The 230,686-nt window shown below is 52.5% G+C and carries 176 protein-coding genes, 1 tRNA gene, 6 pseudogenes, 2 riboswitches and 1 other annotated feature (2 of these 186 cut by a window edge); of the genes and pseudogenes, 146 read left to right on the forward strand and 37 right to left on the reverse strand.

All coding sequences use genetic code 11. The annotated features are described in order from the left end of the window. The 8 genes from R50912_RS08300 to R50912_RS08335 all read left to right on the forward strand — a co-directional run. Window positions 1–29 carry the final stretch of a cache domain-containing sensor histidine kinase gene (locus tag R50912_RS08300; protein WP_042233901.1) on the forward strand. It extends 1,780 nt beyond the left edge of the window, so only the last 29 of its 1,809 coding nucleotides appear in the window; the start codon falls outside the window, past its left edge; it ends in the stop codon at window positions 27–29. Between the two features lie 2 nt (window positions 30–31). Then, the gene (locus R50912_RS08305) at window positions 32–1,675 is read left to right on the forward strand and encodes a response regulator (RefSeq protein WP_042233903.1); all 1,644 of its coding nucleotides are present in this window, start codon (window positions 32–34) and stop codon (window positions 1,673–1,675) included. A gap of 195 nt (window positions 1,676–1,870) precedes the next feature. Beyond that, the gene (locus R50912_RS08310) at window positions 1,871–3,253 is read left to right on the forward strand and encodes an ABC transporter substrate-binding protein (RefSeq protein WP_042233905.1); all 1,383 of its coding nucleotides are present in this window, start codon (window positions 1,871–1,873) and stop codon (window positions 3,251–3,253) included. A gap of 107 nt (window positions 3,254–3,360) precedes the next feature. Continuing rightward, entirely contained in the window at window positions 3,361–4,263 is a 903-nt protein-coding gene (locus R50912_RS08315) for a carbohydrate ABC transporter permease (protein WP_042233907.1), read from the forward strand. A 13-nt stretch (window positions 4,264–4,276) separates the two neighbouring features. After that, complete coding sequence (locus tag R50912_RS08320; protein WP_052416103.1) at window positions 4,277–5,113, forward strand: carbohydrate ABC transporter permease; 837 nt, start codon at window positions 4,277–4,279, stop codon at window positions 5,111–5,113. Between the two features lie 50 nt (window positions 5,114–5,163). Next, window positions 5,164–6,165, forward strand: a complete 1,002-nt coding sequence (locus tag R50912_RS08325) for a glycoside hydrolase family 130 protein (protein ID WP_042233911.1) — start codon at window positions 5,164–5,166, stop codon at window positions 6,163–6,165. Between the two features lie 9 nt (window positions 6,166–6,174). Then, the gene (locus R50912_RS08330; protein ID WP_042233913.1) at window positions 6,175–9,261 is read left to right on the forward strand and encodes a glycosyl hydrolase; all 3,087 of its coding nucleotides are present in this window, start codon (window positions 6,175–6,177) and stop codon (window positions 9,259–9,261) included. 665 nt (window positions 9,262–9,926) lie between these two features. Beyond that, window positions 9,927–10,442, forward strand: coding sequence for a GNAT family N-acetyltransferase (locus tag R50912_RS08335; RefSeq protein WP_081956428.1), 516 nt, complete (start codon window positions 9,927–9,929; stop codon window positions 10,440–10,442). Between the two features lie 156 nt (window positions 10,443–10,598). On the opposite strand, the gene R50912_RS08340 is transcribed toward R50912_RS08335, so the two are convergent. Next, window positions 10,599–11,804 (reverse strand): ROK family protein, encoded by a 1,206-nt coding sequence (locus tag R50912_RS08340; RefSeq protein WP_042233915.1) that lies wholly within the window; start codon window positions 11,802–11,804, stop codon window positions 10,599–10,601. Window positions 11,805–12,010: 206 nt separating this feature from the next. After that, window positions 12,011–12,466 carry a CBS domain-containing protein gene (locus tag R50912_RS08345; protein WP_042233917.1) on the reverse strand — a complete coding sequence of 152 codons (456 nt, stop codon included), beginning with the start codon at window positions 12,464–12,466 and terminating at the stop codon, window positions 12,011–12,013. 126 nt (window positions 12,467–12,592) lie between these two features. Here R50912_RS08345 and R50912_RS08350 point away from each other — a divergent pair, with 126 nt between their 5' ends. Together R50912_RS08350 and R50912_RS08355 are read left to right on the forward strand one after the other, a co-directional pair. Beyond that, window positions 12,593–13,027, forward strand: a complete 435-nt coding sequence (locus tag R50912_RS08350; protein WP_042233920.1) for a MarR family winged helix-turn-helix transcriptional regulator — start codon at window positions 12,593–12,595, stop codon at window positions 13,025–13,027. A gap of 82 nt (window positions 13,028–13,109) precedes the next feature. Next, window positions 13,110–13,577, forward strand: a complete 468-nt coding sequence (locus R50912_RS08355; RefSeq protein ID WP_042233921.1) for a MarR family winged helix-turn-helix transcriptional regulator — start codon at window positions 13,110–13,112, stop codon at window positions 13,575–13,577. Window positions 13,578–13,670: 93 nt separating this feature from the next. Here R50912_RS08355 and R50912_RS08360 read toward each other — a convergent pair whose 3' ends face one another. After that, a complete protein-coding gene (locus R50912_RS08360) occupies window positions 13,671–15,305 on the reverse strand; it encodes an MDR family MFS transporter (RefSeq protein WP_042233923.1) in 1,635 nt (544 codons plus the stop codon). A 207-nt stretch (window positions 15,306–15,512) separates the two neighbouring features. Between R50912_RS08360 and R50912_RS08365 the strand changes: the two genes are divergently transcribed. From R50912_RS08365 to R50912_RS08425, 12 genes are all read left to right on the forward strand, one after another. Further along, the gene (locus tag R50912_RS08365) at window positions 15,513–16,013 is read left to right on the forward strand and encodes a MarR family winged helix-turn-helix transcriptional regulator (protein ID WP_042233925.1); all 501 of its coding nucleotides are present in this window, start codon (window positions 15,513–15,515) and stop codon (window positions 16,011–16,013) included. Between the two features lie 604 nt (window positions 16,014–16,617). Then, on the forward strand, window positions 16,618–20,583 hold the full coding sequence (locus R50912_RS33170; RefSeq protein WP_052416105.1) for a X2-like carbohydrate binding domain-containing protein: 3,966 nt from the start codon (window positions 16,618–16,620) through the stop codon (window positions 20,581–20,583). Window positions 20,584–20,838: 255 nt separating this feature from the next. After that, window positions 20,839–23,130 carry a helix-turn-helix domain-containing protein gene (locus tag R50912_RS08375; RefSeq protein ID WP_042233927.1) on the forward strand — a complete coding sequence of 764 codons (2,292 nt, stop codon included), beginning with the start codon at window positions 20,839–20,841 and terminating at the stop codon, window positions 23,128–23,130. Between the two features lie 1,095 nt (window positions 23,131–24,225). Further along, window positions 24,226–25,110 (forward strand): ABC transporter permease, encoded by an 885-nt coding sequence (locus R50912_RS08385; protein ID WP_042233931.1) that lies wholly within the window; start codon window positions 24,226–24,228, stop codon window positions 25,108–25,110. 15 nt (window positions 25,111–25,125) lie between these two features. Beyond that, the gene (locus R50912_RS08390) at window positions 25,126–26,031 is read left to right on the forward strand and encodes a carbohydrate ABC transporter permease (RefSeq protein WP_042233933.1); all 906 of its coding nucleotides are present in this window, start codon (window positions 25,126–25,128) and stop codon (window positions 26,029–26,031) included. Between the two features lie 94 nt (window positions 26,032–26,125). Further along, window positions 26,126–27,805: a type 2 periplasmic-binding domain-containing protein gene (locus tag R50912_RS08395; protein ID WP_042233935.1), complete on the forward strand. Its 1,680-nt coding sequence runs from the start codon at window positions 26,126–26,128 to the stop codon at window positions 27,803–27,805. 119 nt (window positions 27,806–27,924) lie between these two features. Further along, entirely contained in the window at window positions 27,925–29,154 is a 1,230-nt protein-coding gene (locus R50912_RS33175; RefSeq protein ID WP_052416108.1) for an SGNH/GDSL hydrolase family protein, read from the forward strand. 155 nt (window positions 29,155–29,309) lie between these two features. Continuing rightward, complete coding sequence (locus R50912_RS08405) at window positions 29,310–31,064, forward strand: alpha-1,3-galactosidase-related protein (protein WP_052416111.1); 1,755 nt, start codon at window positions 29,310–29,312, stop codon at window positions 31,062–31,064. Window positions 31,065–31,066: 2 nt separating this feature from the next. Beyond that, complete coding sequence (locus R50912_RS08410; protein ID WP_042233937.1) at window positions 31,067–31,600, forward strand: HAD family hydrolase; 534 nt, start codon at window positions 31,067–31,069, stop codon at window positions 31,598–31,600. Window positions 31,601–31,761: 161 nt separating this feature from the next. Next, on the forward strand, window positions 31,762–33,834 hold the full coding sequence (locus R50912_RS08415) for an alpha-galactosidase (protein ID WP_042233939.1): 2,073 nt from the start codon (window positions 31,762–31,764) through the stop codon (window positions 33,832–33,834). 3 nt (window positions 33,835–33,837) lie between these two features. After that, on the forward strand, window positions 33,838–36,171 hold the full coding sequence (locus R50912_RS08420; protein WP_042233941.1) for a glycoside hydrolase family 95 protein: 2,334 nt from the start codon (window positions 33,838–33,840) through the stop codon (window positions 36,169–36,171). Window positions 36,172–36,400: 229 nt separating this feature from the next. Continuing rightward, the gene (locus R50912_RS08425) at window positions 36,401–36,655 is read left to right on the forward strand and encodes an Atu4866 domain-containing protein (RefSeq protein ID WP_042233942.1); all 255 of its coding nucleotides are present in this window, start codon (window positions 36,401–36,403) and stop codon (window positions 36,653–36,655) included. Window positions 36,656–36,721: 66 nt separating this feature from the next. Here R50912_RS08425 and R50912_RS08430 read toward each other — a convergent pair whose 3' ends face one another. After that, a complete protein-coding gene (locus tag R50912_RS08430; protein ID WP_231637804.1) occupies window positions 36,722–37,603 on the reverse strand; it encodes an AraC family transcriptional regulator in 882 nt (293 codons plus the stop codon). 161 nt (window positions 37,604–37,764) lie between these two features. Between R50912_RS08430 and R50912_RS08435 the strand changes: the two genes are divergently transcribed. From R50912_RS08435 to R50912_RS33180, 3 genes are all read left to right on the forward strand, one after another. Further along, window positions 37,765–38,502, forward strand: a complete 738-nt coding sequence (locus tag R50912_RS08435; protein ID WP_042233945.1) for an SDR family oxidoreductase — start codon at window positions 37,765–37,767, stop codon at window positions 38,500–38,502. Window positions 38,503–38,875: 373 nt separating this feature from the next. After that, window positions 38,876–40,414 carry a response regulator gene (locus tag R50912_RS08440; protein ID WP_042233948.1) on the forward strand — a complete coding sequence of 513 codons (1,539 nt, stop codon included), beginning with the start codon at window positions 38,876–38,878 and terminating at the stop codon, window positions 40,412–40,414. Window positions 40,415–40,544: 130 nt separating this feature from the next. Then, window positions 40,545–45,455: an S-layer homology domain-containing protein gene (locus R50912_RS33180; RefSeq protein WP_052416113.1), complete on the forward strand. Its 4,911-nt coding sequence runs from the start codon at window positions 40,545–40,547 to the stop codon at window positions 45,453–45,455. Window positions 45,456–45,842: 387 nt separating this feature from the next. Here R50912_RS33180 and R50912_RS08455 read toward each other — a convergent pair whose 3' ends face one another. Further along, on the reverse strand, window positions 45,843–47,597 hold the full coding sequence (locus tag R50912_RS08455; RefSeq protein ID WP_042233949.1) for a cache domain-containing sensor histidine kinase: 1,755 nt from the start codon (window positions 47,595–47,597) through the stop codon (window positions 45,843–45,845). Window positions 47,598–47,814: 217 nt separating this feature from the next. Between R50912_RS08455 and R50912_RS08460 the strand changes: the two genes are divergently transcribed. The 3 genes from R50912_RS08460 to R50912_RS08470 all read left to right on the forward strand — a co-directional run bounded on the left by R50912_RS08460 (window position 47,815) and on the right by R50912_RS08470 (window position 51,420). After that, window positions 47,815–48,771, forward strand: a complete 957-nt coding sequence (locus R50912_RS08460) for an ABC transporter permease (RefSeq protein ID WP_042233951.1) — start codon at window positions 47,815–47,817, stop codon at window positions 48,769–48,771. A 27-nt stretch (window positions 48,772–48,798) separates the two neighbouring features. Then, window positions 48,799–49,689: a carbohydrate ABC transporter permease gene (locus R50912_RS08465; protein ID WP_042233953.1), complete on the forward strand. Its 891-nt coding sequence runs from the start codon at window positions 48,799–48,801 to the stop codon at window positions 49,687–49,689. 99 nt (window positions 49,690–49,788) lie between these two features. Next, window positions 49,789–51,420 carry an extracellular solute-binding protein gene (locus R50912_RS08470; RefSeq protein ID WP_042233955.1) on the forward strand — a complete coding sequence of 544 codons (1,632 nt, stop codon included), beginning with the start codon at window positions 49,789–49,791 and terminating at the stop codon, window positions 51,418–51,420. 80 nt (window positions 51,421–51,500) lie between these two features. Here R50912_RS08470 and R50912_RS34115 read toward each other — a convergent pair whose 3' ends face one another. Beyond that, window positions 51,501–51,671, reverse strand: a complete 171-nt coding sequence (locus R50912_RS34115; RefSeq protein WP_197073052.1) for a helix-turn-helix domain-containing protein — start codon at window positions 51,669–51,671, stop codon at window positions 51,501–51,503. A gap of 6 nt (window positions 51,672–51,677) precedes the next feature. Continuing rightward, window positions 51,678–52,250: an AraC family ligand binding domain-containing protein gene (locus tag R50912_RS08475; protein WP_197073053.1), complete on the reverse strand. Its 573-nt coding sequence runs from the start codon at window positions 52,248–52,250 to the stop codon at window positions 51,678–51,680. Between the two features lie 65 nt (window positions 52,251–52,315). Here R50912_RS08475 and R50912_RS08480 point away from each other — a divergent pair, with 65 nt between their 5' ends. Then, on the forward strand, window positions 52,316–53,728 hold the full coding sequence (locus tag R50912_RS08480; protein ID WP_052416117.1) for a glycoside hydrolase family 2 protein: 1,413 nt from the start codon (window positions 52,316–52,318) through the stop codon (window positions 53,726–53,728). On the opposite strand, the gene R50912_RS33185 is transcribed toward R50912_RS08480, so the two are convergent. Then, window positions 53,649–55,034 (reverse strand): hypothetical protein, encoded by a 1,386-nt coding sequence (locus tag R50912_RS33185; protein WP_052416119.1) that lies wholly within the window; start codon window positions 55,032–55,034, stop codon window positions 53,649–53,651. The two genes, R50912_RS08480 and R50912_RS33185, sit on opposite strands and share 80 nt — an antisense overlap. Before the next feature lie 295 nt (window positions 55,035–55,329). Between R50912_RS33185 and R50912_RS08490 the strand changes: the two genes are divergently transcribed. The 6 genes from R50912_RS08490 to R50912_RS08510 all read left to right on the forward strand — a co-directional run bounded on the left by R50912_RS08490 (window position 55,330) and on the right by R50912_RS08510 (window position 61,449). Further along, the gene (locus R50912_RS08490) at window positions 55,330–56,058 is read left to right on the forward strand and encodes a DsbA family protein (protein WP_042233957.1); all 729 of its coding nucleotides are present in this window, start codon (window positions 55,330–55,332) and stop codon (window positions 56,056–56,058) included. Between the two features lie 24 nt (window positions 56,059–56,082). Further along, entirely contained in the window at window positions 56,083–56,940 is an 858-nt protein-coding gene (locus R50912_RS08495; protein ID WP_042233960.1) for an AraC family transcriptional regulator, read from the forward strand. Window positions 56,941–57,498: 558 nt separating this feature from the next. Next, the gene (locus R50912_RS08500) at window positions 57,499–57,954 is read left to right on the forward strand and encodes a GNAT family N-acetyltransferase (RefSeq protein ID WP_042233961.1); all 456 of its coding nucleotides are present in this window, start codon (window positions 57,499–57,501) and stop codon (window positions 57,952–57,954) included. After that, window positions 57,954–58,148, forward strand: a complete 195-nt coding sequence (locus R50912_RS08505; protein ID WP_042233963.1) for a hypothetical protein — start codon at window positions 57,954–57,956, stop codon at window positions 58,146–58,148. Before R50912_RS08500 ends, R50912_RS08505 begins: the two co-directional genes overlap by 1 nt. Window positions 58,149–58,248: 100 nt before the next feature. Then, window positions 58,249–58,419, forward strand: coding sequence for a hypothetical protein (locus tag R50912_RS34865; RefSeq protein ID WP_156123021.1), 171 nt, complete (start codon window positions 58,249–58,251; stop codon window positions 58,417–58,419). Window positions 58,420–58,767: 348 nt separating this feature from the next. Beyond that, window positions 58,768–61,449: a KAP family P-loop NTPase fold protein gene (locus R50912_RS08510; RefSeq protein WP_042233965.1), complete on the forward strand. Its 2,682-nt coding sequence runs from the start codon at window positions 58,768–58,770 to the stop codon at window positions 61,447–61,449. Window positions 61,450–61,575: 126 nt separating this feature from the next. Here the strand turns inward: R50912_RS08510 and R50912_RS08515 are convergent, their stop codons facing one another. The 3 genes from R50912_RS08515 to R50912_RS08525 all read right to left on the reverse strand — a co-directional run bounded on the left by R50912_RS08515 (window position 61,576) and on the right by R50912_RS08525 (window position 64,140). Next, window positions 61,576–63,081: an amidase gene (locus tag R50912_RS08515; protein ID WP_042233968.1), complete on the reverse strand. Its 1,506-nt coding sequence runs from the start codon at window positions 63,079–63,081 to the stop codon at window positions 61,576–61,578. A gap of 125 nt (window positions 63,082–63,206) precedes the next feature. After that, window positions 63,207–63,572 (reverse strand): helix-turn-helix transcriptional regulator, encoded by a 366-nt coding sequence (locus R50912_RS08520; protein WP_042233970.1) that lies wholly within the window; start codon window positions 63,570–63,572, stop codon window positions 63,207–63,209. Then, a complete protein-coding gene (locus R50912_RS08525) occupies window positions 63,559–64,140 on the reverse strand; it encodes an LOG family protein (RefSeq protein ID WP_042233971.1) in 582 nt (193 codons plus the stop codon). Before R50912_RS08525 ends, R50912_RS08520 begins: the two co-directional genes overlap by 14 nt. Before the next feature lie 611 nt (window positions 64,141–64,751). Between R50912_RS08525 and R50912_RS08530 the strand changes: the two genes are divergently transcribed. Beyond that, window positions 64,752–65,420 (forward strand): YukJ family protein, encoded by a 669-nt coding sequence (locus R50912_RS08530; RefSeq protein WP_042241912.1) that lies wholly within the window; start codon window positions 64,752–64,754, stop codon window positions 65,418–65,420. Window positions 65,421–65,775: 355 nt separating this feature from the next. Here R50912_RS08530 and R50912_RS08535 read toward each other — a convergent pair whose 3' ends face one another. Continuing rightward, window positions 65,776–66,630: a CPBP family intramembrane glutamic endopeptidase gene (locus R50912_RS08535; protein WP_042233973.1), complete on the reverse strand. Its 855-nt coding sequence runs from the start codon at window positions 66,628–66,630 to the stop codon at window positions 65,776–65,778. 256 nt (window positions 66,631–66,886) lie between these two features. On the opposite strand from R50912_RS08535, the pseudogene R50912_RS08540 reads away from it, so the two are divergent. The 5 genes and pseudogenes from R50912_RS08540 to R50912_RS08555 all read left to right on the forward strand — a co-directional run. Beyond that, window positions 66,887–67,192 (forward strand): annotated as a pseudogene (locus R50912_RS08540) (PTS sugar transporter subunit IIA); the annotation flags it as partial. A gap of 248 nt (window positions 67,193–67,440) precedes the next feature. Continuing rightward, a pseudogene (locus R50912_RS36415) lies at window positions 67,441–67,551 on the forward strand (family 1 glycosylhydrolase); the annotation flags it as partial. 66 nt (window positions 67,552–67,617) lie between these two features. Then, window positions 67,618–68,370, forward strand: a pseudogene (locus tag R50912_RS08545) (family 1 glycosylhydrolase); the annotation flags it as partial. Window positions 68,371–68,799: 429 nt separating this feature from the next. Further along, entirely contained in the window at window positions 68,800–70,059 is a 1,260-nt protein-coding gene (tyrS, locus tag R50912_RS08550; protein WP_042241914.1) for a tyrosine--tRNA ligase, read from the forward strand. A gap of 559 nt (window positions 70,060–70,618) precedes the next feature. Further along, window positions 70,619–72,184, forward strand: a complete 1,566-nt coding sequence (locus R50912_RS08555; RefSeq protein ID WP_052416121.1) for a transposase — start codon at window positions 70,619–70,621, stop codon at window positions 72,182–72,184. Between the two features lie 151 nt (window positions 72,185–72,335). Here R50912_RS08555 and R50912_RS08560 read toward each other — a convergent pair whose 3' ends face one another. From R50912_RS08560 to R50912_RS34870, 3 genes are all read right to left on the reverse strand, one after another. Further along, window positions 72,336–73,457: an IS4 family transposase gene (locus R50912_RS08560; RefSeq protein WP_331281927.1), complete on the reverse strand. Its 1,122-nt coding sequence runs from the start codon at window positions 73,455–73,457 to the stop codon at window positions 72,336–72,338. 473 nt (window positions 73,458–73,930) lie between these two features. Beyond that, window positions 73,931–74,116 carry a hypothetical protein gene (locus R50912_RS08565; RefSeq protein WP_042233978.1) on the reverse strand — a complete coding sequence of 62 codons (186 nt, stop codon included), beginning with the start codon at window positions 74,114–74,116 and terminating at the stop codon, window positions 73,931–73,933. Between the two features lie 4 nt (window positions 74,117–74,120). Then, a complete protein-coding gene (locus R50912_RS34870; RefSeq protein WP_156123023.1) occupies window positions 74,121–74,258 on the reverse strand; it encodes a hypothetical protein in 138 nt (45 codons plus the stop codon). Window positions 74,259–74,432: 174 nt separating this feature from the next. On the opposite strand from R50912_RS34870, the gene R50912_RS08570 reads away from it, so the two are divergent. The 6 genes from R50912_RS08570 (at window position 74,433) to R50912_RS08595 (ending at window position 85,389) form a co-directional block, all read left to right on the forward strand. Beyond that, window positions 74,433–75,464 (forward strand): FIST signal transduction protein, encoded by a 1,032-nt coding sequence (locus tag R50912_RS08570; protein ID WP_042233980.1) that lies wholly within the window; start codon window positions 74,433–74,435, stop codon window positions 75,462–75,464. 17 nt (window positions 75,465–75,481) lie between these two features. Next, window positions 75,482–76,597 (forward strand): methyl-accepting chemotaxis protein, encoded by a 1,116-nt coding sequence (locus R50912_RS08575; protein WP_052416125.1) that lies wholly within the window; start codon window positions 75,482–75,484, stop codon window positions 76,595–76,597. Between the two features lie 258 nt (window positions 76,598–76,855). Next, window positions 76,856–77,044: riboswitch (cyclic di-AMP (ydaO/yuaA leader) on the forward strand. 157 nt (window positions 77,045–77,201) lie between these two features. Then, window positions 77,202–77,747, forward strand: a complete 546-nt coding sequence (locus tag R50912_RS08580; RefSeq protein ID WP_156123025.1) for an NfeD family membrane protein — start codon at window positions 77,202–77,204, stop codon at window positions 77,745–77,747. Between the two features lie 22 nt (window positions 77,748–77,769). Next, window positions 77,770–79,191 carry a flotillin family protein gene (locus tag R50912_RS08585; protein ID WP_042233984.1) on the forward strand — a complete coding sequence of 474 codons (1,422 nt, stop codon included), beginning with the start codon at window positions 77,770–77,772 and terminating at the stop codon, window positions 79,189–79,191. A gap of 179 nt (window positions 79,192–79,370) precedes the next feature. Then, entirely contained in the window at window positions 79,371–80,756 is a 1,386-nt protein-coding gene (locus R50912_RS08590; protein WP_442950506.1) for an MATE family efflux transporter, read from the forward strand. Window positions 80,757–81,387: 631 nt separating this feature from the next. Further along, window positions 81,388–85,389 (forward strand): glycoside hydrolase family 10 protein, encoded by a 4,002-nt coding sequence (locus tag R50912_RS08595; RefSeq protein ID WP_042233988.1) that lies wholly within the window; start codon window positions 81,388–81,390, stop codon window positions 85,387–85,389. A gap of 116 nt (window positions 85,390–85,505) precedes the next feature. Here the strand turns inward: R50912_RS08595 and R50912_RS08600 are convergent, their stop codons facing one another. After that, window positions 85,506–86,483 (reverse strand): Gfo/Idh/MocA family protein, encoded by a 978-nt coding sequence (locus R50912_RS08600; protein ID WP_042233990.1) that lies wholly within the window; start codon window positions 86,481–86,483, stop codon window positions 85,506–85,508. 145 nt (window positions 86,484–86,628) lie between these two features. Beyond that, window positions 86,629–86,934 carry a Rossmann-fold NAD(P)-binding domain-containing protein gene (locus tag R50912_RS08605; RefSeq protein ID WP_231637805.1) on the reverse strand — a complete coding sequence of 102 codons (306 nt, stop codon included), beginning with the start codon at window positions 86,932–86,934 and terminating at the stop codon, window positions 86,629–86,631. A 366-nt stretch (window positions 86,935–87,300) separates the two neighbouring features. On the opposite strand from R50912_RS08605, the gene R50912_RS08610 reads away from it, so the two are divergent. From R50912_RS08610 to pdxR, 13 genes are all read left to right on the forward strand, one after another. Then, complete coding sequence (locus R50912_RS08610) at window positions 87,301–88,008, forward strand: DUF421 domain-containing protein (protein WP_042233991.1); 708 nt, start codon at window positions 87,301–87,303, stop codon at window positions 88,006–88,008. A gap of 270 nt (window positions 88,009–88,278) precedes the next feature. Beyond that, on the forward strand, window positions 88,279–89,100 hold the full coding sequence (locus R50912_RS08615) for a B3/B4 domain-containing protein (RefSeq protein WP_052416126.1): 822 nt from the start codon (window positions 88,279–88,281) through the stop codon (window positions 89,098–89,100). Next, entirely contained in the window at window positions 89,060–89,782 is a 723-nt protein-coding gene (locus R50912_RS08620; protein ID WP_197073054.1) for an AzlC family ABC transporter permease, read from the forward strand. The genes R50912_RS08615 and R50912_RS08620 overlap by 41 nt, the downstream gene beginning before the upstream one ends. Next, a complete protein-coding gene (locus R50912_RS08625) occupies window positions 89,779–90,078 on the forward strand; it encodes an AzlD domain-containing protein (RefSeq protein ID WP_042233995.1) in 300 nt (99 codons plus the stop codon). Before R50912_RS08620 ends, R50912_RS08625 begins: the two co-directional genes overlap by 4 nt. A 29-nt stretch (window positions 90,079–90,107) precedes the next feature. Continuing rightward, complete coding sequence (locus tag R50912_RS08630) at window positions 90,108–90,791, forward strand: flavodoxin family protein (RefSeq protein WP_042233998.1); 684 nt, start codon at window positions 90,108–90,110, stop codon at window positions 90,789–90,791. A 59-nt stretch (window positions 90,792–90,850) separates the two neighbouring features. Continuing rightward, the gene (locus tag R50912_RS08635; RefSeq protein WP_042241927.1) at window positions 90,851–91,192 is read left to right on the forward strand and encodes an AraC family ligand binding domain-containing protein; all 342 of its coding nucleotides are present in this window, start codon (window positions 90,851–90,853) and stop codon (window positions 91,190–91,192) included. A 24-nt stretch (window positions 91,193–91,216) separates the two neighbouring features. Next, window positions 91,217–92,716 (forward strand): anthranilate synthase component I family protein, encoded by a 1,500-nt coding sequence (locus R50912_RS08640; protein ID WP_052416128.1) that lies wholly within the window; start codon window positions 91,217–91,219, stop codon window positions 92,714–92,716. Further along, window positions 92,697–93,296, forward strand: coding sequence for an anthranilate synthase component II (locus R50912_RS08645; RefSeq protein WP_042233999.1), 600 nt, complete (start codon window positions 92,697–92,699; stop codon window positions 93,294–93,296). The genes R50912_RS08640 and R50912_RS08645 overlap by 20 nt, the downstream gene beginning before the upstream one ends. Window positions 93,297–93,404: 108 nt before the next feature. Further along, a complete protein-coding gene (locus R50912_RS08650; RefSeq protein WP_042234001.1) occupies window positions 93,405–94,700 on the forward strand; it encodes an IS110 family RNA-guided transposase in 1,296 nt (431 codons plus the stop codon). 403 nt (window positions 94,701–95,103) lie between these two features. Next, complete coding sequence (locus R50912_RS08655) at window positions 95,104–95,409, forward strand: chorismate mutase (protein ID WP_042234005.1); 306 nt, start codon at window positions 95,104–95,106, stop codon at window positions 95,407–95,409. After that, the gene (locus R50912_RS08660; protein WP_042234007.1) at window positions 95,406–96,824 is read left to right on the forward strand and encodes a UbiD family decarboxylase; all 1,419 of its coding nucleotides are present in this window, start codon (window positions 95,406–95,408) and stop codon (window positions 96,822–96,824) included. The genes R50912_RS08655 and R50912_RS08660 overlap by 4 nt, the downstream gene beginning before the upstream one ends. Before the next feature lie 11 nt (window positions 96,825–96,835). Continuing rightward, entirely contained in the window at window positions 96,836–98,050 is a 1,215-nt protein-coding gene (gene trpB / locus R50912_RS08665; RefSeq protein WP_042234008.1) for a tryptophan synthase subunit beta, read from the forward strand. A 96-nt stretch (window positions 98,051–98,146) separates the two neighbouring features. Next, window positions 98,147–99,628 carry a MocR-like pyridoxine biosynthesis transcription factor PdxR gene (gene pdxR, locus R50912_RS08670; RefSeq protein ID WP_042234009.1) on the forward strand — a complete coding sequence of 494 codons (1,482 nt, stop codon included), beginning with the start codon at window positions 98,147–98,149 and terminating at the stop codon, window positions 99,626–99,628. A 50-nt stretch (window positions 99,629–99,678) separates the two neighbouring features. On the opposite strand, the gene R50912_RS08675 is transcribed toward pdxR, so the two are convergent. Next, window positions 99,679–99,755 (reverse strand) — tRNA-Pro (locus R50912_RS08675). Between the two features lie 513 nt (window positions 99,756–100,268). On the opposite strand from R50912_RS08675, the gene alaS reads away from it, so the two are divergent. The 11 genes from alaS to R50912_RS08730 all read left to right on the forward strand — a co-directional run bounded on the left by alaS (window position 100,269) and on the right by R50912_RS08730 (window position 113,609). Continuing rightward, window positions 100,269–102,902 carry an alanine--tRNA ligase gene (gene alaS, locus R50912_RS08680; RefSeq protein ID WP_042234012.1) on the forward strand — a complete coding sequence of 878 codons (2,634 nt, stop codon included), beginning with the start codon at window positions 100,269–100,271 and terminating at the stop codon, window positions 102,900–102,902. A 319-nt stretch (window positions 102,903–103,221) separates the two neighbouring features. Then, window positions 103,222–103,497 carry an IreB family regulatory phosphoprotein gene (locus tag R50912_RS08685; protein ID WP_036696603.1) on the forward strand — a complete coding sequence of 92 codons (276 nt, stop codon included), beginning with the start codon at window positions 103,222–103,224 and terminating at the stop codon, window positions 103,495–103,497. Beyond that, window positions 103,497–103,913, forward strand: coding sequence for a Holliday junction resolvase RuvX (ruvX, locus tag R50912_RS08690; RefSeq protein WP_042140895.1), 417 nt, complete (start codon window positions 103,497–103,499; stop codon window positions 103,911–103,913). The genes R50912_RS08685 and ruvX overlap by 1 nt, the downstream gene beginning before the upstream one ends. Before the next feature lie 13 nt (window positions 103,914–103,926). After that, complete coding sequence (locus tag R50912_RS08695; RefSeq protein ID WP_036696606.1) at window positions 103,927–104,235, forward strand: DUF1292 domain-containing protein; 309 nt, start codon at window positions 103,927–103,929, stop codon at window positions 104,233–104,235. Then, window positions 104,228–104,536: a DUF1292 domain-containing protein gene (locus tag R50912_RS08700; protein ID WP_039295631.1), complete on the forward strand. Its 309-nt coding sequence runs from the start codon at window positions 104,228–104,230 to the stop codon at window positions 104,534–104,536. The genes R50912_RS08695 and R50912_RS08700 overlap by 8 nt, the downstream gene beginning before the upstream one ends. A gap of 134 nt (window positions 104,537–104,670) precedes the next feature. Beyond that, window positions 104,671–105,717, forward strand: coding sequence for an endolytic transglycosylase MltG (gene mltG, locus R50912_RS08705; RefSeq protein ID WP_197073055.1), 1,047 nt, complete (start codon window positions 104,671–104,673; stop codon window positions 105,715–105,717). Between the two features lie 48 nt (window positions 105,718–105,765). Next, entirely contained in the window at window positions 105,766–106,698 is a 933-nt protein-coding gene (locus tag R50912_RS08710) for a peptidase U32 family protein (protein ID WP_042234014.1), read from the forward strand. A 260-nt stretch (window positions 106,699–106,958) separates the two neighbouring features. Then, window positions 106,959–108,281, forward strand: coding sequence for a peptidase U32 family protein (locus tag R50912_RS08715; protein ID WP_042234016.1), 1,323 nt, complete (start codon window positions 106,959–106,961; stop codon window positions 108,279–108,281). 649 nt (window positions 108,282–108,930) lie between these two features. Next, a complete protein-coding gene (locus tag R50912_RS08720) occupies window positions 108,931–111,129 on the forward strand; it encodes a methyl-accepting chemotaxis protein (RefSeq protein ID WP_231637806.1) in 2,199 nt (732 codons plus the stop codon). A gap of 226 nt (window positions 111,130–111,355) precedes the next feature. Beyond that, window positions 111,356–112,420, forward strand: coding sequence for a LacI family DNA-binding transcriptional regulator (locus R50912_RS08725; RefSeq protein WP_042234020.1), 1,065 nt, complete (start codon window positions 111,356–111,358; stop codon window positions 112,418–112,420). Window positions 112,421–112,646: 226 nt separating this feature from the next. After that, on the forward strand, window positions 112,647–113,609 hold the full coding sequence (locus R50912_RS08730) for an alpha/beta fold hydrolase (RefSeq protein WP_231637807.1): 963 nt from the start codon (window positions 112,647–112,649) through the stop codon (window positions 113,607–113,609). 125 nt (window positions 113,610–113,734) lie between these two features. Here R50912_RS08730 and R50912_RS08735 read toward each other — a convergent pair whose 3' ends face one another. The 3 genes and pseudogenes from R50912_RS08735 to R50912_RS33835 form a co-directional block, all read right to left on the reverse strand. Next, window positions 113,735–114,907 carry a glycoside hydrolase family 130 protein gene (locus R50912_RS08735; RefSeq protein WP_042234024.1) on the reverse strand — a complete coding sequence of 391 codons (1,173 nt, stop codon included), beginning with the start codon at window positions 114,905–114,907 and terminating at the stop codon, window positions 113,735–113,737. Next, window positions 114,907–116,121: an AGE family epimerase/isomerase gene (locus R50912_RS08740; protein ID WP_042234026.1), complete on the reverse strand. Its 1,215-nt coding sequence runs from the start codon at window positions 116,119–116,121 to the stop codon at window positions 114,907–114,909. The genes R50912_RS08735 and R50912_RS08740 overlap by 1 nt, the downstream gene beginning before the upstream one ends. 45 nt (window positions 116,122–116,166) lie before the next feature. Beyond that, a pseudogene (locus R50912_RS33835) lies at window positions 116,167–116,852 on the reverse strand (glycoside hydrolase family 113). A gap of 100 nt (window positions 116,853–116,952) precedes the next feature. Between R50912_RS33835 and R50912_RS08750 the strand changes: the two are divergent. From R50912_RS08750 to R50912_RS08760, 3 genes and pseudogenes are all read left to right on the forward strand, one after another. Further along, window positions 116,953–117,213: pseudogene (locus tag R50912_RS08750) on the forward strand (glycoside hydrolase family 130 protein); the annotation flags it as partial. 140 nt (window positions 117,214–117,353) lie between these two features. Further along, entirely contained in the window at window positions 117,354–119,417 is a 2,064-nt protein-coding gene (locus R50912_RS08755; protein WP_156123030.1) for a methyl-accepting chemotaxis protein, read from the forward strand. A 108-nt stretch (window positions 119,418–119,525) separates the two neighbouring features. Continuing rightward, window positions 119,526–121,331, forward strand: coding sequence for a peptidoglycan D,D-transpeptidase FtsI family protein (locus R50912_RS08760; protein WP_042234032.1), 1,806 nt, complete (start codon window positions 119,526–119,528; stop codon window positions 121,329–121,331). On the opposite strand, the gene R50912_RS08765 is transcribed toward R50912_RS08760, so the two are convergent. Continuing rightward, window positions 121,292–122,518, reverse strand: a complete 1,227-nt coding sequence (locus R50912_RS08765) for an AI-2E family transporter (protein WP_042234034.1) — start codon at window positions 122,516–122,518, stop codon at window positions 121,292–121,294. The two genes, R50912_RS08760 and R50912_RS08765, sit on opposite strands and share 40 nt — an antisense overlap. Before the next feature lie 250 nt (window positions 122,519–122,768). Here R50912_RS08765 and R50912_RS08770 point away from each other — a divergent pair, with 250 nt between their 5' ends. The 12 genes from R50912_RS08770 to R50912_RS08825 all read left to right on the forward strand — a co-directional run bounded on the left by R50912_RS08770 (window position 122,769) and on the right by R50912_RS08825 (window position 138,918). Continuing rightward, window positions 122,769–124,154, forward strand: coding sequence for a polysaccharide deacetylase family protein (locus tag R50912_RS08770; RefSeq protein ID WP_042234036.1), 1,386 nt, complete (start codon window positions 122,769–122,771; stop codon window positions 124,152–124,154). A 347-nt stretch (window positions 124,155–124,501) separates the two neighbouring features. Beyond that, on the forward strand, window positions 124,502–125,632 hold the full coding sequence (locus R50912_RS08775; RefSeq protein WP_042234038.1) for an amidohydrolase/deacetylase family metallohydrolase: 1,131 nt from the start codon (window positions 124,502–124,504) through the stop codon (window positions 125,630–125,632). Further along, complete coding sequence (locus R50912_RS08780) at window positions 125,586–126,698, forward strand: DgaE family pyridoxal phosphate-dependent ammonia lyase (protein ID WP_042234040.1); 1,113 nt, start codon at window positions 125,586–125,588, stop codon at window positions 126,696–126,698. Before R50912_RS08775 ends, R50912_RS08780 begins: the two co-directional genes overlap by 47 nt. Then, on the forward strand, window positions 126,691–127,446 hold the full coding sequence (gene dagF / locus R50912_RS08785) for a 2-dehydro-3-deoxy-phosphogluconate aldolase (RefSeq protein WP_042234044.1): 756 nt from the start codon (window positions 126,691–126,693) through the stop codon (window positions 127,444–127,446). Before R50912_RS08780 ends, dagF begins: the two co-directional genes overlap by 8 nt. Then, window positions 127,439–128,455: a sugar kinase gene (locus tag R50912_RS08790; protein WP_042234046.1), complete on the forward strand. Its 1,017-nt coding sequence runs from the start codon at window positions 127,439–127,441 to the stop codon at window positions 128,453–128,455. Before dagF ends, R50912_RS08790 begins: the two co-directional genes overlap by 8 nt. 138 nt (window positions 128,456–128,593) lie before the next feature. Continuing rightward, on the forward strand, window positions 128,594–129,610 hold the full coding sequence (locus tag R50912_RS08795; protein ID WP_042234048.1) for a glycoside hydrolase family 130 protein: 1,017 nt from the start codon (window positions 128,594–128,596) through the stop codon (window positions 129,608–129,610). A gap of 334 nt (window positions 129,611–129,944) precedes the next feature. Further along, a complete protein-coding gene (locus R50912_RS08800) occupies window positions 129,945–131,249 on the forward strand; it encodes an extracellular solute-binding protein (RefSeq protein ID WP_042241936.1) in 1,305 nt (434 codons plus the stop codon). Window positions 131,250–131,349: 100 nt separating this feature from the next. Next, the gene (locus R50912_RS08805) at window positions 131,350–132,225 is read left to right on the forward strand and encodes a carbohydrate ABC transporter permease (protein ID WP_042234050.1); all 876 of its coding nucleotides are present in this window, start codon (window positions 131,350–131,352) and stop codon (window positions 132,223–132,225) included. 30 nt (window positions 132,226–132,255) lie between these two features. Next, window positions 132,256–133,086 carry a carbohydrate ABC transporter permease gene (locus R50912_RS08810; protein ID WP_042234052.1) on the forward strand — a complete coding sequence of 277 codons (831 nt, stop codon included), beginning with the start codon at window positions 132,256–132,258 and terminating at the stop codon, window positions 133,084–133,086. A gap of 71 nt (window positions 133,087–133,157) precedes the next feature. Beyond that, complete coding sequence (locus R50912_RS08815) at window positions 133,158–134,966, forward strand: cache domain-containing sensor histidine kinase (protein WP_042234054.1); 1,809 nt, start codon at window positions 133,158–133,160, stop codon at window positions 134,964–134,966. Beyond that, a complete protein-coding gene (locus tag R50912_RS08820) occupies window positions 134,956–136,536 on the forward strand; it encodes a response regulator transcription factor (RefSeq protein ID WP_042234055.1) in 1,581 nt (526 codons plus the stop codon). Before R50912_RS08815 ends, R50912_RS08820 begins: the two co-directional genes overlap by 11 nt. Before the next feature lie 54 nt (window positions 136,537–136,590). After that, a complete protein-coding gene (locus tag R50912_RS08825; RefSeq protein ID WP_042234056.1) occupies window positions 136,591–138,918 on the forward strand; it encodes a glycoside hydrolase family 3 N-terminal domain-containing protein in 2,328 nt (775 codons plus the stop codon). Between the two features lie 253 nt (window positions 138,919–139,171). On the opposite strand, the gene ilvD is transcribed toward R50912_RS08825, so the two are convergent. Both ilvD and R50912_RS08835 read right to left on the reverse strand, forming a co-directional pair. Then, window positions 139,172–140,857 (reverse strand): dihydroxy-acid dehydratase, encoded by a 1,686-nt coding sequence (gene ilvD / locus R50912_RS08830; protein WP_042234058.1) that lies wholly within the window; start codon window positions 140,855–140,857, stop codon window positions 139,172–139,174. Between the two features lie 384 nt (window positions 140,858–141,241). Further along, window positions 141,242–142,282 (reverse strand): acyltransferase family protein, encoded by a 1,041-nt coding sequence (locus R50912_RS08835; RefSeq protein WP_042234060.1) that lies wholly within the window; start codon window positions 142,280–142,282, stop codon window positions 141,242–141,244. Window positions 142,283–142,483: 201 nt separating this feature from the next. Here R50912_RS08835 and R50912_RS08840 point away from each other — a divergent pair, with 201 nt between their 5' ends. From R50912_RS08840 to mgrA, 4 genes are all read left to right on the forward strand, one after another. Beyond that, window positions 142,484–143,233 (forward strand): alpha/beta hydrolase, encoded by a 750-nt coding sequence (locus R50912_RS08840; RefSeq protein ID WP_042234063.1) that lies wholly within the window; start codon window positions 142,484–142,486, stop codon window positions 143,231–143,233. 49 nt (window positions 143,234–143,282) lie between these two features. Further along, window positions 143,283–144,053, forward strand: coding sequence for an HAD family hydrolase (locus R50912_RS08845; protein WP_042234066.1), 771 nt, complete (start codon window positions 143,283–143,285; stop codon window positions 144,051–144,053). 35 nt (window positions 144,054–144,088) lie between these two features. After that, the gene (locus R50912_RS08850) at window positions 144,089–144,829 is read left to right on the forward strand and encodes an NAD-dependent protein deacylase (RefSeq protein ID WP_042234068.1); all 741 of its coding nucleotides are present in this window, start codon (window positions 144,089–144,091) and stop codon (window positions 144,827–144,829) included. A 99-nt stretch (window positions 144,830–144,928) separates the two neighbouring features. After that, on the forward strand, window positions 144,929–145,933 hold the full coding sequence (gene mgrA, locus R50912_RS08855; RefSeq protein ID WP_042234069.1) for an L-glyceraldehyde 3-phosphate reductase: 1,005 nt from the start codon (window positions 144,929–144,931) through the stop codon (window positions 145,931–145,933). Window positions 145,934–146,033: 100 nt separating this feature from the next. On the opposite strand, the gene R50912_RS08860 is transcribed toward mgrA, so the two are convergent. Further along, window positions 146,034–146,891 carry an AraC family transcriptional regulator gene (locus tag R50912_RS08860; RefSeq protein WP_231637808.1) on the reverse strand — a complete coding sequence of 286 codons (858 nt, stop codon included), beginning with the start codon at window positions 146,889–146,891 and terminating at the stop codon, window positions 146,034–146,036. A 240-nt stretch (window positions 146,892–147,131) separates the two neighbouring features. Between R50912_RS08860 and R50912_RS08865 the strand changes: the two genes are divergently transcribed. The 15 genes and pseudogenes from R50912_RS08865 to R50912_RS08940 form a co-directional block, all read left to right on the forward strand. Further along, a complete protein-coding gene (locus R50912_RS08865; protein WP_042234073.1) occupies window positions 147,132–148,310 on the forward strand; it encodes a galactokinase in 1,179 nt (392 codons plus the stop codon). 1 nt (window position 148,311) lies between these two features. Further along, complete coding sequence (galE, locus tag R50912_RS08870; protein ID WP_042234075.1) at window positions 148,312–149,298, forward strand: UDP-glucose 4-epimerase GalE; 987 nt, start codon at window positions 148,312–148,314, stop codon at window positions 149,296–149,298. 332 nt (window positions 149,299–149,630) lie between these two features. Beyond that, the gene (locus R50912_RS08875) at window positions 149,631–151,214 is read left to right on the forward strand and encodes a UDP-glucose--hexose-1-phosphate uridylyltransferase (RefSeq protein WP_042234077.1); all 1,584 of its coding nucleotides are present in this window, start codon (window positions 149,631–149,633) and stop codon (window positions 151,212–151,214) included. Window positions 151,215–151,963: 749 nt separating this feature from the next. Then, a complete protein-coding gene (locus R50912_RS08885; protein WP_042234081.1) occupies window positions 151,964–153,127 on the forward strand; it encodes an iron-containing alcohol dehydrogenase in 1,164 nt (387 codons plus the stop codon). A gap of 263 nt (window positions 153,128–153,390) precedes the next feature. Then, window positions 153,391–153,927, forward strand: a complete 537-nt coding sequence (locus R50912_RS08890; protein ID WP_042234082.1) for an NfeD family membrane protein — start codon at window positions 153,391–153,393, stop codon at window positions 153,925–153,927. Continuing rightward, window positions 153,927–155,501 carry a flotillin lipid rafts scaffold protein FloT gene (locus R50912_RS08895; RefSeq protein WP_042234084.1) on the forward strand — a complete coding sequence of 525 codons (1,575 nt, stop codon included), beginning with the start codon at window positions 153,927–153,929 and terminating at the stop codon, window positions 155,499–155,501. Before R50912_RS08890 ends, R50912_RS08895 begins: the two co-directional genes overlap by 1 nt. 89 nt (window positions 155,502–155,590) lie before the next feature. Continuing rightward, window positions 155,591–156,298 carry an ABC transporter ATP-binding protein gene (locus R50912_RS08900; RefSeq protein WP_042234087.1) on the forward strand — a complete coding sequence of 236 codons (708 nt, stop codon included), beginning with the start codon at window positions 155,591–155,593 and terminating at the stop codon, window positions 156,296–156,298. Continuing rightward, window positions 156,291–157,910, forward strand: coding sequence for a hypothetical protein (locus R50912_RS08905; RefSeq protein WP_042234089.1), 1,620 nt, complete (start codon window positions 156,291–156,293; stop codon window positions 157,908–157,910). The genes R50912_RS08900 and R50912_RS08905 overlap by 8 nt, the downstream gene beginning before the upstream one ends. Before the next feature lie 140 nt (window positions 157,911–158,050). Continuing rightward, window positions 158,051–158,929: a glucose PTS transporter transcription antiterminator GlcT gene (gene glcT, locus R50912_RS08910; protein WP_042234091.1), complete on the forward strand. Its 879-nt coding sequence runs from the start codon at window positions 158,051–158,053 to the stop codon at window positions 158,927–158,929. 241 nt (window positions 158,930–159,170) lie between these two features. Then, a complete protein-coding gene (gene ptsG / locus R50912_RS08915) occupies window positions 159,171–161,228 on the forward strand; it encodes a glucose-specific PTS transporter subunit IIBC (protein ID WP_042234092.1) in 2,058 nt (685 codons plus the stop codon). Window positions 161,229–161,326: 98 nt separating this feature from the next. Continuing rightward, entirely contained in the window at window positions 161,327–161,602 is a 276-nt protein-coding gene (locus tag R50912_RS08920) for an HPr family phosphocarrier protein (protein ID WP_039309348.1), read from the forward strand. Then, entirely contained in the window at window positions 161,595–163,307 is a 1,713-nt protein-coding gene (ptsP, locus tag R50912_RS08925; RefSeq protein WP_042234094.1) for a phosphoenolpyruvate--protein phosphotransferase, read from the forward strand. The genes R50912_RS08920 and ptsP overlap by 8 nt, the downstream gene beginning before the upstream one ends. Window positions 163,308–163,488: 181 nt before the next feature. Further along, window positions 163,489–164,730: an MFS transporter gene (locus R50912_RS08930; RefSeq protein ID WP_231637809.1), complete on the forward strand. Its 1,242-nt coding sequence runs from the start codon at window positions 163,489–163,491 to the stop codon at window positions 164,728–164,730. A 328-nt stretch (window positions 164,731–165,058) separates the two neighbouring features. Next, the gene (gene pulA, locus R50912_RS08935) at window positions 165,059–167,461 is read left to right on the forward strand and encodes a type I pullulanase (RefSeq protein WP_042234097.1); all 2,403 of its coding nucleotides are present in this window, start codon (window positions 165,059–165,061) and stop codon (window positions 167,459–167,461) included. A 69-nt stretch (window positions 167,462–167,530) separates the two neighbouring features. Beyond that, window positions 167,531–167,956 (forward strand): annotated as a pseudogene (locus R50912_RS08940) (alpha/beta hydrolase fold domain-containing protein); the annotation flags it as partial. A 71-nt stretch (window positions 167,957–168,027) separates the two neighbouring features. On the opposite strand, the gene R50912_RS33195 reads toward R50912_RS08940, so the two are convergent. The 5 genes from R50912_RS33195 to R50912_RS08965 all read right to left on the reverse strand — a co-directional run bounded on the left by R50912_RS33195 (window position 168,028) and on the right by R50912_RS08965 (window position 176,287). Next, window positions 168,028–169,632 carry a diguanylate cyclase domain-containing protein gene (locus R50912_RS33195; RefSeq protein ID WP_052416136.1) on the reverse strand — a complete coding sequence of 535 codons (1,605 nt, stop codon included), beginning with the start codon at window positions 169,630–169,632 and terminating at the stop codon, window positions 168,028–168,030. 565 nt (window positions 169,633–170,197) lie between these two features. Further along, the gene (locus tag R50912_RS08950) at window positions 170,198–171,370 is read right to left on the reverse strand and encodes an ABC transporter permease (RefSeq protein ID WP_042234098.1); all 1,173 of its coding nucleotides are present in this window, start codon (window positions 171,368–171,370) and stop codon (window positions 170,198–170,200) included. Beyond that, window positions 171,367–172,068 (reverse strand): ABC transporter ATP-binding protein, encoded by a 702-nt coding sequence (locus tag R50912_RS08955; RefSeq protein WP_042234100.1) that lies wholly within the window; start codon window positions 172,066–172,068, stop codon window positions 171,367–171,369. The genes R50912_RS08950 and R50912_RS08955 overlap by 4 nt, the downstream gene beginning before the upstream one ends. Further along, entirely contained in the window at window positions 172,065–173,573 is a 1,509-nt protein-coding gene (locus R50912_RS08960) for an efflux RND transporter periplasmic adaptor subunit (protein ID WP_042234101.1), read from the reverse strand. Before R50912_RS08960 ends, R50912_RS08955 begins: the two co-directional genes overlap by 4 nt. Before the next feature lie 62 nt (window positions 173,574–173,635). Then, window positions 173,636–176,287, reverse strand: a complete 2,652-nt coding sequence (locus R50912_RS08965; RefSeq protein ID WP_052416138.1) for a hypothetical protein — start codon at window positions 176,285–176,287, stop codon at window positions 173,636–173,638. Between the two features lie 272 nt (window positions 176,288–176,559). Continuing rightward, window positions 176,560–176,847 (forward strand) — a binding site (T-box leader). 59 nt (window positions 176,848–176,906) lie between these two features. Here R50912_RS08965 and pheS point away from each other — a divergent pair. The 10 genes from pheS (at window position 176,907) to R50912_RS09015 (ending at window position 191,753) form a co-directional block, all read left to right on the forward strand. After that, the gene (gene pheS, locus R50912_RS08970; protein WP_042234103.1) at window positions 176,907–177,941 is read left to right on the forward strand and encodes a phenylalanine--tRNA ligase subunit alpha; all 1,035 of its coding nucleotides are present in this window, start codon (window positions 176,907–176,909) and stop codon (window positions 177,939–177,941) included. A gap of 345 nt (window positions 177,942–178,286) precedes the next feature. After that, window positions 178,287–180,731: a phenylalanine--tRNA ligase subunit beta gene (gene pheT / locus R50912_RS08975; protein WP_042234105.1), complete on the forward strand. Its 2,445-nt coding sequence runs from the start codon at window positions 178,287–178,289 to the stop codon at window positions 180,729–180,731. Between the two features lie 196 nt (window positions 180,732–180,927). Continuing rightward, a complete protein-coding gene (locus R50912_RS08980) occupies window positions 180,928–183,099 on the forward strand; it encodes a cell division protein ZapA (RefSeq protein WP_042234108.1) in 2,172 nt (723 codons plus the stop codon). Between the two features lie 531 nt (window positions 183,100–183,630). After that, window positions 183,631–184,623, forward strand: coding sequence for a sugar-binding protein (locus tag R50912_RS08985; protein WP_042241946.1), 993 nt, complete (start codon window positions 183,631–183,633; stop codon window positions 184,621–184,623). Next, a complete protein-coding gene (locus R50912_RS08990) occupies window positions 184,620–186,053 on the forward strand; it encodes a sensor histidine kinase (RefSeq protein WP_042234110.1) in 1,434 nt (477 codons plus the stop codon). The genes R50912_RS08985 and R50912_RS08990 overlap by 4 nt, the downstream gene beginning before the upstream one ends. A gap of 29 nt (window positions 186,054–186,082) precedes the next feature. Then, window positions 186,083–187,663 carry a helix-turn-helix domain-containing protein gene (locus R50912_RS08995; RefSeq protein ID WP_052416142.1) on the forward strand — a complete coding sequence of 527 codons (1,581 nt, stop codon included), beginning with the start codon at window positions 186,083–186,085 and terminating at the stop codon, window positions 187,661–187,663. Window positions 187,664–187,704: 41 nt separating this feature from the next. Beyond that, window positions 187,705–187,872, forward strand: a complete 168-nt coding sequence (locus R50912_RS09000) for a hypothetical protein (RefSeq protein WP_156123034.1) — start codon at window positions 187,705–187,707, stop codon at window positions 187,870–187,872. A 29-nt stretch (window positions 187,873–187,901) separates the two neighbouring features. Further along, complete coding sequence (gene xylF, locus R50912_RS09005; RefSeq protein ID WP_042241948.1) at window positions 187,902–188,957, forward strand: D-xylose ABC transporter substrate-binding protein; 1,056 nt, start codon at window positions 187,902–187,904, stop codon at window positions 188,955–188,957. 88 nt (window positions 188,958–189,045) lie between these two features. Next, window positions 189,046–190,557 (forward strand): xylose ABC transporter ATP-binding protein, encoded by a 1,512-nt coding sequence (locus tag R50912_RS09010; protein ID WP_042234116.1) that lies wholly within the window; start codon window positions 189,046–189,048, stop codon window positions 190,555–190,557. A gap of 2 nt (window positions 190,558–190,559) precedes the next feature. Beyond that, window positions 190,560–191,753: a sugar ABC transporter permease gene (locus tag R50912_RS09015; protein WP_042234118.1), complete on the forward strand. Its 1,194-nt coding sequence runs from the start codon at window positions 190,560–190,562 to the stop codon at window positions 191,751–191,753. Between the two features lie 117 nt (window positions 191,754–191,870). On the opposite strand, the gene R50912_RS09020 is transcribed toward R50912_RS09015, so the two are convergent. After that, the gene (locus tag R50912_RS09020; RefSeq protein WP_042234120.1) at window positions 191,871–192,263 is read right to left on the reverse strand and encodes a cupredoxin domain-containing protein; all 393 of its coding nucleotides are present in this window, start codon (window positions 192,261–192,263) and stop codon (window positions 191,871–191,873) included. A gap of 333 nt (window positions 192,264–192,596) precedes the next feature. Here R50912_RS09020 and R50912_RS33200 point away from each other — a divergent pair, with 333 nt between their 5' ends. Further along, window positions 192,597–193,682, forward strand: a complete 1,086-nt coding sequence (locus R50912_RS33200) for a GGDEF domain-containing protein (RefSeq protein ID WP_052416144.1) — start codon at window positions 192,597–192,599, stop codon at window positions 193,680–193,682. Window positions 193,683–193,803: 121 nt separating this feature from the next. On the opposite strand, the gene R50912_RS09030 is transcribed toward R50912_RS33200, so the two are convergent. Continuing rightward, a complete protein-coding gene (locus tag R50912_RS09030) occupies window positions 193,804–194,151 on the reverse strand; it encodes a phage holin family protein (RefSeq protein ID WP_042234122.1) in 348 nt (115 codons plus the stop codon). 153 nt (window positions 194,152–194,304) lie between these two features. Between R50912_RS09030 and R50912_RS09035 the strand changes: the two genes are divergently transcribed. The 6 genes from R50912_RS09035 (at window position 194,305) to R50912_RS09060 (ending at window position 201,577) form a co-directional block, all read left to right on the forward strand. After that, window positions 194,305–196,671, forward strand: coding sequence for an endonuclease MutS2 (locus tag R50912_RS09035; RefSeq protein WP_042234125.1), 2,367 nt, complete (start codon window positions 194,305–194,307; stop codon window positions 196,669–196,671). 24 nt (window positions 196,672–196,695) lie between these two features. Further along, complete coding sequence (locus R50912_RS09040; protein ID WP_042234127.1) at window positions 196,696–197,115, forward strand: DUF350 domain-containing protein; 420 nt, start codon at window positions 196,696–196,698, stop codon at window positions 197,113–197,115. Window positions 197,116–197,251: 136 nt separating this feature from the next. After that, a complete protein-coding gene (locus R50912_RS09045; protein ID WP_042234129.1) occupies window positions 197,252–197,800 on the forward strand; it encodes a hypothetical protein in 549 nt (182 codons plus the stop codon). Window positions 197,801–197,878: 78 nt separating this feature from the next. After that, on the forward strand, window positions 197,879–199,099 hold the full coding sequence (locus tag R50912_RS09050; RefSeq protein WP_042234131.1) for an MFS transporter: 1,221 nt from the start codon (window positions 197,879–197,881) through the stop codon (window positions 199,097–199,099). 91 nt (window positions 199,100–199,190) lie between these two features. After that, the gene (gene dcuS, locus R50912_RS09055) at window positions 199,191–200,858 is read left to right on the forward strand and encodes a DcuS/MalK family sensor histidine kinase (RefSeq protein WP_156123036.1); all 1,668 of its coding nucleotides are present in this window, start codon (window positions 199,191–199,193) and stop codon (window positions 200,856–200,858) included. After that, entirely contained in the window at window positions 200,855–201,577 is a 723-nt protein-coding gene (locus R50912_RS09060; RefSeq protein ID WP_042234133.1) for a response regulator, read from the forward strand. Before dcuS ends, R50912_RS09060 begins: the two co-directional genes overlap by 4 nt. Window positions 201,578–201,629: 52 nt before the next feature. Here R50912_RS09060 and R50912_RS09065 read toward each other — a convergent pair whose 3' ends face one another. Beyond that, window positions 201,630–202,463, reverse strand: coding sequence for a MurR/RpiR family transcriptional regulator (locus R50912_RS09065; protein ID WP_042234135.1), 834 nt, complete (start codon window positions 202,461–202,463; stop codon window positions 201,630–201,632). Between the two features lie 178 nt (window positions 202,464–202,641). On the opposite strand from R50912_RS09065, the gene R50912_RS09070 reads away from it, so the two are divergent. From R50912_RS09070 to R50912_RS09085, 4 genes are read left to right on the forward strand one after another with little or no spacing between them, the layout of a single operon-like run. Beyond that, entirely contained in the window at window positions 202,642–203,520 is an 879-nt protein-coding gene (locus R50912_RS09070) for a DUF8171 family membrane protein (protein WP_042234137.1), read from the forward strand. Continuing rightward, the gene (locus R50912_RS09075; RefSeq protein ID WP_042234138.1) at window positions 203,513–205,261 is read left to right on the forward strand and encodes an ABC transporter ATP-binding protein; all 1,749 of its coding nucleotides are present in this window, start codon (window positions 203,513–203,515) and stop codon (window positions 205,259–205,261) included. Before R50912_RS09070 ends, R50912_RS09075 begins: the two co-directional genes overlap by 8 nt. Beyond that, window positions 205,248–206,081, forward strand: a complete 834-nt coding sequence (locus R50912_RS09080; protein ID WP_042135075.1) for an energy-coupling factor transporter transmembrane component T family protein — start codon at window positions 205,248–205,250, stop codon at window positions 206,079–206,081. The genes R50912_RS09075 and R50912_RS09080 overlap by 14 nt, the downstream gene beginning before the upstream one ends. A gap of 34 nt (window positions 206,082–206,115) precedes the next feature. Beyond that, a complete protein-coding gene (locus R50912_RS09085; RefSeq protein WP_042234140.1) occupies window positions 206,116–206,910 on the forward strand; it encodes a PHP domain-containing protein in 795 nt (264 codons plus the stop codon). Between the two features lie 106 nt (window positions 206,911–207,016). On the opposite strand, the gene R50912_RS09090 is transcribed toward R50912_RS09085, so the two are convergent. Further along, the gene (locus tag R50912_RS09090) at window positions 207,017–207,475 is read right to left on the reverse strand and encodes a hypothetical protein (RefSeq protein WP_042135079.1); all 459 of its coding nucleotides are present in this window, start codon (window positions 207,473–207,475) and stop codon (window positions 207,017–207,019) included. 179 nt (window positions 207,476–207,654) lie between these two features. Here R50912_RS09090 and R50912_RS09095 point away from each other — a divergent pair, with 179 nt between their 5' ends. After that, a complete protein-coding gene (locus R50912_RS09095) occupies window positions 207,655–209,214 on the forward strand; it encodes a flavocytochrome c (protein ID WP_042234142.1) in 1,560 nt (519 codons plus the stop codon). Window positions 209,215–209,353: 139 nt separating this feature from the next. Here the strand turns inward: R50912_RS09095 and R50912_RS09100 are convergent, their stop codons facing one another. Further along, window positions 209,354–210,592, reverse strand: a complete 1,239-nt coding sequence (locus R50912_RS09100; RefSeq protein WP_042234144.1) for an NAD(P)/FAD-dependent oxidoreductase — start codon at window positions 210,590–210,592, stop codon at window positions 209,354–209,356. A gap of 187 nt (window positions 210,593–210,779) precedes the next feature. Between R50912_RS09100 and R50912_RS09105 the strand changes: the two genes are divergently transcribed. The 13 genes from R50912_RS09105 (at window position 210,780) to R50912_RS09170 (ending at window position 221,842) form a co-directional block, all read left to right on the forward strand. Beyond that, a complete protein-coding gene (locus R50912_RS09105; protein WP_039308384.1) occupies window positions 210,780–211,013 on the forward strand; it encodes a hypothetical protein in 234 nt (77 codons plus the stop codon). 129 nt (window positions 211,014–211,142) lie between these two features. Continuing rightward, a complete protein-coding gene (locus tag R50912_RS09110) occupies window positions 211,143–211,541 on the forward strand; it encodes a spore coat protein (RefSeq protein WP_042234146.1) in 399 nt (132 codons plus the stop codon). Between the two features lie 207 nt (window positions 211,542–211,748). Then, the gene (locus tag R50912_RS09115) at window positions 211,749–212,249 is read left to right on the forward strand and encodes an Lrp/AsnC family transcriptional regulator (protein WP_039308379.1); all 501 of its coding nucleotides are present in this window, start codon (window positions 211,749–211,751) and stop codon (window positions 212,247–212,249) included. Between the two features lie 13 nt (window positions 212,250–212,262). Then, window positions 212,263–213,453: an aminotransferase class I/II-fold pyridoxal phosphate-dependent enzyme gene (locus R50912_RS09120; RefSeq protein ID WP_042234148.1), complete on the forward strand. Its 1,191-nt coding sequence runs from the start codon at window positions 212,263–212,265 to the stop codon at window positions 213,451–213,453. A gap of 193 nt (window positions 213,454–213,646) precedes the next feature. Beyond that, window positions 213,647–213,901, forward strand: coding sequence for an aspartyl-phosphate phosphatase Spo0E family protein (locus R50912_RS09125; protein WP_231637810.1), 255 nt, complete (start codon window positions 213,647–213,649; stop codon window positions 213,899–213,901). Window positions 213,902–214,794: 893 nt separating this feature from the next. Then, window positions 214,795–215,454 carry a TetR/AcrR family transcriptional regulator gene (locus R50912_RS09135; RefSeq protein WP_052416145.1) on the forward strand — a complete coding sequence of 220 codons (660 nt, stop codon included), beginning with the start codon at window positions 214,795–214,797 and terminating at the stop codon, window positions 215,452–215,454. 32 nt (window positions 215,455–215,486) lie between these two features. Next, window positions 215,487–216,383, forward strand: a complete 897-nt coding sequence (locus tag R50912_RS09140; protein ID WP_042234154.1) for an alpha/beta fold hydrolase — start codon at window positions 215,487–215,489, stop codon at window positions 216,381–216,383. 134 nt (window positions 216,384–216,517) lie between these two features. Next, window positions 216,518–217,327, forward strand: coding sequence for a phosphotransferase enzyme family protein (locus R50912_RS33205; protein ID WP_331281928.1), 810 nt, complete (start codon window positions 216,518–216,520; stop codon window positions 217,325–217,327). A gap of 141 nt (window positions 217,328–217,468) precedes the next feature. Next, window positions 217,469–218,233, forward strand: coding sequence for a class I SAM-dependent methyltransferase (locus tag R50912_RS09150; protein ID WP_052416149.1), 765 nt, complete (start codon window positions 217,469–217,471; stop codon window positions 218,231–218,233). A gap of 132 nt (window positions 218,234–218,365) precedes the next feature. After that, window positions 218,366–218,932 (forward strand): cob(I)yrinic acid a,c-diamide adenosyltransferase, encoded by a 567-nt coding sequence (locus tag R50912_RS09155; protein WP_042234159.1) that lies wholly within the window; start codon window positions 218,366–218,368, stop codon window positions 218,930–218,932. Beyond that, window positions 218,929–220,050, forward strand: a complete 1,122-nt coding sequence (locus R50912_RS09160) for an RluA family pseudouridine synthase (protein WP_042234162.1) — start codon at window positions 218,929–218,931, stop codon at window positions 220,048–220,050. The genes R50912_RS09155 and R50912_RS09160 overlap by 4 nt, the downstream gene beginning before the upstream one ends. A gap of 457 nt (window positions 220,051–220,507) precedes the next feature. Beyond that, complete coding sequence (locus R50912_RS09165) at window positions 220,508–220,873, forward strand: arsenate reductase family protein (RefSeq protein ID WP_042234164.1); 366 nt, start codon at window positions 220,508–220,510, stop codon at window positions 220,871–220,873. Window positions 220,874–220,900: 27 nt separating this feature from the next. Next, window positions 220,901–221,842 carry a 5'-3' exonuclease gene (locus R50912_RS09170; protein WP_042234167.1) on the forward strand — a complete coding sequence of 314 codons (942 nt, stop codon included), beginning with the start codon at window positions 220,901–220,903 and terminating at the stop codon, window positions 221,840–221,842. Between the two features lie 123 nt (window positions 221,843–221,965). Here R50912_RS09170 and R50912_RS09175 read toward each other — a convergent pair whose 3' ends face one another. After that, window positions 221,966–222,376, reverse strand: a complete 411-nt coding sequence (locus R50912_RS09175) for a peptide deformylase (protein WP_042234169.1) — start codon at window positions 222,374–222,376, stop codon at window positions 221,966–221,968. A gap of 269 nt (window positions 222,377–222,645) precedes the next feature. Between R50912_RS09175 and R50912_RS34120 the strand changes: the two genes are divergently transcribed. From R50912_RS34120 to R50912_RS09205, 5 genes are all read left to right on the forward strand, one after another. Next, complete coding sequence (locus R50912_RS34120; RefSeq protein WP_197073056.1) at window positions 222,646–224,136, forward strand: ice-binding family protein; 1,491 nt, start codon at window positions 222,646–222,648, stop codon at window positions 224,134–224,136. After that, a complete protein-coding gene (locus R50912_RS09190; RefSeq protein WP_042234175.1) occupies window positions 224,129–224,821 on the forward strand; it encodes a class D sortase in 693 nt (230 codons plus the stop codon). Before R50912_RS34120 ends, R50912_RS09190 begins: the two co-directional genes overlap by 8 nt. Window positions 224,822–225,031: 210 nt before the next feature. Next, the gene (gene tnpB, locus R50912_RS09195) at window positions 225,032–226,153 is read left to right on the forward strand and encodes an IS200/IS605 family element RNA-guided endonuclease TnpB (RefSeq protein WP_042234178.1); all 1,122 of its coding nucleotides are present in this window, start codon (window positions 225,032–225,034) and stop codon (window positions 226,151–226,153) included. A gap of 317 nt (window positions 226,154–226,470) precedes the next feature. Then, window positions 226,471–227,967: an alpha-N-arabinofuranosidase gene (locus R50912_RS09200; protein ID WP_042234181.1), complete on the forward strand. Its 1,497-nt coding sequence runs from the start codon at window positions 226,471–226,473 to the stop codon at window positions 227,965–227,967. Between the two features lie 13 nt (window positions 227,968–227,980). Beyond that, on the forward strand, window positions 227,981–228,256 hold the full coding sequence (locus R50912_RS09205; protein WP_042234183.1) for a DUF6171 family protein: 276 nt from the start codon (window positions 227,981–227,983) through the stop codon (window positions 228,254–228,256). A 92-nt stretch (window positions 228,257–228,348) separates the two neighbouring features. Here R50912_RS09205 and R50912_RS09210 read toward each other — a convergent pair whose 3' ends face one another. Then, on the reverse strand, window positions 228,349–229,305 hold the full coding sequence (locus R50912_RS09210; RefSeq protein ID WP_042234184.1) for an ArsR/SmtB family transcription factor: 957 nt from the start codon (window positions 229,303–229,305) through the stop codon (window positions 228,349–228,351). Between the two features lie 162 nt (window positions 229,306–229,467). After that, window positions 229,468–229,662: riboswitch (cobalamin riboswitch) on the forward strand. Window positions 229,663–229,937: 275 nt separating this feature from the next. Here R50912_RS09210 and R50912_RS09215 point away from each other — a divergent pair. Continuing rightward, window positions 229,938–230,686: the 5' portion of an energy-coupling factor ABC transporter permease gene (locus R50912_RS09215; protein ID WP_042234187.1), read on the forward strand. It continues 16 nt past the right edge of the window; the window shows 749 of its 765 coding nt (coding positions 1–749); its start codon is at window positions 229,938–229,940; the stop codon falls past the right edge of the window.

A 230,686-nucleotide genomic window follows, 5' to 3' on the forward strand; every position in this document is an offset into this window, starting at 1 on the left:
TGTGGATTCCGCTAGGGGAGGAGAGATAAAGATGGAACAGGAGCTGGAGCGGGGGCAGGAGCCGGAGAGGTTCAAGCTGTGTATTATCGACGATATCAGAAGTGTAGTGGAGATGATCTCCCGTAAGCCGGGCTGGCAGGAGCATGGTATTGAGGTCTCCGGCACCGCGCTGGACGGAGAGGAGGGGTTGCGGATGATCCGCGAGACCCGGCCTGACATTGTGCTGACCGATATCCGCATGCCGAGAATGGACGGGCTGCAGATGACCCGGGCGATACTGGATTTTCTGCCGGACTGCAAGATTATTATTCTTAGTGCCTATTCCGAGTTCACCTATGCCCAGGAAGCGATCCGGCTGGGTGCACTTGATTTCGTGAAGAAGCCTTTTTCTCTGGATGAGATTGTGAATGTGGTGCTGAAGGCGAAGGAGCTGTGCCGGCAGGAGCGGCAGAAGACAGCCAGACTTGCGGTAATGGAATCCAAAATCAAAGAAAGCATGCCCATACTGCGCCAGGAATATCTGACCTTCCTGCTGCATCATCAGACGACGGAGGCAGATGCCCGGTCCAGATGGGCGTATCTGGACATCCCCCTTGCGCAGCATGATTTCTTCGTGTTTGTCGCCGAGATTGATCATTTTGCGGAGAAGCTTATGGGCCAGCCTGTGCAGGAGATCGAGCTGCTGCGGTTCAGCCTGCATAATATTCTCGAGGAGACGATTTCCGCCTGGACCCGCGGGGTGATTATCCGTGAGGCCACAGACCGCTATGTCTGCATTATCAACGGCTCGGACCCGGACACCGCTGCGCGGATCACGGAGGCCTGCTGCATGAACGTAAGCCAATTCTCACGCAATACGCTTTCGGTCGGCATGGGGCTGGGCGTATCTTCGATTCATGAACTGGCAACAGCGTACGGGCAGGCGCTCAGCGCGCTGGGGTATCATTTCTATACCGGCGGCAACGGTGTATACAACTACGGCGATATCGAGAATAAACCGCTCGCACTTCACAGCTATTCCGCAGCCGCCGAGCAGGAGCTGCTGTTTGCCCTGCGTTCCGGGAATAGCGGCAAAAGCCTGCAGGTGCTGGATCAGCTGTTCACAGAGCTGCTGGACAATGAGCTGCTGCCCGAGCCGCGTTATGTTGAAAGCGTGGGCTATGAGCTGAGCTTCCGGATCTGCCGCGTTATGCTGGAGCAGTTCCCGTATGAGCAGGTAGAGCCGCTGGAACGGAGCATTGAAGTTATGAGGAACCGCATGCATCCGTCCTTGCAGGATATCCGAGGCTTGCTTGATCACCTGTGCCGGGCGGCTTGCTCCCTGGTGGAAGAAGCGCGATCTGTAGAATCCACGCGGATTATTCAACAGGCCAAGGCATATATCCGGGAGCATTTGGATACCAGTCTGTCGCTGGAGCAGGTTGCGAAGCAGATCAGCCTCAGCCAGGGCTATTTTTCCAACCTGTTCAAGAAGGTGCAAGGGGTTTCGTTCCAGCAGTATGTGATGCATGAGAAGATGGAGAAGGCTAAGGCGATGCTGATTGACGGCCTGCAGGTGCAGGAGATTGCCCTCGATCTTGGTTATGAGCACAGGCGTTACTTCAGTGAGGTGTTCAAGAAGTACACGGGCATGACCCCGTCGGAGTTTAAACTGCATTACCTGGGAAAAGAATAAACAGGAACAAGGGAGGGATTTCCGCCATAACGGAGATTCGCTCCCTTTTGTGTACAGGGCAGCTTCAGCCACTTCAGCAATTCCCGCAAAAACCTGCCCTCAATGTGGGCTTACCCGCCTTATGTGTAAGCGTTACCCCATCTATAATCAGGTTGTAAGTTAAATTCAGCAGCGATAAATAAGGGGGCACTACCAATGATGAAGCGTATGCTTATGACATCTTTAAGCCTGGTTATGGCACTTGGCCTGGCAGCCTGCGGCAACGGCAACAATGCAGCAGAAGGCACAGGAGATGCTGGAACAGGCGGTTCAGGTTCAGGGGAAAAGACTAAAATCAGCTACTGGACGGGCGACCGCCATGATGCCGATTTTGTGAAGGAGAAGGTTGCCGAGTTCAACGAAACCAACACTGACGGAATTGAGGTGGAACTGGTCGTTAAGGGCGACGACTTCGACACGGCGCTGGATCTGTCCTTCCAGACCTCGGATGCGCCGGATGTGATCCGGGTGAAGGAGAATACCATCCAGACGTTCTACAAAAAAGGCTTCCTCGCTCCTATTGATGAATTCCTCACCGATGAGCTGAAGGCGAAGTTCCCGGCTATGCCGGATCTGAACGAATTCGACGGTAAACGTTACAGTCTGCCGAACTACGGAACGACGATGCGTCTGGTGTACAACAAGGACCTGTTCGCCAAAGCAGGCATTGAGCATCCTCCAACTACACTTCAGGAGCTGGTGGATACAGCCAAGAAGCTGACGGAAGCGGGCAAGGCGGACGGGGCTTACGGCTTTGCACAGAATTTCAAGAGTCCCGGCAGTGCGTTCGGGCGTTCGGCGCGGGTGATTGCGGAGTTGAGCGGCTTCGGCGGCTTCGGGTATGACTTCAAGACAGCACGGTACGACTTCAGCGGCTTCGAGCCTATTATCAACGCGTTCAAGCAGATTAAGGATGACGGCAGCATGCTTCCGGGCGTAGAATCCCTGGATATCGATCCGCTGCGGGCACAGTTTGCAGAAGGCAAGATCGGGATGTATCTGTCCTACTCCTCTGAGCCGGGCGTCTACAAGAATCAGTTCCCGGCCAAAATTGACTGGGCAGCAGCACCGGCTCCTACGATCGACGGCAATGTGAAGGGCGCTTCCGGCTTCCTCGGCGGCCAATGGCTGGGTCTAAGCTCCAAATCGGAGAATAAGGAAGCGGCATGGAAGTTCATGCAGTTCATGTATGAAGATCAGGTGCTGACGGATTATCAGGAAAAAGGCTTCGGTATCTCCATGGTTCCATCGGTTAGCTCGGTAGCCAAAACGCCAGATGTAAGCGGTATTGAAGGGTTCCTGCCGAACAAGTATGACGGGGTATGGCCGGTCTATCCGGCGGTTGCTCCCGAGGGCATGAAATCGGATGACGCCTTTTTCAAGTACATGCTCAACGGCGGCGACCTGCAAGCAATCATCGCTGACCTCAACAAACGTTACAATGCTGCGCTGGACAGCGCAATTAAGAATGATGGTGTAAAAGCTGAGCCCGATGCCAGCTTCGATCCGGCCAGCCTGGGCGGCAAGTTCGCCAAATAATCAGCGGTTTAGCATACAGATACAGGTCAGGGCAGCGGGGATGGGGGAAGAAGCCTTCTCCATCCCCGCTGCCCTGACCGCAAGGGAAAGGAGCCGGGAGAGACCCTATGAATAAAACAAAAAATGCCTTATTCTCATACAGCTTTATCTTTCCAAGTGCCTTTCTGACACTTGTGCTCGGAATCTACCCGATTGCCTGGGCGTTCCGCTACATGTTCTATGACTATAAAGGTTATGGAACCGCACGGTTTACCGGGCTGGACAACTTCAGCCGCATCCTGAAGGATACCCAGTTCTGGGATTCGGTTGTGAATACGTTCATCTACGCAGGAGGCAAGCTGCTGATCACCATTCCGCTGGCTCTGCTGCTGGCCGCCATCCTGAACCGCGGGCTGCGGGGCAGACAGCTGCTGCGGGGGATTTTTTTCATGCCGACCGTCATCAGTACAGCTGTTATGGCCGTAGTCTTCTTCACCATATTCAACTCCTATAACGGAATTCTGAATCAGTTCCTGATCAAGTTCAATCTGTCGGACACCGGCGTTGACTGGCTGGGGCCGAAGTATGCGATGCTAACCGTCATTCTCGTTGCAGCGTGGGGGGCGGTCGGGAATTATATGCTGCTCTTCCTCGCCGGTCTGCAGAATATTCCTGAGGATGTGTATGAGGCCTCTTCCCTGGACGGGGCAGGCAGAATCCAGCAATTCCGCTATGTAACGCTGCCGATGCTGGGTCCGGTCATGCAGATGGTTATTATGCTGGCAATTATTACAGCCTTGAAGGGCTACGAGAGTATTATGGTCCTGACCGAAGGCGGTCCGGTAGGCAAGACTGAGGTGATGTTCCTGTACTTATACAAATTATTCTTCCCTGTCGGCGGAGGCAGTGCGGCGGTTCAGGTGCAGGAGTTCGGATATGGCAGTGCGGTCGCCTTCGTGTCCGCGCTAATCGTAGGGATGATTTCACTCATTTATTTCTATGCATCCAGACGAATGAATCAGACCGATTGAGGAGAGACGTGAGATGAGAATAAGAACCATACTGGGCAACACTGTGCTCTGGATATTTTTGCTGGCTTTTGCTTTTATAACCCTGATTCCGGTCGTGATTACGCTACTGGGCTCCTTCAAGACGAATGCCGAGCTGACCACCGGAGCGACCTTCCTGCCAAGCAGCTGGCATGTCTCCAACTATTCCGAAGCCTGGGAACAGGCGAACTTCTCCAGGTACACCCTGAACAGCCTGATCATCTCCCTGTCGGCGGTGGCCGGCACACTGCTGGTCTCATCCATGGCTGCTTATGTGGTGGACCGGATGGACTTTTTCGGCAAAAAAATATATATCGGCCTGCAGTCCTTCACCATGTTCGTTGCCGTGGGGGCGGTAGTGCTGCGTCCGCAATTCGATCTGATGGTCAAGCTTCATCTGCACAGCAGCCTCTGGGGGGTCATTCTGATCCTGATCTCCGCGCATGCTTCCATCTTCTTCATTCTGCTCAGCTTCATGAAGGGGATTCCCAGAGAGCTGGATGAAGCCGCGCTGATTGACGGCAGCTCCCTGGGCCGTACCTTTTGGAGAATTATTCTCCCGCTGCTGGGGCCGGGACTCGGCGTAGGCGCCTTATTCACCTTCCGGGGCGCGTGGAATGAATATCTGCTGCCGCTGGTGTTCACCATGACCAAGCCGGAGCTGCAGACGCTGACTGTCGGCCTGGCGAACCTGAAATACGGGATATCTGCGGCTTCCCAGACCCACTACATGATGGCAGGCGCCTGCTTATCCATCCTGCCGATTCTCATTGCCTATCTGTTTGCCAACAAGTCCTTTATGCAGATGACGGCGGGTTCCCTCAAAGGGTAGATCCCTGCTGATGCTGCATGAGCTTAACTATATTCAAGGAGGTATACCCCATGACTTTACAGGTTCCTGCTATTCTGCAATCCGCCCCGTTCATTCAGCGCTATCCGGGTAATCCGGTGCTGGATGCATCCAAGGTCCCTTACCCTACCGCACTGGTATTCAATGCTGGTGTAACGAAATTTAACGGCAAATATGTGATGATCTTCCGCAACGATTACGGCTCGCTGGACAAACAGACGATTGAGCCGCATCACACGACCGATCTTGGCATTGCTTACAGTGATGACGGATTGACCTGGACAGCCGGCCCGAAGCCGGTATTCAAAATGCATGACGAAGAGATTATCCGCGCCTACGACCCGCGCCTTACGGTGATCGGCGGACGCTGCTATATGTGCTTTGCCGTCGATACGAAGCATGGCATCCGCGGCGGGATAGCCGTTACCGATGATCTGGAGCATTTCGAGGTGCTCAGCCTATCCACACCGGATTTGCGCAATATGGTGCTGTTCCCCGAGAAAATCGGCGGCCATTATGTCCGGCTGGAGCGTCCCTTCACCGTATACAGCCGCGGGGGGCAGGACCGCTTCGATGCCTGGATCTCCGAGTCACCGGATCTAAGGTATTGGGGGAATTCCAGCCTGCTGCTCGCTGTCGAGCAGGTGCCGTTCGCCAATGACAAGGTTGGTCCCGCTGCACCTCCGGTCAGAACGGACAAGGGCTGGCTGACCACCTTCCATGCGGTGGATATTGACCCGGCGAGAGGCAAACACGGCTGGGAGCCTACCTGGAAGAAACGTTATACGGCAGGCATCATGCTGCTGGATCTGGAAGATCCGCGTAAAATTATTGGGATGGCCAGGCAGCCGCTGCTGGCGCCGGAGACGGATTATGAGATTGACGGGGGCTTCCGCAATCATGTTATTTTTCCGGGCGGGATGATTCTTGAGGATAACGGTGAGGTCAAAATCTACTACGGCTCTGCGGATACGATTGAATGCCTGGCTACGGCTCATGTGGACGATCTGATCAGCTACTGCCTGAAGGGCTAAGGACGGGCGATGAGCAAGCTATGGGAGAAGCTGCCCAGACCTCCGGCAGAATACCGGTCTGCGCCGCTCTGGTCCTGGAATGATAAGCTGGAGCCGGCTGAGCTGGAGCGGCAGATCGAAGAGATGCATGCAGCCGGGATCGGCGGGTTCTTCATGCACGCCCGCGGGGGACTACAGACCCCGTACATGGGCGAAGCCTGGATGGAGGCGATCCGCCTCTCGATTGTGAAGAGCCGGGAGCTGGGCATGAACGCCTGGTTCTACGACGAGAACGGCTGGCCCAGCGGCTTCGCGGACGGTGAGGTTCCGGCCAAAGGCATTGCCTATCAGCAGAAGATGCTGGCCTGGGAGAAGCCGCCGTTCCGTTATCCGGTGGAAAGGGCAATTGCCTGCTATTCGCTAGAAGCAGCTTCGGGCGAATATCGTCTGCTGCCGCCGGAAGATCGCGGTACTGCGGATCTCGCCATGTATTATGAGGTGAATCCGTATTATACCGATACACTAAGCAAGCTGGCGGTAGGTGAGTTCATTACAGCCGCCTACGAACGGTACTGGGAGGCATTCGGCCAGTTCGAGGCGGAAGGCGCTGCCCTGCCGGGCATATTCACGGATGAGCCGCAATTCGCCAGAGGCAGGCTGCCGTGGTCCTTCGAGCTGGAAGAGGCATTCGCCTCGCAGAGCGGATATGCCGTGCAGGAGATTCTGCCCGCGCTGTTCTTCCCCCAGAGCAGCTCAAACAAAGCCCGTTATGATTACTGGAGCACGGTGACTGCCATGTTCACCGAAGCCTATGCTAAGCAGATCGGCGATTTCTGCGCCGCTAAGGGCTGGGCGGCCACGGGTCATGTGGTCGACGAGCAGGAGCTGATGCATCAGGTTACTTCCGTCGGCGATCCGATGGCCTTCTACGAATATTTGCAGATTCCCGGCTGTGACTGGCTGGGCCGGTTCGTCGGGGAGGAGCCGCTGGTTCCGAAGCAGGTCAGCTCGGCGGCCCGCCAGACCGGGAAGAAGCGGACGATTACCGAGAGCTTCGGCTGCTCCGGCTGGAATGTCAGCTTTCAGGATCTGAAGCGGATCGGGGAGTGGCAGTTCGTCCACGGTATCAATTTTCTCTGCCAGCATCTGCAGGGCTATTCGCTCCGGGGGCTGCGCAAGCGTGATTATCCGCCCTCCCTGTTCTATCAGCAGCCGTGGTGGAAGGATTACCGGGGCTTCAATGATTATTTCGCCCGGCTGGCGATGATTCTGGCGGAAGGAACGGGCCGCGCGGAGGTGCTGCTGCTTCACCCGGTAAGGTCCGCGTGGCTGGCCCAATGCGGAGAGAACACTTCGGCGATTGTGCCTTATCATGAGGCTTTTGCACGGCTGACCCGCTGGCTCTGCCAGGAACTTATCGAACATGATTACGGCAGTGAGAGCATAATTGCCCGCCATGGCCGCGTAAGTGAAGGACGGTTTATCGTCGGGGAGGCGGCGTACCGCACTGTAATTATTCCGCCGAGCCTGACGCTGGACCGGGTAACGGTAGCGCTGCTGGAGGAGTTCGTTGAGCAGGGTGGTCATCTGGTTGCCTGTGGATCTGCTCCGGCACTCGTGAGCGGAGAGGACAGCATGCAACTGGAATGGCTGCTGCAGCATGCGGTCCAGCCGGAATGGAATTCGGAAGCACTGTGCAGCGCGGTAACAGCGGTCTCGGCACCCTTCGTGCAGATTACCGGTGAGGCAGGCAGGAAGCTTGCATCCGATACGCTGAATATACGGTCGGTAAATCTGGAAGATTCGGTGGTCTATTATATAGTCAATTCCGGGACAGAAGGCTGCGGCAATGTGAACATCGAGCTGCGCCAGCGGGGCCGGGTATCCCTGATCGACCCGGAAACCGGGAGCATCACTGAACTGGATAGCGAGGCTTCTGCACAAGGTATGCGGGTTGCCTTGCCGCTCTATGCTGTGCATTCCCTGCTGCTGAAGGTGGAGGAGTACGGTGATGCGGATGAGGCCAGGGAGACAGCGGAGAGTATGGGAGCGGCAGAAAGCCGGGAGGTAGCGGAGAATAGAGAAGCAGCTGTAGTACTGGAGCTTGGCCCGGAATGGATAGTTGCTGCCGCTGACCTGAACAGTCTGACGCTGGATACCGCCCGTATGCGGCTGGATGGCGGTGAGTGGTCCGCTCAGCAGCCGGTTATCTTCATTCAGGAGCAGCTGCTGGCGTATGGCCGGGCAGCTGCCGTTGAGCTGCAGTTCCGCTTCCAGGCGGATTCCAGTCTGCTGGAGGTGCAGGAGCTGTATCTGGCTCTGGAGCAGCCTGAAGATATGGAACTGATGCTGAACGGACAGCCGCTCTCTTCGGCGGATTGCGGCTGGTGGCGGGATATCTCCTTCCGCACCCTGCCCATCGCCGGAAAGGTGGTTGCTGGAGAGAATATTCTGCAATTGAGTACCCGGTTCAGTCCCAGCGGTGAGCTGCTTGCCAAGCTTGAGAAGGCGAAGCAGTTTGAAGCGGAGGGCAATAATCTGACAATTGATCAGGAGTTTGAGAGTATATATATCGTTGGCGCTTTTGGCGTAGAATCTGCTGCGCCGTATACGTATGGAGAGCGGCGTGCCGTGTTCACGGAAGGACCTTTCAAGCTGACACGACTGCCCGAATCCGTAACAACCGGTGATCTGGTCCAGCAGGGCTTCCCGTTCTTTGCCGGCATCCTCACGCTTGAGCAGAACGTTCGTATTAATGAAGGCACAGCACTTCCGGCAAGCTGGTCCTTCTACTCGCCTCCGGACACCATTGTGTCCCGGCTGTTCATCAACGGTACAGAGGTGCGGAGATTCCTGTGGGAGCCGTATACCGCTGGTATTTCGGGGCTGCTGCATGCAGGAGAGAACCGGATACGGCTGGAACTGACCGGCAGCTGCCGCAATCTGCTCGGACCGCATCATCATATCAAAGGTGAGGTCTACAAGGTAGGTCCGGACAGCTTCAAGGATAAGCCCGGCTGGACCGACAAAGACCTGGAGCCTGACACGCATGTCTATCAGGACCGGTATGGCTTTGTCCGCTTCGGATTATCTTCGGCACCTGTGCTCCGGGGCTAAGGGCAGCAGGCAACAAAATCAACAAAGTGAAACACCTCTGGACTCCCTGTTAAGCGGAATCCTGAGGTGTTTTTGTTAAGAAGATAAGATCTAGCTCCAATAGATTAGATTTGCTGTGTGCTACTAAAGTTCCATACCTTAATAGCTGAGCGGACTGAGAGGACGCTATATCTCCAAAAAACCTCTATATGAGGCTGAAGCGGACTGCAGAGAATCGCTTATCTTGCAGATTCGGGCCACGAAACAGGTGAATTCGCTCACTTAACGGAATCTGAGTCCGCTTAGCCGGCAAATCTGCCTGATCTGCCCGAATAACGGAATCTCAGTCCGCGTCACCGGCAGGCAGGCAGGCTGGTTTGTTGAGCCCGCAAGCACTCTGCGAACATCGGCATTCCACAGGGCGCCAGCACTCACTAAGAATAATCGTACCCGATAAGCCCCACCCCGAAATTACCCTGATGCACCGTTAGGAGTGATTGTCGTGTGCAAGAGTAATGAGCGGCGTGCTAGAGTATAATCGGTGTGTTAGAGTGATAATCGATGCGTAAGTGTGATTACCGATGTCAAAAGAAAATAAAGTATTAGACTGACAATGCTTGATTAAGCTCACGGGCAGGAAAGAAATTGTTGAAAGGTTATTGATAGAATAGAAAGGTGGGAGATTTTTGATAGAAACAAAACGTCTTTTAATTAGAGAAATGGTGCAGTCCGATTATGATGCATTGTGCGGAATATTGTGTGATGAGGAAGTAATGTGTGCTGCTTACGAAAGTGCATTCAACTTAGAAGAAGCACAAAATTGGCTTAACAGACATCTTAAAAGATATGAAGAATATGGTTTTGGACTTTGGGCAGTTGTATTAAAAAAAACAAACGAAATGATTGGTCAATGTGGCTTGACAATGCAAGGCTGGAGAGAAAAAGAAATTTTGGAAATAGGATTTTTGTTTCAAAAAGCGTATTGGCACAAAGGTTACGCAACAGAAGCGGCCATTGCTTGCAAGGAATACGCTTTCTCAGTTCTTAATGCAAATAGGGTTTATTCTATTATTAGGGACACAAACATAGCCTCTCAAAAAGTTGCTGTTCGAAATGGTATGAATATTATTGATAAAGATACTAAGAATTTTAGGAATATAGATATGGAATTTCTTCTGTATTCTGTAGAGCGAACCAAATAAGCATTATACACAGTGAAAACAATTGATAATGTAATATGCCTTTAAATGCTACTATGAAAGTTTTACTACTCATGGCAAAGCATCCGTTCAACTAACGGGAAGGTGTTAGTTGAACGACAACAGCGGCAGTCTAAGACTTTATTTTCACCTGTTCCCCTAGTTCGTCAGCTCTTGCAGCACCATGGCGCATGCGCCCGTTGCCACGGAGCGTTCACCGAGTCTGCTGCGGGTAAAGCGGACGTTATACTGCTCGCGGTAATAGGTCCGCTCAAGGGCGATCCGGGTTGCCTCCTGATAGAAATCCTCTGCCGCGAGGAATAGCGGGCCGCCGAGGATGACTTCCTCGGGGTGGAGGATATTAATCAGATTCGCCAGCCCGATGCCGCAGTAGACGGCCATCTCATGAAATAACCGGACAACCACAGGGTCGCGGGCATGAAGTGCTTCTATTAAATGAGCGAACTCCAGCTGCTCCGCACTCTCTGCCCAGCCTCGGAGCAACTCGCTGCTGCCCAGCCGCCACGCTTCGCGCGCCTGTCTCTCCAGGGTGTGGATGGACACATAGCTCTCCCACGCACCGGCGTTGCCGCCGGGAATATGCGGCGGCAACCCGGAGCCTTCAATGATCATCTGCCCGACAGCTCCCTCGGTATCGATCATGCCATAGAGCAGCCGGCCATCATTCATGATGGCGGAGCGCAGGCCGATTCCGGCATGGAGGTAGAGCAGATGATGCTGCATCCGGTTGCTGCTGGCCCAGTATTCGCCGAGCAGGGCCGTGTTGGCTCCATTATCCAGATATACCGGCACACCCAGCCGCTGCTCCAGCTCCTCCTTAATAGGTACCTGCGACCAGCCCGGGGCTGCGAACCGTGCCGGATTCAGAATCACTCCGGCTTTGCGGTCCAGCGGACCGACGGCACCGATGCCAAGTCCGGCGACCCGGCTAAAGTCAAGGGAGGCTGAGGCCAGAAGACGCCGCGCCTCTTCATGAAGGGATTCCATCAGGTGCTCCGGGGTAAGGGCGGTATCCATATTCCAGGTATATTCGCCGAGCAGCTGCAGATGAAAGTCCATCAATACGAGCTTAGCGTGGGTCCGGGAGATCTCCAGCCCCAGCAGATAGGCATAGGCCGGGTTGGTCTCATAGAGGATAGGACGGCGGCCCCCGGTAGATTCGCCGAAGCCGACTTCCATCAGCAGCTTCATAGACAGCAATTCGTCCAGTATTCGTGTTAACGTGCTTATGGTCAGTCCGCTTTCGTCCAGCAGAGTATGTTTGGAGACGGTACCGTGTTTTCTTATGGTGAAATAGATTTCTCTGGCTTTGGGATTGGCGATAACTTCATGAATAAGCAGCAAAGACGGTTCTCTCCTTATGAATGTACTAGACCTGTGAATAGACTACACTTACTTCAACAATGACACAAAAGGTAGGGTGCCCGCAACTAGCCCAAGATGAGAAGAAGGTGAGGATATAAGGGTGGTGTTCCTGCTTGGTGGCGGGGACGGTTCAGCCGCAGTAGCGGGCAGTGGCGGCTAACGCTGTCTTGCAGGCGGGACCGGGGCTAGAGCAGAGCCTTGAAGGAATGGCGGATCACATCGCCGCGGCTGATGATGCCGACCAGCACACGGTTACGCTCAACGGGGACCTTTTTGATCTGCTTTTTGCCAAGTATGGTGGCGATCTGTTCAATGTCCTCTTCGTAGTGCACCGTGACCACTTTCTTCTTGGCGATGGCCATAACGTTCAGACTCAGCAGCTTGCGCGTCCGTTCTTCGAACTCATCATTATCCCCGACGAATACATTGATCTGGAAAAAAGAATCCACAATCAGATCCTCATGCCTGCCGATATAGCGCATAATATCTCCGTCGCTCAAATAAGCGACAATCTCGTTCCGGTCATTGACTACAGGCATGCCACTGATCCGGTGGGTGATGCATTTCTCGATAAAAGTCCGTACAGTGTCTTCCTGCTTGACCTTGTAGACCTGTCGGATCATGAACTCATGGGCTTTCATATAGGTTCCCCCTGAAAAGTATGTATGCAAAAATAAGTTGCATAATGAAAGTATATACTTGTATTATACAAGTGGAAAGAATGATGTCAATGAAGAAGAAGATGATGAAGAAGAGGATGGGACTGCATGGAGAAACGTTCAATAGAGACGATAGAGCTGGAAATGGCGGTTCTTGTCCGCCGGCTGACTTCGCTTACCACGTACAAAAAAATCGGCAATCTCGACCGGGCGGCCTACCTGCTGTTGCATCAGATTGCTTTTAATAACGGAACTGCCGGAGTGAAGGCTCTCTCTGATGAATTCCAGCTGGATATCTCCACCGTCAGCAGGCAGGCAGCTGCACTGGAGAACAAGGGATATATCATCCGTGTACCAGACCCTGTGGATGGACGGGCCTATACCCTGCAGATTACGGAGCTGGGCGGAGAAATTCTGGATGAGAACCGGCAGATGCGGCAGGAAATTATGGGCAAGCTGCTGGTAAACTGGTCGGATGAAGAGGGAGATTCCTTCGGCGAGCTGCTGCGGAAATTCAATGCGGCTTTTCTGGAAGAGGATTAATCAGGGCAGTGCTGTTTCCTTAGTGGAGGGTTTGGGCTAATTTGGGCTATACTTAAGTTAATAAAGCTTATGGGGTGTACCGATGAACGAAGATAAATATGAACATATTGATGATTTAATAGAAGCCTTTCAGCAGTTTGCCCGGATGAATTGGCGCAAGACGACGCTCTGGGGACTGAAGCCGAGTGAAATCCGTGTGCTGGTCTCGATCAAGAAGGGCATGGAGCAGGAAGGCAGCAAGGGGCGGACGGTTTCCGATATCAGCAAGCTCCTCAAAGTGACTTCTCCCACGGTCACGCAGATGGTGAACAGCCTGATTGCCCAAGGATACGCTGTCCGCACGCCAGATAGCCAGGACCGCAGAATCAGCGACATTACTTTAACGGACAAGGGAGCGCATCTTGCCGATATGGCGGTGGCGAAATCCCGGGAGACCTTCCAGGGGATGATTGACCATCTCGGCAAAGAACGAAGCGAGACCTTAAGCGAGCTGCTGAACGGGGTGTACGAATATTTCGAGCAGCTGAACAGCCAGCAGAATGATTTCTGAACAGTAATGTTGAGCATTGTATACACAAAGAGATGTCCCACAGCTGCAGCTGCGGGACATCTCTTTGTTTTTTCAGGATGAACTCCGGAGCTGTTAATGCCCTGCGGTCGCAGTCTCCTTCCGCAGCTTGCTTCCTGCACCGGCTTCCTCTGCGGCAGCCTCTGTCTTAGATTCGCTGGAACGCAGCGGGATCTCCTTCAGGAACAGAACAAGCACGGCTGCAATAACGAGCAGCGCAGTACCGCTCAGGAACACTACCGTCAGGGAGTCGCTCAGCGCCCCGCGCAGCATCTCAATCAATTGATTGAAGAGCGGCCGGATCTGCTCCGGCAGCGTGGTGTGCAGCTCCTTCAGCTTGGGCTGGTCGAGCAGCAGCTGCGGATTCATGAAGGCTGTAAGCTGCTTAGCGGCTTCCGGATCAAGCTTGGACAGGTCAGGGCCTTTGCCTGAGGCTACCACAGATTCCAGCTTATGCGTAAGGGTTGTGTTCATCACGGTACCCATAACGGCAATCCCGATGGTTCCGCCAAGGTTGCGGAATAGGGTGTTGGTAGCCGTAGCTACGCCCAGCATCTGCGGAGCCACGGCGTTCTGTACGGTCAGCGTGAATACCGGCATGGCCAGCCCGAGGCCAATCCCGAACACGATCATGCTGGCCACAGCCATGATGATGCTGTTCATGAAGGCCATCATAATCATGGCGGCGACCATAAACGGCATGCCGATCATGGCGTAGCGCTTGTATTTACCGGACTTGGAGATCCAGCGGCCGGCCAGTGTGCTGAGCACAATCATCATCAGCGACATCGGCATGTTGATGAAGCCGGAATTGGTCGGGGACACGCCCTCGACCCCTTGCACGAAGAACGGCAGATAGATCATTGCACCCATCATGCCCGCATTCATCAGGAAGCCGATAATCATCGAGAGGGTGACAATCGAATTCTTGAACAGGGAGAGGGGGAGCACCGGACTCTTGGCCTTGCGCTCGATCCATATCAGAATGACTGCACTGGCAATGGCAGCCGCGAACAGTCCGAGAATCTCCGGTGAACTCCAAGCATATTTGGTGCCTGCCCAGGAGAAGCCGAGCAGCAGGGCGACGATGCTGAGGGACAGGAAGATGGAACCCGGATAGTCGATCGTTTCGGAAACGGCGCGCGTGCTTTTCGGGAACATTCTCCAGATCATGATGAAGGCTACAATTCCGAGTGGCAGGAAGATCCAGAAGATCCAGCGCCAATCCATATGATCGACCATGAATCCGCCGAGGGTAGGGCCGATTACGCTGGAGAATCCGAAGATGGCCATCATAATTCCCGTCCACTTCGCCCTTTCCCGGGGAGCGAACAGGTCACCTACGGCAGTGACGGTGGCCGACATCAGAATCCCGCCGCCGACGCCCTGTATCCCGCGGTAGGTGATCATCTGATAGATGTTGTCAGACAAGCCTGACAGGAAGGCCCCGATGATGAAAATAACGATCCCGGCGAGCAGGAAGGGCTTGCGGCCGTAGATATCGGATAACTTACCGACCAGCACCGTGGCAATGGTGGAGGTTAGCATATAGATGGTGATTACCCAGGTGTAATGCTCAATTCCGCCCAGGATGGCAATAATCCGGGGCATCGCGGTGCCGACAATCGTCTGATTGATCGCCGCGAAGAACATCGCTGCCATTAAGGCGACCATAATGGTTACTTTCTTTTTTTGCGTGAGATGCTCCATGGCAGGGTACTCTCCTTTGATCCTGAACGTATTATAGTTTGGCATTTTATGATATTCTAATTAGGTAGCCAAACTACCTTTTATGTATAATACACAAATAGTTTAAACACCACAATATTTTTATTTTTTTGCCAGGAGAGAATAGCGGTTTGTATTGATTTTCACATGTTAGGTAGGTAATCTAATGGTATAGATCGGAGGTGTCTCATGAGTGTCCAGGACAGCCGGGAAAGGCAGCTGCTTATCGCACTGGAAAATATAAAACGCCTAACCCCCCGTCAGCAGAGCCTAGACTCTATCCCGCATGGAGAATTTGTAACGATGTTTGTCATTCATGCAGCCATGAAGCAGCAGGAGGCGGATGAACAGGAACGGGGAGGCCCGTGCCGCGGCCTGATGGTCTCCCGGTTAAGTGAGCTGATGCAGGTCAGCCGGCCGACGGCTTCACAAATGGTCAGTGCGCTGGAAGAGAAGGGATACATTGAACGTGTAATGTCCGAAACCGACCGCAGGGTCATTTATATCTGCCTGTCGGCCAAAGGCCAGGCGGTATTCGGCAGCAGAATGGACCGTTATTCGGGTGTGCTGGCCGAGATTATCGATAAGGTGGGTGGGGAGGAGATTGATCAGCTGATCTCAACCTGCGGCCGTCTGATGGAAGCCGTGAACGAGGTGCGGCCACGTGTGATGGGGAATCCGTCCGAATGAGCCGGAATCCGGGTAATTTATAACCCTGTAAGCTGTAACCCTGTAAGCGATGAAGACTTTAAACCATAAATTCCACTTTTGTTAACCGTCTGATTTCAGGCGGTTTTTTCTGTTGCTTGATGTACCGCAGATTGTGCAATGTCCTCTCCACAGCAGGCAATTTCTGCTGGGTCCACACGGTAAAGAAGAGAAGGGCAGCTAAGTGGAAAAACGACATCTATTAACGCAGAAACTTCTGTATACGGTAGATTAGTTGGAGAAATAGCATTTGCTGCCACACGGATCGGAGAAGAACGAGGGAAAAGGAAAAATTAGGCGGAGAAAATCCAACTAATCTCCGAGCACCATTCACCATCACAAGGAGCAATAACTGCAGGAAAACTGGATGCCCGACTGAGTTTTGTCCCCCGCGAACAGGGGCAGCTGTACGCCAAACACCGCAGATGTACCTATTCAAGGAAGGCGGCAACCGCCTATGATCAACTCGTATGGAAAGCGCTATCATTATTCGCCGTTCCACCATGAGTAAGCAGAGAGCATGCAATGAGCAAGTTGCGGCAGAAATGGAAAGCGCTTTATATATTGCCGAGGGGAGCTGGGGTATTTGAAGTCTTTGGGTAAGAAAATCGGCTTGTGTCTGCTGATGCTGAGCATGACAGCCGCACAAACCGGACTTGCGGGAACCGGGCAGAATGTGGCAGAGGCAGCTGACAAGGAACTGGCGCAGAAGCCTTATATGGGCTGGAGCAGCTTCAGTATGCAGGTGTATGAGCCTTCAGGGAACTGGATATCGGCGGACAGCATCAAGAAGCAGTCGGATGCCATGCATGAGAAGCTGCAGTCGCACGGCTATGAATACATTAATATCGACGCAGGCTGGAACGGCAGTATGGATGAATACGGCAGACCGGTTCCTAGTACGGAACGGTATCCGGACGGTTTTCAGGATGTCATCGACTATGTCCATAACAATGGGCAGAAGATCGGAATCTATCTGATTCCCGGGTTGTCCATCGACGCCTATAATCAGAATCTTGAAATCTATGGAACTGCCGGTGAATGCCGGATGCAGGACATTGCCGTGCAGCCGCTCAAGATCGTGGATGCCTGGAATGCTTACAGCTACAAGATCGATTTCAGCAACCCCTGCGCGCAAAAGTATATTGATTCCATCGCCGATATGCTTGGCGAATGGGGGATCGACTTCGTCAAATTTGACAGCGTAACTCCGGGGTCGGGAATCAACAATCTGAGTCTTGATGCACGCGGCGATGTGGAAGCCTGGTCCAAGGCTTTGGCCCGGCATGACATCTGGTTCGAGCTCTCCTGGGCGCTCGATCATAATTATGTGGACTTCTGGAAGAAATACGCCAACGGCTGGCGGATCCAGTGGGATGTTGAAGCCTACGACAGCAATGTGGGATTAACCCAGTGGGCCAATATCGCCCGGCTGTTCCCGGATGCTGCCGTATGGTGGCGGGATGCCGGTCCCGGCGGATGGAATGACTTCGATTCGCTGAATGTCGGGAACGGAGCAATGGACGGTCTGACCAAGGATGAACGGCAGACAGCCATGACCTTCTGGGCGGTGTCTGCGGCGCAGCTCTATATCGGCAACGACATGACCCGGCTTGACGACTATGGCCTGCAGCTGCTGACGAATGACGAGGTCATTGCCGTCAACCAGTCCGGGCGTCCTGCCCATCCGGTGTCGATGGATACGAAGCAGCAGGTCTGGTATGCGAATAACGGCGACGGTACCTACAATGTGGCGCTGTTCAATCTCGGCAGCCGCAGTGCAGCAGTGGAGGTGAAGTGGAGCGATATCGGACTCGAAGGTCCCGCTTCTGTCCGCGATCTCTGGAGCCACACGGAGCTTGGAACCTTCGAGGACGGTTACAATGCAGGTGCGCTTGAACCGCATGCTTCGCGGATGTTCAAAGTGACAGCCAAGGAGGGCACCTCGATTGTTAACGATGATGATACCGGACTGCGCTACACCGGCTCCTGGCAGCGTAACGGCGGGAAGGAGCAGGTCCCCGGCAGCCAGGATATGAATATTAGCATCACGGATTCCTCCCCGGCTCCGGGTGAAGGAGAGCCGGGGGACGGCGGGCAACAGGGAGGCGGAGCTGGAGGGGAAGCTGGAGCAGATCCGAGTGATCCGGGAACAGGCAGCGGAGCTTCGGTTACCCGTTCAGTCTATGTCAACGACAGCAATCCGGCTATTGCCTACAGCGGCTCCTGGTCAGCCTCGACCGGCAGATCTGCCGGAGACCACAGGGCGGATGTGCACTATACGGAGCAGAACGGGGACTATTTTCAGTATACCTTTAGCGGTACGGGAATTGAGCTGCTGACGGAGAAGGACCCGGCACAAGGCGATATGCTGGTGTATCTGGACGATGCCGCAAGTCCCGACCGGGTGAGCACGTATACGTCCGGAGATAAGGAGGCCCAGCAGATAGTATATAGCGCAACTGGGCTGGCGGAGGGTGAACATACTCTGAGGGTGGTCAAGGACTCCGGCCAATATATGCTGCTTGATGCGCTGCGGATTACGGCAGGCCAGCTGATTAATCCGCAGGCAGGCAGCTTCGACAAGGCCCCCGGCAACCAGGCGGATCTGGTGGTTGCACTGGCGGCCGGCAGCGACTCGCTGCTGGCAATCACGAATAATGGCGTTGCCCTGCTGCCGGGCGCCGATTACACCGCTGACGGCAGCACAGTCATCCTGAATAAGGAGTATTTGTTCAACCAGCCATCCGGCCGGACGGAGCTGGCGCTTAGCTTCGACGGAGGAAGCAGCGAGCTGTTCACTGTCCAGATCACAGGCTCCTCTACAGTACGCTACGAACAGATCAACAATGATGATCCGGGAATTACCTATAATGGCTCCTGGTCGCGCAGTACAGGAAGAAACATGGGAGATTACAAGGATGATGTGCAGTACACCGAGATTAATGGTGATTCCTTCGAGTACGCCTTGAGCGGGACAGGGATCAGTCTGTATACCGAAGTAGACAGCTCGCAGGGGGATATGGATATCTATGTCGATGGAGAATTCAAAGAAACCGTAAGCGCGTACCGGAACGGCCGGCTGGCCCAGCAGAATCTGTACAGCATTTCCGGTCTTCCGGAAGGCATTCATACATTGCGGGCAGTGAAGAAGTCAGGCCGGTTCATGCTGCTGGATATGCTGAAAGTGGAAATTCCCGACCTCGTTAATCCTGTGGAAGCTGTCTTCGACAAGGCAGCTGCGGCTCAGGCCGATATAGACGTGACGCTGCTCCGGCAGCCGGGCCTGTTCGGGGGTATCCGCAAAGGGTCTTACACGTTGGTGGAGGGTACGGATTATACACTCTCCGGCAGTACAGTCACGCTCGCGAAGTCCTATCTGGCCGCTCAGCCGGCTGGAACACTTACGCTGACCTTTGAATTCAGCGGTGATTATCAGAACGATGTGCATTACACAGAGCATGATGGTGATTATGTCGAATATGCCTTCACGGGTAGCGGGATTTCACTCGTAGGGCCGACAGGCCCTGAACTGGGAGACATTGAGCTGTACGTGGACGGCGAACTGCGGCAGACAGCCAGCGCCTATAGCGCGAACCGGCAGATCCTGCAGAGTATTGTCGTGATTACGGGACTGGAGGCAGGCTCGCATGTGCTGAAGGCCGAGAAGAAATCAGGCAGTCTTATGCTGGCCGATCAGTTAAGAATCACCTTGCCGGCTGCTAACGAGGGTCCGGGTGAAGAGCCGACGGCAACACCGGCTCCAAGTGTAACGCCGGAACCTGCTGCAACGCCGGAAGCTACAGCCACACCACAGCCCGGAGCCACCGCGCAAACCGGAGGCAATCCGGCTCCGGCAGCAACCGCTTCACCTGCAGTGACCGGGACGCCTACACCGTCTCCAGCAGTGGCTCCGTCTTCTACGCCGGGCATTGCAGAGGAGCAGCATGCTGCATATGCCAAAGGATATCCGGACGGCTTGTTTAAGCCAGACCAGAAAATTAACCGCGCCGAGATGGCGTCACTGCTGTTCGCAGCCATCACTCCGGAAGCAGGCGGAACAGCGGCATCGTTCAGTGATGTAAGCGCAGATTACTGGGCAGCGGCGGCGATATCCGCTGTGGCCGAAGCCGGATTTATGACTGGCTACAGTGACGGCAGCTTCAGGCCCGGGAAGCTGATTACCCGTGCCGAGATGGCGAGTCTGGCAGCCGTACTGATACCGGCAGACACGGCAGACACGGCGGCAGGCCGCGGATTCCCGGATATTGCCGGGCACTGGGCAGAGGCAGCCATCCTGAAGGCGCAGGGTGCCGGAATATTGAGCGGCTACAGCGACGGCAGCTTCAAGCCCGGCAATCCGTTAACGCGGGCAGAGGCGGTTACGGTGATTAACAGACTTACCGGCAGAGGACCATTACGCGGGATGGCAGTTACCCCGTGGCGGGATGTTCCGCTTACCCACTGGGCTTATGCTGACATCATGGAGGCTTCGGTGAATCATGCCTGGAAGCCTTCAGACGGAGGGGGTGAGCAGTTCAGCGGCTCCTGATTCCTAGATTTCTAACATCTGACAAGGTTATCATCCGCTTGCACTGCCGCTCGCGCGAATCTCGCGCCGGGCGGCAGTGGTCTGCAGCGAGATCGGAATTACTAATAAAAAGCAGTGATGCCGGCCTGCATCGCTGCTTTTTATTAAATTCCCGATTGCCGCCGCGCGGGGGCGCACGACAAAAGCTTGACTGGACGGCAAATTGTTTTAAGCTAATATTATGATAGCGCTACCAATAGAGGGGAGAATCTTACCATGCCCAAGTACTCCAAGGTGTTCCGCAGATTTCTGATCTCCTATCTGGTCATCTTAATTATTCCCAGCATTGGGGGCTACATGTCGTACCAAACTTCAATCTCTGTAACCCAGTCCATTTCGATTGAGAATAGCGTGACCCAGCTGGAGAAAAGCCAGGAGATTCTGGAGCGCCGCATGGCTGAGGTTGAAGGGCTTACCCGGCAGCTGGCCATAAATCAGGAACTGAATGTACTGATGAATGAACAAGGCCGTGAAACGAATGTGTTCGGGATCTGGAGAGCAATGCGCAATGTCCTGACCTTCGGACAGACGAATGATTTTTTGCAGGACTATTATATTTATCTGGCTAATTATGATCTGGTGCTGACTGCCGGCTCCTCCTACCGCCCGGATCATTATTACGAGATCTATCACTACAAGGATCTCCCGCTGGAGGATTGGAAAAAGGAGATTCTGGACCGTACGCACCGGAGTGAGATTAAGCCGCTGAGCGCATACGTAAGTAAAGGTACGTCAAAGTCAGTGATTACTTACATGCAGTCGCTGCCGCTGGACAGCTTCAATAATTCTTCGCCGGCTGTCGTGGTGGTTAATATTGACGAGAAGATTATCGCCAGTCTGCTGTCCGGGCTGACCGAGCGTGCTGGAGGCTGGGTACATATCAGCGATGCAGAGGGCAATACGATAGTGCTGCAAGGGCAAAATGATGCTTACGTGGATAAGCTGGCTGCTGATCCTTTTTTTGACGCGGATAAGGTAAGCCAGTTCTACAGGGATGATCTCGTGATCACGACCCGCTCCGGCACGAACGGCTGGGTGTACCAGGCGGGGATTCCCCGCAGTGTGCTGATGAAGAACGCGAATACTATTAAGCATATGACTTGGCTGATTACAGCTGGTGCCCTATTCCTCGGTCTGTTGGCCGGGCTTGTGCTTGCCTATAGAAACAGTATGCCGATTAACCGTCTGCTGGCCGTGATGAAGGAGCAGTTCGGCAAGGAGGATAGCCCCGAGCGCAATGAATTCGACTTCCTGAGCGGGAATATCGCCGACATGATTACGAAGAACAAGCTGCTGGAGACCGAGCTTAACCGTCAGCTGCCGCTGGTCCGGGATGCTTTTCTTAAACGGCTGATCGCCGGGGAATTCGAATCCAGGGAAGAGATTGTCTCGGCAGCCGAGCAGGCGGATATCGGACTGGGTGAAGGAACCGGGTATGCGGGAATTCTGCAGATCAAAGGGTATTCCGGTATGGACAGTGTTGAAATCCTGAATGAGCTGAATGCGGCCAGGCTCCTGCTGAAGCAGACGTTTGCCGAGCTGGCGGGTCCGCTCCCGATGACAGATATGGGTTCGGACAAAATAGTCATCCTGTTCTTCTCCAGCACAGCTGACGGTGGGCCGGCGGGCAAGGAAGATGGGATGGAGCTCCTGATGGATCAGTGGGTTCAGCGGGTGTTTGAGGAATACCGCATTTCAGTGCAGGGCGGCTTCGGGGAGTATTTCTCGTCGGTTACAGAGGTTAGCCAGTCCTTCGAGCAGGCCAGACAGGCACTGGAATATGCCGTATATACGAACCGTAAAGGAGTCATGCGCCATCAGGAGGTGCAGATTGAGAATACGACCTATTATTATCCTCTGGAGACGGAGCAGCGTCTGATCAGTACGATCCGTGCCGGCGAGCTGGCCGAGGCGGAGCGGATTATTGACGCTACTTTTGCGCAGAATCTGGGGCCCCGCGAGCTGTCTATGGAGATGAAGCATCAGCTGATCGGGGAGATGAAGGGCACCTTCCTCAAGCTGCTGGATCAAAAAATATTCATGGAGTCCCCGCTCGGTGAGAGCATCAAACGTCAGATTATCGACATTGACACCTCGTCGCCGATCGAGAGTATTCAGGCAGAATTCCTTGAGCTGACCGGAGAGCTCTGCGGATTCATCACCAACAAAAAGAAGGATGCGCACACCCAGATCATCAAGCAGATGTACCAGTATACCGCAGAGATGTACGCCGATACCGAGCTCACCCTGTACCGCGTCGCTGAGCATGTGGAGCGGCCCGAGAAATATATCTCGCAGCTGTTTAAGGAAGTGACGGGGGTGAATTATTCGGATCACCTGATTAAGGTACGGATGGATGAGGCGGCAATCCTGCTGAGAGAGAGCCGGTACACGGTGGATGAGATCGCGGCCAGAGTCGGCTACAACAGCTCGCATTCTTTCCGGCGGGCGTTCAAGCGGCTGACGGGCATTTCGCCGAGCACCTACCGACAATCGCATGGCGAATAGTATTGATATCACATGCTTAAGCGGCTGCAGCTGTCCATGGTCCGGACGCGCGGTCGTTTTTTTATTTTCTGGTAAAGTACATCGTTAGAAAAGAACACCATTCAGATAACTGTTGATAAAACAAATTTTCTCATTTTAAATTAGTACCAAGTTGAGGTAGCCGGAAATAGCAGCTGCCTTTAAATGCCCGGAAAGTGGGCGGGATGGCAGTATGAGAGGGATAAATCCCTTTAAATGCGCCGGAAGTGGGCGAGATGAGGAAATGAGGGGCAGAAGTGCCCCTGATTCCGCCAAAAGTGGGCGGGAGGAGGAAATGAGGGGCAGAAGTGCCCCTGATTCCGCCAAAAGTGGGCGGGAGGAGGAAATGAGGGGCAGAAGTGCCCCTGATTCCGCCAAAAGTGGGAGGGATGAGGAAATGAGGGGCAGAAGTGCCCCTGATTCCGCCAAAAGTGGGCGGGAGGAGGAAATGAGGGGCAGAAGTGCCCCTGAATCCGCCAAAAGTGAGCGGGAGGAGGAAATGAGGAGCAGAAGTGCCCCTGAATCCGCCAAAAGTGGGCGAGATGAGGAAATGAGGGGCAGAAGTGCCCCTGAATCCGCCAAAAGTGAGCGGGAGGAGGAAATGAGGAGCAGAAGTGCCCCTGATTCCGCCAAAAGTGGGCGGGAGGAGGAAATGAGGAGCAGAAGTGCCCCTGATTTGGACAAGGGATAAGCGGAATCCTGGATGTAAGCGTATGCAATGGCCCCCGGAATCCGGGTGAACTGTACGCAAAATACGGAAATGTACCTGTTCAAGACCGCCACCGGACCTTATGATCGAGTCGTGGAGAAAGCGCTATCACACAATTTAGCCATTCAAACTTAAACACCTGCTTCCCCAGCAAGTTTTACGCAAAATGAACCAACAAAGTAATACGGAAACCAATCACACGCTTCCGAAGCGATTTTTGCACGAGGTACAATCATGAGCACAATCCAACGCAGTACACGCTGGCACAACTTTAGGGGGGGATTAATCTGGAGAAAAATCTGATTTTAAACAACAAGCCGGCTCCCCGGAGCAAAGGCCAGAGCTGGCTCTCGAACGCCGGAAAAAGCATGCTGAAGCACTGGCAGCTCCATCTGCTGGTCATTCCGCCTTTACTGTTTTTTCTGATCTTCAAGTATTATCCGATGGCGAATGCGGTTCTGGCGTTCAAGGATTATAACGTGATCAAAGGCATATGGGGCAGTCCATGGGTAGGCTTCAGGAATTTTGAACTCTTTTTCGAGAATCCGATGTTCTGGACGCTGGTGAAGAATACCATTCTGCTTAGCGGCTTCCTGCTGCTGGCGGGGTTCCCGATTCCCATCCTGCTGGCACTGATGATCAACGAAATCCGCGGCGGACGGTTCAAACGGTTTGTCCAGCTGGTCTCCTTCGCTCCTTACTTTATCTCGACGGTGGTGATGGTATCGATTATTATGCTGTTTCTCGCTCCGCGCCTCGGCTTCGCCAATATTGCCCTGAATTTCTTTGGGCTGCAGTCGGTGAATTTCCTCGGGGAGCCCGGCATGTTCCGCTCAATTTATGTCTGGTCCGATATTTGGCAGACCGCAGGCTATAGCGCCGTAATCTATCTGGCCGCCCTGGCCGGCATCGACCCTACGCTGTACGAGGCCGCCAAGGTGGACGGAGCTTCACGGTTCCAGAAAATCCGCCACATTGACCTTCCGGGCATCGTGCCGACAATTGTGATTATCCTTATTCTGAATGTGGGCAACGTGATGGCGATCGGTTTTGAAAAGGTATATCTGCTGCAGAATCCGCTGAATATCGTCAATTCCGAGATCATCGCTACGTATGTGTACCGGATCGGCCTGCTGAATGCCAATTACAGCTTCGCTACCGCCGTCGGCTTATTCAATTCCTTAATTAATCTGGTCCTGCTGCTCACGGTTAACGGCTTGGCCAAACGAATCACGAACAACAGCATCTGGTAGGAAAGGAGTGCTCGTATGGCCGCTTCACCAGCAATTTCCCAAAAAATCAAAGAATCCACCGGTGACCGGATCTTCCTCACTGTGGTCTATACGGTGCTCATCCTTGTGGTGATAGCCGTACTGTACCCGCTTATCTTCATTATCAGCAGCTCCATCAGCAGCCCGGCGGCTGTAACCTCCGGCCGGGTGTGGCTCTGGCCCGTCGATATTTCCTTCAAGGCGTTCAAGGTGCTGTTCAGTACGCATGAGATTGTTTCCGGCTATGCCAATTCAATTTTTTATACGGCGGCCGGCACACTGATCAGCGTAACCCTGACGGTTATGATTGCTTACCCTTTGTCGCGCAAAGCGTTTTTTGGACGGAATGCGTTAATGATGATCATTACGTTCACGATGATCTTCAGCGGCGGGCTGATCCCCACCTATATGGTGGTCCGGCAGATGCACCTGATCGATACCCGCTGGGCGCTCCTGATTCCGAATGCTATCTGGGTGTGGCAGGTGATCATCGCCCGTTCTTTCTTCCAGGCCTCGATTCCGGAGGAGCTGCTTGAAGCCAGTGAAATTGACGGCTGCAGTGACATGCGGTTCATCCGCAGCGTAGTGCTTCCGTTATCCAAGCCGATCCTTGCGGTGCTGGTGCTGATGTACGCCGTCGGACAATGGAATTCCTATTTCGATGCATTGATCTATCTGAAGTCGGCGGATCTGTTCCCGCTTCAGCTGGTGCTGCGCAGCATTATTATCCAGAACAACAGTGCCGGAGCGATGGATGCGATGGCGATGGTGGAACGGCAGCAGATGGCGGAGCTTCTGAAATATGCGCTGATTGTTGTGGCTACGCTGCCTGTGCTGGTGATTTATCCTTTTGTACAGCGTTATTTCGTTCAAGGGATGCTGGTCGGGTCCGTTAAGGGCTGAGGCCTGGCATATACACCTGCAAAGGGGGTGAGTTCATCCGCCGGCAGCAAGAAATATCCACCCTGTTCAACTCAAAAAAAGGGAGTGATTGATTTTGAAGAAAAGCCTTATTAGTTTGTTAATGCTGGTAACGGTACTTACTGTTGTGATCAGCGGATGCTCGGGCAAAAATACAGACAGCTCTTCGGGCGCCCAGGCCACTAGTGGGAATGCAAGCGAAAATACACCGGCGGCAACGGAGCCTGTTGAAGTCAGCGTCTTTGCCGTTCAGGAATCGGGCATTGATATTCCAACCAATAAATTCACCACCTTCCTTCAGGACAAATTTGGCATCAAGTTCGACTGGCAGATCAACCCGTCTGACGGAGCCAAAGAGAAACGCCAGATCTCGCTGGCCAGCGGCGACTATCCCGATGCGTATCTGCTCACTGCCTACATTGATGAATTCTCGCAGGGCGATGTGCTGAAATACGGCCAGCAGGGCGTTCTTGTGCCGCTGAATGATCTGATTGACAAGTATGCACCCAACATTAAGGCAGCGATGGAAAAAACGCCTGCGCTGAAGACGCTGAACACGGCGCCGGACGGCAATATTTACGGGCTGGGTGCTTACACGGAATGCTTCCACTGCTCTTATCCCAATAAAATGTGGATTAACACCGAATGGCTCAAAAAGCTGAATCTGGAAGAACCGAAAACTACCGAAGACTTCAAGCAGATGCTTGAAGCATTCAAGACACAGGACCCGAACGGCAACGGTAAAGCGGATGAAGTGCCGCTCAGCGGTTCCACCGAAGATTTCGGTGTACGGATTATTCCTTATCTGATGAACAGCTTCGTCTATGACGATGACCGCAATTACCTCAACCTGACACCTGACGGCAAGGTCGAATCGGCAGCCATCAAGCCGGAATGGAAAGAGGGCCTGACCTATATCAAATCCCTGTTCGATGCGGGGCTGATTGATCCGGGGGCCTTCACCCAGAATGCTGAAGCGTTCAAGAAAATCGGCGAGAATGCCGATGCGGAAATTCTTGGCGCTGGTGCGGGCATGCACCCTGCCATCTTCATCAACATTGATCCGGGCAACACGCGTTCAGCGCATTACAACCCGCTCGCTCCGCTTACCGGTCCTTCCGGAGTCTCATTTGCTACACATGATGCAGGCGGTGTATCGCCGGGAGCCAAGTTTGTCATTACCAACAAAGCGAGTGAAGAAGCACAGATTGCTTTGATCAAAATGGTGGATTATATGTTCACGCCGGAAGGCCAGACCAACTCGGCCAGCGGGATGAAAGGCATTGACTGGACCGATCCGGGTGAAGGCGATGTGGCACTTGGCAAAGATGTTACACCGGTGATCAAGCAGATTCCGATGAAAGAAGGCGAAGCGCCGCGCAATGCAGGCTGGAGCGGAATGGGCCACTTCTATATGCCGAAGGAATACCGCGATACCTTTGTCCAGGGAACCGATATCTATGCTTCGAACGGCTACGAACGCAGACTGTATGATGCATCGCTGCTGTATCAGGGCCATGAGCCGAGGGACTTGTTCCCGCTGTGGTCCATCTGGATTGATCCGACCGACATCGATGAAGCTAGTATGCTGCAGACGAACCTGAGAAACTACATTGAGCAGAACGAACTGCAGTTCATTACGGGCAACAAGGACTTGAACAAAGACTGGGATGCTTATGTAAAAGGCTTGAAGGATCTGAAGCTGGACCGCTACCTGGAGATTCTGCAGAAGGCTTATGATGTGTCAGCGAAATAAAGCCGGATAGTGCGGAAACGCGGGCGGCCTGAATGCTGCAAAACGGATGCCGGCCTCCTTGGCCGGCATTGCTGTCTGTAGGTATGATGTATCCATTTATTGCTTCTGGAGGTGAACTCATGGGCTACAAGAACAGCGGCGGCAATCCAGGTATGACACCGCGCCGGGGACTGCCCGGGATGAGAAGTAAGCTTGCGGGGAATGCCCCGCTTACAGCCGCTTTTCTGGGCGGCTCAATTACGGAGGGGGCAGGCGCTTCAGATCCGGATGCCGCCAGCTGGCGCGCGTTGACTGGGGCGTACCTGCAAAATTTATATGCAGGCCATCCCGTACGCTGCATCAATGCCGGGGTCGGCGGGACTACCTCCACCTTCGGTGCACACCGGCTGCAGGAGCATGTGCTGCGGCACGGGGAGATAGATCTGCTGTTTGTAGAATTCAGCGTCAATGACGGGGAGGACCGTGAGGAGTCCATTCGCGGTATGGAGGGAATTGTCCGCCAGTGTCGGCGGCTGTCACCGGAGACGGAGCTGATCTTTGTGTACACGGCAGCCGACAAGAATCTGACCGGTTACAAGCCGTTCAATATCGCCGTACATGAGGAGGTGGCCGATCATTATGGCATCCCGTCGATTGACTGTGCGGCAAAGGTGTACACCATGATCCACACAGGTGAGCTGAATTGGAAGAGATTCGCTCCGGATGGATATCATCCGCTGGATGCTGGGCATGCGCTGTATGCCGGCTTGGTGCAGGAGTACTTGCACCAGGCGATAGTGCCATGCGGCGTTCAGCCGGGATGGCTGGAGGAAGCAGGGCGGGAAGCGGGAGCGGAAGTGGCGGTGCCTGGAGAGGAGGCAGGGATGCAAGAGAATGCGCTGCTGATAAAGGAAGCAGATGAAAAGGCGCTGCTGCCCGCTCCGCTGGACAGCCAAAATTATGAATATGGCGGGCTGCTGGATTACAGTGCCGCTGCCTATTCCGCAGGCTTCCGCATACAAGAGCTCCAGCCTGGGGAGCCGCTGATGAACTGGCGGTTCTCTACGGAGCATGCCCATACAGATGATCCGCAGGAGGAATTCACCTTCACGGTGACGGGACAATGTGCCGGGCTGGTGCTGCTGTACGGGCCGGACTCGGGTATTGTGGAATACTCGCTGAACGGCGGACTTTTCGCTGAAATTAATCTGTTCGATGACTGGTGCCTGAATGCTTACCGTCCTATCCTGGCGTTATTCCCGGTTCAATTGGAACGCGGGGTGCTGCGGATTACCGTCCGCAACACTGAGCACAAGGACAGTCGGAGTACCGGGACCGGCCTGCGGGTACTTAAGCTGCTCTATAATTGACTAGTGCTGCTCAGCCAACTGATGCAGTTCTGTTCTCTGTAACTAGTGCTGCTCGGCAGCTGAATTATCTCTGTTTTCTGTAACTAAAGCTACTCAGAAGCTGCAGCAAGTCTGCAGCTAATGTGCTGTCTGCTTCATAACCATTCATCAGGGAGGTGGAGGATATTCATCACGTAGTTCATCCCGTAGACGATGACCAGCCGGTTCACCGGACGGTGCTGCGCCTCACCGATTTCGGCGCGGTTCCGGATTCAGGCGGGGATACCCAGCCTGCGATGCGGCGGGCCATAGAAGCCGCAGGCAGGCTGGAAGGACCGGTGCTGCTGGATTGCCCGCAGGGCAGCTATCATTTCTACCCGGATCACGCACTCCGGGTTCCTTACTGCATCACCAACACGGCAAGTGAGGAAGAACATCCGGATGTGACCAAGACCGCCGGTCTGCTGCTGAAGAGGCAGCATCAGCTGACGCTGGAAGGGAACGGCTCGCTATTCGTCTTCCACGGCAAGCAGACTATGCTGATTCTGGACGAATGCACGGACCTGGAAATCCGCAACCTGCATCTGGATTACAGCCGGCCTACTGTAGCCGAGATGACCGTGGACTGCTGCGGTACTGACTGCTGCGAAGTCACCGTTCATCCGGATTCACGGTATGAACTGAACGGCGGCAGGCTGGACTGGATCGGCGAAGGCTGGCGGTTCCGTGAAGGTCCGATGCAGATCTGCGATCTCCTGCAGAACATAACCTGGCGGACTGAGAACTGGCTGGCAGAGGCGCGGCATGTCGAGGAGATCAGCCCGCACAGGCTGCGATTCTATTTCGCATTCCAGCCGGATGCTGCCCCGGGGAACGTCCTGCAGGTCAGGGACGGCATCCGTGATCAGGCCGGAATCTTCATCACGGAGAGCTCCGGCGTTACGTTTCTGAACGTAGGGATACATTTCATGCACGGGCTGGGGATCGCAGGCCAGTTCAGCCGGGATCTCAGCTTCCTGCAGCTGGATGTGTCACCGCGTCCTGAAACCGGACGGACCGTAGCCGGATTCGCCGATTTCATTCATCTGTCAGGCTGTAAGGGGCGGATTCTGATTGAAGACAGCCGCTTTATCGGAGCACACGATGATGCCATTAATGTTCACGGTACCTATCTGCGGATTGTGGGGCAGCTGGCGGAGGATGCGCTGAAGGTCCGGTTCATGCATCCGCAAACGTATGGCTTCCTAGCTTTTCACCCGGGGGACGAGATTGAGTTCGTCCGCGCGGATTCCCTGACAGCTTATGCTGTCAGCCGGGTTGCCAGTGTTCTTCAGCTGAATCCGCGTGAACTGATGCTGACGCTGGACGGGCCGGTCCCGCCGGGTATCGGCGGGACCGATGTCATTGAGAATGTCACCTGGACCCCCGAGCTGGAGATCACGGGCAATGCTTTTGCGCGGATTCCGACCCGGGGGATTCTGGCAACTACCCGGCGCAATACGGTAATCAGCGACAATGGATTTGAGCGGATGCAGATGAGCGCCATTCTGGTCGCTGCCGATGCGGAGTCCTGGTATGAGTCCGGGGCAGTCAGGGATATGACGATTACCGGGAACCGGTTCATTGCATGCGGCAGCCGCGAAGCCCCTGTCATCGACATTGCTCCGGAGAATAAGGAAGCTGACAGGGATGCACCGGTGCACCGGAATATATGCATAGAGAATAACATCTTTGAGATTATGGATGCCCCTGTACTCAGTGCCAAAAGCACGCAGGGACTGGTGTTCAGGCACAACGATATTGTTGCTTTGGCGGCAGATGGCAGGGATAAGGGCAGGGATAAGCACTCCAGTCTTGAGGAGGCAATCCGGCTGACAGCCTGCAGCGGGGCAGACATCTCTGGGAATTCATTTGATGTGGAGGAGCAGTGAAGATGCAGAAGAAGCCGGTTATCTTTCTGGACAGCGGAGACACGCTTATCGATGAAGGCACGGAGCTTCGCGACGGGGAGGGCATTGTTATCTGTGCACAGCTCATTCCGGGGGCGGATATGCTGGTCAGGACGCTTTTCGAGCGGGGATACCTGCTCGCGCTGGTTGCTGACGGAGAGGTCCGGTCCTTTGACAATATCTATTCGCAGAATGGACTGGATCAATATTTTTCGGCGAAGATCTATTCAGGGCATATTGGGGTAGAGAAGCCGGATCCGAGAATGTTCAGAGCGGCAGCTGATGCGCTCGGGCTGGGGCCGTCCGATTATTCCCGGATTCTGATGATGGGCAATAACCTCAGTAGGGATATCAGGGGAGCCAATGCACTGGGGATGATCAGCGTGTTTCTCAGCTGGACGCCGCGTTATCCCCTGGTCCCCGCAGATGAAGAGGAGGTACCGGATTATACAATCAGTGAACCGCTGCAATTGCTTGAGCTGGTGGAACGATTAGTCGCGGAGCTGCGGCCAAGCTGACTGAAGGGGCTTGGGGGAAATGCGTCAGATCGCGTTATAGATCGGAAGATCGCTGCATGGCAACCGGATAGTTCTGTTTTTATAATGAGATCAGACTTTGAGTGCAGGTCCGGGAGATCTGCCGCCTGCAAGGTTCAAAACGCATAAAAGGGAGGCAAATCATGCGAACTGACAGCGAAATTGGCGTACACGTAGAACTCAAAGAAGGGGTTCTGGTCCGTATAAATAATGGCCTGCTGGAGCTGGACATCGATCTGGCGACAGGGGAGGCTTCCTGCACCAGCAGGAATTCCTCCGAAGTGAGGGGGATGCGCAGCGCATACCGCTGGAACGGCCGGGAATATCATACCGGAAGCTATGAGAGCCATCAGCTGAAGGAGCAGCACGGGATTGTTCAGGACGGATTCGGCAGAGGCATTCATCTGATTGTCCTGCACGAGTCGGCAGAGCTTCCGCAGCTGGAGCAGCATTTTTATATTTATGAGCAATCCGCATTTGTCCTGCTGCAGAGCGTAATGGCCAGTGATTCGGAGCTCCGGATCAATCGTATGGCAGTCCTTCAATCCGGGGAAGTGTCCCTGGACGGGGAGTCCGGACCGGCGGATGTAAGTGTGCTGCGGGTGCCTTATGACAATGACAAATGGGTCAGATATACGGTGGAGAAGCCGCCGCTCCAGACGGAGAGCTACGAAGTAACAGCATTGTTCCGGCCGGACAGCCGCCGCGGAATAATTCTCGGTTCCCTCACCCATAAGGTATGGAAAACCGGAATTAAGGTGAAAAGCGGGCAAGCCGGAGGAATCTTGGATTTGGAGCTGTACGGCGGTGCCGCAGGCGAGATGACCCGCGACTTTCAGCCGCATGGATATGTTAAGGGGACGCGTGTAGAATCACCGCTGGTATGGCTGGGCTTCTATGAGGATTACAGAGAAGGTCTGGAAGCCTACGGACGGGCCAACACCTGGATCGAAGCTCCGCTGCCATGGGCAGGAGGGGTGCCGGCCGGCTGGAACAGCTGGTCCGCCGCGATGAGCAACCTGGATTATGACCTGTACACTTCAACCAGTGATTTCCTGAAACAGGAAGTACAGCCGCTCGGATTCCACAATGAGGACACGCTGTACATCAACTTCGATGCTTTCTGGGACCAGTTGACACCGGCCGAAATGGCGGATGCGCTGAACGTGGTGCGGAACAACGGCCATAAGCCCGGCACCTATTGGACGCCTTTTGCCTTCTGGGGCAGTCCCGCCCAGTTCGGTAAGCCTGTTGAAGGGACGGACGGCAAATACACGTACGCCGATATCCTTCTGCGGGACAGTGAAGGCGAGGTTCTGCCCGATGTGGACGGCGGTCTGGCTATTGATCCTACGCACCCGGGCAGCGTACTGAGAATCGACTGGTTCACGGACAAATTCATTGCTGAGGGATTTGAGTATATCAAGCTGGATTTCCTCGCGCATGGTGCGCTGGAGGGACAGCACCACAATCCAGAGATCACCACCGGGATTGCGGCTTATCATTACGGGATGTCGTACTTGCAGCAGAAGCTCTCACCGGAAGCGGCAGGCCGACCATTCTTCATCAACCTGTCTATCGCTCCGCTGTTCCCGTATGCATTCGCGCACAGCCGCCGCGTATCCTGTGACGTCTTCGGTACGCTTAAGGACACGGAGTACCTGCTCAACTCACTGACGCATGGCTGGTGGATGAATAACACGCTATACCGCTATAACGATCCCGACCATTCGGTGCTGTATAAGAGCTTCAACCAGGAGCCGACCGGATGGCATGAGGGAAGAAGCCGGATGACGGCTTCGGTCATTGCAGGTACGGTTCTGCTGCTGGGCGATGATTTCCGCAAGGAGGAAGCGGCCATCCGGGCCAAGGCATGGCTCGGTAACAAGGATATCATGGATGTGGCCCGTCTCGGGAAGACCTTCCGGCCGGTTGAAGGCGATCTGGGCGAGCGGGCTTCCGATGTCTTCGTGCTTGAAGCTGCTGAAGAGGCAGCCTTCTATCTGGCTGTCTTCAACTTTGATGATGCACAGGATGCGCATAAATCCGTCCCGCTTGCGCGCGCCGGGCTGGATGCCCAGGCGGCTTACATTCTTCAGGATCTGTGGGAAGGCACGCAAGGAGAAGTATCCGGTGGTGAGCTTTCAATAACACTGGAACCGGCAGAATCGAAAATTTACAAGCTGATTGTAAAGACAGGACAGACAGGAGAATGAGGGATGAACGACTATAGATTGTGGTATTCGGCCCCCGCGGAGGGCTGGGCTCAGGGGCTGCCTCTGGGTAACGGCAGATTAGGGGCCGTAGTGATGGCTGCCCCGCACCGTGAAGTGTGGAGCATGAGCGAGGTTACCTATTGGTCGGGACAGACTGACCCGGTGCCTGCCTCCGGAGGGGGCAAGGCTGCGCTGGAAGAGATGCGCCAGCATTTCTTCAGCGGCGACTACGACGGTGGCGACCGTCTTGCCAAGCAGCATCTGCAGCCTAAGAAGCAGAATTTCGGTACGAACCTCGGATTATGCGAGGTGGTGATTGATTTCGCGGAGCAGAAGCAAGAGCAGGTATCAGCGGAAACCGGGCACTTCCGGCGGGAGCTGAATCTGACGAACGCGGTGGCTGGAGCCGTGTATCAGGGCAAGAGCGCAGCGCTGCACCGTGAGGTTTTCGCCTCGCATGCCGGCAATCTGGTGGCTTCAAGAATCTGGAGCGGTCTGCCGGGCGAAGTGTCCTTTACGCTGAGTCTGGTGAACGGAACGGAGTCGTTCACAGCGGCAGCCGTGGATGATGAAACGCTGGAATTCAAGAGCCAGGCAACAGAACGTATACACAGCAACGGTGCTTGCGGGGTCCATGCCAAAGGGTTGGTCAAGGTGGCGGTATCCGGCGGTACGATTCATAGCGGGGACGGCAAGCTGACAGTCACCGGAGCCGATGAAGCGCGGATTTACTTCGCCGTCAGCACCGATTACCGCCGTACAGATACGGACTGGGAATCAGACAGCCGCTGCACACTGGAGCAGGCAATGGGCAAGGGGTACGAACTGCTGAGGGAAGAGCATATTGCCGATTACCGCCGGGAGTACGACAAGGTAAGTATTCAGCTGGGCCGCTCAGACAAGGCGGATCTCCCTACCGATCAGCGTATTCAATCCCTGGCCCGGGGCGGCGGGGAGGATCCTCAGCTGTTCGCGCTGTTCCTGCAGTACGGACGATATCTGACAATCACCGGTTCACGGGCGGATTCACCGCTGCCGCTGCATTTGCAGGGCATCTGGAATGACGGTGAAGCCTGCCGGATGGGCTGGAGCTGCGACTATCACCTGGACGTTAACACACAGATGAATTATTACCCTACGGAGATTACGAATCTGGGGGACAGTCATCTTCCGCTGATGCGCTATATTGAAGAGCTGGCACAGGCTGGAAGATCGACCGCAAGCCAGCTGTATGGCAGCGGGGGCTGGGTCGCCCATGTCTTCTCCAATGTCTGGGGATTCACACTTCCGGGCTGGGAGACTTCATGGGGACTCAATGTAACAGGCGGACTATGGCTCGCCACCCATCTGATCACGCATTATGAATATACCCTTGACCATAAATTCCTGGAGCAACAGGCTTATCCTGTACTCAAAGAGGCTGCAACCTTCTACCTGGATTACATGTGTGTCCATCCCAAGTACGGATGGCTGGTTACCGGCCCGGCCAATTCGCCGGAGAACAGCTTCTATCCCGGTGATCCCGGTGAAGGAGCGCAGCAGCTGTCCATGGGACCGACCATGGATCAGATTGTGGTGCGGGAGCTGTTTGAATTCTGCCTGATGTCGGCGGAACTGCTGGACAGGGATGAAGCGTTCCAGCGGATGCTGCGGCAAGCTATATCTAAGCTTCCGCCGCTTCAGATCGGCAAGAAGGGCCAGCTGCAGGAATGGCTGGAGGACTATGAGGAAGCCCAGCCGGAGCACCGGCACCTGTCCCATATGTTTGCACTATATCCCGGCAATGGGATCACTCCCGGCCGGACACCGGAGCTCAGCAGGGCAGCCCGAGTGACACTGGAGAACCGGATGCTCCAGAATGAGCTGGAGGATGTGGAGTTCACCGCGGCTTTGTTCGGGCTTGGCTTTGCCAGGCTGCATGACGGGGAGAAGGCCTACAAGCACATCTCCCACCTCATCGGCGGCCTGTGTTTCGATAATCTGTTCACCTATTCCAAATCGGGTATAGCCGGAGCGGAGAGCAATATCTTCGTTATCGACGGAAATTTCGGCGGTACGGCTGTTATTGCCGAGATGCTGCTGCAAAGCCATGCCGATGAGATACACCTGCTGCCTGCTCTTCCGGCCGCCTGGAGCACAGGAGCGGTATCCGGCCTCCGTGCCAAGGGGAATGCCGAAGTGGACGTTGCCTGGCATGACGGCCGGCTGACAGCAGCCGAGGTCCGCACCTTCTCTCCGGGAATGGTTACGGTACGCTGGGGAGATCAAAGAACTTCCTTCCTGGCAGAAACAGGCGGAAGCTACAAATTGGACAGCCGGCTGGAGCTGTTATCATGATACAGGCGGGGGGCGAAGGTTGCCCCCGTCTTTTCAATTAAATTAAAAAGACCTTAGACATCCACTACAGCGAAGATGCATATTTTGGTTGCCCTTTGTTCTTCTCAATTCCAATGCTGGAGAATTAGGCAATAAAATCATAGATTTCGGCTACCCCAGCATTGGACCTGAATGGAATAATAAAACTGCGGAACCAAATATGAAGTCATGGTAGAAAGGAATGTTTGAAATGAAAATCAACAAAACACCTCCCCATCCGTATATCGGGATGTGGGAAACTACTGATGGTTATGTGCGGCATGAATTGCTGCCTAACGGCCGTTATGATGAGGCGCGCGGGAATCGAAATCATGCTTATCAGGGATGCTATACCATTCTGGGCGATCATATCGAATATGTGGATGATACAGGCTTCACTGCTGACGGTGATTTTCGCGATTCGGTGCTCTATCACGGGGGCATGGTTTTTTACCGGAAAGAGTAGAATAAATATTCAATAAAAAGCGAAAAAAGCACTGCACTCTCAAGAAAGAGAATGTGCGTGCTTTTTTTATTGCGGATTCATTCCCAGGAATCTGCGTACATCCCTAATGGGCGGCTGACCGAACAAGCGGGCGTACTCACGGTTGAACTGCGTGGCACTCTCGTAGCCAACCTGATAAGCAACACTTGTAGCATCGCTCATTGTCGCAAGGAGAAGCCTTCGGGCTTCGGTAAGCCGCAGTCGCTTTTGGTACTGGAGGGGGGTCATGGCCGTTACTTCTTTAAAGCAGGAAAAAAAAGACGATGTGCTCATTCCAGCTGCTTTCGCAAGATTATCCACTCGCATGGGTTCTGTATACTCCCGGTTAATCTGTTCAATCACGGGGACAATTCGCTGGGCGCGGCTGCCCAAGAGAGCGAAGTTCCGTATGGTGTTCCCCTGTTCGGTCTGCAGCATGCGGTAAATAATCTCGCGCACTGCATAAGGGGCCAAGGCAGGCAGGTCTTCTGGAGTATCTAGCAAACGAATTAGACGTAAGATGGCTTCATGAAGTGAATTGCTCATCTGGCCGATAACTAGGGCGCGATGAGATTTATGTCCTGTGTTTTCTGTGAAATAAGGTTGTTGAATTATATCCAGTATTTGATCCATCTCGAATTGAAGCTGCAGAGACAAGTATGGTTTCTCCGGAGAGGCATCAATTACTTGACCGGTAATCGGCAGGTGCACAGATGCGACCAAGTAACTGCCAGGATCATAAAAATAGCTTTCCGGGCCTAACAGTACTTGCTTGGCGCCTTGGGCAATCACACACAGGGATGGCTTGTATACTGCAGGAACCGGCTCGGACACATCGGAAGAACGAACAAATGAAAGAGCGTGATAGGCGGTAATGATAGTTCCGTCCTGTATGGCAAGACGTTCAATTCGTTCGGTCAATTCAGTCAACGGTATTCTCCATTCTGTAGGTCCTTTAATATACTTTATTACTTTTTGGAGAATTAGGCAATTCTTTAGCAGCTTTCGGCTAACTCAGGGTAGGAAGTTACCGCCATAATGAAGATGTAACAACGAGCTTATTTCAATAATTCATAAAGGAGAGATGCTGCATGTCTGAATTAAAAGAGAAAGTAGTGCTTATTACCGGTGCCAGCAGTGGTATCGGTGAAGCAACCGCCAGATGGCTCGCTAAGCGCGGCGCGAAGGTAGTGCTCGGAGCACGACGGACGGACAGGCTGCAAAAACTGGCGGAGGAAATCAGAAATGAGGGTGGTATGGTGGAGTACCAGCTACTTGATGTAACCGATTTTGAGCAGATGAAGGCGATTGTCCAATTTACCATAAATCAATTCGGACGTCTTGATGCTCTCGTAAATAATGCTGGCGTGATGCCGCTGTCACCGCTTGATGCATTGAAGATCGAGGAGTGGAACCTCATGCTTGATGTCAATGTTCGTGGTGTACTGCACGGAATCGGAGCTGTAATTCCGATCATGAAGAAACAGAATTTTGGTCATATCATTAATATCGCCTCTGTCGGTGCCTATACCGTCTTTCCAAATTCAGCGGTGTATTGCGCTACCAAGTTCGCGGTCCGAGCAATCACAGAGGGCCTACGCCAGGAGATGGGGGAGACCATTCGTACAACAGTTATTTCTCCTGGAGTTACCGAATCGGAATTAGCTGATACTATCACAGATGAGTCAGCACGTGAGATGATGGAATCGTTCCGGGCTAATCCACTTCCGGCTTCCGGCATTGCCCGCGCCATTGCCTATGTCCTTGAACAGCCTGCGGAAGTGGATGTGAATGAATTGATTGTGCGACCAACGGGGCACCCGGCTTAAATCGTATACTAGCTTTGAAACAAGAAATATAGCAAATTGTCAGGATAAAGGTATTAGACTCGCATAGCGATTGCAGCCGCTTACGACGGCAAATCATCGCTACAGAGTCTAATGCTTTTTGTTATATGACGAGAGCCAGGCTTGCGTGTAATACCCTTCGCATTTCCAGCAAGAGCTGCTTTTTGTTCCAGAGTAACCGGTAACTCTAGGCAGCGCAGATAATGACTTCCATCGACGATTTTAGAGCAGAAGCGGTATACTCCTAATTAACGAACTATACCTGAAAATGACTTTCTTTGTTCCGGGCCATCGTTGAATGGCAGGAAAAGAATATAATTGGAGTGGAAGCAGGCAGCAAAGAGGGGGGACTCCGGTGTACAGCATTTTTCTGGTAGATGATGAAGCACTTGAACTTGAGACGCTGAGAGACTATATACGCTGGGAAGAGATGGGGATCTATGTCGTTGGCACAGCCGGCAATGGCAGGGAAGCCCTGGAGAAGATAGAGGCTACCCGGCCGGACATTGTGCTTACGGATGTGCAGATGCCCATTATGAACGGCATTGATCTTGCCCATACCCTTAATGAACGTTATGACTGGATTCAGGTGATGTTCTTAACCGGGCACGATGAATTCCATTATGTGAAATCCGCCCTCCATGCAGGAGCTGTCGGATATTTGCTGAAGCCGCTTGATCTGAGTGAAATTGAGAGCGTTATCACCAAAGTGAAGCAGCTCTGCGAGGAATCGCGGATGAAGCTTCGTTCGATAGAGGCTGCCAAAGCCAAGATCCTCAAGGAGCTTTCCTGTGAAAAAAATACGGAACTTGCCGCCGGACTGGCGAACAGCTTCAGTCTGCTGGCACGCCTGCCGGAGACGACCCGTTATGCCTTGGCATTATTCAGCGTTGATCCTAAGGAAGCAGAGGGGGAGCAGCAGAGTCTGGAGGAATGGATGAGCAGGCTGGAGGCTTATCTCGGTCATTTTTTCAAGATGAAGAATGTGGATACGGTCTTTGTACCCTATAAGGAAGGGGAAGTAGGAGTCTATATGGAAGCTGCGAAGCAGCCGGGCCACTATGCCTGGGAGGACCTCGCTGAGGCTATGCGCAGGGCGCTGGATTTCACAGTAACCGCTGCTGTAGGCGGGCAGGAGTCCACTCTCCCCTATATCCATGAATTGTATGAACAGACGCGTGTGATCCTGAACGAGCGCTTCTATGAAGGTGCGGGCAAAATCATTCATGGCGATGCGGTCCGTGGCCAGTTCTACAGCGAACATCTGCCGCCATTTGAGCGGAAGGAATGGTTCGATACGATCAATCAGCTGGATTTCGGGCAGGCTGCACAGCAGCTCCACCGGTATTTCGGGGGATTGGCCACGCTGCGGGTCAAACAAAAAAACATTTGCGACTGGGCCATTAATCTGACGGACGAACTGCTGGCGCTGCACGAGCCGGCCCCTGAAGGCTTCAAGCGCGCGGAGCTGTATCATTCCATCTATAATGCGCTGACGCTGCATGAGATTGAAGATCTGATTCTGGGTACGGCGGAAACTGCTGTGAGCATGCTGGGTGAGCGTTTGCTGGACAAAAATGCAAAGCTCGTCCACAAGGTCCGTACCGTGATTGACCAGCAGTATGATCTGCCGATTACGATCAACAGCCTGTCGGAGCAGGTGTATTTGTCGCCGAACTATTTACGGTCTATTTTCAAGGATAAGACCGGTATGACGATTCACGATTATCTGACACGCATCCGGCTTGGCAAGGCGAAGGAGCTGCTGGCAGACGGCTCGCTTAAGGTTCAGGATATTGCACAGCGTGTCGGCTATGAGAGCACATCGTATTTTATATCCTTGTTTGTGAAGAATCTGGGGGTCACTCCGAACGAGTTCCGTAAAAGTATGTGAGCGTAAGCAAGAAAGATGATTTCCCTTATGAATTGTAAGATTGCGATATGGTGCATTCCCCTCCCGGTTTTTACAATTAGCTTGGAAAGCGATTACAAGAGCTATGGAGACAACCAAACGGAGGGATGTTATGCTTGGACAGTTTATGAAAAAAGGGTTTCTGTTTCTTATCATCATCTGCCTGGCGGGGGCCGGCGGGAGCCAGTTCATCAGGCCGGTATACGCAGATGATGCGAACACCTATGAAGCCGAGGCTGACGGTAATATTTTGAACGGGAATGCTTCGATTTCGGACAGTCCTGTGGCTTCCGGCGGCAAGAAGGTCGGGGGCATGTATCAGGGCAGCTCCCTGCAGTTTACGAATGTCAATGTCAGCGCGGCGGGAGATTATACAATCACTGTGTACTATATCTCCGGCGATTCCCGCCCCTTCAATATCAGTGCCAACGGCGGGGCCAGACAGTTCGAGGAACCGCCTGAGACTGCTGACTGGGATACGGTGGGCACTTACGATGTGAGGCTATCCTTGAACGCCGGAGCCAACACCATCCTGATCGATGACAACAATTGGTATTCACCGGACATCGACAAGATCGTAATCGGCGGCTTGGCGCCTACCGGTCCGGGTGAAGGTGAAGGCGACTGGATGAACAATCTGCACGGTGCAGTGATTGAGGCTGAAGCAGCCGGGAATATCGTAACCGGCAATGCCAAGGTGGCAGACAGCAGTATCAGCTCCGGCGGCCAAAAGGTAACGGATCTGTATCAGAACAGCTCCCTGAAGTTTACGGACGTCACTGTTCCGGCAGCCGGAACCTATCTGATCCGGATATCTTATATTTCCGGCGATCCCCGGCCTGTCTATATGCAGGTGAATCAGGGTCCGGACGAGATAGTTGATCTGCCGAAGACGGCCAGCTGGAATACGTTAGGAACTTATGATGTGGAGGCGGGACTGCAGGCGGGACTGAACACGATCACCTTCTCGGACCATAACTGGTATTCCCCGGATATGGACAAGATCGAAGTGATTCCGTTCACGGTCAGCTATGAAGCGGAAGCTCCGGGTAACGGGTTGACCGGCGAGGCCCGGGTTTCGGACAGCCCTAAGGCTTCCGGCGGGCAAAAGGTAGGGTATCTGAATGGCGGAAGCTCCCTGACCTTCAACAAGATAACCGCCCCTATGACAGGTGATTACCAGGTCACGGTAGCCTATATTTCAGGCGATCCGCGCAGCTTCTATGTCCGTGCCAACGGCGGTGCCGAGCAGTATTATGAACTGCCAAAGACTCCGGACTGGGATACAGTAGGCATGTATGAACTTACACTACCGCTGAACGAAGGCGAGAATACCATTACTTTTGCCGACGGCAATTGGTATGCGCCGGATATTGACCGGATTATCGTCGAGCCGGCGGCGAACACCGGGCCGGAGAATCCGGGTGAAGAGGATGACAATCTCGGGACAGCGGGAGAATCGCACAGCTACGGGACGATCACGGTTACCGATTATACTTACGGCCAGCTGGTATCAGGCGGACCCTATGAGGTCTCCTTGAATACCAAGACCGGGTACACCGGTTACAGCTGGGCTGACGGACAGAAGCTGCAGGGAATTTACAGCAGCATCAAGCTCGGAGGCACTCTTATAGAGAGCAAAGGCTATGAGAGTCATGCCAGTGCCGGTGCACCCGTGGAGATTCAGGACGGATTCGGCAAAGGGATTGAGCTGACTTTTGTCCATACTTCGGCTGGTAAGCCAGTACTGAAGCAGGTCTACAAATTTTATGAGGGTAAAGACTATTTCCTTACCCGCCTGGATGCAGCCAGCGATACGGCGATTCAGACCAATTATATGTCGCCGGTTACCGTGAAACGTACGGGTGGTGTGGATATTGGTACCAGTGCGGATAACCGGGTGCTGACGGTGCCTTTTGACAACGATGCCTGGATCCGTTATAAATCCCAGACCATGAACCGGGCGGATACCAGTTATGAGCTGACGGCAGTATTCAATAACTCGACCCGCAGCGGACTGGTGCTCGGCTCTGTAACCCATGATACCTGGAAGACCGGCATTGATTGGAAAGGTTCAGCGGGCCAGCTCAATGAGCTGGCGGTCTATGGCGGTGCAGCCAGCGATGTGACCCGCGATAGCCAGCCTCATGGCAGCCTGACGGGCACAGAAGTATCCTCGCCGCTGATTATGGTAGGCGGTTTCAGCGATTACCGTACCGGTCTGGAGGAATACGGCAAAGCCAATGCCATCATTGCGCCTCCCCTTGAGCTTAGCCAGGCGCTGCCGCAAGGCGTGCCGGTCGGCTGGAACAGCTGGGGTGCTTATGAAAGCTCACTGTCGTATCAGGACGTGGTGGATGTCTCCAACTATTTCAAGGAGCATCTGCAGAAGTTCAACAATAACGGCAATGTATTCATCAACATGGACTCTTACTGGGACAATCTGAATGATCAGCAGCTTGCAGATGCCGTATCCGTAATTAAAGGCAACGGCCAGCATGCCGGGATCTATTGGGCACCGTTTGTATACTGGGGCAATAATATGAGCCAGCCGGTAGAAGGCACCAATAACCAGTATACGTATGGAGATATTGTGCTTAAGAATTCCGCAGGTCAGCCGCTGCCGACGCTGGATGGGGCCTATCCGCTGGATGTGACGCACCCCGGAGCACAAATGCGGATGAATTATTTCCTCGGCAAGTTCAAGAGTCTTGGCTTCACGTATATTAAATTGGATTTCCTGACTCATGGCTCTCTGGAAGGTCAGCATTATGACCCGGAAGTAACGACAGGAATCCAGGCATATAATGAAGGAATGCGTTATGTTAATGAGCAGCTGGACGGAACCATGTTCATCAGCGAATCCATTGCTCCGATCTTCCCGAGCCAATATGCACACAGCCGGCGCATTTCCTGCGACACTTACGGCAAGATCAATGAAACAGAATATATGCTGAATTCATTGACCTACGGCTTTTGGCAAAATGGAACAATCTATCCGTATACCGACCCCGATCATCTCGCACTCAGCCGTGCTTCAAGCTTGACGGAAGCGCGCAGCCGGGTGAACTCGGGCGTCATTGCCGGAACGGTACTGCTGGATTCGGATGATGTGAACGATACTAAGGCACAGGAGTACATGGCTGCCTTGTATAACAACACGGACGTTCTCCAGTTGGCGCTGAAGGGGCAAGCGTTCAAGCCGCTGGAAGGAAACACGAATGCCAATGCTGCCGACACCTTTGTTCTGAAGGAAGGAAGCGATTATTACTTGGCTGTATTCAACTTCAGCGCCAATGCTTCGGCGGATAAGACGGTTGATCTCGGCCGCGCCGGACTGGATGCTGCGGAATCCTACACGATGCAAGACCTGTGGACGGGAGAAACTACGTCCATCACCGGTTCTTTGGCGGTGTCGCTGCAGCCGGCGGAATCGAAATTGGTGAAATTGACGGTCAGTCCGAAGCCGGTAACAGGTGTCACCCTCGACAAGGCGGAGCTTACACTTACCGCAGGTGAAACCGCTAAGCTGACTGCTGTGGTGAACCCGGAAGCGGCAACCCATAAAGCGGTAATCTGGACTTCCAGTGATACCGCCGTAGCCACTGTAGCGGATGGAATGGTAACTGCTGTTCGAGCCGGCAAGGCCACGATTACGGTGAAGACAGTGGACGGAGGATTGACAGCCAAGGCAGACGTTACGGTCACAGCTGCCGCTTCTGAAGGACCGGGGAATCCTGGGAACCCTGGCAACAATGGAAATAACGGAAATAACGGAAATAACGGAAATAACGGAAATAACGGAAATAACGGAAACAACGGAAACAACGGAAACAACGGCAACAATGGCAACAATGGCAACAGTAATAACAACACCGTCTCCGGCAGTATTGTGAGCCCGGCCAATGCCGCTGGAACTCTGGCCCTCACGCCGGATATGCTCCAATTGGACAATGCGTCCGGACTAGCGGCCGTGAAGCTCAAGGGAGGTGTGCAGGAGCTGCAGCTGTCTTCCGCTGTAGTCCGCCAGCTGGCGAATCTTACGCTGGAAGTGAAATCGGGCAAGCTCTCGCTGCAGATCCCGGGAGATCTGATCCGCCAGCTGCAGAACAGGCTGCCGGAGAACCAGCGTGAAGACAGCGTGATTTCGCTGAAGATGGTGCCGCTCGGCAGTAAGGGAAGTGCGGTGGTAGCCGCCGCTGCGGGAACCCTCCGTGCGGATCTTGCCCTGAAGGGGGATATCTATGCATTCAGCCTGTCGGTTACCACAAAAGCCGGGGCTACGGAGACGCTCCCCGCATTCAATCTTCCGGTCACGCTGAGCCTGGCAGCCGCAGAGGGCTTCGATGCTAAGCGGGGAGGCATCTACTATATTACCGATAACGGTAAGCTGGAATATATCAAGGCCGATTATACCAATGGTGTACTGACGGCCAAGGTCAGCCACTTCAGCACCTATGCCGTTCTGGAACTGGACCGGACCTTTGCCGATGTTCCGGCCGCACATTGGGCCGGCTCCGTAATCAGGGAACTTGCGGCGAAGCTGCTTATTCAAGGCACCAGCGCAGACAAGTTCGAACCGGGACGGGCGGTTACCCGTGCCGAATTCACCTCCATCCTCGTTCATTCCCTTGGACTGACGGCTCCAGGCGAATCACGCTTCACGGATGTGGCGCCGGATGCCTGGTATGCAGAGCCGGTCTGCATCGCATACACAGCCGGTATCGTAAGCGGCAGAGCTACGGCAAGATTCGAGCCCGGCGCACAGATTACCCGTGAGGAAATGACGGTGATGCTGATGAAGGCTTATGCGTTGAAGAACGGCCAGGCACCGGCTGGTGCTTCTGTTGCGGCTTTTGACGATATGAACCTCGTGTCTTCGTGGGCGAAGTCTTCTGTATTTGAGGCAGCAGAACTCGGACTGGTTCAAGGAGAGCGGCCGGGACAGTTTGCCCCTCAAGGGATCGCTTCCCGGGCAGAAGCGGCCCAAGTGATCTATAACCTGCTATTCGCTGTCCAATAAGCTTTACACTCATGAAACAGGAGAATCCCGCAGCCATGAACGGCTGGCCGGGATTCTCCTGTTTGGCATGCCTGAAGGCAGCTGCGGCTTAACTGTACATCGTACAACTAAATCATCTGTTTTTCTGACAATCATCCCTTTAGTTGTATTTCGTACAATTAAAAAGCCGGATATAGGCCGGTTTAACCGATTTATGCAGTTTAGTTGTACAGACTGCAGTTAAAAGTTGTGCGGGCACCCTTTTACAATTTTTAAATGTACTAAATACAACTATCGCTGAGTTTTTGGGCCTTGGGCCGGATACGCCTCTTCAACTGCCGGCCTTATAACTTTGCTAGTCGCCGGCCTCGTACCTTTACAAGCTGCCGCGCCTCATTGGTTGCTGGACTACACTGCCTTTTGCGGCAGCCGGATTTGTACGACCGTACCTATGCCTAGCCGGCTGTATACTTTTACCCCGTAATACTCACCGAATTTAAGCTTGATCCGCCGGTCTACGTTCATAATGCCATAGCCCCGGCCCGGCTTCTCTCCCATCAGCGACTGCAGTGTCTCCCGGCTCATACCCATGCCGTCATCAATCACAGACAGGATAATGTCATTGTCCTGTGTGACGCCTTTGATATGGATGTTCAGCGGGTTGTCTTGATTCCAAGAGGCATGGATTACCGAGTTCTCGATAAAAGGCTGCAGGGTCAGTTTCACTGTAGAGTAGGGCAGGATCGCCTCATCAATCGTGTAGGTAATGTTCAGCTGCCCCTTGAAGCGGATCAGCTGGATGGCATTATAGCTCCGGGTCAGTTTGATCTCTTCATTGATCGTCAGGATACTCTTCCCTTTATTGAGCGAGATCCGGTAGAACTTGGCCAGATTCTGCACCATATCCTGGATCTGGCTGTCCTGATGCTTAACCGCAAGGGAGGAGATGGAGCCAAGCGTGTTATACAGGAAATGAGGATTGATCTGGGCCTGCAGCAGGTCGAGCTCTGCTTCCTTGCCGAGCAGCTCTTTCCGGGACACCTCGGTAATCAGACCGCTCAAGCGGCCGGTCATCTGGTTGAAGGCGAAGTGCAGCTGGCCGATCTCGTCATTGCCGAGCTGCTCTTCCCTAGGCGTATTGAAGTCGCCCCGCTCAATGCGGCGGACCATCCGGATTAAGGTCCGGATACGGTTGCTGAACAGCGACGCGGTAATATAGATAAGAAGCAAGGCTACGCCAATGAAGGCGAGCGAGATTTTGATAATGAGCTGTGACAAGGACTTGGCGTCTTTGATGATGCTCTCGTAAGGGACAACTGACACGGTCTTCCAGCCGTTGGCGAGGGTGTTGTAGACGGCAAAAGCCTTAACCCCCTTGTACGTGGTATCGAACCGGCCGGAAGCTTCTCCTGCGAACTGATGATTGAGCATTTCGGGCAGGCTTGTATCCAGAAGCTTCTTGTTGGCGGACGACAGAATAATGCCCTCGTCATTGATAATGAAGATGTCTTTGCCGCCGGCTTCCTTCTCCATCAGGGAAAAGATGACCGATTCGGAGACACTGAAGACCAGCGTTCCGTAGGGATATTCGTTCCGGTTGTTGTTCAGCAGTCTGGCGAGAGTGAACATGGCGGGACTGTCTTCACTTTGCGGAGTAGTCAGATAGATGATATTTCCATGGGACTGCTGCAGCTGCTTGTACAGCTCTGTAGCTTGAACTTCGGGTGTAACGGGTTTGATATAATAATTATCTTTGGGCAGAGACGGATTATCGGAATAGATGAATGCGCTGTCAAAATCAGGATAAGCCGCCATAACCGTATCTATGCGGTTGCCAATATACTTATAGACGTCCAGATAAGAAGGATCATCCACGTATTCAGCTGTCAGATAGCTGGCGAGCCTGTCATCCAGATAAATAGAAGCAGATATATGTTCATAGCTGTCCAGTTTGTTTTCGAGATTCTTATTAATCTGCGCCGTTGAACTCATCATATTGATATAGATCTGCTCGGTGAGTTTGGATTTGGTAAGTTCATAGGAGAAATAGACCAGCAGCATCATCGGAATGATGGTGACCAGAACGAACACCAGGAACAATTTGGAGCGAAAGCTCAGGTCGACAAAAGGCAGATAAATATACTTTCTATACAATTGACGCATCGGAGAAGCCCCTTCTTTACCGGTTATTGACTAGTTCATCATAGCAGACGGAATAATGAAATCCAATAATCGGATGTGCCGAAACATCTTTAAAAAGCGCTATCATTCGGAGGATTGGAGTATGGAAAGCACCCCGCTGCAGATTTAAGATGAATACATGAAGTCGAACTGAGAGGTAGCCAGGCATGCTGCTGTAGAGGAAAAGGGAGGGAATTTGATGTATAAAGCAAGCGCTATCAAATCAGTCAGGGGCAATAGCCTGTGGAACAGGTTAAAGGAGCAAAAGTGGTTATTTGTGCTCATGCTGCCTGCCTTTATTGCGACATTGCTATTTTCGTATGGTCCTATGTTTGGAATGTACATGGCGTTTACGAATTACCAGCCGGGCGGAGGCACATTTCTGCACCAGTTCTTCGGGGCCGAATTTGTGGGCTTCAAATGGCTTGAATACTTCTTCACCACCGGTGATTTCTACCGGATCATGCGCAATACGCTGGCGACAAGCCTGCTGACCCTGCTGTTCGGGTTCCCGGCTCCGATCATCCTGGCGCTTATGCTGAATGAGGCAAGGCAGGGATTCTTCAAGCGTTTCGTGCAGACGGTCTCCTACCTGCCGCATTTCATCTCCTGGGTTATCGCAGCCAACATTGTGATTACCATGCTTGCTTCGGACGGCATGTTCAATAATCTCCTGGTGCTGCTGGGAATCGTAAAGGAACCGGTTGCTTTTCTGCAAAATGGACCCTTGTTCTGGTGGATCATCGCCTTGTCCAATATGTGGAAGGAGATGGGCTTCAGCGCCATTATGTACCTTGCTGCAATCTCTGCGGTGAATCCCGAATTATATGAAGCTGCGAGGGTCGACGGGGCCAGCCGGTTCCGGCAGATGTGGCATATTACGCTGCCTGCGCTGCGTCCAACCATTGTAATTCTGGGAATCCTGGCGGTCGGCGGCATACTGAATGCGGGCTTTGAACAGCAATACCTGCTGCAGAATAACACCGTGCTCGAATACTCGGAGGTTATCGACATTTATGCTTATAAATACGGGCTGCAGAACAGCATGTTCTCTTACGGGGCTGCCGTGGGGATGTTCAAATCTGTGGTTGCCTTCATCCTAGTTGTCATTGTGAACCGGATTTCCCGTAAAGTGAACGACCAGGCGTTGTTCTAAATACAAGAATAGAGAGGAGCGCTTGTAATGATTTTAGACAGATTCGGTGATCATATCTTCAGATTCATTGTATATTCCATTCTTATCCTTGTCCTGCTGGTTACCTTTCTGCCCTTTTGGAATATTCTCGTTCTTTCCTTGAACAGCGCGGAGGATACAGTGAGGGGCGGGGTCTACTTCTGGCCCAGAGTCCTCACCCTGGACAGCTATAATCAGATACTCAAAGACAGTGAGATTATGAGCGGTTTATGGGTAACGGTCAAACGGACCGTGGTTGGTGCTCCGCTGTCGGTGCTTGTCATTACGATGCTGGCGTATCCGCTGAGCCGGCGTAATCTGGTAGGCCGCAAGGGCTGGAATCTCTACTTCGTCTTTACCATGTATTTCGGCGGCGGTCTGATTCCCTATTACATGGTGCTCAAAGCGCTGAACATGATTGATACGTTCTCTGTATTTATTCTGCCGGGTCTGATGAATGTCTTCTATATGATCATCGTCCGCACCTTCATGGAACAGCTGCCCGGTGAGATCGAAGAGTCGGCGAGGGTGGACGGGGCGAATGACCTGACGATTTTCTTCCGGATCGTACTGCCGCTGACAACACCTGTACTTGCGACAGTGGGTCTGTTTCAGGCCATTGGACACTGGAATTCCTGGTTCGATTCCTATGCGTTCACCTACAGCTCTGATCTGAAGACCCTTCAGGCCGTGCTTGTCAAAATATTAAGCCAGTTCCAGACCGGAGGCATGGTATCGCAGACGCAGATGCTGGCCAACTCCGCCAAGCGGAATGCGGTTTCGAGTGATACGATCCGGATGGCGGCGACGATGGTGGCAACCCTGCCGATCATCCTCGTGTATCCCTTCCTGCAGAAGTACTTCGTCAAGGGCATGACACTGGGGGCTGTGAAAAGTTAATATGGTTAAACAGGTTCTGAAGGGAGGTGAGCGGAAGCTTGTGCCTTGCTGCTTAATGAACGAATGAATTCTTATTTAATGGGAGGAATCAGGGTGTCAATGATAAACAAAAACAAATGGATGAACGTGGGGTTCTCTGCCGCACTTACTGCCGGACTGCTTACCGGATGCGCTTCGGGTAACGGGAAAGAAAATGCTGGTGCAAATACAAATACAAATACAGCAGCAGGCGAAGAGACGAAGCAGGAATCGATTACGTTAACCTGGTTTGACGGAAATACCAAGGGAGAACCGTTCACGGATGCAGTAGCCCAGGAAATTACGAAACGGACCGGCATACAGGTCTCTATTCAGCAGCCGACCGGAAATCCGACGGAGAAGCTTAGCCTGATGCTTGCCAGCGGCGACTATCCGGATGTGGTACTCATGAGCCGTGGAGATGCTTCCCTGGATAAGTACATTACAAGCGGCGCGTTCATTCCGCTCGATGATTTAATAGAGAAATTCGGCCCGGATCTGAAGGCCATGTATGGTGACACCTTACAGAAAACCCGTTATAAAGACGGTAAGAATTATTATTTCGCGAACTGGTACGGACTGGACAGCGATCCGGTGTTCGGGATGAATATCAGACAGAACCTGCTTGAGGAGCTGGCTCCGGACAAGGCAGACGGCTCCACTCCGTTCACTACGGATGAATTCGAGGCCCTGCTCAAGAGCTTCAAAGCGAAGTACCCGACCATTGACGGCAAGGAATCGATTCCAATGGCCATGAACGGTGAGAATATGGGTGCCATTCTGGGGACGTTCAAGGGAATGTGGGGTCTCAAAACCTACTATGATAACAACGGAACGCTGCAATATGATGTGAAGGATCCGAAGTACCGTGAGATGATGATGTACATTAACCGTCTGTACCGGGAAGGTTTGATTGAGAAGGAATTCGCCATCAGCAAAACCCAGACCTGGATTCAGAAGCTTGCCACAGGGGCCGTATTCGCCACACCGGCTGCCTATTGGGATCCGGGTAACGGAAACGCGGCACTCAAGAAAGACGGCGGTGTGAAGAACCAGCTGTTTGCATACAAGGTGGTTGCGCCAGGGATTGATCCGGCACAGACAACCTTTGGACCGCGGAGCTCGCTGGGCTGGGATGCTATCGGAATTACCAAGAACAACAAGCACCCGGAAGAAACCATGAAGCTGTTCAATTTCCTGGCCAGTGACGAAGGACAGCATCTGCTGTTATGGGGTCTGGAAGGTCAGCAGTACACCATGGTGGACGGCAAAAGACAGCCTGATCCGGCGTTCCTGCAGAGCTTCAAGGATAACTGGGACGATACGGTGAAGAAGAGCGGTGTCCGCAAATGGCTGTGGTTCATTAAGAACGGGCTGGATCCAAATGGCCAGCCTTACGATTTGGCGGTTAAATATCAGCGCAGTGAAGGCGATGAGCTGGCGATCAAGAGCCTGGGGGATTCCGTATGGGATACAGCGGAATTTGACAATCTCAATCCTGACGGCGGAACGCCCGAAGCGCTGACTGCCCAGAAGGTTAAGGATATTATGGATCAGAGCATCACAAGAACGATTATTGCCAATTCCGAGGAAGCTGCCAACGCCACCTTCGACAAGATGCTTGCCGATATGAAGAAGGCCGGGGATGAGGAAGTGGAAAAGATCATTAACCAGAAGTACAAAGAACGTATGGAACTGTGGGCTTCCAATTAAAGCATAATGAATCTCAGGGCTTCCTCTCTCGCGCATGCGGAGGGGAAGCCCTCTTTGTTGTCACATTAATGCTGGGAGATTCAGAGAAGCGTCCGGCTCTCCTGGCCGTTCCTGCGGAAATCCAGCGGAGCTTGGCGGTAGATCTTCTTGAATTGATGATAGAAGTGGCTGACGTTCTCAAAGCCGGCTTCGAGGGCAATCTCGACGACCCGAAGCTCAGTGGTGAGCAGCAGATTGCGGGCTGTATTCAACCTCAGCTAATTGATATATCCGGTAGGCGTCTGGTTCAAATACTGCCGGAATGCCCGGTTCACATGGCCGGGGCTTCTTCTGGACAGCTTGTACAGAGCCGGGAGACCCTGGTTCAGATTCTCCTTCAGCTGGATTTTGGAGACGGCGTGCTCCAGCCACAGGGGAAATTCAGGCTGCCCGGCGGTCTCCGGTGAGAAGAAATAGCGGGTCAGTGTATCGATGAGCAGGCCCTTCAGATGAATTCTTGCCTTCACTCTGTCGATCGTGCAGAGCATAAGGTAACGTTCGATATGACGAAAGAATTCGTCCATTTCCTGCCGGGACAGCATGGCGATCCGGGGAAGCGCCGGGCCCAGTACTCCGCGCGTAAACTCTTCTTCATTCAGATAAGCGAGCGCTTCCCCAATCAGGCCCGGGCGGCAGGGAATGTTCAAGAAACGGCAATCCCCGTCACCCTCCGCTTCATATCTGTGCGTGTCATCGGGCCTGACGAGTACAAGACAGCCGGCCTTGAGCACCTGAACCTCCCCATTGACGATATGCCTGCACGCACCTTCGGCCGGAAGTCCAACTATCACCGCAGCGGCGATAGTTCCTTTGCTCTTAAAAATTTAAGTTCAATTAATATAGGGAGGGTTAAGAAATGCAGCTTGTTGATCTTAAAGGCAAATGGAAAATGAGGCGGCTTGAGGGTCCGCATTGGCTGGAAGCCAGTGTGCCGGGATCTGTCTATCATGATTTACTGAATGCAGGAGCAATGCCAGACCCGTTCTACCGCGAGCAGGAGTACGGGGTTCTGAAATTATCCAATTACGATTATGAATTCCGGCGTACGTTTCAGATCGATACCGGTATACTGGCACATGACCGTGTGGTGCTGCGGTGCGAAGGGCTGGATACCCTATGTGAGCTGTACCTGAACGGGATGCTGATTCTGAACAGCGACAATATGCACCGGACATATGAAACGGATATCAAGGCTGCACTGATTCCCGGTGACAATACCATCCATGCGGTGTTCCGCTCCCCCATGGAATACTCCCTTAGGAAACAGGCGGAGCTGAAGCTGGTCAATTGTGCCGATGCGGTCGAGGGGATCTCCCACCTGCGCAAGGCACATTCCATGTTCGGCTGGAACTGGGGTCCGAAGCTGCCTGATATGGGCATCTGGAGAAGCATTTCCATCCAGGGCTATAACAGTGCCCGCCTCGAGGATGTGTATATTACGCAAACTCACGGGGAGGGCCGGGTCTCGCTGGATGTCCGGGTAAGAACAGAGGGCTGGGTTGCCGCCGAACGTGAGATTGTGGTCAGCGTCCACGCGCCATCGGGGGAAGTCCTGGAGCAGCGTGTGTCCGAGAAGGCTGGCACAGATCTTCATATCGGGCTGGGTATTGATCAGCCTGAGCTGTGGTGGCCGAATAATCTGGGCGGACAACCGCTGTACCGGGTAGAGGTTGTTCTGAACCAGCAAGGGAAAGTACTCGATCAGCAGACGCTGCGGATCAAGCTCCGAACGATTACGGTGAAGCAGGAAGAGGACGAGTGGGGAGAATCGTTTGCTTTTGAGGTGAATGGGGTGATTATATTCTCCACGGGTGCGGACTATATCCTGGAAGACAACCTTCTGGCACGCACGAACTGTGAACGGACAGACCGTCTGCTGCAAAGCTGCGTTGTCGCTAATTTCAACACCATCCGTGTCTGGGGAGGCGGATATTACCCGGATGATTATTTCTATGATCTCTGCTACGAATATGGCCTCATCGTCTGGCAGGATCATCTGTATGCCTGCTTTATTTATGCGCTGACCGAGGGATTCGAGGAGAACATCACCCATGAGACCATCGACAATATGAAGCGTCTTCGCCATCATGCCTCGCTGGGTCTGTGGTGCGGCAACAACGAGCAGGAATTGGCTTGGGACGAATGGAACTGGGAAAATGTTACCTCCCTACAGCTTAAGGCGGATTATATCAAGCAATATGAGGTGCTGCTACCAGCGATTGCCCGGGAGATCGATCCGAATACATTCTACTGTACTGGGTGCGTGTAGGTGAACCCATAACAGCTGCTACACCAACTCCAGTTACTGGTTCTGCTCCGGCCCGGGCTCCAGACTCAGGCTGAGCTCCAAATACAGGTACAACGTCAGTCATAAGGTGAACGCCAGCTTCAGATCCGAGTCCGGTTTCAGGCCCAGTTTCGGTTACTGTTCGTGGTCCTGCTCCAGGTGTAGTTCCAGCTTCAACTGCAGGTCCGGCATCCTCCGCCTCTGCGGCTGTAGATTCAACGCCCGCTCCTTCAGCCCCTATCTGTGCTGCAAAGCCCTCCTGCAATTCTGCGCAGGCCAGGAATCCGCCGGAGTTCACTGAGATGTCCAGGCGGGCAGTGTCACTGCCGCTGATTATTTCTGCTCCCGGTAGCCGGAGCGCCAGCCGGAAGGCCTTATCCCGCTCATGCGGAATATAGGGCGAAGCGGGAAACTCCATATGCGGCAGAATTTGTGTAAAAGACAGCCGGCCAGCCGCAGCATCATCCCAGTGTGCCGGAGGGAATTCCTGCGGCGTTTTGGGATCGGGGATCAGTCTGGCTTCGTGGAACAGAGGGAGCTGCGCCCCGGTTGCCGTATCTATGACAGACATCCACAGCCTATCCTGTTCCATCTCCACGAACAGCTCGAATACCGCCGGTTCACCGCCGACTAGAAAATCAACCGTGCAGCGTCCCTCGCCTATATGCACCGTGTGACCCAGCACCTCAGCCCGGCGCCGGTCAAACCGGAGCAGCAGCGAGCCGCAGGGCATCGGGCGCGGATAAGGTTTGCTGTAATTGTCTCCGGCCATTTCGCAGTATTCCCGGTACCACGGGTTGTCCGTAAGCTGTGGAAGGTCAGCGGGAAGCGCAGTGAAGCGGTCGTACACTTCCTGGAAAGTCATGATCTCTTCTGCGTGATGCTCGGCAATGCGGATATCCCAGACATTATTGTGTCCGAAGTGCAGTATAACCGCATCCGGCCGGGTGGTCACCACCACACCCAGCCCGCCGTTACCAAGCAGTGCCCCCTCGAAGAAATCTGCCGCCGGCCCGCGGAAGTTAATATTATGACGGCTGGCTTGCTCCTGGGCATGAATCTGACCGCCCGCCGCTGTATAACCTGCTGCTGGTCCAGGTTTCTCCTCTGCCGCCCCAGCCTCCGTCTTAGCCTCTACCGCAGTGACCGCCATAGAATCTGCCGCCTCCGCAGTCACCGCCCCAGCACTCACTGCCGCAGCCACCGCCCCGGCCATCCCAAGCTCCACCACCTCTGTATTCGCCGCTTCCGCACCCTCTGGCACCGGTGGTACCTTAGTTTTTTTCATAATAGTTATGCCTCCTCCAAGCAGTGCTCACCTATACTTCCAATACGCCAAACTATCTATATGGTTTTCCTGCATAAATCGTAGGCGATTCCCTCCGGAAAGTATTTAGCGGAGGGTCCGGTTTTTGCACGATCGGCGGATGAATTGGTGCCGGGCTGTTGGGCCAGGCCTGAACAGGGGAAAGGTACGCTGCTGCCGCAAATGTACCTTTACGATGAGCAGACAACGGCTTATATTCAGGTCAGAAAGCGCTATCAATAAGCGGTGTCTATTTGTTCTAGGGGGATAAACAGCGATGGCTAAAATGAAGGCAAAACAAACAAAGAAAAGCTTCGGGTTCGCAGTCTCGGTTATTGTAATCAGTGTGCTGGTGCTCATTGTATCCGTGGCCTTCCTGACACGGTCCAAAGCGGCCGGCGGACTGGAGGGACTGCCCAATTATATGGAAATCCGCGGGGACTTCGATGCAAACGGTCTGAAATATGAGAAGCAGCCGCATTTGGGCAGCAGCACAGCCAAAGCCAAGGTGATCGAATTTGCCGATTTCAAATGCCCTGCCTGCAAAAAGTGGAAGGAGACCTATTTTGAGCGGTTCAAACAGGAATTCATCGATACCGGTAAAGCCGAGCTGTTCTTCACAAATTTTGCTTTCATTGACCGCGATTCAATCATGGCAGCGAGTGCCGGAGAAGCGGTATTTGCTCAGGACAACAATAAATTCTGGGATTTTATGAGCAAGCTGTACGATCAGCAGGGGGATGAGACGAAGATTTGGGCTACACCCCAGTTTATGCTTGATTTTGTGAAGGACAATATCAGCGGCATCGATTATGACCGCTTCGCTAAGGATCTGCAGGCCCATACGTACATGCTACCGGTCAAAGAGGATTTCAAAACAGCGGGGAATTACGGAGTGAACGGTACTCCGAAGTTTATGGTGAACGGCAAGCTGCTGCAGACGGCATCCTATGAGGAGCTCGCTGCTGCCATTGAAGCCGCGCAGGCTTCCAGCGGTACAGAGTAACCGCTGCGGAAGGGGGGAGACGGTATGAACTTTTCCGCTATACATCCGTATGTCTATCTGGCTACCCGCTATCCTTTTGCCAAAGGACAATCCAGCTCCCCGAGAATCTGCTATATGAGCTCGGTCTACCTGATCAGCGAGGGACACGGCATCCTCTTGACCGGCGGGCAGACGCTCCGGGTAAGTCCGGGAATGCTGATCCATCTTCCGCCCGGACAGCTTCATGAATGGCAGGCAGACTCTGCCGATCCGATGGTTCATCAGTGCTGCTACTTCGATTGGCATCATGTGGACCGGGAAGGCCGCTTTGACTGGGCCTGTCCGATCTGTTATAAGCCGGAGCAGCTGCAGCAGGAGATGCTGGGTCCTCTTTTCCCGTATCCGCTTCCGCAGTTCATGGACGTGGGGCTGCTGCGCGGGTGGACTGAGCGGTTTCAGAAGTTCTATAAGGCAGGGGAGTTCGACAATGAGCAGACCTTCATCCGCAATCTGACCATCCAGCGTCATTTCCAGGAATTTGTTGATGATCTGCTGCATCTGCTGCTGAGCGGCCAGCCGATTCCGGACCGGAGGATCAGCGGACTGCTGGAGCAGATGGAGCAGGATTTGCTGCATGATGTACCGAAGCCGCTCGAAGCTTACTACAGCAGTCTTCACCTGAGCAGAGGGCATTTTTTCGAGCTGTTCCGCAAATCCACCGGGGTCTCGCCAGTGGAGTATATGAACCGCTTCCGGATTAACCGGGCCAAGGAAGACCTGCTGCATAGCCCGCTGAGCATCACCGAGATTGCCGCAAAAAACCACTTCAGCTCACTCCATTACTTCTCCCGTCTCTTCCACCGGATGACTGGCCTGACCCCGCGGGAATTCCGAGTGCTTTGAAATGGTACCGCCCTTTAATAAGACTGCAAAGCCGTCACTTGTCCTGTGGGGATAAGCGCCGCTTAGGCCCGTATAAGTAACGTCGATTAACAAGTGCACTGGAATGACTTCAGATATTAAGGCGGGCGCCATGGACGAAACAGTGTCCATGGCGCCTGCTGTTTCTGGTTACGGCAGAATTCTATTGCATATTGTACAGCCGAATAAGGGGGAATGGCTCTATTTTTGCCTTCTATTGCATTCTGTACATTAGATTTTCGGATTTCAGCCCATATCGGACGTTTTCCTAAATTCTGCTGTACCTAATGCAATAGAATGTGATTTGGGGAGTCTTTTACTCTGCTTCTGTTGTACATTCTGCAATCAGCCGGTCCTTGGTCTTTCAAGATCATTCATTGTTAGGCGGGGCAGCCGTCTCTTGCGGAGGGTAAAAGTCACAGTTGAATCCATTAGCAGCATTTATGATGGGAGCAAGGGCTCAACCTTCACGGCATTATCAGCAAACTCAGAGGTTTTAAGCCAAGCTAAATAAAATAATAGCGGAGATGAAACGGGACTATGCTGATGATAGCCGAAGCTGGCACAGAGAATCTTGAAGAGATGTGTCTGCTGCTGCAGGAGCTGTTTGGAATGGAGCAAGACTTCGCCGGTGCGGCTAACCGGGATAAGCAGAGGGCAGGGCTGCGGCTGATTCTGGAGCATCCGGAACGCGGTCAATTGCTGCTGCTCAAGCGGGGAGATAAGGTGGCTGGTATGGTGAATCTGGTGTTTGCGTTCAGCACGTTTGAAGGCGGGCCGGTAATCATACTGGAGGATTTCATTGTGGCGGCAGATGAGCGCGGGCAGGGCAGCGGCCGGTTTTTCATGGACGGCATTGTTGCTTACGCCAAGGAGCATGGTTTTCTGCGGATCACCCTGCTGGCCGATGCGGAGAACGCGCGGGCGCTGCATTTTTATGAAGCTGCGGGTTATGAGTACTCTAATATGAGATGTCTGCGGCTGGCGGTGAAGTGATGGAGAACAGAAATTTAGGGTTGGGAAAGTTTCTTATCAGTCTTCCGGTTGTTCTGGGAGCTGTCGTGCTACCTGCAGGGGTTCTCGCATTGTTTTATCTAATTTTCACTGATTTTTATCAAAAGGGATTTCTGACAGGCCTGCTGCAGGGACGGACTTATTTTTGCAAAGAAGTTCTGGACGGCGAGGAATGAAGGGCTGGATGGAGAATCCATTTAAAGATCCGCCTGTGCCGTCTTTTTTGAATGAGCGCAGCTGGTGTTAAGACAATGAGCGTGAGAGGAAGTAGATGTAATGAAGCAGATGTTAAAAAGCGTATTTCGCGGTCCCGGATCAGCGGGTTGGTCTGCGGGGGATTATGTAACGCGCACTATTCAACTGATTGTCAGCAAAGTCAAAGAACAAATCCTGCAAGGCAGCTACACCATTATTCTTGCCGGGACACCCTTTATTAAGAAACCTTGACGAAATAGAAAAAGAACGATACATATTCGAGAGTTATAAAGCACTTTTATCACATTTGAAGGGGAAGAACCCGCAGGAGATCAAAGAGCTAAATAACAATTGCACTCTTGTGTAGGAGAGCCGGAATGACTAAAATCATTTAAACCTAAGGCTATTAACAATTTGCTTTTCATTCCTGGATGGGAATTCTCAAAAGGTTGTTACAGACAATGAAGATTATGCGGACTCTTGCTTTAGGGTATTACTTTCGTGATGTAGGTAGCCAATAAGAAATAAGCAACCTATAATAATAGGACTGGGATTTTTTACATAATGTAATAGCCAAATGCTGCTAAAGGGTGATTCTACTTGAAATCAAAATATATTAAAATCAAATGGTTTGGGGCACATCTACTGTTCCCCATGGGTTTTGCCGCGTTCACCTACCTTGTATTACTGGTCCTTAGAATCTCTGCAGCCCATTTATTCGCAAGAGAATATACAGGCTATATTAAAGAATTTATTGTATTAACTTTTGTTATTGTAGGAGTACTTAGCCTATTCAGATATAGTCAAACGCTGTGTAATTCTCAGAGAGATAAGAAAAATTTGCTACAAAACCGAGCTTTTCTGCTCTTGAATAGTATTGCTATCGCTGTAGTTGTGGATCACACCTTTAATGATAAGCATTCAAATTTTACTGGCCCTCTGTTCTCAGATTTATATGATATAACAAATTTGCTGTGTATGTTGTCATTGGTTCTAGCATTTATCGAATTGGTAAATTATGCATTATTTAAAATATGGACTTACTATTTGAAATTAATAGAAGCTAAATCAAAGAAAGGTGAAGTGAAGGGAGAAAATCAGAAGAATTGCAATGATGTAGGCTCTGATCAGAAGGAACAAAAATTTAGCACTGAATCATCCTTGGGGATAAATGGAAAAGATGTACTGAACCGTGAGCCTTTTGCCGAGCATGTTGCTAGTGCAATTATAAAACACACAGATCAAAAAACTGCTGGTTCATTGACAATTGGTTTGTATGGTCCGTGGGGATCAGGCAAAACTTCAATTTTTGACATGATGGAACGGAAATTTGCCGAAAAGGATGTAAATCCGGTTATCATTCGATTTCAGCCCTGGTTTTTTGGTAAGGATTATATGAACTTAATTCCCGAATTTTTAAATAAGCTCATAGATGCTATAAGAGAGCATTCCCTTACATACGATCCTGGGTTGATCCGAATTTTGAAAACATATCGAAAATATCTTACGCCAATAAGTCTTCGCCCGCCAGGATTAATCATTAACTTTAAGGATTTCTTTGGTCATTCTGAGTTCAGTAAGGAGTACACTGAGGCAGAAGAACTGAGAGAGCAAATTATTGAGAGGCTGAAACTTGCGGATATCAAGCTTATCGTATTTATTGATGATTTGGACCGTCTAGACAATAAAGAAATTCAAATGATATTCAAACTTGTCCGTATGATTGCCGATTTTCCTAAAATAACATATGTGATTGCAATGGATGAAGAAATTGTAACGAATTCGCTAGCTCAAATGTATTCAAAGGAATTCAGTGCCGATGTTGGAAAGAACTATTTAGAAAAATTTATTCAAATTCCATTATACATACCTTCTCCAGATCCTATTCTTCTGGCAAATCTAGGTTGGGAATTGTTGGAGCCTGTACTGGATAAGGAATGGGGTACTGCTAATCAACAGCAAATAAAGAACATTTTAATTGAAATGGAGACTTCCCCGCGAAATTTGCAGCGGCTAAGTAATATTTGCAAGGTTTATATGCCCCTCATGGGAAACGATGTTCATAAACTAGATCTGTTTAGTTTACTGACGATTAAAGTGTCGACACCTGGTCTTTTTGACTTTATTTTGAAACATGCGGATTTTTTCTTGGGGAAAGTAAAAACAAAAGAGGTTAGAGATGCTATTTTTAATGACTTGAGTAAGTATTCAAGACATCTTTCTTTTTTAAAGAAAATTTTCCCTTTAGTGGGCGTTGCTGGGGAGGTGAACTCAGACTGGATATTACAAAAAAGGTTGGGTTCACCTGAGCACTTTTGGACGTATTTCATGTACTCCGTACCGTCTGGAAAACTATCCGAGTCCGATTACGAATCTTTAAATGATACTCTAGACCGGAATCTTCCTTATTTGGATATTGCCAAAGTGTATAACAATTTGTCCAGCAAAAGTAATAGCTATGCACTTAATAAAAGCCTTAAAGAAAGGATGGCTGTATTTCCTGTAGAAAGGAAATTACGGCTACTTTCATTTATAATTATTCACTTTCATGAGGAATATAAAGAGCCTTTTCAGAATCAACTGCACCGTTCTCTTATCATAGAATTGCTAGTTGATCTTTCTAGCAGTCCCGAAGTGGATGCCGTCTACAAATTACTGATGAAAGATATTAAAAACTGGAGCTTAGTGGGGGAAGTTTATACTCACAAATTCGGTAAAACTCTTTTGAATGGACAGTTAAAAGATTTCTTTGAAGAGGATATCAAATACGATTTTTTGATTGAGCATTCAAAAGAAGATATTGAGAAAATGTTCACCGTATGGTTTGAAGCAGTGTCGATAAAACAGAAGAAAAGAGTATTAACCTCATGGGCGAAGGAACATGGGGTCAGTTCGACAGTCCGTTTTCTAATTAAAGATTCGCATCTTCAAGAAGATTATGTTCTGCTATTTATGTACGTTAATATTCTTAAAAGCATACCTTTGAAGCTCATCAAAGATGAGTTGAAGGAAGTTAAAAAGATTGACAGTTTAAAAGCTGCCATTGTCGAACTTAAAAATACTGATCAACCGCAACTAGTTATATTAAGTTATATGGACAATTGTATCTATGATTATGTGCTGAAAGAGCTCAATGAACATGATTATAAAGCTAAACTAAAAGATGATTTTAATAATGCTGTTATGTCTCTGTGTATGCTAGGTAATTCTGTGAGAATATCTGAAATTCGTAATAAACTCATGGAAATAAGGAAGTACAATAGAGAGAGTCCGAGGGACTAATCCCTCGGACTCTTCGTCAAACCCTGCATACGGGTTTCTAATTAAGCTCCTGTTTCTAGTATCAGGCATTAGCTTGCAGCTTGTGTTATAACTTATTTTCTAAGTACTTAGTCTTATCTAGTCCTATCAGGCAAACAGCGGATTGCCCTGCATGCCCACCCAGAGCGGCGACTGTTCCAGACAAGCGGCCAGTTGAAGCAGCAGATCCTCGCGTCCCTTGGAGGCCATGACCTGAACCCCGATCGGCAGGCCTTCCGCCGTGAGATGCACTGGTACGCTCATCGCCGGCTGACCGGTCAGATTCGCCAGCTGGGTGAAAGGCGTATAGGTTAGGCTGGGCTCGAACATCTCGTAGATCATCCGGCGCTGAGCGTCTTTGGACAGACTGCTGACTTCCAGCAGCTGCTGAATCTCCTCAGACGTCTGGGTCAGCTCTCCGATCTTCGGTGCAGAATCCGCATTCGCAGGTGTGATGTACAGGTCGAACCGGTCCATCAGCGCCGCCATCTGCGCGGCAGCCACATCCCATTCATGCAGGCTGTGAACGAATTCTGCAGCTGAGACCTGTTTACCGGCTTCGGCCAGCACCCAGGTAACAATATCCACTTCGCTTGCCGCAATCGTGCGGCCCATACCGCTCTCGAGCGACAGGAACATCGCCGATACCTCACCGGCATTCATCGTATAGTAGTTATCCATCAGTCTGACCCCGTTAACCGGACTCAGCTTCTCCTCGACCGCATAGCCTTCCGATTCCAGCCACTTTACAGTGTTCATCACAGCATGTACAGCTTCTTCTGATACCGGTGTGCCCACCGGTGAAGCTGTAGTGTACGCAATCCGCAGCTTCTGCTGCGCAGGCTTCAGCAGATCATCCAGATAGACCCCCGGATACAGCGGGGTCTGAAAAGCAGCTTCCGGCTGCACCACCTGCAGCAGATCAAGCATCGCGGCACTGTCGCGCACAGTCCGCGTCAGGGCGAAGTCGATCGACGCGCCCTGCCACTGGCGGCCGACGCCAGGGCCGACCGGCGTGCGCCCGCGCGTCGGCTTCAGTCCGAACAGGCCGGTGAACGAAGCCGGTATGCGGATGGAGCCGCCGCCGTCACTGGCTCCGGCCGCCGGAACAATCCCTGCGGCTACGGCCGCCGCAGCCCCGCCGCTGGAACCGCCGGGGGAATAGGCGGGGTTCCAGGGGTTGCGTGCCGGGCCGTGAAGCAGCGGCTCGGTAATATTTTTGAGGCCGAATTCCGGCGTATTCGTGTGTCCCAGCGGGATGAAGCCGCCGCGGCGGATACGGGCGACGTAATTAGAGTCCCGCTTGGGAATATTGTCCTTCATGAGCATGGCGCCCGAGGTCAGCGGTTCTCCGCCAATCGCCTGGGAGATATCCTTCAGCAGATAGGGTACGCCGGCAAACGGCCGGGAAGTGTCGCCATCAGGGACCGGCATCTCATCCGCTTCCTTCAGCGCTGCCTCCCGGCGGGTACGCACCACCGCATTCAGCAGCGGATTCATTTCATCGAGCCGGGCGAAGGCGGTTTCCACGAGCTCGCGGGGTGAGACTTCGCGTGCCTTGACAAGAGCGGCAAGCCCTAGAGCATCATAAGCGGAATAAGAAGACAACGACATGTGAATAACCTCTTTCTTGCAGGATGTGCAGGCTATATCGCTATAGATGCTTCTGCGGATAATGAGAATAGACGGGACCAGCTTCTCTAGTATACTTCGGGAGCGCCAGACTTCCCAATGGTCTGCTAGAATTCACCTGGGTCGATGCTTCTTCGCACAACCTGGATATCCTTGAGCGGCGGGAGGCCGAACAGTCTGCGGTATTCGCGGCTGAACTGCGAGGCACTCTCATAGCCTACTTCCATGGCAGCAGCCGTGGCACCCATGGAACCGCTCAGCATGAGCCGTCTGGCTTCCTGGAGGCGCAACTGCTTCTGATACTGCAACGGTCCCATTGCCGTAATGGCTTTGAACTTATGATGCAAGCCGGACACGCTCATATTATGGGCATCAGCAAGCTCCTGGACGGTGAAGGAGCGGCTGAAATTCTGATGAATCCATATGGTGCGCGGTAAGCCCGCAGCTGGAAGGAAACAATCAAGTCCGCTCATCCGTGAGATAGTTCTTCACCGGAGGCGGGGTATAATCAGCGAGTTGCTGCAGAATTCCCTCCGCAGTCGTATCGTTCAGCATGATGGAATGCTGTTTCTCCTGCATGAACTTCTCCTGGACCATGTTGCCGAACAGGGCAATCAGCGGATCGTAGTAACCGTTGACGTTCAGCAGCCCGCAGGGCTTCTGATGCAGACCGAGCTGCGCCCACGTAAAGATCTCGAAATATTCCTCCATCGTGCCCGGCCCGCCCGGCATGGCAATGAATCCATCGGCAAGCTCAGACATCTTCAGCTTCCGTTCGTGCATGGAGTCCACCATAATCAGTTCGGTCAGACGGGTATGCTCGATTTCTCTTTTCTTGAGAAAATGGGGCAGAACCCCGATCACGCGTCCCCCCGCCTGCATGACGCTATCTGCAATAGCGCCCATTAAGCCGACAGTAGCTCCGCCATAGATCAGCGTGATGCCCCGTGCAGCCAGCTCTTTGCCCAGAGCAACAGCGTACTCTTTGTAGACGGGCGAAGCGCCGTCATTCGAACCGCAAAAAACAGCGATACTCTTCATATAATGCTGACTCTCCTTTGCCTAAGTATCTGAAAATAACTTTGTGACGATGTTGCACCAGTGTATCTACATCCAAGATACCACACGATATCGTGTGGTAGAAGGATATGCTCAATGTTTAACCGCTCCTTTGCGGATGGTTTTAATGGACGGGCCCGATATGAAGTTCTTATGGGTCAGGTACCTCGATGTCTTCTCCCTATGTTGCCGAGGCATTAGCCCTTGTGCTTAACTATTATCAAAGTGAATCCCAATTCAACCGCAAGTTAACTGAAGGTGAGTTATATTCGCAGATTGTCAGATGTACTTTGCCGCCGGGCAGTTCCAAAGCAGCTGAAGGCAATGGCTTGCTCTTTCTGACCGCACCGGAGCTGCTGGCTGAGTATTGGAGAAACAATAAACCGGATTTGAACCATATTCATAATCCGCACCCTGACAAGGAGGTTCAATCATGCCCGAAGGAATGTCTTTTGAATTCAAGCTTTTCCTTGACCCTATTCAAAGAGGCTAATCTGCTGCTCGAGCAGGATATGTCCAAAACCAAATGGGCACTTGACCGATTGAAGCAAGCACATACAACACAAACTACACACAAAAAAGGAGCGATTATTATGCCGTTGAATCCATACGGAGTGTTAAAAGGAAAGATCATCAGAGGAATACCTGCACCACCCACAGGTGACAGCACCCCGCATTATCATGCAGTAGTCGAGGCTGCCGGCAGAGAATACAAATTGGCCATCAACGTTCAATCCACTGAGGAGCCTTCAGAGCTGCTCTATCTGGTCGGAGATAAATTTAATTCTGAGCAGATTACCCACCTGCAGAGTTTAAAGGACGGGGTTACTAAAATTGGTAAATCCAACCGTGATGAATTTGCCTTGGACTACATCCGTGGCGGACTGTTTGACCCCTCCAAGATGATCGCACTTCGATACAATGAAGACGGTCCGGATAATGACTTGAATGAGAAAGTGGATGCTTATCTGCAACGTGCCATCAAGGATGAAACAGCCAAAATCTATGTATACGGCGAACCTTTCCCGGGCGGTATTCACAATATCCACATGAATCAAGGGAACGTTAAAAAATACAGAGCAGACGACGGCATCTGGCAGGATGGCGGAATTGTGATTCATTTTGAGCAGGAGGACAAATGGCTCGGCCTGTTCCTCGCCTTCCAGTCGCAATCCTGGTGCACAGATGACCAGGGCCATATGGAGCGTCCGGTAAGTGAATGCAATCACCTGACCCAAAAGTCTGCACAAGTGTCGGGATAGCCGAAAGTGGAATCGCAAAATATCAAGTATCTTCTGGATACGTACAATCAAATCCGTTTTTATGTGGATATTCTTGAATCAGCAGTACAAAGGAATGCGTGGAATTTCTGGTGACAATCCTCAGACTATAAAGGACCGCTACAAAGAATACATTGCTCAGCAGGATGAGAAACTGGAGCGAGATCTAGGGAACCGGATGAACGGAGCTTTACAAGCCGTACGGGGCAAATCCTAGCTGACTTACGCGGTATCCCAGATAAATGCACTAGAGCCTGTTCGCCCGGGTAATTAGAACCCATTAAGCAAGACCCTGCGGCTTCTTCTGCAAAGGTCTTGCTTTTTTACATTTAAACCTTCAATAATGTATCACGGATTTCCGGCTATGTACTTTCTTTCTCCGCAGCAGCAGAAGAATTCCGACAGCAAAGCCCATACAGGTAAGCGAAGCCGTTGTGGCGTAGCTGCCCGTCCAGATTACCAGATTCACATTCAGCAGCGAGTGGACGCCCACTACGATGAACAGATTCCGGGTCAGGACATAGAGGAGTGCAAACAGCATCCCGAGAATAACCAGCTGGATAAAATCATACACAAACTCCATTCCGTGAAGTCCGCCGTAAATCCGGTTCGGAATATGCATGAGGGCAAAGACTGTTTGCGAGATGAGCATCGCCTTAACTATGCGGGAGGAAGGCTTACCCGTTCCTGACAACCAATGATGGATCTGCACAAAAAGGAAGCCGCGGAAGATGATCTCCTCCAGCAAGGCATTGCCGAACAATTGTCCAAGCAAAGCGCCCAGAAACAGATTCGGAAAGTCGGCAAGGTCCTGATTCCATGTAAGTGCTGTACCGGCAATGAGATTGATGCAGGTACTCATTACATTGACAGCCAGCCAGAACACAAATGTCCATAGGCATCCGGCCAGCAGCTTCTCCCGTCTCAGTCCCAGATCCCGCAGCGGAATCCGGACCATTGCCCATAAATAAATAATGACAATTACCATGAGACCAAGCAGTCCCGCGCATAACGTGGCATTTATCCACCCGTGTGTCAGCCGGTTAATGTCATCGAAGGTCCCCTTTTCAAAGAAAAGGAGGTTCACCGTCATCGCGAAAATAATCTCCAGAATAATAAGGCCAACGATAAACCTGGCTGAAATACGTTTTCCTGTAAAAATCCCTGCATTTTCCCCTGTCTTAAGCTGCATATAAGTAACACTCCTTTGGATGAAGAAATATTTACCAGTAAATCCCTCTCTATTACTATATTGGCTATGCAATGGATTCACTGTCACAGAAGTCACAACAGTCACAGACGTCATTGAGGTCACACCGCTGCACTGCCATCATCCTGCCAGTCATAAACAGAGCGCTGCTATGGGCATAAGCTGATCGCGATTGGACCTCTGGGAACCTTCGTCGGAGACGGATTGTCCGGCGGTATGAACTGGCTGCAGCGGTACCGTAATGAATGTCTTCAAAACCAAGCATGCTATGGTTATCCGGGGCACTGACGGCATGGAACTCCTGATCCACGTCGCGATCAACACCGTGAAGCTGCGCGGCCAATTCTTCGAAGCGCATGTGCAGGCCGGTGATCCGATTCAGGCTGGCGACAAGCTGCTCACCTTCGATCTGGCGCAAATTGCACAGAATTATGATATTACAACCGCTATGGTCGTTACCAATACGGCTGATTATAAGCAGATTCTGCCGCTTAAGCTGGGCGAAGTAACATTCGGCGAACCGGTGCTGAACGCTGAGCTATAAGGTTACAGAATCCGCTTCATCCAAACAAAAGGCTATTAGTAACGGAGGGAAGTTTGGAACTCTAGGAGCGATAGCGTCCGCCTGAAAGCTTTCCGCAGGAAAGCTCGCATGGGAAGCATAAGCTATGTTTGGATTTCTACCGCTGACAGCGGAATAAATTCAGGAAATCCAAACATAACAGTGGCCGGAAGTCCCAACATCCCGCAGTTACGGCCTGCCTTTTATAACGAACAATAGGAGATGACAAAATGACGACTTTTCCACATGGCTTCCTATGGGGCGGAGCAATCGCTGCAAACCAGGCAGAGGGTGCTTTTGACGCAGATGGTAAAGGATTATCTACGGCAGATATGATGCCATACTATAAGAAAAAAGATTACACCAACCTCAAAGAGCTGATGCATGTCACCAGTGAAACGATCGAGCGGATTCATCCGGAATTCCGCATTGGCTGCATGCTTGCGCGTATGATCCATTATCCGGCGACCAGTGATCCGGAGGATGTGCTGCAGGCCCAGATTGATAATCAGTTTAACCTGATGCATACCGATGTGCAGGCACGGGGAAGTTATCCTCCATTCATGAAGCGTTATTTTGCCGAGAATAATATTGTGGTAGCCACTGAGCCTGGCGATCAGCAGCTCCTGCGTGAGAACACGGTGGACTTCATCTCCTTCAGCTACTATACATCGCTTATATCCACAGTTACCCCGGAGAAATACGGCGTGACCGGCGGCAATCTGTTCAGCACCGTGAAGAATCCGAACCTGAAAATTACTGAATGGGGCTGGCAGCTGGATCCGGTTGGCCTGCGGATTGTCCTGAAAGAGCTGTACGACCGTTACCAGCTTCCGCTGTTTGTGGTGGAGAACGGGCTGGGTGCGAAGGATAAGGTCGAAGAGGATGGTTCCATCCAGGATGATTACCGGATCGATTATTTACGCAAGCATATCACTCAGGTCAAGGAAGCGGTTCTGGACGGGGTCGAAGTCATGGGCTACACCGCCTGGGGGGCGATTGATATTATCAGCGCGTCGACTTCGGAGATGTCCAAGCGTTACGGCGTGATCTATGTGGACCAGGAGGATGACGGAAACGGAACGCTTGACCGGAAGAAGAAGAAGAGCTTTTACTGGTACAAGAAGGCAATTGCCAGCAATGGAGCGGATTTGGAGTAGGCAGCTCCTGGCTGGTGCTGCCTTCCGCATTGACAACAATTTTAGAAGCGGCTATACTTTCTGTAATCTTATAGTTGGTATACGTTGAACGAGCCAGTAGCAGACTTTGTCCCTGTTCCCAGAAAGCCGGGGGTTGATGGAACCTTGGTATATACAATGGACTGCGAATTACACCTCGGGAGTATCTTGGGTAATGCCAAGCGGAGCTAAGCGAACGATAACTCGCGGAAGAGTGGTACGGACATGTTTGAATGTGATGTCTGTGCAATTTGGGTGGTAACACGGTTAATTATAATCGTCCCTGTGTCTATATAGACAAGGGGCGATTTTTTGTTGCCCAAATTCGGGAATTGCAGAGTTACCCGGTAAGCTGGCTGTTTATCAATGCATACCAATTACACATAAAACATACCAAAGGGGCTGTACATGTTGAACATTATCGACGAGTTGCTGTGGCGCGACGCCATTAACCAGCAGACAGATGCGGACGGACTGCGCGAATTAACAGAGAGTAAGGCTGTATCGCTGTACTGCGGCGTGGACCCTACAGGCAACACTATGCATATCGGCCACCTGATTCCTTTTATGATGCTTAGACGCTTCCAGCTGGCGGGACACCGTCCGGTCATTCTGATTGGCGGGGCTACCGGAACGATTGGTGATCCGAGCGGACGCCAGAGCGAGCGCTCCCTGCAGACGCTGGAGCAGGTACAGGAGAATGTGGATGCGCTGACGGCCCAGATGAAGAAGCTGTTCATTACTGAAGGCGACAATCAGGTGCGGATGGTTAACAACTACGACTGGACCAAGGACATGAACGTCATCGAATTCCTGCGCGACATCGGCAAGAACTTCAGCATCAACACGATGCTGGCTAAGGACGTAGTCTCCAGCCGCTTGGACAGCGGAATCTCGTTCACCGAGTTCTCCTACCAGATCCTGCAGTCCATGGATTACCTGCATCTATACCAGCATGAGGATGTGCAGCTGCAGATCGGCGGTTCGGACCAGTGGGGCAATATCACCAGCGGCCTGGATCTGATCCGTAAGAAAGAAGGCAACGAAGCCAAAGCCTTCGGCCTGACCATCCCGCTTATGCTCAAGGCAGACGGTACCAAGTTCGGCAAATCCGCCGGCGGCGCCATCTGGCTGGATCCGAAGCAGACCACACCTTACGAGTTCTACCAGTTCTGGGCGAACACCGATGACCGCGATGTGGTGAAATACCTGAAATACTTCACCTTCCTGAGCAAGGAGGAAATTGAGGCGCTTGCTGAGAAGGTGGCGACGGAGCCGCATAAACGCGAGGCACAAAAAACACTGGCCGAAGAGATGACCCGCTTCGTCCACAGCGAAGAGCTGCTGGAGCAGGCTAAACGCATCAGCGCTGCGCTGTTCAGCGGCGATATCCGCTCGCTGACCGCCGATGAAATCGAAGAAGGCTTCAAGGAGATGCCGACCTTCACCGCAGATAAGGAATCGAAGAACATCGTGGACTGGCTGGTGGAGCTGGGGATTGAACCGTCCAAACGCCAGGCGCGTGAGGATATTACCAAGGGTGCAATCTCCATTAACGGGGAGCGCGTCAATGAGCTGGAGACGGAGATTACGGCGGAGCAGGCCATCGGCGGCAAGTTCATCATCGTCCGCAAAGGCAAGAAGAACTACAGCCTGGTGAAGTTGGGCTAAGCTATAGCTTCTGGTTGGGAAGTCCATAGGTAAAAAGGTAAACAGATAAACCATAAGAGGCTATCCCGCTGTGTCAGCAATGACGGGGATAACCTCTTTTTTATAAGGTGATTTATTGTTTTGGGGTGCCTGCAAAGTACCTAAGTGGTCAGCGTGGCTGTGAGGAGGTAATCAATAGTCGCAAGGAAGTGAGTGTGGTGGTGGGCTAGGTGATCAGTAGTCGCAAGGAAGTGAGTGTGGTAGTGAGCGAGGTGATCAGTAGTCGCAAGGAAGTGAATGTGCTGGTGAGCGAGGTGATCAGTGGTCAGCGAGGTAAGGATGAGGTAACCAGTAGTGTGGTAGTGAGTGAGTTGATGTGTGGTCAGCGTGGTAGTGAGCGAAGTGAACAGTAGTCAGCGTGGTGCGAAGTAATCAGTGTTCAGCGTGGTAAGGAGGAGGTAACCAGTAGTCAGCGTGGTAGTCAGCGAGCACAAGCCCCACTCTTGTGGGGGGATTCTCCTATATCCGTATATAATTGTTAATTGTTGTATGAAAGAGTCAATTTCATAATTCCAAACCCTTGCTGGGACTGTTTTTTTTAGGCATAGAAAAAGGAGTACCTCCCCAAGTTCTCGAAGATATAGGCGACCAAACCAACACCCGAGAACGAAAAGAGGTAATCCCTATCTATTCCATTCGACAAGAAGAACTGTTTTCCTTCAAGGAATTGTTCCTGATGCGCCCGGAAGATAAATACAGCCAAATCTTTGAACACTTAGATCTCGCCAAGGTTCTGCACGTTCTTCGGAAAAAGAACAACCGGGGCCGGCCCGAACAACTGAATGTACCTGCCATGATCTATTCCTTGCTCATCGCTAAAATGGAGAACATCGAGTTTGTTTCTTCCCTGGTCTGGCGTCTTACCCATAGCGAAGAGTTTCGGGCGCAGTGCCGATTTACCGGCTCCGATAATATCCCGAGCGAATCTTCGTATTCCCGTTTGATTCATGCGCTGGAGCACACGGGGATGCTTGAAAAACTGCAGGATACCTTGGTGACCTCTGCCCTAGAAGAAGGCTTTGTAACCGGCACACATATTGCCGTGGATTCCTCCATGGTCGAGGCTTGGGATTGCCAATTTAGCGAATCGGCCGCCAAGCGCCGTGCGGCTCGCCGAGGGCAAAAGCCAAATGAGGCTCCAGGAGCCCAGCAACTTCAGTTCAAACTTCCCGAGCCTGAGCCTGAGGCGGCTGTGAACGAACCACCGAAGAAACCCGTCTACGACAAGCGTGGACGTCCAACGAATGCGGCAAGGGAACGCCGGCGTCAGGAACAGGAAGCATATGACCAAAGTCTCGGACCGTTTCAGAAAACCATTGAAGCGATGTTACCTTACACGTATGACGAACTGCTGGCCGCGCTGCCCCGGCATGCCGCGCGTTGTGACAAGAAAAATACGAAGGGTCGAATGACGAGCTACTACGGTTTCAAGGCGAATCTGCTCGTCGATACGGACTGCCAGTATATCTTGAGCGGCCTCTTTAGTTCGGCGAATCCGAATGACCAGCGCATGGCCGTTATTCTTCTCAAAGGCCTGCCCCTGAAGTTTCCCACACTGAAGGTAAAGCATATCTTGGGCGACAAAGGGTACGACTGCGCGTCTATCTACCAGTTGATTCATTCGTTAGGTGCCTATCCGGCGATTCCCATGATTCACCGCAAAGATCCGCCCGAGGGAATGAACGTGGACTACACGCCGGTATGCTCCCAAGGACATGCCTACCGCTACGACAGTTTTGATGCCAAGTACGAAACGCTGAAGTATACCCAGCCGAGCGAGTGCACAGGCTGCCCACTACTGGGTTCCGGATGCCAAAAGGTGTTTAAAATCCGCATCCAAACGGATTTGCGTAAGCATACCTATCCCGCAAGAGGGAGCGAAAGCTTTACAGAGCTGTACAAAAAGCGTACGGCAGTGGAACGTGTTTTTGCCTATCTCAAAGAGTATTTTGGCATGAAACGCACACGTCACCGCGGCGTACGGGCAAGTGTCGATTTCCAGCTCAGTACACTAGCTTACAATCTTAGTAAGTTTGCATTGGACAAGTTGAACAAACAGTTGAGCAAATCCCAGCAAGTAGCCTGATTTTCTAAAAAATGACCTCAGATTTGGGGCCGAGTCTAACTATTCAGCAAACTGAATTATGAAATTGACTCTGAAATACAACATTTACCCTCTTTCAAGCGGATTATCCTGACAATTGTTGTATTTCATACAGGCCTGTTGATTCCCCATATTATGGGATGGATATAATCCCCAAAACCCCTTTGTTCCTGAGCAGACTAAGTTGAACCTGCCACTCCAGCGGAAGACTAAATATACGCCAATGCTGCATAAATTCCCAAAGGGTCAGTTGAGCAAAGGCAGGCACGTTGGGGTGGATTTCATCATAAACGCGTTTCAGAAGCACATAGACAGCAAGGGCCACAAACAATTGGCTGTATACCGCATTTTCGGTGGTTCCAAATAGACATGGCACGTTCAGATGCTGTTTAATCCAGCGGAAAAAGACTTCAATTTCCCAGCGTGCCTTGTAGATTTCAGCGATCACATGAGCGGACTCTTTTCTCAAATCGGTCACGACCCGTACGACTTCACCCCGGTCATTTTCAAATTCTACGACCCGGTGGCGCTGAGCAGATTGGCACTTCCCTTGACCGATATAACAAGTAATATCACGAACAATTTTCGTTTCTCCCTCTGCGGGTCGCTGGAGTTCTCTTGGCTTCACCAAATGGAGATTGTCTTTGAGTCGAATCACAAACGACTGGCCCTGGAGCACATATTGATCCAATCTGCTGATTTTTCCATACGCCCGATCCTGTACCAAAATGTAGTCCGTATCTGCCAAGACTTCTCCAAACGGAGCGTCATTGCGCTTCGCGATCGATTCCTTCACGTTCAGGGGTGAACGCTGGCCATGCGAAAGAGCAACATGCAGCTTAATGCCCCCTCTGAATTTTTTGTACGAGGCCCAAGGCATTCTAGAGTTCGCCGCCGTGACCGTAGTCGAGTCAATCAGCAAAAGATCTTTAGGAAGGTTCAAATGCCGCCGGGTTTGGCGGTTACATTTCGTGACGAGCAGTTGAAAGATACGTTTGAAGATTTCGTAAGGGACTTCACCGGCCTTGCCGGAAAGGGTGGAGTAATGAATTTCTGGCAAGTCAAAGCTTGGGCCTAAGCGGGCACTCTGCCGGAATCCGTCCCATTTGTGGTAGCAGGCTTGGACAAAGTAATTGAGCAGCAACCCGACGGTCATTTTGGTTCCTCTATCCACGTAGTCCTCGGTTTGTCCGGTCACCATTTGGACTTCTTCCGGTGTTACACTTGTTTGAAAACGGCTAAAAATGGGGTATATTTATTCATGAGGTCGCCTCATTTCGGTTTGGTTTGGTCGTACTTACCATTACCCGAAATGGCGGCCTTTTTCGTCCCTTTTTTTGGGAAATCAACACGCCTATATTTCATACAACAATCCCCTCAAACTCCGTGGAAACTAGGGGGGCAGAGTTGTAATACGTACAACATTTCTGCCTGGACGGGCAGTAAAGCTTAATCTTTGCTCAAAAAACTCATTCGCTGTCGGTCAGAACGCTCAGCACACACCCAGCACACACCCAGCACAGCCTCATATTCCCCGCAGCAGCCGGAAGCCCGGCCCTGCACCGAATGAATATCGGTGCTTGAGAAAACAGTTGGCTCCTGCGGCGCTGCTGGAATCTACATCTTTTTGTCATTGATAATCATTATCACATGATCTGTTGTTAGAGATAGAATCGAATTGAGAAGTGAGGGTACTACACTAATCGGCTTAATCAGGTGTAATCCGGCTTAATCCTCAAGCAGCGCCAGCTCGTCTTCGAGTTTGGCAATCTGCTCGCGGATGGCCTTTGCCCGCGCTTCGTCTTGCGCCTTTACTGCCACCGCCAATTCTTCTGCAGCTAATTCGATCTGGTATTCCAGATAGGTGTAGTCCGATGCGGCAGCAGGGTGACTGGAACGCTGTGAATAAGTCATGGCCTCACACTTCCTTTCTGTTATTAATGTGATGCCCGGCTCTGAGCATCGCATCCATCGTATCCATCGCATCCATCGCATCCATCGCATCTACAGTATGTTCATGATACAGCCTTTCTGTAAGCCGCTCAACCTTAGTCACCCGTGACAGCCGTATTTTTGCGCCGGAAATAAGGCTTTGGCGAGGGGATTGCGACATTATTCACAGACAGTAGGCCCGGTTCTGGTTTTACCATAAGAAGTATTGAAAATTAAAGCTTAATTTTTCAGTAACGTTTGCAGGGGGAACTCCCGCGGAGGAAGGTTGATATACATAATGAAAGCTTTATCTTTTAACACATTGGGCGAAGCCAAGCGGCATCTGGAACAACTGGATAGCAGCAGAGGCTTGGTGCTGTTCGCTTCCGCTGCGGCAGTCAGCGAATTGTCCCGGCATGCACCCTCCCGGGCGGTATTGTGCTCAACCAAAGGCGAATATACCCCGCAGGGCTACCGCAGCGGCGTAGTCACTGGGTTCGAATACGAATCAGGGATAGCCGATATTGTGGAGATCCTGCATCCGCCCGTGCTTAGCGGCAATGTGCTAAGTGCCTCATATCACAAAGTACAAGGCAACTCTAATGCCTTTCTGCTGCTGCTATGTGACGGTACAGGCGCGATGGAGGAGACGATCCTCTCCTCGCTATTTTTCATTGCCCCGGAGTTCAAGATTATTGGGGGTAGTGCAGCGGATGATGAGCATGGAGAGACTTATATTTACATAGGAAGCCGCCGGGTGCAGAACCTGGGGATTTTCTTCAATATGCCGGGTCGTACTGCACTGGTTAAAGAAAATATTTATGTTCCCACCGGGACAACGCTGCTGGTGACAGAAGCCGATGTGTTCGGCAGAACGGTGTATTCCTTCAACGGACGTCCTGCTGCGGAAGAATACGCGCGCGTGCTTGGTGTCCCGGAGTCGGAGCTGGCAGAGCATTTCCTGAGCAGCCCGCTGGGCAAAAGATACGAAGACGATCTGATCATCGCCTCACCGATGACCATTAATCCGGATGGCTCTGTCACATTTTACAGCCAGGTTATGTCTAGTACTTATGTAGAGGTGCTGAGTGCAGCAGATCCGCTTGCTGTGCTGGGGGAGACGCTGGGCGGGAGCCCGTACAAGCCTTCCTTTGTGCTTAACATTAACTGTACGCTGCGGGACCAGCTCTTCATCCGGGACGGTCTGTGGGCGGATTTTGACAGGACTATGCTCGGATTCTGCGGCAACACTACAGGTTTCATCAGCTACGGAGAGCAATATTATAAAAAGCATGCCAACCAGACCATGATTCTGCTGCTGGTTGAATAAGGGAGAGTAGATTGATTATGCAGTGGATAACCAGATTACGCACTTCATGGGGCAAAAGCATCTCTGCCGGAGCTGTTCAAAGTCATAATACATTAGCCGTTCTTGAAAAAACGGACAGCTCCGGACAATCAGCCGGGACGCTAAAGACAGCTGGAGCAGCGGCTAATGCTACTGAGCCTCCAGAGAATACTGGCAGGACAGCTGCCGCTAACGACGCTTCAGCCACTGAATCCTATGGGATGCACGCCTATACCCTGGCCGGACAGATCCGCCGCGAAACTGACGAGATTCTTAAGGAAGAGGCCCAGCTGGTAGAGGAGTTTGCGGCTTTACGGGCGGGCAGCGGTGAGCTGATCAGCCAGATCGGCGGGACCCAGCAGCTTCTGGAGCATCTGAAGACCAACAGCGGACAGACCGAAGATCTCATCAATGAAATGTATGGCAGCCTCTCTTTTTCCTCCAATAAAATTGAATTCGCCAAAGAGGCCAATATCCAGATCTCGGCGGAAATGCAGAAGGCTTCGGCGGTATTTACTGAATTTGTCAGCTTGAATGAGGACCTGCGGGGGCATTTCCGGAGCATCGAGCAGCTGGCAAAGATCATTACGGATATTGCTGAGCAGACGAATCTGTTGTCGCTGAATGCAGCGATCGAGGCGGCGCGGGCCGGAGAGCACGGACGGGGCTTCTCGGTGGTTGCCACAGAAATCCGCAAGCTGGCCGACAGCACGCGCAGTCATGTGAAGGAGATCATGGGCTCCCTTTCGGGGATGACCCAGGTGATGGAGCAGCTTCACAGCAAGTCCGGTGACGGGACAACGGCGATGACAGAGACGAATGCGAAGATCAGCCAGTCCACGGTATACATGAACGAGATCGTGGAAGCGGAGGAAGAGGTATTCCAGCATCTGGAGAAGATTCAGGAATCGCAGGAGAGCAGCATGGAGGATGTGGAGCAGATCAATGGCGATCTGCTGCGTATTCTGGAGAAATCGGGACAGGATGCAGGGCAGTTCCAGAAGATGGTGCTTACCGTCCAGCAAAAAGCCGACCACTATCAGCAGCTGCTTAATCATTTGCATCAGATAGAGCAGCTGCAGCAGCTGGATGAAGCACAGAAGACTGGCGTATAAGCAGAAGCGAGTATCCGATAAAAAAGACTACACCCGGCAGAGGGAATGCAGGTGGTCAGCCTCTTTGCTATGTAACAGCACTGCTCCAGAGAAACGGAGCAAAAAGGAGTAAATCATCGGCCGCTTAAGAGCGAAAGCAAAGTATACGCCTTCATTCGTGCAGGAACGGCATTTTTGGCTTCTTTTGTCAACCGCAGCGTTTTACATTAAATGGCTGCAGGCGTAAGATTCAAATCAACAACCGAATGAAATTTAACTGTTCTCAAATGGCTGAATTCCAGTAATGGGAACGGGGGAACCAACGGTGATTACGGCTTAGGCTCAGATAGCGGCCGCACACCTGGGGTGAATCCTTGCTGCATGCTGTATAACGGTGCTCCGGCAAGGTAGGGCAATCTCGCTGCCCGAATCCGTCAGCTAACCCCGTAAGCCTCGAAGAGAGAGGATGAGCGCCATGATCGATTAACCGACCACGGAGAGCCCTGCTGCTGCTGTGGTCTTTTTGCTGTGCAGGCAGCAGGGGGAGACGGTCTGAATTAAGACGGATAATTCATATAACAACGGGAAAAGTTTATTTATATTGTGATCAGAACTGCCTAAGGAGGTGATCGTTATCTTAACTACATTTATCGTGTGCTTCTGGGTCGGACTGCTCCTGCTCCTCAGCGGCGGACTTCATGGGCATGGCCTGGCGGGTCATCTGCATGCGGGGGGCGGTGACGCCGGGGGGCCGGGCTTTGTGCCTATACTCCCGCTGATGGTGTTTGTCACAGTCTGGGGCGGCGCTGGTTATATGCTTAGCCGCTTCAGCGGAATGAGCGTGCTTGCAGTAGTGCTGATCTGCACCATGATAGCCTTGCTGACAGGGTGTCTGATGTATGCAGTGCTGGCCCGGGTGATGACCCGGTATGACAGCAGCATGAATGAATTGGATTATGAGCAGGCAGGGCAGCTTGGATACGTCAGTGTACCTGCAGCGGATGGGGCAGCCGGGGAAATGAAATATGTGCTGCACGGAACGATGCGCTCCATTGGAGTGCGGGCAGCAATCGGCCAGCAGCTCGTGAAGGGCGACAGGGTGATTATTTTGAAGGTGGATAAGGGAATGGCGGAAGTAACCCTCTTCGAGAGGGAATTCGGAGAATTATAAATGACGGGGAGTGTCGGACCAAATGGTTATTCTTTATTTAATCTCGGGCATTGTTGTTGTTATTCTGCTGGCTTTGTTCAGTATCGTGACCGCTTATAAAAAAGTCCCGCCCAATCAGGCGATGATTGTATACGGTCTCGGCGGTAAAAGAGTGGTGCAGGGCGGCGGGACGTTCGTCATCCCGGGCTTCCAGAACAATAAGACCATCTCGATGATGCTGATGAGCTTCGATGTCATTCCAGCGCAGGCGATGTTCTCCCGGCAGGGCATCAAGCTCAACCTGGAGGCGGTCGCCCAGATAAAAATCAAAAGCGATCCCACCGCTATTCTGACGGCCAGTGAGCAGTTCATCGACCGGCCCGAAGAAGACCGCGAGACAATTATCCTGCATTCGGTGGAGGGCCACCTGCGCGGCTTAATCGGGCAATTGACGGTGGAATCCATCCTCAAGACGCCTGATGAAATCAACAGCAAGATGAGGGAGACCTGCTCGGAGGACCTCGACAAGATGGGGCTTGAGGTCGTCAGCTTCACCATCAAAAAAATTACGGATGACAAAGGGTACATCGACAATATGGGGGTTCCGGAAATTGAGCGCATCCGCCGCGATGCCAGCATTGCCAAGGCGGAAGCGGAACGCGATATTCAGATCAAGCAGGCCGAGGCGGAGAAGGAATCCTCCATTGCCAAAGCCAATGCACATCAGGCCACCATTGAAGCGGGAACCGCCGCCCGCGCGAAGGAGTCCCTGTACGAGAAGGAACTGAACATTAAGCAGGCGGATTTCAAGCTGGAGACAGAAGTGAAGAAGGCTCAGGCGGATCTTGCGTATGAATTGCAGCAGAACAAAATTAAGCAATCGCTCGTTACCGAACAGGTCAAAATCACGCAGATGGAAGCGGAGGCCAACCGGACAGTCAGGGAAATCGAAGTCGAGCTGAGACAGCGGGAGCTGGAGGCAACGGTGATCAAGCCTGCCCAGGCGGAGAACCAGGCTACGATCATGAGAGCCGAAGCCGCCAAGCAGCGGCAGATTCTTGAGGCGGAAGCCGAGGCAGCGACAACCACCAAGCGCGGACTGGCCACGGCAGAAGCTGAGCTGGCGAAAGGGAGAGCGAATGCGGAGATTGTCCAGCTGGCCGGAGCGGCGGAAGCGGGAGCCCTGGAGAAGAAAGCCGAAGCGTACAAACAGTTCACACAAGCTGCGCTTACCGTGGAATTCCTGAAAATACTGCCGGAGCTGGCTGAGAAAATTGCTTCCCCGCTCGCCAAGGTGGATAAGATTACAGTGATTTCCCAGGATGGAGCTACCTCAGGCGTGAACAAAATTACCGGCGATATTGCCAAAATAATGGCCCAGGTTCCTGAGTTGACCCAGACGCTTACCGGTATGAATGTGACCGAAGCGCTCAGCGGACTGCTTGGCCGGGATAAAGAGCAGTAATTCATATACAGCAGCAATAAAGCCGCCGTTCTTTCGTTAATGGAGAATTGCGGATTTATTGCTTTTTTGTATTCCGGGTTTCTCTCACTGGTTACAGACGTGAAGTTAGATTTGTAGTAAACTGGAAGGAATGTACAGTCTGCCCGCAATTATTCTACAGAAAAGAATGTGATATGTTTATGCAGCTTCAGGCTCGACTGCCGGCCAAAAAATGGCTGGAGAAGTATCTTTCCGGGGAAGGGATGGATTACCGGCAAATTATAGCTTTATTTATTCCGATCCTGATTGACCAGGCTTTCATCATCGGGCTAAATCTGGTAAACACTGCGATGATCAGCTCATCCGGCATGGCGGCGGTCAGTGCGGTGAATATGGTAGATTCACTGAATATTTTCCTGATCAACGTGTTCGTTGCCATTGCTACCGGCGGGACAGTGGTCGTTGCGCAGTACAAAGGCAGCGGCAACGACCGGATGGTATCCCAGGCTACGGCGGGTTCGGTCACCTCGGTATCGCTGATCGCCGTGGGAATCGGAATTCTGCTTATGGGCTTCCACACGCCGATACTGAACCTGCTGTTCGGAACAGCTTCCGCCGATGTGCTGGATAATGCCCGGATCTACATGATCGGCAGCAGTATTTCTTATCTGGGGATCGCGGTGGTTCAGGCTGTGTGCGGTGCGCTGCGTGGCGTCGGCAGGACGCGGGCTTCGCTGATGCTGTCGCTGATCATGAATCTGTTATACGTACTCCTGAACGTAGTCTTCATTAACCTGCTGCATATGGGTGTGCTGGGGATGACACTGGCGGTCAACATCGCGCGGTATGCGGGCATGATCTTTGCCCTGGTGTACCTGTTCAAGATTGACACGGTACTGCGTGTGCGGGTCCGCGACCTGTTCCATGTTCCGCTCTCCATGCTGCGCAGAATTATGTTCATCGGTGTTCCATTTGCAGCAGAGCAGATGTTCTTCAATGGCGGCAAGCTGCTGACCCAGATATTTATTGTTAGTATGGGCACCTATGCTATTGCGACCAATGCTATTGCCGGCTCGCTGGCGATGGTGTTTCAGATTCCGGCCAGTGCGTTGTCGCTGACGATCGTAACGGTGGTCGGCCAAAGCATCGGACGGGGGGATGTGGCAGATGCCAGAAAATTCATCAAGTCCTTCCTCTGGATCGGTTCAGCCTCGTATGCCTTGGTCGCCCTGATCCTGATGCCGCTGTTCCATCCGCTAGTGTCGATCTTCTCTCCGCCTCCTGAGATCATTGACGACTTGTTTATAGTCCTGTTGGTGAATGCCATTGCCCAGATTCCGCTGTGGGCGGTCAGCTTCATTCTGCCGTCCGCGCTGCGGGCAGCGGGGGATTCCCGCTTCACCTCTATTACCTCCATGCTGTCGATGTGGCTGTTCCGGGTTATATTCGGTTACATACTCGGGATCGTCCTCGGCTACGGTGTGCTGGGGGTCTGGCTGGCGATGAACTGCGAGTGGGCGGTCCGCGGAGCTGTTTTTCTATGGCGCTTCAGAGGCGAGAAATGGTTTGCGCACAAGCTGATATGATAGCTGCTGGTGATAAGGCTGTCCCCTGGCGTATCTCCCATATATGAAACAGACAACAGAGCAGTGCTGCTCCCGGTACCAGGCAGCGCTGCTTTGTGTTTTTCGCATAGTGTACAGACTCCCTGCAGGTGGTGTAATGAAGGCTGCACGATACGATGCCGAGCTACGTTAGGCGGTCCAAGTGTTCTCCGGTAGGAGCGGCTTCTTCAGGCAAGCAAGTGGATAAACGTATCTTAATTCGTCAACTTCTAAGCAATGTGCTGAAGCAAGTGGAAAAACAGCATCTAACATGGTTGGTTTTCACTACTTTGAATGGTATGGAATGATTTAAGTGCTGTTTATCCAACTGCTTTTGATTAAGCAGAGGACATTCGCCTATCAGCAAGTGTAGTAAATCCAACTGCTATTAATCCGGTCTCTATAGCATCCGACTTATAACGTGATAGATCGGTCCTTCTTAGTTGTGACACTCCAGGAAATGAACTATAAAAAGCACGGTACAATCTTTAGTTTCGGGTAAGACGCGGTTTTGGCATTGTGCTACGATTTGGGTTGAGAAGGGGGCAGCTTTCATACAACTGTAAGCGCTTAACTCAAAAGAAATCCAAATTCATACAGAGGAGTGCAATGCATGAAGCGAATAATCAAGCAAGTCTCTCTCGTATTACTGGCGGCCGTCCTGCTTCTTCCGGCAGGCGGGTATATTCCCGCTGCTCAGGCAGCAGAGGCCCCGGCCATGGTTTATCACGAAACCTTTGGGGGCGGCATAGGCAAGGCTGTCCAATCCGGAGGCGCCAGCCTTAGTGCAGTCACGGGAGTTCCTTTTGACGGAAATGCCGATGGGGCAGCGTTATACGTAAGCAACCGGGTAAATAACTGGGATGCGGTCGATTTTAAGTTCTCGGATGTCGGCCTCAAGAACGGGCAAACGTACACCGTCACTGCGGTCGTCTACGTTGACGCCAATGTTGCGCTCCCCAGCGGTGCCAATGCAGCTCTGCAGACGGTAGACGACTATACCAACGATGCAGCAGTACCTTATAAAGCAGGGGAATCCGTAATCCTGACTAAGAAATTTACGGTCGATACCAGCAAGAAGGATTATGCCTTACGCATCAACTCCAACGAGGCCGGGGCCGCAGTGCCATTCTACCTTGGAGATATTCTGTTCACTGAAGAGGGCGCTCCAGGCGGCGGGGAGGAACCTGTCCGGGACCCGGCTTTACCATTCAATACGATCACCTTTGAAGACCAGACAGCAGGCGGCTTCACTGGCAGAGCGGGAACCGAGCTGCTTACGGTGACCAATGAAGAGAATCATACGGCTGATGGTGCCTACGCACTGAAGGTGGAAGGCAGGACATCTACCTGGCACGGGCCTTCCCTGCGTGTGGAGAAGTACGTGGACAAGGGCAGCGAATATACCCTCTCTGCCTGGGTGAAGCTGATCGATCCGGCAAGCGCGCAGCTCCAGCTGTCTACGCAGGTGGGCAATGACAGCGGTGCGAGTTATGTGGCCCTGTCCCCCAAGACGATCAGCACCGCTGACGGCTGGGTGAAATTTGAGGGCAGCTACCGCTATAACAGTGTGGGCGGCGAATATCTGACTCTTTATATTGAGAGCTCCAACAACACAGCAGCCTCCTTTTATATCGACGATATCACTTTTGAGCATACAGGCACCGGCCCGGTGGATATTCAAAGGGATCTGGTTCCTCTAAAAGCAGCCTATCAGAATGACTTCCTGATCGGCAACGCATTATCCGCCGAGGATCTGGAAGGTGTCCGGCTGGATCTGCTGAAGATGCACCACAACGTTGCTACCGCAGGCAATGCCATGAAGCCGGATGCGCTGCAGCCGACTAAGGGGAATTTCACTTTTACAGCGGCAGATGCCATGGTGAACAAGGTGCTGGCTGAAGGGATGAAGATGCATGGGCATGTACTGGTATGGTATCAGCAGTCGCCTGACTGGATGAACCTGACCACGGATGCAGCAGGCAATAAAGTTCCTCTGGGGCGTGCCGAAGCTCTAACGAATCTGAGAACCCACATCCAGGGAGTCATGGAGCATTTCGGCGGCAGGGTAATTTCCTGGGATGTGGTCAATGAAGCGATGAATGATAACCCGTCCAATCCGTCTAACTGGCAAGCAGCTCTGCGTCAAGCTCCCTGGCAGGATGCCATCGGAGCGGACTATGTAGAGCAGGCTTTCCTGGCGGCCAGAGAGGTGCTGGACGATCATCCAGAGTGGGATATCAAGCTGTATTATAATGATTATAACGATGATAACCAGAACAAAGCCCAGGCCATATACAGTATGGTCAAGGAGATTAACGACCGGTACGCGCTTGCCCACCCCGGGAAGCTGCTGATTGACGGTGTGGGGATGCAGGCACATTACAATATCAACACGAATCCCGATAACGTCAAGCTGTCGCTGGAGAAATTCATCTCGCTTGGGGTAGAGGTGAGCATTACCGAGCTCGATATTCAAGCCGGAAGCGACAATAAGCAAACGGAGAAGGAATTGGTCGACCAGGGCTATCTGTATGCGAGATTGATGGATATCTACAAGACGCATGCCGCCAATATCGCACGTGTTACCTTCTGGGGAATGGATGACCGTACGAGCTGGAGAGCCTCCTCAAGCCCGCTGCTGTTCGACAGGGATTTGCAGGCCAAACCGGCATATTACGGCGTCATCGATCCGGCAAAATATATGGCAGAGCATCAACCGAACACGACAGAGGCTAAGGTGTCTGAGGCCGTTTACGGCACACCGGTCATTGACGGAACCGCGGATGCAATCTGGTCCTTGGCGCCTGAGATGGCAGTGAACCGGTATCAGATGGCCTGGCAGGGTGCAAGCGGAACGGCACGCGCGCTGTGGGATGACCAGAATCTATATGTACTGGTCCAGGTCAGCGATGCCCAGCTGGACAAGAGTAATACGAATGTGTGGGAGCAAGACTCTGTCGAGGTCTTCCTGGATGAGAATCTGGGCCGGACCACCTTCTATCAGGACGATGACGGACAGTTCCGGGTCAATTATGACAATGAAGCCTCCTTCAGTCCGGCAGACATCAGTGCAGGCTTCGTGTCGGCAACCAAGGTAGCCGGAACAAGCTATACCCTTGAAATGAAGATTCCGTTCAAAAAAATCACCCCGGCCGGCGGCACCAAGGTCGGCTTCGACACTCAGATTAACGATGCCAAGAGCGGCGTCCGGCAAAGTGTTGCCGCCTGGAATGATACCACCGGGAACGGTTATCAGGACACCTCTGTATACGGCGTATTGACTCTCAAGAGCAGGGATGAACAACCGGAACCGACAACGGCACCAACGCCGACACCGGCAGCAACAACAGAACCAACAGCGGAACCAACAGCTACACCAACCCCGACCCCGGCACCGGTATCTGGCGGAACAAACTATGTCAATAGCACCCCTACGCCGAAGCCTGTGAATCTGGACAGCAAGGACGGCGTGGTTACGATCAGACCGGAGGTCAAGAATCAGGGAGGAGAGGCAAAGGCCGCGGTTACGGGCGATATTCTGCGCAAAGCGCTGGAGCAGGCAGTCCCGGCAGCAGACGGCATGAAACAAATCGTGATCGACCTGCCGAAGCAGACGGGTGCAGCCTCATATGAAGTTGAACTGCCGCTGCAAAGCCTGAAGGGGCAGGCAAACTTCGTGCTTGTGATCAAGACCGACCATGCAACGCTCTCAATTCCAAGCGGGCAGCTGGCAGGCATTACAGCAAACACTGAATACATCTCCATTCGTGTAAAAGCGTCCCCGGCGGCCAGTCCGGATGCGGCAGCCGGCAGTCGTCCGGTGGTGGAGCTGAAGTTGTCGGCCGGAGGCCGGGAGATGGCCTGGAGCAACGCGGATATGCCAATAACAGTTTCTATTCCTTACAAGCCGGCAGTGGAAGAGCTGGGTTACTCAGATTCACTGCTGGTGCGCTATCTCCGTGAGGATGGCCATAGGACTGCTGTCGTGAACAGCCGTTATGATGCGGCGAACGGATCACTTGTGTTCCAGACATCAGAGTTTGGCACTTTTGCAGCGGCGTATGCTCCATTGACATTCACGGATCTGGGGAATCTGTCTTGGGCTAAGCAGGCTGTCGCTGCCATGGCGGCGCGTGATCTTGTCCAGGGAACCTCCAGCGACAATTTCTCCCCGGCGGTTCCAATGAGCAGAGCAGATCTCACCGCATCCCTTCTGAAGGTGCTTGAACTCAAAGCTACTGCAGAATCAGGTGCTGGATTCAGCGATGTCGGGAATCATGCTGAGCATTTCAAGGAGCTTGCCGCCGCGAAGCAGCTCGGCATTGTCACCGGCTATGCAGATAACTCCTTTAAGCCGGACAGCACGATTTCACGGCAGGAGATGATGGTAATCGCTGCCCGCGCGCTGAAGTCAGCCGGGATAGCGGCGCACGGCAGCGGAACTCTGGATGCTTACGCGGATGCAGAGCGAATCTCCGCTTACGCCAAGGACAGTCTGGAAGCTCTGCTGAAATACGGAGTTGTGAACGGTAAAAACGGCAGGCTTGCCCCGGACGATACTCTTACCCGTGCGGAAGCAGCGGTCATTCTGTACCGGATCTGGAAGCTGTAATTCGTACGTAGAGTTTTCTTTCTGATTGAGCGCAGCAACAGCCAGCCGCCGGGCGGATTTCCGGAAGCTGGCTGTTTATGTTGCAGGTTTATTGTTCTTCTTAAATATGCTGGCAATCAGCGTCCATTGTAATTCCGCACAAGTTCATCCATCACGCGGCTGGTACGGATAGCGGTATTGCCGGTGCTGAGAGCGGTGCCGCATCCCAGAAGCTCATCTACAATGGACTGGATCAGCGGCTGCTGGATATGGGGCGGGTGGGCAATGAATTCAGGGTACTCCCCATCTTCGGTCCTGAGAATAACCGGCTGCTCCGCAAAGGTGGAGAAGGTGATACTGCCACGGCTGCCGATGATTTCAGTAACGTCTTCGTTAGTAAAGGCATTAAAGCACCAGATGCCCGTCCCATGAACGCCTGTCTCAAAGCGGTATCTACCGGATACGGTATCCTCAGGTTTGTAGGGGCTTCCAAAGTTGGACGCATGTCCGTTGACATCTTCAATCGGGCCAAGCAGGAAATCGAGCAGATCCAGCGTATGGCTGCCCACATCCAGCAATAACCCGCCGCCGGAAATTTCCGGGTCCACCCGCCAATTCTCCTCACTTACCGCTGCGAGCGGCTTAGTCATATGCAGGGTGCGCACAAACCTGGGTTCGCCGATCGCTCCCGTGTCCAGCCACTCCTTAACCTTGCGAAAGCGCGGAAGCCCTCTGCGGTAATAAGCGACGTACAGCGGAACCCCCGCCTGTCCGCAGGCAGCAATCATGGCTTCGCATTCTGCCGTATTAAGACCCATAGGCTTCTCCACATAGACTGGCTTTCCGGCCTGCGCTGCCGCTAAGGTGTACTCCATATGGGTGGACGGCGGTGTAGCGATATACACGGCATCCACGCCGGGGTCGGCTATCAGACCGGCTGCCCCGTCGTACCAGCGGGGTACCCCATGCCGCCGCGCATAGTCGGCTGCAAGTTCTCCGCTGCGCCTCATAACGGCCGCGAGCTGCGATCCTCTGGCCTTTTGCAAGGCCGGACCGCTCTTAACCTCGGTTACATCCCCGCAGCCGATAATGCCCCAGTGAATGATTTTGTCCAATTCAGTATCCTCCTCGGGTTCTAGTCCTGCTTACAACATTCTCTTCATTATATCAACGATTTCCGCTGAATTGTTGTATGAGAGACAGCATTTTTCGCGCCTCCAAGCGGCCTAACGGGAGAACTCTTGCAGTTTCTGCAACAATCTATACGAAATAATGCCCGTTTTCCAGATCGGCGACCAGTCGGGGTTGAACCGGTTGCCAGCCCAGAAGCTCCCTTGTTGCCAGGCTTGCCTGCGCAGTGTTGTACAAGCTTGTGATGTCGATTGCCGCGATGGCACCAAGGAAGCCGAAGTGGGCGGCGGCGGCTTCAGCTGTTATGCTGACCTCCAGCACACTCAATTGCCGCCCGATGACCTCTGCGATCTCGCGGAGCGGAATGCCTTCATCGCCAGCGCCGAGCAGCCGTGAGCCTGCCGGGGCAGACTCCAGCGCCAGGCGGTACAGCACCGCTGCATCCAGGCGATGAACTGCTGGCCAACGGTTGCTTCCGTCACCGATGTAGGCGGCGAAGCCCTTCGCCCGGGCGATATTAATCATCATCGGCACAAAACGCAAGAGATGATGAAGAGCTGGCAGGCGGGCTCATCAGGTGTGTTTTTTTAATCAGGCGAGAGTGAGACGCGCGGCGGTACTTACTGTTACGTATCTCCTCTCGCTTTTCTATTTTGAAAGGCGGCCGGGAAGTTTTTTGCTCTGAGATTTTTGGGAAAGACGGGCACGCGTTCACGGATCGCCGCTTCCGGCTCTTTGCCTCTGTTCCAATAGTTTGTTTCGGATCGTATTGGAAAGAATGGGGGGAGGAGGGATTGCGCTATGCATGCTTATATGGATATTCTGGTCCGCACGATAATTTCCGTCATCCTACTTCTGTTTATCCCTAAGCTGCTGGGCAAGCAGATGATATCGAACATGACCGCACATAACTTCGTCACCAGCATTATGCTGGGGTCGATAGCCGCCAATCTGGCGTTTAACGAGAGCCTGAAATCGGTCTATTTGATTTTGGCACTGGTCGTTGTTGCCGCCTTGTCGTTTCTGCTGTCGCTGATCGCGCTGAAGAGCCATAAGTGGAGGGCTTGGATTTCCGGTTCACCCACGGTACTGATTGAGGGAGGAAAGATATTGGAGGGCAACATGCGCAAGCTGAAATATACGCTGGATTCACTCGCTCAGTCGCTGCGGGAGAAGGATATTTTCAATATAGAAGAGGTGGATTATGCCATTCTTGAAGATAACGGAAGGTTGTCCGTACTGAAAAAGGAGGCATATCAGGGAGTACAGAAGAAGGATATGAAACTGCCGTCTCACCCGCAAGCCTTCCCGGTAGAATTAATTATGGATGGCATTGTGATGGAGGATAACCTGAAGAATTACGGACTTACGACACAATGGCTGGAGAACGAGCTAAGACGTAAAGGAAAATGTATCTCCGACGTGTTCTATGCAGTGAGAGGAACGCAGCAGCAACTCATTTTCGATTTCTATAAGGATGATATCCGCCATCCGCTGGATAAAGAGTGACACTCAATCTAACTCATTGTTATGGTCGAGACGACAGGATTTAACAATCCGCATTATACGCCTATTATATAGGTCGATTTCATTAACGGGTACCGTTCGATTTAAGGACGGTACCGTTTCTGTGTATAGAAACCGTTTCAGTTCAAAAAAGAAAATTGGTATGGTGGATTGTCCGAAAATTGGTAGTATATAAATAAAATGTATATAAGGTATAATATTCCATGTACCGCTGCAATGCGGTGAAGTGAAATGCTCCGAAGGAGGATTAAGATGAATCAAGTCCATACCGGGAAAGAAGAAAGCAGCAGAGCGTTTAAAGTGGAATTTTCGGAGGACGTTTTTGAGATAGCCCCTGATTTACATGTCGGGTTGATCGCGACCTCTCATATTGCAAACTTAGACAGGGATTCTGAAGTGAACGCGCTGCTTGCTCATATGGAACAGGAAATCATGAACTCAGGATTGCAAAAAGAATCAATAAGTGAAATTCCGACCATTGCAGCCTGGCGAAAGGTCTATAGTCAATTTGGTGTCAAGCCCGCAAGGTATCCTTGCGCTGCAGAATCGCTCATAAGACGTGTAGTTGAACAGGGGGCATTGGCCCGAATCCATACGCTCGTGAATTTATGCAATGCGATCTCTTTGAAATGCCGCACACCGATAGCTTCCTGCGATATCTCTGATATACAAGAATTCGTTATCAGAAGAGCTGCGGGGAATGAACCGTTCTTGCCGATTGGGAAAGTGGATGAGTGCGAGCTTCCTTCAGCCGGTGAGATTATTTATGCAGATGATGCCGGGAGAGCACACTCCCGGCGCTGGAACTGGAGACAGAGCGATCATATTAAGACAACCGCCGAATCCTCACAAATGCTGTTTACGATTGAAGCGGTCCATAAAGAAGCTAGAGTACTTGTAGAGGCCACTACGTTTCTTTTAAATGAATTGCTGCAGCCATTTACCGGAGCAGGGAGATCGGAATGGGCGTTTATTCATAAGGATTCTCCTGTGCATACCTTTCAATTACATACCGGGGAGGTTTTTGCGGATCGTGACAGAGCCCATGAGGCAAGTGAAGAAAGGTATTATTGACTCCATTCCCATTGTTATCGGGTATATCCCGGCATGCATCACCTTCGGCCTGGTCGGCAAAGCCCTTTCCTTAAGCGACCTGGAGGTCTTCCTTCTATCCGCTGTGGTCTACGCCGGAGCAAGCCAGTTTATCGCAGCCAAGCTGCTCGCAGCGGGAACCGCTGCCCCTATTATTTTGCTGCTCACGTTCGTCATCAATTTAAGATACTTTTTCATCAGCATGTCATTCTCTTCCAGAATGAACCGGAATACACGCCCCTTCTACAAAGGATTTGTTGGATTCGGGCTGACAGAAGAGGTGTATGCGGTCAGTATGATGTCCGACAAAAACCGCAGAGAAGCAGGGAATCATTCCCTTCCTTATCTGCTGGGGCTGGAGGTCCCGCCCTATGCCGTCACTCTAATCGCAACGTATGCAGGGATTATGCTAGCAGACTATATTCCCGCCAATATTTTGCCGGCGCTGAATACTTCCCTGTACGCTTTGCTTATTGCACTAGTAATACCCCAGATCCGGCTCAGCAAAAGAAACCTGGCGATCTGTATTTCAGCCGCTGCTTCCTCCTGGTTGCTGCAGCCCTTGTTAGGAACAGCTACTGTAGTGGCTGCGATGATCATAGGAGCATGTGTCGGCGGAATATTTCCTTCCAAAGAAGAAAAGGTCAGGAGTGAAGTCATGTGACAATCATTGTGATCCTGGGAATGGGCATGCTTACCTTCTTATTCCGCATTGCGCCGCTGCTGCTTGTGCGTAAGGCAGAGATGGAGGAGCGAAAGAACTGGTTTCTGGAGAATCTTCCTCTGGCTGTACTCAGCGCGTTAATTATTCCCGGTATATTTCAGGTGGATCAAGAGGCGCCGATGGTCGGGATTGCAGCGGGTGTGGTTGCTATTGTTCTTGTACTCGCTAAAAAGGTGCCATTGTTTGGTGTCATCATTGCTTCTGTCGCTGTTGCTGTTTTGGTTGAAATTCTATAATCCATTAAGAATGGGAGGAAAATGCGCCTATGGATATTAAGCCGGTAGAACTGCTAGCGATATGCGGATCAACCCGCATTGGTGGGAATACAGACCAGATCCTGCAGTATAGCAATGAAATAGCTATCCACAGAGGAGCAAATCTCTCAGTACTTAATTTAAGAGAGTATAATATCTCACCTTCCGGGACCTGCGGGGATTGTAACTACCGGGAGAAGGCCTGCGGGCTGACGGACGACATGCTGTACATTGTACAGATGATGCAGAAGGCCGAAGGGATCATTTATGCAGTTCCTGTTCATGGTTTTGGCATGGGGCATCTGATGCAAATGTTTATTGAACGCTCAGGGGTATGCTATCTCCGGTTTGAGCGGCCCCTTACGAACAAGGTCGGGGGAGCTATCATTACAGGCCGGCGCTACAATCACCAGCATGTTCATTCTCAGATTGTGAACAATATTCTGCTGAATCGCATGATCCTGGTAGGGAGCGGTTTCCCCGCCCTTCTGCATGCCGGACAAGCAAGCGAGGTATTCAGTGATTTAGAGGGGCTGGATTCTGTGCGGAGAATGATCAACCGGATGATTGATATGATCTCAGCTATGAAGCATTATTCGCAGATTACGAATCATTCCTTTTTGCAGTGTGAGGAAGAGAATGAGCGGAGAATATGCGAGAACGAGCTTCGTCGTCTGCAAGCACCGCTAGTGTAAAAGATTCACCCATCATTGGTTTTCATATACTAAAAAATAAAAAGTGGAGGTTGATGGCTGTGACGAATAAGGAACTGGAGGCTCTCGGAGGGATTGATTTTCCTAACATGGAATGGACAAGCTGGGAAAAGCCAGGTGCTAACGGGCGTGTGAAAATCAGTTATATCGGCAATAAGCGGCTTCGGTTGCTGGAGCTTCCTCCGGGATTCAATGAAGAGCATTGGTGCCTGAAAGGGCATGTGGGTTATGTGCTGCAGGGAGAATTCACAATACATTATGAGGACAGAAAGGTATCCTGCAGTCCCGGAATGGGTTTTGTAATTCCTGATGGGGATCCGCATCGGTCACAGGGGATGGAAGGTAACCCGACTCTGGTGTTTGTTCTTGATGAAATGGACTAATACAGATGGGGAGTGTGAAGAATCTTGCATCCGATTCAAGTAGACACTGAAGTGTATGATATTCCGTTTCACGATTCCTTTGAGACCTATTTATCCTTACGGGAACAGCTGGGGGAGCAAAACACCTACTTTCTGGAAACCTTATCGGGGTCTTCCAAGAGTGCCCAGAGTACTTTTATAGGGTTCAAACCGCTTTTTACGATTACAGCGTTCTCAACAGAAATACAACTGACAGGACTAGAGTCCATTATGGAGCGGGTAAGCCAGGGAGGGCTGAAGGCAGGGCTGCTTGTCTCACGGGATGGGGTTTTGCATTTGCGGGACCGCAAGGGCTTGTGGGATTTCCTGCGGTTCGTTCAGTCCCAGTTCACCGTTTCTGTCCCGGACCAGGGCGAAGCCTTCTATTTCGGATTTTTTGGATACTTGGGCTATGATACGGCGTGGTCTGTTGAAAGTCTGCCGAGTCAGATTCCGAATGATGGAACGGTCCCGGATCTTGCCTTGTCCATTTACCAAGGGTTAATTGAATATAGTCTGGTTGACAAGACAGTCAGGCTGATTCTTAACCAATCTGCTGAGGGCTGGGATGACCTGTCCAAGGCGGAGATTGGCCGTATGCTCCACAAGGGTGAATTGCAGGTAAACCGGACGTTAGCAGATGCTGTAGAGCCGTTATCCGTGGAATATACGATAGACCGTCAGGTGTATCAGAATAATGTGAAGAAAGCTCTCTCATATATTTCGGCCGGAGATATCTATCAAGTCCAGCTAGGCAATCAAATTAATATTAATAGTCTTATGACTCCAGTTGACGTTTATCGGAGACTACGGGTGCGTAATCCATCGCCATATATGTATTTGGCCACTTTTGGAAGGATGACGCTGATCGGCGCCAGTCCAGAGCTGTATATTAAAATCCAGGGTGGGAACATCACAATGAGGCCTATTGCGGGTACTTGCCCCAAGGGTTCCACTCCAGAGGAGAATGAGAGACTCATACAAGCTCTGAAGCGGGATGAAAAGGAAGTAGCGGAGCACATTATGCTGGTAGATTTATGCCGTAATGATATTGGCCGGGTCTGTGAAACAGGGACTCTGGAGGTAGACGAACTGATGGTGATCGAGAAGTACTCACATTTGAACCATCTGGTATCAAGTGTAGGAGGAACGCAGAAGGCCTCAAAGGACATGTATGACATTATTGCGGCTACTTTTCCGGCAGGCACAATGACTGGAGCCCCCAAGATTCGGGCCATGGAAATCATTGAAGAGCTTGAAACCACGCGCCGCGGGGCATATGCGGGGGCTATGGGATTCATTGATTTCAACGGATATGTAAATATGGCACTGTGCATTCGGACAGCGGTTCATCGGAAGCCTGATTCGTATTCCATCCGCGCCTCTGCGGGAGTGGTGGCTGATTCTGTGCCGGAGAAGGAATGGAGTGAAACTTTTCATAAAATGGGTGCATTATTCTGGGCGGTCACAGGCAGGGAGGTACTGCATGAGAGCATTAGTCGTTGACGCATATGATAGCTTTGTATATATTATTTGCCAATATCTGATGAAAGCCGGAGTAGAGCTTGAAGTGGTGCGTAACGATCAGTTAAGTTCGGGTCTTGTGGAGCTGATGGCTCCAGATTTTGTAGTTCTGGGTCCAGGTCCGGGCCATCCGGCTGATGCGCGGTATATCGAGCTGATCCGGCAATATGGAGCCTGTCTTCCGATCCTTGGCGTATGTCTGGGCCACCAGGCGATTGGACTTGCTTTTGGCGGCAAAGTGATAGGGGCGAAACATCTGATGCATGGCAAAACCAGTGAGATTATCCACGATGGTAAAGGCTGTTTTACAGAACTCCATAATCCGTTCCGGGCTACGCGTTATCATTCCCTGATCGTGAGCCGGGAGGGGCTGCCGGATTGTCTGGAAGTCACTGCAGAATCTGCGGATGATGGATATATTATGGGGGTACGGCATAGGGAATTTCCAATCGAATCTATTCAATTTCATCCTGAAAGTGTATGCACTGAAAGCGGATATCAAATATTTCATAATTTCATTTCGACCTATGTATCATACTCATATGAATCTCAAATTATCTAGGGAGCCATTCCTGTAATGAATTAATTTGAGGTTTGAATGAAAAAAGCGCCAACTGTATACTGGGAAACGTTCCGCCAAAGAACAATTGCAGCACAGGAGGCACTCAACATGAAGTATAAACAATCGAAGAAGCAGAATCAACGGATTACACGAATTTCCGACAAGACCCTTGTCGTAGGCGCAGACATTGCGAAAGAAACCCATGTGGCTCGCGCTATCGACTACCGGGGGATTGAACTCGGAAAGGATTGTGTGTTCTCAAATACCCGTACCGGACTGGAGCAACTGGTTCAGTGGATGAAGGAGCTTCAGCGGGAGCATGCCAAGAGCGACGTCCTCTTTGGCATTGAGCCTACCGGACACTATTGGTTTAACCTGGCCGAGTATTTGGGACAGCACGGCATTCCTTTGGTCATTGTCAATCCGCATCATGTACACAAAAGCAAAGAACTGGAAGATAACTCACCCACGAAAAACGACTATAAAGACGCTAAAGTCATTGCCGATTTAGTGCGGAATGGGAAATACAGCGAACCTAAATTGCCAACGCGTATCTACGCAGATCTGCGAATTCTCATGAATCTTCGGGAGAAGATCATGGTGAACCTCGGGCAGGTGCAAAGGCGGGTGCAGAACTGGCAGGATCGCTTTTTCCCGGAATACACTGAGGTGTTTAAAGACTGGGAAGGAAAAGCCTCGCTTATTACTCTAGACGAGTTTCCGACGCCAGGTGAGATCGTAGGACTCGGTGCAGAAGCCATCGCTCAGCGGTGGAAGAAAGACGTGAAACGAGCGGTGGGAACGAAGCGAGCCCAATTGCTGGTCGAAACGGCGAGAGGCTCTATCGGTCTGACCGAAGGTCTTCCTGCAGCAAAGATCGAGATTAAAACACTTCTGGAGCAGTATGACATGTTCGCCAGACAGCTTGAAGAGATTCTGTCCGAAGTAGAACGTCTACTAGGGCAAATTCCAGGCACGAAAGAGATGCTTACCGTGCCCGGTGTGGCTGTAGTGACGTTAGCGGGATTCCTGGCGGAAGTGGGCGATCTGAGTGGTTACGAGCATGGACAGCAGATTATTCGGCTGGCCGGACTGAATCTCAAAGAGAATAGTTCGGGAAAGAAAAAGGGCAAGTCCAGTATTACCAAACGTGGACGTGCAAAGCTGAGGGCCCTGCTGTTCCGGGCGGTCATGCCCATGGTAGCAAAGAACGCCGAATTCAAGGCACTGCACCAGTATTTTACGACACGAAGTCAGAATCCACTGAAGAAAAAGCAATCCCTTGTGGCGTTGTGCGGGAAACTTATTCGCGTGCTTCATACGCTCGGGACGAAGCACATTCCATACGATGCAAACAGCGTGTTAGGGCCGGTCCGTCAGGCCCAGCTACAGATGGCAGCCTAAGAAAAACCAAACTCATTTTGCTCATTGAAGTAGGTTTCACCAAAGACAAAAGAAGCACGGAGCAGCCGCAGGAACTAATTCCATAAGGGCAACGACCCTGTAAAGGAGCAAGAAACGGCGTCCACCTCTTGAGAGGCAGAACGAAGGAATGTAAGGGCAAAGACCCCGCGTGACATGGGAGGGTAAGCCGTCAAGAGACAGGTGTGGATATCCAAAGTGCGATCACAGGAACGATCCATGGGCTGGGGACAATCCCCCCAACCTCTATTCCCGCCACCGGCTCTGCAAGAAAATAATGTCATCCTTACATGACTTCTCCAACTCTCAACCTGTCCATGGCTGAAAACCTAAGAACGAGTGAGCAAACAAGAGAAAATATTAATTTATAGTGGGAGGATTTGTAATGTTGAATGAGAACCTTGCGCTTCATCGTCAAGAGATTGATATCATTGACCGGCAGATTGTGGCTTTGCTCGCTGAAAGAACGCGGGTCGTTAAGAAAATTATGGTCTTGAAGACGGATGAAGAGTCTGTCCGTTCCTGTGACCGGGTTCAGCAGGTACTAGATAAGGTAGCCAGGCTGGCAGAGGATGCAGGTCTTGAACCACAGATCGCTACGGCTACTTACAAGACTTTAATTACGGTTCTGACGGATATGCAGCTTGAATATCTGCACAGCCGTGAGCAGTCAGATGAGCCAGCGGTGTGAGCACCGCGGTTCATGATCTGAAGTCGGCCCTTGTATACTTGGCGGAACAGGGTGAAGGACCCCGGCGGTATACGGTGCCTGTGGACGCTAAATATGAATTAGCCGCTCTATATGCTGCCCAGGGAGGCGGGGTTCCAGTCGCATCACCAACCGGCCCCGGAGTGCCGATGTTATTCGAACATGTGATGCCTGTGAACAAGACGGCGCTGGCGGGGATCTTTGGAACCCGGAAACGGTGTGCAATGCTTCTCGGGGCGAAAGAACAATATATTGCGGACTTCCTGCTGGATGCCGCACAGCATTCTATTGAGCCCGTAAAATGCGAGAAGCCGCCCTGTCAGGAGGTGGTCCATCAGGACGTTGACCTCGCCCGGCTGCCGATCCCTACAATGAGTACGCAGGATGCGGGACCCTATATTACACTCGGGTTAGTAGTCGCTAAGCATCCTGTCACTGGTGACAGTAATATTTCCATTCATAGGCTATGGGTGAAAAGCAACAACGAGCTGACAATCTGGATGGTCCCGGGCCGCCACTTGGAGGGCTTCTACCTGGCTGCACAAGAAATGGGCGTGCCGCTTCCGATCTCCATCAATATCGGTCTGGACCCTGCTATATACATTGCCTCCTGCTGCACGGGTGCTGTAGCGCCCGAGGGGTTCAATGAGCTGGCTATTGCAGGCGGATTACGGGGACAGCCAGTCAAGGTTTCCTCCTGTTTATCTGTTGCCGCAGACTGCTTGTCCGAAGCGGAGTATGTACTGGAAGGTGCAATCACCCATGAGTATGCTCCTGAAGGAGAGCCTGGGGGCCATTCCATGCCGGAGTTTCTGGGATATGACGGCCAGGCACACCCCCATTTGCCTGTTGTGAAGATTACGGGAATCACATCCTCAGCTCATCCCATATTTCAAACCGTGATTGGTCCAGGGTACGAGCAATCCAATCTTTTAGCGGTGGGGATGGAAGCCGGAGTCCTCCAGTATGTACGCAATCAAGTGACCTCCCGGATTACCAATGCTTATTGCAGCTCTGCCGGGGGAGGCCAACTGCTGTTATTTGCTCAATTTCATAAAATGAATGACGAGGACGATCTCGCTGTCAGGCGCGCGGGAACGATGATTCTTCGGTCTTTTCGTATGATCAAACAGGTGATCCTGGTTGATGAGGATGTGAACCTGTTCAGTGAAGAGGAGGTGTGGTGGGCCATGACGACCCGTTTTCAGGCGGATGTGGACATTATTACCTTCCCGGGACTTGAAGGCTTCCATCTGGACCCGTCGCAAATGCCAGGCATGTCCCCACAGATAACGAAGCCTGGCATGACCACAAAAGTCGTGTTTGATTGCACAGTACCGTATAGAATGAGAGACTCGTTTATAAGAACTTCTTTTGGCACACCTAAAAATATATAGGGGGTTACTCTATGAGTATTATTAAGGTAACTGCGGATGGTATATTTGGCGAAGAAGATCAGGAGCAGTTTGGCGGAAGCTATGTTCCGGAAGAGCTAAAGGCGGCGCTTAATAAACTGGACGAAGCTTTTCAGCGTTATAAGGACGACGAAGAGTTCGAGCGGGAGTTCCAGTACTACCTGAATGAATATGTGGGCAGGCCAAGTCTGTTGTATTATGCGCAGCGGCTGACGGATAAATTGGGCGGGGCCAAAATTTACCTTAAGCGTGAAGATTTAAATCATACCGGAGCGCATAAGATCAATAATACTATCGGCCAGATTCTGCTTGCCCACCGGATGAAGGCCAAAAGAATTATTGCAGAGACTGGCGCAGGGCAACATGGTGTAGCGACTGCTACCGTATGTGCCTTGTTTAATATCCCTTGCACCATTTATATGGGTGAGGTGGATATTGAACGACAGGCTCTCAATGTATTCCGTATGCAGATGCTGGGAGCAGAGGTTGTGGCTGCGAAGTCCGGTAACAGAACACTGAAGGAAGCCGTGGATGAAGCGCTGAATGATTTCGCACAGAACTATGAAGATACCTACTATCTCATCGGCTCTGTTGTTGGACCGCATCCGTTTCCGCTGATGGTCCGTCATTTTCAGGCTATCATTGGAAGAGAGGCCAAACAGCAGATTCTGCAGAAGGAAGGGCGCCTTCCTGATCTGATCACTGCTTGTGTAGGCGGGGGATCCAATGCGATTGGGCTGTTTCATCCCTTCGTGGATGATCCTGGTGTCACGATAGTGGGCGTAGAGCCTGCAGGAAAAGGGATCGAGACCGGAATCCATGCGGCTCCGCTTAGTACAGGCAAGCCGGACATTATTCACGGGTTCAGATGCTACGTGATGAACGATGCCGAGAACTGCCATTCCATTGCAGCCGGGTTGGATTACCCTGGTGTGGGCCCGGAACATAGCTATTACAAGCAGATTAAGCGTGCGGAATATGTCTCGGTTACCGATGAAGAAGCGTTGAATGCCTTCTTGACCCTATCTAAGACGGAAGGAATTATCCCGGCCCTGGAAAGCTCCCACGCTGTCGCCTATGCGATGAAGGTTGCAGGAGCCATGAGCAGGGATGAAATTATTGTGGTTAGTCTTTCTGGCCGCGGGGACAAGGATGTTGCTCAAGTCTATGAAATGCTCCAGGATCGCCCGGCACTGCAAGAAGTATAGGAAGAGCTATATACAGCAAGCCTTCGGTGTTTCAAAACCCGGAGGCTTAAATCCATTTATAGAGAAAGATCGCATAGGGGATAGAGGGGGATATACTTGGGATCTGAATTGTTAATTACAATAGATAAGACTTTGGATACATCCTTATCCAGACAGGTGTTTGAGCAAATCTTGCAGGCAATCCACAGCGGGTGCTTGCGAGCCGGAGACCAGCTTCCCGCCACGCGATTGTTGTCAGAGCAGATTCTGGTTTCCCGCAGTGTCATTCTTCAATCCTATGAGCAGCTACGGGCGGAAGGTTATCTGGAGATGAGGAGAGGAGCGGGAACGTTTGTTGCCGTCAACGCAGCGGGCGCAGATACAGACCCCGGCAGTATGACGGGCAATTATTGCGCTGTGTCGACCAAAGCACCGAAATTCGTATCGGCTCTTCCCTCACCGTCAACGGTTCCTTATGATTTCCGTCATGGTGTGCCAGCTTGGGATATGTTTCCGATGGACCGGTGGCAGCGTGCCTTGACGGAGGTCTGCCGGAGGGCCACGCCTGATATGCTTACATACGGACCGGCAGAAGGCACCCTGGCACTTCGGGAGGAGATTGCCAGGCTAGTTCGTTCTACCCGCTCCATTCCGGCGCTTCCGGAGCAAATTGTGATTACGACAGGGGCTACGCAAGCTCTGGATATTCTCGCCAGGCTTTGCCTGAGTAAAGGAGATCAGGTGCTGGTTGAAGACCCAACCCATAACGTGCTCAGGGAAATATTCAGCTACTCAGGGGGTGAAGTGATTCCCGTACGGGTTGATCAGGAAGGAATATGTGTTCAGGAGATGGATGAATGTCTAGCGCTTCACAGTAAAAGACAGTCAACAACCCCCAAGCTGATCTATGTAACCCCTTCGCATCAGTTTCCGGTGGGGGTGACGATGTCATTTAACCGGAGAATTCAGCTTCTGGAGTGGGCAAGAAGGTCTGGAGCACTCATTATTGAAGACGATTATGACAGTGAATACCGGTATGTAGGGCAGAAGGTATCTGCACTCGCAGGGCTGGATAACTCTGGACGGGTCGTATATGTGGGAAGCTTCAGCAAAATTCTGTTTCCTGCACTGCGGATTGGCTATACCATTCTTCCACCTTCCTTGATAAAGCCCTTTCTGGCAATCAAATGGATTACGGATCGGATGACCCCTACGCTGGAGCAGGAAGCGCTTGCGGATTTCATCCAGTCAGGACAATATGCCAAGCATGTAAGCCGAATGGGGAAATTATATGCTACCCGCCGCTCCTGTCTGGTAAATGCGCTGCAACATGAGTTTGGCAGCCGGGTCAAGGTTTTCGGAGACGAAGCTGGATTACATCTGCTCATTGAGCTGGATACAATGGTGAATGAGCAGTGGATTGCCGCGAAGGCTCTAGGGCTTGGAGTGAAGATATATCCGGCATCCGATTACTTTCTTGAGCATATGCCTCAGAAGCCTACATTTATTCTGGGATATTCGAATTTATCCGAGAATCAGATCAGAATGGGCATCAAGAAGGTGGCACTTGCCGAGAAAGAATGCCGGGAAGGACCCTGATATTCGTGCAAAAAACCCCTTGACAATCAAGGGGGCTGGCAGATTAGTTATGGTCGAGACGACAGGATTCGAACCTGCGGCCTCTTACTCCCGAAGCAAGCGCTCTACCAAGCTGAGCTACGTCTCGACGTACTGAACAAATTGAATTATACGCCTGTATGTAAGCGCTGTAAATATTCTTTTTGGCACAGCTTACCGGCCCCGCTCAGGCAATTTTCCTGCCCGAGATTGACAGATATCAGGCCGCTGGCTATACTTGAAATGTTAAAATGTAAATCGGATAAAACGTTGATGAAAACAAGTACGCCGGAGAATGGCTCCATCAGAGAACAGGTTCCTTTGCGGATTCCCCGCAATTGGCTGTGAGAACCTTGAAGGCAGGCCGGCAGAAAGCTAGTTTCGGAGTGCGGGGATAATCCCGCCGGGGGGCACCCGTTAACAGCCGCACAAGGCGATCGTCTGCAATAGTCCGTGTTCTCACGGAACAAGACGATAACCAGGGTGGTACCGCGATAATCATCGTCCCTGAATCTAATTCAGGGGCGTTTTTTGTTTTTGATTTTTCGGGTAACTTTTTGGGGCAACAATGAGTTTTCCGGCCAAAGTGCCGCATTAAATGATGAGACGGGAGCTGTACATGATGAAAGCAAGTGAAATCCGTTCCAAATGGCTGCAGTTTTTTGAGAGTAAAGGTCACCGCATTGAGCCGAGCGCCTCGCTCGTGCCCCACAACGATCCATCGCTGCTATGGATTAACGCAGGCATGGCGCCGCTGAAGGCTTACTTCGACGGCCGGGAGATTCCTGAGAATCCCCGCCTGACCAACTCACAGAAATGTATCCGTACCAATGATATTGAGAACGTAGGCAAGACGCGCCGTCACCACACGTTCTTCGAGATGCTGGGTAACTTCTCCATCGGCGATTACTTCAAGGAAGAAGCGATTACCTGGGCTTGGGAATTCCTTACCGGCAAGGAATGGATCGGCTTTGATGGCGACCGGATTTCCGTTACCGTGTATGCAGAGGACGAAGAAGCGTTCAAGCTGTGGAATGAAAAAGTCGGTCTGCCTGCAGAACGCATCATCAAGCTGGGCGACGAGAACTTCTGGGACATCGGTGAAGGACCTTGCGGCCCTTGCTCGGAGATCTTCTATGACCGCGGCGAGGCTTACGGCAGTGATATGAGTGATCCTGAGATGTATCCGGGCGGCGAGAATGAACGCTGGCTGGAAGTGTGGAACCTCGTGTTCTCGCAGTTCAATCATAACAAGGACGGCAGCTACACACCGCTTCCTAACAAGAATATTGATACCGGCGCAGGTCTGGAGCGCTTCGCTTCTATTCTGCAGGATGTGGACTCCAACTTCGACACCGACCTGTTCCAGCCGATTATCCAGAAGACTGCCGGTCTTGCCGGTGTAACCTACAAGGATAATGTTGAACAGGATATTGCGCTCAAAGTCATTGCCGACCATGTGCGTACCGTTACTTTTGCGGTAGGTGACGGCGTGCTTCCTTCCAATGAAGGACGCGGCTACATCATCCGCCGTCTGCTCCGCCGTGCAGTCCGTTACGGCAAGACACTTGGACTTGATCGTCCGTTCCTGCACGAGCTGACGGAGACGGTTGGCGAAGTTATGGGTGTATACTATCCTTCCGTAGTGGAGAACCGTGAATATATTGCCAAAATCATCCGCCTGGAAGAAGAACGGTTCCACGAAACATTGTCCGATGGTCTTGCTATCTTGGGCGAGATCAGTGCCAAAGCAAAGGCTGACGGCCTAAGTGCTATTGCAGGTGCTGATGCGTTCAAGCTCTATGACACTTACGGATTCCCGTTCGACCTGACAGAGGACTTCGCTTCCGAGCAGGGGCTTACGGTAGACCGTGAAGGCTTCGATACTGCGATGCAGGAGCAGCGTGACCGCGCCAGAGCAGCCCGCCAGGACAGCGCCAGCATGAAGATCCAGGGCGGAGCACTTGCCGAGCTGACGGTTAAAAGTGAATTTGTTGGATATAATGACACGGTAACCGAGTCTAAAGTGCTGGCGATTGTAGTTGACGGCGCACTTGCTGATGTCGTCAGTGAAGGCGCCCAGTGCCAGGTTATCCTTGAAACGACTCCATTCTACGCTGAAAGCGGCGGTCAGGTGAGCGATACCGGACTTTTGACCGGCGGCTCTGTGACTGCCAAGGTTACCGGACTCTTCAAAGCTCCGCATGGCCAGCATGTGCATCTGGTTACTGTCGAAGCCGGGGACCTGAAGGTTGGAGATACAGTCCGTGCGGAAGTGAACCGTGCCGAGCGTGAGGATATCGTGAAGAACCATACGGCAACCCACCTGCTGCATAAAGCGCTGAAGGAAGTGCTTGGCGGCCATGTCAACCAGGCAGGTTCTTTAGTAGAAGGCTCACGCCTGCGCTTTGACTTCTCGCATTTCGGAGCCATCACTCCGGAGGAGCTCAGCGATATCGAACAACGCGTGAACGCCCAGATCTGGCGCGGCCTCGATGTTGTCATTGAGAACAAGCCGATTGATGAAGCCAAAGCTATGGGAGCGATGGCCCTCTTCGGTGAGAAATACGGCAATATCGTCCGTGTCGTGCAGGTCGGCGACTACAGCCTGGAGCTGTGCGGCGGATGCCACGTAGCCAATACATCGCAGATCGGAATCTTCAAGCTGCTCAGCGAGAGCGGCATTGGTTCCGGTGTGCGCCGGATCGAAGCGGTGACCGGCCGCTACGCCTACCAGTTCACGGAGAGCCAGCTGGATCTGCTGAAGCAATCGGCAGCACTGCTGAAGTCCTCGCTGACGGATGTGCCTAAGCGGATCGAAGCCCTGCATGCCCAGGTTCGTGAGCTGGGCCGCGAGAACGAATCGCTGCAGTCCAAGCTGAGCGCAACCTTTGCAGCTGAGCTGACCAGCAGTGTGATTACAGTAGGCGGTGGCACGCAGCTGTTGGCAGTATCCGTGCAAGCCGGCAATATTGATGCTCTGCGCTCGACTGCAGACGAACTGAAATCCAAGCTTCCGGATGCCGTACTGGTGCTCGGCGCAGTAATGGATGACAAGGTGAATTTTGTGGTTGCTGTGCCGCAGGACCTGGTGAAGAAAGGCTTCCACGCCGGCAAGCTGGTCAAAGAAATCGCTGCGGTCTGCGGCGGTGGCGGCGGCGGACGTCCGGACATGGCACAGGCTGGCGGCAAGGATGCCTCCAAGCTGGGCGAAGCCCTGAAGAAGGCCGAAGAGCTTGTAGCTGCATTGGCTTAACGGATTGCCTGAAATAGCTGAGAAATTCCCCGGATAAAGATACAGCGGTACTGAGGGCAACATATCAGTACCGCTGCTTTATTCACAAAATGTATAATTTTTGGGGTTATTCATTATTGACCCGGGGCTTGCAATAGCTTAAAACCCAAAAAAACATCTATTTTTGTAGATAAAATACCAAAAAAAGCGCTTTTACAGTGGCAGGATTTCCTCGTTGGGCCATGAATATGTTATGATGAAGGCAGCAAGTAAGCTGTACAGCAGCAACTTTGCGAAGCCGCCCGAATCGGGGTGATTTTGCAGAAGGAAGGTGTCACAAATGGACTCCATGGACAAAACGGTCAAATTCAATGTGAAGGGCGACGAAAAGGAAGCTTCTCCCCAGGAAATTTTACTCGCCGTGTACGACGCGCTGGTGGAGAAGGAATATCATCCGATCAACCAGATCGTAGGGTATCTACTTTCCGGAGATCCGGCTTACATTCCGCGCCACAACAATGCGAGAAGTTTGGTCCGGAGAAAAGAACGTGATGAGCTGATTGAGGAACTGGTCCGGTTCTATCTGGCCAATCATCGGGTGGACCAGCCGAAATGATGAAGAAGCTGGGACTGGATTACGGCGACCGCAGAATCGGTGTCGCCACAAGCGATATTTTCGGGTGGACAGCGCAGGCTTTGGAGACTATTGAGCGGCGCGGAAACGGCAACGAATTCGACCGTATCCGTGAACTGGTCAAGGAGTACGAAATCGGTGAGATTGTCGTTGGGCTGCCGAAGAATATGAACGGCTCAGTAGGACCCCGTGGTGAAATTTGCATCGAATTCGCAGACCAGCTGCGGGAGCAACTTGATTTACCCGTACACCTTTGGGATGAGCGTCTGACGACGGTATCTGCTGAGCGGGTGCTGATTGAAGGGGACGTCAGTCGGAAGAAACGCAAGGGGATTGTGGACAAAATGGCCGCAGCCCTGATATTGCAAAATTTTTTGGATGCTAACAGTAAAAGGTGAGGGGTGTGCGGATATGACAAACGAGCAGATCGGCCAAGAAGAAGAACCGGAAATTATCTATATTCCTGATGAGGAAGGTAATGAAGAGGAATTTGAGGTCATCATGAAGTTTGAAGTCGACGGATCGGATGCGAAGTATATGATGGTGGTTCCACTTGATTCTGAGGATGAAGAGACTGATGAAGTCTATGCGTTCCGTTACGAAGAAGACGGCGACGACTTGCAGCTGTTCATGATTGAGAATGACGAGGAATGGGCGATTGTAGAAGAAACCTTCAATACTTTGGTAGACGAGCTGGATGGAGGAGCGGAGAATGACTGATTTTTCCGCTGATCAAGCGGTATGGACTTCGAAGCTTAAAGAGGTATACGGAGAAACAGTAGAACTGGAAGATGAGCAGGGCAAGTCTTCCGTTTACGATATTATTGCTGAATTTGCTGTCGGTGATCGTGCTTATGCTGTTTTGGCCGGTTCTGGAAGAGCTGCGGAGCAGGAAATTCTGCGGATCGTGGTTTCTCCTGACGGGCTTCCTGAACTGGAGAGCATTATGGACGATGAAGAGTGGGAGGATGTTTCCGAGCTGTACGATGAGCTTACCTTCCCGGCTGAAGACACCGAATAATCCAATAGCATTAGCACGGAAGAGGGCGGATTTTTTTCCGCGCTCTTTTTGCTTGGAATGCAGGAAAATAAAAATATGTTGAATTTAAGACAATACAATTTTATACTTTATAGTCGGAAAGTGAGGCGTAACATTTGAAAGCCGTGATCCGCACTGTGCTCATTATAATCCTTGTCCTTGCAGCTGCTGCAGGGGGAGGAGCATGGTATATCTGGAATGGAATGCAGCCGGTAGAGCCCGCAGGGCCGGCCGTGACGGTTACAATAGAGAAGGGTATGGGAAGCTCACAAATTGCTGACCTGCTGGAAGAGAAGGGAATCATCAAGAACGGATTGTTTTTTAAAGGGTATCTAAAATGGGTCCAGGAAGGCTCCAGCTTCAAGGCAGGAAATTATAACGTGAGCCCGGGGGACTCTTATGATACCTTGATCAGCCGGATGAATGCAGGGGATGTCGTGAAGGAAGATACCGTTGTATTCACGATACCCGAAGGGTACACGGCGACTCAGGTTGCAGATAAGCTGGCTGAAGCGTGGAATCAGAAGGCAGAGGTGTTCCTGCAGTTGATTGATTCAGGTGCGGGCCTTGAGGCAGTAGGAACTTTAGGAATCCCGGAGAATAAGGAGCTGCGGCACCGTCTTGAAGGGTATCTGTTCCCGGAAACCTATGAGCTGGCCAAGGACAGTACTCCGCAGGAGGTCATTGAAGCCATGCTGGAGCAGCTGGTGAAGAAGCTGGACACGATCCCTGAGTGGAAGGCGAAGCTGGCGAACCGTGGGCTTACCTTGCATGAGCTGATGACGGTTGCTTCGCTCGTAGAGCGTGAGGTGGTAGTGAACGAGGAACGACCGCTGGTCGCCGGTATCATTTATAACAGACTGGACAAGGGCCAGAAGCTGGAGATTGATGCTACGGTCCAATATTTACTGGACAAGCAGAAGGAACGGCTCTACGAGAAGGACCTGAAGGTGGACAGCCCTTATAATACGTACAAGCAGGAAGGATTGCCGCCTGGACCAATCAGTAGCCCGGGGCTTGCTTCTATTGAAGCCGCAATGACTCCTGAGGTATCGGAATATTTCTTCTATGTCACCAAGAAGGATGGCTCTCAGGCGCATTTATTTGCCAAGACCTACAAGGAACATTTAGCCAATATCGAAAAAAGCAAACAAAATCAGTAGGAAAAGCGCTACAATAGTATTGATGCAATAGGCACAGGAGGTAACACAATGAATAACAAACCGGAGCTGCTGGCGACAGCAGCCTCGCTGGAAGAAGCGGTAGCTTTGCTTGCGGCAGGCGCAACTGCGCTGCTGATCGGGGATGACCGTTTCGGCATGCGGCTCGCCGGGCATTTCTCGCTGGAAGATACTTCAGCGGCTGTAAAGCTTGCACATGATACAGGCGGTAAGGTGTACGTAAGCATAAACGGGCTGATCTCCAATAAAATGCTGGAAGAACTGCCTGCTTACATCAAAGCCATCGGCGAATTGGGTGTAGACGGGGTCGAATTCGGAGACCCTGCTGTCCTGGCAGCTGTGAAGGCGGAAGCGCCAGGGCTGAAGCTGCACTGGAATGCAGAAATGACCTCTACCAATTACGCCACAGCCAATTATTGGGGCAGTAAGGGAGCTTCGCGGGTCGTTCTGGCACGTGAGCTGAATATGGACGAAATGACCGAAATGGTGCCTCATCTGCAAGTAGAGGCCCAGGTCCAGGTACATGGCATGACGAATATTTATCATTCCAAGCGTAAGCTGGTAGCCAGTTACATGTCTCATCAGGGACGTCCGGGTGATGGTGGCAGTCTGGGCAAGGAGCGCGGGCTTTTCCTGATAGAAGCAGAACGGCCGAATGAGAAATTCCCGATATATGAGGATGAGAATGGAACACATATTATGAGCTCGGACGATATTTGTATCCTTGAGGATCTGCATTTCCTGCTGAAGGCTGGCGTGCACAGCCTGAAGATTGAAGGGCTGCTGAAGCCGGTAGCTTATAACGTTGCCGTAGTTAAGGCTTACCGCCATGCCATTGACTTGTATGCTGCCGATCCCGCCGGATATGCTTACGATGAGGCCTGGATGGATGAGATCCGGGCGCTGCAGGACCCTGAGCGTGAACTGTCGTTCGGCTTCTTCTACAAAGAACAGGTATATTAAAATATATAAAAAGCATTGTCTCAGCTTTTGCAATGGATTGTCTAGGCTACATTATAGTGTAAGCAGCGGAGGGGAAGTTTGAACTGGAGGAGCGTCAGCGTTCGCCTTTGTCGGCGGATTTCACCGCTAAGCGGTATAAATCAAGAAATCTGCAGACAACAGCGACCGGAAGTCCAAACATTCCCCGCAGTTGCGCCTTCACACCAAATGCCGGCCGTTCAATCTTGCAGTAGCTGCGACAATTAGGAGGGAGAACAGGAATGGGAACCATGACCAAGCCCCAATTCAAGGGGAAACGTTATCGTCTGGACAAACCGGAGCTCCTGGCTCCGGCAGGAAACTTAGAGAAATTGAAATTCGCCGTGCATTATGGCGCGGATGCAGTATATATCGGAGGACAGAAATACGGCTTGCGCTCGGGAGCAGATAACTTTACCTTTGAGGAAATGCGCGAGGGTGTTGAATTTGCCAAGAAGTATGGCGCCAAAGTATTCGTAGCGACGAATATCTATGCTCACAATGAAGACATCGCCGGGATTGAAGAATACCTGCGTAACTTATATGAGGCCGGGATTGCGGCCATTATTGTAGCCGATCCGGTAATTGTAGACACCGCGCTCCGCCTTGTACCTGGCCTTGAGGTACATCTTAGCACCCAGCAGTCCACGCTCAACTGGCAGGCAGTATCTTTCTGGAAGCAGGAAGGACTGCCGCGGGTCGTGCTTGGCCGGGAGACCAGCCTAGAGGAGATTGCCGAGATCAAGCAGCATGTGGACATCGAGATCGAGAGCTTCATCCACGGTGCGATGTGCTCCTCGTACTCCGGACGTTGTGTGTTGTCCAATCACTTTACAGACCGCGATTCCAACCGCGGGGGCTGCTGCCAGTCCTGCCGCTGGAAATACGACCTGTTCGAGGATGGCCGTCCGGAAGGAACCTGGGTATCGGAAGAGGACCAGGCAGTGGCGCCTCAGGCATTGCAGCCTGGCGTAACCCAGCTGCCGCTGCATCAGCCGGAGGATAATCCGTTCTCGATGGGTTCGAAGGATTTGTGCATGCTGGAGAGTATTCCTGACCTGATCGAAGCCGGGATTGACAGCTTCAAGATCGAAGGCCGAATGAAGTCGATCCATTATGTGGCAACGGTGGTTAATGCGTACCGCAAAGCGATTGATGCTTATATGGCTGACCCCGAGGGTTATGTGCTGAAGCCAGAATGGCTGGAGGAGCTGCAGAAGGCTGCTAACCGTCCGCTCAATACAGGTTTCTTCTACGATACGCCGGATCATGAGGATCATATTTATGAGCCGGAGGAAAAAGCGGCACCTTATGATTTCGCCGGCCTGGTGCTGGAATATGATGCGGAGAGCGGCATGGCACTTGTCCAGCAGCGCAATAACTTCAAACCGGGCCAGGAAGTGGAATTCTTCGGACCGGATGACACCTTCTTCAAGCAGACCGTCGGCGAGCTGTGGGACGAGGCGGGGAATCCGCTGGATGTTGCCCGTCACCCGCTGCAGCGGGTGCGCATGAAGGTCGACCAGCCTGTAGCTTACTTTGACATGATGCGTAAAAGAAAATAAAGTTATAAGAAAGATTTAAAGGGATGTCCTTCTTCTAGAAGGGCGTCCTTTTTTTGCGTAAATCCCTTGGAATCCGCCGGAAAGCGGGCTGGATCTGAAGAAAGATGAATGTGGAATGAACTTTCCGGCGGCTCCCCGGAGCAGGATACCTCTTACTGAAGCGGACTGAGAATCCGCCATTTTGCCAAATAACTTCCTAATCTGGATGAATCGGACTAAATCCTTTATCTTGTTCTTCTAAGCTTCAAATGAGCTGATTCAGAACAATTAACGGAATCTCAGTCCGGTTGTCGCGAGATTTTGCCTGATTTGGCCGAATAGCGGAATCTCAGTCCTCCTCACAAGCCGATGTGTCCATGAAGCGTCTGCCAAGTTCCGGCTGGAAATAATGCAGCATGTGGGCTTCATACACTCCGGTTTGATTCACCCGTAGGGGGTTTAGTTATAGACCAAAATACTAATGCAGTTCGACAAAAACATAGAAATTTTAAAGAAATTTCTATAAAATACTAAGAAAAATGAGCCTTTGTGCCGATATATACCACAGGTAACGCTTACATACGACGTCTAATCTAATTGGCAGGTGATTGTAATGGGGGCTCCAAATCCGGAGAGCGACAGAGACAAACCGAAAGAGAGAAGGATTAAAGTGGGAAAGAACAGTAAAAAGCCTAAGGTTGTACAAAAGGCTGAGACAGGCCAAACAGGTGATACCCAGACAACAAGTAAAGCGGCAGTTCAAAAACTAACTTTAAAGAACGTCCTGAATGGTTCAGTACGCCAGGTAAAGAGAGTTAACCCGCTGAGATCAGTTGGTGTTAAGCTTTTCCTGATATTCTTATCTTCAATTGTGATTGTTGTGCTGTTCCTGGGGATTCTGTCTTACAACAAAGCCAAGAATACCATTAAGGATAATGTTTCCGAAGCCAACCGGCAGACGATTATCCAAACTTCTGAGAAGCTTGATATTACCTTGAAGCAGTATGAAAATTTGGCACTTCAGCTGTATTTCGATACGCAAATGCAATCGAATCTGAATGAGCTTGCAACTGCTGCGAGCAGTTATGATAAATTTGTGGCTACAGATGCCATCAGCAAGAAGCTCTCCAGCCAGACTACAACAGATTCTAATATCGTAGCGATCTCACTGATTCCTGAGGACCCTGCGATGACGATAATATCGAGCGGGAGCTCCGGTCTTACCATGGACGGCTTAAGAGATCAGGAATGGTACAAGACTGCTGTCAAAAATTCAACCTCGTATGAGCCTTACTATACCTCGGAAGCGAAGTCCGCACAGAACTACTGGTTCCCGACTTCCGTTAAAGGCGATGGCGGCAAGAATATCGCTATGGTCAGATCGCTCAAGAACCTGGGCTCGAATGCAGGTTATGTTGTATTGCTTGAGCTTAAGAGCACTTTGCTTGAAGAAGCCTTCGAGAGCGTGAAGCTTGGGGACGGTTCGCGGATTCAGCTGGTATCACCGGAAGGAATGGTAGTTGCTTCTTCCGTACCGGCAGAGGACGGCAAGGTGTCAGAGCTTAACTTTATTATGGAGAGCAAGAAGAACAGCGAGAGTCAGGAAGCCAAGGATGCGAGCGGCAAACATGTACTGGCTGTGTACAACCCGATGGAGAAGGCAGACTGGAAGCTCGCCGGAGTTGTTCCTACCGGCCAGCTGGTTGAAGCTGCCACTCCGATTCTGTTCACAACATTTATAGCGGCTGGAGCTGCAGCTCTGCTTGCCATTCTGGTTGGCTTCTGGATGGTACAGATGATTGCCAAGCCGCTGGCACGTCTGAAGGATCTTATGGTTCAGGGGGCCAAGGGTGACCTTAGCGTCCGTACAGAGTATGTCTCGAAGGATGAGATCGGAGATCTGTCCGCTTCTTTCAATCTGATGATGGGGCGGATCACCGAACTGGTTGCCCAGACAACGGAAACTGCGCGAGAGGTGCTTGAAACAGCCAATGATCTGGGCGACGCTTCCCGCAAGACTGCGATTTCTGCCAAGGAGATTGCTGCTGCTACAGAAGAGATTGCTGGCGGGGCCGGAAGTCTGGCACAGGAGGCGGAACGCGGCAATGAACTGACGGATCTAATTGCTACGCAGATGCAAAGTGTGATTGCTGCTAATTCCGAGATGGATCAGGCCGCCCGCGGAGTAGGGGAAGCCAGCGGACACGGTGCCAGCCAGCTCGAAGCGCTGCTGGAACAGACGGGCCGCACCGGTGAGATGACAAGCGCACTGGTGGACCGGGTCAACAACCTGAAGGACACGGTATATTCCGTGATTAAGGTACTGGATGTAATGAAGAATATTACCCAGCAGACGAATATCCTGTCTCTAAATGCAACGATTGAAGCGGCAAGAGCGGGTGAAGCAGGCAGAGGGTTCATGGTGGTTGCCGGTGAAGTCCGGCAGCTCGCTGACCAATCCAAGCAGTCTATCGCCCTGGTTGCCGGCATTACAGACAAGATTATGGCTGAAATGGATGAGACAGTAGCAGTGCTGTCAGAAGTGGCCCCGCTGTTCAAGGAACAGATGAGTTCAGTCAAGAGTACCAGTGACATCTTCGTATCGGTGAAGGGACAAATGGAAGACTTCATTACCAGCCTCGAATCGGTCACCGGTGCCATCGACAGCCTGAATCATTCCCAAGGCGTGTTGTCCGATGCCATGAGCAATGTAAGTGCGGTTGCGCAGCAGTCTTCGGCCACCTCTGAAGAAGTTGCTTCCCTCAGCAATGAGCAGCAGAATGTTAGTGATCAGCTCGTATCGCTGTCCGGTAAGCTGCAGAGTGCATCGACACAGCTGGAGAGCAAGCTGTCCCTGTTTAAGATCTAAGCATTCGGCAACGTACAATAACAAATTGAATCGTTCCGGGCATATATATGTTGCATTCCGCCGCTTCTTTCCATCCGGGAAGGAGCGGTTTCTTTATGCTTGTACATCGGTTTGCGACCCCGTATAATAATTTTGTTAGCTAAAAGTTATGATTTCCGAAAAAGTTAGCAACACTGAATAAAGACTCGTTATGTTAAACCGTGAATAGTATCTGGAGGTCTTATATATGGCTAAGAAAGTCACTATGCAAAAAATCGCCGACCATCTCGGCGTTTCCAAGTTTGTCGTGTCCAAATCCCTGTCCGGCAAAGGCGGTGTCAACGAAACTACCCGGGAGAGGGTCATTCAGGCGGCTTCGCAATTAGGTTACTTCACTCAAAAGAATGCCTATGTTCAAAGTATCAAACGCCCTCCGCAGCCTGTGGACAGTGACCGGAACAAACAGTCAGTCCTGGTGCTTATGCCTAATATCCGTTCGCAAACCCAGGATTCCCTATACTGGGGGAAGATTGTTGACGGCATTGCACTTGCGCTGGACCAGGAAGGTCTGGGCATGGTCATAGTCTCTGAGCACCGGACGGATAACTTCGTCAATATTCTCAACCCTAGCGGACTGCTCGGGCTGATTGGCGTGGGCCAGATCTCGACCTCACTGCTGCTGGAGGTGCACCGTATCGGCCTGCCGATGGTGCTGATTGACCATGAAGATCCGCTTATTCCAAGTGATACGGTATTCGCCAATAATACGGATTGCATGACCCGGCTCAGCAATCATCTGATGGGCACGGGACACACGGAGCTGCATTTTATCGGAAATATCCGCTATTCCCGCAGCTTCCGAGACCGCTGGATCGGCTTCCGCAGCGCCCTGGAAGAGAATGGAATGAGGACGCCTGCCGGTGATGATGAAATGCTGCAGCTGGAGGGAATGGATGATGGCACTTTTGATGAGAGCTTTAAGCAATGGATGCACATACGCAAGAAAACCAAAAGTCTGCCAACCGCGCTAGTCTGTGCCAATGATTTCATTGCGCTCACCATTAGTGATCTGCTCAAAGCAGAAGGTTTTGCGATCCCGGGTGATGTTTCGGTAACCGGCTTTGACAATATTGAGGACGCCACACGGGGGGTTCCCCCGCTCACTACTGTACATGTTCCAAAAGAGGCAATGGGCCGGGCGGCTGTAGAGAAGCTGCTGAACCGTATCCATAATCCTGCCGCACCGCTGGAGAAGATCCTGATTGCTGCCGACATTGTCCACCGGGATTCGGTGGCTGGACCAAGAGTATAGTTGGAATTATCAGTGCGTCTGAGCCGCTGTCCGTTATCCGCGCGTTAACTGCTGCTCTGAACACGCCGTTTCCGTTACACTCGATTCGCTACCCGTAGAATGGAGACGCATAAGTAAGCAGCGAAGGTATAATTGTTGTACTAAAATAGGAAATGTCCCGGTTATAGTTTCTCTTTTTGGTCTGAGCACACGCCTATATAATTTGGACATCAGTTAAGAGAAGGGTGTGACGTTACACATGGCCGCGATTCCGCAGAACGAGCAGGCTCTGCACCGGTTCATTTCAATAATCTGTTCACCGCTGTCCATCGTTCAATATGTTCTTACGAAACGTGATGCTCTAACCTACAAGCCCCCTGGAGAAATGATTCCTGTGCGGGATGTCTGCCTTCATGCCCAAGTTATGGGGAAGGGAGACCACACCGTAATTCTGGAAGCGGGTATGGGGGGATCATCCCTGGACTGGTCCATGGTGCAGCCGGAGCTGTCGCAGTATGCCAAGGTAGTCTCATATGACCGGGCAGGCCTGGGGTGGAGCGGGAGCGGCAGCCAGCCGGAAAGTGCAACCTGCAGGAAATACGTCCGCGAGCTCAGGGAACTGCTGAAGGCAATGGACTGCAAGCCTCCCTATATTTTGGTGGGCCACTCCTATGGAGGTATGATTGTGAGATGTTTTGCGGGGGAATATCCGGATGAAGTGGAAGGGCTCCTGCTGGTTGATGCTGTACATGAGAGCCGTTATCTTACGGATGAAATGAGCAACCGCCGAAAACAGCAGCGGGAGGCGAACAGACGGCAATATAAGCTAGGTTATCTGTTCGCGCCTGCGGGGATTCCCCGTTTGCTAAGAAGGCCTGTAGGAGGGCGGAGACTCCCGGCAGCTATCCAAAAAAACGCCTCAAGTCTGGGATACCGTAAGAGTGCTTACCGGGCCGCATATGCGGAACTGCTCTGCGCGGAAGAGAGTGCCCTGCAGCTGAAGGCGGCAGAGCCGCTAAGCAGCAAGCTGCCCATTACAGTGCTTAGCGCGGGCAGTCCGGATGAAGAATGGAAGCTAGGCCAGCAGCGCTTAGCCAGGTTGACCCCAAATGTACAGCATATTACCGAAGAAGATCCCCGGCATTCCATCCCCATACACAGACCGGAGACTGTCGTTAAATACGTCACCGAATTATTGAATACCTTATAGCCAGCGGATCAAACGAATAAAAGGCAGTACCGGCAGATCATTCTGCAGGTACTGCCTTTTTACTGGTAGAGACACTTCATGAGCTCTTCCTTCAGACGGAATTACAGCTGCAATTACAGCTGCAATTACAGCTGGAGATTCCGGTCAATCAGGGCAATGCGCTGCTGGACACAGGCATAAGTGCGGAGCGGATCTTCAGGAGTATTCAGCACATAATCAAGCATTTGCTCTACTGAAGTGGTAGCTACATGAATCCGGGTGTCGGAGGAAGCGTAGTAGATGTAGATGTCTCCGTTGTCCCGGGCGATTACGCCGTTGCAGAATACAACGTTGGATACATCGCCGATGCGTTCTTCACCGTCCGGAGCGATAAAATGTCCGCCGGGAGCATGGGTAACCTTGTTCGGCTCATTCAGATCGGACAGGAATGCGTACAGTACATAACGCAGTCCGGCAGCAGTGTTGCGGACAACATGGGCGATGTGCAGCCAGCCTTGAGGGGTTTTGACCGGTGCCGGGCCCTGGCCGTTTTTCACTTCCTTGATCGTATGATAATAACGCTGATCCATAATGGATTCGCTGGTAATTACAGCATTCTCAATAGTATCGGACAATCCCCAGCCGATGCCGCCGCCGGAGCCTGCATCAATGAACCCGTCCTGCGGGCGGGTGTAGAAAGCATATTTGCCGTCTACGAATTCAGGATGCAGCACTACATTACGCTGCTGGGCAGAGCCGGTCTTGAGGTCAGCCAGACGTTCCCAGGTCTTCAGGTCCTTAGTGCGGGTGATCCCGCACTGGGCGACTGCGCTGGACAGATCACCGTGCGGGGCAGCGGGATCTTTACGCTCAGTGCAGAACAGGCCGTAGATCCAGCCGTCGGCATGTTTCACCAGACGAATATCGTAGACGTTGATATCCGGATCTTCAGTTTCCGGCAGGACAACCGGATGATCCCAGAAGCGGAAGCCGTCTACACCGCTGTCGCTCTCGGCCACAGCGAAGAAGGATTTGCGGTCATTCCCCTCGACACGGGCCACAATGTAGAACTTGCCGTCCAGCTCAATAGCCCCCGGATTAAAGATGCCGTTCACGCCGATCCGTTCAGCGAAATAAGGATTGGTTGCCGGGTTAAAGTCATAACGCCAGATCAGCGGCGCATGCTCTGCAGTGAGCAGCGGGTACCGATAACGGTCATAGGTACCGTTGCCAAAGGGAACCTTCTCATTTTTGCGGGCAATCAGTGATTCATACCGTTCTGTTAACTGCGCCTTGCGTTCTCTGAATAATGTGCTCATTATTTAGTCTCCTTTGAGGTTGTTGTCAATCTTCCGATCATTTCAAAGCAGGCTCTGCTGTTATGATAAGGGCATTTCCAGGCACTGACCTTGGCTGCATGCTCCAGCGGCTGCAGGGATTCATCAACGGCCCAGAACCACTCGCCTAATGTATGATCGACCATGTAGCTGTTAGTGAACGTCCAAGCTGCCTCGGCAGCCTCGCGGAAGCGTGGATCTCCGGATAGCTGGTAGGCATTATAGAAGCCCACGATTGCTTCCGCCTGCGGCCACCAGTCTTTATTCTTATCCAGCAGCCCATTATGATCGGCTTCATTCCAGATTCCGCCGTCAGTGTCAATGCCTTCAGCCAATGTAGCTTCGGCCATGGACAATGCAACTGCCAGCACCCGGTGCAGCAGCTCTTCATCCCCAAGCACTTCAGCCGCTTCAACCAGCAGCCAGCTGCCTTCGATATCGTGGCCGTAGGAGATATGGTCGGACTTGATATTCCACTCTTCATCCAGGAACAGATGGAAATGCTTGCCTTCAGCATCAATGATGTGGAGGAGCATAACCTCAATCAGCTCAGCCAGCCGGACCCGCAGCTCCTCGGATTTCCACACGCGGTACAGGCCGGTGTAGCCTTCAAGCACATGCAGATGGGTGTTCATCGACTTCTTCTCATTCATGTCCTTGCTGCTGAGGCTTAAATTCTCAGTCATCTGCCACTGCTCAGAAAGGGCTTCGATATAACCTTTATTAAGCGGATCATATCCGTGTTGCTCGACTAGACGGAACAGTGCCACAGCCTGATCAAGCGCATCCTGGCGTCCGGTGGCATGATGGAACTCGGCCAGGGCATAGATGGCGAAAGCCTGGCCGTAGATCTGTTTTTTGCGTTCGGAAGGGGCTCCCAGCGCATCAACCATCCAGTAATAGCCGCCGTACTCGGTGTCAGTGAAATATTGAAGCAAATAGGCGTAGGCCCGTTCAGTCATAGTCAGATATTCAGCGTCACCATACATGCGGTAAGCGCTCGCAAACGTCCACAGAATCCGTGCGTTCAGTACCAGGCTTTTTCCGGCCTCCGGATTGGTATTCATCTGGTTGTCAATTTCACCTACAAATCCGCCATGCTGTTCATCCAGGGTATGCTTCATCCAGAAGCTGAGGATATTGTCTTTCAGCTCTGCTTCCATTTCATTCCGCCAAATCAGGGGCGATTTCGTCATGTGGTTGTTCACTCCTAAACAGTAATGGTAGATATTGAAATCCGGCTACAGGGTAGACAAGGATTTCGTCTTGGAACCGTAATACGCTTCGATAATGCCGGCCGCCGGTTTGCCGTACATGCAGTAATCATCGTTGCCCGCAGCTTCGTCCAGCGGATAGAGCTGTGCCGGCCAATCCCACAGCATGAAGGCCCATACCCAGTCCCGCTTCCCGCAGGCGCCGAACATGGCAAGGTAGAACCGGCTTTGCTCTTCAAGATCCGGGCCGCCCTCGAGATTCCAGTCATTCGGGATGGCGGCACTGCCGGTCCGGCTGGACCAGCTCACAGCCGATACAGAACATCTAGAAGCCGCTCTCTTCGGCAAGTACAGCATAATGAAGGATAAAGGCTGTATAGGAACGGAACCACTCTGACCATTTCGGCTCACAGGGAACATCCTTGTCGAAGAAGTTGATATGAGCCCGCCATGTGCCGTCTGCCGTCTGCACAATTCACAATGGGCTTCAGGCAAACCTTCAGTTCAAGTGATTTTGCCTGGCGGATGGCCCAGCGTACCTCTTCATCACTGACCGTAGGTTCCGACCAATAAGGGATTTCTGTAGATTGCGGGGTAGCTTGAAGTGCGCTGAATGCGATGGCGGTCCAATTCGCACCGGTAAACCTCTTCATCAGCTCCATGGAAGACTCCGCTGCATCATTGGCCCAGGAAAAATAATAATTTATTTGTATTTTGTTATTATGTTATTGTTATTTAATGATAACAATAATACAATTAAGTTATAACGCTTTTTATGAATGTTTTCAAGAGGGAATTGCGTGGGAAGCCTGAGACGAGCCGTCGAGAGTCAAATACCGCTCCAAGAACTTCGTACTTACGCCGGAAGAATGGTATGAGGAGAGCGGTTTCGTGAACAATGTGCTCTTCCCGTGCGCGACCTTGAATGATGCCGAAACGGGCCGCATTGCAATCTACTACTGGGCGGCTGACACTTATGTAGGTGTTGCATATACGACAGTGCAGGAAATCATCAACTACATGATCGACACCCATGAAGAGGTTGGCAATGATGCGGATTTGGGTAAAATCTAGATCGAATCTAGGCCGAATAAGGCAGCATTCATCTCATACAACAAAATCACAGCGATAAAGGATCTGATGGTATATTATTAATACTGGCCTTGTGCGGAAATCATTCCCTACAAGAATACAGCAGATCCGGCGGTGATTTTTTGAGCAAGTCAACAGTTCGCGGTAAAAGTATTCTAACTCGGCTGCATCCCTCCAAGTCGCTGGGGGTGCGGCTCTTTCTCGTGTTTTTCGTTGCGACGATGGGAATTGTTCTGTCTTTGGGCTATACATCCTACTCTGTTGCCAAACAAACTATCGAGAACAATGCACTGTCCGCGAATCAGCAGACAGTCGAGCAAACGGCAGAGAAGCTTGATGTGACTCTGCTGCGTTTTGAAGATAATCTGGGACAGCTGTTCTACAACAAGGATATTCAGCAGGCAGTCTCAGAAGAAAGTACTGCTGCCGCAGGCGGGGGTATGGAACATGCCGCTGTGATCAGTGGCGAGTTGAACCATTGGCTCACTGCAGTTACTAATGTGCAAGCGGTTTATTTGATTCCTCTAAATGAAGCTCTGCCTGCCGCGTCAGCGGGGGCTGTGGACAATGAATTCCTGGCGGGTGTCCGCAAAGCTTCGTGGTACAAGCAGCTGCAGGATAAGCCGCAGGGCTTGTGGATTACCGAGGCACTGAAGCAAGGGGAAGCAGAAGGCGTGGTCCATTTCGCCAAATCCGTAGCGGGGGAAGCCGGAAGCTCAGGATACATAGCTGTCTGTGACATCAAGACTACGGAGTTGGCCAGCCAGCTCAGCAAAGTCGATCTGGGGATGGACTCTTATATCCAGCTGCTGACTACCAAAGATGAGATGATTGCCTCTTCCCAGCATGAGGAGACAGACACGTATCTTCGCTTGGGCGGCACCCTGTTCAAGGGACTCAGCGAGAGCACAGGGTCCCTGCCGACCAAAGATGAGAAGGGCAAATCCATTCTTGCCGTGTATGGTACGCTGCAGAGCTCGGGCTGGAGACTGCTGGGCGTTGTCCCTTCCGAGAATCTGATTAAGGATGCGGGACGTATACTTAACACCACCTACATAGCAGTGGCTGCCGCTGCACTCATCGCCATTCTCATTGGCTTCTGGATGGTACGGATGGTCTCGCGGCCGCTGTCGCACCTGCGGGACCTGATGTTCCAAGGGGCAGAAGGTGACCTGCGTGTGCGTACAAAGGTAGTCTCGAATGATGAAATCGGCCAGCTGTCAGGCTCCTTCAACATGATGATGGAACGGATCACAGAGCTGGTCGTGCACACCAATGAAACTGCACGTGAAGTGCTGGAGACAGCAGATGCCCTGGGCAATGCATCCCGCGAGACCGCTGTAGCCGCACAGGATATTGCCGCAGCAACTGAACAGATTGCCGGCGGTGCAGGGAATCTGGCGCTGGAAGCAGACCGCGGAAATGAGATGACCGCCCAGATCTCCGAGCGGATGGATGCGGTGATTGCTGCGGCCCAGGAGATTGGCGGGACCGCACATAGCGTGGAGGCGTCCAGCAGAGAGGGTGTCGTCAAACTGCAGGAGCTGTTGGGCAGAACGCAAGAGACCGGCGATAGGACAGGGAAGCTCGTGATTAAGGTCAATGAACTCAAGGATACCACCTCGTCAGTCATCCGGGTGCTTGAGGTCATGCAGAACATTACCCAGCAGACCAATATTTTATCCCTTAATGCTACTATTGAAGCAGCCCGGGCAGGCGAAGCGGGCAAAGGCTTCACCGTGGTCGCTGATGAAATCCGTCAGCTGGCTGAACAGTCCAAGCGTTCCATTGCAGTAGTGGCTGAGATCACCGACAGAATTATGAATGACATGCATGAGACTGTAGCCGCATTATCCGAGGTGGCACCTTTGTTTGGAGAACAGATGACCTATGTACAGAACACCAGCGAGATCTTCATCAGCGTGCAGGGTCAAATGAATCATCTGATCACCCGGCTGGATTCCGTGTCATCGTCGATAGACGGGTTGAACCACTCGCAGAGAGTGCTGTCCGAGACGATTGGCAATGTCAGCTCGTTTGCGGAAGAATCCTCTGCCACCTCCGAGGAGGTGGCATCCCTCACCGGCGAGCAGGAGAGCGTAAGCGAATATTTGGTCAATCTCTCCGCCAAACTGGAGAATGCCTCATCCAAGCTTAAAGAACGATTGTCTAAATTTAGCGTGTAAGCTGTGAGTGTTAACCGCTTTTCCTTCTGGGGAAGCGGTTTTTTTGCGGGTTGGGGTGGGCATAATAGAACCCATAGTTCAGCAGCCCACTTGATGGAGGAATAACACTTGCAGAAGCTGGTTCACAAACGTATATTTTGGAGTCTGCTGATTCTGTCTGTGCTCGTTGCAGGCTTGATCATCAGACTGGCCTGGGTCCAGCTGCTGATGAAGAATCAGCAGGTAAGCAGCAGCGGGTACACGATGGCACAGATGGCTGAAATTCAGAGCGAGCGGGAGACAGTACTGGACAGTGGGCGGGGCCGGCTCTATGACAGGAACGGAGAACCGCTGGCCGGAGAGACTGTATGGACAGCGGCACTGTTTCCGCAGGAAGAATCACTTCCGCTGCATACGGTTACCGGGGAGCCTGCCGGGGATAACCAATTGCACCGCCTGGCAGAAATTCTTGGGGTCAGCTACAGCCAGCTGCAATCTACACGCACAGGGCTTAAGGAGCCGCTGCTCTGGCCCTCCGGCAAGGGGGGCACTCCGCTGGCATTGTCGTTGTCAGAGGCCCGGGAAGTGGAAGAGCTGGGAATTGAGGGGGTTAAGGCGCTACCCTTTGCCCGCAGATATGATGGAGCCGCTTCAGGACGGCAATGGCTTGGTTATTTGTCTGAAGCTTCGGGTGAAGCGCTACGGCAATCACCGACTGGTCTGCGGATTCCGCGTACAGGTACGGACGGGCTGGAGAAAACACTGGAGCCGCTGCTGCAGGGAGTGGGGCATACGGAGGCGGTTGCCCAGGTGGATGCCCGGGGAAACCGTGTTCCAGGCAGTCCGATTATAGTCAAAGCACCGGGGAATCCTTATTACCCGCTGTCTTTATATACCACGATTGATAAGAAACTACAGGAGAGTATTGAGCAGCTGGCCGCAGAAGCGGACGTAAAGGAGGGGGCAGTTGTAGTCCTGGATAGCCAGAACGGCGATATTGCCGCGATGGTATCCTTGCCGTTCTACAACCCGGAGCAGATCTCACCGCAAGGAGGGGAGTGGAACAACCGGGCGCTGCAGGCAGCGGTACCCGGGTCCATCTTCAAGATAGTCACTGCCGCTGCTGCCCTGGAGGCCGGATTAACTTCACCGGAGGAACCGTTCTATTGTAAAGGGGAATACGGTAAATACGGATTAACCTGCCTGAACGGCAAAGGACACGGCGCCCTTACGATGGCGCAAGGGTTCGCCGTGTCCTGTAATACCGTGTTCGCCACGCTTGCCGAGCGGCTTAGTGGAGCACAACTTAATGCTGCTGCTCTGGGACTTGGCCTTGGCCGGGACATCGGCTGGCAGGCGGAGAATACGCTGGGCCTTCCACTGCTCCGGCCGCTCTCCGGGGAGCAGACGGGGACGATCTTCACCACGCTGCTGCCGGATGACGGCGGGGCCAGGGTGCAGACCGCGATCGGCCAGCGCGATGTGCGGATTACGCCTCTGCAGGCGGCGAACCTCGTAGTCACGCTGCTGCATGGCGGGGAGGTTAGAGCGCCGCGTATTCTGCAGCGGGTGGCTTTTGCCAACGGCCAGACGCTGAAGGAGCTTCCGGGACATCTGGCCCCTGCCCCGCAGGGCAGAATATCGGGGGCAACCGCCCGCGTGCTGCTGTCCATGATGCGTAAAGTGGTGACAGAAGGAACAGGCAAGACGCTGCAGGGCCTTGAATGGCCGGTCGCCGGCAAATCAGGCACAGCGCAGACTCTGGTCAAAGGCGTGGCCCGCAATAATCAATGGTTCATCGGCTATGGCCCGGTAGACCATCCGAGATATGCTGTATCCGTTGCTGTCGAGAACGTGGCTCCAAGCAGTCCGCAGGCAGCTGCCAAATTATTCGGTCAAGTATTTGAGCTGCTGTCCGGGTCAACGGGGGCCTGAGTATCGTCGGTGCCTGCTGTACCTGCCGAAGCTGTACCTGCCGTATTACCCGATACGGGGCCGCCTGCTGTGGAGGGTTCAGAAGCGGCGAACGGAGACACGATGAATTCCTCCTGCGGCAGATAGATCCAGCGCTGCAGATACCCCTGCTGAATCAGCTCCTTGAGCAGGATCAGCAGGATCGGCGACAGAATAAGGCCAGCGATACCAAATACAGAGGAAGACAGAATGACGAAGGATAGCATCAGGAACGCCGAGGAGACGCCAATCGAATTTCCGGTGATTTTGGGCTCCAGCAGCTGTCTGATCACCATCACCACTGCCAGCAGAATGATCAGACCAATGGCCAGTGAGGTATTGCCGACAATGAATAAATAAATGATCCAGGGGATCAGAATCGCCGGTACTCCAAGTAGTGGCAGCAGGTCGAACAAGGCGCAGATCAGAGCTAGAGTAAGAACATTTCCAGTCTGCAGGATCAGCAGTCCGGCGAGAACGATCACGAAGGTAATGCTGATCAGAATCAGCTGGGCTTTTAGATAAGAACCGATAGCCTTGAACACATTCCCCTGCAGGAAAGCGTAAGCCGTCTTAAAGGTCTTGGGCAGCTTGTCATGGGCAATCCGGCGCCAGTCCTTAATCTCCATACTGAGAAAAAAGGCCAGAATAATCGCAATGCCGAAATTAGCCATAAAGGAAGAGAAGGAGCCAAGCACACCGATCATATATTTAAAGAAGGTGACCATCCACGTCGAGAGGACATTGGTAGCATCGGTGAAATAACCGTTCAGCTTATCTGTGAGATCGGGCGGGAGCGCATCGATTTTTTGCTGGAGATAGGTGGTAGCCTCAGTAAAATGCTGCTGGACTATGTATGTATATCTGGGCAGATTATCCTGGAATTGAATGACCTGGGTCGTAATTAACAGTCCGGCAGCAAATAAGGCGCCAAGCAGGATCACTAGGAAGAGGACCACGGAGATAGCGGAGGCAAAAGGCTTAGCCATTCCCTTGCGGTTCAGGAACCGGGCCAGCGGCTCAATCAGCAGGAAGACAAAAAAGGACAGGAACACAGGAGCGGCCAGCTGATACAGCTTACTGAATCCCAGCATCACGAGATACAGCGTCAGGATAACCAATCCGATGTCGAAAAAAGTGCGCCAATATTTTTTGTACAGCGGCAGCATAGAGATAAACGACTCCTTTTCTAGATAAATTTACAATAATCACTTCAATTCATTGTACACGATTTTATTAAAAAAGCGTCTATTTCTTTGGCAGCTGTGTTAAAATAGGGGGTAATGTTTTTTGAATGCACTACTTGTCGCCACAACGGTATTGTCCTCTTGCAGGACAGCAGACGCTTCTACTTACTCTACTTGGCCGTATCACACGTAAGACGAGCCAAAGTCAACTCTGGAAAAGCGGGGAATTTACATGCAGACTTTGCTGCTCTGGCTATTTTATATCTCTACCTTTTATGCTTTCATTCCTGGAATGATCAGCCGGATATTTGGTTATCGTGTCTTTCGAAAGGGAATCGGGCGCACGGATTACGGCCTGACCTTTGATGATGGACCTGACCCGCACTATACACCATTATTGCTGGATTTGCTTAAGCGTTATGGGGCTAAGGCGACTTTCTTCGTGGTCGGTGCACATGCTGAAGCACATCCGGAGATTATTAAGCGTATGCATGATGAAGGGCATCTTATCGGGATTCACAATTATGTGCACAAGACGAACTGGCTGATGCGTCCGGCAACGGTGAGGAAGCAAATTCAGCGGACCGATGATATTATCTTCAAAATAACCGGCGAGCGCAGCACGTATTACCGTCCGCCGTGGGGGATTGTGAACCTGTTTGACTTCTCGAAGCGGCGGCAGGTGCAGATTGTACTCTGGTCGGCCATGTTCGGCGACTGGAAGGAGAAGCTGGGGGCGGAACGGCTGACCGACAAGCTGATCTCTAAGCTGGGTCCCGGTGAGGTCCTGCTGCTTCATGACTGTGGTACTACGCTCGGTGCCGATCCGCATGCACCAGAGCATATGCTTATTGCTCTGGAGCGGATGCTTCAAGAAGCGGATCGACGGGGGCTGCGAAGTATCCGGATTGACGAGATGATCAAGGCGGTACAGGACTCCCCTATTACAAGGCTGTCTTTCGGCAAACGGCTGGTTGTCGGCTTATGGCTGGCCTGGGAACAGGTATTCCAGCTATTGTTCCAGATCAAGACGATCTCTCCGGCAGATCCGTTCCTGCATTACCGGCTGCGTAAGTATCAGGGGAATCCCGTGCACATGGATAACGGCGAGACCTTAAGCAAAGGTGATAAGGTGATAGAGCTGCATATCGACAACAGGCAGCTGTTCGAGCTGGGCGTTCATTCGCGTTCCTCGGCACAGCTGGCCATCCGCATGATCCGCCGCATGGAGAAGGATCTCCCAGTGCTTGCGGAGCGGATTGCCGGTGATGTGGAACTGGCGGAAGCCAAGGCGCTCTACGGTGTGAGCTTGCTGAACCGCGGGCCGGAGAAATTCGGATTCATGGTTCTGGATCTGCCAAACGGCCTGTTCGCAAGCTCCACCAAATTCTATCTCAGTATTCTGCTCAGCGTCATTCATCCGTCAGGCGGAGCGAGACTTAAAGTCCGCAGTGAGCTGCTGGTACCCAAAATGATGCTGATGCCCGTGTCGCAGCTGTCTGGCCAGATGAACCAGCAGCGGCCGCAGAAGCCGGTGAAGCAGCGGGAACGGGTGCGGGAAGAGGAGCACTCCCTTGAAGCTGAGCTTGAACTGCCCGGAGCAACGGTGGTTCATTGAAGCGCATAAGGAATTAAATGAAATAGCCATAATAATAATTATAATACTAATTATAAGATAAGCTTCCATAACCTGCGGGTTTTGAAGGCTTTTTTTTTGATGAAAATTAGGCTATGGGGGTCCGAGCAAAGTACCTGAGTAATCATAGATGCTAAGCCCCACTTTGTGGGGTTATTTTGCGTTGCGGCAGAAATAGGAAATACTTCTGGTATCCATGCACTGGAGAATGATCTGAATTCTCACGATATAATCGCAATTTTATGGGATATTTCTTTCTGCGGGGCCGGGCTATGATTAATTCATACAGTGGGCGGCATCAACAGTTGAACTGAAGGGAGATGAGGATGATGACAGAGCGGTTGCTGCTCCGCCGGGTAAGGCGGATGAACGGTGAAGAAGTGGATTTGGTGGTGGAGAATGGAAGGATCGCAGAGATTGTACCCGCAGGTACCGCAGATGCGGCCGGCGGCCGGGTATGGGAGACGGCGGGAGCCTATGTCTCCAGCGGCTGGATTGATATGCATGTTCATGCTTTTCCCGCTTTTGACCCGTACGGGGACGAGATAGATGAGATAGGCGTGAAGCAAGGCGTGACCACTATTGTGGATGCCGGAAGCTGCGGGGCTGACCGGATCGCTGAGCTTGCAGAAGCGGGGCGGAGAGCGGCTACCAGGCTGCTGGCTTTCCTCAACATATCACATATCGGGCTGCAGCGGATTGATGAGCTGGCCGATATGGAATGGATTAACCGGGCAAGGCTACTGCTGGCTGTCTCGAAGCACCCGGGATTTATCGTAGGACTGAAGGCGAGGATCAGCCGGAGTGTGGTGAAGGAGAACGGACTTGAGCCGCTGCATGCGGCGGTTCAGCTCTCGGAAGAGACGGGCCTGCCGCTGATGGTACATATCGGCTCGGGTCCTCCGGATATCCGTGAGGTGATTCCGCTTTTGCGCAGGCGGGATATCATCACCCATTATTTGAACGGCAAAAGCAATAATCTGTTTGACGGTGCGGGCCAGCCGCTTGAAGTCTTGAAGGAAGCGGTCTTACGCGGAGTCCATTTGGATGTCGGACACGGAACAGCCAGCTTTTCCTTTGATGTGGCGGAAGCCGCGAGGCGCAGCGGTGTCCATCCGGATACGATCAGCAGCGACATCTACCGGGGCAACCGGATGCACGGCCCGGTCTTCAGTCTGGCCCATGTGCTGACTAAATTTCTTGCACTCGGCTATTCTCTTGAGGAAACAGTGGAACGGGTGACAACACAGGTTGCAGACTGGCTTGGCAGACCTGAGCTGGGTGAAATCCGCACCGGAGGCGAGGCTAATCTGACGTTATTCCGAGTGAAGGACCAGCTGGTCGAGTTGGTGGATTCAGAAGGCACGCGGCGGGTAGGCCGGCAAATTATTGAAGCGATGGGAGTGTTCGTTGATGGCAGATTCATTGAATGCGAAATACGGCCTGAAGCGGGTGATTAATGCCAGCGGCCGCATGAGTATCCTGGGGGTATCAGCCCCTACGGATACGGTGATGGATGCGATGAAGCAGGGAGGACAGCGGTATGTGGAGATTGCCGAGCTGGTAGATAAGGCTGGAGACTATGCAGCACGGCATATCGGTTCGGAGGCTGCGGTGATTGTCAATTCGGCTTCCAGCGGAATTGCACTTGCGGTAGCAGCGGTGGTAACACGCGGCGAACCGCGTGCAAGCCTTCGCCTGCATCAGGATAAGCTGTACCGGAATGAGATTATTATGCTGAAGGGGCATAACGTGCAATATGGTGCGCCTGTTGAAACTATGATCTACCTCGGCGGCGGGGCAGTCCTGGAAGCCGGTTATGCCAATGAAGGCCGGGCAGAGCATCTCAGGGACGCTGTGTCGGAGCGGACGGCTGCCATTTTGTATGTGAAATCCCATCATGCGGTGCAGAAGAATATGATTTCTGTCGAAGAGGCCTGGGAGGTCGCCCAGGCGGCAGGCCTTCCGTTGATTGTGGATGCCGCAGCAGAAGAGGATCTGCAGAAATATGTGCAGGTGTCCGATCTGGTTATTTATAGCGGTTCTAAAGCTATTGAAGGACCGACCTCCGGCATTGTCGCGGGCAAGCGGACCTATATCGAATGGCTGAAGGTACAGCTCCACGGCATCGGACGGAGTATGAAGGTCGGCAAAGAAACGACGTTCGGGCTGCTGCAGGCGCTGGATGAGTATGCGGTTAAACAGGATAACAGCAGGCAGGAAAAAGCAGCCTTGCAGACGTTGCTGACCCTGAATGGGCTTCCCGGCATACAGGTGTCTGTTGTCCAGGATGAAGCTGGACGGGCGATCTTCCGGGGGAGAGTCCAGGTGGACCGGGCTTTGGCCGGAATTTCCGCACAGGAGCTGTCCGAAGGGCTGCAGCAGGGGGATATCGCCATTTATACCCGGGACTACGGCGTCCGGCAGGGTTATTTCGATATTGATCCGCGTCCGCTCACGGGCGATGACATTCACATCATTGCGGCGAGAATTCGCCAATTGACTGGAGGAGAAGCAGATGTCTAAGATTGCAGAACGGTTCTACAAGGGACGGGTCGCCTTGAATGTGCTGGCCCGGGATATCGGGAACGCCAAAGAGGTGTTCGAGGCGTCCGAGGGGCATGTACTGGTTGGCGTACTCTCGAAGGATTATGCCACTGTCCAGGAAGCGGTAACAGCAATGGAAGCCTATGACCGGGAAATTGACGGTGCAGTATCCATCGGACTGGGAGCCGGGGATAACCGTCAAGCTGCAGTGGTGGCGGAAATCGCCAGGTACTATGGCGGAAGCCACATCAATCAGGTATTTCCTGCCGTAGGCATCACCCGTGCAAGTCTGGGCGGGAAGAACAGCTGGATCAACAGTCTGGTCTCTCCGGCAGGGCAGCCCGGCTATGTTAATATCTCCACTGGACCGGTTAGCGCCGCTCAGACGGAGCAGGCGGTTATTCCTGTGAAGGCAGCAATCGCCCTAGTACGGGATATGGGCGGCAATGCACTGAAATATTTCCCCATGCAGGGTCTGAGCAGGGAAGCAGAGCTGCGTGCGGTGGCTGAAGCCTGTGCCGAGGAGAGCTTTGCGCTGGAGCCGACAGGCGGCATTGACCTATCCAACTTTGAGGCTATATTGTCTATTGCGCTTAGTGCTGGCGTCCCGCAGGTCATTCCCCATGTCTATACCTCCATTATTGACCAGGGTACCGGGCTTACGCGGCCTGCCGATGTGCAGAAGCTATACCGGATGATGACCAGGCTGGCGGACAGCTATGTCTAAACAGATCGCCGCTTTCGGCGAAGTGATGATGCGGTTGCAGGTACCCGGATATGAGCTGCTGTCACAAGCCAGCAATCTGAACTATTCATTCTCTGGGAGTGGTGTGAATGTGTTATCCGCTCTGACCCGGTACGGGCATCAGGGCAGTCTGGTTACCAGGCTGCCCGAGGGGCCGCTGGGCGATGCCGCAATCGCCAGCCTGCGCAAGCTGGGCATTCATTCCGGCTATATTAAGCGCGGCGGGCAGTATATCGGAATGTATTTCCTGGAGAACGGGTTCGGGGCCCGGCCCGGCAGAGTGACCTACACGGACCGGGCCGGGAGCAGCTTCAATACAGCTCCGCAGAATACGTATTCCTTCGCCGGGCTTGCTGGCAAAGCGGATGCTGTCCATTTCTGCGGCATTACGCTGGCGATGAATGACGGTGTCAGAACGGCGATGAAAAGCTACGCCGAAGCGGTCAAGCTCAAGGGAGGCCTCGTGGTTTTTGACTGCAATTACCGCCCGTCCCTCTGGAGGGAAGGCGGCTATGAGCTGGCGAAGCCGCACTATGAAGAGATGCTTCATCTGGCTGACATTGTGCTCATGAACGAGCAGGATGCCATGTTCATCCTGGGCATGGATGCGGTAAAAGGCGAACGGGAGGCGCAGCTGCGGGAGCTGATTCCTGAAGTGGCTGCCCGTTACAGTCTCTGTACAGTTGCCGGAACGCAGCGGACCATTCATGAGGACAACCGTCACTCCCTGCGCGGGTATATCTTCAAGGCAGGCTGCTTCTCGTTCTCAGATAATCTGACATTTACAGTCCTGGACAGGGTCGGAGCGGGAGATGCTTATGCCAGCGGTATTATTCACGGTGAGCTGGAGGGCTTTGATCCGCAGCATACCGTTTCATTCGCTGCCGCTGCCGGAGTGCTGGCGCATACTGTAGCGGGAGACTCGCCGATGTCCTCCGAGCAGGATGTCTTCCGGATGCTGATGAATCCGGGCGGCGATGTTCAGCGCTGAGTCTTCTCCCTTAACCGGGCATATTAGCGCTATTATTCGGATGATTTCTATACTGCGCGGGATATTTTGACGCCCGGGGGCGGGCTATAATGGGGATAATTCAATTCAAGTACAGGTTAACCCTGAGGAGGCAGAGCAATGAAAATCAACAGACATCCGGAGAATCCAATCGTGGTTCCGGGCAAATATGACTGGCGGCTGGCGACGGTATTTAATCCGGCAGTGATCAAGGATAACGGGAAATTCTATATGATTGAACGGACCGCAGGCTCCCTGACGCCGTGCAAAAATGTTCTGGGTCTGCTGGAAAGCGAGGATGGTGTCCATTTCACTCATGTGAAGGACGAGCCGGTGGTTACACCCGATATGCTCGGCTTTCCGTACGGCAGTGTACAGGACCCGAGAATAGTGAAAATTGGGGATCTGTTCTACATGAGCTTTGCGCTCCGCCCCTGTGCAATGAATTATTATCCGACCGGAACCGGCATTCCAGAGCGCTCCATACCTGAATATCCCGATGGCTGGGGAGAAGAGGAAGGACACTGGCTGACGCGCTCCATTCTGATGTCCTCCCGCAATCTGACGGACTGGGAGTATGTAAGTACTACAACCCCGCTTGAGATTAACGACCGCAACAACATGCTGTTCCCGGAGAAAATAGGCGGCAAATACGCGCTGCTGCGCAGACCGGAGGAGTACATCGGTGAAACTTACGGAACAGAGCAGGCAGCAATCTGGATCTCTTACTCGGAGGATCTGAAAAACTGGGAAGCCCCGAAGCTGCTGGCCAAAGCGGAAAACAGCTGGGAGAACAAAAAGATCGGTGCCTCCACTCCGCCCATTCGTACGGAGCATGGTTGGCTGCTGCTGTACCACGGTGTAGATGACGATACAGTGTACCGCCTGGGCGCGATGCTGCTCGATCTGGAAGATCCGTCCAAGGTGATCGCCAGAACGAAAGAATTCATCATGGAGCCCGAGACGTATTATGAGAAATTCGGCTATCAGATTCCCAATGTTATTTTTCCGACCGGCTGTGTACTCGATGACGGAATTCTGCATATCTACTACGGCGTAACCGATACAGCCATCGCACTGGCAACTGTTCCGCTCTCCGATATGCTGGAGCATCTGCTGGGGCAGACGGTATTGTAGAAGGATGTTCGCTAACCGCTTGGATATTTTCAGGCGGTTCCTATCCTGTTAATATTGGAAGCGTTTACCCGCAAGTCCCCCGGAAAAAGAGGTATTTATATAACGTCTTATGTAATATAATATGACTTTATTTCATGGTTTTTAGTGTATTTTTCATATTTATTGCAAATCCGCTGTAGAATATCGGATATAATCTAACATTTGTGGGATATAGACCGCAGCTAATAGCTTTTATAATTAACGTAACAGCTCAGGTAGTCCCTGCAAGAGGGAATCTGAGGTGCGGGAATAGCAGATACTAATAATAGTAGAAAGAGGGTTGATTAGGGTGACAATGAAACAGACCAAAAAAGTAGCTTTGCTTGGGATGGCGGGCGCGCTGGCTTTGTTCACAGCAGCATGCGGCAACAGCAACAACGCGGGTAATGCAAGCGGGAGCGGGAATAGCGAAGAGACCATCACCCTGAATATGATGCATCCCTGGACCTCGCCCAATGTGGACAATGAGGTATACAAGGCGCGGATCGCCAAATTTGAGGCGGAGCATCCGAATATTGTGATCAAGCAGGACGGAGTGCCTTCTGCACAATATAAAACTAAGCTGCGGACGCTTGCAGCCGCCAACAATCTGGCGGACATCAATGTCGTATGGCCTGGAGCCGATCTCGAGCCGTTGGTGGAAGGCAGCCTGGTGGAGCCGATTGATGGTCTGATGGATAACTGGAAGTCAATTCTGCCGGAGAGCGCCCTGGCCGGGTTCAATATAGGCGGCCAGCAGTATGCCGTTCCGACCAAACAAACCTTCGTAGACATCATTTATTACAACAAAGAGATGTTCGCCCAAGTAGGCTACACAGAGTTTCCTGATACGTACGATAAGTTCATCGACGCAGTCACCAAGCTGAAAGCGGCGGGGATTACGCCAATCTCGCTGGGCAACAAGGAGCAATGGCCGCTACAGTCCTCCTATCTGTCCATTCTCGGAGACCGTTTTACCGGCAGTGACTTCCTTACAAAGGTGGTAAATAAGGAAGCGAAATTCACTGACCCCGAGTTCGTCAAAGCGATTGCGGTCATTGATGAGCTGACCAAGCTGAAGGCCTTCAATACCGATGCCAACAACATGGATTCCGTACAAGGCCAGGATTATTTCATCCAGGGCAAAGCAGCTATGCATATCTCTTCCTCAACGGTAGATGCGAGAATCCGGATCAATAATGACGAAGGCGACAAGTTCGGCATTGCCCTGTTCCCGAGTGTGGAAGGCGGCAAAGGTGATCCGGTGAAGAGTGCGGGTGTGGTGCAGTACGGCATCGCCATTAAGAGCGGACTGAATGAGAAAACCAAAGCGGCGGCTGAGGAATTCATGAAGTATTTTGTCAGTGAGGACCTGTACAAGGAGTTGATCCGCAACGGGGTTGTAGTTCCGGCCACCGTAGAAATTCCTGAGGATGCCAGCCCTTATCTGAAAGAAATGCTTGAGCTGACCAGCAAAGGCACGGCTCCTGTATTCGACAGCATCATTCCGACACAAGTGGTTGACGTTGTGCAGAACGGCATACAGGCGCTCACTATAGGCCGCGGCACACCGGAAGAGGTCGCCAAGGATGCACAGGCAGCTTTTGACCAAATGAACTAGGACTAACAGGGAGAAACGGAAACCGCCGTTTGCATCATCAGGCGAAGCCGTTTCTCCATTTCATAAGCAGAAGAGGATTCAACTGGAAGGGGGATGCCCTGTGCATACGCTTAAGCAAAATAAACTGGCGATCTTTATCGGATTATTCCCGGCGCTGGTCATCTATCTTGGAATTGCGATCATACCGATCGGCATTTCGCTCTACTACTCGGTGATGGACTGGAACGGGATCGGCAAGATGACGTTTGTCGGCTTGGACAACTACTCCCGTATTCTTACTGATGATACGTTCTGGCTGTCTGTACAGAATAACATTGTCATTATGCTGACGGGGCTGGTCGGTCAAATTCCGCTGGGGCTGATCATGGCGATGCTGCTGAACAAGGGACTTAAGGGCTCTGGCTTCTTCCGTACCGTAGGGTTCATGCCTGTTGTCATCTCGTCCGTCATGGTTTCCTTAATCTGGGGCATGATTTATAACACGGAATACGGGATGCTGAACAGCATGCTGGCCTTCTTCGGACTGGAGAGCTGGCAGCAGAACTGGCTGGGGGACATAAAGTGGTCTATGTTGTCCATCAGTGTGGCCTACATTTGGCAGAACTGCGGGCTGTACATGGTTATTTTCCTTGCTGCTCTGCAGAATATCCCGGATGAAGTTAATGAAGCTGCCGAGCTGGATGGTGCCACAGGATTCCGCCGGACACTGCATATCACGATTCCGATGCTCCGCAGCACAATTATGGTAGCGGTCGTATACAGCATCAGTAACTCTTTCCGCGTATTTGATTTGATTCAGGTACTGACCGGCGGCGGGCCGGCACATCAGACAGAAGTCATGACGCTCTATATGTACAACAGCGCATTTATGAATTTGCGTTACGGCTATGGCAGCGCAGTATCGATTCTGATTCTGCTGTTCAGTCTTGTTGTGATTTCTATCGTTAACCGGATTGGCCGGGAGAAGGACGCCTGATGAAGATCTACAGAAAGGAGGAGAGAAGTTATGGATAAAAAAACACCGTTATTCAAAGTCATGGCCTACACATTTTTGAGTCTGTTCGCTATTATGAATATAATTCCGATTTTCTGGATGATCGTTAATTCGTTTAAGGAAGAGCAGGAATATGCGGCGAACCCGTTCTCCTTCCCGACCACACTGCATTTCTCCAACTACACGAAGGCTTGGGAAATTGCGAATATGAACATTTACTTCTTGAACAGTCTGCTGATTACGTTCGTATCGCTGATTGTGACCGTGCTGCTGGGTTCGCTTGCCGCCTATTTCCTTGCCCGGTTCACCTTCAAGCTCCGGGGCTTCACGTATGCGTTGTTCCTGTTGGGGATGCTGGTGCCGATTCACGCCACATTGATCCCGATCTTCCTGATTATGCAGAAACTGAGCCTGATAGATACGTATTTCTCGCTAATTTTGCCGTATACGGCGTTTCACCTGTCACTTACGGTGTTCATTCTGGAGGGCTTTATGCGGGGCTTTCCCAAGGATCTGGAAGAGTCGGGGATTATGGACGGAGCGGGTGTATTCCGCATTTTCTGGTCTATTATTCTGCCAATCACCCGCCCGGCTATGGCTACCGTCGTGATTCTCAACTTTATTTACAACTGGAATGAATACTTATTCGCGCTTGTACTGATCACTTCCAATTCGCTTAAGACGCTTCCGCTGGGGCTGGCGAACTTCGTCGGTGTGGAGACGGCGAGCTATACGCTGCAGATGTCGGCGCTGACGATTGCACTCGTCCCAATATTGATCTTCTATCTGCTGCTGCAGAAGCAGCTGGTTACCGGGATGACCGCTGGAGCTGTCAAAGGCTAAATCCGGGTCCGCAGTGATGGGTGCAGCAGGTCCTGGAAGCAGCGGCGGTGGAGGAAAAAAGGAGTCTGAGGATGCAAACACGCTGGAGAAAGGCCGGTAATTTCGGCTTGAAGCGCAAGGCTATGGTGATATTTCTGCTATTTGTCTTTCTGCCGACCATCGGGGTCGGGGTCATTGTTCAATATAAGTACAACAAGGTACTCCGCGAGCAGTTCGTTAGTGCTACCCGCCGCAACCTTGATAATGTGACCAGCCAGCTTGGCGAACAGACCAAAATGGTGGAGGATATCGCCGATTACTTCATCCTGAGTCCCGACATGCGGAACTTTCTCCGCAGCTATCCGCCGCTTGAGGCTGAACAAAGGTCTGTATATAAACGCAATATTGAGGATTTCCTGACCTTCCAATTAATGTCGAGAAGTTATATCCGATCCATTGAGATTTCCGGCTACAACGGTAATACCATCGAGATGGGCGAGCCGTTCAGTGGGGATGAAGACAAGTGGGAGCGTGAGGCGGTGGCCCGAAAAGGCGGGATTCTCTGGACTGAGGGCTATCCGCTGAACAGTTCATGGAATGGGCAGGTCCGGGTGCTCTCCATGATCCGGGTCCTGAATTCCTTCAGTGAGATTACGAAGCCGCTCGGTATGCTGACCATCCGGCTCGATGAAGCGGATATCGCCGCTCAGCTTGAAAAAGGCGTGCTGGCAGCTGGTTACGGCAGCGTGTTCGTAATGGGCGGAGCAGGTGATCTGATCCTGGAATCCGTCAACCGTCTGCCGGACGGTTATGTGCCGGACCAGGGCCTGATGCAAAGGCTCACGGCTGGCAGCAGCAAGCTGGCCACCGCTGAAATCGGGGGCCAGCGGTATCTGACAATGTATAACCAAATTGAAAATTCCGACTGGAAAGTGGTCGTTATGATCTCCGAAGAGAAGATGGCGGAGGAATTCCGCAGCGTCAAGATCGTGATGTCCATTATCCTGATTGCTATTCTGGTGCTGGCGCTCACTGCACTTCTTGGATTCCACTATACGATTATCCGTCCGATTCTGCGGCTGAAGATCGAGACTGGGCGTGTGGCCGGCGGTGACTTCAGCGCGAGGGTGCCCGTCAGCTCTCAGGATGAGATTGCAGAACTGGGCAGCAAGTTTAATGAGATGGTCATGACCATCCAGCAGCTTATTGATCATAAATACAAGCTGGAGCTCCGCGAAAGGGAAGCGGAGCTAAGGCTGATGCAGAATCAGATGGACCCTCATTTTCTGTACAATACCCTGGATATGATCCGCTGGACGGCCCGCTTGGAGCAGGCAGAGCAATCCAGTCAACTGATCGAAATGCTGTCCAGATTCTTTCGCGCCAGCGTCAATAACGGAAGCTATCATACGACGTTGGGCAAGGAAATGGAATTTGTACAGGCTTATTTGTATTTACAGCAGTACCGTCTGGGGGATAAGCTGTCCTATTCGCTGCACCTGGAGCCGGGCATTGAAGAGGCAGTTACTCTGAAGGCTACCCTCCAGCCGCTGGTGGAGAACGCGGTCAAGCACGCTATGGATAGAAGCAAGCCTGTTCACACGATTGATGTAAAGGCTTATACGGCTGAAGATGAAATACGAATTGATGTGACCGACAATGGGATAGGCATGACTCCGGAGCGAATGCGGGAAATCGCAGCTACCCTGGATCACAAGCCTTCCATGCGCATAAGCGGCCACGAAGGGGCGCTGCGCAATATTCATGAACGGCTGTCTATTTTTTTCGGACAGGATTACGGGCTGCGGATTATCCATACGTCGGGTGAAGGCACACGAATCCGTGTCTCGCTCCCGTTGCGGCAGGCCGGAAGCGAGGGGGCAGAAGATCATGAGCAATAACGGACGAACTGACACCAAAGGGCTTAAAATGCTGATTGTTGATGACGAACCGGTCATTTGCAAAGGACTTCGCCTGACCATCGACTGGGCTGCGCTGGGGATAGAGGTCATCGGCGAAGCTTACGACGGCGAAGAAGCGCTGCAGATTATGGGGGAGCATGAGGTGGATTTCGTGCTTTCGGACATCCGGATGGACGGTATGGATGGTCTCCAGCTTGCCGAGCAAGTGGGGCGGCGTTATCCTGAGGTCCGCATGATTATTATCAGCGGCTATGAAGATTTCGATTATGCACGCCAGGCGATCCGGCTCGGGGTGAACGACTATTTGCTGAAGCCGGTTAATATAGACGAGCTTACCGGAGTAGTGGGCAAGCTGGCAGAAGATATCCTGCAGCAGAAGCAGGAGGGCGGCAGGGATGAAGTGAAGCTCTGGCTGACCAATATGGCCCGGCAAGGGATGGCTTACCGCAAGGCTGCTCCCTCTTCACTTCAAGGAGAGCAGTTCAGAATTCTTGCCACGCAGCTGAGCTGCTTCTACGGGCGTTATTCGGAGCTTGGGCAAGAGGAGTATGAGCAGCTGCAGGAGCAGTGGATAGGCTGCCTTCAGGGGCAGCTGGCGTTACCAGGCCTGAAGCTTGTCTCTATCTTCGATCATGAGAATCTGCTGATTACATTGGCGGCGGCAGACCACCGGCTGGAGCCGCAGGAATGGCGTGAATGGCTGGACGGCTTCGTTCCCGGGCTTATCCCCGGGGCGGAGCTGAATTGCGGAGCATCGCAGACTTATGACGATGCCGCAGAGACGGCGGACCGATGTGCGGAAGCTGTGGGGCTGCTGCGCTATGCTGTACTGGATAACTCTGCTGTGATTGAGGAAGATATTGTCCGGCAGTGGAGCGGTACAAGGGAGCCTGCGGCACTGGATATTGCAGGTACGGTGCAGAATCTGGTAGCGGCTCTATTCAAGCAGGATGCCAGTGAGACCGGGGAGCTGGTATCGGAAATGCTGAGTTTTTTCAAGCGTGAATCGTATTTGCTGCATGAGATCGTGACTGTGTATGAGGAGCTGTTCGCTCTGCTGCGCCAACGGCTGCGCAAGAGCGGAATTACCGGTATGGATTACGGCCGCCAGTCACCGGACCTCTACCTGTTTAATTCTTACGATGCTCTGCAGGAGCTGATCCAGAAGGACATGGGCGATCTGCTGGAGCTGATTGAACAGAATGGCACAGACCGCTCCTACTGGATCGTTGAGAAGGCCAAGCGTTACATTGAAGCGCAATACCGTACGGATCTGAAGGCATCCGAGGTCGCGGCCTGGCTGAAGATTACGCCCAGTTATTTCAGCTATATTTTCAAGCAGAGCACGGGCAAGGGGTTCACGGAATATATGAACGAGCTGCGGATCGAGCAGGCTAAGGCACTGCTTGCGGCTACACATGATAAGATCTTCGAAATTGCCGACAAGGTGGGCTACAAGGAATACAAATATTTCGTAACTGTGTTCAAGTCCTATACGGGCATGACCCCCAAGGAATATCGGGGCTTGAGGGCGAGCAAGGACTTGTAAGGTTAAGCCGGACAAGTCAGTTAGATAACCTTTGGCAAGCGGGAGGAGCAAGAGATGGAAATATATAAGCAACCTTCCTATAGTGTGGAGGAGCGGGTTCGGGATCTTCTGTCCCGCATGACACTGCGTGAAAAGACGGGCCAATTGAACCAGCGGATGTATGGCTGGGATGCTTATGCCTGGGAGAACGGGGAGCTTGTGCTTACCGAGGCCTTCCGCCGGGAAGTGGCTGAAGGAGCAGGCATGGGGGCATTGTATGGATTATTCCGCAGTGACCCGTGGTCAGGGGTGGATTACAGCAACGGGATTACAGCCGCCGCCAGCGCTGCTGCTGCGAACAAGGTGCAGCGCTACGTGCTGGAGCATACCCGGCTGGGCATTCCTGTGCTGCTTAGTGAGGAATGCCCGCATGGGCATCAGGCACTGGACGGAACACTGCTGCCCGTGAATCTGGCTGCCGGAGCAACCTGGAATCCACAACTGATGGAACAGACTTACAGCCGTGTAGCGCTGGAGCTGCGCAGCCGGGGGGCTCACCTCGGGCTGCTGTCCGCCCTGGATATTCTGCAAGATCCGCGCTGGGGCCGTTCCGAGGAATGCTACAGCGAGGACCCGTTCCTGGCGGCTGCCTTCACGGCATCGGCTGTGCGCGGGATGCAGGGAACAACGCCGGAAGAGCTGGATTCACCAGACAAGGTTGCAGTGATTCTTAAGCATCTGTGCGCTCAGGGAGCAGCGCAGGGCGGGAGGAATGCCGGGCCGGCAGCAATCGGTGAACGTGAGCTTCGCGAGATTCATCTCCCGGCCGCGCAGGCAGGTGCAGCGGCAGGTGCGGCCGGATTCATGGCAGCCTACAATGAAATCGACGGCATTCCCTGCCATGCGAATGAGGCGCTGCTGAGCGGTATTCTACGCGGGGAATGGGATTTCGGCGGGATCGTTATGGCTGACGGTCAGGCTGTTGACCGTCTGATTGCGCTGACCGGCAGTTATGAAGGCGCAGCGGCGCTGGCCTTATCCGCCGGCGTTGACCTGAGCCTGTGGGACAAAGCGTTCAGCACGCTTGAGGAGGCGGTGAATATGGGTCTTGTCCGCGAGGCTGATATTGACCGCGCAGTATCCCGTGTGCTGGCGCTGAAATTTCGGCTCGGCTTGTTTGAACGTCCATATACGGATGAGCAGCTGGCGCTTTCCGTGGTGGGTCATGCGGATACCCGCAGGCTGAACCTGCAGGTGGCGCGGGAATCGGCCGTTCTGCTGAAGAACGAAGACGCTTTGCTTCCGCTCGCCGGCAAGCTACGGCGGATTGCGGTTATCGGTCCGAACGCGGACCGGCTCTACAATCAGCTCGGCGATTATACCAGCATACAACGGGAAGGAAGCGGTACGACGGTACTGCAGGGCATCAGGCAATGTGCCCCGCCCGGGGTTGAGGTTGTACATGCCCTGGGCTGCGGCATCCGCGAATCTTCCACAGCCGGCCTGAGCGAAGCGGTGGAGCTGGCACAGCGTGCGGATGTTGCTGTATTGGTGCTGGGAGGCAGCAGTGCACGGCAGTTCGGCGGCGACTTTGAGGCCAACGGTGCCGCAATTATCAGTGAAGGCAGTCCATCCGAAATGGACTGCGGAGAAGGTGTGGATCTGGCCGACCTGCGGCTCGGCGGCATCCAGCTGCAGCTTGCTGAAGCGGTGGCTGCCACCGGCACACCGGTGGTCGCAGTCATTATCCAAGGCCGTCCGCATGCACTGGACGAACTGGAGCCGCTAGCCGGTGCACTTCTCTGCGCGGCATATCCCGGCGCGGAAGGCGGACAGGCCATCGCTGAAATTGTGTTCGGCCACGTGAATCCCAGCGGCAAGCTGCCGGTGTCTCTGCCGCGTTCCTCCGGGCAGTTGCCGGTGTATTACAACCAGAAGGACCCGGGCCGTCCCCGGGTATATGTGGATATGCCGTCTGCCCCGCTGTATGCCTTCGGACACGGGCTTAGCTACACAAGTTTCGAATACGGCAGTGTCTCGTTATCTGCTGACTCCATCTCAACAGCTGATCTGGATGCAGGCAGCCGGGTCGCTGTCAGCATCAATGTGAAGAATACCGGCGCTATCTCAGGGCTGGAGACAGTCCAGCTGTACATCCGTGCCCGGGAGTCGGGGATCACCCGCCGGATTGCGGAGCTGAAGGGCTTCAGCAAAATCTCTCTGCAGACCGGAGAAGAGCAGACCGTAACCTTCCATCTGGGCGTGGAAGAGCTGGGGATATGGAATACGTCAATGAAGTTTGCGCCTGTTCCCTGCCGGGTTACGGTGATGGCGGGAGGAAGCCTTGCCGGCACCCAGACAGCGGAGCTTGTGATTACTGGCGGTTTCAGTGCGGGGACATAGTCAGAGAATCGCTTGGGGCCGGTTGGCTTTCCCTTGCCCAAAATCCATTGACAAGCAGCATACGAACACAACAATATAGAGCAGCGGTTCTCCTGTTATTGGAGAATCACTGCTCTATTGACGTTATAAGCCTTGGGAATATAAAAGGGGCTGTCATCGCCGGCAGAATATCTGCTTACGGGACAGCCCCTTAATATTCAGCTTGTGACAGCTTCAGTTCCTCTGCTGTATCAGTTCACTGCGCTGCAGCCGATTAGATCTTCAGCACGCCGCCTTTGCTTGCATTGGTAACCAGCTTGGAGTAGCGGGCCAGGTAACCGGTCTTCACCTTCGGTTCGAAGCCTTTCCAGCCGCTGCGGCGGACAGCCAGCACTTCTTCTTCAACCAGCAGCTCGATCTTGCGGCCCTTCAGGTCCAGTTCGATGATGTCACCATCCTCGACAAAAGCAATCGGTCCGCCCTCAGCCGCTTCCGGCGAGATGTGGCCGATACTGATGCCGCGGGACGCTCCGGAGAACCGGCCGTCGGTGATCAGGCCGACCTTGGCGCCAAGACCCATACCGACGATCTGCGAAGTCGGTGCCAGCATTTCCGGCATACCCGGTCCGCCCTTCGGACCTTCATACCGGATAACAACGACATGGCCTTCTTTGACCTTGCCGTTCGCGATCCCTTCCAGCGCCTGCTCCTGGGAGTCGAAGCAGATGGCAGGTCCTTTGTGGTAGCCGCCAACGGAAGCATCTACGGCACCAACCTTGATGATGGAGCCTTCCGGAGCCAGGTTGCCGTAGAGTACAGCCAATCCGCCTACTGGGGAATAAGGGTTGTCTATTGTATGAATAACTGACGTATCCTGAATCTCATGACCCGTGACATTCTCGGCCAGAGTCTTGCCGGTTACGGTCATGCAGTCGCCGAAGATGGCACCCGGCTTCTTCAGCAGCTCGTTCAGCACAGCGCTGACGCCGCCTGCCCGGTCCACATCCTCGATGAAGATATCGGATGCCGGAGCCAGCTTGGCCAGATAAGGCACGCGGTTGGCTACTTCATTGATACGCTCCAGCGGATAGTCGATTTCAGCTTCCTGAGCCAGTGCCAGGGTATGCAGCACAGTGTTGGTGGAGCCGCCCATAGCCATATCCAGCGCAAAGGCATTGTCCAACGATTCATGGGTTACGATATCACGCGGTTTCAGATCCAGCTTGATCAGTTCCATTAGCTGTGTAGCTGATTTGCGGACGAAATCTCTGCGTTCTTCGGCAACAGCCAGAATGGTGCCGTTGCCCGGGAGAGCGAGGCCCATAGCTTCAGCCAGACAGTTCATGGAATTGGCTGTGAACATACCCGAACATGATCCGCAGGTTGGACAGCCGAATTGTTCCAGTTCAAGCAGTTCAGCGTCATTGATCTTGCCGACCTGATGGGCGCCAACGCCTTCGAACACGGATGTCAGGGAGAGCTTCTTGCCTTTGCTGTCTACGCCGGCCTTCATCGGTCCGCCGCTGACGAAGATCGTCGGGATGTTGACGCGCAGTGCGCCCATCATCATGCCCGGGGTGATTTTATCGCAATTGGGAATGCACACCATTCCATCGAACCAGTGAGCGGAAACCATCGTTTCCACAGAATCGGCAATAATCTCGCGGCTTGGGAGCGAATAGCGCATTCCGATATGTCCCATGGCAATACCGTCATCTACGCCGATGGTATTGAATTCGAATGGAACCCCGCCGGCTTCACGGATAGCTTCCTTAACGATTTTGCCGAATTCCTGCAGATGCACATGACCCGGTACAATGTCGAGATAGGAATTGCAGACTGCGATAAACGGCTTGCCGAAATCCTCTTCCTTAACGCCTGCGGCCCGCAGAAGGCTGCGGTGTGGAGCGCGGTCAAAGCCCTTTTTGATCATGTCTGAACGCATTTTCTTGTTTGCCATGATGAGATTTCCCCCTAAAAGTATTGTGAGCCTAACCTCTTGGAACGGTGAGAACAAATATAGTGCCGCATTAACGCATTGCAATCCCAGAGGCTGCGTGTCTGCGGTTTATAGAAGGAACAAGGTCCAGCTTCATGCAGTGAACAGAAGTAGGGCGGAGCCGTTTCTATAAAATAAGCGGATTGGATACGAACGTTAATAGAGAGTCTATCACAAAAAACCTCATTTTTCTACCGGGCAATGTGAAGTTTGTCGCAGTCATCTCCCGGCACACGAATGGAAACGGCTACACTGTCCTCCACAGGCATTCATAAACAAAAAGCCTATCCGCGGCGGGACAGGCTTCTACATATCAAGAAGGGAAGAGGTTTCAGTAAATAATTACTAAAGTGAGCGTCTGATGGCGGCGCGCTGGAGCGAGATCATCCAGTCTACAGACGGCTCAACCAGCGGGTTCAGCATACGTTTGACAGCGGGCTGGGCCAGCAGCACCGTGCAGGATACTGCGCCTGCAATCAGCAGTGCGGCTCCGGCAGCATTTCCGATATAGGCATACAGGCCGGAAACGGCAGCTGCCCGGACAATAAATCCATGAAGCAGGAAGACGTAGAGGGTGCGGCGTCCCAAATCTGTCATGCGGCTTAACCCGTAAGGGACCAGGCCCAGGAACGCCAGGGAAGCGGCAAATTGCAAAGCATACACAGCGAGCCGGAACACCCCCGCATACCATTCATGGGCACCGAGCTGCATATAGGTCATACTGCCCAACAGCCAGCCCATCGGGAGACCGCGTCCCGCTAAGCCCATCACGATAAGCAACAGGAGTGAAGCGGCAGCGGCAGCGGTTTTGACATATTGCTGATACAGCTTAACGAAAGCTCCGAAGGAGAAATGAGTTCCGATGACGAAAAAGGGCAGGTAAACAAAGGTGCGGCTGATGCTGAACCAGATGCCATCCAGCTGCAGATAACCTACAGCCACACCTGCGGCTATGGCAAAGGCAAACTGGGCGCTCTTGCTCCAGCGGCTCATCCCCAGCATGAGCAGACGCCAGAAGGCGTGGCTGGCCAGGAACCACAGGAGCAGGTAAGGAGCGAAGAAGGAATGCTGTATGTTATTTACATGGAAGAAGGAAATGTCGAGTGCCGAGTAGAGGCTCTGAAAAATAATATATTGCAGTCCAATCTGCAGCAGCACCTTACGGCCGGCTGAGCCCTGTAAGCTTTTACGGGCAAAGTAACCGGTCACGAGCACAAACAGCGGCATGTGAAAGCTGAAGATCCATTGGTACAGGGTGTGGAGTCCGCTCATTTCAAGAATCAGGGGTTCGATCGCATTGGCCACAAAGACAGTTACAATAAGCATGAAGCGTAAATTAAGAAAAAACGTTTCTCCACGCGTGTCGAGCGAGCTTTCCCGGATCATGACGTTACCTCCAATAAATGCGGTTTGCGCATTGCTTAATACTTTAATTTTAAAATACATGATTTTCGGTAAATAAATAGTGAAATATATCACAATGGTAAGCGCTCTCATGGTCGCTAGATGTGGCGAAGTGTTGAAGGTTGTTTGATTTCATTGATTACACTATAATTTTCTGTATGCAGTATCCGGGAGTGAACTCTATTGAGAAAAAGCAGTACCAAACGCAATGTGCTTATAGGAATTGTATTGATTCTGCTGGTGGCTGGGGTGTTTATATGGAAGTACCTGACTCCGTATCAGCCTGCTGAAAGAGCTGAGACTGCACTTGTCTCTGCCGGGGGAATTACAGTAGAGCAGAATGACAACTGGATCTCGTTCGAGCCGTCGGTTGCACTCGGCACCGCCGTGATCTTTTATCCCGGCGCACTGGTCGAGGCGGAAGCTTATGCTCCGCTTGCCAGGAAAATTGCAGCAGCCGGCCACCCGTTCTATATCGCAAGAATGCCGCTTAACCTGGCAGTGATCAAGGGGAATGCTGCCGAAGAGATCATCCGCGTGCATCCGAAGCAGTCCTTTGTGCTTGGCGGGCACTCGCTTGGCGGGGTAATGGCCTCGCGCTTCGCTGCAGCTCATGCCGACCAGCTGGAAGGCGTTTTTTTTCTGGCTTCCTACCCGGATGAGAAAGGCAGTTTAAAGAATACTACGCTGTCCGTATTGTCGGTGCTGGGTACCGAGGACAAGGTGGTTGATCAGGAGAGCTATAATAAAGGCCGCGCCTATCTTCCGGGCAACACGGTATACACGGCGGTCAATGGAGGCAATCATGCCCAGTTCGGTAGCTACGGCCCTCAGAAGGGTGACGGCATAGCCACCATCACAGAGGAAGAGCAGCAGAACCGCACTGCGCGGGCCTTGCTGGATTGGATAGGGAACCTGCGTCAGAGCAAGTGAGCACCGAATAACGGAAGTAACTCCGCCTGGGAGAGGAGTGTCAGTCTGAATGCCTGAATTGCATATTAATGAGATATCCGTTCCGTGCAGGGGCATCTTGTTCGACAAGGATGGAACGCTGCTGGATCTGCTTGCCACCTGGGGAAGCTGGGCGGACCTGATTCTGAAGGGGCTGGGCAGCCAGCTGGCAATAATCGGCGGCCTGCCGCGAGGCGGGCCGGAGCTTGCTTCTGTGCTGGGTACGGTTCATGATGCCACCGGCAAGGTGACCGGGTATGACCCCTCCGGACCGCTCTCTATGGCGACCGCTGAAGAAACGATCGGGATTCTGGCCTGGCAGCTGTATGCTGCCGGTGTTCCCTGGAATGAAGCGGTAACGCAGGTGAATGCGATCTCCAAGCAAGCTATGAACGAGCTGCGCCGGCAGAGGGCGGCGGTGGCGATGCCGGGGCTGCATGCTTTTCTGGAGCAGTGTGCGGCCGCTTCCCTGAAACTCGGTGTCGTGACCTCAGACCATATGGCCACTACCCGTGAGCATCTGGAGTGGCTTGGGATTTCCGGGTATTTCCATTCCGTCGTCACCAGAGACAGAGTGAAGCACGGCAAGCCTGCACCGGAGATGGCCGAGACGGCCTGCCGGGAGCTGGGCCTGCTGCCCGGCGAGACGGTCATTATCGGTGACAGCAATGCGGATATGCAGCTGGGCAAGGGTGCCGGACTGCGGCTTGCTGTGGGTCTGTCTCCAGATGGGACCGCAGCCCACCTGCTGGATGCGGATATTGTTGTTTCCGGCTATGCCCAGCTCCGGGTTACATTCTGATTTCATTTCTGTACAGAGAGGAAACGTGGGACTCTATGGATCAATTGCAGCTACTGGCTTCCTGGATCAAAGACAGCGGGAATATTGTTTTTTTTGGCGGCGCCGGAACATCAACGGAGAGCGGCATACCGGATTTTCGTTCGGCGGCCGGTCTATATCAGGCTCAGCATAACTCTCCGTATCCGCCTGAAGTGATGCTGAGCCGCAGCTTTTTCATGTCCTCGCCGGACATTTTTTTTGATTTCTACCGCAGTAAGATGATTCATCCCGAGGCGAAGCCGAACGGGGCCCACCGGCTGCTGGCTGAACTTGAAGCCAAGGGCAAGCTGAAGGCAATCATTACACAGAATATCGACGGTCTGCACCAGCTGGCGGGAAGCCGCCGGGTGCTGGAGCTGCACGGCTCGATTCACCGCAATCACTGCATGGACTGCAATACCTATTACGGTCTGGAGCAGATTCTGGAGCAGACGGCTGCTGTGCCGCTGTGCCCGGAGTGCGGCGGCATCATTAAGCCGGATGTGGTGCTCTATGAGGAAGCGCTCGATCATGATGTGCTGGTCGAAGCAGTGGCGGCGATTGCGGCAGCAGACCTGCTGCTGATTGGCGGCACTTCGCTCACAGTCCAGCCGGCGGCAAGCCTGATCACCTACTTCCGGGGAAGGCATACGGTGCTGCTTAACGGCGATCCGACCCCGTACGACCATCAGGCAGATCTGATCATTACGGACCGGATTGGCGATGTGATGGGCAGAATACAAGGACTGCTCGGATGAGGATTTCAAGCTTTTCCCCGGGGTGAAGATTACAAAGTCTGTACGGAGTTTAAAATAGGGTATTGCAATAACTGAGGAAACGAGAGGCAGGGATAAGCAATGGTATATGTGGCTAGCGATGAACGGTATGAAGTCATGCGTTATAACCGCACCGGCAGGTCGGGCCTCAAGCTTCCGGCAATTTCACTGGGCCTGTGGCATAATTTCGGCGGCATCGACACTTATGAGAATGGCCGCGAGATGATCACCCGCTCTTTCGATCTCGGAATTACCCATTTCGATCTGGCTAACAACTATGGTCCTCCGGCAGGCTCGGCAGAGGAACTGTTCGGCAAAGTTCTTGCCCGTGATCTCGCTCCCTACCGTGACGAGCTGGTAATCTCCACCAAGGCGGGATATTATATGTGGCCCGGCCCATACGGCGACTGGGGTTCACGCAAATATATTCTGTCCAGCCTGGACCAGAGCCTGAAACGGCTGGGACTGGACTATGTGGATATTTTTTATTCCCACCGTCCAGACCCCGAAACCCCGATGGAAGAAACGATGGGAGCACTGGATCATGCTGTACGTTCAGGTAAAGCGCTCTACATCGGCTTGTCCAACTACACGGCTGAGCAGACAGAGCAGGCAATTGGCATCCTGAAGGAGCTCGGAACACCGCTTCTGATTCATCAGCCGCGGTATTCCATGCTCGACCGCTGGATTGAAGGCGGGCTGCAGGATGTGCTGGAGGAGCATGGCATCGGCAGTATCGCTTTTACCCCGCTGGCTCAGGGCCTGCTGACCAGCAAATACCTGAACGGCATTCCCGGCGATTCCCGGGCCGCCGGGCCATCCGCCTTCCTGAATGAGAGCCGGATTACGCCGGAGGTGCTGCGCAAGATCCACGCGCTCAACCAGATGGCGGTAGCACGCGGCCAGAGCCTGGCCCAGTTCGCGCTCCTCTGGACGCTGCGCGGCGGCAAGGTGACCTCGGCGCTGATCGGCGCCAGCCGTGTAAGCCAGATCGAGGAGAATATCGCTGCTCTGGCGCATGGTGATTTCTCGCAGGAAGAGCTGGAACGGATTGAGACGATCCTTGGAACAGAGGATGAAGCCTGAGTAATCTATAGAATTGACAAGTAACAGCCCGCTTCCGGAACAGGAAACGGGCTGTTGGCTTAAGCGGAGTTCTGGTAGAACGCCGGATGTTCTCCTGAGCCTATTTCTCCCCGGGATTGGCAGTCGCCTGCCGGTAAGTGCTGGGGGACTGGGCACAAAAGCGTTTGAACTGCCGGGAGAAGTACAGGGCATCGGTCAGGCCGACGGAGGATGCGACCTGCTCTACCGATAGCTCGGGGCGTTCACGCAGCAGCTGGCGGGACTTCTCGATGCGCAGCTTCAGCAGATAGGTAACCGGCGAGAGGCCGGTCTCCTGCTTGAAGATGCGTGACAGATAAGCGCGGTTATAGCCCAGGCTGCCGCACATCTGTTCAATGGAGACCGGATGGGCATATTGGGAAGCCATATAGTTGATCATTTGCTTCACCGTGCGTTTGACCTGCGATTCTGCCCCGGGCAACCGTGACGAGGAGATCAGCAGACCGGATGCTTCGCCGACAATCAGGTAAAGATAGCCGAGCGAGGTCAGATGCGCGCTCTCCTTACCCCCATAGAAGGCGGACATCATCCCTGCGAGTGCGCCCGGGATCACACTGCCCTCAGCCGAGGTCAGGACCGGCTTCTCCGGGGAGAATCCGGCCTGCAAGGCGAGCTGCTCCGCCTCCGCTCCGGTGAAGGCGGCCCAGCGGTACCGCCAGGGCTGCTGCTGATCGGAGATGTAGCTGACCAGCTGGGCCGGGTGGATCAGGAAGCAGTCTCCCGTTCCCAGTTCATACTTGCGCTGCTCGGTCCGGAATACACCGGAGCCGGACTCAATGTAGTGAAGCAGATAATAATCGTAGATCTTGGGGCCGGCCTGATGCAGCGGAAGCGTCTGGCTCTCCCCGGCGAACAGCACATGCAGAGGCTGCTGATCGAAATACACGGGATTTGATCCTACGGAATAGGTATGTTCCAACGGCCATCCGCCTTTCTTGAATATAACGCTATCATAGCTAAGCATGAGGGGAAGCGCAGAAATGAATCTTTATCTCCAGTATATCCTCCCGGCGGCTGGAAGTCACATTTGTCCATGTATTGCACACATGATTGCATTATCAGGGCAAGTCTGATTTTATTATAATGTAAGCATGAAGGAAGCAAGTTGGAAACAAGTTGAAAGCCCAAGCACAAGCAGCGAAAGGATGGAGTGGCAATAATGAGCGTACAGGAACTTAACAGTAAATTTATCGAGAAATACGGAGAGAGCAGCGAAGAGGCGCGGGTGTTCTACGCACCAGGCCGTGTGAATCTCATCGGAGAGCATCTGGACTACAACGGCGGTTATGTGTTCCCGGCAGCACTGGACTTTGGAACTACCCTTATCGTGCGTCCGCGTACAGACGGCAAGGTTCAATTCGCATCGACGAATTTCCCTTATGAAGCCTCTATCGGCTACAGCGAAATCGGCAAAGCCAAAACCGGCGAGTGGGTTGACTATCCGGTTGGTGTTATGGTCGAGCTGGCCAAGAAGGACCTTCCGGTATCGGGAGGGTATGACCTCTTGTTCCACGGAGAAATTCCGAACGGCTCGGGCTTATCCTCTTCCGCTTCTATCGAGGTAGTAACAGGTTATGCCTTCCTGACACTGCTTGGTGGAGACACGGATACTGTAGAGATCGCCCTGCTGTCGCAGCGTGCGGAGAACCAGTATGTCGGCGTAAACTCCGGTATCATGGACCAGTTCGCTGTCGCCAATGGCAAACGCGACCAGGCCATCCTGCTGATGTGTGACACTCTGGAATACAGCCTGGTTCCATTTGTGACTGGCTCATATAAGCTGGTTATCGGCAATACGAACAAGAAGCGCGGTCTTGTGGACTCCAAGTACAATGAACGCCGCAGCCAATGCGAGGAGGCTCTGGCTATTTTGAAGCAAGAGGTACCAACCCTGTCTTATCTGGCCGAGCTTAAACCTGAACAATTCGAGCTTCATCAGCATAAAATCACCGACGAAACCGTTAGACGCCGCGCCCGTCATGTGGTGGAAGAGAACCAGCGTGTACTTGACTCGGTTGAAGTCCTGAAGAACAATGACCTGAAGCAATTCGGACTCTATATGAACGATTCCCATGTCTCCCTGCGTGACCTCTATGAAGTCAGCTGCGAAGAGCTGGACATTATGGTTGAAGAAGCGCAGCGTATTCCGGGAACACTCGGCTCGCGTATGACAGGTGCCGGATTCGGTGGATGTACAGTATCTCTGGTACATGAGGATGATGTGGAACGTTTCATTACCGAAGTCGGCGAAGCTTACAAGAATAGATCCGGTCTGACGGGCGAGTTCTATGTATGCACGATCGGCAACGGCGTTGAAGAACTGAAAGGAGTGAAATAAGATGGCGATTCTGGTAACGGGCGGAGCAGGATATATCGGTTCCCACACAGTAGCAGAGCTGCTGGACCGCGGGGAAGAGGTCGTAGTTATCGACAATCTGCTGACAGGGCACCGCGAGGCGCTGCTGGGCGGCAAGCTGTATGAGGGAGATCTGCGCGACAAGGAACTGCTGGCCAAGCTTTTCTCCGAGAACAAGATTGAAGCGGTAATCCATTTCGCAGCGAGTTCTCTGGTAGGCGAGAGCATGAAGGATCCGGTAAAATATTACGACAACAACGTGTACGGTACACAGTGTCTTCTCGAAGCGATGCAGCATGCCGGAGTGGATAAAATCGTCTTCTCCTCCACAGCCGCAACCTACGGCGAACCGGAAAAGGTGCCGATTGAAGAAACGGACCGCACTGAACCTGCGAATGTTTATGGGGAGACCAAGCTGACCATGGAGCGCATGATGGCCTGGTTCGACAAGGTGCTCGGCATCAAATACGTAGCGCTGCGCTACTTCAATGCTGCAGGTGCACATGCCAGCGGCAAAATCGGTGAAGACCACCGTCCGGAGAGTCACCTGATTCCGCTGGTGCTCCAGGCTGCACTCAAGCAGCGGGAGAACATCGCGGTCTTCGGCGAAGACTACCCGACAGAAGACGGAACCTGCGTACGAGACTATATCCATGTCAGCGATCTGGCGGATGCGCATGTCCGTGCGGTAACCTACCTGCGCAGCGGCAGTGCAAGCAATATCTTCAACCTGGGCAACGGCCTTGGTTTCTCAGTGAAGCAGGTGATTGAGACTGCGAAGAAGGTAACCGGCCTGGACATCCCGGTTGTAATCCAGGAGCGCCGCGCCGGTGATCCGGCAGTACTGGTCGCTTCTTCGGCCAAAGCCCGGACGATCCTGGGCTGGGACCCGCAGCATGCCGATCTGGAAGGCATCATCCAAAGCGCCTGGAACTGGCACTCCGCGAACCCGGAAGGGTATGGCGTCTAAGCCTGTCACTGTACTTGTTGTGAACAGTATGGAAGCCTGGCTTGAAGAATAGGCAATCATAAGATGAACAAAAGAAAAATAAAAAGCCAGAAGGATCGAAGGGGGATTTTGGAACTGTAGGAGCGTTAGCGACCGCCTGAAAGCTTTCCGCAGGAAAGCTCGCTTCGGAAGCATCAGCAGTCACCGGATTTCAGCCGCAATCAGCGGGTCAATCAAGAAATCTGGGGGCGGGCAGCGGCCGGAAGTCCAAATATTCACCGTAGTGACGTCTATGGCTTAAGTTAATATCTTAAGTTCAGCTATACAGGTTGCAGCAAATAAGGAGAATTGAAATGCAGAACGATAATATTACGGCTGCAGCCTCTGAGAAGGCATTGTATGCGATTGAGCAGCTGGTCCTGTTCGCGCAGCACAAGGAGCTGATTCAGCCTGCTGACGTTGATTACAGCCGCAATGAACTGCTGGACCAGTTCGGCTTCAGTGAGCCGTATGCCGGTGAATTCACTGAAGGTCCGCTTGAGAGTCCGCAGGCACCGCTGGATCAATTGATCGACTACGGGTTTGAGACCGGGCTGATTCCGGAGAATACGGACACTTACCGCGATCTGCTGGACGCCAAGATCATGGGCCTTCTGATGGCCCGGCCGTCTGAGGTAAATGCGGAGTTCGCCGCGATCCAGGCGGGGCAGGGCATTCAGGCGGCCACTGACCGCTTTTATAAGCTGAGTATTGATTCCAACTATATCCGTATGGACCGGGTGGCCAAGAATGTGTATTGGCTCCAGGATTCGCCGTACGGGGATATCGAGATGACGATCAATCTCTCCAAACCGGAGAAAAGCCCGAAGGAAATCGCCATGGCCCGGCTGCTCCCGCCGCCGGTCTATCCGAAATGCCAGCTCTGCCGCGAGAATGTCGGCTATGCCGGACGGGTCAATCACCCGCCGCGCCAGAATCTGCGAGTGATTCCTCTTGCGATGAACAATGAGAAATGGTTCTTCCAGTACTCGCCGTATGTGTACTATAACGAGCATTGTATCGTGTTCCACCATGATCATGTGCCGATGAAGCTGACGAAGGATACGCTGAAGCGTCTGCTTAGCTTTGTTGAAACCTTCCCGCATTATTTCATCGGCTCGAATGCCGATCTGCCGATTGTCGGCGGCTCCATTCTGACCCATGATCACTTCCAGGGCGGACGCCACACCTTCCCCATCCAGAAGGCGCCCAAAGAGGATAGCTTCACCCATGCTGCATATCCAGGCGTTAGCCTTAGCATTGTGAAATGGCCAATGTCTGTGCTGCGGATGCAGGGGGCAGATCCTGCCGTGCTGCTGGAAGCCGGCAACAGTATCTATGAGGCCTGGAAGACTTACAGCGATCCGGCAGCTGATGTCCTGGCCTTCAGTGAAGAAGCCGGGGAGAGCGTGCCGCATAACACGGTTACACCTATTGTCCGCCGGGCAGAAGACGGCGGCTATGAGATGGATCTGGTGCTGCGCAACAACCGGACCAGCGAAGAATATCCCGAAGGGATTTTCCACCCGCACCGGGAAATGCACCACATCAAGAAGGAGAACATCGGGCTAATTGAGGTTATGGGCCTGGCGATTCTGCCGGGACGCCTCAAGGAAGAGCTCGATGCTGTCGCTGGCGTTCTGGCCGGAGACACCGCGCTGCTGGAAGCGGTCCAGAGCCAGGGCGCTGATCATCCGCTCGCGCAGCATGCCTCCTGGATCGCGGAGCTGGCCGGCCGTTTCGGCACCTCCCTGAGCCGCGAGGAAGCGGTGAAGACGGTGCAGAACGAGGTAGGCACCAAGTTCACGCATATTCTGGAGCATGCGGGAGTCTACAAACGCACACCGGAAGGCCAGGCGGCATTCCGCCGGTTCGTGAACACCAGCGGGTTCAACTAAGACTGCTGTGTCTTGTAAATGGGATGTCCCTGCCGGAGTATCGGCGGGGACATTTTTATATTGCGCGAGAAACTGCGATGCAATGATGTGTCCGCCGGAAGTGAGGGGCGGGAGGAAATGAGGGGCAGAAATGCCCCTGATTCCGCTGAAAGCGGGCGACGGGAGGAAATGAGGTGCAGAAGTGCCCCTAATTTCGCTGAAAGTGGGCGACGGGAGGAAATGAGGGGCAGAAGTGCCCCTGATTCCGCCGAAATCGGGCGATGGGAGGAAATGAGGGGCAGAAGTGCCCCTAATTTCGCTGAAAGTGGGCGACGGGAGGAAATGAGGGGCAGAAGTGCCCCTGATTCCGCCGAAATCGGGCGACGGGAGGAAATGAGGGGCAGAAGTGCCCCTGATTTCGCTGAAAGTGGGCGACGGGAGGAAATGAGGTGCAGAAGTGCCCCTGATTCCGCCGAAATCGGGCGATGGGAGGAAATGAGGGGCAGAATCCCTTTGATCCCGCCGGACGTGGGCGATATGGGGGAATCAAAGGGATAAATCCCCCTAAATCCGCCGAAATCGGGCGTCAGGCGGAAATTAAAGGGATAAATCCCTTTGAATTTGTGCTAGGCAGGCGTTAAGGGTACGCCGTGTCTTTTAAACACGATACCGACCTTTTGCCCCTTCTTCGCAGCCATTTGAATGCGGCAAGCCGGAGGTCTATAATATACAAGTGCGTCACATTCATATACTCATGGAGGTTTACCCATATGCGTAAGTTTGAGTTCTATAACCCTACCAAGCTGATTTTTGGACAAGGGACATTGCAGGCACTCCGCACCGAAGTGCCGAAATACGGCAAGAATGTACTGCTGATGTACGGCGGCGGCAGCATCAAGCGCAGCGGCCTGTACGACAAAGTAATTGCTGAGCTGAATGCCATCGGAGCTGTAGTGACGGAATTGGCCGGAGTGGAGCCTAACCCGCGCCTGTCTAACGTACATCAAGGCGTGGATTTATGCCGCGAGAACGGAATCGAGCTGATACTCGCCGTCGGCGGCGGCAGTGTGCTGGATTGTGCCAAGGCTGTAGCTGTCGGTGCGAAGTACGATGGGGATATGTGGGACTTCGTGGAGCGCAAAGCGGCGCCTCAGGGAGCTCTTCCGCTGGGGACTGTGCTGACAATGGCGGCTACCGGTTCGGAAATGAACAACGGCTCGGTAATTACAAATGAAGTGACTAAGGAGAAAATGGGCTGGGGCAGCGTGCATGCCTATCCGGCATTCTCGATTCTTGATCCTGAGAATACCTTCTCCCTGCCGCGTGATCAGACGGTCTACGGCATGGTGGACATCATGTCCCATACACTGGAGCATTATTTCCACACAGACGGCAACACACCGGTACAGGACGGCTTCTGTGAAACCCTGCTTCGTACTGTAATCGAGACTGCACCCAAGCTGATCGAAGATCTGAATAACTACGAACTGCGTGAGACCATCATGTACTGCGGCACCATGGCACTGAACGGGATGGTCAGCATGGGCTTTGCCGGTGACTGGGCTACCCACAATATTGAGCATGCCGTATCCGCAGTTTACGATATTCCGCATGGCGGAGGATTGGCCATTCTGTTCCCGCAATGGATGAAGTATAACCTCAGTACGAACCCAGCCCGGTTCCGCCAATTGGCAGTGAACGTATTCGGCATCGATCCGGCCGGCAGAAGCGATGAAGAGGTCGGGCTTGAAGGCATCGTGGCGCTTCGCAGCTTCTGGGATTCGATCGGGGCTCCGAAGACGCTAGGTGATTATGACATCGATGACAGCGAAATCGGCAATATGGCTGACAAGGCTGTCCGTTTTGGCCCATTCGGCAACTTCCGCAAGCTTCAGCGTGAGGATGTTGTAGAGATTTACAAGCTGGCTCTGTAAATTCATTTACAGGCAGTTGACCTTGTAAGCTGGCCCTGTAAGGCAGCTGGATAGACATACCGGCAATGGTTAACCCTATTTGCTGCACCATTGTTCAGCCGTTCCCGTTCGCCGGGAGCGGTTTTTTAACATGAAGATCCCTAAATAATCTCTCTCCAGAGATACAATATTGAGATTAATACCCAACTTTGTGAAACCAAGGACATGGTTTCAGCGTTTAAACTAGTATGACAGTCCGGAAGTAAAGACGGGAGGAGACAAACATGCAAACGCTGTATTTGGGCTGTTTGGCGCTGGGCATTATTTTTGCTGTAGTCAGTGTACTTGTAGGCGACCTGATCGGAGGCGCTCTGCACGGGGTTTTTGACTTCGTATCTTTTGATTTCGTCAATCCTGCCATCTTGGCGGGCGGAGTAACGGTGTTCGGCGGAGCGGGGGTACTGCTTAGCCGCTACAGTGGACTGGAAGATGGCGCAATTCTTGCCTTGTCCCTGCTGATTGCGGCTTTTATGGGAGTAGTGCTGCATCTTGTTGTCGTGAAGCCAATGAGGAACAGCGAAATGTCGAACGGATTCTCAATGAATGAGCTGCCGGGCAGAATCGGCGAGGTTACCGTCCCGGTACCTGCTGCAGGCTACGGAGAGATTATGGTAAAGTTCGGCGCTGGTAACAGTCTGCATACGGCGGCCAGCTTTGAACAGCATCTGCTGCCGGCCGGTATCAAGGTTGTAGTTGTGGAGGTCCGCGAGGGGGTAGCCCTTGTGTCAGAATTCGAAGAGAGAAGAGGAGAGGATTCTTAATGTTCGGTATTCCTGATTTTTTGTTTATTCCTGCAGTCGTTGTGGCTGTATTATTTGTACTTGGTATTGCGTTCTGGGCCCGTTACAAAACGGTAGGACCTGATGAAGGGATGATCGTTACCGGCTCCTTCCTGGGCAGTAATCATATCTCAGATGACGGCTCCGGCCGCAAAATCAAAATTGTCCGCGGCGGCGGTGCGTTCATTCTGCCGGTCTTTCAGAAGGCAGAGTTCATGTCACTGCTCTCCCATAAGCTCGACGTGACGACCCCGGAGGTCTACACCGAGCAGGGTGTTCCGGTTATTGCCGATGGGGTCGCGATCATTAAGGTGGGCAGCTCGACCGAAGATGTAGCTACGGCAGCCGAGCAGTTCATGGGCAAACCGATTGAGGCGCTGAAGAGCGAAGCCCAGGAAGTACTCGAAGGCCATCTGCGGGCGATACTCGGTTCAATGACCGTTGAAGAGGTCTACCGCAACCGGGACCGTTTCGCCCAGGAGGTTCAAGGTGTTGCAGCCCGTGATTTGAAGAAGATGGGGCTGCAGATCGTCTCGTTCACCATTAAGGATGTGCGTGATAAGCACGGATATCTGGAAGCGCTGGGTAAGCCGCGGATTGCCGCAGTGAAGCGGGATGCAGAGATTGCTGAAGCCGAGGCTGTGCGGGATGCGCGGATTCAGAAGGCCAATGCCGAAGAGCAGGGGCAGAAGGCAGAACTGCTGCGTGATACCAATATCGCCGAAGCCTCGAAGGAGAACCAGCTGAAGGTAGCGGCGTTCAAACGTGATCAGGATACCGCCAAAGCGGAAGCGGACCAGGCGTACCATATTCAGGAGGCGCGGGCCAAGCAGACGGTGGTTGAAGAGCAGATGAAGGTCGAGCTGGTCCGCAAGGAACGCGAAATTGATTTGCAGACCAAGGAAATCCAGGTTCGCGAGAAGCAGTATGATGCGGAAGTGAAGAAGAAAGCGGAAGCTGACCGTTATGCGGTGGAGCAGGCGGCGGAAGCCGACAAGGCCAAGCGGATGCGTGAAGCGGATGCGCTGCAGTACAGTATTGAGACTCAGGCTAAAGCGACCTCCGAGCAGAAACGTCTGGAAGGGCAGGCAGTCGCGGATGCCGAACTGGCCAAGGGTAAGGCAGAAGCGGAAGTTATCCGGCTGCGCGGTCTGGCCGAAGCGGAAGCCAAAGAGAAGCTGGCGGAAGCCTTCCAGAAGTTCGGCGAAGCGGCGGTGCTCGATATTATCGTCAAAATGCTGCCGGAGCTGGCCGGGAAGATTGCCGAGCCGCTGGCTTCCATTGATAAGCTGACGGTTGTGGATACCGGCAACGGGGAAGGCGCGGCCCGGGTCAGCAATTATGTGACCCAACTGATGGCGACGGCCCCTGAGATGCTGAAAAGCGTGTCCGGCATTGATGTCGAAGCGCTGATCAAAGGGTTGACCCAAACCAAAGGCAAGCCGGAGCTGGCAGCATCTGCCGAATATACCGGAGCGCCAGTAACCGCCCTCCCGGGTAAACCGAAACCGGCCGTATTACCATCGGCCGCCCCGGTTGAACAACCAGAGGAATAATAGCGTATCACGGAGGTATGGCCGGCAGGTTTAACCGCCTGTCATACCTTTTTTATAGAAATACCGCATTAAGAAACGGAGGTGCAGGCATGGAGCTCATTTTGGATAATATACGCAAGAGCTTTGACGGTAAGGAAGTGCTGAAGGGAATTGACTTCACCTTCGAGCAAGGCAAGATTTACGGGCTCCTGGGACGCAACGGTGCCGGCAAAACCTCGCTGTTCAACTGCCTCAGCGGTGAGATACGCATGGACAGCGGCGGGGCGTTTCTGCGGCGGGAGGAAGTGAGTCTTCCGCTTCGCGAAGAGGAGATCGGCTACGTCTTTTCCCTGCCGATTCTGCCGGATTTCTTAACGGGTTATGAGTTTGTGAAGTTCTACATGGATATCAATAAGGATAAAATAGAACCGGGCAGAAGTATCGAAGAGTATTTTGATATCATCCGTTTTGAGGAGGAGGACCGCCATCGCCTGATTAAGGGCTACTCCCACGGGATGAAGAACAAAATTCAAATGCTCTGCTTCATCATTTCCCGGCCGCCGCTGATTCTGCTGGATGAGCCGCTGACCTCCTTTGATGTGGTGGTCGCGCTTGAGATCAAGAAGCTGCTGCGTGAGATGAAGCAGAAGCATATTATTATTTTCTCCACCCATATCCTGCAGCTGGCTGCCGATCTCTGTGATGAGCTGGTAATTCTGAATAATGGCTCGCTCCGTGAGATTCCCGCGGAAACGCTGCGCAGTCCGGAGTTCGAGGAGCAGATTATCGCGCTGCTGAAGGATGGAGACCATGATTAGCACGCTGAGGGCGATCATGGAGATTCGCGGGATGTCCGGCGCTAACCGGCTGATGTTCTATTTCAGAAAAATCCCCGTTATCGGCAAGCTGGTACCGGCTTCAGTCTATTCTGAGACGGCGCTTAAGCAGACTTTATCGGTAATCGTCTATATCCTCAAAGCCATCTGGGCCTTCTTGTCCAAGTTTGCCTATTTGGGGCTTATGGTCTATTTGCCCGTAAAGCTTGCAGGCGGTGAATTAACCTTAACGCTTTCAGCACAATATCAGCTGTACCTGCAGGTCCTGCTCTGTTTAAGCTTTCTGGTCGCTGCGGTTTCCAGCGCGGTTATTCTGGAGCCCAAACGGGACAAGTATATATTCGTGAAGCTAATGAGGCTCCCTGCGGAGAGATATATGCGTGTTACGCTGGCGCTGCGCGGGATCAGCTTTGCGGTTACGTTTATCCCGGCGATGATGGTTTTCGGGAATCTTCTGGGGGCTCCGCTGTGGCAGGGAGGTGTTCTTGCTCTGCTGCTGACCTTCTGGCGTATTGCCTGCGAGGCCCTGCATTTGTGGTTTTTTGATAAATACGGCATTGTGGTTGTCAAAAAAACTAGCTGGGTCTGGACCGCCATTGGTGCAGGATACCTGCTGGCTTATGTACCTCTGCTCCCGGGATTTGCGTTGGTGGACAGTCCTACGTTGTTCAGTCTGCCTCTGGTGCTTGGTGTGACCGTGCTGGGAGCCCTCTGTGCAGTCTACATCGCCCGTTATCCGGATTACCGCAATGCAGTGGATGCCGTGACCAAAATTGATGATCCGCTGCTGGATATGGGACGCATGATGAAGGAGGCACGGGTGAAGGATGTCGCAACCCGGGAGCAACAGTACACGGCGGAGCAGCTGAACCACGGACAATTCGCAGGCAAAAGCGGGTATGCTTATCTGAATGCGATATTTTTCTCGCGCCACCGGCGGTTACTCATTCATCCAGTGCAGCGGCGCCTGGTGATTATTGGCGCACTCTTCGCGGCTGCCTTGCTGACGCTGCTGTTCTCGGAAGCAGCTTTTAACAGAATGGCCCATTATCTGATCAGCGCTTTGCCGACCTTTCTGATCCTTATGAATTACACCTCCATCGGTGAACGTGTCTGCAAGGCTATGTTCTACAACTGTGATCTCAGTCTGCTGCGTTACGGGTTCTACCGCGAACAGTCGGCGATCCTGAGCAACTTCCGGATCCGGCTGCTGCGCATCAGCCTGCTTAATCTGATTCCGGCTGCCGCGATCTGCCTGGCGGTGAATCTGCTGATCCTGCTGTCGGGTGAGAGCTGGGGCGCTGCGGATGCGGTTATCTTTTGCGTGACCATTGTGGCCCTGTCCCTGTTCTTCTCGGTGCATCATCTGTTCATGTATTACATCTTCCAGCCGTACAGTACCGAGTTGAATGTGAAGAATCCGTTCTTTACGATTGTGAACAGTATCGTGCTGGCAGCCGGTTTTATAGCCATGCAGTTCAAGAGCGAGCCCGGGATTTTTGCTTTTATTGTAGTGCTCTCTGCTGTTGTCTATATGCTGGCGGCCCTGATATTGGTCTACAAATTCTCAGGCCGGACGTTTCGGGTGAAATGAGTCCCAGGCTCTTTGCCGCACACTTCTAATTTGAGATTCTTGATGTTATGATAGTAGCTCAAGGTTAATCTTCACATGCTGATACGTGTATCGTGCTGCCAAAATAGATCGGGTATCCAGAATTAAAAGAGGTGTCGCAAGTGAGCAGCAGCATAACAGTGGGCAAGGTACTCAATAACAACGTTATCATTGCTGAGCATCCCCAGTATGCCGAGGTAGTGGTCATTGGCAAGGGTATCGGCTTCAACCGTAAGACACGGGACCGGATCAACCTCTCTTCTGTGGAAAAAATGTTCATTCTGCGGAGCCAGGAGGAGCAGGAGCAGTATAAGCAGCTGGTGCCCCAGGTGGACGAGAAGCTGATTGAGGTGGTCCAGGAGATCGTCCTGCATATTATGCAGAGCAGCCGGCAGGCACTTAACGAGCATATCCATATCGCGCTCACCGACCATATTTCCTTTGCCATCCGCAGGAGTGAACAGCATATATCCATACATAATCCCTTTCTGTACGAGACCCGGGAGATCTATCCGGAGGAATACAGGCTGGCGGAATATGCAGTGGACCGGATTAACGAAGCCATGAAGGTATCACTGCCGCCGGATGAGATCGGATTTGTGGCGCTTCACATTGTCAGTGCACTCAGCAACCGGCATATCTCGGAGGTTAAGCAGCACTCGCAGCTGATCGGCGACATGGTGGGACTGGTGGAGGATAACCTCGAATACCGCATTCCGCGTGATTCTTTGGACTATTCACGTCTGGTGACTCATTTGCGTTTTGTGCTGGAGAGGCTGCGCCGGGGGGAGACTGTACGTGAGACTTCGTCCCTTGACGGGCTGATGAAACGTGAATATCCCGAGATGTATATGCTTGCCTGGAAGCTGACCAAGGTTATCGAACAGCGCGTGCATATCCCGGTATATCCTGCCGAGGTGAGTTATCTGACGATTCATCTGCAGCGTCTTGCCCAGAAGAAGGAAGATGAATCCGGTATGGAACAGCAGGACAGCATTTAGCCTGTTAATTAATGCTTGCAACTTCAAATTATCGGTGCTACAATGATCCCTGTTATTAACAAAACAGAATACAAACGTGTAACTGATACGATCAGGCATGAGTGATTTACAGTATTATGGTTGTCTAGCCCCAACTCGGGGTAATCTAACTTTAGCGTTAGGCGACAACCTGTGTACTGTATTGCTCATGCCTTTTTTGGCTTCTGTTTGAACGAAATCAACGATTAAGGAAGTGACCTCAATGTTCAAAAAGTTATTTGGCGTTTTGCAGAGAGTTGGTAAGGCGCTAATGCTCCCTGTTGCCATTCTGCCTGCTGCTGGTCTGCTGCTCGGCATAGGGAACATGCTCGTTAATCCGGATTTCCTGCAGTATGTTCCGGCGCTGGAGAATGATGTGGTACAGGCGATTGCTACCGTATTGATGAATTCGGGGCAAATTGTATTTGATAATCTCTCCTTGCTGTTTGCAGTCGGCGTAGCCATCGGGCTGGCCGGAGGCGAAGGTGTAGCAGGTCTTGCGGCTATTATCGGATTCCTGGTTATGAACGTAACCATGGGTACGGTGGTCGGCGTCAACGCATACGTGCTGACCTGGAAAGATTTCTCGTATTCCAGTGTTCTGGGGATCCCCACATTGCAGACAGGGGTATTCGGTGGTATCCTGGTTGGGATATTGGCCGCATCCATGTACAAAAGGTTCTTCCGTATAGAACTGCCGTCCTATCTCGGCTTCTTCGCGGGTAAACGTTTTGTACCGATTATGACTGCGGTGACTTCCCTGATTCTCGGTCTTGCGCTTACTCTGGTATGGCCGCCGATCCAGCACGGTCTGAACTATGTATCGCAGAGTATGATCAACACCAATCTGACGCTGTCAGCCTTTATCTTCGGGGTTATCGAGCGTTCCCTGATTCCTTTCGGCCTGCACCATATCTTCTATTCACCGTTCTGGTATGAGTTCGGAAGTTATGTAGACAAGGCTGGAGATCTGATCCGTGGTGACCAGAGAATCTTCATGCAGCAGCTTCGTGACGGTGTGGATTTCACAGCCGGTACATTTACCACTGGTAAATATCCGTTCATGATGTTCGGACTTCCGGCAGCCGCCCTTGCGATCTATCATGAGTCCAAACCTGAGAACAGACGGGTTGTCGGAAGCTTGATGATTTCTGCAGCGTTGACTTCCTTCCTGACAGGTATTACCGAGCCGCTGGAATTCTCATTCCTGTTCGTTGCTCCGCTGCTGTTCGCTGTACATGCGATATTTGCTGGTCTTTCCTTCATGACCATGCACATCCTTAATGTCAAAATCGGTATGACCTTCTCCGGCGGGTTCATCGACTATGTGCTGTTCGGCGTCATTCCGAACCGCACAGCCTGGTGGCTGGTCATTCCGGTAGGTCTGGTCCTGGCAGTGATTTACTACTTCGGATTCCGCTTCGTTATCCGCAAGTTCAACCTGAAGACTCCGGGCCGTGAAGAGGCTTCGGACGACGAGGAAGAAATGAGCACGGAAAGTGTATCCAAGACCGGCGACGATCTGCCGCGCAACATTCTGTCTGCCCTGGGTGGCAAAGAGAATATCACACATCTTGATGCTTGTATTACCCGCCTTCGTGTCGAAGTGAAGGATAAAGCAGGCGTTGACAAGGGCCGATTGAAGAAACTTGGTGCTTCTGGGGTTCTGGAAGTGGGTAACAACGTACAGGCGATCTTCGGAACCCGTTCGGACACGATCAAATCGCAGATTCAGGATGTCATGAACGGACGGACACCTGCTGCTGCTCCTGTAGCGCCGAAGCCGGAGCTTGAGCAACAGGCCGGCGAGCAGAGTGAGGCTATTATTGCCGAGGATATCGTATCCCCTGTGAACGGTGAGCTGATGGATATTACACTGGTTCCCGATGCGGTCTTCTCGCAAAAGATGACCGGTGACGGCTTCGCCTTCCTGTCCGATGACGGCAAGATTGCCTCGCCGGTATACGGCAAGGTATTCAATGTCTTCCCAAGCAAGCATGCGATCGGCATTATGTCCGACGGCGGCAAGGAAGTGCTCGTGCATATCGGTGTCAATACCGTTAAGCTTAAGGGCCAGGGCTTCACTGTACTGGTAGAAGAAGGCGATCTGGTAGCTGCCGGGCAGCCGATCATGGAAGTGGATCTGGAGTATGTGAAGGCCAATGCACCTTCGGTCATTTCTCCGGTGATCTTCTCCAACCTGCCTGAAGGCTCTTCGGTCACCCTGAAGAAACCGGGCAAAGTAGTCATCGGTGATAAGGATATCATCACCATTCAGTAAAATGTGCAAAGGCGAAGCGCTTCCATTATAATTATAGGGAGCGCGGCCTTCACCATAAGCAACTATCCTAATTAATAGAAAGCGAGTTGGATATTATTATGCAAACAACTTTCAGAATCATTGACGAAGATGGAATTCACGCACGCCCGGCAACAGCGCTGGTAAATACAGCTACAAAATTCAAAGGCACTGAGGCTTTTGCGGAAGCCAAAGGCAAAAAAGTAACTCTTAAATCCATCTTGGGCGTTCTGTCCCTGGGCCTTGAAGCAGGAGATACCCTGACCCTTATTACTGAAGGCAGTGAAGAAGCTGAAGCCCTCAGCGCACTGCAGGAAATTATGGTTAAAGAAGGGCTGGGAGAAGTTCATGAGTAAAATTTCAGGAATCGCGGCTTCCGCAGGTATTGCAGTAGCCCGTGCCTTTATCCTGGAACATCCGGACTACACCATTACCAGAACAGCGGTCACGGATGTGGACGCTGAGCTTGCGAAGCTGAATGATGCACTGGATAAATCCAGAGGCGAACTGCAGAGCATCAAAGAGCGCACACTGGCAGAGCTTGGCGAGAAAAAAGCAGAGATCTTCGAATCTCATCTGCTGATTCTTGATGATCCCGAGCTGATTACGCCTGTAATGGATAAAATCCGCGAGGAATCGGTAAATGCGGACTATGCCCTAAATGAAGTAGCCACCCAGTTTGTAGAAATGTTCCAGAACATGAAGAGCGCGTACCTGCAGGAACGTGCAGCCGATATGCGTGACGTAACCAAGCGCGTACTGAACCACCTGCTCGGCATTCACTATGTGAGTCCGGCAGAAATCAGTGAAGAGGTTATCGTGATTGCACTGGATCTGACACCTTCTGATACGGCACAGCTTAACCGGAATTTCGTTAAAGGCTTCACAACCAATATCGGCGGACGTACTTCCCATTCCGCGATTATGGCCCGTTCCCTGGAAATTCCGGCTGTAGTAGGCACTAAGAACGTATTGTCTCTCGTCAAAGCAGGGGATCTGATCATCGTTGACGGTCTGAACGGCGATGTGCTGATCAACCCGACAGAGGCTGAAGTCGCTGAATACACCGCGAAGCAGGAAGCTTATAATCTGCAGATTGCCGAGTGGAAGAAGCTGCGTGATGAACCAACTGTATCGGCTGACGGCAAGCATGTAGAGCTGGCTGCCAATATCGGTACACCGAATGATGTAACGGGTGTAATTGAGAACGGCGGCGAAGGCGTAGGCTTGTACCGTACTGAATTCCTGTATATGGGCCGCGACAAGCTGCCTTCCGAAGAAATTCAGTACAATGCCTACCGCAGCGTGCTTGAGAACATGCAAGGTAAGCCGGTAGTTGTGCGTACACTGGATATCGGCGGTGACAAAGAGCTGCCGTATCTGGATCTGCCGAAGGAAATGAATCCGTTCCTCGGCTTCCGTGCGATCCGTCTGTGTCTGGACCGTCAGGATATCTTCCGCACCCAGCTGCGTGCCCTGCTCAGAGCCAGTGCCCACGGTGACCTGCGGATTATGTTCCCGATGATCGCGACGCTCGGCGAATTCCGTGCAGCCCGTGATCTGCTGCTGGAAGAGAAGGCCAAGCTGCGTGAAGAAGGCAAAGAAGTATCCGATAACATCCAGCTGGGCATCATGGTTGAGATTCCTTCGACCGCAGTACTGGCTGACCAGTTCGCCAAAGAAGTGGATTTCTTCAGTATTGGTACGAATGACCTTATCCAATATACAATGGCTGCGGACCGTATGAATGAACGGGTATCCTATCTGTATCAGCCATACAACCCGGCAATTCTCCGTCTGGTCAAAATCGTCATTGATGCAGCACACGCCGAAGGCAAGTGGACCGGCATGTGTGGTGAAATGGCCGGCGATGCTACAGCGATTCCGCTGCTGCTCGGCCTTGGCCTGGATGAATTCAGCATGAGTGCAACCTCCATTCTGCCGGCTCGCAGCCAGATTGCCAAGCTGTCTGCTGCAGATATGAAGGAAATGGCTGCCCAGGCGCTGCAGCTCGGCACTGCCGAGGAAGTAGCGGCACTTGTGCAAAGCCGTGTGAATTAATTCGTTTTTGGTTTTCTGTTTGAGGCAGTTCCACTTTTCCAACTACTTTAGCCGGTCTCCGATACAGGAGGCCGGTTTTTTTTGAATTGTGATCATGCATCCACTTCAGCAAGAACGGAACCGCCCTTTCCGGCAGCATTATATATAATAAGTCCATCACTTCCGAAGGGTGGAATTATTTTTGCAGAAATTCAGTGCCTCGCAGCTTTATATGTTCATGGTGTTTATGATGTCATTAGCGGGCAGCACCATATTTACAACCTACAGCATTTATTATGTTACTGAGCTAGGGTTAAATCCGTTTCAGCTCGTACTGGTTGGAACGGTTCTAGAGATAACAGTGTTAGTGTTCGAAGGTATAACAGGTGTTGTAGCAGATACAAACAGCCGTAAGCTGTCGGTTATTATCGGAATGTTCGTGCTGGGAAGTGCTTTTGTATTGGAAGGGTGTATTGTCTGGATGATGTACCCGGCCTCCATGGTGCCTGCATTTGCCTGGCTGCTTATGTCCCAGATGCTGTATGGCATCGGCTGGACGTTTGTCAGCGGGGCGGACACGGCCTGGATTGTAGACGAGCTGGATAAGGAGCAGACGGGGGCGATTTTTATGCGTTCCAAAGTATTTGCGCTAAGTGCATCTCTGCTGGGCATTGCTGTCAGTGTAGGATTATCACTGCTTGCGCCGAATATGCCGTTTCTGGCAGGAGGCGCTGTCTATTTCATACTTGGGCTGGTATTAATCCGTTATATGAAGGAAACGGGCTTTATCCGGCGGGAGCGTGAGCCGCACTCCTCACCAGTCCGTGAACTGGGCAAGACCTGGGTAAGCGGCGTATCCGTACTCAGACATCACCCCCTGCTTCTGCTGCTGACCGTTGTAACATTATTTAACGGGGCTGCGTCTGAAGGGTATGACCGCCTGTGGCAAATCCACCTCATCGATGAAATCGGCTTCCCGGATGCCTCCGTGTCAATGGCGGTATGGTTCGGCCTGATCAGTGCAGCGGCAACAATTTTTGGGATACTGGCCGTGCGTTTTGCCGGGAAAAGAATGGATCTGCTCCTGGAACGAAGGATCTCTGCCGCATTGTTCATACTGACCTGTATCCGCATGGGCTGCATTCTGCTGCTTGCGCTTGCGCCGAATTTCACGGCCGCGATCTTTGCAGTGCTTCTCCTGGGGGTGGCCGGTTCCGTGAGCGATCCTATCTATACTACCTGGCTGAACTCGAAGCTTCCAAGCCGGAACCGGGCCACAGTCCTGTCGATGATTAGTCAATCGGATGCACTCGGCCAGTCCGCAGGCGGTCCGGTTGTTGGTTATATAGGCAGCCGTATCTCGATCAGGGCCTCCATTCTGGCTGCCGGATTCCTGCTGCTTCCAATTCTGGCGTTGTTCGGAAAGGTCATGCGTAAACGCTAAAAGAAGCAAAACAACATTTAACAGTTGTTATTTGGCAGTAGGACAAGTATACTTCCGGGTAGATTCGCAGCGACCACCTCATGAGCTTAAATACCCGGGACTTCATGCCGATATAGGATATAGCAAGCAGATGCTATTCTACCCCGTAACCCAAACCTGTGAACATAATGTTACATATTATAAGATGAACCGTGAGTAAGAATTCTCAGCAATACCCGCTTGCAGAGCTGTGCAAGTATTAGTTTGGTGATATATGGAAATAGCTTGGTTGTAATAGAGTGATCAGTTTTCGGCCGGATGGCAGAGAGCATTAGGATGGTGAATAGAAATGAGCAGCAATTATATAAATGCAGAATCAGTAATGGAGACCTATGAAGGCAAAGACCTTGGATTAACGTATTCTGCGGAGTACAGTATGTTTAAAGTCTGGGCACCGACTGCGTTTGCAGTATCGCTGGTGCTGTATGCTACCGGCGGGAATGGCATATCAGCCGGCCATACCGGAGATTACAAGGACAGTGGCAGGATTATCAACATGCAGCGCTCAGACGGCGGGGTCTGGGAAGTCAGGGTTTCCGGTGATCTTAAGGGTAAGTATTATATGTACCGGGCTGTATTTGCGGACGGAAGCATCAATGAAGCTGCAGACCCCTATGCAACGGCTGTATCGGCTAATGGTCTGCGGACGGCGATCATCGATTTGCAGGATACGAATCCGGCTGGTTGGGATCAGGATACTTCCCCTGTACTGGCGCATCCGGCCGATGCTGTAATCTATGAGCTGCATGTACGTGATTTCTCGGCTCATGAGAGCTCGGGTCTTACCCATAAGGGGAAATTCAAGGCGTTCACTGAGATGGGGCTGCGGGATGCTGCGGGTCATGCACTGGGCATAGATCATCTGGCTGAGCTGGGGATTACGCATGTGCATCTGCTGCCGGTATTCGACTTCCAGACGGTGGATGAGCTGAAGGCTCCCGGTGAAGCACCGCTGTCTCCGCTATTCACAGACTACAACTGGGGCTATGACCCCCAGCACTATAATGTGCCTGAAGGCTCGTACAGCACAGACCCAGCCAGTCCGCCTACCCGTATCCGTGAGTTCAAGGAGATGGTGCAGGCCCTGCACAGCCGTGGTATCTCTGTCATTATGGATGTGGTCTACAACCATACGTATTCTTTAGAAAAAGGACCCTTCCAGCCGCTTGTACCGGATTATTACTACCGCCATGACTATAGCGGCCGGCTCTCCAACGGATCGGGTGTCGGTAATGAGCTGGCGACAGAACAGCCGATGGTCCGCAAATATATTAAAGACTCCTTGACCTACTGGGCATCAGAGTATCATATCGACGGTTTCCGCTTTGATCTGATGGGATTAATGGACAGTGTGACCATGCGCGAGATCACGGAAGAGCTGCGGCTGGAGATTAATCCGAATCTGCTGCTCTACGGTGAGCCCTGGACAGGCGGAGACTCTCCGCTTGCCACCAAGACCCTGAAGGGTGTGCAGCGCGGGAAAGGTTATGCCGTCTTCAATGATAACTTCCGCTCTGCCCTCAAGGGAGACAGTGACGGCTGGGGCAAGGGCTTCACTACCGGAGAATACGGTAAAGAAGGTGCGGTTGCTTCCGGGATCAAGGGAGCCATACATGAGTTCACCGATTCGCCTGTAGAGACAGTGAACTATGTTACGGCACATGATAATCTCAATCTGTGGGACAAAATTCTCGCTACCCAGGGATTACGCCAGGAAGCGCGTTTACTGGAGCTTGAGAATGGCAGGCTGCGGGGCGGCGGGGATCTGGAAACCGCTGTGGAGCAGGCTGATCCGTATTTCGCGATTGATACCCTGGATGTGCTGGAGAATGAGACTGTACGGCGTTCTCTGCTGGCTAACGGGATTATCCTGACCTCGCAGGGAATACCGTTCCTGCACGCCGGAGATGAGCTTCTGCGCAGCAAATACGGTGACCATAACAGCTACCGCAGTCCGGACTGCATCAATGCCATCCGCTGGGAGAACAAGAAGAAGTTCCTTCCCGTATATCAATATTACAAAGGTCTGATTGAGCTGCGGCGGGGACATCCGGCTTTCCGGCTGCATGGACGTCAGGAGATTGAGCGCAGTCTTGAGTTCCTGCGCTGTGACAGCGGAGTCATTGCCTATGTGCTGAAGAATCATGCCGGCGGCGATGTATGGAATAATATTGTAGTGATTTACAATGCAAATATGGAACCGGTAACCCAGTGTCTGCCTGAATCCTCCGGCTGCTGGAATATCGTTGTTGATCATACTCATGCTGGAGCGGAAGCTTTCCGGCAGACGGAGAACGGCAATGTTGAAATTGCCGGATTGTCGATGATGGTGCTCTACGATAAATACGGCGAGCCTGAACCGAGATCGAAGGTAGTGGAAGTTCATTATGAACGGCCGGACGGCGATTACCGGGGCTGGAATCTCTGGGTATGGGGTACAGGCATTCAGGATGGACAACGGGACTTCCAGCACATGGAGGACGGTCACGCAGTAGCGCGGATCGAGGTGCTGCCAGGCACAGCGTCTATCGGGTACATCCTCCGGCTGAATGACTGGGAGGAGAAGGACGGTACCGGAGACCGCTTCATCGACTGCTCCGGCAGCGAGGAGCAGGTGTTGAAAGTAACCGTACGGGAACGTAAGCTGGAGCACGACGGTGAGGCGGCTGATCCGCTGCAGCGAACCAGTTAGATAGAATAAGAGCTGATCTGTTCCGTCCCCCGGGGGAAGGACAGGTCAGCTCTTTTTATAAGGCACACCGGCCCTCCGATTATGTTTCAAATGCCCCTCTATCCGATGCTTGACGATCAGCTCCTTACAAGGTCCAGTAACGAAATAACAGATGACAGAGTATGGAACAGAGCCAAAAGCCAATTGGCTTGGGAAATGTACTTAGGAGAACAAGGCCAAGAATCCCCGTATGCCGCTCCGGCACGGGCAGACGATTTGTCAGGACTTCCGCCCACATACACCTGCGTCGGTGACTTAGATCCGTTTCGCGATGAAACCATTCAGTATGTGTTAAGGCTCACGCAGGCGGGTGTGCCGACTGAATTTCATTTGTACCCCGGATGTTTTCATGGGTTTGAAGAATACTTTCCTTCTGCGGAGATCAGCCAAAGAGTTGTGAAAGAATATTGCACGGCTTTAAAACATGCCTTATACAAAATACAAATGAACAGCTGATTTCTTCAGCATAACAGATAGAGGGGGCGCATTCGCTAAGGAATGCGCCCCCTCTATCTGAATGGCTTAGGCTATTTCGGCTGGCGAGTGTATTCTTCATCCACATTCTCGCTGTACAGATTGGCCTCATTGCCGCCATGATTCTTGGAGCGGTACATGGCCAGATCAGCGGCGCGGAGCAGATCATTGATGCTGCTGCCATGCTGCGGATAGAGGGCTACACCAATGCTGGCAGAAGTATGGAAGCTGGAGCCTTTGTTGACCGACCAGGATTTATTGAACAGCTGGAGCAGACGCGCCAGCATTTCATCGAGCATTTCCGGACTTGTGAACCGGTGCAACACCACCGCAAATTCATCACCGCCGATGCGGAACGCCTGGCCTGAGCCCTTAACGGTCTGCTGCAGCTCCCGTGAGAGCAACTGCAGGAATTCATCCCCTGCCAGATGCCCCAGCGTATCATTCAGCTGCTTGAACCGGTCGCAATCCAGCAGGGCTACGGCAATCTCCTGCCGGCGCTCCTCCGGCTGGTTAATCAGATTTTCCATGTACATTTTGAAATGGGCCCGGTTGGGAATGGCAGTCAAATGATCATAGAAGGCCAGCTTGTGCAGCCGTTCCTCATATTGCTTGCGCTGGGTAATCTCACGCGATACCAGCATGAATTGTGCAGGGAAAGCCCGGCTTCCCGGAATAGGTGTGACTTTGGTCTCGAGCCATACCCAGTGCCCTTCTGCCGAACGCATACGCAGCTCGGAAATCCGCGGTGAAGCCTGAACTACACTCTTCAGCTTGGCCCAGGAAATCTCGGCTTCGCGGATATAATTGGAGAGAGGGGCGCCCTTGCTTGGAACATACCCAAGTACACTTGAATGAGATGGGGATGCGTACAGGATCAGGCCATTGTGATCGGTCAAAATAATGAAATCGGACATGGTTTCGCCGATCAGCTGGTATAGTGATTTCTCTTCCAGCATTTCATTCTGCAATGATATGAGTCTGCGGCAGAGATAAATGATAACCAGGACAAGCAGGAACAGGAATACTGAATAGACGGCGAACAGCGAGCTTTTCAGATTCTTGAACTCTAGAATAACCTGCCGGGCATAGCTGTCGATCAGATCCTCGGCGGTATCCAGCGTCCCCCTTACCTCGGTGAGCTGGGTATGTACGGCCAGCGGGGAGTAGGCCGCAGGGTTCCAATCACTCTGGACCCGCTGCGAGATCAGTCCCCTTCCGTTATCCTTCCAGAGCTTAAGTGAGGTCTCGAACTGCTCCAGCTCGCTTCCCAGCTCATCCAGCAGCAGCTCACTCTGCTTCATTCCACTGTATGGACTCTCTACAGAATCCAGATTATAACGGGCAGTGCTGACCCGCTGCTGCGCCTGGGCATTATTGTCCTCGAACTCCTGAGAGAGCACACTGCGCTGCGCATCCGTTATATTGCCGCTGAGGGAAGTCTGGAGCGCGATGGCAGACTGATGCAGATCACGGTCGGCATTCAGCACAAGCTCGGAGTTCTGGTATACATCACTGTATAAGGAATCCGATAGTTTATTCATCGTATAATTCAGATATAACAGGGAGGCAACACTGATGCCAACCAGAATTACGGAGATGGAGGTGAATAATAGGATTAATCTGCGTGTACTTGTGATCTCGGAAAAAACTGCCACTGTCATCCTCTCCCCGCATAGAACTTTACGAATCTCATTGGTGTACCTTGGGTGCATGCGGAACTTATCCTTATGCGGCAAATGGCTGTTTGCTGGCAGATAAAGAGAGATTATGTTAGCGAGTCCTAAAAGCAGGGGAAGAAGGAGGGAAATGAAAGAAAAAATCCCGGTTTAACCGCGGTTTCTTTTCACCAGTATATAGGACTACCTTCATAGAGAGCAATTGCTGAAAAAAATAATAAGCCTCATCATCTCCTGCTGCCGGATCTACGGGTCGTCAAGCGAACCGGGAAACCGGGAAGGAAATTGCTTGAGACATATGACGTGCTACTTTTACGAAGATATATGTATAACTAACTACTATAAGTATTCTACCCTTGAGACCTATTACCCACATTTATTGCAAACGATACCCCTCCCGGGATTAATTAAAAGTTAATTTTGCTGAAACGGCTTAGTTTACCCGGAAAGGGTGGATGAAACAGGAAAATCCGCCAGCCTCAACCAATCTGAGACGGACGGATAGAGTAAATATGATATAACCAGGCTCGTTAATACAGGAAGGCTACTCGGTTCGCAGCGCGTAGATTGGCCGCATTCTGGCTGCCTTGTTAGCCGGGATCATTCCGAAGACAACCCCGATGATCAGGGAGAATGTGAAGGAGATCAGGACCATGTTCCAGGATGTCGCCACATTCATGGTTGTATATTTCCCCACGGCCCAGCTGGCACCAAGCCCCAGCCCGACTCCGATCAGGCCCCCTGTTCCGCTTAAGACTACAGACTCAATCATGAACTGCATCATGATGTTGATTTTTTTGGCCCCGATCGCTTTGCGGATTCCGATCTCCCGCGTCCGCTCGTTAACGGAGACAATCATTATATTCATGATTCCTATGCCGCCGACGAACAGGGATATACCGGCAATGCCGCCAAGTGCCATAGAGAGCGTATCACTGGTCTCGTTCACCGTTTCCAGCATTTCCTGAGAATCGAAGACAGAGTAGGAGTTCTCCGCACCGCTGAATTTGGCATCGAGAGTAGACTCCAGCTCGGTTTTCACATCCTCCACATTATCGTTGGAAGTAGTTGTGATCGTAATGGAGCGGACTCCCTTACTCTGCAGAAACCGTTCAGCGGTTGAGATAGGAATCAGAATCTTCTCGTCGCTGGAGCCGCCGCTGGTTGAGCCTTTGCTCTCCAGCAGACCGACGATCTTGAAGCTGCTTCCATTGAGCTGTACCTTTTGACCTACAGGGTCATCCGTGCCGAACAGATCTTCAGCCGTATCTGTTCCGATCAAGGCTACCTTTTGACGGTACTCTGTATCAATCTCCAGCAGAAACCGTCCGGCTTGCACATGGAAATCCTGGACCTCCTCATAGGCAGGTGTTATCCCTTCAACGGATACTGAAACGTTCTCGGTCCCATTCTTGGCGGTAACATTCCCCGTGATTACAGGAGATACATTCTCCACCCCTTCAATCTCTCCAAGTGCCAGAGCTTCCTCGTAGGTTAAGGAAGTCGTCGCCCCGCGTCCCATAATGTTAACCGTCAGCTGGTTGGTTCCAAGAGAGCTTAAGGATTCCGTAATCTGCGAAGTCGTTCCCTGGCCTACCGAGACTAGGGCGATTACGGAGGATACACCGATAATGATGCCCAGCATCGTGAGGAAGGCTCTGATTTTACTGCTGAGAATACTTTTAAAAGCCATTTTCATGCTCTGATACAGCATCATGAGTGGGACACCTTCCGATCCTCCACGAGATCCCCGTCCTGAATGCGGATGATCCGTTTGGCCTGCTCGGCGATTTCGAGGTCATGCGTGATTAGAATAATGGTATGTCCCTGTTCATTAAGCGCTTTGATCATCTCCAGAACTTCCTTGCCCGTCTTGGAATCAAGCGCACCAGTCGGTTCATCGGCAAGCAGGATAGGAGGGGTGCCGGCAAGGGCGCGGGCGATTGCCACACGCTGCTGCTGGCCCCCCGACAGCTCGGACGGAAGATGATCAATTCTGCTCTCCAGACCCACACTGACCAGAGCATTGCGGGCAATCTCTCGGCGTTCCCGGTGAGACATTCCCCGGTAGATAAGGGGCAGCTCCACATTCTCTACTGCCGATAATTTCGGCAGCAGATTGAAGTTTTGAAAGATAAAGCCGATTTTCTCATTGCGGATCTGGGCCAGCTTGTTGTCGGACAGCTTGCGGATTTCCTGGCCGTCCAGGAAATAATTACCCTCATTCGCGACATCCAGGCACCCCAGCATGTTCATCAGGGTCGACTTGCCCGAGCCTGAGGGTCCGATGATCGCAACAAACTCACCGTATTCGATGTTGAAGGTCAGGTCCTTGAGGATCACCATTGATTCTCCGGCCATTGTATAGCTGTGCTGCATGTTCTGAACCCGGATTAACGGTTCGGAGGTGCTCATCGTCCGCCACCGCCTCCGGAGAAGCCGCCGCCCGTCATTCCGCCGCCAGCGCCGCCGCCAGTGAAGCCGCCGGTCATTCCGCCGCCGAAGCTGCCGCCCATACCGCCTTGCATCTGTGTCTGCTGGGTGGAGGTGTTGCCTGTAGAGATCACAGTTGGAATGATCACTTCATCCCCTTCATTTAAGCCGCTCACGATTTCGATATTGCTCTCGTTATGAATACCTACCTCAACGGCAACCCGTTTCTGGCCGGATGCTGAGCTTGCTGCGGTTCTGCCGCCGGATACGCCGCCCGGGAATTCACCGCCGCCGTAACCGCCGCTGCGCATGCCCCGGACGCCTGTCTGACCTTCTCGGCCTTGCCATTCACCGCTAGGTGGGCCGCCACCCGCATCACCGCTCGGAGCCTGACCGCCTGCCGCATCACCGCTAGGAATCTGGCCGCCCACCGCATCACCGCTCGGAGCCTGACCGCCTGCCGCATCAGAGCTAGGAATCTGGCCGCCCACCGCACCGCCGCTCGGAGCCTGACTGCTTGCCGCACCGCTGTCCGTTGCCGCGGATTCCCCGCCTTCGGTCACAGGCACATTCACGTAATATTTGCCGTTCACTTCGGATACCGCCTCGATCGGCACGGTCAGAATATCATTTTTCTCTTCAATGGTAATCGCGACTTCTGCGGACATGCCGACCAGTACTCCCTTAGAGTCATTCAAGCCTACTGTGACATTGAACAGGGAGACGCCGTTTGAGGAGGTTCCTTCCTTGGCGATATCAATAACCTTGCCGGCAAACTCTTTATCCTCAAGCGCATCCAGCGTAATCGTTGACACCTGATCCAGTTTGATCTGAGGAATATCCAGTTCATCCACCTGTACCGTTACGCTCAAATTAACGTAGTCAGTCATGGTGAACAGCTCTGTACCATTCTGAGCCTGTTCGCCGTCCGTAATATTTACAGCTGTAATCGTTCCGTCGATAGGAGCCGTTAACGGATCTGGCGGAACCATATCCTCATAGATGGCAGCAATGGAATCCTGTTGATCTACAATATCGCTTTTGGCTTTATCAATGGCTGTTTTTGCCGATTCCAGCTCTTCATCTGTAGCATTATTCATCGCGATCGTTTTGTAGTTTTCCTGCTTGTTCGTAAGCTCTGTTTTGAGGTTCTCCAGCGATTTGTTGGCTTCCTTCAGCTTGTCGTCGAAATCGCCCGCCACAAAGGTGATCAGCACATCGCCTTTTTTGACGACATCGCCTTTTTTAACCATGACTGTATCCACTTCACCGGCTTCTTTGGTGCGGATGCTCTCACTGTTGATTGCCGAAACTGAGCCGGAGCCGGAGACACCGACGAGGATATTTCCCTTGGTCACCATAGAAGTATTCATTGGAGCGGCATTGACCTGCGGGTTCTGATCCGGCCACAATACATAGCCCAGAATTCCTGCAATAGCAATAACAACAACGGCTGAGGCGATAATCATTTTCTTCTTCTTTTTCATTCCGATCCTCCATCTTACTCAAATAATATAAGGCCCTGATGTAATAGGTGTACCTGAGAATCTTAAGAACCGCTTGCTTCGGTGCTTCCATTACCTGCGGCCGCTGTAGTGCCGGTATCCGTAGTTGAAGCTGCTTTGGTCACAACATCGATGGAGTAGACCTGTCCGCCAAGCTCTCTCCGCTGGCCTTGGAATTCGTCGTACAGAGTGAGCTTGTAAGTGCCTCCGCTTAAGTTCTTGAACAGTGAGTTGGTAATGGTCGTTGTGTAGGAGCCATAAGTTCCTACTGCCAAATCCGTTCCAAGGGACAGCGTTTTCTCGAAATATTGTCCATACGGGTCAGTGATGTGCAGAATCAGCTTATGGTCGAATGCTCCCATCTGGTAAGTTGTATCCCGCGAGAGATTGTAGTTAAACGCCAATGCAAGACTGGTGGTGCCTGATGTAATAGTGCCTGTGGAATTTGAAATGGCCAGTGTGTAAGGATACAGGGATACAGAAGTCAGGTTGGAAGCAGGTGCAGGCACCACAGGAGCCAGTGTCAGTGCTGATGTATTCACATAAGCTGTAGCCGCAGTTCCGGCTGAAGTCAGCTTACCGTCTGCAATCCCCTGGCTGATATACAGCTGAAGGCCGTTTGTGTCAACGGCAGCCGGTATGTTAGCCCAGAAGGTAACCAGGGTCTTGCCTGCCGGACTCGTGGAACTCTCCGACTGGACCGCAGTTGCCTCGAAATACTGTCCGTCTGCGGTTTTGAATTGTCCATACAGCCGGGAGAGATCAGTCTGCCGGGTTTCTTCACTGTTCATTTCTACTTCACTGTATATGAGGTTATTGCTGGTTCCGCTGTATACAAGGGTTGAACGTTCCTTCACGCTGGCTTTTTTACCGGTCGAAGTAATCTTGAACGATTCACCTGCAGCCAAAGGCGTAATACCGCTGCTAAGCCCGTCCGTAGTGCCAAGGGAGAGGAACTGGGTAGTGCTGGTGCCGGAAATCTCTTGCAGAATAATCTGGGCCTGGCTGAAATCAAGCGTATAGGGCACGCGGGCAAGCACCGAGACCTGCATGCTGGCTCCAGGCGCCAGAACCGTGCCGGTACTCTCCGTGTACAGCTGCGAGGACGAGCTCAAATCCGTCTGATCCACTTTCAGCACACCGGTAAGTGCAGGCAGAGTAATTGTTTTGGAGGAATGGTTGCTGATGCTGACCTTAGCCTGTACGATATCTTCGCTGCCCCATGGCAGACGCTGCAGGGAATTCAGTGTGACGCCGAAGGTGCCGTAGCTGTTGGTAATGCTGTTCTCTGTAGAAATGTGAGTATTGCCTGAAAGGGAATAAGGGATTTTGAAATAGGCTACAGGCAGTATTACTTTACTTGAACTGCTGCTGCTCTCACTGCTGCCGTTGCTGCTGGTGCTGCTGGTGCTACTTGTGGTGGTACTGGTGCTGCTGCCCGCAGGGGCAACCATTTGCAGTTCGAGCGTATCCTGACCCAGTTCAAGCGGAACGCTGGCGGTTAGTTCAATCAGTTTCTCTTCCAGCGGCTTCAAGGTAAGGGAGCTGAACGCAGTCGTTGTTACCGGGAAGGTATAGCCTTCAGCGGATTTGACAGCAAGCTCATACGCAGGTAAAGTCACTGCTTTGGTGCCGGCATTTTTAAGGGTGAGCTGATAACTCCACACGGCGTTGCCATTGTCTGCATGCACACTTGCGTCCGCGAGCTTCATGTCTACAATATTGCTGTTGATGGAGATCTTCTTGGTATAGCCAGCCGCCACGGTGAAATCAGCTGTACCCGCAGCAGGAAGGGAATAGGAGGAGACCGGAAGATAGAGCTTCAGCCCTTCATCCAGCTTGGCGATCTGCAGCGTCATCTTGGTGACGTTCATGTAGGAGGGAATCTCAGTCATATAGTAGAGCGTCTTCTTCTCCTGAGGCTGAATCTTGTATTCAGAGCTGCTGTCATCCAGCGTGAGCGTGAAGGTAGAGCCGCCCGAGGATTTCAGGTACAGGCTGTAGCCCGGGTCTGTAAGCACCTTGGTGCCCAGATTTGTTAAGCTCAGTCCAACCTTGGCATAGACCTTGCCGTTATATTTATAGATTTGCACAGATTCAGCTTTGGTGTTGACCGGAATGCTGCTTAGTTCAACTTTGCGGATCTCACCCTTAAGGGCGGACAGCGAATAGTTAGACGGAACGGTAAAAGTACCTATACGCTGTTCATAATTATCGGAGCTGAAGTTCCAGCCGTACATGTTGACTTTAAGCCCTTTGACCGAGGCGGCTGTTCCGATATTCGCATAATATGTAATGCTGGTGCTCTGCTTCGCAGCTATCTTCTTGGTAGTGCTGTCTGCGGTGACGGGGATTCCCTTGATGATGCTGCCGCCGGTAGTCACAATCTTGGAGAAATAGTTCACCAGATTGACGCTACTGCCAGCATTGTTAGTATAAGTGAGTGTATAGGTGAGAATATTACCTCCGGTTTGGCTCTGAATGCCTACATGGCTCAGCTTCACACTAAGCGTAGTGCCGAGCTTAATCGCGCTGAGACCGGTGAGTGTGGAGACTTCCGTTACTGTGGCCGCTGTTTTGGCAGTGGCTGTACTGGCCGGGGCAGCAAACGCCGTGGTTCCCGCGATCCCCGCGAGTTGACTTGCAGCAAATGTACTGAGTAACAGCAGGACAAATGCCTTTCTTCGTTTAAGCATGAAATTCCCTCCCTGTATAAAAGCCGATACGATCCCAAAGCTGCCGCATTCAAAATAAGGACAGCTAGGCTTTTCTCAATAGGGAAAATATCAAATCCGGCTGAACGTCTGCTGAAAAAAAGCCCTTCAAACGGTGCTGAAGCTTAAAGGAAGCTTAAAGGAAGATAAAAATTAACCTAAAATTGTGCAACTTGTCAAAAGCGCTGTTTTTGCATATAATAAATAGACATATCTTCTGAACTGGAAGATCGAGTGTATTTGACACAATCCGCATAAATGCATTGATGGAGAAAAGTACGCAGTGCCTGGCTTACAGGGAGGAAGCGCCGCAGATTGAGAGCGTTTCTAAGAGAGCAGAGCTGCCGAAGTTCACTCCGGAGCAGTTCCCTGAATTCCACTCAGGTTCGCCTTGAGGGAGACAGTAGGGGATACCGGCCGCAGACCGTTATTTCTGTTAAAGTGAGACAGGTCTCCACCGCACCGAAAGAGGGAATATTGCTCTTAAGGGAAGCGCTGCAGCCGTCTAACAAGGGTGGTACCACGGTCTTTTCGTCCCTTTACCGGGAGGAAAGGCCTTTTTTTGTTGAACAATACGAGATTTAAGGGGGCAGTACAAGGCATGAAAGAGAAATTGGAAGCATTGAAGGCCGAGGCATTGGCGAAGCTGCAGGAGGTAACCGATCCGCAGATTCTGAATGATGTGCGCGTGAAATACCTTGGTAAAAAAGGTGAGCTTACTGAAGTTCTGCGCGGTATGGGCGGGCTCAGCGCAGAGGAACGTCCGGTGATCGGCCAAGTGGCCAACCTGGTACGCAGTGCCATTGAAGAGGTCATCGGCGCGAAGCAGGAGCTCTTCCAGCAGCAGGAAACACAGAACCGTCTGAATGCGGAGAAGGTTGATGTTACATTGCCGGGCCGCGGCCTGCCGCAGGGCGGAGTTCACCCGCTGAGCCGGGTGATCCAGGATATCGAGGATATTTTCATCGGGATGGGCTTCCAGATTGAAGAAGGACCGGAAGTGGAGACAGACTACTTCAACTTCGAAGCCCTTAACCTGCCGAAGAACCATCCGGCCCGTGATATGCAGGATTCCTTCTATATAACGGAAGACATTCTGATGCGCACACAGACTTCTCCGGTGCAGGTCCGCACCATGCAGGCTATGAATGGCGAAGCTCCGGTCAAAATCATCTGTCCGGGCAAAGTGTTCCGCCGCGATGATGACGATGCGACCCATTCCTTCCAGTTCCATCAGATTGAAGGTCTGGTCATCGGCCGTAATATCCGGATGAGCGACCTGAAGGGGACACTGCAGCAGTTCATGAAAGAGATGTTCGGTCCTACGGCCGGCATCCGCCTGCGTCCGAGCTTCTTCCCGTTCACCGAGCCGAGCGTTGAGGTGGATGTAAGCTGCTTCAAATGCGGCGGCGAAGGCTGCCGTCTCTGCAAGCAGAGTGGATGGCTGGAGATCCTTGGTGCAGGTATGGTTCACCCGAATGTGCTGCGGATGGGCGGATACGACCCTGAAGTTTACAGCGGCTTCGCATTCGGTATGGGTGCGGAACGGATCGCGATGCTGAAATACGGAATCGATGACATCCGCTACTTCTACACGAATGATATGGGTTTTGTGAAGCAGTTCAAGGGGATTTAGAGATTTGGCGGGTGTGCGGGGTGCGTGGGATTGGATACTGGCAAGCCGATGACGGCTGTTCTATAGAAATGACTGTAATAGAAGGACCGGAGGGGGATTTTGGAACTGTAGGAGCGTCAGCGTCCGCCTTTGTCACCGGATTTCAACCGCGAAGAGCGGTATAAATAAAGAAATCTGGGGACAACAGCGGCCGGAAGTCCAAATATTCTCTGTAGGAACACTGCTTTACAGGAATTTTAATAGAACGAAGTTGGCATCGTGGCTTGTTTTAGATCCGCTCCCGCGCGCCAAGCATAGGCCGGCATGGAGAGATAAATACATCTGAAACAAAAGGAGTGTGCGAAAATGAAAGTATCAACCGCCTGGCTGGCTGATTATATATCGCTGGACGGGGTGACCGCTGATGAACTTGCGGACAAAATCACTACCGCCGGCATTGAGATTGACGGAGTTGAACGCCGTAACAAAGGGATTTCCGGAATCGTAACCGGCTATGTGAAATCCAAAGAGAAGCATCCGGACGCCGACAAGCTGAACATCTGCATCGTGGATGCCGGACAGGGCGAGGATCTGCAGATTGTCTGCGGTGCCAAGAATGTCGCAGCGGGACAGAAGGTTCCGGTCGCACTGGTTGGCGCTAAGCTGCCCGGACTGGAAATCAAGAAAGCTAAGCTGCGCGGCGTGCTGTCGCAGGGGATGATCTGCTCGGCCAAAGAGCTGGGGCTGAACGACAAGCTGCTGCCCAAAGAGCTGCAGGAAGGTATTCTCGTATTGCCTGAGAATATAGAAGTCGGCCAGGATATCCTCAAGGTGCTTGGCCTGAACGATGAAATCCTGGATTTCGACCTGACGCCTAACCGCTCCGACTGTCTGAGCATGATCGGTGCTGCTTATGAAGTGAGCGCAATTCTGGGCCGTGACCTGCAACTGGCAGATCCAGCGGCAGAGCTTGTGGAAGCAGGCGGACGGGCAGCGGATTCCATCACTGTCAATATTGAAAATGAAGAATACTGCAGCCATTATGCTGTGCGTTATATTGCCGGAGTGAAGACAGCTCCATCCCCGCTCTGGATTCAGAACCGCTTGATGGCGGCCGGGGTACGCCCGATCAATAATATCGTCGATATCACCAACTACGTAATGCTGGAATACGGACAGCCGCTGCATGCGTTTGACGGCGATCAGCTGGCAGGCGGAACGATTGGTGTACGGTTCGCTCATGAAGGTGAGCTGCTGACAACACTTGACGGCCAGGAGCGCAAGCTGGAGCCGCAGATGCTTGTCATCGCTGACGGGTCAGGAGCTATCGGCCTGGCTGGCGTTATGGGCGGATTATCGACTGAGGTTACAGCAAATACCGTCAATATCGTATTGGAATCCGCCAAATTCGACGGCGGGACTGTACGCAAGACCTCGCGTCAGCTGGGTCTGCGTTCTGAAGCTTCCCAGCGCTTCGAGAAGGAAGTCGATCCGAATGCCGTCATTCCTGCACTTAACCGTGCGGCTGCCCTGATCGCCCGCTATGCCGGCGGCTCTGTGCATGAAGGTATTGTTGAGGCAGGCAGTGTCTCTACTGAGGAGAAAGTACTGACCCTGTCGCTGGAGAAGCTGAATCAATATCTGGGTACCGAGCTGTCTTTGCTGGAAGTGAAGACCCTATTCGGCCGTCTGCACTTCAAGTGCGGTGATGCTGCCCAGGGAATCATCGAAGTTCAGGTTCCCACGCGGCGCGGCGACATCAGCTATGATGTGGATCTCATTGAAGAGATTGCCCGCCTGTACGGATATGACAACATCCCGACAACCCTTATTGAAGGAACTACTACACCGGGGGCACTCACCAGAGAGCAGTTCCTGCGCCGTGAGCTCCGCCGCCTGCTGGCCCTTGGCGGGTATCAGGAGGTTATGGGGTATTCCTTCATCCAGCCGGAACAGAGCAAGCTCTTCCCGGCACTTGCGGACGGCAAGCTCTCCGTGAAGCTGGCGATGCCGATGAGTGAGGAACGCAGCGTGCTGCGTACCAGCCTGCTGCCGCAGCTGCTGGACATTGCCCTCTATAACACTAACCGCCGTCAAGGCGATCTGGCGCTGTTCGAAATCGGCAATGTCTTCTTCACCGATGAAGAAGTGCTTACCCGCCAGCCGAACGAGCTGCCGGTACTTGGACTGCTGCTGAGCGGCACACGTGCTGCCAAGCAGTGGAATGTAGCGGCTGAGCCTGTAGATTTCTTCGATCTTAAGGGTGCGCTTGAAACTGTATTTGCCCATCTTGGCCTTACGGACCGCATAATCTATGAAGGGGATGCTCCTGAAGGCTACCATCCGGGACGCTCTGCTTCCGTCTACCTGCTGCAGGCTGAAGGCCGTGATAAGATCGGTACCATCGGACAGCTGCATCCGGAGCTTCAGCGACAGATGGATCTGGAGGATACTTTTGTAGCTGAAGTGCTGCTGCAGCCGCTCTATGATGCGGCGCGCGCCCAATTACAGTACAGTGAGCTTCACCGCTTCCCTGGGATGGAACGGGATATTGCGGTAGTAGTAGACGCAGAGGTTCCTGCAGGGCACCTGATAGCTTCCATCCGTGAACATGGCGGAACACTGCTGCAGAATGTGCAAGTGTTCGATGTCTACACCGGCGGCAAAATGGAAGCTGGAAAGAAGAGCGTAGCCCTCTCGCTGCTGTACCGTCATACGGACCGTACACTTACCGATGAAGAGGTTGTGGAAGTGCATGACAGAGTCGTTTCTGCTCTGGAGCAAACTTTTGGCGCAGAATTAAGAAAATAGCAGGAATTGTGCAAAGCCGCAGCGAATCCATTTAGAAACCGATTCGCTGCGGCTTTGCTGTACCCTTGTGAAGTACAGAGTCCGGTTTAAATCTATGAAATGAACACGTTTTTTTGCCAAAGGTTAAGGAATAACGCTACAATAGCAGTAAGGAAATCAGCTTAGAATCCGCACACATACAAAGGAGGGCACAACTGTGGCTATGGACCGGACTCGTGTCGCCGTGGAGATATACGGAACTTCCTATAAACTTGTCGGAAGCAGCACTGAATATATGAAGCAGGTTGCCCGTTATGTCGATGAGCATATGCGTGCAATATCCAAATCACATTCCAGACTGGATACCCCGCGGATCGCGGTGCTTGCAGCTGTACATATGGCAGAGCAGGCTATCCAGGTTCAGGATTTCAAGAATGAATTGAATATGCTGACCGGTGAACGTACCGAGCTGCGCGTGGAGGTGTCACGCCTTCAGGAGGCGCAGCGCGAACGGCAGGAAGAATACGAGAAGCTTGAAGCGGCCGCCAAGGAAGAAGCGGCACGGCTGATTGCCGCCGTGGAAGAAGAACGCGCAAGGCATCTGGACCTGCAGGAGCAGGAGCGTCAGATGCACGCACAGCTGCTGGAGGAAGAGAAGCAGGCTGCTGCTTCCAGCCGCGGGCAGCTGACAGATGCACTGCAGGCGCGCGAAGCAGAGCTCAAAGCGCTGCGGGAGACTTACGAAGCAGAGCAGGCTGCAAGCCGCGAAGCTGCAAGACAGGAGCTGGAAGCGGCTGAAGCGTTACGGCTGCAGCAGCTTGAAGAGCTGAAGGCTGCTCATCTGCAGGAGCTGGAGCAGCTCCGGGAGACACTGACCCGGGAGAAAGCGGAGACGTTGGCAGGTCTGGAGCAGGAGCTGATCCAGACCCGGGAGTCTATGGGCAGTGAGATTGTTGAGATCCGTACCACCTGGAGCAAGGAGCTCGCCGATACCAAGGCGACGCTCACCAGTGAGCTCAGCGGAGAGCGCGAAGCGCTTGAGAAGGAGCTTGCCAAGAATAAGGAGCTGCGGCAATCCCAGGGGACGCAGGAGCACAGGCACAAGCAGCAGCTTCAGGAGCTGGAGAAGCAGCTTGCTGAGCTGCGCGGCGGAACCGGGCAGCTGCAGTCCCGGCTGCGCGCGGCGGAAGCCGGGCTCAAGGGCGAGCGCGATGCGCGCCTGACGCTGCTTGCGCAGTACGAAGCTGTGCTGAAGCGGGAAGAGCAGCTTGGCGAAGAGCTGCGCCTTGCGGCAGAGCAGGGGCAGCAGCATAGCGCAGAGCTGGAGGAAGTGCGCAAGCGTTACGTGCAGGCGCAGGATGAAGCAGCGGGACTTAACAGTGCGCTGCAGGAAACAGCGGACAAGCTAAGTGCGGCGCTGGAAGAACTGCAGACTGCCAATGAGCTCAGCGGTCTGCTGAATGATGAGCTGGAGGGGTTACGCCAGCGTTATGAGCTGACGCAGGAAGAAGCGTCGTCTCTGCGCAAATCTCTGCGGGAGACGACGGATAATCTAAGCCGGACACAGGCGGAATTTGACCGTACCGCGCTCGAAGCAAGCTCCTGGCAGGAGCTTGCGAACAAGCATATGGAGGATATCGGCGAGCTGGAGATGAACCTTCTGGAAGCCGGCGAGAAATCGGCAGCGCTGCAGCGTGAAGTAGAGACCCTCCGCGGACAGGCGGATGGAATGGTGCAGCAGCTTGACCTGGAGGCCCAGCTTCGTGCTGAGGCGGAGCAGGAAGCTGCCCTTCACCAGGAAGCGGCAGAGGCAGCCCATAAGGAACTGGCGGCGCTGCGCGGCCGCTACGAAGAGCTGATCGCCCAGTATGATGAAATTCTGCAGGATGGCGAACAGCTGAAGGAACGTTATGAGCTGCTGGAAGCCGAAGGCGAGGAAGCTGCGCGGCGTCTGGAAGAGCTGTATGAGGCAGGCCGCGAAGCTGCCGCAGCGGCGGCGGAGCAGCAGGAAGCGCTCCGCGAGACCAGGGAGTACGAAGCTTCATGGAAGCAGAAGTACGAAGAGCTGAAGCAGCGCGAGCAGCAGTGGAGCGAGCAGGAAGCGAAGCTGCGTGAGGAGATTGAGATCTGGCAGCAGGAAGCCGGGGACGCTGAAGCCCAGACGGAATCTGTGAGCCGCTCGCGCAGCGAGACCGTGCAGCAGCTTGGGGAGATCGGCGAGAGCTACGAGCTCGTCCAGGGCCAGCTCCGTCTGGTTCAGGCCCAGTTCGAGCTGCAGCAGGGTGAGCTGGACAAGCTCTCCCAGGAGCACCGCAGCCTGCAGGCGGAATATGCCAAGCTGCAGAGTGAATATAATGAATGGATTCAACTGATCGAACAGGACAGTTGAATGGCGGATGCATTAACGAAAGAGCTGTTTTAAGCAGGAGACTGCTTGGAACGGCTCTTTTGCTTAGTAGGGGAAGTCCAACCGGGTCCACCGGAAGTGGATGATAAGGTGATTCAAAGCAACCTTGATTTCTTCGGAAGCGGACCAAAGGGCGGGCATGAAGAGCCGAAGTACCCTGAATCCGCCAGTAGTGGGCGGTAGGCAGGTAGAGTAGATGAGCCGAATGTATGCGAATAACCGAGTACAATGCGCCTCCGAGAGGGTAGAGGTAGAAGTGCCCCTGAATCCGCCGGAGGTGGACGGTAGAGGGGACTGAGGAAATCATAAATCCCCTTTGACTCTAGCAATAGGCATGTGGAGATAAGTCAAACACTGGTGTGTCGCTTAAATCGCCATCTGGTGGGTTTGGCTGCGAATAGGCAACTCTTGCAATTAATGATTCAGAATTTATAGGTTTAACATAATATGTTATTCATAAATTAAATATTGCAACCGTTTACAACTCGGGGTAGGATGTTGATTGAGGTGAACATGATGGATAAAAAATGGGTCAGCGGCGCGGGGGTTATTGTGCTTTTTCTGCTGCTGGCATATCTGTTTATAGACTTTGCCAATCATTCGGGCCGGATGGGCAGTATTGTCAATGAATTGAGCGGGCACTCTAGCGGGGATAATTCGGGCTATCATATTGTGCTGATCGAACAAGAGCGGTACCATCCGTACTGGGAAATGGTCGAGAAGGGCGCCAAGGAGGCTGCTGCAAAGTATGGGATCGATATCGAGTTCACCGGCCCGGTTCGCAATAACATGGAGGAGCAGATCAGCCTGCTGGAAAAAGCGATTGCCGCACAGGCGGATGCGATCATTGTGCAGGGGCTGAACGACGAGAAGTTCACCCCCGTAATTGATAAAGCCGTGAACCGGGGGATTCCGGTAATCACCATTGATACCGACGCTCCGGCGAGCAGGCGGCTGGCTTATGTAGGGACCGACAATGTTGCAGCAGGCGAGGCGCTGGGCCGTATGGTGGTTCAGACGACCGGCGGTAAAGGGAAGATCGGTGTGATCATCGGCAGCGAGCTGGCTAAGAATCAGGTTCAGCGTCTGAACGGCCTCAGTAATATTGTAAAAAATTACAGCGGTCTTGCAATTGTGGATGTCCGCAGCTCTAACATCTCACATATGGAGGCAATTCAGCAGGCAGCCGATATGCTGCGGCTTCATCCGGAGATTGATGTGATGGTCGGTACCAGCTCAACGGATGCGTTGGGAGTACTGCAGGCCTCCAAGAGCCTGAAGCGTGTTCCGATGACGATCATTGGCTTCGATAACCAGGCAGAGACCCTTGCTGCCATCAGCCGCGGGGATATCACAGGCACCGTGGCACAGCAGCCTTATCTTATGGGGGCTACGGCTGTACGGCTGCTCCATGAGCATTTTCAGGGAATGCAGCTGGAGTCCAAATACTTCACCGGGGTGAAGGTGCTGGACAAGTCTAATGTGCAGGAGGGAGAGAGCCTATGAGTATCCGCCATAAGCTGCTCATCTGTATTCCGCTGCTTGTGCTGCTGATGAGCTCAGTCTCTTTTGTGCTTTTTGAGAGCGGAAAGAACGTGCAGGAGAGCTACCATCTGATGATGAACCGGATCATGCTGTACAAGGAAGTATCCTATGAGGTAGGGGAGAATATGCGCTCCCTGAACCGTTTCATTATGCAGGTGGACGCGGACAGCTTCCCTGAGGTGCAGAAGCATCTGAGAGCAGTGCAGGAGCTGCGGGCGAAGCTGGACGGAATGGCGACCATCGGGGGAAGCGGCCTTCCGCTGATGAATTACAGTCATATCATTGATACGTTTCTGGATCAGGCCGGGCAGATGATTACAGAGATTGATGGTCAGGACTCCAACACACTGGCCGGTGCCTATATCGAGGCGGAGCAGACACAGCGGTTCATCCGCGAGGAAGCCCAGGAGCTGGTTGACCTGGAACTGGACCAGTACAAGCCGATCTATGCGGAGATTATGTCCACGACGGCCAAGCTGAACCGGCTGGGAAGTCTGCTGGTAATTACCGCAGCGCTGCTTAGTATCTGTATGGCGATCTGGCTGTCCGAGAGCATCACAGGACCTATCCGCCGCCTCGTGGCCACCGCCAAGCAGATCTCCAAGGGGAGGATGGATACGAAAGCGCCGGAGAGTGTCAACAACGATGAGATCAGCATCCTGTGCCGGGCTTTTAACGGAATGATCGACAATATCCAGGAGCTCATGAAGGAGAATATCAAGAGCGTTGAGAAGGACCGGCTGGTTAAAGAGCTGGAGCTGAAAATGCTGCAGAGCCAGATCAATCCGCATTTTCTGTTCAACACGCTGAATTCCATCGCCAAGCTGGCGTATCTGGAAGGAGCGGAAAGGACCAGCGATCTGACGGTATCGGTATCCCGCCTGCTCCGGTATAACCTGCAGAAGCTTGACCAGGCCGTCCCGCTACGCGAGGAAGTAGAGCATGTGAACGAGTATATTAACATTCAGCGGGCCCGCTTCCGTGACCGGATCTCTTTTGAGATGGATATTGATGAGCAGGCACTCGGCGGAATGATTCCCTGCCTGACTCTTCAGCCGATCTTCGAGAATGCTTTTGTCCACGGGCTGGAGCAAATGGAGGCAGGGGCGGTGTTGTCACTGTCGATCCGCTACCGCAGCGGACTTGTAGAGATTGAGATCAGCGATAACGGTGTGGGCATGAACCGGGAGACTGTAGCGAGGCTGATGGGATCAATCGAGGAAGAAGCCCCGTATTTCAGCGGTAAAGGTCAGTCCACCGGACTTGGGACACATAATGTATTCAAACGCCTGCATCTGTTCTTTGACGGGCAGCAGCTGATCGAGATTGACAGCAGTGAAGGGCAGGGGACGGCGGTGCTGTTCAAAGTACCCTTCCGCCCGTCTGCCTGAGCCGCAGGTGAGAAAGGAGATAGATTACGATGTATAGACTGCTGATCGCCGATGATGAGGCGCTGGAACGGGAAGGGCTGGAGCTGATGATCCGCCATATTTTCCCGGATGGATTTGAATTTCTGCATGCCGAGAATGGACGGAAGGCCATTCAGCTCGCGGAGGAGCACCGGCCTGATATTATCTTCATGGACATTAAGATGCCGGGCATTCAGGGACTGGAGGCCGTACGGCAGATTCTCACCAAGCTTCCTTCCGCGCAGATCGTGATGATTACCGCTCATGATTACTTCTCCTATGCCAAGGAGGGGCTGCTGCTGGGAGTGCGTGATTATCTGCTGAAGCCGGCCAGACGGGACGAAGTGGCGGATGTACTGAAGCAGCTGATGACGGTGATCCAGGAGGAGAAGCAGCGCAGGAATGAGCAGCTGGAGCTGCAGGAGAAGCTGGCCCACCTGCTTCCGCTGGCCGAGAACGAACTGACAATGATGCTCATGCTGGAGCATGTGCAGGATCTGGAGCTGGAACAAGTCGCTGGTCTGCTGGAGCTGCAGTGGGCCAAAGGCTATGCGATGGTGCTGTCATTCCCCAGACATTCGGGCGCAGCTTGGGAAGAGTTCCAGCAGGGCAAGCGGGGGATCTATGAGGCGGTCAAGCAGTTTGCCAGAGCAGGGCTTGGCTGTCTGTCCGGGCCGCTAATCGGGCATCAGCTGGCGTTGTTTATCCCCTTGCCGCCGGGGCGGACCGGTTACTCACAGCGCGTCAGCTCGATGGATTGGGGGGAGCGGCTCCGCAGTCTGATGGAGCAGCGGTTCGGTCTGCCGATCAGCATAGGCATCGGCTCGATCCGCGAGGGCTGGGACGGGCTTAGCCGATCCTACCGGGAAGCGGTCCGTGTCTGTGCGGATCACCATGATTCCTTCAGCGTGCACCACTATGATGATATCATCCAGAGCTCGGGGCAGACGGCCGTATCCCTGGATGAGGAGAAGCGGCTGCTGGATGCCCTGCTGCAGCGGAGCAAGCAGGAAGCGTTAGAGCGTTTCGGTACGCTGTATGCCTATTTCGAGCAGGGCGGTGAGCGGCAGCTGCCTGTGATAAGGGGAGAGGTGACCGGGCTCCTGCTGTTCCTCGCCAGAGGGGTTCATTCTGTGGCGGGGGCGGAGATTCTCGCTTCCTTAAGTGCGGCGGAGGACCCTGTCTCCCTCAGGCTGAGCGCAGAAACCTGGCTGGAGCGGCTGATCCACAATCTGGAGCAGGAACAGGAGCATAACCGTTCCCATGTCCATCAGCGGGCGCTGCTCTATATCAGCCAGAAATATAAAGAGGATATCTCCATGGAGCAGACGGCTGAGTATGTGAACTTAAGCCCGCATTATTTCAGCAAATTGTTCCGGCAGCATGCGGGTGAAACCTTCATTGATTACGTCACACGGCTAAGAATTAACGAAGCGAAGCGCCTGATCACCGGAGATCAGCTGAACCTCAAGGAGATTTGTTACGAGGTAGGCTACAAGGACCCGAATTATTTCAGCAGGGTCTTCAAAAAAGCAGCCGGCATGACGCCAAGCGAATTCCGGCAGCAGCATGAGAAGCAGGGTCCTTGCTAATAGAGCAAGGACTTTTTTGTGCCCCGGCCCCGGATAATCCTATGAAAGCGGCCGGGAAGAATTACATTACAGGAGAGGATAACGGAATGCAGGCGGAGAGCAAGAAAGTGCTGGGAATAGCGGCTCCGGCGGAGGATGATCCATGCTACACTTTTTTTGTAAGCGCAATCAAATATGCGGCTAATGAAAAGGGGCGTAGGGCAGAGTGAGAAAATACGGAAGAGCGATTTCACTGGGGATGGCAGCGTTAGTGCTGGCAGCGTCAATGGCGGGCTGTGGAGTAGTCTCAAACGGTGATAATCAGAAGAAGGAGACAACCGGGGCTGCGAAGGACGGAGACAAAATTGTCATCGGCATGTCGATGGATACCTTGAAGGAAGAACGCTGGCAGAAGGACCGGGATATCTTTACGGCAAAAGTGGAGGAGCTTGGCGGTGAAGTGAAGGTGCTGGCTGCAAACGGTGATGATGCTACCCAGTTGAGCCAGGCGGAACAGCTGATCTCCCAGGGTGTGGATGTGCTTGTGGTTATTGCCCATAACGCGGAAGCAACGGCTCCGATCGTAGAGAAGGCTCATAAGGAAGGCATCAAGGTCATTGCCTATGACCGCCTGATCAATAATGCTGAGGTAGACTATTATATTTCGTTTGATAACGTGCGTGTCGGAGAGTTCCAGGCTCAGGCGGTCATAGATAAGGCCCCTAAAGGCAATATCGTCTATATCGGCGGTGCAGATACCGATAACAACGCCCATATGTTCAAAGAAGGGGCGATGAATATTCTGAAGCCGCTTGAAGAGAAGGGCGACATTAAGATTGTCTACGACCAGTTCTCCAAGGACTGGAAGCCGGAAGAAGCGCTGAAAAATATGGAGAATGCGCTGACCGCGAACAATAATGATGTACAAGGTGTGGTAGCAGCCAATGACGGGACTGCAGGCGGTTCGATCCAGGCGCTCACCGCACAGGGCATGGCCGGTAAAATACCGGTATCCGGCCAGGATGCTGACCTTGCTGCGGTACAGCGCATCGCTGAAGGCACGCAGCTGATGACCGTCTACAAACCGATCAACGCGATTGCAACGAAAGCTGCGGAAATGGCGATAGCAGCTGCCAAAGGCGAAAGTATTTCGACGGAAAAATCAGTTAACAACGGTAAAGTGGATGTTCCTTCTGTATTGCTCGATCCGCTTGCGGTCAATAAGGATAACCTGGACGTACTGATCAAGGATGGCTTCCACAAGCTTGAGGATGTCTACAAGAACGTTCCGAAGGACCAGTGGCCGAAACAATAAGGGCGGCCTTCGCGGCAAGCAGATGCGGCGCCAGTGGCGTTATCGCATCTGCTTGCCGGTTTAAGGGCCGGAAGGAGGAGCGGAAGGCATGAATGTACTTGAAATGGTAGAGATCAGCAAGACATTCCCCGGTGTTAAGGCGCTGGACCATGTGAACTTCAAGGTCAAGCAAGGGGAGATTCACGCCTTATGCGGCGAGAACGGCGCGGGCAAATCCACATTGATGAAGGTACTGAGCGGATTGTACCCGGCGGGGACGTACGGCGGAGAAATCCTGATCAATGGGGAGAAAAAGTCGTTTCATAGAATAACGGATGCGGAGAAGGCCGGTATCGCGATTATTCATCAGGAGCTGGCACTCGTGAAGGAAATGACAGTCGGAGAGAATATTTTCCTGGGAGCTGAACCGGTCAGACGCGGGGCGATCCAGTGGAATGAGCTCTATCATCAGGCTTCGCTATGGCTGAAGAAGGTCGGGCTGAATCTGTCTCCGGACACGAAGATCGGTAATCTCGGCATCGGCCAGCAGCAACTGGTGGAGATCGCCAAGGCACTCTCCAAGCATACCAAGATTCTCATTCTGGATGAACCGACGGCAGCTCTGACCGAGAGCGAGGTGTCTATCCTGATGGGCATTCTGAACCAGCTGCGGCGCGAAGGGGTAACCTGTGTCTATATTTCACACAAAATGCCTGAAGTGTTCGCACTGGCTGATTCGATCACCGTGCTGCGGGACGGGCGGACGGTAGCTACACTTGACCGCAGTGAGACAGATGACGATCAGATTGTATCCCTAATGGTTGGACGTGAGCTCACGGAGCGGTATCCGCGCGTGGAGCATTCGCCTGGGAACAAGGTGCTTGAGGTCAAAGATTATAATGTATGGCACCCGGAGAAGCGCCAGCAGAAGGTGCTCCGCGATATTGAATTCAGCCTTCGTCAAGGTGAGATACTGGGCATTGCCGGGCTGATGGGCGCCGGACGCACGGAACTTGTCAGCAGCCTGTTCGGCGCCTATGGGGGCCGGGCCGAAGGAACGGTGCTGATTGAAGGCAAGGCCATTAAGATCCGTTCTATAGCCGATGCGATCAAGGCGGGGATTGCCCTGGTTACGGAAGACCGTAAACGCCAGGGACTGGTCATGGGAATGGATGTCAAACGTAACACCACTTTAGCCACACTGGGCAAAGTCGCAAGGCTGGGGGTCATCAATGAGAATGAGGAAATTAAGTGGGCAGACCGGTACGTGCAGGATCTGAAGACGAAAACAGCTTCGCTGGAGACGCTGGTAGGCACACTGTCCGGGGGGAACCAGCAGAAGGTCGTTATCGGCAAGTGGCTGATGTCAGACCCCAAAATTCTGATTATGGACGAACCTACCCGGGGCATCGACGTCGGGGCGAAGTACGAAATATATAATTTGATGAATCAGCTGGTAGAGCAGGGAGTGGCCATTATTATGATCTCCTCGGAGCTTCCGGAGGTACTGGGCATGAGCGACCGGATTCTGGTGATGTGTGAAGGGCAGTTCGTACGGGAATATGATTGGCGGGAAGCGACGCAGGAGAATATTATGCTGGCCGCTACGGGAGGTAGATAGAGATGCAGTTGCAAAAAGAGCTTAAGGAACCTGAAGCGGTTCCGGCAGCCGGAGGATCGCGCTTACGCGGCTTGTTCGGCAAAATGGATATGCGTGCCTATACGATGGTGGGTGCATTAATACTGATCTGGGTGCTGTTCGGAGTACTGAATCCGACCTTCCTGACTTCGCGGAATCTGTCCAATCTGTTCACGCAGATGTCAGTGACCTCCATTCTGGCCATCGGCATGGTGCTGGTCATTGTGGCAGGGCATATCGATCTGTCTGTCGGCTCCATCGTCGGACTGACCGGCGGCATGGCAGCAATTCTCAGCAACTGGCTGGAGCTGCCGGCTATTGTAGTCATCCTTGGTACACTGGCCGCAGGTGCCGTGCTGGGCCTGATTCAGGGCTGGCTGGTGGCGTATAAAATGATCCCCGCCTTCATTGTAACCCTGGGGGGGATGATGGTGTTCCGCGGCGTGCTGATGGGTGTGACGGAGTCGATGACCATTCCGGTGTCTGATCCGGTGCTGGCCTTGCTCGGCAATGCTTATTTTGCTCCGGGCTTCGGTATCATCCTTGGTGTGATCGCAGTAGGACTACTGCTCTGGAGTGCGTTCAATAAACGCCGTTCCCGCAAGAAATACGGCTTCGAAATCGCCCCGCTGGGCCTGGACATCGCCAAGGTGGCCGGACTTGCCCTGCTGGTGGTGGCTTTTGTAGCCGTGATGAACAATTACAAGGGGATTCCATTCCCGATTATTTTCGTAATTGTCCTGGCAGTCATCTTCTATTTCCTGTCAACCAAGACCACCTTCGGCCGTCATATCTATGCAATAGGGGGCAATATTGAGGCGGCACGCCTCTCCGGCATTAACATCAAGCGCAAATCCATGCTGATCTTCGTGCTGAGCGGATTGCTGGGCTCGATCGCCGCCATCGTGCTGACCTCACGCCTGGCCTCGGCCACTATCACTGCGGGTAATATGGCTGAGATGGATGCTATCGCCGCTTGCGTCATTGGCGGCACTTCACTGATGGGCGGAGCCGGCACAGTCATCGGCGCCATTATCGGGGCACTGGTGATGACCTCGCTGGATAACGGAATGTCGCTGATGGGACTTGAATCCTTCTGGCAGTATGTCGTCAAAGGCTCGATTCTGGTCATTGCCGTCTGGCTGGATATTTCCAATCGCAGCAAGGGTGTGAAATAACGGCAGCACCAGCAGGTTAAACAATTTCAGCAGAACAGCCAAAACAGCCGGTTAAGGACAATGGGACTGAGTCCCATGTTGACCTTGGCCGGCTGTTTGCTGTGCCTATAGAGCCGCTTATTCGACAATAATCTTGGCGCTCATCTCACTGTGGCCGGAGCCGCACATGATCGCGCAGGTGACCTCGAAGGTTCCCGCCTCCTCGGGGAGAATCACCTTGGAGGAATCTTTGGCATCCAGCCGCAGCTTCATCTCAGGCACAAGAATGCCGTGGTTGCCGCTTTCATTTTTGAAGATGATTTTGACCGGTACTCCCTTTTTCAAACGGTATTCTTTCTGGTCAAAGCTGTAGTTGGTTGCTGTAATGACGATTTCTTCTTCCGCCGTAAGATTGGTGTCAGCAGCCGAGCTGTTAGCGCCGCCAGGATTGCTGCTGTCCGTGCCGGTTCCGCAAGCCGTAAGCAGAAGTGCAAATACAATAGAACAAAGAATAGCCGCTTTCCTGATCATTAGTAGCCTCCTAAAAGGTTTGTGGGCATAGACCTGCTGAACTTCTTCGTACAGAACTTGCTTCGGAAGCTTATGCTCAGAGTTTTGATAACAGGTGTCATTAGCATAGCTTAAATCACGATGGTTGTCTTGGATAATCTGTGAGGAATTGTTTGACCGGAAGCTGACTCCAAACTTTGTCGAAAATTGCAAAAAAATGATGCAAAAACAATTAAAATTTATTATAATTAAAGCTATTATAATTTCAACTTTATATAATTTGGTTAGAAGTAGGGGATCCACATTATTTTAGCCCACGAATCGCAAAGTGCGGAGAAATGGCACCGCAGAATATTGAACGGATACTGGATTGTTGTGCTCTGTATGCTGGCAGCCCAATTTATTTTTATGCTGTCCTCCCACTCCTTTGAAACTAAGACCATCCTCATTCCCAGTAAGGGCCACTTATTCATCGCCTGTAATCTGATGATCATTATAGCTATGGCTTCCGCCGAGATTTGGCTGCGTAAGTCGCAGCATTATCATAAGCAGGCCATTGTGATCAGCGGGTTTATCGTTTCTTATCTGATGTATTTTGTGCTGGAACCTTTTGTAGACGGTGCCCAGATGACACTTATGATGCCGATTATGATTGCCCTGATCTATTTCGACCAGCGGGTGCTGCACTATCTCGGGGTATTTAGCACGCTATTCTATAGCGGAATTTATTTCGGGCTTGAGCGGCCGTTGCTGGACAAACCGTTGCTGGAGTTTCTGATCGTAGAATGTGCGTTTATTGTGTTCGCCGTGATGACGCAGGCTGTCATTGTCAGGGCCCGTGAGACCCGCGAATATCTGGAGCAATTGACCAAGTCGGAGCAGGGGCTGATGGTGGAACGGGCGATTTCCGACAAGCTGCTGAAGACCGATGCGCTTACCGGCCTGTACAATCACAAAACCTTTCATGAATATCTGGATTCGCTGCTGGAGCAGTGCTCGAGCAACGGGCTGAGGCTGCAACTGGCGCTGTTTGATATCGACAACTTCAAGCGTGTCAATGATACGTACGGACACTGGGTCGGCGATCTCGTGCTTAAGGAGGTGGCAGCGAAGGTGAATGGTCTGATCGGGTTGAATGATTTCGCGGCGAGATACGGCGGGGAAGAGTTCGCGGTGATTTTTACGGATAAAAGCTTTCAGGAAGCCTATGCTGCCGTCGAGGAGATGCGGGTAGGTATAGCTGCTATGGAGCATCCATACGCCGGAGGCAAGCCGATTACGGTCAGTATCGGGTTCTGCGATTATCAGCTGGGGGACGGCAAGGAAATGCTGTTCCGCAAGACGGACGAAGCGCTCTACAGTGCCAAGCGTGGCGGCAAAAATGCTGTCGTCACGGCTGCTGTCACCCATGGCGATGATCCGATGGTGTCCTATGCGTAATTATTAGTTTAAAAAATTTTTTAATTACAACAAACCCCCAGTATCCGGTATAATCCGGGGATTGGGGGTTTCGTTGTGTGCTGAAACGGATACCCGTCCCCTAAGGACGGTTTAGCCGGTTCTACTTGGCCGCTTCAAACGGAGTGGATACCGGCAGGAAGAGGTCGATAATGCCAATGACCAGGGCTGCGAGCAGCGCTCCAAGAATGGTGACACTGACTCCGCTCACAATGAACTGGGCAATCCAGATCACCAGTGCGCTGACCAGGAAACCGACGATACCGCGGCCGAAGGGTGTTGTTTTTTTGCCGAAAATGCCTTCAACCACCCAGCCGAGCAGAGCTATAACCAGCGCAAGCACAAGAGCGCTCCAGAATCCCCCGACTGTGAACTGCGGGACAATCCAGCCGACCACCATCAGAACGATTGCAGCGACCACGAAACGTACCACATGACCTAAGAATTTCACCTAAATTAACCTCCTTTGGCGTTCGCGTAAGGATATGTGCGTTGTTATTGTGGCCCGCAGCCGCTTTTCTATGCCCAGAAATCATACCCAAATAGCGAAAATGGGCTGAATTAGGTATAATGTAACCATCTATGAAGGGAGCTGTGACAGTAATTGGACGACAAAATTTTGCATACGCTTGAATATCGCAAGATTTTAAATAAATTGATGCAGTATACGCAGACACCAATGGGACGACTGACTGCCGAATCGCTGAAGCCCTCCGGAGATTTCGAAGGAGTGAAGCTGCTCCTGCAGGCTACGGATGAGGCTGCTAATGTTGACCGGCTGAAGGGGATTCCTTCCTTCCGCAGTGTGACTGACATCAAGCCCGCCTTGAAACGCGCTTCGATCGGCGGAATGCTCGGCACCGTGGAACTGCTCTCTGTCGGCAACACCATCGGCGGAGCCCGCCGAGTGAAGCGGTTCCTCGGGGCGATGCATGAGGATGAGAAGATTCCTACTCTCTTCGCCCAGAGCGATCTGCTCTCGGAGCAGAAGCATGTGGAGGATGCCATCCGCCTGTGTATTGACGAGAATGCGGATGTAATGGACTCGGCCAGTACAGAGCTAGCCTCCATCCGCCGGGAGCTGCGCGGCGGCGAGACCCGCATCCGCGAGAAGCTGGATTCCATGATCCGCTCCTCTTCGGTATCGAAGATGCTGCAGGATCAGCTTGTGACGATCCGTGGTGACCGGTTTGTCATTCCGGTCAAAGCGGAGTACCGTGCCCATTTCGGCGGCATTGTGCATGATCAGTCCGGCTCCGGGGCGACGCTGTTCATTGAGCCGGAATCGATTGTGGCGATGAACAACAAGCTGCGCGAGACACGGCTGCGCGAGGAGCGGGAGATCGAGATCATCCTGCATCGCCTGACGGCACTTGTCGGCGATATTGCCGAAGAGATGGCTTATGATATCGATATTCTCGGGGAACTCGATTTCATCTTCGCCAAGGCACGCCTGGCACGTGACATGAAGGCTACCCAGCCGCGTATGAATGACCGCGGCTACCTGCGCCTGCGCAAAGGGCGCCATCCGCTCATTCCTGCGGAGCAGGTCGTGCCGCTGGATGTGGAGCTGGGCAACCATTACAGCTCGATTATCGTGACCGGCCCGAATACCGGCGGGAAGACGGTTACCCTGAAGACCATCGGTCTCCTCAGCCTGATGTCGATGTCAGGATTGTTCATTCCGGCAGAGGAAGGCAGCCAGATGTGCGTCTTCGATGCGATCTATGCCGACATTGGCGATGAGCAGAGTATTGAGCAGAGCTTAAGTACGTTCTCCAGCCATATGACCAATATTATCTCCATCCTGAAGAGAATGACGCCGAAGAGTCTGATTCTGCTCGATGAAGTGGGAGCAGGAACGGATCCGGCGGAGGGATCGGCCCTGGCGATTGCCATTCTGGAGAATATCCACCGTACAGAATGCCGGATGGTGGCAACTACGCATTACAGCGAGCTGAAGGCTTACGCCTACGAGCGCAAAGGCGTCATCAATGCCAGTATGGAGTTTGATGTGGCCAGCCTGAGTCCTACCTACCGGTTGCTGATCGGTGTGCCGGGACGAAGCAATGCGTTCGCCATTGCCGAGCGCCTCGGGCTGCCGAATGCCATTCTTGAGCATGCGCGCGGCGAAGTCAAGGAAGAAGACATGCGCGTCGAGCACATGATCGCTTCCCTGGAAGAGAACCGCCTCACCGCAGAGAATGAGCGTGAACGGGCCGAGGGTCTGCGCCGCGAAGCGGAAGAATTCCGCAAGCGGCAGCAGCTGGAGCTGGAGAAGCTGGAAGGCCAGCGCGACAAACGTCTGGAGAAGGCGGAGAAGGATGCCAGCGATATTCTCGCCAAGGCGCGTAAGGAAGCCGAGGAGATCATCAGTGACCTCCGCCGCCTGGCAATGGAGGAAGGGGCGTCCGTCAAGGAGCATAAGCTGATCGAAGCCCGCCGAAGACTGGATGAAGCGGAGCCTGCACCGCGCAAGAAGGTTATCGCCCGCAGCAGTACCAAGGCGCCGCGGAAGATTCAGCCCGGAGATGAAGTCAAGGTGGCTAATGTGAATCAGAAGGGTCTTGTTGTAGAGCTGAGCGGTGCCAAGGAAGCCGTGGTGCAGTTCGGCATCATGAAGATGAAGGTTAATCTGAGTGATCTGGAGTTCCTGGCCTCCGCACCGGATTCGCCTCCCCCGGCTCTGCGCCGGGCTACGACAGTCAAGCGTACGCGGGATGAGAATGTCCGCATCGAGCTCGATCTGCGCGGGGCCAATCTGGAAGAGGCCATTATGGAAACCGACCGTTTCATCGACGAAGCATTCCTCGGCAATCTGGGGCAGATTTCGATTATCCACGGCAAAGGCACGGGGGTATTGCGGACGGGGATTCAGGAATATCTGCGCAAGCATAAGCATATCAAAAGCTATCGGCTCGGGAATTACAACGAAGGCGGCGCGGGCGTAACCGTGGCTGAACTGCAGTAGCGTCCGGCAGAAAGAGGGGGAAGTATGCAAGATAATATTGATCTTTTGCTGGATCATCCGCTGGGAGCGCTGCTCGGCTACTTCACAGTGGCCATATTGGGTCTGGTGGTATTCCTGTCCTTCTTTGAAATGGTGACTAAATACAACTGCTGGGAAGAAATCCGCAAGGGGAATGTGGCCGTAGCGATGGCAACCGGGGGCAAAATCTTCGGCATCTGCAATATTCTGCGCTTCAGCATTGAAGCGGGAGCATCGATCTATGAGACGATGAAATGGTCGGCTGTGGGTTTCCTCCTGCTGCTGCTGGCGTACTTCCTGTTTGAATTTCTAACCCCCGTCTTTTCGATTGATGACGAGATTGCCGCGGATAACCGGGCCGTGGGACTGACAGCAATGCTGATCTCCGTTTCATTGTCCTATGTCATCGGTGCTGCTATATTTTAATTTAGGGAGCAGGGAAATATGAAGATTCTGGTTCGGGTTCTGTTCATTTCCGCTCTGGCGTTTATAGCGGCCGGGATTATATATTTATTGATGCACTGAATTGAACCTAATGTGAGGAACGAAGGAGATTATACAGATGGAAACGACAGTATGTCCTTGGTGCCATACCGAGATTGTATGGGATGAGGAGTTTGGTCCGGAGGACACTTGTCCTCATTGCAATAATGAGCTTAGCGGTTACCGCACAATTACAATAGGCGCTGACGATCTTGAAGATGAAGAGGTAGACCCAGAGGATGCTTCCGTAGATGAAGAGGTCAGTGACGAGGGTCTGTGGGATGACGAAGGTGACCAGGATAGTGTGGTTCCCATATTTAATACCCTGGTCCAGTTCGGCGATGATTATGATCTGACGCGTTATGAGCAGAGTGTCTCCAGCTTGCTGGCTGCGCAGCTGGAAGCGCCAGAATGTCCACAATGCCATGAGCTGATGATTCACTCGGGCACACAGCAGGTAAGCGGATTTTCCCCGGCAACGCCAGAAGCGCTTGGTGGTGGACCGGTGCTTAAGCCGCCATTCTCGCTGAATCTGTTCGTATGTCCTTCCTGCTTCCATGTGCAGCATAGCCTGGCGCAGGAAGACCGCATTCAGCTTGTACGCAATCTCAGCACTGCATCGGAATAAGCTTGAAATTCATGCTTTCCCTGTAATTTGGACATGTTATGTTTACATGAGATGTCCAGAATAGCAGGGAGGTATAGCATGAGGAGGTTATTACGGAACCAGGTAGCGCTGCTGCTTGCCGTGGGCGGGCTTTACCTGCTGGCAACGGTGCTGGCAGGTACTTTTTTGAACGTATATTTATGGAAAAGCCGGCAGAATTTCGCCATGATCGGCTGGTTTACGGTTGCCCAGCAGCTCGCAGTCGGACTAAGCTTCTGGCTGGGCGGCAAATGGGTGAAGGAGCATAACAAAATGAATGCCCTGCGGCTGGGAATTGCCGTTTCGGGCTTTTTTTATTTGCTGGTGCTCTGGCTGCGCGGAGAAGCGGTGCATTATATCTGGCCGCTGGGACTCATTCTCGGTCTTTCGATCGGGTTCTACTGGCTGGCTTTTAATATTGTTTTCTTTGAGATTACCGAGGCGGGCAACCGCGATTTCTTCAACGGCTGGATGGGACTGCTGGGTTCGCTGATGGGCATCGTCGGTCCGTGGGTATCCGGTAGTCTGATCTCCTTATGGCACGGGGACAAGGGCTACCGTATTGTGTTTATCCTGTCACTGTGTGTCTATGGAGTGGCTGCTGTAATCAGCTTTGGGCTGGAGAAGCGGCCTCGCGGCGGAACCTACCTGTGGCTGGAACCCTGGCGCGAGCTTAGCCGCAAGGAGAGTCCATGGCGGCCCGCTGCGGCGGCACTGCTGTTCCAGGGAGTACGGGAGGGCGTATTCTCGTTCCTGATCGGACTGCTGGTCTATATTGCGGCCCGTCAGGAGAGTAAGGTTGGGCAGTTCGCGCTGATAACCTCGGCCGTTTCTTTGATCAGCTACTATGTGGCGGGTAAACGGTTCAAGCCCGGAACCCGTTCCAAAGGGATGCTGGCCGGCAGTCTGCTGCTGATCGCGTTCATTCTGCCGCTTATGTGGAAGGTGAATTACGCCGCGCTGTTAATTATGGGAATTGGAACCTCGCTGTGTATCCCGCTCTATATGCTGCCGATGACGTCTACCAGCTTCGACCTGATGGGTGTCTCTGAAGAGAGTGCCGGCAAACGGGTGGAGCTGGTTGTGCTGAGGGAGTTGAGTCTAATGACAGGGCGGCTGACGGGGCTGCTTGTGTTCATCGCTGTGCTGTCGGTCAATCAGTCCCCGCAGGCTGTCACTCTACTAATGCTGCTCCTGGGTACGGCTCCGCTGGGGAGCTGGCTGGTGCTGCGGCGGTTGCTTAAGCAAGGAGCCGGGCTTAAGCATAACAAGATAACTTGAGCTGAACAGATCCGGGTGCAGGTGCTGAACCGGCTTGGATCTAGCCGGGATATCCTGCTACAAATGTTATTTATGAGGAGGCATGGCATCCTTGGCCAAGAAAAAAAGCTACAGCCTAAGGACAACGGTAGCGGTGATGGTATCTGCCGTCGTAGTCCTGGTGCTGCTGGTCTTATATATTATATTCCGCAATCAGATTATTCCCCAGACCCGGCATGCGCTGGAGGATAAGGCCATTACGATTGCCCGCACGATTGCCCTGATGCCGCTGCTCTCAGAGGGCTTAAGCAAAGGGGACAGCAAGGGGATTCAAGCCTATACCTCCAAAATTACACGCCGCAATGATATATTGTTTGTAGTGGTGATGGATATGAACAGCATCCGGTATTCTCATCCGGATGCCTACAAGGTTGGGCTGCCCTTCGTGGGAGGCGGGCAGGAGGCTGCGCTGCGCGGACAAGAGAGCATCTCCGAAGGAACAGGAACGCTCGGAAATTCGCTGAGGGCATTCGTGCCGGTCTTTGACGGCAGAGGTCATCAGCTCGGGGTCGTAGTAGCTGGACTGTCGATGGACAGGGTGCAGCGTCTGGTCAGGCAGAATGAATGGACGATTATTGCCATTCTGGTCTCAGGCGCGCTGCTTGGAGCCGGAGGCGCCTTTGTTCTGGCCAGGAGGATCAAGCAAATGATATTCGGCATGGAGCCTGCCGATATTTCCAGACTCCTGCAGGAACGCAGCGCCATGCTGGAGTCCATTCGCGAGGGGATTATTGCGATTGACCAGGAAGCGCGCATTACGCTTATCAATATGGAAGCGCACCGGCTTCTCAAGGCGGCAGGGATCAACGGCGCTGTTGTAAACCGGCAGATTGCCGATTATTGGCCAGAGCTGCGTCTGGAGCATGTGCTGGCCAGCGGGGAAGGCAGGCAGGACCAGGAGCTGGAGCTGGGCGGTATCTCCCTGCTCGTAAGCAGCCTGCCGGTCCGCGTAGGCGGCGAGATTGCCGGAGCCATCGCTACATTTCGTGACAAGACTGAGCTGGCAGTTCTGGCCGAACGGCTGTCGGGTATTTCTGTCTATGCAGACGCCTTGCGGGCAGGTGCCCATGAATTCATGAACAAGCTGCATGTGATTATGGGCATGACGCATATGGGCTTATATGACGAGCTGCAGCAGTATATTCTGGGAACGGCAAATAACTACCAGCAGGAGATCGGGGCCATCACGAGACAGATTAAGGACCCGGCTATGGCGGGTTTTCTGCTGGGTAAGCTGAGCCGGGCGCGCGAGACGGGAATTGAACTGCTGCTGACTGCGGACAGTTATCTGCCGGAATCGGCAGATTCGCAGGTTATTCATGAGCTGATTACGATTGCCGGGAATTTGCTGGACAATGCGATGGAAGCGCTGGGCGGCCCGGGACCTGATGAACACAGCAGCGATGTATACAGCAGAGATGTACACGGCAGAGATGTACACAGTAATAAGCGGATCGGGCTTGCTTTTCACTATGAAGAGGGAAGGCTGCTGTGTGAGGTTAGCGACAACGGCCCGGGGATTCCGGAGGCACTCCGGGAGCAGATATTCGTCCAGGGCTTCTCCTCCAAGGGGGAACACCGGGGAATCGGACTGTATTTGGTCAGGAAGAGTGTAGATAAACTGCAGGGACATCTTCAGATTGCCGCCTGCGGCGGCGGGCAGGGAACCACGTTCATCGTTGATGTGCCATATGCTGCAAAGGGTGAGGAGAGCCAATGAACATTAAAGTGCTGATTGTAGAAGATGACCCGATGGTAGCGAAATTCAACCGCCATTATCTCGAACAGGTCCAGGGCTTCGAGTTCGCGGGCTGGGCGGCTTCAGGAGATGAGGCCTTGAAGATGCTGGCGGAACAGGAGATCGATCTCCTGCTGCTGGATATCTATATGCCCGGTACCAGCGGGCTTCAGCTGTTGTCCACGCTCCGGGAGCAGGGAAGCAAGGCGGATATCATTGTGATCTCCGCCGCCAGCGATAATGCAAGCATCCGTAAGGCGCTGCAGAACGGGGCTGTGGATTACCTGATCAAGCCATTTGAGTTTGCCCGTTTTCAGGCGGCTTTGTCGGCATACCGCGAAGACTTTCGGTTAATGCACAAGGAACATCTGAGCCAGGAACAGCTGGATAAGCTGCTGCGCCATTCCGCTCCGGAGGCTGAAGAAGACAAGAGTGGGGCGCAGAGCCTGCCCAAAGGTCTTACCGAAGGCACACTGGAGAGCATCTGGGATACGATTAAGCAGCTGCAGAACCCGGTATTCTCCACTGAAGATATCAGCAGCCAGGCGCCGATTTCGCGGATTTCTGTCCGCAAATATCTGGCTTTTCTGACCGAGGCAGGCATTCTGGAGATGGAGCTCAGCTACGGCGCGGTAGGCAGACCGGTATATATGTACAAGGTGAAGCCGGAGGGGAAGGACTATATAAGTAAATATTTATAAGCGGCAAGCGTGTTAGCGGGGACCTTCGGGTCCTTTTTTTATTATTGCGGGTTCAGGTACGCGGAAGCTTCCCTCCATACTGCGCCCGCAGCTGCTGGAGCTTGTCAAGATTGCTCAGGTTATGATCCCGGTTGACCAGTCCTACACCGAGAATCAGATTCTCAATGATATAAATAGGGCCGACCATTGAATGAAACTCCCAAACCTCGCCTCTTCCGGCATACAACACGATATCTGCATCCTGTGAACGGGGATATACAAGTCTGTCAGTGATCAGAATGACCTGATAAGCTGCCTCCCGTGAATGGTCCAGAATCACCTCGATTTCAGGTAACAGCTGCACAAATCCAAAAACCAGTACCACATCCTGTTTGTCAGCATGCATTAGGGTCTCCAGCAGCTCATGGCCGCTCGGAGCCATCCGCTTCATCTGAAGACCAAAGCGCGCCATCCGGTAGATCATCAGTTCAGCCAGTCCGCCGCAGGGGCCGGGACAATAAACATATACAATCCGTGCAGCAGACAGACTGTTTACCGCGGACTGCAGCGACGTCTCATTCAAATAACGGTGTGTCTCCTGCAGATGGTGAAGGGAATTATTCAGCAGCAGCTGGGGGAGTGAACTATCATCGGATCGCTCCATTGCGTCACGCATTTTAACCGAGGGCGTAGATTCGAACCGGAACCGTAGCCGGTTTTTGAAATCCTTGGCATGCTTGTAGCCGGCTGCTTTCCAGAAACGTGAGACGGAGGCGATGCTCAAATGGAGCTCGTCAGCAACTTCCTGCTCTGTCATATAGACAACCCGCTGCTCATTCTTCTGGATAAAATCGGCGATGATCCGCTGGTTGGGTGAGAACGGGCGGTGATTCCAGTCTTTATACATATGCGTTTCCTCCGGATGTGCTCTTTTTACACAATATAACGCTTGAAGATGTTGTAAATATTTTTACAGCGTTAAAAATTCTGAAAAAAATATTACTCCGGCTTAACAAATGGAAAAACCTGTGCTGACATGGCCTTTTTATAATAAAGATAAATTCCTGTAGGGAGGCCAACTGTTTATGAGCACGTTAAAGACCCGCTACACGCTGACCCAATCTCAAAAAATGATGATTTTTGTGCTGTCGATGTCGCTTTATGGTTTGTCTAATATGTTTACGGAGCTGGTGCCTAGCATCCAGTTGGGTCCGGTTGAATTGTCGATTGAATATTTCGCTTTCATTCCTCTGACCTTATGTATGCTGTTTCACCCGTTGTATGCAGCTGTTGGAGCGGCTGTCGGCGAAGTGATCTTTGGTGAGCTGATGCTGGGTCAATTCGGCGGACTGGGCGAACTGGAGAAATTCATTACCTTCTCTCTTGCGATGTATACAGCAGGCCTTATGGTATCCGATCCGAAGAACCGTAGACAGGTAGGCGCAGCCGCAATTACCGGAGTGGCGATTCACCAGTTTTTTAGCTCAGCGGTAGATATCTTGAAGGTATGGGTCGGTGTGGAGGAACTGGAAGCGGTTAAGGGTCTGGCGGAAAGTATCGTCATCATCGAAGGTGTCGGATTTCTGAATGATGTGCTGTTCTCGGGCATTCTGTTCGCCCTTCTGCCTACGATGTATCTGGTTCCCCGCTTGTACGGCAAGATTGAGCCGCTGCTCGGCATGAAGCCGCGTGAGCGGAATATGAAATATGCATCCGGGGTCTGGCTGTCGCCAAAGCTTGTCATTTCAGGTACGATTCTGATCATGGTTGCGCTAGGTTCTGAATTGTTGTCGGAATCAGGCTGGAACTTCGGTGATTTTGAATTTGCCTGGGCTGAATCAGGTGAGGAAAAGCTGATCTGGCTGAGCATGCTGGTTGCCGTCATCATTGCGGTTGTGACCATTCTATCGCTAATCCGGCGTGCTGCACGCAGGCGTCAGGAAGGAGGACAGGCAGATGCATGAACTGGTCCTGGAGCTTAGAGGAGTGTCCTTTACTTACCCGGGGGCGGAACAATCTGTACTGCGGGATGTATCCCTGCAACTGGAGAAAGGGGATTTTGTTGCCGTGATCGGCAGCAACGGATCCGGCAAATCCACACTCTGTAAATGCTTCAATGGATTAATCCCGCATTATTACACAGGAGATTTCACCGGAGAAGCGGTGATTTGCGGTCAACCGGCGGAAGGGCGGAGTGTCGCTGAACTATCCAGGCATATCGGTTATGTCTATCAGGACTTCGAGAACCAGCTGGTGCGTCCAACCGTGCTTGATGATGTTTCTTTTACCCCGCTGAACTATGGTTTTGCGGACTACAAGGAACGGGGAGAACGGGCGCTGGCGTTGACCGGACTTAGCGAACTGAGAAATGAATTTATCTGGCAGCTTAGCGGTGGGCAAAAGCACTTGCTGGCTCTTGCGGGAGCACTGGCAATGGATCCGGAAATACTGGTCATAGATGAGCCGGTAGCCCAGCTTGATCCGCAGCATGCACGTCATATCTATGATATCCTGCGGCAATTGAATGAGCTGCACGGGAAGACCATCGTAGTCATTGAGCACCATGCCGAATTTATAGCAGAATACTGCAGGAACGTTATCCTAATGGATAAAGGATCCATACGCTGGCAGAAGCCGGTACGTGATGCTTTGTCCTCTGTACAAGAATTGCTGGAGCTTGGCATTTATCCGCCGGATGTGACCAGAGCTGTCTGGATGCTGGAGGAGAATGACCGGAATGCAGGACAGTTCCCTTTGACCCCTGAAGAGGGGCTTGACCGGATGATCCGCCGTAAAGGGCCGGCTGGGCAGGCCGGGTCCGCCTATCCAGTCTGCGGGCAGATCCGCACAGGCGTAGGAGATGTGGATTCTATCGTTAAAATGAAGGATGTTCACCTGTCGTACCGCACGATTCACAAGACACTTCATCCTGTTTTGAACGGGGTAAAGCTGGAGCTCAAACACGGGGAATCGGTAGCCCTTATCGGTAACAACGGTGCAGGGAAATCATCCTTAATGAAACTGATTTCAGGTATTGCCAGACCCTCCTCAGGAACGGTTAATGTGAAAGGCATAGAAGTCAATGGTGTGCCGCCCGAGCGCCTGTCCGGTACGGTTGCTTATGTATTTCAGAATCCGGAGGATATGTTTATCGAGGATTCTGTACGCAAAGAAATCTCCTATTATCTGAAGGCCCGGAAGTTAGCGGATACAGACCGGAGAGTAGAAGAGATGCTCCAGGCGTTCCGGCTTAGTGAGCTCGCTGAGCGGGATGCCCGTCTGCTGAGCGGCGGCCAGCAGCGGCGGGTATCCCTGGCAATCGGTGCCGCTGTCCGCCCTGCAGTTATGCTGCTTGACGAGCCCACCGCGAATCTGGATATTTCGACCAAGCAGGAAATGGTTAGCGTCCTTGAGACATTGCGGAGCCATGTGGAGACGGTGGTAATCGCCACTCATGATATGCAGCTTGTGTCTGAATGGGCCAGTAGAATTATTGTTATGCATCAGGGACAGATCATTGCTGACGGAACGAAGGATGAAATATTTGCTGACGGAATGCTCTTGAGGCGTGCCGGATTGGCAGAGACACAATTAATGAAGCTAAGCCGCATACTCGGCCTGCCGCGCATTTGCTGCAGCCTGGACGAGTTTGTGAGCCAAGTGGAGCTACAGAAGGAGGTGGCCGGAATCTATGGAGGCTGTTAAAAAAGCGCTGGACCGGATCTCTGTAGAACAGATCAAGCTGGAATTACTGGGAACCGCGTATAACAACAGCGCTACCTTTCTGGGCAGGCTTGACCCCCGGACACTGCTGTTATGGTATTTGTTTTTTGCCATCGTGCCCTGGTTTGTGCATAACCGGACAATCTTATTAGGAATGTTCGTGTTCATGGTCATAACAACTGTCCTGTCACGGGTTAGTCCGCTAATCATCTGTATCCTGTGCCTTGGCCTGACCGGCCAGATCGGCTGGATGTTCGTGCTGACGCTTTTTTTCGGAGGGGGGAGTGAATCCCTGCTGCCAATGTTAACGTTGACGCTGAAGCTTTCTGTCATTTCACTGGCGAGCATCACTGTATTCTCCAGTCTGGACCCCGAACGGCTTAGTGACGGACTTTTATCCTTAGGCATACCTGATGCCTTTGCATTTAGTTTATCTTACGGTTATCGTATTCTGCCTACTTTGCTGGAAGAATTCCACCAGATATTGTTGTCCTTCAGACTCAGGGGGCAAAGACCGCATCGTCACGGGGTGTTCTACTGGAGAACAGCTGCGTATTACTTGCGGATTGTGGTGCTGGTCTTCTACCCGCTCATGCTCAATACAGCCAAACGGTCGCGAACCACGATTGAAGCACTGGAGACACGCGGATTCAGCTACGGTCTCAGCAATCCGAAGGTGAAGAAGATCAAGCTGTCCTATTTGCGGATGAAGAGGCCGGACTGGGCTTTTTTATCCGGTTCAACGATTTACATTATACTGCTGTTCTGGTTTGGAACCCTGTACCCTGAGCTGGTGTATTAACCTAATCTGCAAACTTAAAAGGAGCCTAACCTATATGAATATTGATCTGCACACACACGGCAAATTGTCCAAGAAATCAGCATTTTCCCCGGCGTATTTCGCAGAAATGATGTCGGAAGCTAAAGTGAACGGACTGCAGGCAGCCGCTTTGACAGAGCATTTTAATACTTCTAATTTCTTCGCAATGTACGAGGCACTGGATCAGATGTATCCCTATAACGGACATTACTATGATGTGGACGGGCTGAAGCTGTTTCCGGGAATGGAAGTGGATATTGCCGAGACAGGCCACATCCTGCTGATCGGGCTTAAGGAGAATGTTCTTGCTGTCCGTTCTTTGCTGGAAGATTACACTGCTCAGTGTAGCTTTATTCCTTTCAAAAGACTGCTGGATCTGGCGGATGAATTCAATCTGTGGAAAATAGGGGCCCATCCGTTCCGCACCTCTACTCCACTTCATCAATTGGACCCTCAGCTGCTTAAGCGGCTGGATGCGTTTGATTTCAATGCTAAAGACATTTACGTGCAGGGGGCTGAAGCCTACAAGAACCTGATTACGCCATTTGCAGAGAAGCTTGGCGTTCCTGTGGTTGCCGGCAGTGACAGTCATCAATGCCTGCAGTATGGCAGCGTAATGAACCGGCTACATGTATCCTGCTCTACAGTTGAGGAATTGAAGGAGGCTATTAAGCAGGGGGACTATGAGATGGAGCTTTCACCGTGTCTCCATACCAAGGTGAAGGCTTCGGTCATGATGAAGAAGCTGCTGAAGCAGCTTGCCGGCGAAGCGCCTTCAAGAGATGAAGCGGAGATTGGCTATCTGGCTTAAAGCGGCCCTAAAATACTATGAAGTCATGTCCGGACTCCTCCGGCCATGACTTCATAGGTAATGTCTTCTATGCTTCCGGGGATGATTTACGCTACGTCTTGCGGTTTTAAGCAAAAGCCAGATTCAATGCCTGCGGATGGAAGGAACCCATAATTTTATAAGCTTTTAAATGCGGATTGTTCATATCATTATCGTAAATAATCATATGCTGCCTGCCCTTGAGAATGATATCAAACCGCTGCTTCCGGTCAGCCTGTACGATGGTAATATAATAGCTGTATTTGTTGTCTGTGCTTACATTCCGCGCTGATTTCATTAACCGGACGTCGGCGAAATCATCACATATTTGTTTGATGGCCTCCGGCTCCGTAACCACAATATCCTTCTGTTCACCGGGAACAGAGGACAGACGGGTGATTTCAAGGGAGGCGATATCCTCCAGCCGGATGGTTCTGGCCACCACTTTTTTGAAGGAAGTGTAACGGTTTGCTGTATAGGTCATTAGAGAAACACCAGCTGCGGTCAGGATGGCGCCGGCAAGCATATATTTTTTGCTTTTGTCCATGGTTCAGTTCCTCCCAGTCATACGATTGTGTAAGTCCCAATTATAAAACTATAAACATCCGCACGCAAATTCACTTACTTTAATTACTTAATGATTTCTTTAATTACGTAAGCTTCCAAGGACAGCCCTTTTGCGGATATGATAATTGTGAAAATATGCACAAGGGGGCAAGCGTTACTATGAAAAAGAGATATGCAGCGACTCTTATACTCGTTCTTTCCGTTATGCTGGTTATCGCAGGCTGCGGTAACAACAATGCTAACGGCAGTGTCAATGAGAGCAAGGGTAAGAATAGCGCAACCACAGAGCCTGCAGCAACCACTGCACCTAAAGAGACAGCCGAAGCCGTATCGGGAGCATCCGAAGCGAGCTATACACCGTACGATCAGTTAAAAGATAAATATGATATCATCATTGTCGGCGCAGGCGGTGCCGGAATGTCGGCAGCGCTGGAAGCCAAGGCTAACGGCATGAACCCGGTTATTCTCGAGAAAATGCCGGTTGCCGGCGGTAATACTACCAAATCCTCTTCGGGTATGAACGCTTCGCATACGAAGTTCCAGAAGGAGCAGGGCATCGAGGACACCAATGATCTGTTCTATGAAGAGACGCTAAAAGGCGGTCACGACACGAATAACAAGGAATTGCTCCGTTTCTTCGTGGATAATTCCGCAAGTGCCATTGACTGGCTGGATTCAATTGGAATCCGTTTGAACAATATTACGATTACCGGCGGAATGAAAGAGAAGCGTACCCACCGTCCCGAAGACGGTTCAGCAGTCGGTCAATATCTGGTTGCAGGACTCGTAAGAAATGTACAAGAGCAAGGGATTCCATTGTTCGTTAATGCGGACGTGAAGGAACTTACAGTGCAAGATGGCAAGGTGAACGGCGTCAAGGTGCTGTTTAACCAGGCCGATGAGAAATTGATTACTGGAGCAGCAGTTATTGTTACAACCGGCGGTTTCGGTGCGAACAAGGAATTGATCTCCGAGGTTAGACCTGATCTGGAAGGATTAGTAACCACGAATCAGATCGGCAGCACCGGCGACGGCATCAAGATGATTGAGAAGGTTGGCGGCACAACGGTGGATATGGATCAGATCCAGGTTCACCCGACAGTACAGCAGGAGAAATCCTACCTGATCGGTGAAGCTGTGCGGGGCGAAGGCGCAATCCTTGTCTCAAGCACCGGCAAACGTTTCGGTAATGAAATGGATACCCGCGATAAAGTGACGGCTTCCATCAATAAGCTTCCAGAGAAATCCGCTTATCTGGTATTTGATTCCGGTGTGAAGTCCCGTGTCAAAGCGGTGGACCAGTACATCAAGATGGGTGTTGTCAAAACAGCGGATACCACCCGGGCGCTGGCAGAACAAATGAATGTTCCGGCAGATCAGCTGAAAACGACCATAGATACCTGGAACAGCGCAGTGAAGAATAAGTCGGATGCGGAATTCGGCAGAACTACAGGTATGGACAATGATCTATCCGGCGCACCGTACTATGCGATTCAAATCGGCCCGGGAATTCACTACACCATGGGCGGTGTGGTGATTAACACCAATACAGAGGTCTTGAACAAAGACGGCAAAGCGATCACTGGACTTTTTGCAGCAGGCGAGGTAGTCGGCGGATTACACGGCCAGAACCGGATCGGCGGGAACTCTGTAGCCGAGATCATTATTTTCGGACGCCAGGCAGGGATCAAATCTGCTGAATTTGTAAAAGCGCAATAAGCTATTATTCCATATTATCGGGTTTATCATAAAAAGGGATGCTCCGCAGCCATCAGGCTCGCGGACATCCCTTTTTGCATGTGCCTTTTGCTGCTCCCGCCGGAAGCAGCAAGGCTCCCTTAGCTATGCTCTATGCTGGTTACGCCTGGATTGCCGGGGACGGCGTAGGCTTCGCTGTACGGGTTAGTGAAAACAGCTCCAGCTCGGGGCGTACCTTGCCGGCAAGGGTATCTGAGAGAAGTTCGGCCGCGATCATGCTGTAGACGGTTCCATTGCCCCCGTAGCCTTCAATGAAATAGCAGTGCGGGTACTCCGGATGCGGCCCTATATAAGGCAATCCGTCACGGGTGGAGCCGAAGACCGCTCCCCAGGAATATTCGGCTTCTATTCCCTGAAGCTCCGGGAACAGGGCGACAAGCTCCTCCAGCAGTCGCTGGCTCTGGGAGAGCACACGAACATCGCGGCGCTCCGGACTGGTGAGCTGCTCATCCTTGCCTCCGGCAATGATCCGGCCGTCCGGAGTGGTCCGGAAGTACAAATAGGGCCGCGCGGTTTCCCAGAGCAGACTATGTTCATACCACTTTGGAAAGTTCAGAACAGGCTTGGTCATAATAGCGTAGGTATTGATCAGCTCCGCACCCCGGTCCTTTTTCATATCCTGGGTTTCATACCCCATGGCAAACACAACATTCTTCGCAATGATCCGGCCATTCTCCGTGTGGCAGACTACGCCGTCAGCACTATATTCATAATTAAGGGCTTGGGTATGCTCGTAGACGCGGACTCCGCCGGAATGCGCTTTGTCAATCAGACTGTGCACGGTTCGCAGCGGATTAGTCTCGGCATCTCCCCTGGAGAAGAGCGCAGCCGGTTTGGAGAAGGAATAATGCGAGCGGATGGTTTCTTCATCCCAGAACTCTGAATCAAATCCGTGCCGTGTCAGGTTCTCATGCTCCAGCCGCAGAGCGGGTACATCTTCAGGAACGCTGGCATACAGCAGACTGCTGCGGGCGATGATCTGCGGATCGATGTCCAGCTTGCCCGGCAATTCAAGAATGGAGCGGACGCCCTGCTGGCACAGCTTGTAGAACAGCACGCCGTTCTCTTCCCCGAAGGTATTCATGCAGGCGGTCAGCGATTTGTCATTCGCGATTTGCAGCAGTCCCGTATTGGCGTGGGAGCTTCCGCTGCCTACCGCTCTTTTGTCGATGAGGACTGTATCTGCTCCGCTGAGGGACATGCGGTAGGACATTATCGCCCCGCCCATACCGCCGCCTATAATGAGACAGTCGCAGGTGATATCTCCTTCAAGTACCGGATAAACCGGCGGATGAGGCAGAGTATTCTCCCAGGGCAGTTGCCCGCTGTTGAGTTTCATGGTTTGGTCGCTCCTTTGTATGATAACGATAGGGTATTATTTGCAAATGTTCAGCCGCTCATGCGCTGGTATAACGGTGATGAATCAATTTTGCTGAAGGCACCTTTGCGCTTTTTGGCACATAAAGAATTCCGCTCTGCGGCATACTAAGGAACGCTTGAACATCCAGAAGGAGGGATTACCGAACATGCAATCGAACCAAATGCAGGCACTAAGCGGAAAAGAACTGGAATATATCGCTGATTCCATTTCCAACGAGGATTTGCTGATTAAGCAGCTGGCCGCTACAGCCGGAACCACTCAAAACTCCACGGTGCAAGGAATCTGTGTACAGCAGATTCAAAGCCACACACACCATATGGACATGCTTGTACAGCTGCTGCATCAGCATCAGCAATATGCGCCGACGCAGCCGCAATAAATACTGCGGACTGCAGGAAGCAGTAGCTCACGAAATTATTACACACAAACTTAGCGTATGCTTTCGGAGTGAGTTTGTACGAAGATCACTCAAGAAGCATAGGCTCACAAACTTTAGGGAGGTTTTACTGTGTACGCACAAAACGGAACGCCATTCATGGCGGATGAAGATTTACTGAACACAGTTCTGGCTGATTTGAAGCGGACAGTCCGTGAATATACAACAGCAGCCACAGAGTCGAATTGTCAGACGGTACGCCGCGTGTTCAACGATTTAACGATGGATACGCTCAGACTTCAGGGTGAGCTGTATATGCAAATGTCGCAGCTCAACATGTATACCCCTCCGGGGAAAGCGCTGCGTCAGGATATCGACAAGCAGATTCAGAGCGCCCAGCAGACACAGCAGAAATGCCAGCAGTTCGTGCGTGAGAAGACAGGTGGAGCCGGTGCCTATAACCAGGCCTCCAATGTTCCTGTGCACCAGGCTAATGTGCAGCAGCATAATAATGGTTCTTACTATATGTAACCCTCACGCGGGGCGGATGAAGCATAGGACTCCCCGTCCGCTGGTGTGGAGAAACACAAATAAAAAGATCCATTGTAACCCCGCCCCGGCGGGGTTATTTTGTTTGCAGAACTGTCATTTTCGTGTCATATTAATACTAAACTCTTTTCGCAGGCGCTCTGCCCTGAAGCAGGGGTACCGGACTGGCGAACTATCCGGAGGGAAGGCATGAAGGAAATGAATGATTTGAAGAGGAAAGTGCTGGAACTGCTCAAGGAGGACGCGCGAAGCTCAACGGCTTTAATGGCAACCTTGCTTGGTGCGGAAGAAGAAGATGTCAAGACCGTAATTGCACAAATGGAACAGGATCATGTCATTGTGAAATATGCTACTGTGGTCAATTGGGATAAGGTGGACGATGAACGGGTAACTGCACTGATCGAGGTTCAGATCACACCGGAACGGGGCCGCGGGTTCGAAGGAATCGCCGAGCGGATCTATCTGTATCCGCAGGTCAAATCCGTCTATCTGATGTCCGGCGCATACGATTTGCTGGTCGAAGTGGAAGGCCGCAATCTGCGGGAGGTCGCCAATTTCGTCTCCGAGAAGCTGTCGCCGATTGATGCGGTACTCTCTACCAAAACTAATTTTACGCTCAAAAAATACAAACAGGACGGTATCATCTTTGAAGAGCATGAAGAAGACAACCGTCTGATGATATCTCCGTGAAGGATGTAATGCCATGATTACGAAGTCGATGAATTCCTATTTGGCCCCGCTGGTCCAGCAGATACAGCCCTCGGGCATCCGCAAGTTTTTTGATCTGGCGGCAGGCAGCAAGGATATTATTTCACTGGGTGTCGGGGAGCCGGATTTCAAAACTCCCTGGCATGTGAGGGAAGCTTGCGTATACTCGCTGGAGCGCGGCTTCACCGGTTATACCTCCAATGCAGGCATGCCGGAGCTACGCGATGGCATTGCCGAATATCTGCAGACCCGCTTCGCGGTGCAATATGATCCTGCGAACCAGATTATCGCCACCGTCGGCGGCAGTGAAGCAATAGATCTGGCCCTCCGGGCCTTGATCTCACCGGGAGACGAGATTCTGATTCCCGAGCCTTGCTATATCTCTTATTCACCGATAACAGCAATTGGCGGCGGGATTCCGGTCGGTATTGAGACCTTCGGAGAGAATAACTTCAAGCTTACGGCGGCTGATCTGGAAGCCAAGATCACCCCGCGCTCCAAGATTCTCATTCTCTGCTATCCGAGCAATCCGACGGGTGCGATTATGAGCCGTGAGGATTGGGAACCGATTGCCAAAGTGGTAGAGAAACATGATCTCATAGTAATTTCCGATGAAATTTATGCTGAATTGACCTATGGAAGCAATCATGTAAGCTTTGCCTCCCTTCCGGGTATGATTGACCGCACCATCCTGGTCAGCGGCTTCTCCAAAGCCTTCGCCATGACCGGCTGGCGGATGGGGTATGCCTGCGGTCACCCGGATCTGATCTCCGCGATGCTGAAGATTCACCAGTACACAGTCATGTGTGCGCCTTCGATGGGCCAGGTGGCTGCTCTGGAGGCATTGACCAACGGAATGGAAGAGAAAGACCGGATGGCGGATTCCTATAATCAGCGGCGCCGGCTGATCGTCAAAGGGTTGCGTGATGCCGGGCTGGACTGCCATGAGCCGCAAGGCGCGTTCTATGCTTTCCCGAGTATTCAGCACACCGGACTGACCTCCGATCAATTCGCCCAGCGCCTGCTTCTGGAATATAAGGTGGCTGCAGTTCCGGGCAGTGTATTCGGTCTGGGCGGTGAAGGGTACCTCCGCTGCTCTTATGCAACCTCGGTATCCCAGCTGAACGAAGCGGTAGAACGAATTGGGGCATTTGTCTCACAACTGGCCCGTGAACGGGGAGAGTAATGTAAGGGTAATGAAGTAAATTGAACTATAGCCGATCACCTTTCTATATGGTATTATTTTACTCTAAGGACAGGAAACACCTGTAATACACTTACATGGAGCTCTTATTCTGGATAGGGCGCAGGGTGCGAGTAGGAAGGCATTCAGAATCAGTACTCGGATATCGCGCAATAATACATTAGGAGGGATGATTGTGCTGAGCGCAGATTATTACTTACCTTCCTATGGCGGGGAATGTAGTTCCGGAAGCGGGAAACATCCTCCCAGGGGTGATGCACATGCACGCAGACTCTCGCTGGAAAATGAAATACAGGTACTCCGCAGCAGAATGGAACAGCTCTTTTTACAGGAGAATTCCTTTACCTCGGATAATGTCATTGCCATCAGCAGCTTACTGGACCTGAAGATTAATGAGTATATGAGAGGCCGCCACCGTAAGAACAATTAACCGGCTGATTTATATTGAAACGGACATTTCCCTTAGGGAGATGTCCGTTTTTTAGTCTGCCTCACAGTTGCACCATCTAGAGGTGATTATGATTAGAGGTGAGTATGATTTTCGTCAGTTGTGGATAAGTCTTTTTGTAACTGGGAGCTGACCGTCTGAAGGACGGAACTATTCTTGTATCAGGAATCCCGCTGACTCCGTTGAAAGTGGGCGGTAGGGTGAATCAAAGGGATAAATCCCTTTGAATACGCCGAACGCCAGGTGGGATGCGGAAATAAGGGGCAAAAGCGCCCCTGAATCGGCCGGAAGCGGGCGGCAGGAGGAAATGAGGGGTAGAAGTGCCCCTGAATCCGCCGGAAGCGGGCGGCAGGAGGAAATGAGGGGCAGAAGTGCCCCTGAATCGGCCGGAAGCGGGCGGCAGGAGGGAATGAGGGGCAGAAGTGCCCCTGAATCCGCCGGAAGCGGGCGGCAGGAGGAAATGAGGGGCAGAAGTGCCCCTGAATCCGCCGGAAGCGGGCGGCAGGAGGAAATGAGGGGCAAAAGTGCCCCTGAATCGGCCGGAAGCGCTTCACAGGTTGCACGCAAAATGAGGAAAGGAGAAGCTCTGGTGAGCAATTTCGCAGGGGACTGCCCCGGAAGTATTCTTAGGAAAGTATTGGGAGGTAGCTTTAAAATCTGCATATGTTGCACAGGCTTCATAAGCCGCATAAGCACCAGATTAATTTACCTGTTAGCATGAGTTGTACTGAATCGAAGAATGATATAAGAATATAATGATAAACGGGTACTTATCATTTGCCCGTGGCAAAGAGTCACCCCTCTTTCGATTTACATAAATATCCTTTCGCAGTAAAATGAATGAACAGTCATTCATTTTGAGGGAGATGGGAATCGTGAGTGATAACAGCAAGAGTGATAACAGCATGAGCGACAACGGCAAATTACTGGAACGTAAATTCATTGAGGGCTTTGAGCAATTGGCTCCGGACAAGGCGATCCGGCAGATCATTTATCATGCTGTCGAGGTATTCTCCAAGAAAGGCTATGCCGGGACCAAAATCAAGGATATCGCCGCCAGTGCAGGCTTCAGCCAGGGGTATGTCTATATGTATTTCAAATCCAAGGACGACATCTTCACCAGGATTGTTGAGCTGGCTTCGGACGGAGCCGGGATGTCGGTGCAATATGCAGCAGAGCTGGAGGGAAGCCCGATGGAGCGGATCACCTGGCTGACGGAGGCCTTCCTGTCACCGGACAGTATTGCCTTGCAGCACTTCCGGCTCATTCTGCTGCAGACGGCAACCTCGGAAGCAATTCCGGAGGAGGCTAAGCTTGTTGCGAAGGAGAAGATTCATAAGCCGTTCGAGCATCTCGTTCCCCTGATCATTGCCGGGCAGGAGGCAGGGGAGATTGTTCCGGGAGATCCGGTGGAAATCGCCATCGCGTATTTTTCATTCATACAAGGGCTTGGCATAGCAAGGGTACAGACCACAGCTGCTGCTCCTTTTCCATCGGCTGAACTGGTACTGCGCTTCATGAAAAAAGATCGTTAGCCCATTCTATATCCGAAAAGGTGGAATCAGCCATGGTCAAGGTATTTAAAAGCGATGCCGGCAAAGAACGGGTTCTCCGTTCCTATAATGAGCTGCTCGGGGACTGGGGGACGGAGGTTAGGGAGCTGGATATCGAGACTCCGTACGGGACAACACACTGCATAACAGCGGGAGAGGCCGGCTTACCGCCCTTGCTCCTGTTCCATGGGGTAGGCGATAATTCGGCAGTGATGTGGCTGCTGAACATGAAGGAGCTGTCACGGCATTTCTGCTGCATTGCGGTGGATACGCTGGGAGGGCCGGGGAAGAGCGTGCCGGGTGACAGGTTCAATAAGCAGAATTTCAATCAGGTGGATTGGATTAACAGCATCGCTGATGGATTGAAGCTGGAGCAATTCTATGCAGCGGGTGTGTCGAATGGAGCGTACATGGCCTTCAATTATGCGGTTAACGAGCCGGGAAGGGTGCTGAAGGCGGTCTGTATGGAAGGAGGAATGGTCACGGCCCCGTTAAAAAGCATGATTCAGACGCTGCTGATGATGTTCCCGGAAATAATGGTACCTACGCGCAAAAATCTGCTTAAGGTATTTAATAAGCTCAGTTCGCCGGAATCACGACTTGCGGAAAAACATCCTAAACTGGCCGAGCATGTGGTGCTGCTCATGAAGAATCATAACCAGCAGGCGATGTTTGTCCAGAGAATTGAGCTCTATGACAAGGCCCGCGCGGCTATAGTCAGGGATAAGCTGTATTTCCTGATCGGGGATTACAAGCTGCAGCATAAGAAGGATTTTATCGGCATACTTCAGGACGGGGATTTCCGCTATAAGGTGATTGGGGGCTCAGGCCATGGCATCAATATGGAACAGCCGGAGCGGGTTAACCGGGAGCTGATAGAATTTTTGCAGGGACAGGGGGGAGTGCGATGATTCCAGAGAGTATCCGGCAGCAGGTGTTCACAGAGCTCGGCTGTCCTCCTGAAGCGGTCAAGCTGCTTGGAGGGTATAATGACAATGTATTTGAGCTTGAACGGGGATGAGCGGAGAATATAGTCGTCAAAATACTGGATCACACCGTGGTCCCCAGGGAACACACCTTGTCGGAGATGGAATGGCTGAACTACCTGCAGGAGAGTGAAGTGAGTGCGATCCGACCGTTGTGCCTGGAGTCCGGGAAATATATTTGCCCGGTGTCAGAGCCTTTTTATTATATTCTGTTCCATAAGGTTAAAGGTACATATGTGAATCGGGAAGATAAGACGGTCTGGAATCCGCTGGTATTCGAGCACTGGGGAGAGGCGATGGGAAGACTGCATTCCTGTGCCCGGAGCTACCAGGCAGTCCATCCGCGTCCACATTGGCAGGAGAATATAATTCTGCTGGCGGAGAGGATTGAAACAGACCCTCTTTTGACGCAAAAGTGGAAGGTATACCAGGAAGAATTCAGCCGCCTTGGCACCTCCGGGAATGAATTCGGCCTAATTCATGGCGATCTTCATCCGCATAACTTCCTGCTGCATGACGGCACGCTGACAGTGATAGATTTCGGGGATGCGGAATACCACTGGTTTGCGTATGATATTGCCATTGCAGTCTATCATATGGCCCAGACTGTGCCGGAAGATGCGGGCAAGAAGGACGCTGTGCTGGCATTCTATCACGCTTTTATGAAAGGCTACCGCAGGGGGAACGCCGATACCGGATTCACGGCTCAGATCGGCTACTTTATAGATTATCGGAATCTCTATTCTTATACCTATCATATGGTGCACTCAGATCCGGGTACGCTTACGGAAGGGCAGAAGGTATATCTTGCCCGAATGAGGCGGACGATTGAAGCCGGGGAACCTTGCCTGGGATTCAGGCTGCTGTAATGCTTGTACGTCCCGGGGCGGAGGAGGAGGTGGACCCGGGGCCTGATGGCGGACCCCTGCCGCAGGCATATAATGAATACTCACGATGATTCTAAAGGTACGGGCTCTTCTGCAGCGTACCGGAAAAAGAGGATGATATTTATGTTACAAGCCGATATACTGCGGGACCCCTTTACGTATGATGAGCTGAAGCTCGAAGGAACGGGAGCAGTTAATCCGGAGAGCGGGCGTAAGTATCCGTTGAAGCAGGGCTTTCTCGCTTTTTTGGGAGAAGCGGATGCCGAGGGCAGCAACAAAAAGTACCTTGAGCTGTACAACCGGATAGCGCGTTTCTACCGGCTGTCCAACAAAGCCTATTTCGTTCTGAAATTCGGCGGGGAACGCCGGTACAGAGAGCAGTTTCTGTCTTCGCTGGAACTTCGGGAAGGTGACCTAGTTCTGGAGACTTCGGTGGGCAGCGGTGATAATTTCCCCTATCTGGGTGCACATACAGAGCTGTATGGGCTGGATATCTCCAGCGGGATGCTGAAGCAGGCGGTACGCAATCTGCGGCGCTGGAAGCTGCAGGCCCATTTGTTCCAGGGACAGGCGGAGAAGCTGCCTTTCCGGGACAACGTCTTCGATTGTGTCTACCATGTCGGCGGAATTAATTATTTCAGTGATCCGGGAGCTGCGGTGCTGGAGATGATCCGGGTGGCAAAGCCGGGCACCAGACTGATGATTGCCGATGAGACAGAGAAGCTGGTTAAGGGGACGTACGGGAAGGTGCCGGTGGTTAAGGGGTATTTTCAGCAGGGGGAGGAGTTGCCGGGGGTGCTTGGACTCATTCCGCAGGATATGCTGGAGATCGAATATAAGGAGGTATGCAAAGGCCTGATGTACTGCATTACTTTTCGGAAGCCGTAGGCGGGGGGATCGGGATTCCATATGCTCATTAGGGAGTTATTTACATGTCAGAAATGATGATCTTTGTTTGCCTACATACATAAGAACGATTACACTATTACTATGTGATTTGCAACTTAGGAGGGGAATTCGATGGCGATCTATACGCGTACGGGGGATAAAGGGGAAACCTCAGTCATCGGCGGCCGTGTGGGCAAGGACGATGTCCGCGTCGAGGCTTATGGCACCATAGACGAGCTGAACTGTTTCGTGGGTCAGGCACGGAGTCTGATGGAAGATGAGCGGTTCGCGGATGTCCGGGAGCAGCTGCTGGAGATTCAGCATGAGCTGTTTGACTGCGGTTCGGACCTGGCGTTCGTGAAGCTGAGCGAGAACAAATATAAGGTGAAAAGCGAGATGGCCGTCCGTCTGGAAGGCTGGATCGATGTGCTGCAGGCGGAGAATCCGGTGCTGGAGCGCTTCATTCTGCCCGGCGGAAGCCAGCTGTCCTCGGTGCTGCATGTCTGCCGGACTGTCTGCCGCCGCGCGGAGCGCCGGGCTGTGACCCTGGGACGGAGTGCGGACATTAACCCGGAGGCTGTTGTCTATCTGAACAGACTCTCTGATTATTTCTTCGCGCTGGCCCGTGCTGCCAATACACGCCAGGAGGTTGCTGAGGTAGAGTATGTGCGCAGCAAAAAGGTGTTCCGGAACAAATGACCAGCTACTATCCGCCGATTACTTATATGGTGCCGCCGGATGAAGACGGCTGGCTGCTCAAAACCATCCTGCAGAAGCGGATGGATGTCTCCCGTAAGCTGTTGTCCCGTCTGAAAATGACAGACCTAGGGATTACGCTGAACGGAGAGCGTGTGTATATTAGTGTCAAGGTAAGCAGCGGAGACCGGGTAGAGATCCGGATGGAGGAAGAAACGTCAGAGGATATCCTGCCGCAGCCGATTCCTTTTGAGATTCTATATGAAGACGGGCATCTGCTAGTCGTGAACAAAGCCGCGGGGATCATTGTCCATCCGACCCATGGCCATTATACAGAGACACTCGCCAACGGAGTGGTTCATTACTGGGCAGAGAAAGGGGAGCGGGTCCGCTTCCGTCCGGTCCACCGGCTGGACCAGGAGACCTCCGGTGTGCTGGTCATTGCCAAGAACCCGTACAGCCACCAGCATATCTCCGAGCAGATGATCGCCGGGACGGTGGACAAGCGGTATGCTGCTTTTGTGCACGGTGTTCCCGCTGTGCCTAGCGGCGACATCGACGGTCCGATCGACCGCGACCCGCTGGAGCCGCACCGGCGGATCGTGACGCCGGACGGTTATCCCTCTTTGACCCGGTACGAGGTCAAGGAGGTCTATGGAAGTGCAGCTTCACTCGTAGAGCTGAAGCTGGAGAGCGGGCGCACCCATCAGATCCGGGTGCATATGAGCTCTATTGGCTGCCCGCTGATCGGTGACGGCATGTACCGTCACCCTTTGTATGGGCAGCCTGGGGCAAGCCCGGCGCCTGGGGGTGCTCTGGCGCCGGAGGCGGGGGCGCTGCCGGATGGCGGGCAGCGCGGGGCAGAGCCGACGCAACCGGGCGGCGGGCAGCAAGCGGCAGGGCTGACGCCTGCCGGAGGCGGGCAGCTGACGCCGGAGGAAGCGGCGCAGCTGGCGGAGATCGCGGAGCTGGACGCGTCGATTCCGCGCCAGGCGCTGCATGCGGTGCGGCTGTCCTTCCGGCATCCGGTCACGCATGCTGATCTGGTCTTCGAAGCTCCGCTGCCGCCGGATATGGCGCTGCTGCAGGCGAAGCTGCGTGAGATTGCAGCCAGGGAATAACGGTCTCAGCTGGCAGCCGTTAGATAGAGGGTCCGCTTAGAATTCCGCTGGTGGGTACAGCCAGGAGCCAGCTGAGATTGTGAAATAAGTGCGAGACTGCACTTATTTTTAGCTGTTTCTCCACTCTAAATCCAACAAGTGGAAAAAGTACAACTAATTTCAGAGGTTTGGCCGGAAAGTATCAAATGCGCTCAAATTAAGTGTTTAAAATCCAACTAATTCCTATTAAGCTACGAATTTATGCTAACTAAATGTACAATTTCCATTTAATTCCGATCACTCAGCACATAGCCCAGATGCCTCTAACGGAATAGGCGGCTAGAGTGGTGGTTAAACGTAGCAACGCAGGTGCACCAATGTTTCGGCCCATCCGGCCCGCGAACGTGGCTTCGCCGGCAGCCCTAATAATCAGCGCACTGCAACACTTCCGCTGCGCTTATAATAAAAGGAGAACCACATGAGTCAATTGAAGGTGTATCAATATCCGAAATGCAGCACCTGCCGCGCCGCAGTGAAATGGCTGAAGGAGCAGGGGCATGAGCTGGACTTGCAGCATATTGCCGAGCAGCCGCCCACAGTGGAGGAGCTGCGTGTCCTGCTGAAGAACAGCGGACTGCCGCTGAAGAAGTTTTTTAATACGAGCGGTGAGGTCTACAAGGAACTTAATCTGAAGGACAAGCTGGCCGGTCTCAGTGAAGATAAGCAGCTTGAGCTGCTCGCCAGCCACGGGATGCTGATCAAGCGTCCGGTTGTCACTGACGGCAGGAAGGTTACAGTCGGCTACAAAGATGAGCAGTACGCTGAGGCCTGGAGCAATACCTAAATTACAGAATACAAGGAGAGGTTACACATGAGCACAGTAACAGACACTAAGGGCCGGGTAATGATCGTTGATGGAATGGCTCTGCTGTTCCGGGCTTTTTATGCTACCTCTTATGGAGGATATATCCGCAAGACCAGCGCCGGGCTTCCGACGAATGCGGTGTATGGATTTTTGCAGTATTTTTTCGACGCGGTGAGTACGTTTGAGCCTTCACATGTGGTGTGCTGCTGGGATATGGGCAAAGGTACCTTCCGTACGGAGAAGTATGACGGCTACAAATCGAACCGGATTGACGCGCCGCTGGAGCTGATTCCGCAGTTTGACCTCGTGAAAGAGGTAGTGGCCGAGCTGGGCGTGCCGAATATCGGTCTGGTTGGTTATGAGGCTGATGACTGCATCGGTACACTGGCTTCGTGCTACAGCGGGGAGTCGGAGGTCTATATTCTCACAGGTGACCACGACATGCTACAGCTGGTGAATGACAGCGTCAAGGTCGTGATTATGAAAAAAGGCCGCTCCAACTATAAAGTGTATGATCCGGCGGAACTTCTTGCTGAGCGTGGCCTCACCCCTGCACAGGTGATTGACCTGAAGGGCTTCATGGGCGACACCAGCGACAATTATCCCGGTGTGAAGGGCATAGGTGAGAAAACAGCCACCAAGCTGCTGACCGAATACGGCACTGTGGAAGGTGTCATTGAGAACCTGCATCTGCTGCCCAAAGGCGTGCGGGCCAAAATCGAGGCTGACCTCGATATGCTGCATCTCTCGCGGGAGCTGGCGGAAATCCGCTGCGATGTGCCGGTGGTCTGCGAACTGGCGGACTGTCTGTGGGCACTGCAGCGGGATACTGCGGCTCGCAAGTTCAATGAGCTGGAGTTCGGCAGCCTGATGCATCTGATCGGCGGGATCGCCGAGGTCCGGGATGAACGGGGAATCGTACAGATTGAACTCGGAGATTTGGGCTGAGTAGAGCTTAGTTATAGGCTTAGGCAGGCCAGAGCCTCCTGAACAAGCAGAAGACCCCTTGCGAAAATCTCGCGTAGGGGTCTTTTTGCGTTTTCCCTAACAAATGAATACCATATGCCGGGCTCAGATTACAATTCCGTCGCAGTGATCGATCTCATGCTGAATGATCTGCGCCGCAAAGCCGGTGAAGGTCTGCTTCTGCGGCTTGAAATTATAGTCTAAGTACTCTACCTCAATGGATTCATATCTAGTAGTTTTGCGTACGCCTTCGTGGGACAGGCAGCCTTCCTCGGTTTCATACGGATGGGCACGCTGGGCAATGACCGGATTGATCATTGGAATATTCATTTGTCCGATGCTGAAGGCGATCATGCGCTTGTTGACACCGATCATGTCAGCCGCCATGCCGACACAGCGGTCTGCGTTCGCCCGCAAGGTATCCAGAAGGTCATCTAACACTGGCAGATCCTCTGGGGTTGCCGATGTGGACTTCTGGCTTAGAATCGTCATATCTTTACATATGGGTCTGATCATAGTACTCTCCATGTGTTTTATTTGGCTGCCACTGCCATAATATCATCTTTTGTATGGACAGTGAAATGAATCTTGCCGGAACAATAATGTAAAGCCGTCAGACACTTTCGGGTATTTGGTGGTTTTTTGCAGTGCATTTGGGTTCAGCAGGGGTGGTATATCGTGTAAGGTGCGGAATTACAGATTTACTTTGCTTATTCGACAAGACTACTGTAGAATTAATAAGTATATAATGGTAAAAATTGGCAACAAAAAAAGGGAGCATGCGTATGAAACTGAAATATCTAGGACTCACCGCAATTGTGCTGGTTTTCACACTGTCTTTTTCAAGGATTTTGCTGCCCGCTTCAGCTGCGGTAATAGACATGAATTTGGGTTCAGCGGCCACTTTCGGGCTACTCGCAAAGACGATGACAACGGTTGAGACTTCCGTTTCCGGAAATACGGGAGCTATTACTCAGACCGTAATTCCACATATAACGAATGGGAAAAATTATTTAGATGATAGTGTTTATCATGCTGCTGACATTGATTTGGGAAATGCCATTGGGTATGCAAATTCACAGGTGCCTACTGTAAATGGAACGGCTGGAGCGGATCTGGGAGGCGAAATCCTGCTGCCCGGTATATATAATTATCCAGGTGCAGTTAATATCAGTGCTGATGTAACACTTAGCGGTGATGATATTTTTATCTTCCAAATTGCAGGGACATTGGATACAACGGCCGGTACGAAGATTCTATTAACAGACGGGGCACAAGCCTGTAATATCTATTGGGTGGTGAACGGGGCCGCGACACTCGCGGCAAATACGGAGTTCAATGGCAGTTTATTGAGTCAATCTTCAGCAACAACGGTTGGTATTAATACTATTATAAATGGAAGAATTCTGTCACAAGATGCAGTTACATTCACTGGCCCGGGCCCGTCTAACATTACCGTTCCGGCTTGTGTCCAGGAGCCGCCTGTGGAACCACCGGTACAACCGCCTGTAGAAACAGATGCACCAGCGCCAATACCGGACACAGCAACGCCAATACCGGCAACGGCTACGCCAGTACCAGTTACGGAAACATCAGTACCAGTTACGGCAACACCAGTACCAGCAACGGTAGTGCCAATACCAGCAACGGCAATACCAATACCGGCCACGGCAACGCCAGTGCCAGCAACGGCAACACCAATACCAGCAACGGCAACGCCAATACCAGCAACGGCAACACCAATACCGGCTACAGTAACGCCAATACCAGCAACAGTAACGCTAATACCGGCCACGGCAACACCAATCCCGGCTGCAGCAACGCCAGGCCCTGCTGCTTCACCTGTCAATACTCCTGCTGCTTCACCTCCTGCGGAGCTGCCGGCAGCGCCTGCTTGGAGTGTTGAAACGGAATGGGTTAAAGTAGGCTTACTTCCGGACGGGGATATGATTATTGATGCAAAGCTCCCTGATAATCAAGAAGACACAGGAGTGTGGAATTTCGATCTGGGGGGGAAGTTATACAATACAGAAGGAACTGAAAGTGTCAATTATAGGATCGCTAAAGCACCGGTAGGGACTTATAATATTCTGGTGAGATTCACTTCCCATAACGGAACAGTGTTTAAGTTTGAGGTGGTTCCCGTATCTGTACCTACAGTCACCGGAGGCCAGCTTCCAGCTACCGCGACGCCGTGGTACAACTTGCTTCTCTCAGGATCTCTATTAACCATAATGGGAGGAGTAATCTTATGGAGGAGAAAGCTTCGTGAATAAACGGCACACTGAGCATAAAGTAAAAGCCGGAAAACAGATATACATTATCTCCCTGGGATCAATGATTTTGGGGATCTTGTCTATCTCTTGGGCCCTGATTCATATCCAGGCGCAAACCGTTCCCGTTGCTTATAATGAGAATACAGATCTTATCCCAATTCAGGCTGATCTGCGCCATAGTGTAAAGAGCAGCATCGCCGTTCCGGTAGAAGCAGGCGATTCCAGCAGCATACCGCCGCAGGATGATATCCTCTATCCCATAAGGCCGCTGGAAGGCGATGTTATCGGAAAGCTGATAATTCCGGCATTACAGCAAATTCTTCCGATTATACACGGGACAGACGAGGATGAGTTGGAGGAGGGAATTGGACATTTCTCGGAAAGCGTCCTGCCGGGTGAGAATAACAATTCGGTTCTATCCGGACACCGGGATACAGTCTTTGCTAAATTAGGCGAGCTGGAAATAGGAAACGAGCTTGTCGTTGATACATCAGCCGGTTCTTTCACCTATAAGATAAGTGCTATACGGATTGTTGATAAAGACGATAAAACGATTATCGTACCTACAGACCACGCTGTCCTAACCGTAAGCACCTGCTACCCCTTTCACTTTATCGGCGCGGCTCCCGACCGTTATATTCTCATCGCAGACCTGATCGCTGAAGTCCGTTCCCCCACAACATGAAGATCTTTCGATTTACCTTTATCCTTTGACATCTCGGTGTCAAAGGATTTTTTTAGGGAAAACGGGTCTGACCACCCACAGCAGTATTTTATCTAAAAAAGCTGAGAATACTCCACCCTCGATAGGGTGGGGATGAATCAGTAGTTTTCGATTTCAAGACGAACATATGTGCTATAATATGGATGAGATCACTAAAAGGAGGTGTTGCACATGCTCGTGTCTGCGCAGAAGGTTTCTTCGAAACCCCTGGTTCATCAAGCCTATAAATATCGGATCTACCCCAATACAGAGCAACAGCAACTCATTCGTCGAATGTTTGGCTGCTGCCGTTTTGTGTTCAATTACTTCTTGGGAGCTTGGAATCAAAGCTATGCGGAAACGGGAAAAGGCTTGTCTTATCACGCTTGTGCGACACAACTCCCCGGTTTAAAAGCACAATACGACTGGCTGAAAGAAGTCGATAGCATCGCTTTGCAGTCGGCTGCTCGTCATGTGGCGGATAGCTTTGATCGTTTTTTCAAGAAGCAAAATCAAGCGCCACGCTTCAAGAGCCGAAAGCATCCGATTCAAAGTTACACGACCAAATTCACCAACGGGAATATCGCCATGGAGGGCAGTCGCTTGAAGCTCCCCAAACTCGGCTGGATACGTTTTGCAAACTCCCGGAAGCTGGAAGGCCGGATATTGTCCGCTACCGTTCGTAAAAACGCCAGCGGGAAATTTTTCGTCTCGCTCGTTTGCGAAGTTCAAAAGAACCCTCTGCCCCAAGTGGATACACCTATTGGCATCGACTTAGGCTTGAAAGAATATGCAGTATGCTCAAACGGCGAACATATCGCCAATCCTCGCTTTTACCGTCAATACGAGAACAAGCTGGCGCTTTGGCAGCGGCGGATGGCTCGGCGTACTCCGGGCGGCTCCAACTGGAAGAAAGCAAGGCAGCATATCGCTCGTATTCACGAACGCATTGCCAATAAACGAAATGACTTCCTCCACAAGCTGACCACGAGACTGATTCGTGAAAACCAAACGATTAGTATCGAACATCTGCGTGTGGCGAATATGATTCAGAACCCCAAGCTTTCAAAATCCATTGCTGATGCGTCTTGGGGCGAGTGGGTGCGACAGCTGACGTATAAAGCGAAATGGTATGGACGAAATCTTCGGATCGCCGACACGTTTGAGCCGACCAGTCAGCGTTGCCATGTGTGCGGCACAATCCACCCCGAGGTGAAGAACCTGTCCATTCGGGAATGGACGTGTACGGCCTGCGGGACGATCCATGACCGTGACGAAAACGCCGCTCACAATATTGAACAAGTAGCGGTTTAACCGCCACCTAACCAAACGATAGAATTCAACATTTCACTTGCGTCAAAAATGTAAAACTGCGGGAACGCAGGGATCGCTTGCTCCATAAGAAGAGGGTACTCTTCTGTTCGCAAGAATCCGCCACTTCAAGCGTTAGCTAAGTGGGGGAGAATTCAACCTATGCGCCACCGCAGCGATAGATGGAAAGATTCTTAAGAAACGGTTGCACGAGCCACTTAATTTAAAGATTGACGAACCGGAGGTAGCCTGACTATAATATTAATATAAGTATTAAATGATTAACAAATATATTAACCTAAAGAGGAGCGTTAACTGAAATGGCAGAACGCATTGTACTGAACACTGACATCCGCAAAGGCACAATTAACCGCAACATCTATGGACATTTCGCTGAGCATCTGGGACGCTGTATCTATGAAGGCATCTGGGTAGGGGAAGATTCGCCGATTCCGAATACTAAGGGTATCCGTAACGATGTGGTGGAAGCGCTTAAGGAAATGAAGATTCCTGTATTGCGCTGGCCGGGCGGCTGCTTCGCCGATGAATATCACTGGAAGGACGGCATTGGCCCAAGTGAAGAACGCAAGCGCATGATCAATACCCATTGGGGTGGTGCGGTTGAGAACAATCATTTTGGTACACATGAATTCATGCGGCTCTGCGCCATGCTGGAATGTGAGCCGTACATCAACGGCAATGTAGGGAGCGGAACGGTACAGGAGATGTCCGAGTGGGTTGAGTATTTGACCTTTAACGGTGTATCACCGATGGCTGAGCTGCGCCAGAAGAACGGCCAGGAAGAGGCTTGGAGTGTAACTTATTTCGGCGTGGGCAATGAGAACTGGGGCTGCGGCGGCAATATGCGTCCAGAATATTATGCTGACCTGTACCGCCAATATCAGACTTATGTGCGCAACTATGGGGATAACAAGATTCACCGGATCGCCTGCGGCGCGAACTCGGATGACTATAACTGGACCGAAGTGCTGATGCGCGAAGCCACCCGCTTCATGGATTCCCTTACCCTGCACTACTACACCCTGCCGACTTCGGATTGGGCGAATAAAGGTGCGGCTACCGGCTTTGGAACGGATGAATATTTCACCACACTGAAGAAAGCGCTGTTCATGGATGAGCTGGTTACCCGCCACAGTGTCATTATGGATAAATATGATCCGGAGAAAAGAGTGGGCCTGATCGTCGATGAATGGGGCACCTGGTATGATGTAGAGCCGGGTACCAACCCGGGATTCCTCTACCAGCAGAACACGATCCGTGATGCGCTGGTTGCCGGTCTGACCCTGAATATCTTCCACAAGCACAGCGACCGTGTACGGATGGCGAACATTGCCCAGACCGTAAACGTGCTGCAGGCTGTAATTCTGACCGAAGGCGAGAAAATGCTTCTGACTCCAACCTATCATGTATTCAATATGTATAAAGTACATCAGGATGCGGAACTGCTGGATCTGACAGTGGATAGCCCGGTATACAGCTATGAGGGCGTAGAGATTCCTGAAGTATCTGCTTCAGCTTCCGTAACAGCAGAGGGCGTGATTCATGTCAGCCTGTGCAACCTGAATCACGCTGCACCGGCAGTATTGCCGCTGGAGCTGCGCGGACTGGCTGGACTGTCAGCGGCCGTAAGCGGCACAACACTTGCCGGGTCTTCCATCGATGCCCACAATACCTTCGAGCAGCCGGAAGCTGTAACACCGCAGCCGTTCAACGGCTTCAAGCTTGAAGGAGATACGCTGACGGTTACTCTGCCGCCAATGTCGGTAACTGTACTGGAAATTACTCCGGAAGCGTAAGGAGAACAGCAGCATGACAACCACTTCAGCCTGCAAGGGATGCCGGGAGGAGTACAAGGTGACGGAAGCGCAGATTGCCCGGATTCTGGCCTCTTCGATGTTCAATCCGGGGAACACTGCCCCGGATGAAGTCTATGCCGAGCGGGTTGCTCTATGCAGAGCTTGTCCTAAGCTGCAGGATGGCGTGACCTGCACGGCCTGCGGCTGCATTATACCGGTCGTGGCCCGGCTGAAGGCACGCGGCTGTCCGCTGCCGGGCGGCGGCTTGTGGCAGCCTGTGACTGATTAAACCGCATGGCTGTCTCTAGTAATAATACCGTAACCGCAACAGCGGCAGCGGGGGACCTGATCTTAAGGTCTCCTGCTGCCGCTGTTTGTTGTCTAATCCTGTCCGGGTCCTTCCGTCCGGCTGGTATTTGCCGACGCTTCAACAGCATCTGTATAAAAGAGTTCAAAGACCAGATCCTCGTTGTAGTTGCCGAATCCCTTGCCGAACAAGGTAAGACCACCGATATGCTCCGCATCGTCTTCCACAGAAACCTTGAACGTCCACTGTTTATCACGGATACTGACCTGATCCAGCGTAACCTCTGACAGCTTCTGACCGTCCATGAATGTGCCCGCCGGAGTAATCCGCAGCTGCTTAAGCAGTCCATATTGGTTGGTGAGCGCAGGCCACCAGGAAGGAGTGTATTTGCCCGGGCTGTCCCCGTAGTCGCCGGGGCTGGTCCAGAATCCAAGCCGCTGTCCGTTCAGTGTGAAGGTGATGTCGGAGGGCCAGTTATTATTGATGGACGGGGCTTCGGAGGCAATCTCCATGGTGATGACCAGTTCCTCAGGATTCTGGCTGGACAGCAGGAAGTTCGGGATTTTATATTCCACGAATCCTTTGCCGAACCACAGGATGCCTGCATTCACCCGCTCCTGATCCCAGAAATACCGCGGATCGTCAAAGTTGCCGATTACCCGCTCGGTGGTAGATAATCCGCAGGTCGGTTCAATCTGGAAATCAGAGTAGTGGCCCACGGGTATTTCCTTACGGTAGCCTCTGCGCTGTGTTCTGGCTTGTCCGGGGAAAATAATCTCAGCACTCTCGGCGGCCAGTGTACAAATCTTCTGCAGTCCGCTGCGCCCGGGAGCCATGTGGCTGCGGATCAGTCCGGCAGCTTCCAGCTTGCGCACATGCATCGTCATAATGGCACTGCTGAGCTTCAGCGCCCCGGCCAGTTCCTTGACGTTCATAGGCTGTTCGGACAGCAGCCGCAGCATCTGCAGGCGCACAGCGCTGGATAACGCTTCATACACGGGTAAAGATTGTTCGGTTAGATCAAGTTTCATGTGCTGCCTCCACGTTCAGGTTATATAGTTAATAATTATATTACTCAAATGATATTCTTACAAGCAAATGAATATTGCCTAACAAGCAAATGAATACTGCGCCTCGCAGCCTCTCCAATTTTATCACAGACATGCAGAGCCTGTTCCGCTATGATGTAGGATGGATTAGCGATGTAACAAGGTGCTCTTGCCGGATCAGGCAAGGGATAACAGGGAATCGGGTGCAAGTCCCGAGCGGTCCCGCCACTGTAAGGAAGAGCTGAACTTCATGATGTCACTTGGGGAGATCCCGGGGAAGACGAAGGATGCAGCGCCCGTATTCCAAGCCAGGAGACCTACCTTGATTACACACACCACGACTCTACGCGGATAGGAGCGGTGTACGGATAGGTTAATAAGATGAGGCGATGTGCCCCTGTAGAACCGGAGGGAATCTTGAAGATCAAGATCAGAGCCGGCTCAATGTTATGCAGACACAGCGTTGAGCGGACCATGCGGAGCGACCGGGTGCAGAGCCCTTTGCTGGCGCACGGCAGTGCTCTCTATCGAATCATACCTGCGTACATACACTCCCACCCAGAAGGGCGGGAGTTTTTTGGTTTGCCATATTTAAGAAACGTGGAGGCTGACAAATGAAGAAACGCGGATTTTGGAGTTTTGCGGCGCTGATTGCCGGATTTACAGTGTTCTTTTTGCTGAATGAACCTGGGACGGCCCAGGCTATGCACATTATGGAAGGGTTTCTGCCGGTAGGCTGGGCTGTGTTCTGGTGGGTGGCGTTTTTACCGTTCTTTGTGCTCGGGATTATCAGGCTTAGATCGATGACCAAGGAGAATCCGGAGCTGAAGCTGCTGCTCGGTCTGGCAGGGGCGTTCACGTTCGTTCTATCGGCGCTCAAAATGCCTTCCGTTACCGGAAGCAGCTCTCATCCTACGGGTACAGGGCTTGGTGCTGTAATGCTGGGGCCGCTGCCGATGGGCGTGATCGGCTCGATTGTGCTGTTGTTTCAGGCGCTGCTTCTGGCGCACGGGGGAATCACTACACTCGGGGCGAATGCGTTCTCGATGGCGGTCGCGGGGCCTTTTGCCGGATATGCAGTCTATAAGCTGTTGATGAAGCTGCCGGACCGAGAGAAGCTGGCCTTATTCTGTGCGGCGGCGGTTGCCGACCTGATGACTTATGTAGTGACTTCCGTCCAGCTTGCGGTGGCTTTTCCGGCTGGGGATGGCGGGGTTCTGGCGTCTTTTCTCAAATTCGGGGGGATCTTTGCCGTAACGCAGATTCCGCTGGCCATCAGCGAAGGGCTGCTGACCGTATTATTGTGGAACTGGCTGAAATCGTACAGTCCGAATGAAATGTCGCTCCTGAAACGCAAGGTTAA

The sequence above is a fragment of the Paenibacillus sp. FSL R5-0912 genome, assembly GCF_000758605.1.
Taxonomy (GTDB): Bacteria; Bacillota; Bacilli; order Paenibacillales; family Paenibacillaceae; genus Paenibacillus_AQ.

Bases quoted from the DNA above. Each gene is read 5' to 3' on its own strand.
- R50912_RS08630 (WP_042233998.1), top strand. From the start codon at position 90,108: ATGGATATTAAGCCGGTAGAACTGCTAGCGATATGCGGATCAACCCGC.
- R50912_RS08810 (WP_042234052.1), top strand. From the start codon at position 132,256: ATGGATAAAAAAACACCGTTATTCAAAGTCATGGCCTACACATTTTTG.
- R50912_RS08515 (WP_042233968.1), bottom strand. From the start codon at position 63,081: ATGTCGTTGTCTTCTTATTCCGCTTATGATGCTCTAGGGCTTGCCGCT.
- R50912_RS08585 (WP_042233984.1), top strand. From the start codon at position 77,770: ATGGTTATTCTTTATTTAATCTCGGGCATTGTTGTTGTTATTCTGCTG.
- R50912_RS09080 (WP_042135075.1), top strand. From the start codon at position 205,248: ATGGAGGCTGTTAAAAAAGCGCTGGACCGGATCTCTGTAGAACAGATC.
- R50912_RS09065 (WP_042234135.1), bottom strand. From the start codon at position 202,463: ATGTATAAAGACTGGAATCACCGCCCGTTCTCACCCAACCAGCGGATC.
- ilvD (WP_042234058.1), bottom strand. From the start codon at position 140,857: ATGGCAAACAAGAAAATGCGTTCAGACATGATCAAAAAGGGCTTTGAC.
- R50912_RS09205 (WP_042234183.1), top strand. From the start codon at position 227,981: ATGACAACCACTTCAGCCTGCAAGGGATGCCGGGAGGAGTACAAGGTG.
- R50912_RS08895 (WP_042234084.1), top strand. From the start codon at position 153,927: ATGTTCGGTATTCCTGATTTTTTGTTTATTCCTGCAGTCGTTGTGGCT.
- galE (WP_042234075.1), top strand. From the start codon at position 148,312: ATGGCGATTCTGGTAACGGGCGGAGCAGGATATATCGGTTCCCACACA.
- R50912_RS34865 (WP_156123021.1), top strand. From the start codon at position 58,249: ATGAAGCAGATGTTAAAAAGCGTATTTCGCGGTCCCGGATCAGCGGGT.
- R50912_RS08710 (WP_042234014.1), top strand. From the start codon at position 105,766: ATGAATAACAAACCGGAGCTGCTGGCGACAGCAGCCTCGCTGGAAGAA.
- R50912_RS08520 (WP_042233970.1), bottom strand. From the start codon at position 63,572: ATGAGCGGACTTGATTGTTTCCTTCCAGCTGCGGGCTTACCGCGCACC.
- R50912_RS08820 (WP_042234055.1), top strand. From the start codon at position 134,956: ATGAGCAATAACGGACGAACTGACACCAAAGGGCTTAAAATGCTGATT.
- tnpB (WP_042234178.1), top strand. From the start codon at position 225,032: ATGCTCGTGTCTGCGCAGAAGGTTTCTTCGAAACCCCTGGTTCATCAA.
- R50912_RS09100 (WP_042234144.1), bottom strand. From the start codon at position 210,592: ATGAAACTCAACAGCGGGCAACTGCCCTGGGAGAATACTCTGCCTCAT.
- R50912_RS08890 (WP_042234082.1), top strand. From the start codon at position 153,391: ATGCAAACGCTGTATTTGGGCTGTTTGGCGCTGGGCATTATTTTTGCT.
- R50912_RS08570 (WP_042233980.1), top strand. From the start codon at position 74,433: ATGAAAGCTTTATCTTTTAACACATTGGGCGAAGCCAAGCGGCATCTG.
- R50912_RS09150 (WP_052416149.1), top strand. From the start codon at position 217,469: ATGTTACAAGCCGATATACTGCGGGACCCCTTTACGTATGATGAGCTG.
- R50912_RS08990 (WP_042234110.1), top strand. From the start codon at position 184,620: ATGAGTATCCGCCATAAGCTGCTCATCTGTATTCCGCTGCTTGTGCTG.
- R50912_RS08385 (WP_042233931.1), top strand. From the start codon at position 24,226: ATGCTGAAGCACTGGCAGCTCCATCTGCTGGTCATTCCGCCTTTACTG.
- R50912_RS08375 (WP_042233927.1), top strand. From the start codon at position 20,839: ATGCCCAAGTACTCCAAGGTGTTCCGCAGATTTCTGATCTCCTATCTG.
- R50912_RS08410 (WP_042233937.1), top strand. From the start codon at position 31,067: ATGCAGAAGAAGCCGGTTATCTTTCTGGACAGCGGAGACACGCTTATC.
- R50912_RS08985 (WP_042241946.1), top strand. From the start codon at position 183,631: ATGATGGATAAAAAATGGGTCAGCGGCGCGGGGGTTATTGTGCTTTTT.
- R50912_RS08595 (WP_042233988.1), top strand. From the start codon at position 81,388: ATGAAGCGAATAATCAAGCAAGTCTCTCTCGTATTACTGGCGGCCGTC.
- R50912_RS08320 (WP_052416103.1), top strand. From the start codon at position 4,277: ATGAGAATAAGAACCATACTGGGCAACACTGTGCTCTGGATATTTTTG.
- R50912_RS08725 (WP_042234020.1), top strand. From the start codon at position 111,356: ATGGCTAAGAAAGTCACTATGCAAAAAATCGCCGACCATCTCGGCGTT.
- R50912_RS08650 (WP_042234001.1), top strand. From the start codon at position 93,405: ATGAAGTATAAACAATCGAAGAAGCAGAATCAACGGATTACACGAATT.
- R50912_RS08480 (WP_052416117.1), top strand. From the start codon at position 52,316: ATGCAGCTTGTTGATCTTAAAGGCAAATGGAAAATGAGGCGGCTTGAG.
- ptsP (WP_042234094.1), top strand. From the start codon at position 161,595: ATGAGTAAAATTTCAGGAATCGCGGCTTCCGCAGGTATTGCAGTAGCC.
- R50912_RS08415 (WP_042233939.1), top strand. From the start codon at position 31,762: ATGCGAACTGACAGCGAAATTGGCGTACACGTAGAACTCAAAGAAGGG.
- R50912_RS08435 (WP_042233945.1), top strand. From the start codon at position 37,765: ATGTCTGAATTAAAAGAGAAAGTAGTGCTTATTACCGGTGCCAGCAGT.
- dagF (WP_042234044.1), top strand. From the start codon at position 126,691: ATGTCTAAGATTGCAGAACGGTTCTACAAGGGACGGGTCGCCTTGAAT.
- R50912_RS09105 (WP_039308384.1), top strand. From the start codon at position 210,780: ATGCAATCGAACCAAATGCAGGCACTAAGCGGAAAAGAACTGGAATAT.
- R50912_RS09115 (WP_039308379.1), top strand. From the start codon at position 211,749: ATGAAGGAAATGAATGATTTGAAGAGGAAAGTGCTGGAACTGCTCAAG.
- R50912_RS08470 (WP_042233955.1), top strand. From the start codon at position 49,789: ATGATAAACAAAAACAAATGGATGAACGTGGGGTTCTCTGCCGCACTT.
- R50912_RS08535 (WP_042233973.1), bottom strand. From the start codon at position 66,630: ATGCAGCTTAAGACAGGGGAAAATGCAGGGATTTTTACAGGAAAACGT.
- R50912_RS08350 (WP_042233920.1), top strand. From the start codon at position 12,593: ATGGAGAAACGTTCAATAGAGACGATAGAGCTGGAAATGGCGGTTCTT.
- R50912_RS08875 (WP_042234077.1), top strand. From the start codon at position 149,631: ATGCAGAACGATAATATTACGGCTGCAGCCTCTGAGAAGGCATTGTAT.
- R50912_RS09045 (WP_042234129.1), top strand. From the start codon at position 197,252: ATGGAAACGACAGTATGTCCTTGGTGCCATACCGAGATTGTATGGGAT.
- R50912_RS08455 (WP_042233949.1), bottom strand. From the start codon at position 47,597: ATGCGTCAATTGTATAGAAAGTATATTTATCTGCCTTTTGTCGACCTG.
- R50912_RS08900 (WP_042234087.1), top strand. From the start codon at position 155,591: ATGGAGCTCATTTTGGATAATATACGCAAGAGCTTTGACGGTAAGGAA.
- R50912_RS09085 (WP_042234140.1), top strand. From the start codon at position 206,116: ATGAATATTGATCTGCACACACACGGCAAATTGTCCAAGAAATCAGCA.
- R50912_RS08685 (WP_036696603.1), top strand. From the start codon at position 103,222: ATGGACTCCATGGACAAAACGGTCAAATTCAATGTGAAGGGCGACGAA.
- R50912_RS09095 (WP_042234142.1), top strand. From the start codon at position 207,655: ATGAAAAAGAGATATGCAGCGACTCTTATACTCGTTCTTTCCGTTATG.
- R50912_RS08565 (WP_042233978.1), bottom strand. From the start codon at position 74,116: ATGACTTATTCACAGCGTTCCAGTCACCCTGCTGCCGCATCGGACTAC.
- R50912_RS08815 (WP_042234054.1), top strand. From the start codon at position 133,158: ATGCAAACACGCTGGAGAAAGGCCGGTAATTTCGGCTTGAAGCGCAAG.
- R50912_RS08325 (WP_042233911.1), top strand. From the start codon at position 5,164: ATGACTTTACAGGTTCCTGCTATTCTGCAATCCGCCCCGTTCATTCAG.
- R50912_RS08655 (WP_042234005.1), top strand. From the start codon at position 95,104: ATGTTGAATGAGAACCTTGCGCTTCATCGTCAAGAGATTGATATCATT.
- R50912_RS08865 (WP_042234073.1), top strand. From the start codon at position 147,132: ATGAGCGTACAGGAACTTAACAGTAAATTTATCGAGAAATACGGAGAG.
- pheT (WP_042234105.1), top strand. From the start codon at position 178,287: ATGAAAGTATCAACCGCCTGGCTGGCTGATTATATATCGCTGGACGGG.
- R50912_RS33180 (WP_052416113.1), top strand. From the start codon at position 40,545: ATGCTTGGACAGTTTATGAAAAAAGGGTTTCTGTTTCTTATCATCATC.
- R50912_RS08740 (WP_042234026.1), bottom strand. From the start codon at position 116,121: ATGACGAAATCGCCCCTGATTTGGCGGAATGAAATGGAAGCAGAGCTG.
- R50912_RS08770 (WP_042234036.1), top strand. From the start codon at position 122,769: ATGCAGACTTTGCTGCTCTGGCTATTTTATATCTCTACCTTTTATGCT.
- R50912_RS08355 (WP_042233921.1), top strand. From the start codon at position 13,110: ATGAACGAAGATAAATATGAACATATTGATGATTTAATAGAAGCCTTT.
- R50912_RS08330 (WP_042233913.1), top strand. From the start codon at position 6,175: ATGAGCAAGCTATGGGAGAAGCTGCCCAGACCTCCGGCAGAATACCGG.
- R50912_RS08735 (WP_042234024.1), bottom strand. From the start codon at position 114,907: ATGAGCACATTATTCAGAGAACGCAAGGCGCAGTTAACAGAACGGTAT.
- R50912_RS08365 (WP_042233925.1), top strand. From the start codon at position 15,513: ATGAGTGTCCAGGACAGCCGGGAAAGGCAGCTGCTTATCGCACTGGAA.
- R50912_RS08495 (WP_042233960.1), top strand. From the start codon at position 56,083: ATGAACTTTTCCGCTATACATCCGTATGTCTATCTGGCTACCCGCTAT.
- R50912_RS09020 (WP_042234120.1), bottom strand. From the start codon at position 192,263: ATGATCAGGAAAGCGGCTATTCTTTGTTCTATTGTATTTGCACTTCTG.
- mgrA (WP_042234069.1), top strand. From the start codon at position 144,929: ATGGTATATGTGGCTAGCGATGAACGGTATGAAGTCATGCGTTATAAC.
- R50912_RS08490 (WP_042233957.1), top strand. From the start codon at position 55,330: ATGGCTAAAATGAAGGCAAAACAAACAAAGAAAAGCTTCGGGTTCGCA.
- R50912_RS08460 (WP_042233951.1), top strand. From the start codon at position 47,815: ATGTATAAAGCAAGCGCTATCAAATCAGTCAGGGGCAATAGCCTGTGG.
- R50912_RS08780 (WP_042234040.1), top strand. From the start codon at position 125,586: ATGGCAGATTCATTGAATGCGAAATACGGCCTGAAGCGGGTGATTAAT.
- R50912_RS08590 (WP_442950506.1), top strand. From the start codon at position 79,371: ATGCAGCTTCAGGCTCGACTGCCGGCCAAAAAATGGCTGGAGAAGTAT.
- R50912_RS08775 (WP_042234038.1), top strand. From the start codon at position 124,502: ATGACAGAGCGGTTGCTGCTCCGCCGGGTAAGGCGGATGAACGGTGAA.
- R50912_RS08715 (WP_042234016.1), top strand. From the start codon at position 106,959: ATGGGAACCATGACCAAGCCCCAATTCAAGGGGAAACGTTATCGTCTG.
- R50912_RS08425 (WP_042233942.1), top strand. From the start codon at position 36,401: ATGAAAATCAACAAAACACCTCCCCATCCGTATATCGGGATGTGGGAA.
- R50912_RS09140 (WP_042234154.1), top strand. From the start codon at position 215,487: ATGGTCAAGGTATTTAAAAGCGATGCCGGCAAAGAACGGGTTCTCCGT.
- R50912_RS08700 (WP_039295631.1), top strand. From the start codon at position 104,228: ATGACTGATTTTTCCGCTGATCAAGCGGTATGGACTTCGAAGCTTAAA.
- R50912_RS33175 (WP_052416108.1), top strand. From the start codon at position 27,925: ATGGGCTACAAGAACAGCGGCGGCAATCCAGGTATGACACCGCGCCGG.
- R50912_RS09050 (WP_042234131.1), top strand. From the start codon at position 197,879: ATGAGGAGGTTATTACGGAACCAGGTAGCGCTGCTGCTTGCCGTGGGC.
- R50912_RS09175 (WP_042234169.1), bottom strand. From the start codon at position 222,376: ATGATCAGACCCATATGTAAAGATATGACGATTCTAAGCCAGAAGTCC.
- R50912_RS08905 (WP_042234089.1), top strand. From the start codon at position 156,291: ATGATTAGCACGCTGAGGGCGATCATGGAGATTCGCGGGATGTCCGGC.
- R50912_RS08610 (WP_042233991.1), top strand. From the start codon at position 87,301: ATGCATGCTTATATGGATATTCTGGTCCGCACGATAATTTCCGTCATC.
- R50912_RS08995 (WP_052416142.1), top strand. From the start codon at position 186,083: ATGTATAGACTGCTGATCGCCGATGATGAGGCGCTGGAACGGGAAGGG.
- R50912_RS08960 (WP_042234101.1), bottom strand. From the start codon at position 173,573: ATGAAAAAGAAGAAGAAAATGATTATCGCCTCAGCCGTTGTTGTTATT.
- R50912_RS08360 (WP_042233923.1), bottom strand. From the start codon at position 15,305: ATGGAGCATCTCACGCAAAAAAAGAAAGTAACCATTATGGTCGCCTTA.
- R50912_RS09160 (WP_042234162.1), top strand. From the start codon at position 218,929: ATGACCAGCTACTATCCGCCGATTACTTATATGGTGCCGCCGGATGAA.
- R50912_RS09015 (WP_042234118.1), top strand. From the start codon at position 190,560: ATGCAGTTGCAAAAAGAGCTTAAGGAACCTGAAGCGGTTCCGGCAGCC.
- R50912_RS08530 (WP_042241912.1), top strand. From the start codon at position 64,752: ATGCCGTTGAATCCATACGGAGTGTTAAAAGGAAAGATCATCAGAGGA.
- R50912_RS33185 (WP_052416119.1), bottom strand. From the start codon at position 55,034: ATGAAAAAAACTAAGGTACCACCGGTGCCAGAGGGTGCGGAAGCGGCG.
- R50912_RS09200 (WP_042234181.1), top strand. From the start codon at position 226,471: ATGGCAGAACGCATTGTACTGAACACTGACATCCGCAAAGGCACAATT.
- R50912_RS08825 (WP_042234056.1), top strand. From the start codon at position 136,591: ATGGAAATATATAAGCAACCTTCCTATAGTGTGGAGGAGCGGGTTCGG.
- R50912_RS08795 (WP_042234048.1), top strand. From the start codon at position 128,594: ATGAAAATCAACAGACATCCGGAGAATCCAATCGTGGTTCCGGGCAAA.
- R50912_RS08500 (WP_042233961.1), top strand. From the start codon at position 57,499: ATGCTGATGATAGCCGAAGCTGGCACAGAGAATCTTGAAGAGATGTGT.
- trpB (WP_042234008.1), top strand. From the start codon at position 96,836: ATGAGTATTATTAAGGTAACTGCGGATGGTATATTTGGCGAAGAAGAT.
- ptsG (WP_042234092.1), top strand. From the start codon at position 159,171: ATGTTCAAAAAGTTATTTGGCGTTTTGCAGAGAGTTGGTAAGGCGCTA.
- R50912_RS08950 (WP_042234098.1), bottom strand. From the start codon at position 171,370: ATGATGCTGTATCAGAGCATGAAAATGGCTTTTAAAAGTATTCTCAGC.
- R50912_RS08835 (WP_042234060.1), bottom strand. From the start codon at position 142,282: ATGATCCGGGAAAGCTCGCTCGACACGCGTGGAGAAACGTTTTTTCTT.
- alaS (WP_042234012.1), top strand. From the start codon at position 100,269: ATGAAAGCAAGTGAAATCCGTTCCAAATGGCTGCAGTTTTTTGAGAGT.
- R50912_RS08465 (WP_042233953.1), top strand. From the start codon at position 48,799: ATGATTTTAGACAGATTCGGTGATCATATCTTCAGATTCATTGTATAT.
- R50912_RS08920 (WP_039309348.1), top strand. From the start codon at position 161,327: ATGCAAACAACTTTCAGAATCATTGACGAAGATGGAATTCACGCACGC.
- R50912_RS08645 (WP_042233999.1), top strand. From the start codon at position 92,697: ATGAGAGCATTAGTCGTTGACGCATATGATAGCTTTGTATATATTATT.
- R50912_RS08695 (WP_036696606.1), top strand. From the start codon at position 103,927: ATGACAAACGAGCAGATCGGCCAAGAAGAAGAACCGGAAATTATCTAT.
- R50912_RS08420 (WP_042233941.1), top strand. From the start codon at position 33,838: ATGAACGACTATAGATTGTGGTATTCGGCCCCCGCGGAGGGCTGGGCT.
- R50912_RS09170 (WP_042234167.1), top strand. From the start codon at position 220,901: ATGAGCACAGTAACAGACACTAAGGGCCGGGTAATGATCGTTGATGGA.
- ruvX (WP_042140895.1), top strand. From the start codon at position 103,497: ATGAAGAAGCTGGGACTGGATTACGGCGACCGCAGAATCGGTGTCGCC.
- R50912_RS09000 (WP_156123034.1), top strand. From the start codon at position 187,705: ATGAAAGCGGCCGGGAAGAATTACATTACAGGAGAGGATAACGGAATG.
- R50912_RS08765 (WP_042234034.1), bottom strand. From the start codon at position 122,518: ATGCTGCCGCTGTACAAAAAATATTGGCGCACTTTTTTCGACATCGGA.
- pulA (WP_042234097.1), top strand. From the start codon at position 165,059: ATGAGCAGCAATTATATAAATGCAGAATCAGTAATGGAGACCTATGAA.
- R50912_RS08800 (WP_042241936.1), top strand. From the start codon at position 129,945: ATGAAACAGACCAAAAAAGTAGCTTTGCTTGGGATGGCGGGCGCGCTG.
- R50912_RS08885 (WP_042234081.1), top strand. From the start codon at position 151,964: ATGCGTAAGTTTGAGTTCTATAACCCTACCAAGCTGATTTTTGGACAA.
- R50912_RS08310 (WP_042233905.1), top strand. From the start codon at position 1,871: ATGATGAAGCGTATGCTTATGACATCTTTAAGCCTGGTTATGGCACTT.
- R50912_RS09070 (WP_042234137.1), top strand. From the start codon at position 202,642: ATGAGCACGTTAAAGACCCGCTACACGCTGACCCAATCTCAAAAAATG.
- R50912_RS09210 (WP_042234184.1), bottom strand. From the start codon at position 229,305: ATGAAACTTGATCTAACCGAACAATCTTTACCCGTGTATGAAGCGTTA.
- R50912_RS08305 (WP_042233903.1), top strand. From the start codon at position 32: ATGGAACAGGAGCTGGAGCGGGGGCAGGAGCCGGAGAGGTTCAAGCTG.
- R50912_RS08790 (WP_042234046.1), top strand. From the start codon at position 127,439: ATGTCTAAACAGATCGCCGCTTTCGGCGAAGTGATGATGCGGTTGCAG.
- R50912_RS09075 (WP_042234138.1), top strand. From the start codon at position 203,513: ATGCATGAACTGGTCCTGGAGCTTAGAGGAGTGTCCTTTACTTACCCG.
- R50912_RS09040 (WP_042234127.1), top strand. From the start codon at position 196,696: ATGCAAGATAATATTGATCTTTTGCTGGATCATCCGCTGGGAGCGCTG.
- R50912_RS08345 (WP_042233917.1), bottom strand. From the start codon at position 12,466: ATGAAAGCCCATGAGTTCATGATCCGACAGGTCTACAAGGTCAAGCAG.
- R50912_RS08845 (WP_042234066.1), top strand. From the start codon at position 143,283: ATGCCTGAATTGCATATTAATGAGATATCCGTTCCGTGCAGGGGCATC.
- xylF (WP_042241948.1), top strand. From the start codon at position 187,902: ATGGCAGCGTTAGTGCTGGCAGCGTCAATGGCGGGCTGTGGAGTAGTC.
- R50912_RS08965 (WP_052416138.1), bottom strand. From the start codon at position 176,287: ATGCTTAAACGAAGAAAGGCATTTGTCCTGCTGTTACTCAGTACATTT.
- R50912_RS34120 (WP_197073056.1), top strand. From the start codon at position 222,646: ATGAAACTGAAATATCTAGGACTCACCGCAATTGTGCTGGTTTTCACA.
- R50912_RS08525 (WP_042233971.1), bottom strand. From the start codon at position 64,140: ATGAAGAGTATCGCTGTTTTTTGCGGTTCGAATGACGGCGCTTCGCCC.
- R50912_RS09155 (WP_042234159.1), top strand. From the start codon at position 218,366: ATGGCGATCTATACGCGTACGGGGGATAAAGGGGAAACCTCAGTCATC.
- R50912_RS08615 (WP_052416126.1), top strand. From the start codon at position 88,279: ATGAATCAAGTCCATACCGGGAAAGAAGAAAGCAGCAGAGCGTTTAAA.
- R50912_RS09060 (WP_042234133.1), top strand. From the start codon at position 200,855: ATGAACATTAAAGTGCTGATTGTAGAAGATGACCCGATGGTAGCGAAA.
- R50912_RS08850 (WP_042234068.1), top strand. From the start codon at position 144,089: ATGGATCAATTGCAGCTACTGGCTTCCTGGATCAAAGACAGCGGGAAT.
- R50912_RS09165 (WP_042234164.1), top strand. From the start codon at position 220,508: ATGAGTCAATTGAAGGTGTATCAATATCCGAAATGCAGCACCTGCCGC.
- R50912_RS08315 (WP_042233907.1), top strand. From the start codon at position 3,361: ATGAATAAAACAAAAAATGCCTTATTCTCATACAGCTTTATCTTTCCA.
- R50912_RS08955 (WP_042234100.1), bottom strand. From the start codon at position 172,068: ATGAGCACCTCCGAACCGTTAATCCGGGTTCAGAACATGCAGCACAGC.
- R50912_RS08575 (WP_052416125.1), top strand. From the start codon at position 75,482: ATGCAGTGGATAACCAGATTACGCACTTCATGGGGCAAAAGCATCTCT.
- R50912_RS08505 (WP_042233963.1), top strand. From the start codon at position 57,954: ATGGAGAACAGAAATTTAGGGTTGGGAAAGTTTCTTATCAGTCTTCCG.
- R50912_RS09010 (WP_042234116.1), top strand. From the start codon at position 189,046: ATGAATGTACTTGAAATGGTAGAGATCAGCAAGACATTCCCCGGTGTT.
- R50912_RS08390 (WP_042233933.1), top strand. From the start codon at position 25,126: ATGGCCGCTTCACCAGCAATTTCCCAAAAAATCAAAGAATCCACCGGT.
- pheS (WP_042234103.1), top strand. From the start codon at position 176,907: ATGAAAGAGAAATTGGAAGCATTGAAGGCCGAGGCATTGGCGAAGCTG.
- R50912_RS09120 (WP_042234148.1), top strand. From the start codon at position 212,263: ATGATTACGAAGTCGATGAATTCCTATTTGGCCCCGCTGGTCCAGCAG.
- R50912_RS09090 (WP_042135079.1), bottom strand. From the start codon at position 207,475: ATGGACAAAAGCAAAAAATATATGCTTGCCGGCGCCATCCTGACCGCA.